The following is a 230686-nucleotide window of genomic DNA, read 5'->3' as shown; positions in this document are numbered from 1 at the left end:
GGATCACCGTAGAGCTGCCGGAAATCGCGGCGCTCCTCGGGACTGAGCCCGTACTTCTGGTCCATCAAAGTGTTGAGCACCACCAACATGTACAGAGCAAAGCTGTGGCGGGCAGAGTGCGGAGTGGCATACGGCGCGAACACCTGATGCGGATCCAGACCCATCCGATTCGATGGGGTCAGCACACGTTCGCAACGCCGGTTCGCGGTGGCGAACACGCCATCCCACGAATGAACGTGAAACGGCAGTCCGCATTCATTGAGCCACAGCCACAACGGTTCTGGCCCATGAGAACCATCGTGGTAGAGCAACATGCGATCGGCCACGGTCAAGTCGTTGAGCTTACGTTCGCCGACGACGCCGGCCTGGTTGCGCCACCGCACAACAGGATTCACACGCCGGGTGATCTCGGTGACCAACCGAATCTCCGGCAGCTGCTGGTAGAGGCGTTGACGCTGCGCACGGCGCACCGCCCACGCCCGCGACGACGCCACATATGCTTCGATCTCACCTACTGCATCGGCAGCTACGTAGAACGTCCGCGGCTTCTTCGATCGGGTTACCCCCGCAGCGACTCTTCCGCTGTAGTAGCGACCGCCGTCGAGCTGACGCGCCGGTACCTCGAATACCAGCAGGGATCCGCCCTCCGCCCGTCGCAGGCCCGACGACGTCAGGGTTCGAACGAACGCGACGTTGCGGTCCTCCAACCGACCCAGCCAACCCACCTCCGGAATCTCGCCAGGGGTGTGTCCCCGCAGCCCTACGTCGATCCACAGCCGCCACGTTCGAGGCGTCAACCAATGCACATTGCTGCGGCGAGCGTCTTTCGCACGCGCCACCGGCACAGCGATGCCGCCGCCGTCGCGACCGACGATCTGCTTCATCGTCACCGGATTCCGCCCGCAATGACCTACGCTCACGGCCCTGTCAACGGTCATGTAGTTCTCCCCACTGACGGTCAGGAGATCTCCTCGCTGGTGGCCATGAAAACTCCTCACGGACGGACACGGGATCTCCCCGGTTTGTTCAGCTGGGCAGTGGCGCCACCCCCTTGCCGGTGGTGGCTTGAGCGAGCCGGAACGATTGACCTTCGGTGACGCAGACGTGGGCGTGGTGCAGCAGCCGGTCGACGGTGGCGGTGGCCAGGGTCTTGGGCATCAGTTCGTCGAATCCGGCGGGATGCAGGTTCGATGAGACTGCCAGCGAACGCGTTTCGTAGCAGGCATCGACGAGGCGGTAGAACCCTTCGGCGGCGTCCTCGCCGACGGGCAGCATGCCGATGTCGTCGACGATGATCAGATCGACGCGGGTGATGCGGCGCATGGCTTTGGTGATCGAGTCGTCGGCGCGGTGACGGCGCACCAGGGCGCCGAGTTCGTCGATGGAAAACCAGGCCACGGTGCGGCCGGTGTCGATGGCCAACTGCCCCAACGCTTCGCAGAAGTGGCTCTTGCCGGTCCCGCTGGGCCCGCACACGCACAGGTTCTCACGCCGGTCGACCCACTCCATGCCACGTAGGGCTTGTTGGGTGGGTGCGGGAATGGAGCAGCGGTTCTCGTCCCAGACGGCGAAGGTCTTGCCCGCCGGGAAGTTCGCGCGTGCGCGTCGTATCCGCAGGGTGGCTTCGTCGCGGCCGGTGATCTCCTCGGCCAGCAGCACGCGCAGCACCTCGGCGGGATCCCAGCGTTGGGCACGGGCGGTCGGGACCACATCGAGGGCGGCTTTGCGCAGATAGGGCATCCGCAGCCGGCGGGTCAACGCGATCACCTCCTCGAGGGTCTGGGCCGAGGGCCCGGCGACGCCAGATCCGACCGACACCGCCGGCTTGTTGGTCGCGGTCACTTGTCACCGTCCGGGCTCACCGCACCGAACCCGGCCCAGCCGGCGGTACCCGGTTGCAGGCTGTGGGTGTCGCTGACGCGGATCGGCGCGGCGGCCGGCCCGTGCTGCTGATGGGTCAAGATCGCGGCCAGGTCGGCATCGGCGAAGCGGCCGGCCAGCGCCGCGGTACCCAACGCCTGATCGACGGCGGCCGCGCCGTGCAGTTTGGCGAACGCCACCGCTTCGGCCATCTTGGAACGCACCCGCGACGCGCCGGCCGCAGCGGCCTCGACCAGCCACGCGGCCGCGCCGTCGCCGATGGCCAGAAACGCCGCCTCGGCCGGGTTGGCCGCCCGTGGGGTGCGGTCCCCGGGCAGCGCGCGGCGCCCGGGATGATCACTGGGGTAATGCTCGTCGCGGATCTGCGGTCGCCCGCGCTGCCCACGGGCGTGGCGGGCGATCTCGACCGCCGCCGTCGGCGATGACGGTGACCACCAACTCCTCGCCACACCAGCGCACCCAGACCCGCTCATCAATATGGTGGTGCGGCACCGAATAACGCACCCCCTCAACGCTGATCGTGGAGTCCCACCCCACCCGACGGGTCAGCCCAAACGCCAGGGCCACCGGCTGGGCGGGCAGCACATGCAGCCGCGGGAGTTCCTCGACCAACAGCTCGGCAGGCACCCGACCGGTGGCACGATGCGGGCGGGCATTGACCTGCTCGCAGAAGTCCCGGCACGCCTGCTGGAGTTCAGCGAAAGTGGCGTAGGCGTCCAGCAGATTAGCCTCGGTGGGCACCAGATCGGCCTTGGCGATGCGCACCGTGGCCTCCGAACCACCCTTGGTTTGTGGATCAGCCGGCACACAGGTGCGGATCGTCATCCCGTAATGACGGCCTGCGGCGACCACATCGGGATGCCGAATCGGCACCCGCGCAACATGTTCGACGGTCACTGTTTTCTCGTTGTCGGTCAACGCATACGTCGGTGCCCCGCCGATCACCCGCAGCGTGGTGTCCAGACAGCCCAGCAAGCTCGGCAGGGTGCGATCCCAGGTGGGCAGCACCACCCGAAACCGCGACCGGCCAGCCACGCGCAAAACAACAATGTCTGCCGGCCCGCGACGGTGGGTCCTGGCCCCAGTCGAACTGCAGCCACAACCCCGGCTCGGCCACCCACGGCCGAAACACCCGGCGATGACCCGACCGCCAGCTCTTCTTGACCGCCGCGACCGCGCGTCGGGTGGTGCGCTCCGAGCCGTCGAAGCCCATCGCGACCAGCTTGTCGTGGGCGACGTCGGCGCGGATCAACCCGTTGGAGCGGTCCACCCACTCCTCGACCTTGTCCAGGAATGGATCAATGGCCATCTCTCGCCGCGGCCGCTCATCCGGGCTGAGCCCGGCGTCGCGCAACGCCACGTAGTGGGCCACCGTCTTGTGATCACAACCGGCCAGCGCGGCCGCGGCGCGGTACCCACCGGTCAAGTCGAACGCCTCCAAAATCTCCATGATCTCCTCACTGCTTTTCACTTACTGGCCTTCCGCCCTCGACACACTTGGTCGACAAACAGCCAGCCCGACACCGCCGCCGATCACCGGCAACGACACGACCGCAACGGGGAAATCGCTGGGCCGTCAGTGGGGAGATCTCGTGACCGCCAGCGGGGAGATCAGCTGGCCGCCAATGGGGATTTTTACGCGTCCGCTGTCAGGCCCATCGGTACAGGCTCGCGAACGCGGCCAACTCGCGGTCCCATTTAGCGCCACCAATGCGATCGGGATTGGCCTCGGCGAACCTGCGCCAATGCTCGTAATCCTCAAGATCCCGCGCCGACGCGGATGTCCATTCCCTGCCGCGGCCCCACAGAAAGGTCAGCAACAAGCTGATATCGGTCGAATAGTTCCGCCGCGTCTCCGACGTATACGCCCGAAATCTCGTCGACTGCCCATAAAGACCCAATATCGGATCGACCCGACAGTCTGGCGACAGGAAGACCGGATCACCCGATCGGACTCCCACGTCATGATCCCGCTCCGCGAGATCGCCATATCCCGCCGGCAAATACTTCCGTACTCGCTGCGAAACTGGACCCCGACCCACCCAGTACACCCGCCAACCTGCCATACCCACCGTTCCGTCACCTGGATCAACACGGTGATTAAACAGGGAAGGCATCGACACACCGGAGACTAAGAAGCCGGGATACACAGTCGGCTGTTGGGGGCCGGAGGCTACCGCGTTCGCGCAGTCAAATCTGGTGGGGCAACGGGTGGCGGTCATCCTTGATCCGACTCAGGACAGAACCGACAGGTACGGACGCACGTTGGCCTACCTCATAAGGGCTGACGGCTGGAATTATTCGGTAGAGGCGGCGCGGGCGGGTGCCGCGAAATCGTATGTGTACGACCAGTCGGTAAACCGTTACGACGCAATATATTCCGCTGAAAGCGAGGCGAAGGCCGCCAGGCGTGGATTGTGGGGTGCGCCGTGTTTCGGCAACACTGAGTCAGAGCCTAGGTGAGCGTCTGCGGACGGATCCCCGAAGTGTTTAAGCCGATGCCGACCGGTCTCAAGGTCGCAAGGCAGCCCTGACCGCCGTACAGAACTAGGCAACGCGTCACGGCCATATCGATTCAACCTCGCAACGACCGTGCCTTGGCTGTGTTATCCCTAGAGTTATCACTGCGCTAAGTGGGTGGACGACGCAAGGGAGCGATTGGGGCAATCGTGTCAGAGGATCCTGGTCTTGTCGTCGCCGCGCTCGCAGAAACCTCCGAGGATCTCGACCGGCTGTTTGCAGATAAGCCCGACTATTGGGAGTTCGCTGCCTTCACATCGTTACTTGTTCAGGGCAGGAGCAAGATGCAGCGCTTGATCGAGGCGCATCACGACGGCTATGCGCCTTACTCGAATCAGCAGATCGACACTGTCGACGAACTGGACTACTTCTTCACCGGAAAGGTAGTGGAGCTTCTCGCGCTAGTTAGAAATTTCGAGGAGGACACGAATACTCACTTGCGTCGTCTGTTCGCAGATCAGGACCTTCACGACGAGGTGACTCCTCAGGAAGTGAAGGCGGCGGCGAAGGGAATCACCGATTTCTATCGCTCCATCTTGCTGCTCACCAGAGAGGTGCGAGGCGTGCAGGCACCCAGCGCGTATTCCGAAGTCATCGATAACCTCGCATCGCTTATCGGTTTCCATCTCAAAGGTGTCGATGACTTCATCACCGCGACGGTCGGGTTCCTCGCCGTGCTGCCGACGCTAGCGCAAAACAACAGCGGAAATCGCGAGTATCACTCGCTCGCCCTAGAGCTCGATCCCGATTACGCGCTACTGAACCACATCAAGGGACAAATCAAGCGTCTGCGACAACCCTGGCGGCGATGGCTGTGGTGGCAATAATGGATAGCAGGGTCTCGCCGAGTCGCGCCGTTCCTAGATGAATTCGCATGATTGCGCCGATCTACGCAGCGTCATCAACTAAGTACCGATAAAGTGTCGCTCTGCTGACACCTAGGTACTTCGCGATGTCCTTGGCGGTGTGCCCTTCGGCCTTCATCCGCTTCGCGGTAGCAATGTGCTCGGCGTCCTCCACCTTCTTGGGCCTACCGAACTTTGTCCCGTTGGCACGAGATGCCGCTCGTTTCAATGCCGTTCGTTCTACGGTGAGGGCACGCTCGTATTCTGCGAGCGATCCCAGGACTCCGATCATCATTCTTCCCGCAGGGGTCGAGCTGTCGATGCCGTCGCTGACCGAGACCAACGTGACTCCTCGGCCAGTAAGGGCCTTCACCGTTTCCAAGATGTGGAGAGCGTTTCTTCCGAGCCTGTCGAGCTTCCACACGACGACGGTGTCACCCTCACGGACGTAAGCCATGAGTTCACCAAGACCTGGACGGTCGTCGCGGGAACCGCTCATAGTGTCGGAGAAGGTCTTCGAGACTCCAGCGGCTTCCAGAGCGGCCTGCTGCTGTTCGAGCGTTTGGCTAACGGTGCTCACTCGGACATAGCCGATCCGCTGACCCGGCTGATGGGCATTCCACTGCGCCGCAGACTGTCTCACAACAGAGTCAACGCCACTTCTTCGACGGATATTTCTGAGACTAATATTCGAGACGCCTCCACCTGCACGAAGTGAGGTGAAGCCGACCAGTCCGTCGATGTATCAGAAAAGGTCATATATGAGATTGCCCGGCTCGGCGCACACCAGTCTTGGTGAGCGAGCCGTCCGATTGCTGAATGTCGAGCCGAAGCGGCAACGCAAATGCGAAGATCCAGCCTGTGACGGCGTCGGAACTCGGTTACGAGATAACGGATCGGCTCAAAGCTCTCGACATCGACACGTATGTCAGTGTCCTACTTGGTGCTGGAGCGTCAGTGGGCGCGGGCTTGCCCGATTGGACCCAATTTCTAGTCCAGTGCCTACTAGAAAGCGGCGCGATAGATGAAAAGGAGCTAGCGACGGCCTTTGTATCGAGGCAAGATTTGATGCTCGTCGCCGAGGCTGCGAAAGCTGCGGCTGGTGATGACTGGCCCAGGGTGTTGCGCCAAGCTCTCTATGGCGATGACCGCCGCGTTCCTCCGGCAGAATTGCACGCTGCAACGGCAGCATTCGCAGCATCGCGTGGGCCGGACAGGGTCGGCCTATTCACCTTGAACTACGACCTATTACTTGAGTCTGCACTGCGTGAAGTACTCGAAGAGTGGCAAATAGACGAGACGGTATCGACTCGGTCGACTGGCCGACATGCTCAGTCGGGCTTCGAAATACACCATCTACACGGGGTATTGACGCCCACTGGAACTGCCGCGTCGTCCGTCGTCCTTACGCTGTCTGACTACAACAAAATAAGCAGCCAAATGCGACCCTGGCAAGTATCCGCTCTGCAGGATGCTCTACAGCGCGGGCCACTTGTTCTCGCGGGTACTTCATATAGCGATCCAGACATTCGTCAGTGGATGCACGAGCTGACCGTCGAGGAAGACGCCTCAGGCTCGCCAGTTCTCGTGTTCCTCGCCCGCGAGAGCATGAAGCTAAGTCGACAACAGTTCGAGTCTGTCGGGCAGGCTCTGGCTGACCAGTGGTCCGCAATCGGTGTGACTGCCGTACCCACGAACGACCACCTTGACGCCGCGCAGGCGCTACGCGAGCTACCGCATGTCAATCAGGCAGATTACGTGCCACCGGCCATTCGCGCAGAACGTCTCTGGCTCGGCCACCTGAGCGACTTCGATGCGGTACAGCGCGACTACGCGACAGAATTAGATACCGACTTGGACTTCGTCCGGCATGCCTTTCCGCAAACTCAAAACGTCACTCTTTGGATTGCGAATGACCTGGGAAAGCTGGTCCGGTGGGCCTCGAATGATCGGTTGTATCGAAAGGCCGAACAGTTGTTAAGTATTGAACCTGGTTATGACAGTGCCTGGATCGCTGGCCAATGCCTGGCACAAAGCGACTTCCTGGCGCGTGACATTGAGGAGGTATCCACAGCGCGTTGGCGGTCGGTAGTCGCAGTGCCGCTGGTGGTCGAAGTGCCAGGCGGCCCCGACTTTCCGTATGGCGTCCTTAGCACTGCTTCGGCCGGGTCGATAGACGACCAGCCGCTGGATCTTATGGATGAGACATACGCAACTTTGGCAAGCAAGTGGTCGGAGAAGCTCGCAGGAGTCTACGAAGGTGCCGACTAGGGATGTCGCCCCGCCAGGGTATGACTACGCTAGTCGACAGAAGGAGACGACTTTGAAATCGACCGCGAGAACAAGCGTCCGGCGACTCCCAGGTGGGACTTATCGGATCCGAGCGTCCGCTACCCGTAGCGCCGCTACCGGGAGATTTGTCACGCAGGCGACCAAGAAGATCGCTGGGACCAAGGTGACGTCTAAAACAGCGAAAGTCAATCCGGTGAAGGCGATAACCGGGAAGAAGGTCAAGGGCGCATCGATGACAACAGGGCGCAAATCCTCGACGAAGCGGTAAGCGGATCTCCCAACGACCGCTGCGACCCACATCGCAAGTCGGTTTCCGATATTCGGCGGCCTGGTGACGCGGGCCACCTTGACGAGGGCCTGTCCCGCTACGACGGGAATCGTGAGACAACGGCCTCCAGTGTGGTGCCCAAAGCCCCGGCGACATGGCGCATCTCGCAGCTCGATTCGAACAGGCACGGGATTGCGGCCACTCACCGGATCTGTTGCAAAGGAGTGATCAGCCCGATCCCGTTGGAGGCACTGGCAGCTTGCTGACCAGCTTCCCGGCGTCTATGTCAAGGCCGCCCGCGATCTTGACAATCGTCTCCAATCGCAGACTCCGCTGACCCCGCTCGACCTTCCCAAGCTGAGTCCAGTGAATCCCACACCTGATCGCAGCGGCCTCCTGGCTAAGCCCGAGGGCTTGCCGACGATCCCTGACGCGTTCGCCAAAGACACGCGTTGTCTCGTTGAGTGGAGGCTTGGACCGGTCGTCTGGCATGAGGACCAACCACATCTTGCGCAGGCGAGATAGGCCAGAGCGTCTCACACGCATGCTTATTGCTCCCATGCGTATCACACCTTAGAATCGGCTGGGTGTTAGCTGGATGGGACAGATGAACCCGCCCGCGCTGAAGGCAAAGTCCAGGGCTCGATTCACAACCGGCCTTACAGTCGCGGTGAGCGGCGTTCTCGTCGCATGCTCAACCTCATCAGGTAGTGGCTCGCAGTCGGAGTCGAACGCTGCCAGGTGGTCGGACTACCCTCACACCATGGGCTGTGTCCTTGACGACAACCCTGCGCCCGACTGGTATCCACCGCCGAAGTCGATCACCGCAGAAAAGGTGACTCTGTCTCATGCGCGAGGCGATCAACTACGCGTCACGATCGAGTTCGTCGCGCCGCTGCCACCAACACCGTCCACTCTGCCGAACGGCAACGGCCAAACCGAGAACGCAATCGGGAGCATAACTTTCGGAGTCAACATCCAGAACGGCGGTTTTAAGGACAGCCTGTCGATCTTGTCGCCGAGCCGGGGTGAACCATGGAGAGTGAATCCTTCGAGCGACACCGATCTCAATCCCAATGTCCTTCAGTCAGCGAGGGCATCAAGCAACATCCTGACTCTTGACCTCGATCTCACCGGTGAGGATGCGCTGTTGGGCTCGGGACCGTTCGAACCGCTGATCCAACTCGGGGGATCGGTGGCATTGGATCAGCCACCCTATTCAGGACGAGTGTCACCGGTTGCCATGTACGATTCCCAACGCTGCGAATGGAATACGCCTGCAAGAGGTAGTTCCTCGACTGCAACCGCATCGCCGCCTAGCCGAACTGCGCCTGCACACACGCAAATCCCCACACGGACGCGAACTCAAAGTTCGCCACCAGTCTCAGGACACCACTACACGGTTGTCGACTACATCCGTGACAGCGGCATAGTTGAGCACCCGGTAAAGCGCGGGGACTCCGGCTCTCCCACTATCGATCTGCCGGTCCCCTCTGGCTGGGAGGCTGCCGGCCAGCGCACCCCGGAATGGGCCTACGGTGCAATCGTTTCCACTAACCCTGCGTTCGCCTCAGATCCGCCGTCCATCATGGCGCTGGTTTCCAAGCTGACCGGCAACGTCGACCCGACCAAGGTCCTCGAGTTCGCGCCCGGCGAGATCAAAAATCTTCCCGGGTTCAAGGGCAGCAATGAAGCTGCCCCGAGCAAGCTAAGCGGCTTCGAGGCGACCCAGATTGGTGGCACCTATAAGAAAAACGGCGTCATCCGTGCGGTCGCACAGAAGACCGTCGTGATCCCGGGCAAGGACGGGCTATACGTGCTCCAACTCAACGCCGACTGCCTCGAAGACCAAATCCACGCGCTACGAGATGCAACCGTCGTTATCGATGAGCAGACCAGGATCACGCCTTAGCCCCGATCCGTGGACGGGCCAGGCCCTGATGGGGTGTGGCGAGGCTGATCTTTGCAAGCTTGCCTGTTGTGGGCAGCCCGCGTCTTCTGGTCTGCCCAGCTTTTCCTGTGTGCTCCGGTGAGTGCTTTTGGCGGGGCATCAGGTCGGGATGTGTAGTGGTGGGCTGTAGCCGATCATGTTGCGCCACAGAGTAAGCCAGGGATGCGACCAGGCCCAGTCGCTGGGTAGAATCAACTTCGTCCAACATCTTCCGCACCCTCTACGGTGTGTAATCGGTTTGGGTCAGATCCACTGAAATTTCGCGAGTGGACTCAAAGGCTATCGCGCTCGTCCCGTGGAATACCGAGAGCAGATCTCCAGCACGCCGCTGTCGGTGGTTGGACTGGAACCAGGCGACAAATCGTCAGCTAGCCCGCCGACCCTGGGTCGGTTCCTGAGATGTCGATAGCGTCGGCTCAGCCGCTCAGCAGCGGCCCGTGGTTTTGTGCGGACTTCTCGACGTCGTTTGTTCGCGAACGTTGACGTCGCGTTCTGTGCGACCGATTGGTTGTTCGTGAATGTTGGAGTCACTGGGTCGTCACGCGGGGTCACGGCGGTTGGTGCCGGGCGGCTTCGATGATGCCGGTTCCAGCGGTTGTACCGCCGGCGCGGTTGATCGCTTCTTTCATTTCCGCCAGGCCGCTCCGGATGACCGTGTCTGCAGCTACTTTTTCTGTCAGGGTGCGGAGGTCGCCGGGTGTGGGTGATGGGAGTTGAACTCCGAGTCCGAGTGATTCGAGGCGGGCGGCGTTGACTGATTGCTCGCGGACCTGAGGTACGGCGATGGTGGGCACCTCGTAGTACAGAGCTTCCATCGTTGATCCCATTCCCGCGTGGGTGATGAATGCGGTTGCGTGGCGCAGCACGTCGAGTTGGGGCACCGTTTGGTGGGCCTCGATGTTGTGTGGCAGCGTTCCGATGTCTGCGGGGTCGATATGGGTGCCAAGACTGAGAACGACGTGAAATCTGCTGTCCGCGAATACCTCTGCGCAGGAGGCGAAGAATTCGGGTCGATTGTTGAAGGCGGTGCCCAACGAGACCAACAGCACCTGGGCGTCATCGTGTGGTGGCGCCCAGGAAGCGGTGCGGCGGGCGCGCTTGGGCATCGAGGGGCCGATGAAGTGGACGTTTTCGGCGAAGCTGTTGCCGGCGATCTGAAACTCCCGCGGTATGAACACCAGCGACGGCGGTCCCGGCTCGTTATCGCGGCTCGGGCCGAAGGGAACGGCTAGACCGTGGGTGCTGAACCAGTCGGCCAGTTCGGTGAAGTAGTGCTGCATACCGGGGTGATGCGGGGTGAATCCGTCGATCAGTTCGGAGGGTGGGAACGCCTCGTTGGTGGCCAGGTTCGCGATCAAAGAGACCGTTGACGCCGCGAACTGCTCGACAAGGAACCCGCCGAGCGGAACATTGTCGATGCATACGACGTCGGGGGGATCGTTGGCCAGCGCGTTGAGCAGGCCGGGAGTGAGCGTGCGCGCGGCGGCCAGGAACCCGCGCAGGTCAGCGCTGAGAGTGTCAACGCTAAATCCTGATGCGGCCAGTGTGGTGGTGTCGGGTTCCCATCCAAGATCGATGAACAATGCACCAGCTCGCACGATCTCCGCTTCCAGCGATGCGGCGCTGATGTAGGTGACACGGTGGTCGCGGTCGACGAGTTCCTCGACTAGGGGCAACGTCGGATAGACGTGGCCCGGCGCCGGTGGCGTCGTGAAGAGAATATGCATCAGATGGCCGCCGTTTCCGCTAGATTTAGCTAGATATGTCTAGTCACCTTACAGAGTGAAGGATCGCGCGATGCCTGTCGCCACCGCCACCCGCATCGATCTGGCCAGCATGGTTGCCCTCGTCGTCCGGCTCGCCGGGCCGATCAATCAACTGATGGCCCGTGAACTCGGATTGCCCCTCAACGACTTGGCGGCGTTGCAACATCTCGTGGGACTACCGCCCGCGGGACCGGCCGAGCTGGGCCGGCGTTTGGGAATGTCGTCGGCCTCGGCCACGGTGCTGGCTGACCGACTCGAACGTGCCGGTTATGTTCGGCGTCATCGCGACCCTCACGATCGACGCCGAGTCATCCTTGAGGTCACCGACACGGCCGCCATGCGTGCCCAAACCGCCATCGGCCCACTCGTCGAGGCGCTCAACTCGATCGGCGACCGGCACGACGTGGCTGGTCAGCAGCAGATCAGCACATACCTGGCCGCAGTGATCGACGCGATGGCCGAGTTCACCGGCGCTGATGACTCGGAACTCACGAGTTGAGCTGTACGCGGCGATACGCCGCGATGCCCGCGCTGGCCTGTCCGGTCGAGAGATCCAACGCAAACACGGCGTCGGATGGCGCACTGTGCAATCCGCCCTCGCATCGGCCTGGCCCCAACAGCGAGCTGCTTATCCCACCAGAGCCTCCAAACTCGACGGGTTCAAACCTGCGATTGACGACATCCTGCGTTCCGATCTCGACGCGCCGCGCAAGCAACGCCACACCGTGACCCGCATCGTCGACCGCCTGCGCACTGAGTTCGGTATGGATGACGTGTCCTACCCCGTAGTGCGGGCATACGTGGCCAGACGGCGACCGGAGATCAGCATCGAATGCGGCCGTGGCGCACCCGGGGTATTCGTTCCGCAAACCCATTTGCCCGGCCGCGAAGCCGAAGTCGACTTTGGTGAGATCGGCGTGCGGTTACGTGGTCAACTCACCACCTGCCACCTGTTCTCCCTACGGATGTCCTACTCGGGCAAAGCGGTTCATCGTGCCTCTGCAACCGGAGGTCAGGAGGCGTTTTTCGAGGGCCACGCGCACGCGTTCCAGGTTCTCGGAGGAGTGCCTGCCGGTAAGATCCGCTACGACAATCTCAAAGCCGCTGTGGCACAGGTAATCGGCTTCTCTCGCCAGCGCGTCGAAACAGACCGCTGGGTGGCGTTTCGCTCGCACTTCGACATCGACGCCTTCTACTGCCAGCCAGGTATCACCGGCGCTCACGAGAAGGGCGGTGTGGAAGGCGACATCGGGCGGTTCCGCCGCAATCACCTCGTGCCGGTACCGGAAGTCGAGTCACTGCACGAACTCAACGAACTCATCGACGGCTACGACCAGGCCGACGATCTGCGGCGCATCGGCCACCGCGCCCACACCGTGGCCGAGTCCTTCAACGCCGAGCGTCAACTCCTCAAACCGCTACCCGTAGAAACGTTCGAGACAGGACTCTGGGTGACACCGCGCGTGGACCGCTACTCCCAGATCACCGTCCGCACCAACCGATACTCCGTACCCTCACGGCTCATCGGCCGCCAAACCCGAGTACTCCTCAACGCATCAGACCTCACCGTCTACGACGGCAGAACACTCGTCGCCAGCCACGAGCGATTGCTCACCAAAGGCGGCTCCCGCCTCGACCTCGACCACTACCTGGAAGCATTCGTCCGCAAGCCCGGCGCCCTGCCCGGAGCGACAGCACTAGAGCAGGCCCGCCGAGCAGGTACCTTCACCGCAGCCCACGACGCGTGGTGGGCTGCAGCCTGCAAAGCCCATGGCGACACCGCCGGCACCCGCGCGCTCACCGAAGTCCTTCTCCTGCACCGACATACCGACCACCGCCACGTCATTGCCGGCATCAACGCCGCCCTGCAAGCCGGAGCGTTAACCGCTGACGCTGTTGCCCTTGAAGCCCGCAAAGCCGCTGAGACTGGCAGCGACATCACCACCGCCGACCCGCCGCCGACCGACATGCCAGCCGTGTCGTCACTGACACAGCGCCGCTTAACCCACCTGCCGATCGACACGCGGCCCCCGCCCTCAGTCACCGCCTATGACCAGCTTCTCCGACGGAGCACACAGTAGACGCCAACCGAAAGGACCCCGCCGATGAACGCTCCCACCCGTCGCGGACTCACCGAACAAGCCGCCGATGCCGCGATTGACCAAGCCTGCCGCATGCTCCGCCTCCCCACCATCCGAACCCACTTCCCCGAAACCGCTGACACCGCCGCCCGCCAACAGCAGTCCTACCGCGCCTTCCTCGCCGAACTACTCCTGGCCGAATGTGACGACCGTGCCCGCCGACGCTCCGAACGCCGCATCCGCGCCGCGGCCTTCCCACGCGAAAAGTCCCTTCGCACTTTCGACTACACCGCAAACCCGAACGTCGACCCCGCCGTCATCAACACCCTGGCCACCGCAGACTGGGTACGCAAAGGCCAACCCCTCTGCCTCATCGGCGACAGCGGCACCGGCAAGAGCCACCTACTCATCGCCCTAGGAACCGAAGCGGCCATGGCAGGATTCCGGGTGAAGTACACCCTCGCCGCCAAACTGGTCAACGAACTCGTCGAAGCCGCCGACGAAATGACGCTCACCAAAACGATCGCCCGCTACGGCCGCGTGGACCTACTGTGCATCGACGAACTCGGCTACATGGCCCTCGACAAGCGCGGCGCCGAACTGCTCTTCCAAGTTCTCACCGAACGCGAAGAAAAAGCATCCGTGGGCATCGCCAGCAACGAAGCCTTCAGCGGATGGACCAAGACCTTCACCGACCCACGACTCTGCGCAGCCATCGTCGACAGGCTCACCTTCGGCGGCAACATTATCGAAACCGGCACCGACTCCTACCGCCTCGCCCACACACTCCGCAGCCGCGACAACACCGACAAGTGACGTCAACATTCGCGAACACACCACACCCGAACCCGCCGAACCTGACGTCAACATTCACGAACAAACGACGCCCTCATCCACGACCAACGCCAGGCCCGATATGCGTCCAGATCGGCTGGCCCGCCGCCTGCTTCGGTCACAGGACCAATTATGGCACCATGCCTTCGCGACCAGCGCAATAAGCATCCACTCATCAGTTGGTGCCTTCCGAGCGCGAATTATCTTGCAGCGCAGAACTTCCGCTTGACCCCAATCTGTTGGCCTTCATCGTCCTTGTTCTGTAGGGTTCTTAGAACTCGCCCAAGGAGCCGGAGCCTCTGACCAGCGAGGACTCCCAACGACTCCCAGTCACGTCCCCAGCCGAGCCAAGGAATCGGACCGGTTCTTTCCGCCTTTCTCTGTAGAGTTTCTAGACTTGCTCGCCATACTTTGGCGGGACACCGCCCCGGGGGTGCCATACCTTCTGCGGGGGTGCCGCGCCTTGCATGGGCGGCGCGGCGGGTGAAGTGTGTTGCGTGCTTGCGCACGCGGGCCAGGGGGTGTGTTGGTGTGCACCCTTGCTCTCTTACTCCCTTGCTCTCTTCTATCTAAGGGAGCACTTCTATATGTCCGCTACCAGTAAAGAAAGCAAGAGAGTGAATAGAGCAACATACAGAGATACTCTCTTGCTCTGCCCCTTGCTTAGTCTTCTTCTGCTCCCTTGGTTTCATCCTCGGTTGGTTCCGGCTTTCTCCCTTGGTATTTGGGGAGGTACCAACACCATCGTCCGCTCCCGTCCTTGTCAGACTTGACGTTCAATGGCCTCTTGGCACGCTTCGCTTTGTCCTTGCTGTACCCGGCCACTTCGGCAGCGTCGTATACATCGTTCGCCCATCGCGGGCCATCGGCCAGGAACTCGGCCAGCCAAGCAACCACCTCGTCGTTGCCTCTGCCCTTGTCGTGTCCCGCTGCATGTACTGCGGCTATATGTTCCCGCGCTGTCTGCTCCGACTCACCGACATAGGACAACAGCGGAACGGTGCCGTCGTGGTCTTCGGTCGCAGGGAAGTACTGCACTCCCCTGATGGAGAACTCTGTGGCTGCCGTGGGAGCTGTGCCGTTGGCCTTCTCCGGTCCCACAACAAGGTTGCCGTCATCGTTCTGGAATGCGAACAACGTCAGGCGGGCCTTCTTACGCAACTCGCCCGTCGCACCGTACTTATCTCGGGCCTGCCCGCTTGCAACACGATTAGTGTGCGTAAGTAGCAACACTGCGGCGTCTGTTGTGGTCGCTACTTCTCGCCATGGGTGCAGTGCCTGACGGGCTTGCTGCGGATCTCTCACCGAAAGCTTGGCGGGTACGGTGTCCAGCCAGGCATCAATGACAACGAGAGCAGGCGCAGGGTCAGCCTTGGCGATCAGGTGAATATCCTGAGGAAAGACCGGCGCTCCGCTCCCGTCGTCGTCGGTGCAAATGACACGAATCATCGCGATGTCGGCACCAGCTATCTCTAGTCGTGGCAGGACAGTTGTCTGCCAGTCGTCTTCGGTCGCAACGACGATGACGTGTTGGGGCTCTCGTGCTGGAATGCCGAACTCGGGTACAGGCTTGCCTGTGGTGACTGCAGCGGCCAGGTGGACCCACAACAGTGATTTACCGATTCCCTCGTCGCCCACGAGGAGATTGACCGCCCCTCGCTGTAGGCGACTCTTGGCAAGCCATCTCGGCTGCTGTGCTGATTTGAGGTCGCTGGCACTCCACAGCTTCGGCCTGACCTCTCCCGCGAGTACCTTCCCGGCCTGCTCGATGGCACGAGAAGAATTGTGCTGCAAGCCTTCTATCGCCTTAAGGGGATCGGTATCCAGGTCTACCAGAGCCTGTCGGATGATATCCTGGGCTTCGTTCACAAGGTGTCTGTTCTGCAAGTAGCCAATCAGCCAACCGGTTGACTCTTCAACTTCGTCGGGCAGACGGACACCGGGAAACTCAGTCTCCAGTACGAGCGTTGTGGGCGCAGATTGGTTCTCGTGCCAGTAATCCACGATGTGATTGAAGAGGGCTACGTTGACGGGCTCTTCGAATAAGATAGCGCCAAGCTCGGCGTCAAGCACCTCGGCCAAGCCGTCTTCAGAGCACATGTGGAATAGCAGACGACGTTCTAGATCACTCATCGCTACCTACTTCGCTACCGTCCTCCCTGAGTCCAAGTTCCTCTAGGGAGTCCCCGTCCTGTTGTGTCAACGGTCCATTCATCGCTGACCACCGGATGCGTCAACGTCCACACGGGAATACAAGGCAACTACCTTGCCCCGCTCTGGCGCGTAACTCCCGGCGACAACCAGCTTGTGAGACCGAAAACCCTCGATGGTCATCTGTAGCCGTCGCGCTGCCTCTGATTCAGTAATTAGTGCCGGGGTGTCCTCATCGATGCACCCGAGGCAATGACGAGAGTTCACGCGTCCGTACTTGTCGACAGGGAACCGACTCAACGCCCGTCGCCTCCCACACTCCTGGCATATCTTGCGTGACCCCCCAGTTTGACCCGCATAAACCTGCTGTTCAGAAGCATATGAAATCTCGAAATCACTCCTAGGAGCGATGTTTGGCGCTTCTGAAGGTGAAGGGACCGGAGCGATCATTTCGTTGCCCCGGAACGCAGCAGACCGACAACCATCGCTATCTGATCCTCACGAAGCGGTGGTGTGTCATCTCCCAGCAGCTTGGTCGTCAAGTACCTGATGAGTTTGGCCGCCAGCAGATCCTGGAGGGCTTCCGTCGTTCTGGGATCACTCGCTCCGTACCGGAGTAGGCGTTGCGAGTAGGTTCCACCCGCTGACTGAATAGTCTCGACAAGCATCATGTTTCCTTTGTTATTGGGGCTTGCTCTCCACGCCCGCACACCCCTTAAGCGGAGTTTGAGAGCCGAAGACATTGCCTCTCAGAGGCTTAAAAGACTCCCCGAATGCTCGACGCGTTGCATCCGCAGGATCGCGGTCCGCAGGCGCGTACGGCGTCGTGTTCCCCAGCAGCGCTCCAAAGCATTGTCCGACTACACAGCTGGTCGAGCACGACTAAGAATTAGGTTGGCAAGTCTGATCGCGTCGTCGTATCCAAGTCTTATGACTTGGTAGCAAGGCTCGTCGCCTTTCACGTGCGGGCCATGACCGCAGTTGCAAATGTGCCCCGCGACGTCAGGATCCTGGTCATCAACATCTTCGGCGAAGATGGCGACTTGCCATTGAGGCCGAGGAGGAAACAGATTTGTGGGGCCGAAATGCAGGCTAATGCCGCCGCTGTCCAACGTTAGGATGCCCGTGTCTTCAAACCATTTCGAGTCATCGAGGCTTTGATTCATCAACGCGTGATAGTCGTATCCACCACGAAGGATGCCTTCGATGGTCAATGGCTCTTCGTCGTCGGGTGTCCGATTCGTTCCCGGGTGGTTGTTGGTCAATGTCATCCCTCTCGTGTGGGCTGATATGGATTGGTCGATGTGACGGCGGCGCTAGCAGCAGACATGGAACTACTCCCCCGTTCGGTTGCGCAACGACTCGGCAAGCCATGCCTCGACATCGGCCCACCGATATAGGACGCGTCTGCCGAGGGATAAGAATTTCGGACCTGTGCCCCGATACCGCAGTTGCGCCAGCGCGGCGACTGTAGTGCGCAGGTATTCGGCCACTTCGCGAGGAGTCGCGAGGGCAGGTGCCTTGATTACCTCTGTCAATGCATTTCCTCAAGCTATAGCGAATCAACAAGGTTCTGCGTCCGGTATACGCCTGCGATCGCCCGATTGTCAAGCCATCGTATTTCCAGTAGCCTGAGAATATGGTTGCTCAGGATTCGCTGGCCCAAGTGATAGGCAGGAATGCGCGTGCGATCAGGCTGTCGGGCGGCTTCACCCTCGAACAGGTTGCTATCGCGACTCGCAACAGGGGGCTGAGGTGGAGCGAATCACGCGTAGCCGACCTGGAGGCCGGTCGCGTCGCCGCCAACATTGCAACACTGGTCGCTGTTAGCCTGGCGTTCACTGATCTTGACAGCCGTGGTGTGACGCTTCACGACCTCATCAGTCATGAGCGCCCAATAGAGATGAACGAAAACCTCATCGTGACGAGTGAACAGTTGGGCCAACTCCTTGCCGGGGATGTGGTCGATGTTCAGTTCGGACCGCGTCCGTACGAAATGGATCCGAATTTCTTTCACGTCAAGCCCGAATTTCAGGCGAAGTACGACGCATGGAGCGAGACAGATAAGCGGGCGGCCAAGACGTTGAGAATATCGAAACCCCTCCTTAGAGAGGTCGCAATGTCGTTGTGGAACACCAGTTTTGCAACCGAACGCGACCGTCGAGCCGGGCGAGGAGCCAACGCTCAGCAGCGTGGCCGGATCAGCCGCCAAATGTTCGATGAAATTCGAGAGGCCCTAGAAACAGGCAACTATGACGAGTACGACAAACCTTAGGGCTATCAACGATGGCGGGTAGACCGCCGCTGCGGATCGGGCGGTACGGCAAGATCAATCGCACCAAGCTTGGTAACGGCGCGTGGCTAGCCCGGTGCCGCTATCGCGACGCTGACGGCGTGACGCGCATTGTCGAAAGACGTGGCCCGCTGGATGAATTCGATCAATACGGCAAGTTGGCAGAGGACGTACTCATCCAGTCTTTAAAGGACCGTCAGCCCGCACTTGCCGACGACTTCACGCTCGAAACTCGAGTCGTCGTGCTGATTGAACGACACTTGGAACGGCTTGCCGAAGATGGCCGGTCCCCCGTGACCCTTGATACCTACAGGTTCGCGGCGGCGAAGCTGAACAAGCTCATCGGCGGCATCCGCGTTCGCGAAGCGTCAACTTCCCGCATCGATGCCGCGATCCGATCGGTGCGCACGGCCCACGGTGCCACCATGGCACGCCAGGCGAAGACGATCCTTCGCGGCGCTTTACAGCTTGCGGTGATGGCCAACATCCTTAGCGCGAATCCTGTGCGCGACATTCAACCAATCAAAACCCGAGCACCCGTCGGGGCGGCCGCGTTAACGGCCGACGAATTGCGCAGACTGCTGACGAACTTGCGGTCTGACGACTATTGCCAACACAACGACCTTGTCGACCCCATCACGGTGCTTATCGGCACAGGATTACGCCGGTCAGAGCTGCTTGGTTTGCGTTGGGAAGACTTCAACGACGTAACCGGCACGATCCACGTCACCGGCAAGGTCATCAGAGTTGCGGGCAAGGGACTAGTACGCGTAGACGAAACCAAGACCAACGCCGGGCGGCGCACGATACCGCTCCCTCAATTTGCCGTCGAAGCACTGCAACGACGGCGTGGACACCTCTACAGCGGCGAGCTGCCAGTGATCTTCCCGTCAATTGCTGGCACGCTGCGTGACCCCAACAACTTCGCAAAGCAATGGCGGCGGGTGCGCGACCAGCTCGGTGTTCCGGACTCGACGACTCACTCGTTCCGCAAGACGATCGCGACGCTGGCCGACGACGCGGGACTGTCAGCAAGGGTCAGCGCTGATCACCTTGGGCACTCGCGGGTGTCAATGACTCAGGACCGCTACATGAGTAGAGGACGGGTCCACACCGAAGTTGCCGAGCTACTGGACCGCACCATAAACGATGAATAAACGATGGATCACATCCCTATGTCCACAAAAATACCCTCTGAAGTGGGGCGGGCGGGGCTCGAACCCGCGACCAATGGATTATGAGTCCACGGCTCTAACCAACTGAGCTACCGCCCCTGATGCGGCACCTATATTCGCATGCGCTAGACCGCGGAGACCGTCTGCCCGTCGGCATCGACAGAGAACAGTTCGGTGCCGTCGGTCACGAGCGGGGCATCCACCCCCAGCGACACCATGATTTTGTTGGCGGCGTTACGCATGATGTCCAGAGTCAACTCGAACGCCTGATCCTCCGAGAAGTGCCGGCGAACCTCCGCGGCGAGGTCGGGGCTGATCTGCGACGGTGACCAGATCATGGCGTCGACGAACCGCAACGCCGCCTTGTGCGCATCGGTCAACTTCTCCGACGACTCGTACTGCTCGATTTCGCTGTACAGATCCTCTGATCCGCCGGCGTCCAGCGCGTTGGTCTCCCGGCGCGACTTGCACAGCCGGCAATTGTGCTGCGTCGCACCCCGCAGCCGCACGACCTCCGTCGTCACCGGATCCAGCCCCCGCAGCCGCGCCACCGCGGGCAGGAACCCGTTGAGCAGCGCGTCGGTCGGATCGGACTCGTGGTCCCACTCGACGGTGCCGCGGTTGCCGTGACTGCGCAGCCCCAGCGCCTCGAACGCCGCCCACACCCGCGGGACGAAATCGGCGACGAAGATCATCACCACGGTTCGAAACACGTTGTCCCCCAGGGCCGCCGCCAGCTGCTTGCGCTGGTTGTCACCGATGCCCGTCACGTCGACGGCGAACTGCTCGGTGAACGCGCACACAATCGGCTCGTGGTCGGCCGCCCCGTCGACCAGATCGACCTCCATCGGCAGCGGATGCAAACCCAACGCCCTGCCGCACGTCAGCCGCATCAGGGTGTCGACTCGCCCGTCCCCCGACGACATCGCCACCAGGGCGCCGATCCGCTCGGCCAGATTCTCGTCACTCACCCCAGGATTATTGCGCCTGGCTCACCGAGGACATGTGGAAGTCGGGGATTCGCAGCGACGGCATCGTCACCCGCGTCACCCAGTCACCCCATTCCCTGGGCAGCGTACGGTCCGTGGCGCCGGCCTCGGTGGCCCGCCGCAACAGGTCCAGCGGGCTCTCGTTGAACCGGAAGTTGTTGACGGCGGCCGTCACCTCACCGTCTTCCACCAGGTACACGCCGTCGCGGGTCAGGCCCGTCAGCAGCAGCACCGCCGGGTCGACCTCGCGGATGTACCACAGCGTCGTCAGCAGCAGGCCGCGCTCGGTGCTCGCGATCATGTCCGCCAGGCTGGCGGTCCCGCCGGTCATCAGCAGATTGTCCGCCGGCACCGCGACCGGCGCGCCGAACTCCGCGGCCGACGCTCGCGGATAGGCCAGCGTGCTGATCGTGCCGTCCCGGATCCAGTCCACACGCCCGATGTCCATTCCGTTGTCGAACACCGACGCGCGCTCCGACGACGCCGACGCGGTGACGAAAGGCGTGCACGCCAACCCCTCGGCGAACGGATCGGAGTACAGCGTCAGCGGAAGATCGGTGAGCCGCTCCCCCACCCGCGTCCCACCACCGGGAGCCGACAGTGCCGTCCGGCCCTCCTCGGCGCCGCGGCCGTCCATCGTCCACCACAGGTAGATCATCATGTCCGCCACCGCCGACGGCGGCATGATCGTCTCGTACCGCCCGGCAGGCAGTTCGACGCTGCGGTGCGCCCAGCTCAGCCGCGTGGACAGTCGTTCGAGCATCGAATCCGTTGGCACATCATCGAAATCGGGGGTGCTGAAACCCACCCACGCGCTGGCGTCGTCACGCTTGCCGTTGATCTCCACCGAGCCGGTCGGCTGGGTATGGCGCCGCCGCAGCCCGGTCGAGGTGGCCAGGAACGTCGTCTCGACGTCGTGCCGGGCGAACCCGTACAGCTGATCCGCCCCACTGAATCCCCGCGCCGCGAGGCTGCCCGCCACGCCGAGGAAGGCCTCCACGCTCGTGCCCGCCACCGGATCGTCCCAATCATCAGACGCATCGCCGGCGGGCAACGGTGGCGCGGTATCTGGTGCCTCGAGCGCCGACAGCGCCGCCTCCTGTGATGCCGCCACCAGACCGGCAATCGACGACGGGTCCACGTCACTCGACCGCACCGACCCGACCCGCGCCGTGTTTCCTTGGCGCACAATCGATATCACGGCGGTGGTGCGGCTCACCGATTCACCGTTGGTGGTCATAGAATTACCCGCCCACCGCAACGAGGCGTCTGAGCGGTCGGTCACCAAGACAACGGTCTCGTCGGCCTTACCCAGTCGGCCGGCCTCGGCCAGCGCACGCTCGACCACTTGCTGTGCTCCGATCACCGACTACCGTCCCGACTCGTCGCGCGTATTGAGGACGTTCACCCCGCGGAACAGCGCCGACGGACAGCCGTGACTGACCGCCGCCACCTGGCCGGGCTGTGCCTTGCCGCAGTTGAACGCGCCGCCGAGGCGCCACGTCGACGGCCCGCCGACCGCTTCCATCGATCCCCAGAAGTCTGTCGTGGTCGCCTGGTACGCGACGTCGCGCAGCTGACCGTCGAGGCGGCCGTCACGAATCCGGAAGAACCGCTGTCCGGTGAACTGAAAGTTGTAGCGCTGCATGTCGATCGACCACGACTTGTCACCGACGATGTAGATGCCGTCCTGCACGCGGGCGATGAGATCGTCGGTGCTCAGCTCATCGGTACCGGGCTGCAGCGACACATTGGCCATCCGCTGAATGGGCACGTGATGCGGCGAGTCGGCATACGAGCAGCCGTTCGAGCGTGCGACGCCGAGCCGGGGCGCGAACACCCGATCCAGTTGATAGCCGACAAAGATGCCCTCGCGCACCAAATCCCAGCTCTGCGCGGCCACTCCGTCGTCGTCGTAACCGACACTGGCCAAACCGTATTCGACGGTGCGATCGGCGGTGACATTCATCACCGGCGATCCGTAGCGCATGGTGCCCAGCTTGTCCGGGGTGGCGAAGGACGTGCCTGCGTACGCGGACTCGTAGCCGATCGCGCGGTCGTATTCGGTGGCGTGCCCAATGGACTCGTGGATCGTCAGCCACAGATTGGTCGGGTCGATCACCAGATCCGTCGGTCCCGCCGAAACGCTGGGTGCTTTGGCCTTTTCCGCCAGCAGGGACGGTAGCTGCATCAGCTCGTCGGTCCAGTTCCACACGTCATCGCCCGCGACGACCTCCCAGCCCCGCGCCATTGGCGGCACCAATGTGCGCATCGTCTCGAACGACCCTGCCGCCGCGTCCACCGTGACGGCGTCCAGCGTCGGCATCAGCCGCACCCGCTGCTGGGTGATCGACGAGCCGAACGTATCGGCGTAGAAGGTCTGCTCCTTCATGGCATGAAGCCCTGCCGACACGTGATCCACACCGTCGGCGGCCATCAGCCGGGCGGAGTACTCGCCGAGCACCGCGATCTTGTCCGCCGCGGAGACGGCGAACGGGTCGATGCGGTAGCTGGACACCCAGCTGACGTCCGAGTACACCGGCTCGGGCGCCAGCTCGACACGCTCCGCGTTCAACGGCTTCAGCGTCGCCGCGACGTGGACGGCCCTGCGCGCGGTCTCGGCGGCCGTACCAGGATGCAGCTCCGCGTGCGAGGCGAAGCCCCATGTGCCGTCGACGATCACCCGCACCGCCAACCCGATCTCGCGGTTGACCACCGCCGCCTCCAGCTCGCCGTCGCGCAGCTGGATGTGCTCCGTCGTGATCGCGTGTATGCGCAGGTCGGCATAGCTGGCTCCGGCGGCCTTCGCCGCAGATAACGCCGCATCGGCCAGCTCATGGCGCGGCAGCTCGAGGAAGTCGGGATCGACTTGGCGTTGCGCTGTCACGCCACCACCGTAATAGCGGCCGAACTCACCTCGTGACGGCGCTGGTGCCCAGAATCGTCAACTCCAGCACGAGCGCCGTCGCGCACACCAGCCCGACGATCAGGAACGCCCACCAGTCGATCGCCTTCGGACCCGACGGCGCCGCCGAGATCTGCCCGACGCCGCCGCGGGCGGTGATCGCGTCGCCCATCTCGTCAGCCCGCCGCAGTGCGACGGTGACTGCCGCTGCGAGCAGGTCGACAAGCTCGAGCATCGCGGCGCGGAAGCGTCCTCGCCTGGTGGCCGCCCGCTCTTTGGGTCGCAGCCTGCGCGCCGCATAGAGGACGCGGAATTCGTCGATCAGCATCGGAAATGCGCGTAGCGCCAACGCCAGCGCCACCGCCCACTCATCGACCGGTATGCGCAGCACCTTAAGCGGCCGGCCCAATTTGGCTACGGCGGGGGCGATTTCGGCGACATTGGTCGTCCACGACACCATGGCGCCCAGCCCGAGCAGAACGATCGACAGTGCCGTGATCCGCAGGAAGTTGAACAGCCCGCCGAGCCCGACCTCGACCGAACCGACGTCGATCACGGGGCTTCCACCCGCGAAAGTCGCTGTGAGACCGCCGAAGAACAACAAAATCCAGAGCCAGCCCGGGATGGACGGCAGCACGCCGCGGGGTATCCGCGCGGTTCGCGCGGCGATGAGCACCAGCACGGCAACCGCACCGATCGGAACCCACCCCGGATAGAAGGTCATCAGGATGCCGATGGCCGCCACCATGAGCAGTTTCGTTCCGGCCCACAGCCGATGGATGGCGCTGTTACCCGGCACGGGGCGCAGCAGCACCACCGGCCTGCGCTGCCTTTTGTTCGCGGTCGGTGCGGTCACGATCTGTCTCCCGCCACCGTCGGTGTCGCCGCCAGCACCCCGTTGCGCAGATGCAGGGTGCGTGGGCACACGTCCTCGAGACCCGAGAAGTCGTGGGAGATGATGACGATGGTCAGCCCGAAGTTGCGTCGCAGCTCACCCAGGAGCCGTAGCAGCCCACGCTGACTCGCCGCATCCAGCCCGGCGAGGGGCTCGTCGAGGATGAGCGCACGGGGCTGGCGCGCCAGCAGTCCGGCCAGCACCACGCGGCGCATCTGACCGCCGCTCAGTTGGTCGATGCGCCGCTTCGCCAGCGCCTTGTCCAGGCCGACGGTGGCCAGCGCCTCGCTCACCCGCTTGCGGTCACGCGGCGAGAACCCGGCCGCGGAGGCGATCTCGAGATCCACCCGGCCGCGCATCAGCTGCAGGCGGGCCGCCTGGAAGGAGATGGCAACGGCGCCAACCTGATCGGACACCGGCGCACCGTCGAGCAGGCAGCTGCCGCCGGTCGGGACGGTGAGTCCCGCCATGATCCAGGCCAACGTCGACTTTCCGGATCCGTTGAGTCCGTGGATCAACAACCCGTCGCCCTCGTTGACGGTGAAGGTGATGTCGCGCAGCGCCATTGCGGCCCAAGGCGTTCCGCTGCCGTATTCGTGGTTGACCCCACGGAGTTCGAGCACCGGCTTGTCGGCGTGGTGGTGGCCGGTGACGGTGGCCACCGGCGCCGAGGCGGTCTCCACCATGTCGGTGTTGTCCGCGGCGCCACCGTTGCCGGTCAGATTGACGGCGCGATCGGCGGCATCCGCCTCGTCGTTGTAGTGGGTGATGTGCACCAGCGACATGTCGTGGTGCTTCGTCAGCCCGGACAGCACCGACATCAGCGCGCCCCGGCCCTCCTGGTCGACCATGCTGGTCACTTCGTCGGCGATCAGCAGCGACGGTTCACGGGCCAGCGCCCCAGCGACCGCGAGCCGCTGCAGCTCGCCGCCCGACAGACCGCCCGTGTCGCGCTCGGCGAGCCCGTCCAGCCCGACCTCGCCGAGCAGCTTGGGGATGTCCGTGGTCGTCCCCGGCGGCAGACCCCACACCACGTCGTCGGCGACCCGGGTACCGAGCACCTGACTCTCGGGGTGCTGCATGATCACCGCCGTACCGCCGAGCCGGCCGAGCCCGACGCCGCCGGGCCGGTCGATGCGGCCCGATGTGGGTTCGCGGCCGGCCAGCAGCAGCATCAACGTGGTCTTGCCCGAACCGTTCGCGCCGGTGATCGCGAGGTGCTCACCGGGTTCGACGTTCAACGAAACCGGACCGAGCGCGTCGTGGTCGGCGTTCGGATACCGGAAGCGGACGTCCCGCAATTGTGTCGGCACGGGAGCGATGGTTCCGGTGTCGGTCGAAGATTCGAGCTTGTGCACGTCGGGAATGGCGACCAGTCGGGCCATCACCCGCGACAGCGCCCACCACCCGATGAGTGTGACGAAGACGACCGACCACACCGACGATGCGAAGAAGAGCAGCGGCCAGTAGTCCAGCGCGGTGGCGAAATCGCGCTTGAGCTGCTCGGCCAAACCCTCCATGTCGGGGATGCGCGCGATGATCGCGGCCAATCCGTCGACGTTGGCGGTGACCGATTCGAAGATCAGGTGGCGCAGCCGTACCAGAATCGTGAGCGCCGTCACCACCACCACGCCGGAGATCGCGCCGGCGACCAGTGAACAGAGGAAGACGGTGATCGTCCCGCGGCCGCGGCGCTTGACAATGCCGGCGAGTCCGCCGATGTAGGCGCAGTTGACGACGGTCATGAACCCGCCCATACCGGCGATCAGAAACGCGATGATCGCACCCGCCACGGTGGCGGTGAGCAGCACGCGCAGCCGAAAGCGGTAAGCCAGCAGGCCCAACGGGACGGTGCCGAGCAACGACAGGCCCGCGGCGAATGGCACGACGACGGCGATGATCGCGATGGCCGCGGACAGCGCCGCGATCACCGACGCCTGAGCCAGTTCACCCGGGCTCAGCGCGCCGGAACGGCGAGTCACGCCCGAATCCCCGGTCACGGCCATTGCACGATTCTGCCAGGCGGTTTTTAAGAACGGTCGTTGCCGTGCTGCGACCAGCAATGGGTCTGCCGTCCGTTTGGGCTGCATAGCAAGGCTATGTAATATCGCGGTCATGACTCAGACCCTCGGCGCCGACCTGCTGCATGTGGTCGCCCGGATCAACCGACTGGCCACTCAGCGCGCCCGGCTACCCCTGCCCTTCGCGCAGGCGCGGCTGCTGTCGACGATCGAAGACCAGGGGCCGACCCGGATATCGGATCTCGCGGTGCTGGATCACTGCTCGCAGCCGACGATGACGACCCAGGTGCGCAGGCTCGAAGACGGGGGTTACGTGTCACGCACCGTCGACCCCGACGATGCGCGGGCCGTGCTGGTCCAGATCACGTCCAAGGGAGTCGAGACGCTGAGGCAGGTGCGCGTCGACCGCGAGGCCGCCATCGAGCCGTACCTGGAGCGTCTGGACGCCTCGGATCGGCAGGCGCTCAGCGAGGCGGTCCGCGTGTTGCGCGGATTGCTTGCGGACGCGGCCTCCCCCACCGCCGCCAAATGACAGCGATTTCGGTGCGCTAGCCGTCGCTGAGCGATCGTGAGCGCACCGAAATCGCAAGATAGGAAAGTATGTGGCGTCAACCCAAAGCTGTTTGGGCCGTTGCCTTCGCGTCCGTCGTCGCGTTCATGGGTATCGGTCTGGTCGACCCGATCCTCAAGCCGATCGCCGACAACCTGAACGCGTCGCCGTCGCAGGTGTCGTTGTTGTTCACCAGTTATATGGCGGTGATGGGCGTCGCGATGCTCATCACCGGCGTCGTGGCGAGCCGCATCGGCCCCAAACGCACTCTGCTGCTTGGACTCGTGGTGATCATCGCGGGCGCCGGCCTGGCCGGCATGTCGGAAACCGTGACCGAAATCGTCGGCTGGCGGGCACTTTGGGGCCTGGGTAACGCGCTGTTCATCGCGACGGCGTTGGCGACGATCGTCAACTCCGCGCGCGGTTCGGTGGCGCAGGCGATCATCCTGTACGAGGCGGCGCTGGGTGTCGGCATCGCGGTCGGCCCGCTGGTCGGCGGGGTGCTCGGGTCGATCTCGTGGCGCGGACCGTTCTTCGGGGTGTCGGCGTTGATGGCGTTCGCCGTCGTCGTCACGGCATTGCTGCTGCCGTCCACACCTCCGGCCGAACGAGCGACGACATTGGCCGACCCGTTCCGTGCGCTGCGCCACCGCGGTCTGCTCGGCGTCGCTATCACCGCGCTGCTGTACAACTTCAGCTTCTTCACGCTGCTGGCCTTCACCCCGTTTCCGCTCGACATGAGCGCGCACGAGATCGGTCTGATCTTCTTCGGTTGGGGTGTGGCGCTGGCGTTCACGTCGGTGGTCGTCGCGCCGCGGCTGCAGCGCCGCTTCGGGACCGTGCCGACGCTGCTCGTGAATCTCTTGGCCATGACCGCCACTCTGGCGGCGATGGCCGTCGCCACCGAGAACAAAGCTGTGCTGGCGACCTGCGTCGTGGTGGCCGGCCTTTTCATCGGCATCAACAACACGCTGATCACCGAGACCGTGATGACGGCGGCACCGGTCGAAAGAGGCGTCGCTTCAGCGGCTTACAGCTTCGTGCGGTTCTCCGGTGCCGCGATGGCGCCCTGGCTGGCAGGCGTGCTCGGCGAACGCGTCAACGTCCATGCTCCCTACTGGGTCGGGGCGGCGGCGGTGCTGCTGGCGGCCGGGGTGCTGGCGCTCAGCCGGTCGCATCTGCGCGGCATCGATGCCGATGAGGACCTGGACGAACTCAGCGAGGCGACCGCGATCTCCGTCGGCAGCGACTCATAGCGCGAACGCGTAGAACTGCGTCATCTGGTCATCCGAGAAATTGTCGTCGGCGACGAGCACAAGGACCTGCCTGCCGTCCGACAGCTTGGGACCCAACGTGATTCCCTCGACGTTGTCCAGGTTCTGCACCTGGGGAATCGTCGACAGATCGGCCACCAGACTCTTGGTCATCGCGCTCGGCGGCGCATCCGCGAGTGAGGGCCGGTCCAGGATGTTGTCGGCGCCCGCGGTGCCCGCCCGGTAGATGCGTGCGACATTGTGGGTGCCGTGCGAGCGTTCGATCACCAGGAAATTGTCGTCGTCGAGCGCCACGAGATCCGACAGTCCGTTCGCGTCGCCGTTCGGCGCGGTGATCGGGTCGAGCGGGTAGGCGTACTGCGCGGTGGCGGTGCCCGTCGCGACGTCGAATCGGGTGACGCGGGTGAGGGCACCGGTGCCGGCGCTCGGCGGGGCGCCGTCGTTGAGACCCGGGTCTTCCATTCCCGCGACGAGGAAGTTGCCACTCGGTGTCAACGTCAGACCTTCGAAGCCCGCGTTCCTCCGGGGTCCCGTCTCCTGCTTGGACATCGATAGCCCGGGAGGCAGTGCGAACTGGCTGCGGAATGCGCCGTCGAGTCCTGCAACGCGAACCCAAGGATCCAATAGCAGCGGCCGGTCGGGATCCTCGACGATCCGCTCGCCCTCGCTGGACCAGTACAGCTGTTGGCGGCGCTCGTCGAACGCGATGCCCTCGGGGTCCGGCGGGATCACCGGAGGCATGGCGTCCGGCGACAGCGGCGGAAACGGTGCGCCGGACCGGTCCAGCAACGAGGTGGTATCGAGCCACTCGATACCAACCAATCTGTTGTCGCTCAACGTGATTCCGACGGTGTAGAACCTTGCCGGGTTCTTCGCCGAGCGGTCGTCGCTGATGATGTAGTACACCTGACGGCCGGGGTCGTAGGTGATCGCCGACAGTCCCCCGACCGTCGTGTCATCGAAGACGTAGCTGGTCGGGAAGTTGATCTGCCCGAGGTACTCCAAGCCGGTCGACGACACCGATGCGGTGCTGCAGGCGGAAAGTAGCAAGGCGGCCGCCATCAGGCTGCACCGCAGTCGCATCACGCGATGACTGTACCGACGAGGCTTCCCACGGCGTAGGTGGCGGCGATCGCGACAGCGCCGAATGCAAGTTGCCGCAACGCCCCAAACCACAGCGGCCTCTTGGTGAAGCGCGACGCCAGCCCACCGGCGACGAGCAGCCCGATGCCGCCGCACAACAGCCCCGGCCATAGCGATTCGACTCCGAGCAGGTACGGGATCAGCGGGATGATCGCACCGATCGCAAACATCACGAACGACGAGCCGGCGGCCACCCAGGGCGACGGCTTCTCACGCGGATCGACGCCGAGTTCCTGCACGAGATGAAAGTTCAGGGCGACGTTCTCGTCGCGGTGAACCTCCTCGGCGGCCTTGCTCGCGGTTTCGCGGGTCATCCCCATGTCCATCAGCATCGCCACCAACTCGGCCTTTTCGGCCTGCGGGTGCTTTTCGAACGCCCGTCGCTCGACCAGGACCTCGGACTCGATCTGCTCGTTGGCCGTCGCCACCGAGGTGTACTCGCCCAGCGCCATCGAGAATGCGCCGGCCAACAGCCCGGCCACGCCGCTGATCACGACGGTGTGCGCGCTGGCCGCTGCGGCGACACCCGCGATCAGGGCGGTGTTGCTGACAAGGCCGTCCATCGCCCCGAACGTCGCCGCGCGCAGCCAGCCCCCAGTCACATCGGCGTGTCGGTGTGATGACAAGTGCGGAGCGCCGGTCGGTGCGGACATGAGGTCGATTTAACGCGACCGGTTTCGGCTGGTCTAGCAAGGTTTGCCTAGGTTTTCCACATCACAGTTTCGCCGGGCCTTCAAAAGGCTACGGTCGAGTTATGACCACCACTGCGGAACATCTACGCAACGCCCTCGACGGCCGCTGGCGCGATGTGAAGAACCAGATGCGCGAGGAACTCTCCAGCGAGGTCTTCAAACCGCATTACACACCGAACACCGTCATCGCTCGCACCAAAGTGGCCGAACAGCTGAAGATCATGGCTTCGCAGGGCGCGGCAGAAGACGGGTTCAAGAAGGAGCACGGCGGCAACGGCGACGTCGGCGCGGCGGTGACCCAGATCGAGATGCTCGCCATGTCCGACCTGTCGCTGATGGTCAAGGCCGGTGTGCAGTGGGGGCTGTTCGGCGGTGCCGTCGAGAATCTCGGCACCGAACGCCACCACGAGGCATACGTGCAGCGGATCATCGACCTTGATCTGCTGGGTTGTTTCGCGATGACCGAGACCGGTCACGGCAGCGACGTGCAGGCCCTGGAGACCACCGCGACCTACGATCCCGCCTCGCAAGAGTTCGTGATCGACTCCCCCACGCGCACGTCGCGCAAGGACTACATCGGCGGCGCCGCCGAAACAGCCCGTGTCGCTGCGGTTTTCGCACAGCTGATCACTCCCGACGGGGAGGGGCACGGGGTGCACTGTTTCGTGGTACCGATCCGCGACGACGACGGCAACGATCTGCCGGGCGTGACCACCAGTGACTGCCACTACAAGGGCGGCTTGCCCGGCGTGGACAACGGACGCATCCAGTTCGACCACGTCCGCATCCCGCGCGAGAACCTGCTCAACAAGTACGCCGATGTCGCCGAGGACGGGACGTATTCCTCGCCGATCGAAAACCCCAACCGGCGGTTCTTCACGATGCTCGGGACACTGATACGCGGCCGCGTCACCGTCGGCGGGAGTGCGGGGGCGGCCGCACGGGTCGCACTGGACATCGCGACCCGATATGCGTTGGAACGCAGGCAGTTCGAGGCGCCCGGCGCGGACCGCGAGGTGCTGATCATGGATTACCTGGTGCATCAGCGCCGGTTGTTCCCGTTGATCGCGAAATCGTATGCACTTCAGTTCGCGCAGAACGAGCTCGTCGCCAAATGTCATGAGCTGCAGACAGCCGACGATCCCGATGCCGAGGAACAGCGTGAGCTCGAGTCGCGGGCGGCGGGATTGAAGGCCGCCAACACCTGGCACGCGACGCGCGCGATCCAGGAGGCGCGTGAAGCCTGCGGCGGCGCAGGTTATCTCGCCGAGAACCGGCTGATCGCGCTGAAGGCTGACACCGACGTGTTCACCACCTTCGAGGGTGACAACCACGTGCTGACCCAGCTCGTCGCCAAAGAACTGCTGACCGCCTACGCCGACGACATCAAGGGTATGAGCCCGGTCGAATGGGTGCGCTTCGCGGCCAACTTCGCCGGCGAGCGGGTGCTCAAACGCACTGCGGCCGAGACGATCATGCAGACCATCCTCGACACCCGGCAGGACAACGAAGAAGAGGGCAGCCTGTTCAACCGCGGCACCCAGGTCAAGATGTTCGAGGACCGCGAGGAGTACATCCTCGCGACGGTGGCCCGACGCCTGCAGGGCAAGTCCAAGGAGATGAGCGCGTTCGACGCGTTCAACTCCGTCCAGGACCATGTGTTGCACGCCGCGCGGGCGCACATCGACCGCATCATCCTCGAGGCGTTCGTGGCGGGCGTCGACTCGTGCGAGGACGACGAGGCGCGCGAAATCCTGAACATGGTGTGCGACCTGTACGCGCTGTCGGTGATCGAAGAGGACAGAGCGTGGTTCATGGAGCACCGCTTCCTGTCGACCGAGCGCGCCAAAGCCGTCACCCGCGGCGTCAACGAGCGGTGCCGCAACCTCCGGCCCTACGCGGAGTTACTGGTCGAGGGCTTTGGCATACCGGAGCAGCTTCGCTACGCCGAGATGCTGCATCCGGAGAACATCATCGACACATAGGCAACATCCGCCCCACCTGTTCGTGCTGCGCGTCACAAATCCGGCGAATTCTGAGATGCTCCTTGGCAGACGCTGACAGAATTCAGCATCGCTGGTCCGCGCGGACCTGCCAGGCACTAGGGGAGGTAATTGATGTTCTCGTTCCGCCCGTCCCGGTTGGGTCTCTCGGTTGCTGTCGTCGCGGCCGCAACCGCCGTCGTCGGTGCCCTCGCGCCGCCGGCCCAGGCTTTCCAGATCCAGAACCATGAGCGCGTCACCCGCGACGCGCTGCAGCCCCTCGGGGTTGATCAGACGGCGATCGCCCAAATTCTGGTCGGCCCGCCGCCGGGCGCCGGTGCGGTCGGCAGCGACGCGTTCTTCTCCGACGAGTTCCGCCACATCGACGGTGCCAACAATCCCGTCGAGATCTGCAACATGACGCAGGAGGCGTGGAATTTCTTCACCCCGATCATCCTGGCCGGTGCCCGGCCCGCGGGCCCCGGTGGCAGCGACCTGGTCGACGGTCCAGGCGCCCGCGCCGCGTTCGGCGGGCTCGCGCACGCGCTGCAGGACTTCTACTCCCACTCCAATTGGGTCGAAGACAACATCGCGATCAACCAGCCGGACCGGATGCCACCCCCGCTGATGCCGACCTGCGACCCCGCAGCCTTCCCGCCGGGCCTGCACACCGGCTACTTCGACGTCCTGGCCAACCACGACGACCTGCTGGGGGGCTGCCCTCCCGGCGGACCGCCGCCGGGTGTCGTCGAGTGCCACTCCACGTTGAACAAGGACGCCTGGAACAGCCCGCGCGGCATGATCCAGGTCCCGGGCAGCAACCCGCCGATCAATAACTTCGATCTCGCGGCGCGATTGGCCACCACCGCGACCGTCGATCTGTACAACCAGATTCGCGAGCTGGTGTCGGCCAATGCCGGGCCCTGCGCCGCTGACAACCTGTTCCAGGCCGATCGTCGGCAAGCCTGCTGGTAAGTCAACTGCCTTGCATGTACTGGGGCTTCGCGGCGCGAAGCCTCAGTACGGGTAGGTAACTAACTGGCCAGCTCCACGGCGGCATGACCCACCGGGATGTGCTCCCATGCGTCGAGGTCGGGTTCGAAGGCGTCAACGAAAGCCTGAGCGATCTGCGTGGCGTACGCGGAATGAGCGATGGCTGCGGCCATCGCGGTTCCGAGGATCCAGGGTGAGGTGCGTCGTATCAACATGGGCTAAAGGTTCGGACGCGCGCCTTGGAGAGTTCTTGGAAAAATGGGCGATACCCGACGGCACCATTCGTTCGATGGATCTTGCTCCCCCGGCTGGACTCGAACCAGCAACCCTTCGGTTAACAGCCGAATGCTCTGCCAGTTGAGCTACAGGGGACGGCTCACCCGCGACGTGTTCATCAGCGCGGGCCGAGGCATGACTCTAGCGCACCTCCCACTCGCATCGCCAATGCGCCTCCGCCCCACGCGCACCCAGGGATGTGAGGCAGGATGGACGTGGAATGGCACCGTCGTCCGGGAGGGGTCTTGTGATCCGGTATGTCGCCGTATTGGCTGTCGGCTACGTGTTGGGTACGAAGGCGGGCCGACGCCGGTATGAACAAATCGCCGGGACATACAAGGCGGTCACCGAGAGCCCGGCCGCCAAAGCGGTGATCGACGCGGGACGTCGCAAGATCGCGGACCGGGTGTCGCCGGACCCACAGTTGGTCACGCTGACAGAGATCGACCACGGAACAACCGTGATCGGACCGGAGGCCGCGCCGAAGGGCCGGCAGCGCTGATTAGGGTGCGTACGGCTCGGTGATGGTGCGGCCCGGGATCAGGGGGCCCGTGGAGAAGCCCGCGCCGCCGTTGGATCCGTTGCCGCCTTCGAACCCGAATTCCGGGGTACCGATGTTCACTCCGTTGCCGTTGGAGTAGCCCAGGCACTTGCCGTCTTCCGCGTTACCGAACCACGCCAGACAGCCGGGAGGCAGTGCCACGGTCTCCGTCGCGTCGCTCGTCAGCGTGGATGCTGCGAGGGGCGCCGCGACGGCGGCGACCGCAAACGCGCCTACGGCGATGAGCCGACGTGCCTGGTTCTTGGTCGATGTCACGAATGAGCCTTTCTACACCGTTCCCCGACGGTTGATCGCGCGCCTACCCTATCGCGTTACGCGACGTCACGCAGTGAGGTCGTCGCCGCTGGCCTGTTCGAGCAGGCTGCGGCGATACGCCTCCATGGCGACCAGGTCCCCGAACAGCGCGTGATACTCGTCGCCCTGCTCAACCGGAGACATGCGCTGCAGCTTGGATTTGACCTCGGCGATCTGCCGTCCGACCCACACTTCCTGCAGCCTCGCCATCACTCCGGCGATGTAGCGCCGCATCTTCTCGTCGTCGTCGACATTGATGGCTTCCACGCCGAGCTCGTTGACCAGGCCCGCGGCGGCCTCGGACCCCGCATGTCCGCGCACCGCATCGATCCACTGCCCACCGGACTGCCCCGCGGCCACTCCCCCTGCGGCGTCGATCGCCTTCCGGACCGCGGCATAGCCGGGGTGGGTGAAGCTCTCGACGGTCAGCGAGTCGAACACCGGACCGGCCAGCGCCGGGTGTTGCAGCGCCGACTTGAGCGCCTCCCGCTGCGGCCACAGCGTGGGATCGGCCGGATCGGGACGTTGGGCCGCGCCTGCCACATGGCGGGCCTGGCGCGACGCGGTCTCGTCGGTCGCCGGGGTGCGGCGCCGTCCGCGCTCGGGCATACCGCGCTTCTGTGCTTCCTCGCGCACCCGGCCGATCACCTGCGCGACGTCTTCCCACCCGACCCAACCGGCCAGTCGACGGGCGTATTCATCGCGCAGCATGGGCTCTTTGATCCGCGCGACCATCGGCACGCACTGCCGCAACGCGTTCACCCGGCCTTCGGCGCTGTCGAGGTCGTGCTCGGCGAGCGCGGTGCGAATGGCGAACTCGAACAGCGGGGTACGGCGCGCCACCAGATCTCGCAGCGCCCCGTCGCCAGCCTTGAGCCGCAGATCGCAGGGGTCCATGCCGTCGTCGGCGACGGCGACGAACGACTGCCCGGCGAGATTCTGTTCACCCTCGAACGCCTTGACCGCCGCGGCGCGTCCTGCGGCGTCACCGTCGAAGACGTAGATCAGCTCACCGCGAAAGAAGTTGTCGTCCATCATGAGTCGCCGCAGCATCGCCAAGTGCTCGTCACCGAAGGCGGTGCCACAGGAGGCGACGGCCGTCGTCACCCCGGCGAGGTGCATCGCCATCACGTCGGTGTAGCCCTCGACCACGACCGCCTGGTGTCCCTTGGCGATGTCGCGTTTGGCCAGATCGAGGCCGAACAACACCGACGACTTCTTGTACAGCACGGTCTCCGGGGTGTTGACGTACTTCGCTTCCATCTGGTCGTCGTCGAAGATGCGCCGCGCACCGAAGCCGATCACTTCCCCGCCGCTGGCGCGGATCGGCCACAGCAGGCGACGGTGGAAGCGATCCATCGGGCCGCGTCGGCCCTCGCGAGACAGGCCCGCGGCCTCGAGCTCCTTGAACTCAAAACCCTTGCGCATCAAGTGTTTTGTCAGCGTCTCCCACCCCGACGGGGCGAATCCGCAGCCGAACCTCGACGCGGCGTCGGCGTCGAAGTTTCGCTTGATCAGGTACTCGCGCGCCGGTGCGGCCTCGTCGGATTTCAGCGCCTCGGCGTAGAACTCCTGGGCGGCGGCGTTGGCCGCCAGCAGCCGGCTGCGGCTGCCGCGGTCGCGCTGCACGTTGGTCGTCGAGCCGCCGGTATAGGTGACGGTGTAGCCCACGCGGTCGGCCAGCAGTTCGACGGCCTCGACGAAGCTGACGTGCTCGATCTTCTGGACGAAGGCGTAGACGTCGCCACCCTCGCCGCAGCCGAAGCAGTGGAAGTGCCCGTGATTGGGCCGCACATGAAACGACGGAGACTTCTCGTCGTGGAACGGGCAGAGGCCCTTCAGCGAGTCCGCACCCGCCCGGCGCAACTGCACGTAGTCGCCGACGACCTCCTCGATGCGTACGCGTTCACGGATGGCCGCGATGTCACGATCGGGGATGCGGCCGGCCACCGGCCCAGTCTAGAGCGCGCCGCGTCGCACGCGATCAGGCTTAGGCCGGTTCCAAACGCTCCAATCGCCCCTCTGTGAATGAAGCGACCTGGTCGATGACCACCCTCATCCGGGCGCCGTCGGACTCGGCGGCGTTGTACGCCGGGACGAAGATCGGATCGAGCGTGGCGGGTGCGCCGGACAGCGTCCACTCCACGACGCGGTGCACGCGTTCGCGCTGTTGTGCCTGTAGTTCCAGGTGCCGTGGATCGGACATGATGAACTGCAGCGCCAAGATCTTCAGCACCGCCACCTCGGCCCTGACCAGCCCCGGGACTCGAAGCTCGGCCTGGTACCGCACCAGCGGCCCCGTTCCGGCCACCTCCCTGGTCGCCGCGATGGCCGCGGACGCGAATCGTCCGACGAGTTCACTCGTCAGTCGCTTGAGCGCGACCGACGCGGCCAATGTGCCGTCATACTTGCCGACGGCCGCGACGACGGGCAGATTCGACAGCCGGCCTGCGGCGGCCACCAGATCGTCGGAGCGCAGTCCGGCCCCCATCCCGCTCGATTCGCCGAGGCGCCCCAGCACAGTGGCCGCGTCGTCGTCGGCCAGCACCCGCATGTCGATCCGGCCCGACACGACACCGTCCTCGACGTCGTGCACCGAGTAGGCCACGTCGTCGGCCCAGTCCATGACCTGCGCCTCCAGGCACGGCTCTTCCTCCGGCGCACCCGAGCGCAGCCAGTCCGCGGCGGCTGAGTCGTCCTCGTAGAACCCGAACTTGCGCCGCTGACCGTCGCGGCGCCACGGATACTTCGTCACCGCATCCAGTCCCGCGCGAGTGAGGTTCAATCCGGCGCTGTGACCCTGCGGGCCAAGAACTTTGGGCTCCAGCCGGGTCAGGATACGGAAGTTCTGCGCGTTCGCCTCGAAGCCGCCGCATTCCGCGGCGATCTCGTCGAGGGCGCGTTCGCCGTTGTGACCGTACGGGGGATGGCCGATGTCGTGGGCCAGCCCGGCCATGTCGACGAGGTCGGGGTCGCAGCCCAGGCCGATGGCCATACCGCGGCCGATCTGCGCGACCTCCAACGAGTGCGTCAACCGGGTGCGCGGAGTCTCCCCTTGGCGCGGCCCCACCACCTGGGTCTTGTCGGCCAGCCTGCGCAGCGCGGCGCAATGCAGCACCCGGGCGCGGTCGCGCGCGAAATCGGTACGGTGCTCGGTGCCGGTGCCCGGCAACGCGGCAGCTTTCGGCGGCTCGACCACCAGCCGCTCGCGGTCGAACTCGTCGTAGGGATCCTGATTCGCTGCCACCGCCGCACAGTCTGCCAGCACCAACCGGTGCGGCCGTGCCGCACACTAGATTGGCGACCATGCGCATCGCCCGCTTGCTGACCCTCCTGCTCGCGACGATCGTCGTCGGTGCGCTCATCGCGCCGTCGGCGTCTGCTGAGCCTCCGTTCCGACTCCCGGGTTATGTCACCGACCGTGCGGGTGTCCTCGATAGCGCCGGCCTGGCACAGGTGACGTCGGCAGTCGACGAGTTGTACGCCAGTCGCAAGACCCGGTTGTGGGTCGTCTACGTCGAGTCGTTCTCCGGTCAGCCGGCCGAAGCCTGGGCGCGCAACACGATGAGGGCCAGCGACCTCGGTGATTTCGACGCGCTCCTGGCGGTGGCCACAGTCGATCGTGCCTATGCCTTCCTTGTACCCGACAGCGCCACCGAGCTGAGTTCCAGCCGGGTGGAAAGCGTGCGGCGCAACGATATCGAGCCTGCCCTGCGCCAAAACGACTGGGCTGCAGCGGCGGTGGGGGCGGCCGACGGGCTCGCTCAGTCCCCGGGCTCGAACGCGCGTGTCAGCTGGCTCGGGTTGGTGGTGGTGCTGGGGGTGATCGCACTTGCGGTCGTGCTGTTGATGGTTTGGCAGCGACGACGACGGCGCAAGCGTCGCGAAGCCGAGTTCGCCGCAGCACGCCGGATCGATCCCACCGATCCGTACGCATTGTCGGCGGTGTCGCTCGATGCCCTCGACGACCTGTCGCGCGCAATGGTGGTCGAGGTGGACAACGCCGTGCGCACCAGCGAGCACGAACTCGAACTGGCCGTCGAGGAGTTCGGCACGGACCGGACCGAGCCGTTCACGCGTGCGGTCGGTAACGCGAAGACGACTCTCGCCCAAGCGTTCAACGTCCGTCAGATCCTCGACGACGCCATCCCGGAGACGCCGGCGCAGCGTCGCGACTTGCTGACTCGTGTCGTGGTCGCCGCCGCCAAGGCTGATCGTGAGTTGGACGCGCAGCAAGACGCCTTCGCCGATCTGCGGAATCTGGTGATCAACGCGCCATCCCGGCTCGACGCGATGACCCAGCAGGTGGTCGACATCACCGCCCGGCTCGACTCGTCTGGGCAGAAGCTCGCGCGACTGCACAGCGAGTTCGACGCGACGGCGCTGAGCTCGGTGGCCGGCAACGTAGACGCGGCCAAGGAGTTGCTGACCTTCGCCGACGAAAACATCGGCCGCGGGCGTGATCTTGCCCTCCGGCCGGTGGCAGGGCGACAGACCGAACTCGTCGAATGCGTCCGCGCGGCCGAGTCGGCCTTGGCCCAGGCGCGCGGGCTGCTGGACGCGGTGGACAGCGCTGCCAGCGATATCCGCCGAGCGGTCGCCACCCTGCCGTCAGCGATCGAAGACATTCAGAACGGCATCAAGCAGGCCGGCGCCCTGCTAAAGCAGGGCAATGCGCCGCAGGCAGCACAACTGGCCGAGGCCCGCGACGCGGCGGCGGCCGCGGTGGCCACCGCCCAGCGCTCGAAATCTGTTGACCCGCTTGGTTCTTTCACCGAACTGACCAAAGCCGACGCGGATCTTGACCGGCTGCTGGCGGCGGTCGAGCAGGAACGGGAGGCAGCCGAGCGACTCAATCGGGCGTTGGAAGAGGCGCTGTTCACCGCGCGGTCGCGGATCAGATCTGTGTCGGATTTCATCGATACTCGCCGTGGCATCGTCGGTCCGGAGGCTCGCACCCGACTGGCCGAGGCCGTCCGGCACATCGGCGCCGCCGAGCAGAAACGTTCGACCGATCCGGCCGAGGCCATCGCGCACGCCAACGGCGCAGCCATGCTGGCGTCGCAGGCCCAGACCCTGGCCAACACCGATCTGCAGAACGCGCAACGCTCGTATATGGGTCCGTCCGGCGGTCGCGGTGGGGGCAACATGGGCGCAATCATCGGCGGCATCCTCATCGGCAACATTCTCAGCGGAGGGATGCGTGGCGGATTCGGCGGCGGCGGATTCGGTCCCGGATCATTCGGCGGCTCCGGCGGCGGCGGCGGGATGTTCGGCGGCGGCGGCCGCTTCTAGGCGCCCTTGAGCCGGATAGCGAGATAGTCGCTGACGGCGTCGAGTGCCACGCGCTCCTGAGTCATGGCGTCGCGTTCGCGGATCGTCACGGCCTGGTCCTCGAGTGTGTCGAAGTCGACCGTCACGCAGAACGGCGTGCCGATCTCGTCCTGGCGGCGGTAGCGCCGTCCGATGGCGCCCGCATCGTCGAACTCGACGTTCCAGGACTTGCGTAGTTCGGCGGCGAGATCACGCGCCTTCGGCGACAGCTGCTCGTTGCGCGACAGCGGCAGCACCGCGGCCTTGACCGGAGCCAACCGCGGATCGAGCCGGAGCACGGTGCGCTTGTCCACCCCACCCTTGGCGTTGGGCGCCTCGTCCTCGTGATACGCGTCGACCAGGAACGCCATCAGCGACCGCGTCAGGCCGGCTGCCGGTTCGATGACGTAGGGCACGTACCTCGTTTCGGTCGCCTGGTCGTAGAACGACAGGTCGACGCCGGAATGCTTTGAGTGGGTGGACAAGTCGAAGTTGGTCCGGTTCGCCACACCTTCGAGCTCACCCCACGGGTTGCCTTGGAAGCCGAACTTGTACTCGATGTCGACGGTCCGGTCGCTGTAGTGCGACAGCTTCTCCTTCGGATGCTCGTATAGCCGCAGGTTGTCGCGGTCGATGCCGAGATCGACGTACCACTGCAGCCGCGTGTCGATCCAGTACTGGTGCCATTCGGGGGCGCTGTCGGGTTCGACGAAGAACTCCATCTCCATCTGCTCGAACTCGCGGGTGCGAAAGATGAAGTTGCCCGGCGTGATCTCGTTGCGGAAGCTCTTGCCGATCTGCCCGATACCGAATGGCGGCTTCTTACGCGCGGTGGTGACGACGTTCGCGAAGTTGACGAAGATGCCCTGCGCCGTCTCGGGACGCAGATAGTGCAGGCCCTCCTCGGTCTCGATCGGGCCGAGGTAGGTCTTGAGCATCATGTTGAAATCGCGCGGCTCGGTCCACTGCCCCTTCGTGCCGCAGTCCGGACACACGATTTCGGTCATCGGCACCGAATCGGGGTCGACTGTTACACCGTCCTTCTTCGCCTGCTTCTCGGCGTACGCCTCCTGCATGTGGTCCTGACGGTGGCGCTTGTGGCAGTTCAGGCACTCGACGAGGGGGTCGTTGAACACCTCGACGTGCCCTGAGGCCACCCACACCTCGCGGGGCAGGATGATCGCGCTGTCCAGGCCGACGACGTCGTCGCGACCGGTGACGACCGAACGCCACCACTGGCGCTTGATGTTCTCCTTGAGTTCCACCCCGAGTGGGCCGTAATCCCACGCCGACTTGGTGCCTCCGTAGATCTCGCCGGACTGGAAGACGAGTCCACGACGCTTGGCGAGGTTGGCGACGGTGTCGATGATGGAAGCCACGGGATAACACCCTAGCGAGAAGCTCGCACACGGTTGACATGCGCAAGTCTGCATGTATTCTGGGCGCCATAATGAAAACGGTTTCCACTTTCGCCGAAGATCCCGTCGAGAACGGTCACGATCACAGCGGCGAGCCGTTTCCCGAGCTGCCGCCCCGCGAGGTGCTCGACACGTCCGGCGACCTGTTGCGGGCGCTGGCCGCCCCGGTGCGCATCGCGATCGTCCTGCAACTGCGCGAGTCCGCGCGCTGTGTTCACGAACTCGTCGACGCGCTGGCGGTGCCCCAACCGTTGGTCAGCCAGCATCTGCGGATCCTCAAATCCGCCGGGGTGGTCGCGGGCTCGCGATCGGGACGAGAGGTGATGTACCGGCTGGTCGATCACCACCTGGCTGACATCGTCGTCGCAGCCGTGACGCACGCTGCGGAGGGCCACGGGTGACGGGGCCCGCGGCGGCCGCGACCGGTGTTCGCTCCACCCGGCAGCGCGCCGCGATCGCCGCACTACTGGACAAGCTCGACGAATTTCGATCCGCCCAGGAGTTGCACGACGAATTGCGCAGGCGCGGTGAGGGTATCGGGCTCACCACCGTCTACCGCACCCTGCAGCAGATGGCCGCCGCAGGCGTCGTCGACGCGCTGCGCACCGACACCGGCGAGGCCGTGTACCGGCGCTGCTCCGACGGCCATCACCACCATCTGGTGTGCCGGGCGTGCGGTTCGACCGTCGAGGTACAGGGCGATCAGGTCGAGACGTGGGCGACCGAAGTCGCCCGCAAGCACGGCTTCTCTGACATCAGTCACACGATCGAGATTTTCGGACTGTGCGGGGCGTGCACGAGCGCCCAGCCGTCAGGTTAGGGCGCGCCGCACGTCGGAACCGGTGGCCAGCACCATCAGGATCAGCGTGCGCAAGGCATCGTCGGTGAGACCCGCTGCGGGAAAGTTGTAGCGCAGCAACACATCCGCGACTTTCTTGGAATTGCGTTTGGCCCCGGCCGCGACCTCTTTGTGGCCGCTCTTCGCCGCAAGGGACACGGTGCCGAGAAGCGTGTGGTGGGCATGGTCGGCTACTGCCGCCCGCAGTTTCGCGTCCAATGGCAGATCCCACGCCAAGATCTGCGTAAGCGACACCAACTCGAGGCCTTCTGCGATATCGACCACCCGTATTGACGCGATCGTGCCGTCGTGGTGCAGCGTGATCGCGCCGTCATCCTCCCGATTCAGCACCAGGACTTCGCCGAGGACAGCGGCCAGTCGATCCTGCATGGACATCTAGGCCCCGCCGCTCATGTACATCATTCGGCTCGGCCGAATCTACGGTTGCGGTGCACATACTCCTCGCACGCCTCCCACAGGTCGCGGCGGTCGTAGTCGGGCCACAGCTTGTCCTGAAAGACGTACTCGGCGTAGGCCGCCTGCCACAGCAGGAAGTTGCTTGCCCGCTGCTCCCCCGACGTCCGGATGAACAGGTCGACGTCGGGGATGTCGGAGCGGTGCAGATGCTTGGCGAACGCCGCCTCGCTGATCCGGCTCGGGTTGATCTTGCCGTCCACCGCCTGCTGCGCAAGCTCGCGGGCCGCTTCGACTATCTCTGTACGGCCGCCGTAGTTCACGCAGTAGTTGATGGTGATGACGTCGTTGTCGACAGTCATCTGCTCGGCGATGTCGAACTCCTTGATGACGCTGCGCCACATGCGCGGCCGCGAACCGACCCAGCGCATCCGCACACCCATGTCGTTGAGATTCTCGCGACGCCTGCGCACCACCTCGCGGTTGAACCCCATCAGGAAGCGCACCTCTTCGCTGCTGCGCTTCCAATTCTCGGTCGAGAACGCGTATACGGTCAGGTGCTTGATGCCGATTTCGATTGCTCCGCAGGTGATGTCGATGAGCACCGCTTCGCCCATCTTGTGCCCCTCGGTGCGGTGCAGCCCGCGCTGGGTGGCCCACCGTCCGTTGCCGTCCATCACCACCGCGACGTGATTGGGTACCTGACCGGCCGGGATCTCGGGGGCAACCGCCTTGGACGTGTGCTGTGGCGGCCGTGCGAACTTGCCGTTGGTGCGGGGCGGCAGTTCGGGGAAGACGACCGGCCACGTCGACTTGTCGGGAAATGTCGGATAGTCGTCAGGCGCCGGGGGCAGCTGTGGGTACTTCTCCTTGCCCCTCTTGGTAGCCATGCGCCATATCCTGCCCGACCAGCGGAACCCGTAGTTCGGCGACTGTCTGATCAACCCGGTACATCCGTTCGACCAGCGGCAACGTCCGCAGCTGCCGTTCCAGATGCCACTGCAGGTGCGCGGCGACCAGGCCGCTGGCCTGGCTACGATGCGACGACGTCGACGTCTGCGCGTGCTCCCAGTCCCCGTCGTACAGCGCGGCCATCAGGTCCATCACCGCCTGCGGAGGTGTCGCCGAGCCCGACGGCCTGCAATGGACGCACACGCTGCCCCCGGCCCCGACGTGGAACGCTCGGTGCGGCCCCGGCGCCGCGCAGCGGGCGCATTCAGTCAGCGCAGGAGCCCAACCGGCGATTCCCATGGCGCGCAACAGGTAAGCGTCCAGTACGAGTTCCCTGGGCCTGCTGCCGTCGGCCACCGCCCGCAACGCGCCGACGGTCAGCCGGTGCAGTGCGGGCATCGGAGCCCGCTCCTCACCTGCCAGGCGCTCGGCTGTCTCGAGGACCGCGCACGCACAGGTGTAGCGGCCGTAGTCGCTGACGATGTCGGTGGCGAACGCATCGATGGCCTGGACCTGGGTGACGATGTCGAGATTCCGGCCGGGATGCAGCTGAACATCGATGTGCGCGAACGGCTCCAGCCTGGCCCCGAACTTGCTGCGGGTGCGCCGCACCCCCTTGGCCACCGCGCGCACCAACCCGTGGTCACGGGTGAGCAGGGTGACGATCCGATCGGCCTCACCGAGCTTGTGCTGACGCAGCACCACCGCTCGATCCCGGTACAGCCGCATCACAACAGTCTCCCATTGCGATCGGACATGTTCGGTGTACGCAGCGCCGGTACTTTAGAGGTGATGGTCGAGCCCACCCGTTTCCCCACGCTCACTCAGCAGCTTTTTCAGCTGGCGAGTGGTTCCGTCACGTCCGACGACCTGGTGCGCCGTTCACTGGACGCGATCACCGCCAGCCAGCCCACGCTCAACGCGTTCCGGGTGGTGCTGACCGAACAAGCGCTGGCGGACGCCGCCGAGGCGGACCGCAAACGCGCAGCGGGCCAGGATCTTTCAAAACATTCGCTCCTGGGCATACCCATCGCCGTCAAAGACGACGTCGACGTCAAGGGCGTGCCCACCCGATTCGGCGCGGCGGGCGACATCGAGCCCGCACGCGAGGACTCCGAAGTCGTACGACGCCTCAAGGCCGCGGGCGCGGTGATCGTCGGCAAGACCAACACCTGCGAGCTGGGCCAGTGGCCGTTCACCAGCGGACCGGCCTTCGGACACACTCGTAATCCGTGGTCGCGCGAGCACACACCGGGCGGATCGTCGGGCGGCAGCGCCGCCGCGGTAGCCGCGGGCCTGGTGGCCGCGGCCATCGGCTCCGACGGGGCCGGCAGCGTCCGCATCCCCGCAGCGTGGACGCATCTCGTCGGCATCAAACCCCAGCGCGGCAGGATCTCCACCTGGCCGCTGCCGGAAGCGTTCAACGGCATCACCGTCAACGGTGTGCTCGCCCGTACGGTCACCGACGCGGCGATCGTGCTCGACGCGGCGTCGGGCAACGTCCCCGGTGACCTGCACCAGCCGCCGCCCGTCCACGTGTCGGACTACGTCGGCCGAGCACCGGGACCGTTGCGAATCGCGCTGTCCACGAAGTTCCCGTACACCGTCTTCCGGGCCAAACTGCACCCCGAGATCCGTGCCGCGATGGCAGCCACCGCGGCACGGCTCGAAGAGCTCGGGCATACGATCGTCGAAGCCGACCCCGCATACAACCTGGCCATGTCGTGGAGCTTCCTGTCGCGCTCGACCGCGGGACTGCTGGACTGGGCGGACCGCCTGGGATACGGCGTCGACCTCGACAAGCGCACGAAGGCCAACATGCGGACCGGCTGGATGCTGTCGGAGCACACGCTGCGCAAGGCGCGCGCCCGCGAGGCGGCGTCGCACCGCCGGATCGAGTGGATCTTCAACCTCGTCGACGTCGTGCTGGCACCGACCACCGCCCAACCACCCCCCAACGTCCACGACTACGACACCCTCAGCGGGCTGGCCACCGATCGCGCCATGATCCGGGCCTGTCCCGTCACCTGGCCGTGGAACCTGCTGGGCTGGCCCTCGATCAACGTGCCCGCGGGGTTCACGTCCACTGGTCTGCCGATCGGGGTGCAATTGATGGGTCCGGCCAACAGTGAGCCGTTGCTGATCTCACTGGCCGCCGCGCTCGAGGCGATCAACGGCTGGGCCAACAAGCAGCCGGAGGTGTGGTGGACGCCGTCGATGGCTCCGGACCCGGACCCGACCGGTCGTTCCATTGAGGAGATCAGGCCTGGCGAAGTGGCGTAGTGTCATCGCCCATGAAAGCGTGGCACGGGGCATACGCACTCCCGGTCCTGGTGGTGGCGGCCGGCAACGTGCTCGGGACACCGACGGCGGGCGCTGACAACAAGCGGCTCAATGACAGCGTGGTCGCCAACGTCTACACCATGCAGCACCAGGCCGGGTGCACCACCGACATCAAGATCAATCCCAAGTTGCGGCTGGCCGCACAGTGGCACACCAACGACGTCCTCAACAACCGGGCGCTGAACGGCGACATCGGTTCGGACGGGTCGACTGTGGCCGACCGTGCGCGCAACGCCGGCTACGCCGGACCCGTGGCCGAGACGACGGCCATCAATCCGGCGCTGGCGATCAGCGGCATCGAGTTGATCAACCAGTGGTATCACCGGCCTGACTACAACGCGATCATGTCGGACTGCTCGAACGTCGACATCGGCGTGTGGTCAGCGAATCTGATCGACCGCACCGTCGTGGTCGCGGTCTACGGCAAGGGTGACGGCGCACCTCCCGTGCAGTCACCGAACCGGCCGTTCGGCCAGCCGGGCGCCGGCTTCCCGGGCTGAACTATCCACCCGCAGCGAATTTCGGGAGGATTCATGAGCATCAATTGCGCAAGGGTCGCCGCGCTGACATTCGCGGCGGCCGCGATATCGGCCGGCATCGGCATCGCGCCGGCATCCGCGCAATCGCGCACCGTCGTCTACGAGGTCACCGGATCAGGCACGGTGTACTCGATCGACCTCGATCCGGGCGGCCGCATCCCCGAAGACACCGCGGCGCCGTTCACCCAGACCGTGTCGATCGGTCCCGACGTGGCGCTGCTGCAAGTCGTCGTGGTCACCAAGACCGGTAGCCAGGGATGCCGTATCACCTTGGACGGCACAGTGGTCGCCGAGCAGGCGCCGGGCGATGCGGCCCACTGCATCGCGTACCTGTGACCAGCGGCGCCGGATCGCTCCCCAGCGCTCAGAACCCGAGCCGGCCGAGCTGTTTGGGGTCGCGCTGCCAGTTCTTGGCGATCTTGACCCGTAGGTCGAGATAAACCTTTGTGCCCAAGAGCTTTTCGATCTGCATACGGGCTGCGGTGCCGACCTCACGCAGCCTGGCGCCGCCCTTGCCGATCACGATGCCCTTTTGGCTGTCGCGCTCGACGTAGAGAATGGCGTGCACATCGATCAAGTCGTCCCGCCCTTCGCGTGGCTCGACCTCCTCGATGACCACAGCCAGTGAGTGCGGTAGTTCGTCGCGCACACCTTCGAGTGCGGCCTCGCGGATCAGCTCGGCCATCAACACTTCTTCGGGCTCGTCGGTGAGCTCGCCGTCGGGATAGAACGCCGGACCCGGCGGCAGCTGTGCGGCCAGCACATCGGTCAGCACGTCGAGGTTCTCGCCGGTGGTCGCCGACACGGGAACGATTTCGGTGTCCCGGCCCACCAGCTCGCTCACCGCGATCAGTTGGGCGGCAACGCGATCGCGTGCCAGCTTGTCGGTCTTGGTGACGATCGCGACCAGCGTGGTCCTTGGCGCGATCGCGCGGATCTGCTCGAGGATCCAACGGTCCCCCGGTCCGATCCGTTCGTCGGCGGGGATGCACAGCCCGATGACGTCGACCTCGGAGTAGGTGTCCTTGACCAGATCGTTGAGCCGCTGGCCCAGCAGCGTGCGCGGCCGGTGCAAGCCCGGGGTGTCGATCAGGATGATCTGAAAGTTCTCCCGGTGCACGATGCCGCGGATGGTGTGCCGGGTGGTCTGCGGCTGGTTGGCGGTGATCGCCACCTTTGTCCCGACCAGTGCGTTCGTCAGCGTCGACTTGCCGGTGTTGGGCCGCCCGACGAAACAGACGAAGCCCGAACGAAACTCGGTCACTGCGCGTTACCCGCCCGGTCGGTGACGATGACGACGGCGTCCGCCGACAATTCGCGCACCGCGGCTACGCCGGCGTCGTCGACGCTTCCACCGACCAGCACGGCGGCCTCCAATCCGGTCGCGCCGCTGGACACCGCCGCCGCGACGGCGGCCTGCAGCGCGGTCAGCTCCAGCGAGTCCAAAGAGACCGGAGCGCCGGCGTAGGTGCGCCCGTCGAGGTCGCGCACCGCCGCACCGCAGGACGCCTCGGCCCGGCCCATCGCGCCGCGCGCCAGCGTGACCAACTTGGCGTCCTCGGCATCAAGCTCACTCATCGTCGCCCTCCGGCTGCTCGTTCGGGCTGACGAGGACTGTCCCGATGTGGACACGCCCGCGATGATCCCGCCCGCCCTCGGCGAGCAGTCGCAGCCCGTCCCATGTCACTTCGGCACCCGGCAACGGGACACGACCCAGCTCGAAGGCCACCAGGCCGCCGACCGTGTCGACGTCGAGGTCCTCGCCGAACTCGATGTCGTACAGCTCGCCGAGATCCTCGATCGGCAGTCGCGCCGACACGCGGTACCGCCGCTCGCCCAGCTCCTCCACCGGTGCGACTTCATCGGTGTCGTACTCGTCGGCGATCTCACCGACGATCTCCTCGAGCACATCCTCGATCGTGACCAGTCCGGCGATCGCACCGTATTCGTCGACCAGCAGCACCATGTGAACCCGGTCGAGCTGCATCTCCCGCAGCAGCGCGTCCAGCGGCTTGGAGTCCGGTACGAACACCGCGGGCCGCATCACCTCGGACACCTTGGTGTCGCGTCCGCCGTTGTTGGAGTAATACGTCCGCTGGACAAGGTCTTTCAGGTAGACGACACCGATGATGTCGTCGACGTTCTCACCGATCACCGGGATGCGCGAGTGTCCGCTGCGCACCGCCAGCGAGGTCGCCTGACCCGCCGTCTTGTCACCCTCGATCCACACCATTTCGGTGCGCGGCACCATCACTTCGCGAGCCGGGGTGTCGCCGAGCTCGAACACCGACTGGATCATCCGTCGCTCGTCGTCGGCGACCACCCCGCGCTGCTGCGCCATGTCGACGACCTCACGCAGCTCGATCTCGGACGAGAACGGCCCGTTGCGGAAACCGCGGCCCGGTGTCAGCGCGTTGCCGAGCAGCACCAGCAGGCGGCTCACCGGGGTGAGCACAATCGAAATCGCCTGCAGCGGAAGCGCAGCCACCAGCGAGATGGAATAGGCGTTCTGCCGGCCGACGGTCCTCGGGCCGACACCGATCGCGACGAAGCTGACGACCGTCATGATCGCCGCTGCCGAGACCAGTCCCCAGCTCACCCCGAAATAGTCGTCGAGGAAGGCAGCCAACAGCACCGTCGCGCTGACCTCGCAGGCAATTCGGAGCAAGACGCAGAGGTTGATGAAGCGCGGGCGCTCGGCCATCACCCTCGCGAGCCGCACCGCACCGGGACGCTCGTCGCGCACGAGTTCCTCGACGCGCGCCATCGATACCGTGCTGATCGCCGCGTCGGTCGCGGCGAAAAGACCCGCCACGCCGACCAATACGATCGCGCCGATCAACTGACCGAGATTGTTCACTGTTCGTCGAAGAATCGGGACTTGTCCAACAGACGCCGGTCCTTCTCGGACTGGCGGTCCTGGTGGTACGCCTCGACCTGGTCGGAGACCCACTCTTCAAGCAGTTGACGCTGCAGCGCGAACATCTCCTTCTCCTCATCGGGTTCGGCATGGTCGTACCCGAGCAGGTGCAACACGCCGTGCACCGTCAACAACGCGAGTTCCTGGCCAAGCGAATGACCCGCCGCGGCAGCCTGATCGGCGGCGAACGGTGGGCACAGCACGATGTCGCCGAGCATCGACGGCCCCGGTTCGGCCGCGTCGGGCCGCCCGCCCGGCTCGAGCTCGTCCATCGGGAAGCTCATCACATCGGTGGGACCGGGCAGGTCCATCCACCGCATGTGCAGGTCCGCCATCGCCGACGTGTCGAGCAGCACCATCGACAGTTCGGCGGCGGGGTTGACTTTCATCTTGCGGATGACGAATCGGGCGATGCTGATCAGTTCCTCTTCGGAAACGTCGATGCCCGATTCGTTGGACACCTCAATGCTCATGGGCTTGTTCCGTTACCGCCGCGGCCGACTGCCAGAGGCACGTCGCTGCGCTCTGTTCATCAACTCGGGCTCCTCGGACTTCGCATACGCGTCGACGATGTCGGCCACCAGCCGGTGCCGCACCACGTCGGCGCTGGTGAGCTCGGCGAAATGGATGTCGTCGACGCCGTCGAGAATCCGCATGGCCGTCCGCAGTCCCGACGATGCGCCACCGGGCAGGTCCACCTGCGTGATATCGCCGGTGACAACGATTTTCGACCCGAACCCGAGGCGAGTCAGGAACATCTTCATCTGCTCGCTGGTGGTGTTCTGCGCCTCGTCGAGAATGATGAATGCGTCTGAGAGCGTCCTTCCCCGCATATATGCGAGCGGGGCGACCTCAATGATGCCGGCGTTCATCAACTTTGGGATCGACTCGGGATCCATCATGTCGTAGAGCGCGTCGTACAGCGGCCGCAGATAGGGGTCGATCTTCTCGCTCAGCGTGCCGGGCAGGAACCCAAGGCGCTCACCGGCTTCCACCGCGGGGCGGGTGAGGATGATCCTGTTGACCTGTTTGGACTGTAATGCGTTGACGGCCTTGGCCATTGCCAGATACGTCTTGCCGGTGCCCGCGGGGCCGACGCCGAAGACGACGGTGTGCGCGTCGATGGCGTCGACATAACGCTTCTGGTTCAACGTCTTCGGGCGGATGGTCTTGCCGCGCCGCGACAGGATGTCGAGGGTCAGTACCTCCGCGGGTGATTCATTGCCGGTGCCAGTGAGCATGGCGACGCTGTGCCGGACGGTATCGGCGGTGAGCCGCTGTCCGCTGGCGACGATCGCGACGAGCTCGGAAATCACCCGCTCGGCCAGCGCCACATCGGCCGGCTCACCGGACAAAGTCAGCGCGTTGCCGCGGACATGGATGTCGGCGGCGAGGATGCGTTCGAGTGCGCGCAGGTTGCCGTCGGCGGATCCAAGCAGGCCCACGACGAGGTCGGGCGGAACATCGATGCTGCTGCGAACGGTCGCGTCGGAGTCAGCGTTCGTTTCGCTGGGCGTCACGTGCGGTTTTCTGCCTGCTTTCCGGTTTGGCCTGCTTGTTTGCCTGGGAGTACCCAGTTTACCGCCGGGTACCGATGCAACCCAATGGTTGAGCCGCAGGCGCGCTCACGACCAGCGCCGGGTGAGCACACCGAGAGCCCCCAACGCGACCGCCGCCGCCGACGACGTGCGCAACACCGTTGGCCCGAGCCGCACGACGGTGGCACCCGCTCCGGACAGCGCGGCGATCTCCTCGTCGTCGATGCCGCCTTCAGGTCCGACGAGCAGAAGCAGCGTCTCGGCATCGGCGACGGGCACCTCGGTGATCGGCTGCGTCGCGGATTCGTGTAGGACGAGCACCGGCGTGGTCGCCATGTCGCGCACCCGCTCCACCAGCTCCTTCGTCGACACCACGCCGCTGACATCGGGGATGTACGGCCGCCGCGATTGCCGCGCCGCCGACGTGGCGACGGCCCGCCAGCGGCGCAGTCCCTTGTCCACGCGGGCCTGTCCGTCCCAGCGCGCCACACAGCGCGCCGACTGCCATGCGACGAACGAATCGGCACCTGCCTCGGTGGCCAGCTCGACGGCCAGCTCGGAGCGGTCCGACTTCGGGAGCGCCTGCACGACGGTGATGCTCGGAGTGGGTGCCGCAATGGTCCTGCGGTCGCACACGCGGGCCGTCAGGATGCCCTTGCCGACGTCTTCGATGACGCAGCGGGCCACCGCACCGGCACCGTCACTCAGGTCGATTTTCTCGCCCGGCCGGATGCGCCGGACGTTGGCCGCATGGAAGCCTTCTTCGCCGTCGACCACGGCGAGCTCACCTTCTGCGGGCAGCGCGTCGACGTAGAAGAGCGCCCCGGCGACGCGTGGAGCGATGGGGTCCCGGGTCACGTCTCTCAGCGACCGGTGAACGTTTCGCGCAGACGGCTGAAGAGTCCGCCGCCGGACGAATTCGCATGCGCGGTCCGCACTTCGGCGGTGTCGCGGCTGCGCTTCTCCTTCAGCTTGCGCAACAGCTCGATGTCGTCGTGGTCCAGTCGCGACGGCACCACGACGTCGATGTGGGCGTGCAAATCCCCGCGCACCCCGGATCGCAGGTGCGGCATCCCGTGTCCGCGCAGCGTCGTGACCTGTCCCGGTTGGGTGCCCGCCGCGATGGTGATCTCCGTCGGGCCGTCGAGGATCGCGTCGACGGTGACAGTGGTACCCAGTGCCGCGTCGACCATCGGCACCGAGATGGTGCAGTGCAGATCGTCGCCGTCGCGCACGAACACGTCGTGGGCCTTCTCGTGCACCTCGACGTAGAGGTCGCCCGCCGGCCCGCCGCCGGGCCCGACCTCGCCCTGTGCAGCCAGCCGGACGCGCATACCGTCACCGACGCCCGCGGGGATCTTGACGCTGATCTCGCGTCGTGCCCGCACTCGACCGTCGCCACCGCACCGATGACACGGGTCCGGGATGACCTCGCCGATTCCGCCGCACACCGGACAGGGCCGTGATGTCATCACCTGGCCGAGCAGCGAGCGCTGCACGGTCTGCACCTCACCGTTTCCGTGGCAGGTGTCACACGTGATGGGCTTGGAGTTGCCGTGGGTGCCCTTGCCCTGGCACAGGTCGCAGAGTACGGCGGTGTCGACGGTGACCTGCTTGGTAACCCCCGTCGCACATTCGGAAAGGTCCAGCCGCATCCGCAGCAGCGAGTCCGAACCCGGCCGAACCCGGCCGATCGGCCCGCGGGAGTTGCCTCCGCCGCCGAAGAACGCCTCGAACACGTCGCCGAGGCCCCCGAAACCGCCGAACCCGTTGCCTGCGGAGGCGGCCGATTCCAGCGGATCGCCGCCGAGGTCGACGATGCGGCGCTTCTCGGGATCGCTGAGGACCTCGTAGGCAGCGCTGATCTCCTTGAACCGCGCCTGGGCCTCCTCGTCGGGGTTGACGTCGGGATGCAGTTCTCGGGCCAGTTTTCGGTACGCGCGCTTGATCTCCGCGTCACTCGCATCTCGGCTCACGCCGAGCATCCCGTAATAATCGCGTGCCACGCTGACCTTGCCTGACCTTTCCTGCTGGTTCGTGTCTATTCGTCGCCGGTACTACCGGCTACCCAACACTTGCCCGATGTAGAGAGCAACCGCGGCGACATTGGCGATAGTTCCGGGATAGTCCATTCTGGTGGGGCCCAGCACACCCATGCCGCCGTACACCTTGCCCGAACTTCCGTATGCGGTGGTAATCACCGAAGTTCCGGCCATCGCCTCGGCCTCGGTCTCATGGCCGATCCGCACGGTGATCTTGCCGGCCTCCTGCTGCGCCGCCAGCAGTCGCAGCACCACAACCTGCTCCTCGAGCGCTTCGAGGACTGACCGCAGCGACCCGCCGAAGTCAGCGGTGTTACGGGTCAGGTTGGCCGTCCCGCCCAGCACCAGCCGCTCCTCGCTGTGCTCGACGAGCGTCTCTACCAGCATCGTGGCCGACCGCCCGACGGCGTCGGCCAGCCCGCCGTTGCCATTGAGTTGCGACGCCAGATCGGCGACCGCGATCGACGCGGCGGCCAAGGGCTTGCCTTCCAGCGCCTGGCCCAGCAGATCGCGCAGCTTGGCCACGTCCTGCTCGTCGAGGGGGTCGCCCAGTTCGACGATGCGCTGGTCGACGCGACCTGTGTCGGTGATGACGACAAGCAGCAGCCGAGCCGGTGTCAGCGCGACCACCTCGAGGTGGCGCACCGACGACGTCGACAACGTCGGATACTGCACGATCGCGACCTGGCGGGTCAGCTGAGCGAGCAGCCGCACCGCGCGGCGCAGCACGTCGTCCAGGTCGACGCCGGATTCCAGGAACCCCAGGATCGCGCTGCGTTCGGCCGACGACAGCGGCTTGACATCTTCGAGCCGGTCGACGAATTCGCGGTAGCCCTTTTCCGTCGGCACCCGACCCGAGCTCGTGTGCGGCTGGGCGATGTAACCCTCGGCCTCCAGGACCGCCATATCGTTGCGGACAGTCGCGCTGGAGACGCCGAGGTTGTGGCGCTCTACGAGTGACTTCGAGCCGATCGGCTCCTTGGTGGCTACGAAGTCGGCGACGATCGCGCGCAGCACCTCGAATCGTCGATCATCGGCGCTACCCATGCGTTCACCTACCTTTCTCGTACCGTTGATTCATTTTACGGGCATCATCAGCGGCGATACCGCACGGCGGATGATTGCGTTGCGAACTAGCCGTTTGCGATAGCCTCGGCGAGTGATGCGTTTGCCTCGGGGGACGACGCGGGGGTTGGTGGCGCGGGGCCAGAAGCCGAAGCCGGGGCGGCTCCGGTGATCTTCAAGGGCGTTCTCGACGGTAGGCCCTACCCCGATCACGGGCTGTCGCATCGACAGTGGGCGCAGATCCCGCCCCGACAGATCCGGCTCGACGAACTGGTCATGACGACGACCGTGCTGGCACTCGATCGGTTGCTCTCGGAGGACTCGACGTTCTACGGCGACCTGTTCCCGCACGCGGTGAAGTGGAACGGCGACGTCTATCTGGAGGACGGGCTGCACCGAGCCGTGCGTTCGGCACTGCGCAACCGGATCGTGCTGCACGCGCGCGTATTCGACATGGATGTACCCATGTCCGAACAGGTGTCGATCTAGCGGGCGTCGAGGAAGGCGAGCACCGCGAGCACGCGGCGGTGATCCTCACCGGTCTCGGGCAAGCTCAGCTTGTTCATGATGCTGCGGATGTGCTTTTCCACCGTGCCCTCGGTCACCCAAATACGGTGCGCGATACCGGCATTGGATCGGCCCTCGGCCATCAACGCGAGGACCTCGCTCTCGCGCTCGCTCAGCACGCTCAGTGGGTCGTCCCGCTTGCGCGCCGAGACGAGTTCGCGCACCAGGGCCGGGTCGACCACCGAAGCGCCCCGCGCGACACGCTCGAGCGAATCGATGAAATCGGCGACATCGGTGATGCGACTCTTCAGCAGATAACCGATGCGGTCCCCCGCGGCCAGCAGATCCATCGCGTCGTCGACAGCGATGTGTGCGGACAGCACCATGATCGCGGTGCGCGGCAGTTCTTCTCGGATCTGTCGGGCGGCGTCCAAGCCCTCGCTGGTGTTGGTGGGCGGCATCCGGATATCGGTCACCACGAGGTCGGGCGTCATCGCGCGGACCAGGTTGAGCAACTGGCCGCCGTCGTCGGCCTGGCCCACGACCTCGAACCCGGCGCCCTCGAGCAGGCTGGCCAAACCGGCCCGCAGCAGAACGTCGTCGTCGGCCAGCACCACTCGCGTCGTCTCGGCCATCAACCCACTCCTTCTTCTTCCACGCGTGGCGCCGCAACGTTTTTGCGGGGTCGGGCCAATAGGACGATGCCGGTGAAAACCTGCCAGCCGATGATCGTGTACACACAAGCCCGTTCGACGAGGCCGATGTGCGAAAAGTCGACCGCCCACCTGGCGTACGTGTGCAGCATTGCGGCGAACACCAGGCCCGCCACTCCCATCATCACCCCGATGGGCTGATACCAGTGAGCCGACACGGCACGGCCAACTACCACTGAACCCACCACGATCGCCGCGTTTCCACCGCCTATCGCGAGAAATGCGCCAAACCCGTGCAGCCATTCGTAGCCGTCGTTCCACAACGGCGAGAAGCCGTGCACGAATCCGACGAGGAAATTCCCGACGGCGTTCGTGGCTGTCAGCAACAGGAAGGCCACGCCGGACCGTCGCGTATGCACGGCGCGCACGGCGACCACAGCACCGGCGAGAAACAGTGCGCCCTGAAGATAGAAACCCCAGTTCATCAGCATCGCGCGCGGTGACCATTCGGGGACGCCCAACACGCTGATGTACTTCGCGGTGTAGCTGTAAGACGGGATCGCGGCCGCCGCGATGGCCTCGAAACCGATGAAGATGACGGCCGCCGATATCCACAGCGCGGCGACAACGCTCAGCGCGCGCCGGGTGGTCACCGCCATAACGGTAGATCAGCCGGGGCATGTCAGCGGGGCGGAATACACCCGCCGGGCGGGACGCCCCGGCTTCCATGCAGGTTAGGCTAGGCTAACTAATCACAGGTCTCTCGCCACCTCTTCGAAGGTCGGGCACGGCGGGGGCCGCCGTGATCGGACATTCGCCGAGCAGAGGACTGGACATGGGAAGAGGCCTGCAGGGAGCCCTGCTGCGGAGCTTTGGGGGGCGTGACCACCAGGCCACGGTCACCGAAGTCGTGCGGGTGGCGCCGCACTTCGTCCGGATCACCATGTCCTCACCGACGATCTTCCAGGACGTCGTCGTCGAGCCGACGGCGTTTCTGCGCTTCTGGTTTCCCGACCCCGACGGCACCGACAGCGAGTTCCAGCGCATCTACACACTCGTCTGGACCGAGCCGAAGTCAGGCAGATTCGCGGTGGACATGGTCCTTCACGAGCCGTCGGGTCCGGCCAGCCACTGGGCGGCCAGAGCCAAACCGGGGATGACCCTTCCCGTCGTCGCGTTGGGGTCCAAAGGATTCGCGGTTCCCCAAGAATTGCCCGCCGGCTATCTGCTCATCGGCGACTCGGCGTCGATACCCGCGATCAACTCGATCCTCGCGGCGCTACCGGACGATGTGGACGTCGAGGTGTACCTCGAACGGCACTGTCGCGACGACGAACTCATCCCGATCAACGACCATCCACGCCGGGCACTGCACTGGGTGGACAGGACCGACGACCTCGCGCTCGCCGCAGCCATCGAGGACCGCGACTGGTCGAACTGGTCGGCATGGGCGGGACCGGAGGCAGGCTCGCTCAAGCACCTGCGGAAGCGCATGCGCGACGTGTTCGGATTCCCGAAGTCCGACCTGCAGGCACAGGCGTACTGGACGCAGGGCCGCGAGATGGGCAGCCGCCGCGACAACGAGGACAAGCCCGCGGCCGAAGAGTCCCAACACGGTGCCGTCGAGGAGACCAACGCGGCATTCGTCCCCGCGGAGGCACCCAGGGGACGGTGGCGTTCGCAGGCCGCCAAGGATCTATTGGCTCCGGTGAAGCCGCAGCTGATCGCGACCGGCATTCTCGAAACGCTGATCACGCTGATTCAGTTGGTTCCCTTCATCGTTCTGGTCGAGCTGGCCAGGCAGCTGCTGGCGGGCGCCGGTGAGTCCGCGTTGCGCAGCACCCTGATCGTCTTCGTGGCGCTGCTCGGAACGGGCGCCGCGCTCAGCGCCGCACTGTTGTTGTGGCTGCACGTCGTTGACATGCGTTTCAACGCCGCTGTTCGTCGACGGCTGATCGACAAACTCGCCCGGGTACCGCTGGGATGGTTCACCCGACGCGGATCCGGCGCGGTCAAGAAACTCATCCAGGACGACACCCTGTCGTTGCACTACCTCGTCACCCATGCGGTGTCCGATGCCGTCGCCGCCGTCGTCGCGCCGATCGCCGTGCTGGTCTACCTGTTCGTCGTCGACTGGCGATTCGCATTGGTGCTGCTGCTGCCGATCCTGGTGTACCTCGTCACCACGTGGACGATGGTGTACCAGAGCGGTCCGAAGATCACCGAGGCGTCGCGGTGGGCCGAGCGGATGAACGGCGAGGCTGCGGCCTACCTCGAGGGTCAGCCGGTGATCCGGGTGTTCGGCGGCGCGGCGGCGTCGTCATTCCGTCATCGACTCGACGAGTACATCGACTTCATCAACGTCTGGCAGCGCCCGTTCATCGGCAAGAAGACGTTCATGGACCTGGTCACTCGGCCGTCAACGTTCCTGTGGCTCATCGCTTCCGCGGGAACCCTGCTCGTCGTCTCCGGCGCGATGGAACCGTTGACCATGCTGCCGTTCCTGATCCTCGGAACGACGTTCGGTACCCGCCTGCTCGGCATCGCGTTCGGATTCGCCGGTCTGCGCGAGGGGATGCAGGCCGCCCGTCGCATCGCCGTGGCCCTCGACGAGGCCGAACTGGCCACCATGGACGCGGACGACGCCCCGGTGACGGCGCCTGTCGCCGAACCGGGAACCGTCACCTTCGACAACGTGAGCTTCGGCTACCGCCCCGGAGTTCCCGTCATCCAAGACGTCACGCTGGCGATGCGGCCGGGGACCGTCACCGCACTGGTGGGCCCTTCCGGGTCCGGAAAGTCCACGCTGGCATCGCTTCTCGCGCGCTTTCACGACGTCGACTTCGGCTCGATCAGCATCGATGGGCGCGATGTGCGCACGTTGGAGCCCGACGAGTTGTACAGGCAGGTCGGTTTCGTGTTCCAAGATGTCCAGCTCATCGGAGGCACGGTCCGGGACAACATCGCGTTGGCCCGACCCGACGCGAGCGACGCTGAGGTCGAGGCGGCGGCGACGGACGCACAGATCCACGACCGGATCATGCGGCTGCCCAACGGATACCAGACGAAGCTCGGTGCGAGCAGCCAGCTGTCGGGAGGCGAGCGTCAACGGCTCACCATCGCCAGGGCATTACTCGCCGACACCCCGATCCTGATCCTGGACGAGGCGACCGCGTTCGCCGATCCCGAATCGGAGTACCTGGTGCAACGGGCATTGAGCCGCCTCATCCACCACCGCACGGTGCTGGTGATCGCACATCGGCTGCACACCATCACCGAAGCCGACCAGATCGTCGTCCTCGACGGCGGGCGTATCGCCGAGATCGGTTCCCACACCGAACTGCTCGCCGCCGACGGCCGTTACCGGCAACTGTGGGAGAGCAGGGGCGAAACCGGCACATACGCGGAAGCACTCACCGGAGAGGCCGCCCGATGATCGGCAACTTGATCCGGCTGGTCCCCGCCGGGTACCGCGGCGCACTCACAAGTTATGCAGTCTTGACCCTTGTTTCGGTGATCCTGCGCGCCACCAGCGCACTATTGCTGGTACCGCTGCTGGCCGCCCTGTTCAGTTCGGCACCCGCCGATGCCCTGCCGTGGCTGGGCGCGCTCACCGGGGCCACCGTCGGCGGCTGGATCGTCGACATGATCCAGGCGCGTATCGGCTATCGCATCGGTTTCGCGTTGGCGAACGACACTCAGCACCGGATGGCCGACCGGCTCACCGACGTCCCGCTGGGATGGTTCACCACCGACAACACCGCGATGGCGCGTCAGGCGATCGCCGCCAGCGCACCGGATCTGGTGTCCTTCGTCGCGAACCTGCTCACACCATTCCTCGGCGCAATACTGCTACCCGCGGCGATCGCGCTCGCACTGTTCTTCGTCTCATGGCAGTTGGGCGTGGCGGCGGCCATCGCGCTGCCCCTGATGCTGGGCGCACTGGTGGCCAGCCAGCGGATCGTGCGGGCGGCTGACGCCGCCGACAGTCGCGCGCACAGCGCGCTCACCGAACGCATCCTCGAATTCGCCAGGACGCAGCAGGCGCTGCGGGCCAGCCGAAGGGCGACGGCAGCGCGCAGCCAGACCGGCGAGGCGGTGGCCACCGCACAAGGTGCCACCATGCGGCTGCTGCTGTTTCAGATTCCCGGGCAGCTGATGTTCAGCGTGGCAAGCCAACTCGCGCTGATCCTGCTGGCGGGCACGATCACGACCCTCGCGGTGCGGGGTCAGATCGGCGCCCCGGAGGCCGTCGCGCTGCTGATCGTCACGGTGCGGTTCCTTGAACCTTTCAACGTGCTCGCCGACCTGGCCGGGGCCGTCGAGAACTCACGCGGCGTGCTCAACCGCCTGCGCAACGTCATCGACGCCCCCCGCGCAGCGGCCGACGGGGGCGTTGCCGCCACCGGAAACCGCGCGCCGCGAATCGAATTCCGCGATGTGGCTTTCCGCTACGACGGTGCCCCAGGCGCCGGTGACGTGCTCGCCGGGCTCGACTTCGTGCTCGAACCCGGAACGACGACCGCGATCGTGGGCCCATCGGGTTCGGGTAAGAGCACGATCCTCTCGCTCATCGCGGGATTGCAAGCTCCCACCCGCGGCCAGATACTCGTCGATGGCACCGATATCGACGAACTCGATGCGGCCACGCGGCGGGCGCTGGTGAGCATGGTGTTCCAGCATCCGTATCTGTTCGACGGCCCGATCGAGGACAACGTCCGCGCCGGACACCCCGACGCCCGCGACGACGATCTTCGAAACGCCATGGCGCTGGCCCGCGTCGACGAAATCGTCTCGCGCCTACCCGACGGCGAGTCCAGCCGGGTGGGCGAGGCGGGCGCGGCGCTGTCCGGAGGTGAACGTCAGCGGGTCAGCATTGCGCGAGCCCTCGTGAAACCGGCTGGAATTCTGCTGATCGACGAAGCGACAAGCGCGCTGGACACCGAGAACGAAACGGCCATCACCGACGCGATCAGAGACGATCCACGTGGCCGCACTCGCGTCATCGTCGCGCACCGGCAGGAAGCGATCCGCAACGCCGACACTGTGCTGTTCGTCGACTCCGGGCGCATCGTGGAACAGGGCGCCATCGATGAGCTGACCCGACGCGGCGGACGATTCGCCGAGTTCTGGCGTCGGCAACAGCAAAGCGCCGGCTGGCGCATCGCGGCCGACGCCTAGCTCACCACTTTCGCGCGGCCTCCAGTGCGTTGTCCGTCACGGTGCTTGATGATCGCTCGGACGGGCCTCGCTCCGTGGCGTAATCGGCACCGAGGATCCGGTCCGAGAGGAGCCCCAGGCAGGACAGGTTGGGAAATCCCGGCCCCTGGGTGAGCCCGGACAGCCCGGGCAGAAACAGCTTTGGCGTGACACCGGTGATGGCCAGGTCGTCGCCGATGAACTCCTGGAGCGCGTCACCGGTCAGGGGGCCGCCGAGGCTCAGTTCGAGCAGATCCAGCGCATCCTGGCCCAGCAGCGGCAGGAACCACAGCGCGTCGGCGCCCGACCCGTCGATCACGAGATCGAATCCGTGCACGGTCTCGAAATGCTCACTTCCCTGATTCGTGCTGAGCGTCAGGCGGATTCGGCTGTCCCGTGCCACCGCATGCGCGACGCGGCCGCGTAGGTGGCGAATCCGGTCGTCGGACAGCAGCGCATCCTGCACCCGCGCGGAGAACACGCCGCGATCGGTGCGTGCCAGCGCGTCGCGGCGCTCGTTCAGCGTGAGGCTGGTCCAGCCGGTGGGGTCGGAGAATAGTTTGTTCTCGAAGAATCCCTCACCGCGGGTGAACAGGGTGACTCCGGGCGAGATGACGGTGATTGTCGAAACCCTGTGCCGGAAAAGCTCATTGAGGATCGATGCCGCGGTCTCACCTCCCCCGATCACCGCGACCCGCTCCGCGGAGATCAGCTCGTTGCCCGCGGCCCGGTGCCAGAACTGTGCGATCGAGAGCACCCGCGGGTTGCCCGGCAGGATCGACCGCTCGGGTTGACCCGGGCCGGTGATCATCACGGCGTCCGCGACCACTGCGTCAGCCGACGTGTGCAGCGCCCAGCGCGGCGTGGCGGCGGAGCTGTCGACGGAGATCCCGGTGACCTCCCCGGAGACGATGTTCATCTGGCAGTTGACCGCGACCCAGCGCAGGTACTGACTCCACTTGCGATGGGTGGGAGCGGGCCTGCCGCGGTCGACCCATTCGGCGAACTGACCGGTCGCGATCAGGTATGCCTGCCAGCTGTGCCGAGTCATGCGCTCATCGAGTTCGGCGTTGCGGCCCGGCGCCTGGGCCCCTGCCCGCAGGGCAGGGGCCGACGAGCGGTACGGGAAGCCGACATCCTTCTCGGGGCTGGTGCCCAAGCGGTGCTGACCGTCTGTCCAGCCGCCCTCGGCCTGCCAGTTCGCGGCAACGCCGGTGCGTTCCACCGCAACGACTTTGGGCACGTGAACGCCCATGTCGAGCAGCTCGGCCGCTTTGGCGGCGACGGCAATGGCCTTGGCTCCTGCGCCGACGACGGCGAGGGTGGGCCTCATCGTGCAACCTCTCGTAGCGAGTCCTGCCACATCGACTGCAGGGTGGCGACGTCGTCGGCGGACAGGATGTCCGGCAGCGCGCGCCACTGGGTGCCCAGCACCGGCGCGTCCGCATCGCCGATCACCGCGGCCAGGATGGTCAACTCATGTCGTACAGCGAGTTCGGGTTCCGGCCGCGGCGAAACGCGCGCCAACAGTGAGCGATCGGGGATCAACTCGCCGCCGGTGCCGACGTGCACTCTGCCGAGAAAGTTCAGCAGCACCTGCGGCTCGGCGTACCCCCGCAGCCGCTCCGCGGTATCCGGACGCAGATAGCGCAGCAGCCCGAAGTCGATACCGTCGCCCGGCAGCGCTTCGATTGCATCTGGCGCATTCATCCGCAGCGGATAGATGGCGGTGAGCAGACCGACCGTGTCGGAGGTGTCGGTGTCGCCCATGACTCCGTCCGCGCGACCGTGCGTCTCCAGTGCAAGCATGGGCGGTGCCTGGTCCTGGCCCCGATGCTCACGCCACCGTTCGATGGTCCTTGCGGCCGCGGCCGCAAGGACTTTCTGCGCGGGCACGGCACCACTGAGAACACGCGCCGACACCTCGGGATCGGTGAGCGACATGGTGACGACGACGTCGCCGACCCGGTCGGTCTCCGGCCGGAGTCGTCGCGTGCCCAGCACCGGATCGGCACCCTCGAGTTGGGCCGCCCAGAAGTCGCATGTGTCCAGTTGGGCGGCGCGCTCGGCGAGCAGCCGGGACCACCGCCGATAGCTGGTGTGCTCCGTCGTGGGCAGCGGATCCATACCCGATTTGATGGTGTGCCATGACGCGTCGAGCTCACCCAGCACGATCCGCCACGATGCGGGGTCCAGCGCAAGCACGTGTGCGACCAGCATGAGCACGCCCGGGCCGTCGGCCTCTCGCAGCCACACCGCGGACATCATCGATCCCCGTTGCGGATCAAGCCGTTCCACCGCATGTGCGGAATGCTCGGCGACCGCGTCGAGCATGTCGCCCTCGACCCACACCTCGGTGAGAAACCCTGCGGGATCGTGTTCGACGAGCGTCATCGTTTCGATGTCCAAGCGGCTGCGCAGGACCTCGTGCCCGTTGACGACGGCTTCGAGCATGCGGTCCAGGTCCGCGCGGGTGATCCCCGCCGGCAGGCGGACCGTCTCGGTCTGCGCCAGCCGCCGCGGTTGGCCGTGTTCGTAGAGCCAATGCACGTTGGGCGGCACGGGTATCGGCCCGGTACCCTCGTCACCCCGACTGTCGACGGTGACGGACTCGTTGTCGATCGCGGCGGCCAGTTCGCGGATGGTCGTGCACTCCAGCATCAGCCGTGCCCGCAGGGGAATGCCGCGCCTACGGGCTCCCTGCACCACCGAAAGCGCGACGATGCTGTCGAGGCCGAGCTGAAGAAACTCCGCGGTGACATCGATCTCGACGCCGTCGAGCAGCTCGGTCAACACACCGACGAGCGCGGCCTCGGTTTCGGTTTCCGGCGCCGCCGACGGACCGTCGGCTACGGGAAGCGCGGCCAGCGCCGTCTCATCGATCTTGCCGTGCGACGTCAGCGGCATCTGATCGACGATGACGATGCTCTGCGGAACCATGTAGCGCGGCAACCGCTTTGACAGCATGCCGCGCAGCTCAGCGAGGTCAGGCGCTGGTTCAGCGGCCACATAGGCGATCAATCGCGGCCCGCCGCGAACCCGCTGCCGTACCGCGACATGTGCGTGACGCACCGCGGGATGCGTGTGCAGTACGGCCGAGATCTCGGCGGGCTCGACACGGAACCCACGGATCTTCACCTGCGCGTCGGAACGGCCGAGGAACTGTAGCGCCCCGCCGGGCCGGCGTCGCACCACGTCACCGGTCCGGTACATCCGCTCGCCGGGAACGAACGGGTCGGCCACGAATCGGCCCGAGGTCTCGCCGGGCCTGCCGAGATAGCCGCGGGTCAATTGGCGACCGGACAGGTAGAGCTCGCCGGGCACGCCGTCGGGTGCGGGCCGCAGCCACGAATCCAGTACGTAGGCGCGGGACGCCGACGTTGGCCCACCGATCGTCGGCTCGGGATGATCGGCGATGGGCGCGACCACGGCCTCGACCGTGGACTCTGTTGGTCCGTAACAGTTGTAGGCCGTCATGCCGGTGCGTGAGCATTCGTCGCGGATCAGGTTCCACGCCGGAATGCCGATCGCCTCACCCCCCAGTGCGAGCACGCCGAGGGGCACCGTGGTCAGCAGTCCGACCGCGTGCAGCTGGGCGAACATCGACGGGGTCGTGTCGATCAGATCGATTGCGTACCGCGCGATGAGCTCGACCAACGATTCGGCATCCCGTTGGACGTCGTCGTCGACGATGTGCACCGAGTGCCCGTCGAGCAGCGCCGCCAGCGGCTGCCAGGCCGCGTCGAAGGTAAACGACCAGGCATGCGCGACGCGCAGCGGATGGCTCAACCGGGCCGCTGCGGGCCGCAGAATCTGCCGGGCGTGATCCTCGGCGTACGCGAGCAGCGCCTGATGAGTACCGATGACTCCCTTCGGCCGGCCCGTGGTGCCCGAGGTGAAGACGACATAGGCAGCCTGGCCGGGATGTGCTGCGACGGGCTGGAATCCGTCGGGTTGCCCGGCGGCGGCGGCCGCCATCAACACGTCGTCGACGATGACCGCCGCACCGCACTGGGCGAGGATGTCGGCGATCCGGTCGGCAGGCATGGCGGGGTCGAGCGGGACGATGACGGCGCCGGCTTTCAACACCCCCAGCATGGCTATCACGTATTGCGGGCCGCGCGAAAGGCTGATCGCCACCGGGTCTTCGACGCGGACCCCGCTACCCGCCAGGAGGGCGGCCACCTGGTCGGCGGCCTCGTCGAGCTCGCGGTAGGTCAGCTCGCCGCCGGACCAGCTCAATGCCCGCGATGCCAGCCGGGTGTAGGCGACGTCGGTGAACCTGGTGTGCACCCCGGTGTGTTCGGGTGCCTGGTCGATCTCGGTTCGCGGTTGCTCCCCGTCGAGCAGGACGCTGATATCGCGAAGCGGACTGTCCCACTTGGCGATCAACAGGTCGACGGTGTTGAGCAGTCGTCGACCCAGGCTTTCGGGCGTCATCGACCCGAGTGCCCCGTCGACCACCTCGACGAGCACCGTCAGTTGGTCGTCGACCATGTGGGCGGCGACGGTGACGGGAAAGTGCGACAGGCTCTCCAGCGCCGCCGGGCGGAACGTCGCGCCGTTGGCTGTGAACTCCCCTCCGCCGACCAGTCCTCCGGGCGGGAAGTTCTCGTACACCAGCAGGGTGTCGAACATCTCGCCGATCCCGCCGAGCGATCGTAATTCGGCATGCGGCAGGTAGCTGTGGTCACGAAGCTTCGCCGCCTCACGTTGCAGTGCAACACATTGCGCGCCCGCGCCGGCCGCGGGATCCAACCGCACCCGCAGTGGCACGGTGTTGATGAACAGTCCGACCATGGTCTCGACCCCGGTCAGCTCGCTGGGGCGACCCGACACCGTCACGCCGAACACCACATCGCTGCGATCCGTGAACGCGGACAACAGAGTCGCCCAGGCCATTTGCACCAGGGTGTTCACGGTGACCCCGCGCGAACGTGCCGCCCCAGCCAGCGCGGCGGTGGTGCCGGTGTCAAGCTTCAGCTCGGTGCGACGCGGCGACCCGCCTTCGGGCTCACCTGCGGACAGGGTCGGCGACAGCAGCGTCGGACCATCCATACCGGCGAGGTGTTCGCGCCACAGTGCGCGGCTGGCGTCCCGGTCTCGCGCTGCGAGCCAACCGATGTAGTCGCGGTACGGACGCGGCGGCGGGGGCAGGACACCGGCGTCCCCGCCCGCGCGGTACATGCCGATCAGCTCACCGACGAACAGCGGCAGCGACCAGCCGTCGATGATGATGTGATGCGCGACCACCACGAGGCGCCAATGCGATTCGAGCACCTCGATGAGCACGAAGCGGATCGCGGGGCCGCGCTCGAGGTCGAACAGGCGCAGTCGTTCGTCGAAGTCCAGCGCGTCGACCTCGTCGGCGGTCGCGGTGATCGTGCGCCACGGCAGGTCGACCCGGGTGGGGACCACCTGGACGGGGCGGCTCAGGTCACCGCGAAAGAAGCTGGCGCGCAGATTGGGGTGCCGCGCCAGCAGGTGCGCGGCGCAGGTGCGCAACAACTCTGGATCCAACGCGCCGAAGATGTCGGCGGACATCGCGATCACGTAGGGGTCGTCGCCGCCGTCACCGTTGCTCAGTTGGGCCAGCGAGAACAGCCCCTGCTGCAGCGGGCTGAGCGCCATCACATCTTCGACGGCCACCTTGGCATCGGTCTTGGTGCTGGTTGGGGTCACCGCGCACCGTCGCGCGACGAGTCGAACATCGATGTCACCGCGGCCAGTTCGTCGGGCGACAGCCCCGAGGCGGCCATCGGCTCGTGGCGGATATCGGCGGTCTCGGGCACACTGCCCGACGCATCGATGGTCGCCGCCAGCTCCTGGACCGCAGGATGCTCGAACACCATTCGGGCGGTCAGCGCCAGTCCTGCGTCGCGTGCCCGCGCGGCCACCTGCACCGCGAGGATGCTGTCGCCGCCGAGGCTGAAGAAGTCATCGCTGCGACCGACCTCGGGCAGTTCGAGTACATCGGCGAGCATTGCGGCGAGAACGCGTTCGGTTTCGGTGCGGGCGGCCTCAAACGGCCCAACCGGACCTGCCGGCGACGCCGGCTCGATGGCGTCGATGTACTCCACCTCGCCGTTGTCGGACCAGCGTGCCCGCTTGCCCGTCGGTCGCAGATGTGCGCCCTGCTCGTCGACGTGGTGGTCGTACACGTCGCCGATGACACCGACTGCCACGGGATCCCGCCATTGGTCGAGCACGCTGATGCCCGCCGCGGCACTGAACCCGTACACCCGCTGCCGTTCCTCGCGATCGGCGATCTGGATGTCGCGCAGCCGCTGATCGGGATCGTCGGCGAACGCGGCCAGCACACGGCCGAGCCAGCGGACCAACCGTTCCGCGGTCGTGCGCCGGTACAGGTCGGTGCGGTAGATGACGTGCCCTCGATAACCGTCGTCGCCGCCGGCTGAGCCGGCAATCCGAGCAACGCCGGCCGAGCCGGCACTTCGAGCAGTGGCGAAGAAGTTCACCGACAGGTCGGCGTGTGCGACATCGAACGGCGGCTCGAGCGCAGTGAACACGGTGTCCCCGTCGGCCGAGGACTCCACGACCTGCCCGGCGGGCAGGGCCTCACGCACGTGCACGACGACACCGAAAAGCGGGTTGCGAGAAAGCGACCGGGCCGGCCGGACGGCGTCGACCACCTGATCGAAGGGCAGGTCCTGGTGGGCGTAGGCGCCCAGCGCGGTGTCGCGGGCCTGCCGCAACAGTTCGCGCAGTGTCGGGTTGCCGGTCAGATCGTTGCGCAGCACCACGATGTTGATGAAGAACCCGACCAGTTGATCGAGCTCGGCCTCGGTGCGGCCGGCCACCGGAGTGCCGAGCGGGATGTCGTTGCCCTCACCGGCTTTGTGCAAGGTCACGGCGACGGCCAGCTGCAGCAGCATGAACTCGGTGACGCCCAGCTGCTGGCTCAGTTCGGTGAGCTGCGCGCGGATCGCTCCGTTGATGCCGAACTCGACGGCATCGCCCTCACCGCTGAGCACCGGTGGGCGCTCGAGGTCGGGGGTAAGCCCCGGATCCTCGGGCAGACCGTCCAGCCGTCCGCGCCAGTAGTCGCGTTGTGCCACAACGGGTCCGTCAGTGTCGGACAGCAGCGCCGCCTGCCACGCCGCGTAGTCCGCGTACTGGACGTTCAGCGGCGCGAACGATGGCGCCTCACCGGTCCGGCGGGACCGGTACGCGGCGAGCAGATCGTTGAACAGCACCATGGCCGACCAATGGTCCGCCGCGATGTGATGCACCACGAGCGACACCACATGCGCATCGGGTGTTGACAGCACCGCCGCGCGGACCGGCAGCGCGCCCTCGAGGTCGAATATGTGCCGTCGCTCGTTGTCGAGTTCGGCGTGCAGCCATCCCTGGTCGTCACCGCGTGCCCGCCGCACCGAGACCGGGGCCTTGTCCGCGGCGTTCACGATCTGGTAAGGCACGCCGTCGATTTCGCGGTAGGTGGTGCGCAGCACCTCGTGCCGGGTGACGACGTCGCGCACCGCGTGGACGAACGCATCGGCGTCGCACGGCCCGGTGAGCCGCGCGGCGAACGGGATGTTGTTGACGGGGTTGGGACCGTCGATGCGGTACTGGAACCACATCCGCAGCTGCGACGCCGACATCTGCAGCGGTCCGTCGTGCGGGATCGCGGCGAGCCGCGGACGCCGCGAGTCGGATGCCGACATCGCGTCGATGCGCTCGGCCAGCTTCGCGACCGTGCCGAGTTCGAACACCTCGCGGACGCCGAGGTCCACGTGGCACTGCGACCGCACCGCGGCAACCAGTTTCGTGGCGAGCAACGAGTGACCACCGAGGTCGAAGAACGAGTCGTCCGCGCCGATCCGGTCGCGGCCGAGCAGTTCGGCGTACAGGCCGGCGACCCGCCGCTCAGTCCCCTCGGCGGGTTCGCGGTATTCGGCGCCCGCGCCGGCCCAGGAGTCCACGTCCGGTTCCGGGAGCGCGGCGCGGTCGATCTTGCCGTGAGCGGTGATCGGGATCTCGTCGATCACCACGTATGCCGCCGGCGTCATGTAGTCCGGCAGTGCGGCCGCGACCCGAGCGCGGATGCGCTCGATGTCGACGTCGTCAGCGGCTCCGGCGGATGTGTCGGCGGGCGTGAGGTACCCGACGAGGCTCTTACCGAGGTTCGGTAGCTCACTGACCACGACCACCGCCTGACCCACGCTGGGGTCGACGGAGATCGCGGCGGCGACCTCTCCGAGTTCGATCCGGAAGCCGCGGATCTTCACCTGTTCATCTGCCCTGCCGACGAATTCGATGTCCCCATCGGCGTTGCGGCGGGCCAGGTCGCCGGACCGGTACAGCCTGGCGCCGGGGGTGAACGGGTCGGCGACGAACCGCTCCGCGGTCAGGCCGGGCCGCTGATGATAACCCCGCGCCACATGGGTTCCACCGATGTAGATCTCGCCGATCACGCCGGCCGGGACCGGTTTCAGCGCATCGTCGAGCAGGTGGATCTGGGTGTTGATCTTCGGCGTGCCGATCGGCACGATGCGCGTGCCATGCTTGCCCACCACCTTGTAGCGACTGGCGTTGATCACCGTCTCCGTGGGGCCGTAGAAGTTGTGCAGCAGCGCGTCGAAGGTGCCGTGGAACTTATCGGCGAGCTCACCGGGGAGCGCTTCGCCACCGATCGGCACCCGTTGCAGGGTGCGCCACTGGTTCACGCCCGGCAGCGACATCAACAAACCCAGCAACGACGGGACGAGGTGCATCGACGTGATGCCCTCGTCGTGCAGCAGATCGGTGAGATAGCCGACGTCGCGGAGACCGTCCGGACGCGGAATCACCAGTCGTCCACCGCATGCCAGCATGCCGAAGATCTCACCGATAGACACGTCGAAGCTCGGCGAGGCGACCTGAAGCAGCCGCTCACGCTCGTCGATCTGGTAGTCACCCTTGAACCAGACGAAGTATTCGGCGACCGGCCGGTGCGGGACGGGCACGCCCTTGGGCAGCCCGGTGGACCCCGACGTATAGATCAGGTAGGCGGTGCTCTCGGGTCCGAGCGGACGGATTCGGTCGGCGTCGGTCGGGTTCGACGCCGGGTAGCCGTCGAGCCCGGCGACGGCCTGGCGCAGTACGAGTTTCGGATCGGAGTCGGACAGGATGAAATTCAGCCGGTCCTCGGGATAGGTCGGATCGACGGGAAGGTAGACCGCGCCGGCCTTGATCAATCCGAGGGCGGTGATCACCAGTTCGGGGGAACGATCCAGCAGCACGGCGACGCGGTCCTCGGTGCCGATCCCCTGTTCGATCAACCAGTGTGCGAATCGGTTCGCCGATTCGTTGATCTCGCGATAGGTGTAATGGCGTCCCTCGTAGACCACGGCGGTCGCATCCGGTGTCCGCGCGGACTGCGCCTCCACCAACGCGGCCAAGGTCGTTGCCGGGGTCTCGAATTCCTCGCCAGCAGAGACCTTGCGCAGCCAGTCGGCGTACGCGGGTCCCATCAGGTCGAGATCGCTGATCGGCGTCCCGGGGTCGGCCAACGCGCTGTCGAGCAGCACAACGTAGTGCTCGAGCAGCTGCCGGGCCAGTCCGGCGTCGAGAACCTCGACGAGGTGTTCGGCCTCGACCTCGATACCCTCATCGTCGAACTCGACCATGAACCCGAACGGCAGCTGGGTGTACTGGCCGCGCAACTCGGCTCGCTCACAGGTGATTCCGTCAGGGTTGAAGCCGTGACCGTCGGCGCCACGCGCCCCGAACGTCACACGGGTCATGCGCTCCACACCGTGCCGGCGGTCGGGGTTGATCTCGGCGACCACTCGGTCCAGGTTGACTCGCTGATGGGCGAAGGCACCGACCGCGGTGTCGCGGGCGTCGGCGATCGCCTCACGGAATGTCTGACCCCGCTGTGGCTGCAGCCGCATCGCGACCGTGTTGCCGTAGTACCCGATAACGTCGTCGAGGTCGGCGGTCCTGTTGAGCACCGGCGCGGCGACGAGGAAGTCGTCGGAGTGGGTATAGCGGTGGATCAGTACACCGAATGCGGCCAGCAGCACCATGTACGGGGTGGCGCCGGACTCCTTCGCGACAGCGGTCACGCGCTCCACGGTCGCGGCGGGCAGCCGCAGCGTGGTGCGCTGCGAACGGTAGTTCGTCGGGATCGCAGATCCGTTGGGGCCGGGCAACTCCAGCGGTTCCGGCGGATCGGCCATCACGTTGCGCCAATACTCGAGATCGCCGTCGATGGCACCCGACACCGGCGCCGGGATTGGCGTCGGCGCGGAAAGCCGCTCACCGCTGTACGCGCGGGTGAGGTCGGCGAAGAACACCTGCCAGCAGCCGTCGTCCCACGCGATGTGGTGCGCGACGAGCAGCATGACGTGTTCGTCGGCGCCGGTGCGCACGACCGTCAGGCGCAGCGGCGAATCGGAACTCAGGTCGAAGGGTGCGCTGAATTCGCGCTGCGCCAGCACTTCCAGCCGCAACCGGCTGGAGTGCTCGGACATGTCGGACAGGTCGTGCGCCGACCAGCCCGGCATCAGGTCGTCATGGACGGTCGGCTGCGGCTCGCCGTGGGCATCCGCGCTGTACGTGGTGCGCAGCAGCACATGCCGCGCGGCCACCGTGTTCACGCTGTCGCGTAGGCGCGCGACGTCCAGTGCGCCCCTGAACCGGTAGGACAGGCATATGTTGAGCATCGCGCCGGTGGGGTCGGCCATCTGAACGAACCACATGCGACGCTGCCCGTCGGACAGTGCGGTGTCCGACGGCACGGCGGGCGTCTGCTCGCCCGACCGCAGACCCTTCTCGGAAAGCCTGCGCCGCAACAACTCCAGCCGACGCTCATCGGCGTGCTCGCGAATATCGGCGATGTCAGTCACGAGTCGTTTCCACCTTCTGTGATCGGGTGTCGAGTTCGGCGATGAGTTCGGCGCTGGTGATACCGCCGAGCAGGGCGCCCAGCGGCACCGATGCGCCGGTCGCCCGCCGCAACCGCTTGCGCAGATCAAGGGCGAGCAGTGAATCCAAGCCGAGGTCGAGCAGGGATGTCTGGCGGTCGATCGTCGCGGCGTCGATGCCGAGCACCGCAGCCACTTCGGCGATGACCCTGGTCGGATCGTCGCCACTGCGGGTGCTGTCCGAGTGCGCCGCCCCGCCGGATTGCTCGACGGTCTGGCTGTCGAGGAACTTTCGCAGCCGGTCCGGGTCGGCGGCCATGATCATCGGATCGGCTTCGTGCTCACGCAGGCTGGCCGCGACGGCAGACCCGGGTGCCATCGGCAGCAATCCAGAACGCTCGATGGCGCTCACGCCGGCGCGAGCGGTGATACCGCTGTCACGGCCGGGATCCGTGCGCCACAGCCCGTATCGCAGGGCGACGCAATGCTGGCCCTTGGCCCGCAACTGACCGGCCATCACGTCGAGCATCCGGTTGGCAGCCGAGTAGGCTGCATGGCCTCGGCCGCCCCACACACCGGACACCGAGGAGCACACCAGAATTCGGGCGTCCGAACGCAGCGGCCACAGGTCGGTCATGCGCGCGAAGCCGCCGATCTTGGCCGCCGCGGTATCGGAGAAGGACTCCGAGGAAATGCTCGCGAAGTCGTCGAATCTCGCAGCTCCCGCCGCGTGGATCAGGAGCGACGCCCCTGTGCCGCCGTAGTCCCGTGCGACGGCCGAGACCTGATCGGCGGAGCGCAGATCGCACGGTGGGGCGACGATCTCGACACCGCCGAAACCCGCGACATCCGTCAGTTCGGCCACGGTCGCCGCGTCGACGCCCGTTCGGCTGAGCAGCACGATGCGGCGAGCGCCCTGCTCGGCGAGATACCGCGCGAAGTGCAGGCCGACCGCCCCGTTACCACCGGTGATCACGACGTTGTCGAGCAGCCCGTCATCGAGCTTCCAGTCCCGGGCGGGAGCATCAGACTCGGATACTGTGCGGACGAAAAGGGCGGGGCCGGAGGCGGTGTCGCGGACCGCTCCCTCGTGCACACCGCCACGCGCGGCGTCGATGACCGCCGTCGCGGTGGCGTCGTCGATTTCCCAGGACGGGAGATCCAGATGGCGGAACGCTTGGTCGGGACGTTCGTAACCGATGCTGCGGTGCATCGCGGCCAGTGCAGCCTGCGCCGGCAGCGCCACGGGTTCGTCGAGAAGGACGTGTTCGCCACCGACCGTCACAAGGCATACGTCGCGGCACGCCGTTCCTCCGGCATCGGCATAGTCGAACAGACCCGCGCCGACGATTCGTCCGATCTGCGCAGCGGCGACCTCGGCATCGGGGTGGTCAAGCAGCGGAGCGATCGCGAGGACGAGGTCGGCCTCGCCCGGCTGGGCCGGTTCCACGTCGCCGTGCCGCGCGATGGCGGCCCTCAGTTGCGCCGACAGCGCACTACCCGGACCCACCAGGTCGACGACTGCGATTCGCATGCGCGCGCCCGCGTCCGCGAATACCGGGCTCTGCTTCCACTTCTCGCTCGAAACGGTCAATCCGATCACGGGCGCAAGCGGTTCGGGTTCGGCCCATAGGTGTACCTCACGCATCGGCGCATTGGGAAAGCCCTGGAGCGCCGGCGTACTCGTGTCGGCCCAGCCGGACCAGCAGAACCCAGGGTCGGCGACCGCGACGGCGGCGATGCCGGCCGACAAGGTGTCGACGAGCGGTTCGTCGCGTCGACCCGATCCGACGATGAGCGAGGGCTCAGGCCCGTCGCCGGTCAGGTCTTCCAGTGCGAAGAGCAGCGACGCGTGCGCCGACATTTCGACGAACCGGGTTCCGCCCTGTCGGCGAGCCGCGTCGACGGCGCTGTCGAAACGCACCGTATCGCGCAGATTGCGGTACCAGTAGTGCGCGTAATCGGTCCCTGCCGGCACGGACTGACCGGTCGCCGACCCGATGAATTGCACTGGTGCATTGCCGAACTGACCCTTAGGCAAGAGGGCCGACAGGTCGTCGTGCAGCGCCTCCAGCGCGGTGGTGTGGCCGGGATAATTCACGCCGAGCTCGCGGGCGAACAGACCCCGGTCCGATGCGGTGGTCACCAGTGCGGTGACGGCATCGCGCCGGCCGGCGACGACGACCGAGGACTTCGAGTTGACCGCCGACACCTCGAGCCAGCCGTCGACGTTGGCGATCAGGTGCTCGGCCTCCCCGACCGAAATCCCCAGGGCGGCCATGCGGTAGTCGCCCTGCAGGCGGTCGACCGCTGTCGCCCGCGCGACGACCACGGCGACCGCATCGGTGAGGGTCATTCGACCGGCGACGTATGCCGCTGCCACTTCACCCAGGCTGTGGCCGACCGTGATGTCGGGTGTCACCCCGCAGGATCGCCAGATGTGAGCCAGACCCACGGCGTGGACGAACTGCGCGCCCTGGATCTCGACCTGCGACCAATCGCCGGCACCGGTGTGCGCGGTGAGGTACGGCAGCGGCGAAACGTGACCGGCGGCGGCGAACGCCGCAACGCATTCACCCACCTGGGCGCGGTACACCGGTGAGCGATCGTAGGCATCGGCCCCCATCGACGGCCATTGGTTGCCCTGGCCGGGAAAGACGAAAACCGTTTTACCGGTGCTTGTTTCCGACGATGCCGCCACCATCGGGTGTTCGTATCCGGCGCTGAGCGCCTGCAGGCCTTCGATCAATTCGGCGATGCTCGCCGCGCGGACGACGGCACGGTGCCGCCGCAGCCTGCGCGTGCGCAAGAGTGTGGCCGCGACGGCCGACACGTCCGTGCCGGGGCGCAGGTACCGAAGGATCGCGTCGGCATCGGTGGCGAGAAGTTCCTCGGCGTGAGCACTGAGGACAACCGGAACGCGGCCGTCGGGTAATCCGTTGGTGGGCATCACGCGGCTTCCGGTACGGAGACGATGACGTGCGCGTTGGTGCCGCTCATCCCGAACGCCGTCACCGCGGCCAGCCGGTGGCCATCTGTTGCGGGCCACGGTGTGAGTTCGGTGGCCAGCCGCAGACCTTGTCTTTCCCAATCGATTTCGCGACTGGCCTCGGCAGCATGCAGGCTCGCAGGCACGGCTTCGCGCGCAGCGGCGATGAGCACCTTGGCCAGGCCGAGCCCGCCTGCAGCGGCTTGGGTGTGGCCGATGTTCGACTTCACCGATCCGAGCAGTGCGCCGCGGCCAGGTTCGGTGGCCCCGTAGGTCTGGGCCAGCGAGGTGAGTTCAGTGCGGTCGCCGAGTCGGGTTGCGGTGCCGTGACCTTCGACCATGCCGACCTGTTCGGCACGGATTCCGGCTTGGTCCAGCGCACGTTGAAACAGCCGCACCTGCGCGGGGCCGCTCGGAGCCGTCAACCCGACGGAACGACCGTCCTGGTTGAGACATGTCGCTCGAAGTTCGGCGAGTACGTGGTGTCCGTCGCGCAGTGCGGCGGAACGTCGCTGCAGCACGAACATCGCCGCGCCTTCGGCCCACACGGTGCCGCTTGCCTGCGCGCTGTACGGGCGGCAGTGACCGTCGTCGGACAGCGCGTGCTGTTTGGAGAACTCGACGAAGAATCCCGGTGACCCCATGACACAGACCCCGCCGGCGACCGCCATATTGCAATCACCTGACCGAATCGCCTGCGCGGCAAGATGGATTGCGGTCAGCGTCGAAGAGCATGAGGTATCGATCGTCATTGCGGGTCCGGCCAGCCCGAGCGTGTAGGCGATGCGCCCCGACACAGGGCCGAGGGCGGTACCCGCCATCAAATGACCGGTGAGGTTGGTGAACTCGGCAAGATCGGGACCGTAACCCATTGTCGACGCACCGATGTAGCAGCCCACATCGTGACCGATGAGGTCGTCGGGGTTGATCCCGGTGTTCTCGAGTGCACGCCACGCCACGCGCAACGCGACGCGTTGCTGCGGGTCCATCGCGACGGCCTCGCGTGGTGAGATCCCGAAGAATTCGGCGTCGAAAGTCGCACCACCGGTTAGGAATCCGCCGAGATCGTGTATCGGCTTGAAGCCATCGCGGTGTGACCCGTCGAGGACCTTGCGCACCGACCAGCCGCGGTCCCGCGGAAACGGGCTCAACGCCTCGCGTCGCTCGGACAGCAACGACCAGAAGGCGTCCGCGGTATCGATGCCGCCGGGCGCCTCGATCGCCATCCCGGCGATGACGATGGCGTCCGCGTCACTAGACGTCATTGACGAGCTCCGCGACGGCGTCGAGATGGTCGTTGATGTAGAAGTGCCCGCCATCGAAAAGCGACAGTGTGAACGCCCCGCCGGCGTGTGTGGCCCAGCGGCGCAGCATGTCCTCGCTCACCCGATGGTCGTTGCGGCCGCCGACGGTGTGGACGTCGGCGCGCAGTTGGACGTCGTCGCCGCACGCGTAACGGTTGAACGCCAGGTAGTCGGCGCGCACGGCGCGGACGAGCAGGTCGACGAAGTCCTCGTCGGCGAGCAGCCGCTCATCGGTGCCGCCCAGGTCGACCATGTTCGCGATCACCTCGGCCTCGGCGGTGGGTAGCCGTGGTGAGGTGGCGATCGTGCAGGGCGCCTGGCTCGCCGACACCCAGAGGCTGCGCACGTCGGCACCCTTGGCTTCGGCGACGCGAGCGAACTCGAACGCGATCACCGCCCCCATGCAGTGGCCGAACAGTTTCAGCGGCCCGAGTCGCGTCCATTCGCCGGCATCAAAGAGTTGGGCGGCCAATTCCTCGATGGTGTCCGGGGCGGGGTGAGTGAGCCGGTCCGCTCGCTGGGGGTACTGCACGACGTAGACGTCGGCGCCGCCGGCAGCCAACGCCGCGGCGAAGGCCCGGTAGGCCGCGGCGGCGCCGCCTGCGTGGGGAAACACCACGGTCGCGCCGTCGCTCTTTCGGCCCGCGGACCGCTTGATCCAGGGCTGGAAGGTCAGTTGGCTCTGTTCGTCAATCATCGGCGGCTCGGCGATGGTTTTCGGTAGGTCGTTCGGGACGGCCTGCAGCACCGCAGCGAGAACCCACGAAACCCTCCCAGCGCGATTAGTGCAGGCTGTCCTAAGTTGGTGAGGTTACCCTAATTGAGCTTGTCGGAGACTCGTACGTCCGGGGTGCGAGCGGGTGAGCTCGGCCACGTTCACGCGCGTTCGGGATGGCTTGCCACCTGGGCAGACGCGGTCGGCGCGAGTGCGCGGCCCCTGACGATGGTCGGCTGGGCGTCGACGGTAGCGTAAGTGGCTAGTTGCCCGGGAAAGGATCACAGATGGATCTGGCAGGCGTCGGAGTGTGGAGTTCTCAGTTGCGCTACGGCGACACCGGAGAGGCCGCCGAGGCCGCGGCCGAGCTCGAGGAGCTCGGATTCACCGCGCTGTGGATCCCGGACGTGGGTGGTCCCGTCCTCGACTCGGTGAGCAATCTGCTGGCGACGACCAAGAGCGTCGTGATCGCCACCGGGATCCTGAACCTGTGGATGCACGAGCCCGCGGACGTGGCCACCAGGTATGCAGAGTTGACGGCTGAACATGGTGAACGCTTTCTGCTGGGCATCGGCGTGAGCCACGCTCCGCTCATCGATTCGAAGGAGCCGGGTCTCTACAAGAAGCCGCTCGCCGCGACGCGGGCCTACCTGGATGCGATCGACGCGACCGACAACCCGGTCCCCGTCGCGAACCGGGTGCTCGCCGCGCTGGGTCCGAAGATGCTCGAACTGTCCGCGACCCGGGCCCGCGGCGCTCATCCCTATCTGGTGACACCGGACCACACCCGCTACGCCCGTGAGCATCTCGGCGAGGGCCCGTTACTGCTGCCCGAGCAGACGGTATTGCTCACCGAGGACAGGGACGAGGCACGGACGCTCGGAACGGATTGGCTGCGTGCGTATTTGGCGCTGCCGAACTACGCCAACAATCTGCTGCGCTCCGGCTTCACCCAGGAGGACTTGACGTCGGTCAGCGATCGGCTGTTCGACGCGATCATCGCGTGGGGCGACGAGGCGACCGTGCTCGGCCGGGTGAACGAGCACCTCTCTGCGGGTGCCGACCATGTCTGCGTGCAGGTGCTGACCGCCGATCCCAGGGAATTCCCCCGCGATCAGTGGCGCCGACTGGCCGCCGCGCTGAACTAGCCGCCCGCCAGCGCTTCAGGCGACGTTGGGTTCTGGGCCGCCGGGTTCGTGCGGGTAGTCGTCTGAAAGTTCATCGTCGGACAGTTCGTAATCGGGTGGTCCGATGAGCCATTCGTCGTCGAATCGCGCGTTTTCGAACGGTGGGACATCGTCTGAGGGTTCGTCATCGGCCCGTATTGCCGGTTCCTTGAATGGTTCGTCGCTGGGTGGGCGCAGCCGTTCGGGGCGGTGGTAGTCGTTGACGCGGGCTTGGCCGGTGTCCAGGTGCGCGGGCGGGAGCCATTCCACCTCGTGGTCCTCGTTCATCTGGGTGGCCCACCCGCCCGGGCCGACCATCCGGTTATCCGGCCCGCACGCCAACCCGAGGTCATCGACATTGGTCAACCCGTCATCGGCCCAATCCTTGGCCGCGTGATGGACCTGGCTGCCATACGCCGGGACGGTGCACCCCGGTTTCGTGCAACCCCCATCGCGGGCGATCAGCATCAGCCGCTGCGCCGGGGAAGCCACCCGGCGCGCCCGAAACAGATCCAGTGCTGAGCCGGTCGCCTCGTCGAACACCGCCAGAAACTGATTCGCGTGCGCGGCCATGCGGATCACATCGCCGATCGGGACCACCGTGCCGCCGCCGCTGACGCCGACCCCGGCGCGGCTCTCCAAGTCCTGCAGGGTGGTGCGGATGATGATCGAGGTCGGCAACCCGTTGTGCTGTCCCAGCACCCCGCTGGCCAGCACGCTGCGCCCGACCGCCAGCAGCGCGTCGTGCTGACGCTGTGCAAGCGTCCGATGATCGTTGTCGATCTGGGCTTGGCTCGGAGTGCCCGAGATGCAGGGGCTCTCATCATCGGGATTGCACATTCCAGGCGCGGCCCACTTCGCGTGGATCGCCTCCAGCGTGGCCGCCAACTCCGGGGTGAGATTGCCTCTCAACGGGGTCATCTTGTCCGAACCTTGCGGCCCCTTTGACACGCCGCGGCGGCGTGCGCGTTCGGCATCGTCGGGTTCGGGGCCGTCCTGGTCCAGCAGGAACAGGGTGCGCTCGGCCTGATCCCTGAGTTCCTTGGGTCCCAATCCGACCGCGTGGCCGACCAGATCGACTTCGATCTGCGCGCGGGTCAGCGTGTCGATCGCGGGCGGAATACGGTCCATCGCCTTCCGCAGCACCTCGACATGCTCGCCGTTGATCATTCCGCGCGCCTGCGCGAGCGCAACACACGGCAGCGCCGGATCCAGCGGCTGTCCGGTCAACGCGCGGCGCGGTCCCAACAGCGCCGCCTCATCGAGGCGACGCCCCGCCTCCGACGTCGAGATGCGCCATCGCGTCGCCAACACCTGACGCCAGGACTTGGCGCCCATCTCCTTGGCCGTCGCCTCGATCTGCAAGCGGGCCAACATCCGGTGGCCCTGAGCCGGCAGCTGACACGACAGCGTCTCGAGTTCATCAAGAGCATCAACCAATTCGGACTTGGTCAACGCGTCGATGGGCAGCGCGGCCACATGATCGTGCGCGGCACGCACAGCTGCGATCGCTTCCCGCACCGCCTCCGCACTCATGACTCAAACATACGTTCGACCCATAAGGAAACTCTAGAAACAATCCGAAGAGAAGTCTAAGGGTCTCCGCCAAAGCGCGGACTTCTGAAACTGTTGTGACGCAGGGGATTCAGAGCCGTCCGTGAACTAGCCGCCCGTCAATTCAGAGAGCACCTCGGCGCTGTCCATCGCAGCAACCTCCAGATACACCTCGGCGACCATGTTGAGCCGATCCGCATCCGGTTCCCGACTGACGAGTCGTTCTGCCAACTTCGACACCGATCGCGCCGCGAACATGTCCGTGACGAGCACCGTGGGCGTATCGAGCCAGTCCCGGACCCGCGCGATCACCTGGGTAGCCAGCACGGAATCGCCACCGAGGGAGAAGAAGTCGTCGTCGACACCGATCTGGTCGCCCGCGACGTCCAGCACCTCGCCGACGATCACGACGAGCGCGGACTCCAGCGGCGTGGAAGCCGGGCGGTAGGCGTTGGCGGCCGGCCGCTCGGCTTGCGCCAACACCCGGGCGGCGGCCTCGCGGTCGAGCTTGCCGTTCACCGTGAACGGGATTCGATCGCTCACGACGATGATCTTGGGAATCATGTGGGCCGGAACAAGCTCGGCCAGGCCGACCGCGACGGCGGGCGAATCTACACTCGGGTCGTCGCTACGCACCAGCGCGGCAAGCACATCCGGGTCGCCCGGGATCGCGGCGGCCACCGCCGCATCGATATGCGGCACCCGCTTGAGCGCCGCTTCCACCTCGCCGAGCTCGATGCGGTAACCGCTGATCTTTATCCGGTGATCGATGCGGCCGACGAACTCCAAGGTTCCCTCGGGCTGGTAGCGGACGAGATCGCCTGTCCGGTACCAGGTTCGACCGTCGTATTCGACGAACTTCTCGGCCGTCAGGTCCGGCCGTCCGCGATACCCGCGGGCGATGCCGCGCCCTGAGAACCACAGTTCGCCCGGCACCCAGTCGGGGCAGTCTGATCCGTCGGCGGCCGCCACCCGGCACGCGTTGTTCGGGAACGGCGTGCCGTAGGGAATCGACGTCCAGTGCGCCGGCGGGTCGTCGACCTCGCAGATCGTGCCGTGCACCGCGGTTTCCGTCGCGCCGCCCAGCCCCGCTGCTCGCACTGCGGGCGCTGACTTGCGGAGTCCCCGAACGAGTTCGGGCCTCACCCAATCGCCACCGAGCAGCACCACCCGCAGCGTCGCCAGCCGATCGCCGCCGACCGTGAGCAGCATGTCCAGCCAGCCAGGCATCCAGTTCAGGAACGTCACCGAATGCTTGTGGATCAGGCCGGCCCAGACGTCCGGATCCCGGCGGTGCGCCTCGTCCACCACGACGACGGCACCACCGGCCCGCAGGATCGCGAAGACTTCCAGCACCGACATGTCGGCTTCCAGCGACGCCAGGGCCAGACTCCGGTCGGACGGACCGAGTTCGTAGTGGCCATTGACGAATTCGATGGTGTTCATCACCGCGTCGTGCGTCAGCTCGACACCCTTGGGCTCACCGGTCGACCCCGACGTGAACAACACGTAGGCCAGGTCGTGCGGTTCGACCGGGGTGGGTTCAACGTCGACGACACTTTGCATCGCCGTCGAGGCCTTGATCACCGGCACCGCGGTCTCGACCATATCGGCACCACCACAGAGCAGCACCGCCGCCACACCGCTCGATTCCAGGACGCGGGCGGTCCGGTCGGTCGGCTGATCGGCACCGATCGGAAGGTAGGCAGCGCCGGCGGCGAGAATCCCGAGCACCGCTGGAATCTGCTCGGCGCACTTGGGACCGATCAACGCTACGAGGTCGCCGGGACGAACGCCGCTGCCGCGTAAGGCTTCCGTGACCGCAAGCGCCCGGGTGCGTAACTCGGCGTACGTCAGGTCGCCGTCGTCGCTGAACACCGCGGGCGCGTCAGGCCGAGCCAGCGCATTGCGGAAGAACCCTTCGTGGATGGTCTCTCCGCTCGGCGGTGCGGTCGCACTGTTCACCGCGGCGCGGACGGCTCGTTGCGCTTCGGGCACCGCGCGCGGATCAGTTGCGTCCCAAGCCGCGTCGTCGGCGGCCAGCCTGGTCAACTCGGCCAGGTGATAGGCGAACATCGCGTCGGCGACACCGGGACGGAACGCGTCGACGCGGACGTCCCAGTTGATCATGAGACCGGTCGCCAGCGGCGTCGCCTGCGCATCGATGAGCACCTGCGGGCCTTGCGAAATGGTCCACACGGGTGCGCCGAACAGTTCGGTGACCTCACCGGCGAACAGATCGCCGAGCCCGAGCGCGCTGGTGTAGACGATCGGCGCGAGCGTCTGGTTGCCGCGGTGGCGTCCCAGGTCGCGCAGCACCGACAGACCCGAATAGCTCGAGTGTCGAGCGGTGTTGTGCAACGTCTCCTGCACGACACGGGTCCGCTCGGCGGGCGTGCTGGTGCGCGTCAGGTCGATGTCGAGCATCAGTGACGAGGTGAAGCACCCGACCAGTTTCTCGACGTCGGGGTGGAACGGTTCCCTACCAAACATCGGCAGATTGAGCAGGAACCGTGAGTTGCTCGACCAGCGCGCCAACGCATTCGAGTACGAGGCCGCGACTGCCATCGCCGGGGTGAACCCGCGACGGTGCGCTGCGGCGAAGAGTGCGTCGCGCGTCTCGACATCGAAGACGTGCCAAAGTCGGACGCTGCTGCGGGGGTCGGCCTGCTCGGCGAGCGGAACCAGCGGCAGCGCAGGCGATTCGGGCAGGTCGGGCAGGCGCTCGGCCCACCACCGGCGGTCCTCTTCGGAGGGTCCTGGGTCGGCCGCCGTCACCGCGGCGCGATATCGGCGGTACGTGTAGCCCAGCTCGGGCAGTTCGCCGCCGCGGTAGAACACGGCGAGGTCGGCCATGAACTTGCGGTAACTCACCGCGTCGGCCGCGTTCATGTCCATGTCGACGTGCAACCGCGTCCGCCCATCCGGGCGCAACGACAGGCTCAGCTCGAGTACATCGCCGTTGAGCAGTTGGTGCGACTTCTGCTGCCGAATGGTCTCCAGTCGCTGCTCGGCCGCTTCAGCGTCCATCTCGCGCAGGTCGTAGACCGTGACCGGAAGGCCGCGATCACCGATCCGCTGGGTCCCGTCCGGAAGAATCTCCACCCGCAACATCGGATGGCGTGCAACGAGTTTCGCCGCCGCCGCACGCAGCCGGGACGGGTCGACGCCCGCGCCGTCGAACTCCACGTAAAGGTGTGCCGCGACCCCACCGAGTTGTTGATCGTCGTTGCGACCCAACCACATCGCGTGCTGCATCGGCGCGAGCGGGAAAGCACCGTCGTCGTCATCGTCGCTCTCGACGGCCGTGTCCACGGCCTCGGCGCGCTCGCCTGAGTGCTGCGCGACCAGCGCCGACCATGCCGCCACCGTCGGGTTCTCCGCCAGCGCGGCGAAGTTGACCGCGACCCCCTGCTTACGCCAGCGACCCGACAGCGACATCATGCGGATCGAGTCGAGTCCGGACGCGATCAGGTCGGCCTCGGGGTCGACCTCGTCGGGGTTCACGCCGAGAAGTTCGGCGACTTCCTCCCGGACGGCGTGGACGGCGGCACCTCGGTTGTCTGTCGCCCCACCCGCAAAAGCCACGCTCTCCTCCAAATTAGGCTGCCCTAAGTAACTCGGCGAGGCTACCTTATATTCGAGGTGCCGAACACACCTACCCGGAGGGGTCCCACCCACCATGAGCACCGGTCTCGACCCTCAGCACAGCGATCTCACCACCGGTTTCGTTCCATTTCCCGCCGAGCGCGCGGACGAGTACCGCCGCGCCGGATTCTGGACCGGACGCCGGCTCGATTCGATCCTCAGCGATGCCGCGACGAACTGGCCGGACCGAGCCGCGGTGATCGATCCGGACGCCACGTATACCTTCGCCGAACTGGACGCGCGTGCCAATCAGATCGCGTCGGCACTGGCGGAACGCGGTATCGCCCCCGGTGACCGGGTGATGCTGCAGCTGCCCAATTCGGCGCAGTTCGCCGTCGCGTTGTTCGGGCTGTTGCGTGCGGGCGCCGTCCCGGTGATGTGTCTGCCGGGTCATCGCTACGCGGAACTCAGCCACTTCGCCGACGTGAGCGGTGCGGTCGGTCTCGTCGTCGCCGATCGGGTCGCCGGTTTCGACTACCGGGAACTGGCCCAGGCCCTGGTGAGCGAACATCCGCGATTGGACCACGTGTTCGTCGATGGCGACCCCGGTCCCTTCCAATCGTGGTCGGAGCTGGCCGATTTCGACGGTCCGATCCGCGATCAGGCGCCGGTCGACCCGGGTACCCCCGCGCTGCTGCTGGTGTCGGGCGGCACGACCGGCCTGCCGAAGCTGATCGCTCGCACGCACGACGACTACGTCTACAACGCGACCGCGTGCGCGCAGGCGTACGAGATGACCGGCGAGGACGTGTATCTCGTCGCGCTGCCCGCGGGGCACAACTTTCCGCTGGGCTGCCCCGGCCTGCTGGGCTCAATGACCGTCGGCGCCACGACGGTGTTCACCGCCGATCCCAGTCCCGAGTCGGCGTTCGCGGTGATCGACCGACACACGGTCACCATCACCGGGCTCGTCAACGCGCTCGCCAAGGTGTGGACGCAGGCGTGTGAGTGGGAGCCCGTGCTGCCGACATCGCTGCGCGTGGTCCAGGTCGGCGGCTCACGGATGACGCCCGAGGAGGCGCGTTACATCCTCGACGGGTTGACCCCCGGATTGTCCCAGATCTTCGGCATGGCAGAAGGAATGCTCAACTTCACCCGCATCGGCGATCCCGTCGACGTCGTTGTGAACACCCAGGGAAAGCCGATGTCCCCCTTGGACGAGATGCGAGTGGTCGACGAGGCGGGCCGCGAAGTCGCCCCGGGCGAGGAGGGCGAGCTGCTGGTGCGTGGCCCTTACACGCTCAACGGCTATTACCGCGCCGAGGAGGCCAACGCACGGTCGTTCAGCCCCGACGGTTTCTACCGCTCCGGGGATCGGGTGCGCATCTTCGCCGACGGCCCGAGGGCGGGCTACGTGGAGGTCACCGGGCGGATCAAGGATGTCATTCACCGCGGAGGTGAGACCGTATCCGCTTCCGACTTGGAGGAGCACCTGTTCGCACATCCGGCGATCGACGCCGCGGCTGCGGTTGCGTTACCCGACGACTACCTCGGCGAAAAGATCTGCGCTGCAGTCGTCTTCAGAGGACGCGCGATCACGCTCGCCGAGCTGAACCAGTTCCTCGATGAACGGGGCGTTTCCGCACACTCACGCCCCGATGTGCTCGCGCCGATGCCGGCGCTGCCCAAGACCGCGGTGGGCAAGGTCGACAAGAAGAAGGTCGTGGCGCAGCTCGCGTCGTCCTGATCTCCCGGCGATCAGGACACCGGGACTTCGCAGGACTCCTGCGCGGCCTCCGGCGATGCGAGCAGCTCAGTGATGCGCTCCGACACCGCGGCCGCGGTGGGGTATTCCCACAGCAGCGTCGGCGGCAGCGGAACCCCGGTCTGCTTCTCGAGCTGACGCAACAGTCCGACGGTCATGATCGAATCGACACCGATCTCCACCAGCGGCAACCCGGTCTCCACGTCGTCTTCCGAGAGACCAAGCTGGGCCGAAACGGCGCCGACGACGCACTCGATGACGCGCTTCGGGTCGGGCTCGCCGTCGTCTCCCGCAAAACTGCCCGCCGCCGGATCCGCCGGCGCCGACCCATCGTCCTCGACGGGCGCTACATCGGCGAGCATCGGAACCGCGGTGGCTCCCGGGAGGACCGGAAGCACAACGACATTCGGCTGATCATCGCGCATCGCCAGATCGAGCGCACGGACCGCCTCGTCAGCACCGATGGCGCCCATGCCGAGCGCGTCCAGCTGAGCGGCGACGAAGCCGGACGTCGAACCCATACCCAAACCTCGCCACGCCGTCCACGCGATGCTGACGGTGCGGTCGCCGAGACGACGGCGATGGCGGGCCATGACGTCGAGGAACGAGTTCGCGCACGCGTAGGCACCCTGCCCCGGAAAGCCCGCGAGGTAACCGCACGACGAGAACAGGATCATCCAATCCAACTGCTCCGGCGGGAAGACCTCGTGCAATGTCAAGGTCCCGTCCACCTTGGGGTGCATCGCCATCTCGAAATCTTCGGCACCCGTGTTGACAAGCAGCGCACCTGCTTCCACGCCGGCGGCATGGATGACACCCCGCACGGGTGGCAGATGCCGCAGCGCGACGCGCAGCGCCTCGACGGCATCGGGTGCGCCGATATCGAGCGGCATGACGTGGACCGACACCCCTCGCTCCTCGAGCGCGGCCACGGTGCGAATCAGCTCGGATTCCGCCGAGTCTCGCCACTCGGCACGGTCCAACATGCCTGAGCGAGAAAGCAGAACAATGCGCCGAGCGCCGATATCGGCGAGGCGCTGCGCCATCCTCAGGCCGAGAAGGCCTGTGCCGCCGGTGATCAGGTAAGTACCACCCGGCGAACACTGCATGGGTGTCCCGGTCCCCCGCCCGGCGAAGGCCAACCGCGCGACCTTGGCGTCGCCGTCGCGGATCACGACGACGGGATGACCGCGAAGCGATGCGAGGGCGCCGACGGGCAGGTTCGCATCGCCCACGTCGAGGACACCGCCGAAGATCTCGGGATGCTCGGCGGCCGCGACGCGAGCCAGCCCCCACAGCGGGGCGTGGACGACATTGCCGCCTTCGTGCACGCCCTGGGTGAGCACCCACACGCGGGCCTTCGCCCCGCGATCGAGTAGGTGCCGCAACGTGTGCATGACGACCTGGACCGATCTCTGCGGGGTGTCGTGCGTGCGGGGCAGGACCAGTACTACAGCATCGCGATCCAGTTCGCCTGCGGCCTCGGCGATCTCGCCCGGATCGGCATATGTCACATGGGGCACCTCGACGGCGGAGAGATCGCGGGTCACGAAGCGTCGGGTGTCGGCGTCTCCGCCGATGACAAACACCGCGGACGGCCGTTCGCCCTCGGCCCACGCGATCGAATGCCACGTGACGTGGTGCAGCATCCGCGAAAGATCGCTTCCGGCAGGGTTTTCGAGTTCCTCGAACGACATCCCGGTGAGGGATGCGTGCACGGTGCCCGACTCGTCGGCGATCAGCACATCGGTCGTGGTGGTGCCTGGCCGGCGTCGAACCTGCAGCACCGCGACTGCCGGCGGACGGCCGTACACCTGCACACGCTCTATCCGGGCAGGCATCCGCAGCCGCGGTGGTCCGTCGAAAATCGTGGAGGCCGCCGATGTCGCCGCATCGAGCAGCGACGCCCACGTCGCAGGCGCAGTCCGGTCGCCGTGGGCGGCGACCCGCGCGATCAGCTCTGAATTGGCGCGGCGCAGATCGATTATCTCCCAATCGAATCCCATCGCCGCGACACCGAGCGTCGCCAGGGTGTCCACGATGTGGTCCGGCGCAAGGACGTCGGCACACCGCTGACGCGCGGCAAACTCGTCGATCACCTGTCCGAGAAGATCCTCGATGTCGTCGTCGGCGGCGGCGACCGCGCTGCTGTGGGTGAGCCACCCGCCGTCATCGGCAGGGTCGTCGTCGTCCACCAGCCGCGTCGACAGCGTCAGCCCGCGGTCCTGCAGGACCACCTGCACATCGCGGGCGCGGCTCGGCGCCACCGGGGTGCGCAGGCGGACGTCCACGAGGTCGGTACCCGACCGGTCAGAGCGCGTGTTCAGATTGGCGACCGCCCCTAGAAAGGTGTTCAAAATGACTGCGGCAGGGACGATTTCCGTATTCTGCACGGGATGGTTGCCCGGATACGGGCGGTTGTCCATATCCAGGCGGGTCTGCCACATGGTGGATGCGACGGCGCCTGTCACGTCCATCCGCCCGCCCAGCAGGGTGTGGGTGTCGACGTCATGCACGCCGCGACCACCGGGCGGCGGCGTCGGCGTGCGCCAGAAGCGGCGGTGCTGCCACTGCGTGACGGGCAGCGAGTCGTCCCATGGCGTGGAGGCACCAATGCCGTGGCGTACAGGGGCGCCGTTGCAGTACAGGGCGCCCACCGCAGTGGCCACCGATTGCAGCTCCGGACGGTCGCGGCGGAGCACCGGGACGACCTCATGCTCGTCGATGCCCGCGTGCGTCAACGTCTCCACGATCGAATGTGAGACGACGGGGTGGGCGGACACCTCCAGGAACAGCCGATGACCGTCCTCGGCCGCTGCGGTCACCGCTTCGGCGAAGCGCACGCGATCGCGAAGGTTGCTCACCCAGTAGTGCTGGTCGCGAGGTGCCGTCGACCTCGGATCGGTCAGTGCCGTTGTGTACAACGGGATTTCGGCGGGGCGCGGCGGCGGTAGCTCTGCGGTGAGTCGACCGAGTTCGCCGGTCAGCGCATCCATCGCCGGACTGTGGAACGCCACGTCGGTGTTGACGCGGCGGATCATCACGCCGTCGTCGGCCCAAATCTGGCAGATCTGCTCGACGGCGCTGATGGTGCCGGACACGACGGTCGATGCGGGTGAAGCGCTGATCGCGGCAACCACACCGCGATGTCCCTCGAGTCTCCGTTCGGCTTCGGTGAAGGGCAGGCGCACCAATGCCATGGCGCCGTCGCCCATCACCGACTGGAATCCACGCGCTCGATAGCACGCCACCGCGGCGCCCACCGTCAGGTCGAACACACCTGCGGTCACACATGCGGCGACCTCGCCCACCGAGTGCCCGATGACCGCGGCGGGTGTCACTCCCCGCTCGCGCAGCACCGCCGCAAGGCCCACCTGCATCGCAAACGTCAATGCCTGCACGCGGTCGGTTCCGCCGAGTTCGCCGGTGCGCAGCGCATCGCGTGCACAGAATCCCAGCTCGTCGCGGAACACCGGATCGATCGCGTCGATGACCGCGCTGAATGCGGGCGCACGGTCGAGCAGTTGTTGCCCCATACCGGTCCAGTGCGATCCGTGGCCGGAGAACACCCACACCGCATCTTCGGTCGCGAAGGCGTTGCCGGTCACGACCATTGGATGGGGTTCGTCGTCGGCGAGCGCGTCCAGCCCGGCCACCAGAGCGTCGATGTTCTCCGCAACCACCGCGGCCCTTGCCGATTCGTGCGAGCGACGCACCCACGCCGTCGCCGCGACGCGATCGAGTCCGTTGTCGCCGGCGCGCAAATGATCGGCCAGCACACGGGCCTGGGTGCGCACCCGCGCCGTTGAGCGCGCCGAGATCGGGACGACCGTCGGCATGGCTGAAACCTCGGCGGCAGGCGGTGTCTCTGGCAGGGGGGCTTCCTCGAGCAGTATGTGGGCGATCGTGCCGCCGTAGCCGTAGCTGCACACCGCGGCGCGACGCGGTGCGTCGCCGGTGCGCTCCCACGGTTCGACGACGGTCGGCACCCGCAGGCCGCTGGTCGCCCAATCGACCTCGGGGGTCAGCGTTTTCACCCCGGCGGTCGGCGGGATCGCTTCGTGGTGCAGGGCCAGCGCCGCCTTGACGAGGCCGACCACGCCCGCGCCACCTTCCAGATGGCCGACGTTCGGCTTCACCGATCCGATTCGGCACGGCGCGTCCGCCGGGCGATTGACTCCGTAGACGGACGCCAACGCCCGCACCTCGGTGGGATCGCCTGTCGGTGTGCCGGTTCCGTGCGCCTCGACGAAGTCGACGCTCGCGGGCGGCACACCGGCCGACTCGCACGCCCGGGCGAACATGTCGGCTTGAGCGTCGCCGTTGGGCGACATGATGCCCACCGTACGGCCGTCCTGCGCGATCGCACCGCCGCGCACCAGGGCGAGGATCCGATCACCGTCGCGCACCGCATCGGTCAGGCGTTTGAGGACGACCACGGCCGCGCCCTCGCCGCGCCCGTAACCGTCGGCACCGGCGTCGAACGTCTTGCAGCGCCCATCCGGGGCCGTCGCCCCCGCCTCGTCGAGCACACGCGTCAGCCCTGGGCCGATCAGCGCGCTGACACCGCCGGCCAGCGCCAGCGACGTCTCACCGGAGCGAAGCATCTGGCAGGCCTGGTGCACGGCCACCAGCGATGCGGCGCACGCGGCGTCCAGTGCGACGCTCGGCCCGCGCAGATCGAGCAGGTGTGACACCCGGTTGGCGATGCCACACAGGGACGTGCCGATCCCGGTCCATGCCTCGATGCCCGGCAGGTCCTCCATGATCAGCTTGCCGTAGTCGTCGGAGTTGACGCCCATGAGCACGGCGGTGTCGGTGCCCGCCAACGTGCGCGGCTGCACACCCGCGTGTTCGAGCGCTTCCCAGCTCACTTCGAGCGCCAGCCGCTGCTGGGGATCCATCAGTTCCGCCTCGCGCGGTGACACCCCGAAGAACTCGGCGTCGAACCCGGCCAGGTCGTCGAGGAAGGTGCCCCAGCGCGTGGTCTCCTTCAGCACCGCCGCGTTGCGCGGATCCCGGCGCAGATACGGTTCCCAGCGCTCCTCGGGCACCTCTCGTACGTCGCTGCGGCCTTCGATCAGGAAGGTCCAGAACTGCGCGGGGTCGTTGATGCTGCCCGCCAGCCGGCAGCCGATGCCGACTATTGCGACCGGCTCAGGGGTAGCTGCCATATCAACGAAGCCCGGCGTGCTCGAAAGTCTGGGTAGCCTTGCCTAACAAACCCCGCATCATGGTGGCCATCCTGGCATATGAGGCGCCGGAATTGGGCCCTACGCAGGGCCTACATCGTGCTGATGAGCGTGGCGCCGATCACGTTTCTGCCGTCATCCGACTCGCGGTGAACGCTCAGAGATTGGTGACGGCCAGCGGTTCATCGGTGCCGGTCACCCGAATATCGACCTTGGCGATCTCCGATGTCGGAATGCTGGTCGCGGCCGACAATCCGGCGGCTTCGTCTCCGGCAGGACGCCAAGAACCCACGACCATCTGCCCGCCGCTCTTCGTCGTGACGACAATGTCGTAGCTGTCGACCTCGCGCGACCAATCCTTCGTGTACTCGCAGGACCAGTTGAGCTCGGTCCCCCACTTCTTTTCCGTGACGGCGAGTTGGGCGGTGAGGCCGGGACGCGACCCGGGCTGCATCGGTGACATCGCCACCGTCTGTACCGACGTCGTGCGGGGAAAGACAGTCGCCCCGACTACGCCGCCGACGATCGCCAACGCCGCGGCGGCCGCCACCACGACCGCGATGGCCCGCCCGGACCGCCGCTGCCGCTTCGCCGAGGCGGTGGAAAACGACGTCACGTTGTCCCGGCGATCGCCGGTCGGCGGACCGCCCGCGAGGTCGGTCAATGCCAGGGCCTCTTCCGGGCTGAGCACGTCGAGAATGTCAGGCATCCCGGCCAGTTCGCCGAACTCGGCGTTTCGCTCGGGGTTCGTGGCGAGATAGTTCTCATAGGTCCGCTGATCGTTCGGGTTCAGCGCGCCGAGCACGTAGGCGGCATCCCATTCCGCGAGATCGTCGTCGGGCTTGTTCTCAGTCACGGCCAACCCCCCTTTCCTGCAACGCATTTCGTAACGCGCGTAGCGCGTAGTGAAGTCTGGATTTGACCGTGCCCTCGGGAACCTGTTCCTGCTGGGCGATATCGGCCACGGTCTGGCCGAGGTAATACGCGCGCACGATGGCGTTGCGATGATCGCTGGACAACGACTTCAGTGCGTCGGCCAGGACCCACTTGTCGACCGCGGGTCCGATCGCGTCCAGCGACGGCCGCTCGGGGAGGTTGTCGCTCTGCAGTTCCCGCGTGAAGCGCGCGCTGCGACGGTCGTCGATGACGAGGTTGCGCGCGACAGTGAACAGCCACGCCCGCGCCGATTCGCTGGACTGTTCGAGAATCTCGGGCTTTCGCCACAGCCGCAGCAGCGACTCCTGCACCACGTCCTCCGCGAAAGGCATGTCCCCCCGCGTCAATCGCAGCACATATCGCTGCAGGTCCTGGCTGTGGGCATCGTGAATCGCTCGCAGCAGCGCGCCCTGATCAGGATCGGTCATGTGCGATGCACCGGCGCATTCCTCGCTTTCCGTCGTCGCCCAACACAACGGATTACCACCGCAGAATCGTTCAATCGTCAGTCAAGCAGAGAGCGGACCACCGCGTCGGCCAACAGGCGACCCGGGTCCGTGAGGATCAAATGGTCGCCGTTGCGGATCAGCAGCCCGTCCTCGATCACAGTCTGGGCCCGATGCCGTTCGGCCTCATTCAGGGCCGCCATCGGCAGGCCGTCGCGCAACCGCACCCGCAGCATGACGTCCTCGGTGTGCCGCGCGCCCGCGTCGAGCCGCTCGAAATCTGCCACCGGCAACGTCCCCTCGGCGAGCGTCTGCGCATAAGGGTTGGGATGCTTGACATTCCACCACCGGGTGGTGCCGACGTAACCGTGCGCACCGGGTCCGGCACCCCACCATTCGCCACCGTTCCAGTAGCCGACGTTGTGCCGGCACTCGCCGCCGGGCAAGCACCAGTTCGAAACCTCGTACCAACCCAGACCCGCCTCCGACAACCGCGCGTCGATCAACTCGTATCGATGCGCGAGCTCGTCGTTGTCGGGTGGACGAACCTCGGCGCGGCGAACCCGGCGGGCCAGCGCCGTACCGTCCTCGACCACCAGCGCGTAGGCGGACACGTGGTCGACCTCCGCCTCGACGGCGGCGTCGACCGAGCGCAGCAGGTCGTCGTCGGTCTCCCCCGGTGTGCCGTAGATCAGGTCAAGGTTGACGTGCTCGAAACCCGCCGCGCGCGCGTCGCGCGCCGCTTCCAGAGCCCGCCCCGGCGAGTGCACCCGGTCCAGCACCGCCAGGACGTGCGGTGCCACCGACTGCATGCCCAGCGACACCCGGGTGAAGCCGGCCGCCCGCAGGTGCTCGAACAGCTGGGGTGAGGTCGACTCGGGGTTCGCCTCCGTCGTGATTTCGGCCTCATTGGCGAGCGTGAAATGCGCGCGGATCGCGTCCAGCACCGACGCCAGACCGGGGCCACCGAGCAGTGACGGGGTGCCGCCGCCGACGAAGACGGTGTCGACGACGGGAGTGGAGCCCAGCCGATCGGCGGCCATTGCCAGCTCCGCACGCAGCGCCGCCAGCCAGCTGTCGGGATTCGTTCCGCCCAGCTCCGCTGGGGTATAGGTGTTGAAGTCGCAGTAACCGCAGCGGGCGGCGCAGAACGGAACATGGACGTAGACGCCGAACGGACGGCCCGGCGTCAGCGCCAGATCGGGCAGCTCGCGCACGCCTGCCGTCGGGACTGTCATGCACCCAGTTTCCCAGATAGCGCCTTTTGCTCACGGTGAGCGCAAATCTGGCCCGGTTAGGGCCTTTGTCGGTGTTCGTGGCACAATTGGCAACGTGAAGTCCGGCCGCATCTTCCCCCACCGCGTATCGCTGGTGGTGCGGCGTCACGTCGACTTCAAGCGCGTCTGTACCTGTTGTTGTCTGCCCTGACGCGCTGACCTGCCCACCTGTACTTACAGCTGGCCGCCGGATCTGCGCCGCCGGTCAGCCCACCGGTGAGACGCGCGGTCCGGCTCCACGAAGGAGCCAAACCACATGACAACAGCCGAATCAAAGTCCAAGCCTGTCAAGCGCCCGCGTGGCGAGGGTCAGTGGGCGCTCGGATACCGCGAGCCGCTCAACCCGAACGAACAGTCCAAGAAGGACGACAACCCGCTCAACGTGCGGGCGCGTATCGAGAGCATCTACGCCAAGAACGGCTTCGAGTCGATCGACAAGGGTGACCTGCGTGGCCGTTTCCGGTGGTGGGGTCTGTACACCCAGCGCAAGCCGGGCTATGACGGCACCTGGACCGGTGACGAGAACACCGACATGCTCGAGGACGAGTACTTCATGCTGCGCGTCCGCAGCGACGGCGGTGCCCTGACCGCGGCCGCGCTGCGCACGCTGGGCGGCATCTCCACCGAGTTCGCGCGCGACACCGCCGACATCTCCGACCGGCAGAACATCCAGTACCACTGGATCGAGGTCGAGAACATGCCCGAGATCTGGCGGCGGCTCGACGAGGTCGGACTCCAGACCACCGAGGCGTGCGGCGACTGCCCTCGCGTCGTTCTCGGCTCGCCGCTGGCCGGCGAGTCCCTAGACGAGGTGATCGACGGAACTCCGGCGATTCACGAGATCGTCGAGCGCTACATCAACAAGCCCGAGTACTCGAACCTGCCGCGCAAGTTCAAGACCGCGATCTCGGGTCTGCAGGATGTCGTGCACGAGGTCAACGACGTGGCGTTCATCGGCGTCGAGCACCCCGAACACGGACCCGGCTTCGACCTGTGGGTCGGCGGCGGCCTGTCCACCAACCCGATGCTCGGCCAGCGGGTCGGTGCCTGGGTTCCACTCGACGAGGTGCCCGACGTGTGGGAGGGCGTGGTCAGCGTCTTCCGCGACTACGGATACCGACGGCTGCGGTCCAAGGCCCGGCTGAAGTTCCTGATCAAGGACTGGGGCGTGGAGAAGTTCCGTCAGGTGCTCGAAGACGAGTATCTGAAGCGCAAGCTGATAGACGGGCCCGCGCCGATCCCGGTCACCCGCCCGATCGACCACGTCGGCGTGCAGAAGCTGAAGAACGGCTTGAACGCCGTCGGCGTCGCACCGATCGCGGGCCGCGTTTCGGGCACCATCCTGACCAAGGTGGCCGATCTGGCCGAGGCCGCGGGCAGCGACCGGATCCGGTTCACGCCGTATCAGAAGCTGATCATTCTCGACGTCCCCGACGACAAGCTCGACGAGCTGCGTGACGGCCTGGACGCGCTGGGCCTGCCGGCGCAGCCGTCACACTGGCGGCGCAACCTCATGGCCTGCACGGGCATCGAGTTCTGCAAGCTGAGCTTCGCCGAGACCCGCAGCCGTTCGCAGGTGCTGGTTCCGGAGCTGGAAAAACGGCTCGAGGACATCAACGCCCAGCTCGACGTGCCGATCACCGTCAACATCAACGGCTGCCCGAACTCGTGCGCGCGCATCCAGGTGGCCGACATCGGGTTCAAGGGCCAGATGGTCGACGACGGCGATGGTCCCGAGGAGGGTTTCCAGGTCCACCTCGGGGGAAGTCTCGGCCTGGACAGCGGGTTCGGCCGCAAGTTGCGCCAGCACAAGGTGCTCTCGACCGAGCTGGCTGACTACATCGAACGGGTCGTTCGCAACTTCGTGAAACATCGCGAGGCCGGCGAGCGTTTCGCTACGTGGGCGGTACGAGCAGACGAGGCGGATTTGCGATGACGGATCTTTTGAATGAGGTCGACCTGATCGCGTTGGCAGAACGCGGCGCGGCGGAACTCGAGGGTGCGAACGCCGACGAACTGCTGCGCTGGACCGACGAGAACTTCGGCGGCAACTACGTCGTCGCGTCGAACATGCAGGACGCCGTCCTCGTCGATATGGCCGCGAAGGTACGACCGGGCGTCGACGTGCTGTTCCTCGATACCGGTTACCACTTCGTCGAGACCATCGGCACCCGTGACGCGGTCGAGGCGGTCTATGACATCAACGTCGTCAACGTCACGCCGGAGAACAGTGTCGCCAAGCAGGACGAGTTGTTCGGCAAGGATCTGTTCGCCCGCGAGCCCAGTGAGTGCTGCCGGATGCGCAAGGTCGAGCCGCTGTCCAAGGCGTTGCGCGGATACTCGGCATGGGTTACCGGCATCCGCCGCGTCGAGGCGCCTACGCGTGCCAACGCGCCACTTATCAGCTGGGACAAGGCTTTCGGATTGGTGAAGATCAACCCGATCGCGGCGTGGTCCGACGAGGACATGCAGGCGTACATCGACGCCAACGATGTGCTCGTCAACCCCCTGGTTTTCGAGGGCTATCCGTCGATCGGCTGCGCACCGTGCACCGCGAAGCCCGTCGAGGGCGCCGATCCGCGCAGCGGTCGCTGGGCGGGCCAGACGAAGACGGAATGCGGACTGCACGCGTCGTGACGGTTCCGGCTCCCATCGGCCGCCCGACACTCGTCCTGGCGGCACACGGCAGCGTCGACCCGCGGTCGGCCGCGGTGACGCATGCCGTTGCGGGCCGCATCCGGCGGCTGCGGCCCTGGCTCGACGTGCGGGCCGCGTTCCTGGAGAAGACCGACCCGAACCTGCGTGACGTGCTGACCGGCCTTCCCGATGGCGTCGTGGTGCCGTTCCTGCTGGCCGACGCGTATCACGCGCGGGTCGACATCCCGGAGATGATCGAGCAGTCGAAGGCGCGGGTCGACCAGGCCGAGGTGCTCGGGGAGGATCCCGCCCTGCTCTCCGTGTTGCGGCAGCGGCTGTCCGAGACCGGGGTGTCGCCGGACGAGGAGGGCCTTGGTGTTGTGGTCGCGGCCGTCGGATCGTCCAACGAGGCAGCCAACGCGCGAACCGGGGACGTGGCGTGTGCGCTCAGCGCCGGAACCCGTTGGGCCGGTGCCGAAGTCGCGTTCGCAACCGGACCACGGCCGAACGTCGCCGACGCGGTGGAGCGGCTGCGTGCCCGCGGCGCCCGGAATCTTGTGATCGCCCCGTGGTTCCTGGCGCACGGCATCATCACGGACCGCGTGGCGGCCTATGCGGCAGCTCACGGCATTCCGATGGCCGAGCCGTTGGGCTCACACAACCTGGTCGCCGCCACGGTGCTCGACCGTTTCGACGCGATGAGCGTCGTCTCCGCCGCCGCCTGACCGTAGCCGGTCATCGCATCCACTCGCGCCTGCCTTGACCCTCGCGTCGCGACCGTGCTAAGCAGTTGCTCAGCATGGTGGGCGACGCGCTCCCCGTGGGCGACGAGAAAGGTCAACGATGACATCGACGGTGACACTGCAGACGGTTCTGGACGAACTCACCGCACGGCCGGGCACGGGTGAGAAGATCTCGGTCATCAACCCGGTGACCGAAGAGCAGATCGTCGAGTTCACCGACTGCGGCGCGGAGGCCGTCGATGAGGCCGTCGCGCGCGCAAAGGCCTCGTTCGAGGCGGGCGTGTGGTCGGAGTTGCCCGGACGCGCGCGGGCCAAGATCATGTGGAAGATCGCCGATCTCATCGACGAGCACGCCGACGAGATCGCTCACCTGGATTCGCTCAACACCGGCATGCCGCTGATGCAGGCGACGCTGGGTCTACCCAACTGCGCCGAGTTCTTCCGCTACTACGCCGGCTGGTGTTCCAAGATCAGCGGCAACGCGTATGACGTGAAGACCGCGGGAATTGCCACCGACACGTGGGTCGACATGCACACCTACACGCTCAAGGAGCCGTATGGCGTTGTGGGCCTGATCTTTCCGTGGAACGGCCCGATCTTCAACGCATGCGCAAAGCTCGCGCCCGCGCTGGCCGCAGGCTGCAGCATGGTGGTCAAGCCCGCAGAGGAGACGCCGCTGTCGGCGATCCTGCTCAACCGGTTGATCCACGAGGCAGGCGTGCCCGAGGGCGTCGTCAACCTGCTGACCGGCTACGGCCACACCGCAGGTGCGGCTATCACGGCGCACCCTGACGTCGAGAAGGTCGCCTTCACCGGCTCGACCGAGATCGGCAAGGAAATCGTGCGGGCATCGGCGGGCAACCTCAAGAAGGTCATGCTCGAGCTCGGCGGCAAGTCGCCGGTGCTGATCTACGACGACGCGGACCTGGAGAAGGCCATCTTCATGGCGTCGATGGGAATCTTCGTGCACTCCGGTCAGGGCTGTGTGTGCGGCTCGCGCGTATTCGTCCAGCGCGGCGTCTACGACCAGGTACTCGAAGGCATCTCCAACATGGCCAACTTCGTCAAGCTCGGCGGACCTGACGAGGAGGGATGCATGAGCGGGCCGCTGATCAGTCAGAAGCAGCTGACGCGCGTCATGGGTTACATCGACGAGGGCAAGTCCGAGGGTGCCGATGTCGTGACCGGCGGTCATCGCCTGGACCGCAAGGGTTACTTCGTGCACCCGACCGTCCTGACCAACGTCAACCGTGACATGAGGCTGTACCAGGAGGAGATCTTCGGACCCGTGGTCACGGTCCTGCCGTTCGAGGACGACGACGAGGCCGTCGCGATGGCCAACGACACGACGTACGGCCTGGCGGCCACCGCGTGGACCAACAACCTCAGCCGCGCGCATCGGCTCGGCAAGCGGTTGCAGGCCGGAACCGTAACGATCAACTGCCAGTTGGTATTCGACCACGCGGTGCCGTTCGGCGGGTACCGGCAGTCCGGGTGGGGACACGAGTTCGGCCAGGAAGGTATCGACGCCTACCTGAAGACGAAGTCGGTCTGGGCACAGCTCTGACACCGATGCGGCGGTGACCACGCCGCGGACTATGTGCGTGCCCCGGCACCGAACATGCCACGATGTGGCATGGCCGGTCCCCGGGGCGCAGCAGCCGGCGAAACGCGACTGCCCAGGCCCACCAACGCTGACGTCGCACGTCTGGCGAACGTGTCGACGGCCACGGTGAGTTACGTCCTGAACGACGTCGAAGGGCACCGTATTTCCGAGCGGACCCGCAACGCCGTGATCCGCGCCGCCCAGCAGCTGGGTTACCGGCCGAACCTGGCCGCCCGCAATCTGGCGCGGGGTAAGAGCGGGGCGGTGCTCTACGTGGTGCCCCGTATCGCCGTCGGCGACATGCCACTGCAGGCGGGCAGCCGGATGACGGCCGATCTGGCACGCGCAGGGCTGCTGCAGATTCAGATCTTCGAAACCGAGGACGACCGCAACATCGTCGACGCGATCGAGAACATCGATCCCGTTGCCGTCACAAGCCTGTTCCCGCTGCCCGAGCGAGTCGTGCAGGCAATGAAGTCGGCCAACATTCCGCATATCGAGATCGGGACGCTGCCCGCACTGGGCAATCCGCCGGAGTCCGTGGGCGAGATACGAGTTGATCACCTGGTCTCGCGCGGCCATCGCGAAATCGCCTTCGCGCGCGCGGGCGCGAAAAGGTGGCGGGCCCTGGGTGACTACTGGCTGGGCGGGGTCCTGTCGGCGGCCACGGCGAGACAATTGCCTCCCGTCCGCGTCGCCGACGTCACCCATGAGAACGTCGTGGGTGTCGTCACCTCGTGGGTACGCGAGGGCGTCACCGCGGTGTGCGCACAGAGCGACGAGGTGGCGTGCCTGATCCTGTTCGGCGTGCGGGAGGCGGGTTTGACGTGCCCTACCGATTTGGCGGTCATCGGGGTCGACGCCGCACCCATCGGAGCACTGAGCTCGCCACCCCTGACGACGGTCGAGTTCAATCCGAGCGCGGTCGCCGATGTCGCCATCGCGGCGCTGCTCGCCGAACTCGACTATCCCTCGCCACCGCCACCGCAGCCGGCCGATATCACCCGGCTGATCGTGCGCGCCTCGACCTGATCAGAGGCTGATGTAGACCGCCTTGGTGTTGAAGTACTCCTCGATGCCCTTGCGACCGCGCTCGCCGCCCCAGCCCGATTGTTTGTGCCCGCAGATCGGCATCGCCGGATCCGCGCCAAGGGCGCAGTTGACCCAGACCTGTCCTGCGTGAAGCTCGTTCGCGACTCGGTGGGCACGCCCAAGGTTCTCCGTCCAGATGGCGCCGGCCAGTCCGTACTCCGTGTCATTGGCGGCAGCCAGCACCTCCTCCTCCTCGTCGAAGGGGATGACGCAGCCGACCGGTCCGAAGATCTCCTCGCGGATGAGCCGCATATCGGGCGTGGTGTTGGTGATGACCGTCGCCTCGTAGAAGTAGCCCTTGCGGTCCAGGTACTTGCCGCCGGTGACGATCTCGGCACCCTTCGAAACACCCTCTTGCACAATGCCTTCGACACGCTGGCGCTGTTTGTCGCTGATCAGCGGTCCGAGTACCGAGTCGGGGTCCTCGCTGCCTCCCATCGGCAGCATCTTGGCGAATCCGGCGATTCCCTCGACCACCTGGTCGTAGATGCCACGTTGAACGTAGATGCGCGAGGTGCAGGAACAGTTCTGCCCCGATCCGGCGAGCAGTCCAAGGCTCGCGTTCATGATCGCCTTGTCGAGATTGGCGTCCTCGAACATGATCAGGGGCGACTTTCCGCCCAGCTCGAGCGTCAGGCGCTTGAGGTTGCCGGCGGCCGCCTTGACGATCAGCCTGCCGACCTCTGTCGACCCGGTGAACGAGATCTTGTCGACGTCCGGATGCGCGGTGAGCGCCGCACCGGCGGTCTCGCCGTAACCGGTGATGACGTTGAGCACGCCGTCGGGCAGGCCCGCCTCGCGGAAGATCTCCTCCAGCTTCAACGCGGTGAGCGGCGTCTCCTCGGCGGGCTTGAGCACGCAGGAGCAGCCGGCCGCGAGGGCGGGCGCGACCTTGAGCATCGCGACGAAGAACGGCCCGTTCCAGGGGATGATGAGGCCACACACCCCGACCGGTTCGAGCTGGGTGAAGTTGTGAAAGCTCTCGTAGTGACCGAGCAGGCCATCGGATACGACGCTGCTGGACTCGCCATGGATCTTGCCGACCCAGCCCGCGTAGTACAGCAGCATCTCCATCGACACCTTGATGATCTGCTCACCGGCCACCTTGTTCATGCCGTTGTCGCGGCCCTCGAGCAGGGCGAGCTCGTCGGTACGTTCCCTGATGATCTCGGCAGCGCGGAAAAGCACCTCTGCGCGACGCGCGGCGGGCAGCTTGCGCCACACCCCGGATTCGAAGGTCTCTCGCGCCCTGGCGACGGCCGCGTCGACTGTTGCCTGGTCTGAGTCGACGACCTCGAAGATCTGCTCTTCTGTCGAGGGGTTGAACACCGGAATGGTCGTAGTCACTGTCCGTCAAACCTTTCGCCGCGCCCCGGGAACACCGTCGTCCATACCGTGCTTAAGCGCATAACCACGCTAGGTTATGCGCCGAGCAGGTCGATGTCCACCAAGGGGCCGACCGCCGAATCCGGCTTCCGGCGCGCAGGGCTAGGCCGAGGTCAGCGTCTCGTCGTCGTCGTCGGCCGCGTCGGGCTTGGGCACGTCCGTCCCAGCGGGGATCGACGGGATGCGGGTGGCACGGACGTAGACGGTGTCACCCTCCTTGAGCCCGAGCGCCTCGGCATCGCCGCGGGTGATCTGCGCGGTGAACGGTGTTTTGTCCGCGGCACTGGTCAGTTCCACGCGAACTTCGAAGCCGAGCATGACAATTCGGTCGATGACGGCCCGGACCACGCCAGTCGCCTGAATGGAGTCGTCGCTCGACGCGATGGCCATCTCGGGGTTACGCCCCACCCGAATGTCGTGCGGTCGCACCAGACTGCCGTTCAGCGATGACACCGCACCGAGGAACGACATCACAAACGCATTGGCAGGTTCGTCGTAAACCGTGGTGGGAGAACCGACCTGCTCAATGCGGCCCTTGTTCAGCACCGCGATCCGGTCGGCGACGTCCAGTGCCTCGGATTGGTCGTGGGTGACCAGCACAGTCGTGACGTGCACCTCGTCGTGCAGGCGGCGCAGCCATGCGCGCAGGTCTTCGCGCACCTTGGCGTCCAGCGCGCCGAACGGCTCGTCGAGCAGCAGTACCTGCGGGTCGACGGCCAGCGCGCGCGCCAACGCCATGCGCTGGCGCTGCCCACCGGAAAGCTGGTTCGGATAGCGAGTCTGGAATCCGGCGAGACCAACCACCTCGAGAAGGTTGTCCACCTTCTCTTTGATCTCGGCCTTGGACCGCTTCCTGATCTTCAAACCGAAGGCGACGTTGTCCCGCACTGTGAGGTGCTTGAAGGCGGCGTAGTGCTGGAACACGAAGCCGATACCTCGCCGTTGCGGAGGAACCGCCGTCACGTCGCGGCCATTGATGGTGATCGTGCCGGTGTCGGGCAGATCCAGGCCGGCGATGGCACGCAGCAGTGTCGATTTACCCGAGCCGCTGGGGCCGAGCAACGCGGTCAGCGAGCCCGAGGGCACCTCGAAGTCGACGTTGTCCAGCGCTGCGAAGTCGCCGTAGCGTTTGTTGGCGCCCCGCACGGTGATCGCGTTAGTCATGTCAACGTCTCCTCGGGCCTATCTGGTTGTCTTCTCGCGGCGGGCGTCGAGGATCACCTGGGCGATCAGTACGACGATGGCCACCGCCATGAGCAGTGTCGAGATGGCGTACGCCCCGTACTCCGCGCCGCGGGCATGGCGATCGGATACCAGCAGGGTCAGCGTCTGCGAGATGCCGGGCAGGTTCGACGACACCATGACCACCGCGCCGTATTCCCCGAGAGTGCGTGCGACGGTCAGCACGACGCCGTACATCAGACCCCACTTGATCGACGGCAGCGTGATCCGCCAGAACGTCTGCCACCCACTGGAACCCAGCGTCGACGCGGCTTCCTCCTGGTCGGTACCCAACTCGTGCAGCACCGGCTCGACCTCACGGATGACGTACGGGATCGTCACGAAAATGCTGGCGAGCACGATTCCGGCGAAGCCAAAAATGATCTTGATCCCGAAGTCGTTCTCCAGAAAGCCGAACAGACCGGTCGAACCCCACAGCAGGATGAGCGCCACGCCGACCACCACGGGTGACACTGCGAACGGCAAATCGATGACCGCCTGCAGAACGCTCTTGCCGCGGAACTTGTTGCGCGCCAACACCAGCGCGGTCGGCACCCCGAAGACGACGTTGAGCGGCACCACGATCGCGACGACGATCAGCGACAGCTGCAGTGCGGAAATAGCCGCCGGGGTGGTGATCGACTCCAAGAAGGCGCCGACCCCCGGCTCGAACGTCCGCCACAGGATCAGCCCGACCGGCACGACAAGCAGGACCAAGACATACCCGAGCGCCACGCATCGGAGCAGGTACCGCGCGGTGCGGGACAGGATCATGCGGCCAGCTCCTCCCGCTTCGCCGCCCGCGATCCGATGGTGCGCAGAATGAAGAGGACGACGAACGAGATGGCGAGCAGCACAATGGATACCGCTGCGGCGCCGGTGCGGTCGTCGAACTCGATGAGCTGGCGGATGTACTGGGAAGAGACCTCTGTCTCACCTGGGACCGCACCGCCGATGAGCACCACGGAACCGTACTCGCCGATGGCGCGGGAGAACGCCAGGCCCGCTCCGGACAGCAGCGACGGCAGCAGCGCGGGCAGGATCACCAGCCTGAAAATGGTGAAGTTGTCTGCACCCAACGACGCCGCCGCCTCCTCGACCTCACGGTCCAGTTCCAGAAGCACCGGTTGTACCGAACGAACGACGAACGGCAGCGTGACGAACGCCAGCGCGATGCCGATGCCCCAGATGGTCTGCTGGAGCGAGATGCCAACCGGACTACTGGGGCCATACAGGGCCAGCATCACGAGGCTGGCGACGATGGTCGGCAGCGCGAACGGCAGGTCGATGATCGCATCGACGTAGCGCTTTGCGGGGAAGTCGTCACGTGTCAGCACCCACGCGACGATCAACCCGAAGAACAGGTTGACCACCGAGACCGCCAGCGACACCGTCAAGGTGACACGGAACGACTCGAGCGCGCCGTTGGAGGTGATCGCCTGCCAGAACGCGGCCCAGCCGCCGCCTGCGGATTGCCACACGATCGCGGCGAGCGGCAGCAACACAATGACCGACAGCCATGTCGTCGCGACACCGACGCGCAGCCTCGTATTTCCGTGGTGCTTCGTGAAGATGCCGCGAGGCGGCCCGGCTCCACCGTTGCCGGTGGATTTCGGCCGAGTCGCCTCGTCGTCAAGGGCAGCTGTCATCCGGTCGCCTGTTTGTAGATCTTGGTGATCGACCCATTGTCCTTATCGAACAGGGCGGGATCGACGGCATCCCAACCGCCCAGGTCGTCGATCGTCCACAGCTTCTCCGGGGCTGGGAAGTCGATCGAGAATTCCTCGGCGACCGCGGGGTCGACCGGCCGGAAACCGGCCTGCGCCCAGATCCTCTGGGCCTCCGGCGTGTAGAGGAAGTTCTTCAGCGCGTTGGCCTGTTCCTGATGCGGACTCGAGGTCACCACCGCGACCGGGTTCTCGATCTTGAACGTCTGCGGTGGGTTGATGTGTTCGACCGGCTTGCCTTGGCGCTCAATGTGGATGGCTTCGTTCTCGTAGCTGAGCAGGACGTCACCTGTCCCCTGCAAGAACAGGTCGCTGGCCTCGCGACCCGATGACGGCCTGGTCCGGATGTGCTCGCTGACGAGTTTGTTGACGTAATCCAGACCGGCTTGCTGATTTTGACCGCCGTCGCTCTTGGCGGCGTACGGCGCCAGCAGGTTCCACTTGGCAGACCCCGAACTCAGCGGGCTCGGGCTGACGACCTCGAGCCCCGGCTGCAGCAGGTCATCCCAGTCCTTGATATTCCGCGGGTTGCCCTCGCGCACGACGAGAGTGACGACCGAACCGAAAGGTATGCCCTGAGTGGCGTCGGCGTTCCAGTCCTCGGCCACCTTCCCGGCCTTGACGAGGCGTGCGACGTCGGGCTCGACCGAGAAATTCACCAGGTCCGCGGGCTTCCCGTCGGCTACGGCGCGTGACTGGTCACCCGAGGCGCCGTAGGACACGGTGACGGCGGTGTCCGCACCCTCCTGCGTGGCCGCAAACGCAGGAACAATTTTGCTCCAGCCCGGTTCTGGGACCGCGTAGGCGACCACAGTCAGCGTCGTGCCGTCGCCGCCGGTCGCCTCTTCGCCTCCGGGCACGTCGCTGGCTCCTCCGCCGCACGCGCTGAGCACCATCGCGGTGGCTGCCAGCGCAGCAGCATTTCGACCGACCTTGCTCATGTTGGGCACGCGATCACCTTTCCTTGGGGACTGAGGGGAATCCCGCCGCGACGGCAGAGCGATGAATCGGCACCTGGGCGTAGGCCAGCCGCTACCGACACCAAACCGCGGAGGGGTGCAGAGTCAGCGACAACAACAGACATCAGCAACGGCGGTGAAACCCACGGCGATGAGGGCCAAGACATGGCCACTCTTGTTGCCGGACGCCGTACGCATGGCGCGAAGAATAACAGAATCCGTGCAGGCGGCTCAGCAAGGCCTCAGCCGACTTGGCGGGTGATCAGCCACATAACGAGCACCAGCACCATGAGGATGACCAGCACCAACGTCACTCTCGACCTAGGCATGCCACCTCTCATCGCTGGTCCACGTCCTCGTCGTCGTGTTTGACCCGGCGCAGGACCCGTATCCCGTTCCCCAGTGCTCCGTCGAGCACCACGGCGACCCCGTAGGCCAGGGCCAGAACGACCGGCATCACCACCGCGGTTTGAGCGACGAACGGCAGTCCGGACAGCCACAGCTCCACACCGTCCCACCAACTCAGGAAGCCGCCCATGCGGCCAGACTATTCGATGCGAAAATGACGTCGTGCCGGGCGAGAAATCGGAAACCACATGCATCGTCGCCGGTGGGGGTCCCGCGGGCATCATGCTCGGACTCCTGCTCGCCCGTGCGGGCGTGAACGTCACGGTCATGGAGAAACACGCCGACTTTCTGCGCGACTTCCGCGGCGACACCGTGCACGCCAGCACCCTGCGCCTGCTGGACGAACTGGGGCTGGCATCGGAGTTCGCGCAAGTTCCGCACCGTGAGATCGACACCCTGACCATGAGCGTCCAGGGCGCCGAGGTGGGCATCGATCTGGGCCGAATTCCCGGTCCGCACAAGCACATTGCGCTCGTACCGCAGTGGGATTTCCTCGAGTTGCTGGCGGCCGCCGCCGATAAGGAGCCGACGTTTCGCCTGCTTCGCAGCACCGAGGTGCTCGGGCCGATTCTCAGCCGCAAGAGGGTGGTCGGGGTGCGCTACCGCGGCGCTGACGGCGAGACACGCGAGATGCGTGCCGCTCTGACGGTGGCGTGCGACGGCCGTTCGTCGACGTTGCGTGCGGCGATGGGTCTGCGGCCCCGGAGCTTCGGGGCGCCGATGGATGTGTGGTGGTTCAGGCTCCCCCGTGCGGCCGGCGATCCGCCCGGCCTGGCCGGTGTCCTCGGCGCCGGGGCAGCGCAGATCGTGATCGATCGCGGCGATTACTACCAGTGCGCCTACGTGATCCCCAAGGGCCGGGATGCCGAACTTCGCGCGCAGGGCATCGAGGCACTGCAGCGCGGCGTGGTGGGACTCGTCCCGTGGCTGGCCGACCACGTCGCCTCGTTGACGTCGTTCGACGACGTCAAGCTGCTCGACGTGCAGCTCAACCGGCTACGGCGTTGGTATTGCGACGGCCTGTTGCTGATCGGCGACGCCGCGCACGCCATGTCCCCCGTCGGTGGAGTGGGAATCAACCTTGCGGTGGCAGATGCCGTCGCGGCGGCGGGGATTCTGGCGAATGCGCTGCGGGAAGGCACCGTCTCCACCAGGACCCTGGCCCGTGTCCAGGCCCGGCGCTGGCTGCCGGCGGCGCTCATACAGTCGGTGCAACGCGTCGTGCACAACCGCGTCATCGCGGTGGCTGTGACCTCGACGGGGCAGGCCAAACCGCCGCTGCTGGTCCGTATCGCGGCTCGGGTTCGCGCACTGCGCACCGTGGCTGGGTACGGGATCGCCATCGGCCCCCTGCCCGAACACGTGCCGGAGTTTGCTCGGCGCTGAGCGCGCCTCCGCGGGACACGCACGCGATAAGTGGACGCCAGGCAGGTCGGCAGTCGATGATGTCGGGATGGTTCTGCAAGACGCCGCCGCCTCCGGTGGGCCATCGAAGGACATCGATTACGACGCCCCCTTGTCGGTGACGGCCCCGGTGCCGTACACCACCGGCGGGTCCTTGCGGAATCCGTTCCCGCCCATCGCCGACTACGCGTTCCTGTCGGACTGCGAGACCACCTGCCTGATCTCCTCGGCGGGGTCTGTCGAATGGCTGTGTGTCCCGCGCCCCGACTCCCCCAGCGTGTTCGGCGCGATCCTGGACCGTCGTGCCGGCCATTTCCGCCTCGCCCCGTACGGGGTGTCGGTGCCTGCTGCACGCCGCTACCTGCCCGGCAGCCTGATTCTGGAGACCACCTGGCAGACCCACACCGGCTGGGTGATCGTGCGCGACGCGCTCGTGATGGGTCCTTGGCACGACCTCGAGACCCGGTCGCGGACGCACCGTCGCACCCCGATGGACTGGGATGCCGAGCACATTCTGCTGCGCACCGTGCGATGTGTGAGCGGCACCGTCGAGCTGGTGATGAACTGCGAGCCCGCGTTCGACTACCACCGGGTCGCCGCGACGTGGGAGTACTCGGCCCAGGCATACGGCGAGGCGATAGCCCGCGCCAGCCGCGATCCTGACGCCCACCCGACGATGCGGCTGACGACCAACCTTCGGTTGGGACTGGAGGGTCACGAGGCGCGGGCGCGCACCCGGATGAAGGAGGGTGACAACGCCTATGTCGCGCTGAGTTGGTCCAAGCATCCGGCGCCGCAGACGTACGACGAAGCTGCCGACAAGATGTGGCAGACCAGCGAGTGCTGGCGGCAGTGGATCAATATCGGTGAGTTTCCCGATCATCCGTGGCGCGCCTACCTGCAGCGCAGCGCCCTCACGCTCAAGGGCCTTACATATTCGCCGACCGGCGCCCTGCTCGCCGCACCTACCACGTCGCTGCCGGAAACCCCCCAGGGCGAACGCAACTGGGACTATCGCTACGCCTGGGTGCGTGACTCGACCTTCGCACTGTGGGGTCTGTACACGTTGGGTCTGGACCGTGAGGCCGATGACTTCTTCGCGTTCATCGCCGACGTGTCCGGCGCCAACAACGGTGAGCGCCACCCACTTCAGGTGATGTACGCGGTCGGCGGTGAACGCAGCCTCGTCGAGGAGGAGCTTCACCACCTGTCCGGCTACGACAACGCCCGCCCCGTGCGGATCGGAAACGGCGCCTACAACCAGATGCAGCACGACATCTGGGGCACGATGCTGGATTCGGTGTATCTGCATGCCAAGTCGCGTGAGCAGATCTCCGACACGCTGTGGCCGGTGCTCAAGCAACAGGTCGAGGAAGCGATCAAGCACTGGAAGGAACCGGACCGCGGAATCTGGGAGGTGCGCGGCGAGCCGCAGCACTTCACGTCCAGCAAGATCATGTGCTGGGTCGCACTGGACCGAGGCTCCAAACTCGCGGATTTGCAGGGCGAGAAGTCCTACGCGCAGCAATGGCGCGTGATCGCCGAGGAGATCAAGGCCGACATCCTCAAGAAAGGTGTGGACTCCCGCGGCGTGCTCACCCAGCGCTACGGCGACGACGCGCTGGATGCCTCACTGCTACTGGCGGTCCTGACCCGGTTCCTGCCCGCCGACGATCCCCGCGTGCGCGCAACCGTTTTGGCGATCGCCGACGAACTCACCGCGGACGGTCTGGTGCTGCGGTACCGCGTCGAGGAAACCGACGACGGATTGTCCGGTGAGGAAGGCACATTCACGATCTGCTCGTTCTGGCTGGTGTCCGCGCTCGTCGAGATCGGCGAGATCCATCGCGCCAAGCACCTGTGTGAGCGGTTGCTGTCCTTCGCCAGCCCGCTGCACCTCTACGCCGAGGAGATCGAGCCTCGCACCGGCCGTCATCTCGGCAACTTCCCGCAGGCCTTCACCCACCTGGCGTTGATCAACGCTGTGGTGCACGTGATCCGCGCCGAGGAGGAGGCCGACAGCTCAGGGGTTTTCGTTCCTGCCAACGCGCCGTCCTAGACCGTCGAGCCACGTCGCGTCGATCTGTCGGCGGCTATTTCTCGGCGGCGTTGGCGACGATGTCGGTGACGATGGTCGCGGCCTCGTCCTCCGGTGAGTAGCTGCACGCCCACACCTCGACCGTGATGTTCGACACCGGTGAAAGCGCATGCTGGCACGCCCATCCGGCGGCGTCCTGTTGCGTCGTCACCTGGGTGATCAGGGCGTCTTCCGCATTGAAATTCTCGATATCCCAGTCATACGCGTCGCCGCCATCGGCGACCGAAACAGTGGAGTCGTTGCAACTCTCCCACTGCGCCTTGGACTGCTCGAAGAAATCCTGCGCCTTGTCGGCGGACGGATAGAGCACGACCGTCTGCTCGACCCAGTGCTCGTTGTCGTCGCCTTCTTCGCGGGAAATCTGGTCCAGCACCGCGGTCCAGCCGCTGCCCGCGTACACGGGCTCCTCGGCCCCGTAGATCGCGCCGAGGCATTCGGTGTCGGAAACCGCGTCGGAATGGTCGGTCATCTCGTCCAGCTCGCTGGTGACCTCCATGGCGGACGAGCCCATGACCGCGTTGACCTCCCCGATTGAGAGCACCAGGTCGTCGAGTTGCGACTCGTCCAGCGGCGGCACGTCGCTTCTTCCCGCGTTCGGTGGACGAATCGCGGTACCCGTCACGGTGCTCACGCAGCCGGTGAGCAGGACGGATGCCGCGATCACGGCCGCGGCGGCGTGTCTCCGCTTGGCCGTACCGATGTAGGTCACCGCGTTATTGTGACCGACCGGCGGCGAATGCGTGCACCACCCGCGAATTCCGGCGTTTACGCGCCGGCGACCTTCTCCAACATCAGGCGGGCCACCGTCGCGGCCGCCTGCGGGCCGCCCAAGGCGTTCATATCGGAAACCTCCACGTCCACAACGCAATCCGCCGCCACCCCGAGCGCGCGCTGCGACATCGAACCGGAATCCTGCATCACCATCGCCGAGACCATCCGGCCGTCGACGGTCACGTCGGTGATCCTGCTCGTGCGTTGCGCACCGTGGTCGGGCTGGTTCAGCACCAGCGCCTGCCCGTTGCATCGGTGCCACTTCTCGGCCGCGTCGGCGAAGAACGCCTGCGCGTCGGCCGCAGAGGAGAACTGCACCACGCCGAAGAACCCCGACACCGGGGGTGCGTCAAACGATCCGCCTGTCCACGACTGGCTGGCGACCGATTGCACCGACGCGGTGTCGTAGACGACCCGCTGCAGCCGGTAGGTCGGGCTGACGCAGTCGGCGGGTGTGGCGTCGGCTTCGCCGATGCTGGCCAGGAGCATGTTCGGGCCGCCGTGGACGCGCTGGCCCATCATGCCGTTGGGACCGAGGGCGGACAGTTCCTCGGACGTGGGCAGAATCCGGTCGAGCGCGCGGACGGGAGAAGGCTGGACGGCTTCGGCGATGCGGACCGTGGGTCGGGCGTCCTGGACAGGGGTGCCACACGCAGCCAGCAGGACGCACGCGCTCAACACGACCGCCGTGCAAGTCGTTGAGCGCATCATCGTCTGGTGGAACCTACTTCTTGGTCTTGTCGGCCGGTGCGTCGGTGGACAGCGCCGCGACGAATGCCTCCTGCGGCACTTCGACCCGGCCTATGGTCTTCATTCGCTTCTTGCCCTCTTTTTGTTTCTCGAGCAGCTTGCGCTTACGTGTGATGTCGCCGCCGTAACACTTCGATAGCACGTCTTTGCGTATCGCGCGGATGTTTTCACGAGCAATGATCTTCGAACCAATCGCGGCCTGCACCGGAACTTCGAACTGCTGCCGAGGAATCAGCTCCTTGAGCTTCGTCGTCATCTTGTTGCCGTAGGCGTACGCAGAATCCTTGTGCACGATCGCGCTGAACGCGTCGACGGCCTCGCCCTGCAACAGGATGTCCACCTTCACCAGATCCGATTCCTGCTCGCCGGCCTCCTCGTAGTCGAGGCTGGCGTAGCCGCGAGTGCGCGATTTCAGTGCGTCGAAGAAGTCAAAGATGATCTCCCCCAACGGCATTGTGTAGCGCAGCTCGACCCGCTCGGGTGACAGGTAGTCCATGCCGCCGAGTTCTCCGCGCCGCGACTGGCACAACTCCATGATGGTGCCGATGAACTCGCTCGGTGCGATGATGGTGGTCTTCACGATGGGTTCGTACACCTGGCGGACCTTGCCTTCCGGCCAGTCCGACGGGTTGGTGACGACGATTTCGCTGCCGTCTTCCTGCACAACGCGATACACGACGTTGGGCGACGTCGATATCAAATCGAGATTGAATTCCCGCTCCAGGCGCTCACGGGTGATCTCCATGTGCAGCAGGCCGAGAAAGCCACTGCGGAAACCGAAACCGAGCGCGACCGACGTCTCGGGCTCGTAGGTCAGCGCGGCGTCGTTGAGCTGCAGCTTGTCCAGCGCATCGCGCAGATCCGGGTAATCGGAACCGTCCACCGGGTAGAGCCCTGAATAGACCATCGGCCGCGGCTCGCGATACCCCGTCAACGGATCTGTCGCGCCGTGCTTCGCGCTCGTGACCGTGTCACCCACCTTGGACTGGCGTACGTCCTTCACGCCGGTGATCAAGTAGCCGACCTCGCCGACGCCCAAGCCGTCGGACGCCTTGGGATCGGGCGAGACGATGCCCACTTCGAGCAGTTCGTGGGTGGCTCCCGTCGACATCATCTTGATGCGCTCGCGCGGGACGATCTTGCCGTCGACGACCCGCACGTAGGTCACCACGCCGCGGTAGGTGTCGTAGACCGAGTCGAAGATCATGGCGCGGGCCGGTGCGTCGGCGTCGCCCGTCGGCGGCGGCACCTCGCGGACGACGTGGTCGAGCAGTTCCGAGACGCCGTCGCCCGTCTTGCCCGACACCCGCAGCACGTCGGTGGGCTCACAACCGATGATGTGGGCGATCTCGGCGGCGTAGCGGTCCGGATCGGCGGCGGGCAAGTCGATTTTGTTGAGCACCGGAATGATGTGCAGATCGCGGTCCAGCGCCAGATAGAGGTTTGCGAGCGTCTGGGCTTCGATGCCCTGAGCGGCGTCCACCAGCAGCACCGCGCCCTCGCAGGCCTCCAGCGCACGGGACACCTCGTAGGTGAAGTCGACGTGACCCGGGGTGTCGATCAGGTGCAGCACGTAGTCGGACCCGTCGACGTTCCACGGCAGCCGGACATTCTGCGCCTTGATCGTGATGCCGCGCTCGCGCTCGATATCCATCCGGTCCAGGTACTGGGCGCGCATATCGCGATCGGCGACCACGCCGGTCAGCTGCAGCATCCGGTCGGCCAGCGTCGACTTGCCGTGGTCGATATGGGCGATGATGCAGAAGTTCCGAATCTGCGCCGGCGCGGTGAAGGTCTTGTCGGCCAAACTGCTGATGGGAATCTCCTGAGCCGGGTCGGATGGTGCGCTACCAGGGTATCTAGCGAGGCCCCCGCCGACACAATCGCGGGAACGGGCCTTCCCTTAAGCTCGTCGATATGGCTCCGCCGTGGAAAACCTTCCAACGCTTTGCGGAGAACCTGGTGTTCAACGAGGCGCCGAAGTTCATCCGCCACCAGCTGCAACCCGAGACCGTCGCGCGCGGTCTTCAGTACGGCATCAAGCTCGGTATCGACGCCATCGTCGGCACGCCGGCCGAGGAGCCCCGAGCGATCACCGCGGGCCGTCCGGTAAGCCAGAACTTCGTCCCGACCGCGCACCGGGCCCGCAAGCTGTCCTACGCGCCCGACCTCGACGGCCAGGCCGATCCCGGCGAGATCGTGTGGACCTGGGTGGTCTACGAAGACGATCCGACGAGGGGTAAGGACCGGCCGGTGCTGATTGTCGGGCGTGACCGGGCCGTGCTGCTCGGCCTGATGCTCTCCAGCCAGGAACATCACCGCGAAGACCCCAATTGGGTCGGCATCGGCACCGGCACCTGGGACTACGAGAGCAGGGCGAGCTGGGTGCGGCTGGACCGCGTGCTCGACGTGCCGGAAGAGGGCATCCGCCGCGAGGGCGCCATCCTGGCGCGGGAGAAGTTCGAGGTCGTGGCGGCACGACTACGCGCCGAATACTCTTGGAGCTGACTCCTTTCGGCGAGAAGACGCAAAACTGCCCAAAACACCGCCAAAAAGGGCATCTTTGCGTCTGTTCGCGGCAGAAACAGAAACATTCAGCGTGGATCCCGCCACATCGGCCACATGCTCGGCCCGCCGTCGGGCAGCTTGATCTCGCCGATCACCTCGAAGCCGAACCGAAGGTAATACGCCTCGTTTTTCGGGTTGCTGTTCTCCAGATACGCGGGCACACGCTCGGCGTCACAGCGGTCGAGCCGCGACCGCATCAGCGCCTGGCCGAAGCCCGCCCCGCGCACTGATGGATCGCTGCCGATCAGCATCAGATACCAGTGCGGTTCCTCCGGATGGTGCTTTTCCATGAGTTCCATCACCCGCATGGTCGCCGGTACCCGCGAGCGGAAAGCCCACAGCATCGTCGGCATCATCGCGAGCTCTTCGAACCTGCCGGCCTTGCGCTGCCCCGGCGGATCCCACAGCGTGGCGGCGCCGACGATGCCGTCGCGCCGCGCGACCTCCGATCCTGCTCGCGGCAGGAAATGATGTCGTGCCAATCCGCTGAACGCCCGGGTCAGTGCCTTGAGCCGGGTCCGGTCGTCCGGCAGCATCCATGAATTCACCGGATCGTCGTAGAACGCGCGGGCGAGCACCGTGCCGATCTGTCGTGTGTCGCGCCGCTGCGCGGCCTCGACCTCGAGCTCAGCCACGTGTGATGTAGGCCTGCAGCTGCTCCTGCTGCGCTTCGAGCTCTTCCATGCGTGTCTTGACGACGTCGCCGATGCTGACGATTCCGGTGAGCCTGCCGTTTTCCATCACCGGGATGTGGCGGACCCGCTTGGTGGTCATCAGCATGCTCAGACTGTCGACAGAATCGGTCGGGGTGCAGGTGGCGACGAACGTCGTCATGATCTCCGATACCGGCGCCCGCAGCAGGTCGGCACCGCGCTTCTGCAAGGCGCGGACGACGTCGCGCTCGGAGACGATGCCGATCACGCCGTCGGGCGAGACCACCACCATCGCGCCGATGTTGTGCACGGAGAGTTCGGTGAGCAGCCCGGATACCGAGGTTTCCGGGGTGATGGTCGCCACCGACGCACCCTTGTTCCGCAATACGTCCGCGATCCGCATCGTTGCCTCCGCTCGTGACCTGGCTCACTTCAGGCTAGGTCCGACTCGCGCCGCGCGAAAGGTTTTGGCATAGGTGTCCCAAAGTGTCCTTCCGAGGAATAGAACCGTAGTAGGCGCCGCTGGACTCCTTTGACTTTCGAAGTCGACGCGAAGGGAACGAACATGGCAGCACAGGACCCTGTGCCCAGTGTTGCGCTGGGCGACGAACTATCGGTCAGCGCAATCGGTTTCGGCGCAATGGCGCTGACTCCGGTGTACGGCGAGGTCGACGACACCGAGTCGCTGGCCACCCTGCATCGCTGTATCGACCTGGGCGTGACCTTCATCGACACCGCGAATATCTACGGCGGCGGGGAAAACGAGCGGCTGATAGCCCAGCTGCTGGCCGACCGTCGCGACGAGGTCACCCTGGCAACGAAGTTCGGCATCACCGGCAATCCGGCCAATCGCGCGACGCGGGAACTCGCCGCACGCGGAGATGCCGCGTACGTCCGCACGTGCATCGACGAGAGCCTGCAGCGGCTGCAGATCGACTCGGTCGACCTCTACTACATGCACCGACGCGATATGAGCGTGCCGATCGAAGAAACGGTGGGCGCCATGGCCGAGTTGGTGGCGGCGGGCAAGGTTCGCCACCTTGGGCTCTCGGAAGTCACGGCCGACGAGCTGCGGGCTGCGGTGGCCGTGCACCCGATAGCGGCGGTACAGAGCGAATGGTCGATCTGGAGTCGCGACGTCGAAGCCCACGTCGTCCCGGCCGCCGCCGAACTCGGTGTCGGATTCGTCCCCTACTCTCCGCTCGGCCGCGGCTTCCTGACCGGCACGATCACCTCTAGCGACGACCTGCCGTCCGGCGATTTCCGGCGCTCCATGCCGCGTTTCGGCGACGATGCGCTGGACGCGAATCTGGCGGTTGTGGAACTCGTCAAAGGTGTCGCCACGCAACAGGGCGCGACGCCCGCGCAGGTGGCGCTGGCGTGGCTGCGGTATCGCGCGCAGACGCTCGGTGTGGCGGCGGCGCCGATCCCGGGCACCCGTCGCGCGGCTCGTGTCGAAGAGAACCTGGGTTCGCTGTCGGTGACGCTGACGGCGCAACAGCTCGACGCACTGGATGCTGCGGCGGCTGCGGTCACGGGGCACCGGTTCGGAAACCTCGGCTGGGTGTCCGCGGGCCGCGAATAACGCCCATCGATCCGGCTCGGGGGGTATACCTAGCCCCATGATCGAGGTCACGCTGCTCGGCACCGGAAGTCCCATCCCCGACGCGAACCGCGCGGGCCCGTCGACGCTTGTGCGAGCGGGCGGTCAGACGTTTCTGATCGACTGCGGCCGCGGCGTCCAGCAGCGGCTCACCGGCGCGGGCACCGGAGCCAATGCGTTGACGGCGCTGCTGCTGACCCACTTGCACAGTGACCACATCGCCGATCTCGGAGACGTGATCATCACCCGCTGGGTGTCGACGTTCACCCCCGATTCCGCACCGCTGCCCATCATCGGTCCCCCCGGCACCGCCGAAGTGGTCGAGCACACACTCAAGGCGTTCGGCTTCGACATCGGATACCGCATCGCGCACCACGCGGACCTGAACTCGCCGCCGCCGGTAGAGGTCTTCGAGTACACCGACGGTCCGGTGTGGGATCGCGACGGTGTGCAGATTCGCGTCGCACCCACCGACCACCGCCCAGTCGCGCCCACCATCGGCTTTCGTATCGAGCATGCCGGGGCCTCGGTCGTGCTGGCCGGCGATACCGTGCCGTGTGAGAGCCTCGACGCTCTGGCGTCCGGCGCCGGCGCGTTGGTGCACACTGTGATCCGCAAGGACCTGATCGACGCCATGCCGATGCAGCGCATCAGGGATATCTGCGACTACCACTCCTCTGTGGAGCAGGCCGCGGAGACTGCGACGCGAGCCGGCGTGGGCATTCTCATCCTCACCCACTATGTCCCAGCGATCGCGCCCGGTGCCGAAGACGAGTGGCGTGCATTGGCGGCGACGGCGTTCGATCGCCAGATCGAGGTGGGCGACGACCTGCACCGCGTCGAGGTCCACCCCGGCGTCTGCGCCAAGCCCGCGGGTTCATGACCGAACCATGACGATACGGGCGCGACAATGCCGGCGTCCGTAACGTGGCGTTGTCGGCTGCCGACGAATTGAATGGCGGCGCTGTCACTCAGCGCTGACCTCTGCGGCAGGTGTGAAGAAGAAGCACCTGAACCGGCAACGTCGGGAACGCCGGCCCGTAGCTCGGAAATCGAAGACCGCAAGTACTGCGGCATTACCCGAAAGATGTGCGATACCCATGACATCAGTGAGCAGAATGGCGCGCAGATTCTGTGCAGCCGCAATGGCCGCCCTGGTCCTGCCAGGTTTGATCGCGGTCGCAGGCGGAACGGCATCGGCCTCCGCCTACTCCCGGCCCGGGCTTCCCGTCGAGACGCTGATGGTGCCGTCCGCCGCGATGGGCCGCGACATTCCGGTGAGATTCCAAGGCGGTGGCACGCACGCCGTATACCTCCTCGACGGTCTTCGTGCCCGCGATGACAACAACGGCTGGGACATCGAGACCGCCGCGTTCGAGGACTACTACCAGTCCGGGTTGTCCGTCGTGATGCCCGTCGGCGGAATGTCGAGCTTCTACACCAACTGGCAAGGCCCGGCGGTCGGCAACGGCACCACCTACAACTACCAGTGGGAGACGTTCCTGACCTCGGAGCTGCCCGCCTACCTGTCCGCCAACAAGGGCATCTCCCCCACCGGCAATGCCGTGGTGGGACTGTCCATGTCGGGCAGTTCGGCGTTGATCCTGGCCGCGTACCACCCCGGGCAGTTCGTCTACGCGGGATCGCTGTCGGGGTTCCTGAACCTGTCCGAAGGCATCTGGCCGACGCTGGTCGGCGTCTCCATGCGTGACGCCGGCGGGTTCGACGCAACCGCGATGTGGGGCCCCGGCGGTGGGCCGGCGTGGCAACGTAACGATCCGACGGTCAACGTCGAGCGGCTGGTCAACAACGGCACCAGGATCTGGGTGTACTGCGGCAGCGGCCGACCCGGCGACCTGGGTGACACCGGTCTGCCCGGCCAGGTCCTCGAGAGCATCACGCTGGACAGCAACAAGAACTTCCAGCAGCAGTACGTGGCCGCAGGCGGCAACAACGGCACCTTCAATTTCCCCGCGACCGGCATCCATGACTGGGCCTACTGGGGTTCGCAGCTCAACGCGATGAAGGGCGACATTCAGCGCACACTGGGCGCGTAACCCTAGGCCAGCCGGGTGATCTCCACGACGACGTCGAGGTCGGTCGAGCCTTCGCCGGAGTAGATGCCCTTGAGCGGGCTGACATCCGAATAGTCTCGGCCGACACCGACACTGATGTACTGCTCGTTGATCTCGGCGTCGTTCGTGGGGTCATAGTTCCACCAACCACCGGTCCACGCCTGCACCCACGCGTGGCTCTGCCCGTCGATGGTGTCGTCGATCTTGGCCTTCTTGTTCGGATGCAGATACCCGGACACGTAGCGGGCGGGAATCCCCATGCTGCGCAACAGGATCAGCGTCAGGTGGGCGAAGTCTTGGCAGACCCCCTTGCCTTCGCGGTGTGCGTCCAGCCCGGACGAATGCACACCGGTTGTGCCGGGGACGTACTCGAGTTCACTGTGCACCCAGTTGGCGGCCGCGACAACGGCTTCCCGCGGGTCGTGGTCCTTGATGATGCGCTGCCCCACCCGCGCAATTCGCTTGCTCTCTGGTGTGTAGTGCGTGGGGCCGAGCACTTCGTCGAACCGGTCGATCGCCGCGGCTGAACTCAGATCCTCCCAGCTGGCATCGTCTTTCGGCATGGCGCCGCGGTTGGTCTCCACCACCGACGACGAGGTCACCTCCAGTTCGGTGTGGGGCGCGTGCAGGTCGAACGCCGTCACCGCCGTGCCCCAATAGTCGACGTAGCGGTATGACCTTGTCGCGGGCACGGTTTCGACACGGTTCAGGATGACGTTCTGCCGGGCGTCCGAGCGTGGAGTCAGCCTGGCTTCGTTGAACGACGCAGTCACCGGTGACTTGTAGGCGTAGCCGGTGGAATGGACCACCCTCAGCCGCCACATCAGACTTCGCCTTCCTCGATGACCAGAGAGCCGTTACGACCCGCGTCCGTCCATGCGACCCACGGCGCGGAGTGAAAGTACTCCAACGCCAACGCTTCTCCGACGTCGGCGCAGACCTTCTGCAAGCCGGCGAGGCGTTCCTCGAGTGAATCCAGCAGCACTCCGGGGCGCAGGAACTCCAGCTCGCTGCGCGCGCGGCCCAGCAGCCGTTGGGTTTCCGCGGTGGCACCGACGCGATTGAGGGCGCGGTGACGCAGTTCGTCGAGGCTGTGTTCGGCCAGTCGCAGCGAATACATGACCGATCGTGGGAAAAGCCGGTCCAGCAGCATGAACTCGACGACACGGCCCGCATCCAGCACGCCACGATAGGTGCGCAGATATGTGTCGTGCGCACCCGCGGAACGCAGCACCGTCACCCATGCCGGTGACGAGGCGCTGTCGCCGACACGGGCCAGCAGCAGCCGGACGGTCATGTCGACACGTTCGATCGCGCGGCCCAGGACCATGAAGCGGTAGCCGTCGTCGCGGCTCAACGTCGAATCCGCCAAACCCGCGAACATTGCCGCGCGGCCCTCGACAAATGACAGGAACTCGTGTGGACCAAGACGTTTCGCCGCGCGCTCACGTTCAGCAAGTGCGTTGTAGGTCGTGTTGAGGCATTCCCATATCTCCGTTGAGGTGACCTCGCGGGCACCGCGGGCATTCTCACGCGCGGCCGAGATGGCCTCAACGATCGAACACGCGCCGTGCGAGTCTCTGCCGAAGGCGACGATGTCGGTCAACGACCACACGTCCAGCGACTCCTCGGGCGGCTCGATGCCGAGCACACGCAGCAGTGTCCGTGACGCCTGGTCGGGGTCGACGCTGGAATCCTCGAGCAATTGGTGGACCGTCACGTCGAGGATGCGGGCGGTGTCGTCGGCACGCTCGACATAGCGGCCGATCCAATACAGTGATTCAGCGTTGCGGGCCAACATCATTGGCTCCCTTGGGCTTGCTGCTGCTGTTGCTGTTGCTGGTCCTGAAATCCGTTCGTGGCGCGCGACGGCTGCGACTGCTGTTGTTGCTGCTGTTGCGAACTCTCGGAACCGTTATCGCTCTTCGGCGCTTTCGGCGCCTTGGGCAACGACCGCACCACTTCGGCCGCGGCGAGCTCGCGGTCGGCGACCGATGTGCGCGACGCCAGCACCCAGGTGTCCTTGGATCCCCCTCCCTGGCTGGAGTTGACGACCAGCGACCCTTCGGGCAGGGCCACTCGCGTCAGGCCGCCGGGCAGCACCCAGACATCGTCACCGTCGTTGACGGCGAACGGACGCAGGTCGACGTGCCGGGGCGCCAGGCTGTCGCCGATCTGGGTCGGGACGGTGGACAGCTGAACCACCGGCTGCGCGATCCAGCCGCGCGGGTCGCTGCGAATCTTCTTGCTGATCGCGGCGAGTTCCTTTTCCGACGCGTCGGGGCCGAACACGATGCCGTAGCCGCCCGAGCCCTCCACCGGTTTGATGACCAGTTCATCGACTCGGTCGAGGACCTCCTCACGTTCCTCGTCGAGCCAGCACCGAAAGGTGTCGACGTTGGCCAGCAGCGGCTTTTCGCCCAGGTAGTACTCGATGATCGTCGGGACGTAGGTGTACACCAGCTTGTCGTCTCCGACGCCGTTGCCGACCGCGCTCGAGATGACGACGTTGCCCGCCCGCGCGGCATTGAGCAGACCGGCGACGCCGAGTACCGAGTTGGGATTGAACTGCATCGGGTCGAGGAAGTCGTCGTCGATGCGCCGGTAGATGACGTCGACCTGGCGCTCGCCCTCGGTGGTGCGCATGTAGACGGTGTTGTCGCGGCAGAACAGGTCGCGACCCTCGACCAGCTCGACGCCCATCTGACGGGCCAACAGCGAATGTTCGAAGTACGCCGAGTTGTAGACGCCGGGCGTCAGCACCACGACGGTCGGATCGGCCTCATTGGAGGCGGCCGCGTTGCGCAGTGCCCGCAACAGGTGCGAGGAATAGTCGCCGACGGCCCGCACCCGGTGAGTGGCGAACAGGTTGGGGAAGACCCGCGCCATTGTGCGGCGGTTCTCCATCACGTACGAGACGCCCGACGGTGAGCGCAGGTTGTCCTCCAGCACGCGGAAGGCGCCCTGCGCGTCGCGAACGAGGTCGATGCCCGCGACGTGGATGCGGACGCCGTTGGGCGGGGATATGCCCACCGCCTCACGGTGGAAGTGTTCGCATGAGGTCACGAGCCGGCGCGGAATGACCCCGTCGCGCAGGATCTCCTGTTCGCCGTAGATGTCGTCGAGATACGCCTCGAGCGCCTTGACCCGCTGCGTGATCCCCTTCTCGAGCCGGGTCCACTCCGCCGCCGAGATCACCCGCGGGACGAGATCCAGCGGAAACGGGCGCTCCTGACCGGACAGCGAGAACGTGATGCCCTGGTCGACGAAGGCGCGCCCGAGGGCTTCGGCGCGGGCCGCCAACTCGGAGGCGTCAGACGGCTCCAGCTCAGCGAAGATGCCCTTGTAGGGGCCACGAACGTTGCCCTGGGCGTCGAACATCTCGTCGAACGCCTTCGAATAGCTGCCCAAGCTGTTGTAGCCCTCGAAAACGCCGTCGTGGCGTCGGGGCTTTGGCGAGCGGGTTCGCGACGATCGCGCGGTGTCGGCGGGAAGTGTTCGAAGACTCACCATTGACATGCTGCACCAAGTGCGGCGTTTCGGCAGGCCAGCGACGTCACTTTGGGCATTTACCCACTGCGCTGGTAATCTGAACCCTCGCTGCCCGCAGGTCGGGTGCCCATAACGTCTTTGCATTCAACCAACCTGGATTTACGAAGGAAAACACGCGTGGCCAACATCAAGTCGCAGGAAAAGCGCATCAAGACGAACGAGCGCCGCAGACTGCGCAACAAGTCGGTGAAGTCGTCTCTTCATACGGCTGTCCGCGGATTCCGGGAGGCCGTCGAGGCCGGGGACAAGGACAAGGCCAACGAGTTGCTGCTGAAGACCAGCCGTCAGCTCGACAAGGCCGCAAGTAAAGGCGTGATCCACAAGAACCAGGCGGCCAACCGCAAGTCCGCGCTGTCGCGTGCGTTCAACAAGATCTGATCCCGGCCGTCCGCTTAAGTCTGATTTCGGGCAACTAGTCCTGGACGAGCTCGGCGACCTTTCGCACCGCTGACTCCAACGCGTAGTCGGCGTCCGCTGCGGCTCCCTTCACATCGGCGTTCAACGCCGCGACGAGGCGCATCGCCTCCGCGACCGAGGCGCGAGACCACCGTCTCGCCTGCTTCTGCGCCTTCTGCACCCGCCACGGCGGCATGCCCAGCTCCGACGCCAGCCGGTAGGGATCGCCGGACAGTGGTGCTACCCGGGCGATCGTGTGAACGGCCTCGGCCAGTGCGTCGGCCAATACCACCTGGGGCTCGCCGGCCAGCATCGCCCAGCGCAGCGCCTCGGCGGCGCCCGCGACGTCGCCGACGACCGCCTTGTCCGCGATGTCGAAGCCCTTCACCTCGGCCTTTCCCGAGTGGTATCGACGTACGGCCGCGGCGTCGACCTCTCCATCGGTGTCGGCGACCAACTGCGAGCACACCGAGGCCAGGTCGCGGATGTCGGAGCCGACGGCGTCCAGCAGCGCTGTCACGGTGTCGTCGCCGACTTTGACCTTCAGTGCGCGAAACTCGCGCCGCACAAAGTCGGCACGCTCGGCGAATTTCGTGATCCGTGCGCATGGATGGACCTGTGCACCAAGGCTTTTGAGCTTGTCCGCCAGCGCCTTGGCGCGGCCACCACCCGAGTGCACCACGATCAACTCGGTACCAGACGGCAGGTCGGCGGCGACATCGGAGATGAGCGCGACCGCGTCCTTGCCCGCCTCGGCCGCGGACTCCAGCACCACGACACGCTCTTCGGCGAACAACGACGGGCTCAGCAGCTCGGCGAGCTCGCTGGTGCTGACCTCACCGGCGCGCAGCCGGTCCACGGGGACGTCCTCGGTGCCCGCCCGCTTGCGGGCACCTTTGAGCACGCCGGCTATCGCCCGTTCGACCAGCAGCTCTTCGTCTCCGAGCACCAGGTGCAAACGTGCAGCATCCTCACTCACCCGACGATCGTGTCATGGCCGCCTGACAGACCCGACACCGTCCACGCCAACCCGACGACGATCGCCACCCATACCCCCATCCGGGTCCAGCGCCAGCGCCATAGCACCACCACCGCGGCCCCCGCGGCCGCGATGATGACGACACCCGGCAGCCCTGACGGTACGGCGAGCGACGCGCCCGGAACATTCGCCGACCAGTGCGCAACGTGAAGCAGCCACCACAGTTCGGGTCCGGTGAACCTGATCAGCAGATCCGCTCCCGCAGGCCAGACCGGGCACACTGCCGCGGCGGCGGTGCCGACGACGGTGATCGGTGGAATGACCACGGCGACGGCCAGATTGGCGGCCACCGACATTACGCTCAGGGTGCCCGATATCCCTGCGATGAGCGGTGCGGTGACGAGTTGGGCGGCGATGGCGACGCACACCGCGTCGGCGAGCGGCTTAGGCCAGCCACGGCCGACCAGGCGCCGCGACCACGCAGGTGCGATGACCACCAACGCCGCGGTCGCCGACACCGACAGCGCGAACCCCAGGTCGACAGCGAGCTCGGGTGACGCGATCATCAGCAGCAGAACCGTCGCCGCCAGTGCCGGAATGGCCTGCCGACGGCGGTGCGAGACCACCGCCAACAGGGTGACCGCGCCCATGACCGCGGCGCGCAACACACTCGCCGAGGGCTGCACGACGACAACGAAACCGAGCAACGCGAACGCCGCGAGCACGACCGCCACCCGCGGCCCGACGAGAGCGGCACTCAACAGCACCGCCCCGCACACGATGGTCACGTTGGCGCCGGACACGGCGGTCAGGTGCGTGAGGCCCGATGCCCGGAACTCCTCGGTCGTCTGCGGCGACAGCGTTGACGTGTCACCCAGGACCAGCGCAGGCAACATCGCCGCCTGATCCGCGGGTAGGGCAGTTCGCGCCGCCTCGACGAAGCCCGCGCGGACGTCATGTGCGGCCCGCAGCACCGTTGCCGCCTCACCCCACGTCGGCGTGCCTGTCGCCGATAGCACGGCAACCGTCAAATCGTTACGAGTCGGTCGGCCGATCTGGGCGCGGAATGCGACGGGCCGGCCCGCAATCAGCTCCGAAAAGGCAGCGGCCGAGGCGAATACGACCACCCTTCCACTCATCGCGTGACCGTCGAGTTCCTGCAACGTCGCGCGGAACATGGTCCGGTTGCCGCCCACTTCACGCGGGCTTTCCACCGGAGTGACGAGGACGGAGGCGACCGTGCCGTAGCGCTGGGAGACCGGATGCTGTCCCAGCGCGTCGACGCGAAGTCCGATCGCGATCGCGAATGCGGCACCGACCACCGCGACGGCGAGCACCCCTGCACCAAAGGTGCGATCATCCTCGCCGCGGCCACGACACCACCACCCCGCCGCTGCGGTCACCGCGACCGCAACCGTCAAAACGGCGATCACACCTGTTGTAGGCCAGAGGATTCCGGCAGCTGTCACCGACCAGCCGGTCAGCGCCGCCGGTACCAGACGGACGTCGAGTCGCGTGACGCCCGGGTCCATCGTGGTCACACATGAACGCGATCGCGCAGCTTCTCCAGCCGCGCAGGCCCGATTCCGTCGACGTCACCGAGTTGGTCGACGCTGCTGAAGCGTCCGTTGGCGTCACGCCACGCGACGATCGCTGCCGCGGTCACCGGGCCGATCCCCGGGAGGCTGTCGAGCTGCTCGACGGTTGCGCTGTTGAGGTCCACCAGACCGTCCGGCGCTGCGGGATCGCCGGAAATCGAAGGCGCCTCCGATGACGGGGCCGGGGCCGCTCCCGGGCTGATGGAGCTGCCCATCGTCGCCGGCTCCCCCGGTACCGGAGCGATGCCGACGACGATCTGCTCGCCGTCGGCGACTCGTCGTGCCATGTTCAGTTCCAACAGATCCGCGCCGTCGAGCGCTCCGCCCGCGGCAGCGAGCGCATCGGCGATCCGAGCGCCCGGGTCCAGCGTGACCAGGCCAGGCTTACCGACAAGGCCGACCACGCTCACCACGACGGGAGTATCGGGTGCGGGCGCACCAGCGGATGGAGTCGGACTCGTCGACGAAACCATTTGCACCGGTGGCAGTTTCGCCGAAGTCACCGGCGGCGAGTCGTCGCGAGCCAACGTGAACAGTGTGACCAGAACCGCGACGACACCCACAACCCCCAATGCGATGACCCCAGCCCTGCCCGGATCTGCTCGCACGGCCGCCAGCCAACTCGGCGGTCCGCCCGCATCGGAATCGGGTAACCACCGCGACAACAACGTGTCGGGCTGGGGTTCGCCGTCGGCGTCGGTATCGGGCTCACTCTCAGCGCCGAGACGGCGATGCAGACGCTCGGTTGGCAATTCCGTTCGCATGAGCCGAAAGTAGGCCCGGCGTCGGACCGCACCTGCCGAGAACAGGGACACGCGACGCGCGCTGGGGATCAAATGACGGTTGTGGATAGGTGCGTTGTCTAGGGTTGATGTCCGGTGTCCGCGTCTATGAGTCTCGCCGCGGCACGAGGGGGTGCAACATGGATCGTCGAACCCCGATGACGGCCGGTATTGCATTCGCCGTGCTGTACGCCGTTGCACTGGTGCTGACTCCGAGATTTCCCGGCATCGACAAGCCGGGCTCGGCGATCGTCGCGCACGCGATCGGGCATTCGGCGCAGATGCGTGCGCAGGCATTGTTGGTGGCGTTCGGGTCTCTCGCGCTCGTCGCGCTACTCGGGTATGCACGTGAGCGGTTGTCGGGCCCGGCCGGCTACGTTTTCACCGTCGGCGCCGCGGCGTTGCTGGCGCAGGTGTTCATCGCGACGTGGTTCACCGCGGGTTTGGCATTGCACCCCGAACAGCTCGGCTCGGCGACCGCACGGACGATCACCGACGTCGTGACCATGTCGGGTCCGATGCTGACGATCACGAACCTCATGATGGCTGTACCGATTCTGTTGGCCGCCAACGCCGGTCAATTTCCGCGCTGGCTCGGGATCGTCGCCGCGGTGTTCGCGGTGGAGCAGTTGATCGAGACGACCACGATCATCGGCCCGCCGGGAAGTTTCATCTCGCCCGGCGGCCCCATGAACTCCTATCTCGGCGCACCGCTGTTCATCCTGTTCTTCTTGGCGCTCGGCGCCGCGTTGTCTGCGGAGCAGCGACGCGACAAACGGCCCGCCACCCGTGACGCAAGTGACCCGGCGACCGAACCGGACTCGGTGGAAGAGTTGAAACCTGTCGAAGAAGCCGCGGAATGATCGGAACTCTCTGCTGATGACCAGGGGCACCGCGTAGTCGTGCTCACGGCCCGGTCACCGGGACGGCGGCCGCGACGCCGTATGTCACGATGCCAGTCTGAGGTATGGCCCAATTGTCGGCGACGGGATCGGTGATGACAGCGGAATTGACCTATGACGGCACGCTTCGCGAGATGCCCACCGAGGCGGGCGTTCTTCGCTACCACGAAGCGGGTGATGGTCCTCCCCTGTTGCTCTTGCACGGGTCCGGTCCGGGGGTGACGGGCTGGCGCAATTTCCGCGGCATTGTGGGCACCTTCGCGGAGCGCTTCCGCTGCCTCGTGCTGGAGTTCCCCGGCTTCGGCGTGAGCGACGACTTCGGCGGCCACCCGATGATCACCGCGTTCGGCGCCGTGGGCACGTTCGTGGACGCGCTGGGACTCGATTCCGTCGACATCGTCGGTAATTCGATGGGTGGCGCCGTCGGCATCAACTACGCGACCCATCAGCCGTCGAAGGTGCGGCGCCTCGTCACGATCGGCGGGATCGGCACCAACATCTTCTCGCCGGGCCCCAGTGAGGGCATCCGGCTCTTGCAGGAATTCACCGAGGACCCGACGCGGCAGCGACTGGTCGACTGGTTGCACTCGATGGTGTACGACCCGGCACTGGTGACCGAGCAACTGATCGAGGAACGGTGGGCGCTGGCGACGGATCCACCGACGCTGGAAAGCGCCCGCCGCATGTACGGCAAGGCGGCGTTCACGCAGATGATGGCGGCGATGCGGGCATCCGATGGTCCACTGCCCTGGGCGACGATGCACAAACTCGCGGCGCCGACGCTGCTGACGTGGGGCCGCGATGACCGGGTGAGCCCCCTGGACATGGCCCTGATCCCGATGCGGACCATCCCCAACGCCGAACTGCACGTGTTCCCCAACTGCGGGCACTGGGCGATGATCGAGGCCAAGGATGCATTCGTAAGCACGGTGCTGGCGTTCCTGACCCGCTGAGTTCTCACCGCTGAGTGCTGCCCGCGTCCACCGGCAGCGTGACCGCCGTGATGTAGCGGGCCTCGTCCGAGGCCAGGAACAGGCATGCGTTGGCGACGTCGACGGGGTCGACCCACGGAATCGGCAACATGTTCATCGAGCACGCCGCCTCCGCGAACTGCTCACGCGAGACATGCTCGAGGTCCGGCCGGAACGCGGCGCGGACGTTGTCGTTCTGGATCATCGGCGTGTCGACATTTGTCGGATGAACCGAGTTGACCCGGATATTGTGCGGTGCAAGCTCATTGGCGAGGGTACGCATGAGCCCGACCACACCGTGTTTGGCCGAGGTGTAGTGCGCGACCCCGACCAAACCGCGTAGGCCCGCGATGGAGCTGATCAGAATCATCGACCCCGCCCCGCGTTCGATGAGATGCGGTGCGGTGGCACGACAGGTCCGCCAGACCCCGGTCAGGTTGACGTCCAGCATTGTCTGCCAGGCAATCTCGGACATCTCCATGGCCATCTCGCGCGATGTGATCCCCGCGGTCGCGCACACGATGTCCAGACCACCGAGGACCTCGACGCCGCGGTCCGTCGCGGCCTGCACAGCAGCGGTGTCACGGACGTCGACGACCTCGGTGACGACACGGCGGCCGGCTTCGGATACCAGCCGGGCCGTGTCGTCGAGATCGACGGGTGTCGCCGGCGGTGTGACGACGGTGTCCACTGGGCCGCAGATGTCCAGAGCGATGACGTCGGCACCCTCCTGCGCAAATCGAACCGCCTGCGCGCGTCCGATACCCCGCGCCGCGCCAGTGATCAGTGCGACCTTCCCCTGCAATCGACCCATCGTCATACCTTCTGCGTCAGACCGGCGTCGATCACGAGTTGGGTTCCGGTGATGTAGCGGGCTTCGTCGGAGGCCAGGAACACCACGGCGTTGGCGATGTCGACGGGCTCGACCCATCCCACCGGCAACAGGTTGCGGGCCTTGAGGACTTCGGCGGCGTCGGCCGCTGTGGGGTTGGGCACGTCGGGACACAGCCGACGGAATGTCGCGTCGTTGAGTACCATCGCGGTACCGACCGCCCCCGGATGAACGGTGTTGACCCGAATCCGCTGGGGCCCCAGCTCATTGGCCAGCGTGCGGGCAAGGCCGACCAGCGCATGCTTGCTGGCGGTGTAGTGCGCGCTGTTGGGAGTACCACGTAATCCGTTGGTGGAACTGATGATCACCACAGATCCCCCGCCCCCACCGATGTGTGGCACCGTCGACTTCACGGTGTGAAACACCCCGGTCAGATTGATGTCCAGGGTGTTCTGCCAGGTTTCGTCGCTGAGCTCCCATGTCGGTGCGCCTGCGGTGTGTACACCGGCATTGGCCACGACGACGTCGAGGCGACCCAGTTCGCCGACGGCCGCGTCGATCGCGGCCGACATCGCATCGGCATCGCGTACGTCGACCATCGCGGCGACGCATCGCCGGCCGCGATCGCGCACCTCGCGTGCTGTGTCATCGAGATCACCGGCAACCTCGGCGGCATCGAGCGCAATGACGTCCGCACCTTCGTCGGCGAACCGTTGACAGTGGACGCGTCCGGTTCCCCTCCCTGCACCGGTCACGACGACCACCTTGCCGTCAAGTCCCGACATCATGATGCATTCAGGAGACGGAAACCTTTGTAGCCCGCGCTGACGACTTCGTTGCAGATGTCGAGGTAGGTGGCGAATCCACCGATGAAGAGCATGAAACCCCTTGGCTTGCCGGGCACATTGGCCCCCATGTACCAAGAGTTAGCCCTCGTGAACAGCGAGGCGTTCGCCCGACGGCTCAGTTCGGCGTTCCAGTCCTCGACGGCGTCGGGGGTCGCCTCGATGGCGGTGTGACCATGGGTGTCGAGATAAGAAATGGCATCGGCGATCCAGTTCACGTGGGCTTCTGCGTGCAGCACCATGTTGGCCAGCACGGCTGGTGCGCCGGGTCCGGACACCAAGAACAGATTCGGGAAGTCGTCCACACTCAACCCGAGATACGTCCGTGGCCCGTCGGCCCAATCGTCGCGCAATGTGTGGCCGTCCCGCCCGACGATGTCGATTTTCGCGAGTGCACCCGTCATCGCGTCGAACCCGGTGGCGAGCACGATCGCATCGACGTCGAACCGTGCGTCGGAGGTGGTGATGCCGGTGGCGTCGATGAACTCGATGGGCGTCCTGCGGACACTGACGAGGTCGACGTGTGACCGGTTGAACGTCTGAAAGTAGTTGGTGTCGGTGCAGATCCGTTTGGTGCCGATCGGGTGGTCGTTCGGGATCAACAGGTCGGCGACGTCGGGATCATCGATGACGGCGCGGACCTTTTCCTCGTAGAACCTCCGGGCCTCATCGTTGGCTTCGATATCCGTCATCTGGTCGCTGAAGGTCTTGGAGAACAACACGCCGCCGAGTTCCCAGCGCTTTTCGAATGCGGCCCTGCGCTCCTGCGCGGTGGCCTCCATCGTCAGCTTGGGGTGCGCGATGTGCGGTGAGCCTCCGCCGCTCCGCCACGACAACCGACGGCGCTCGTCGTAAGAAGCCTTGTAGTCGGCGACGTCCTTGTCCGTCAAGGTTCGATTACCGGCGGGGACACTGTAATTCGGGGTGCGTTGGAAGACGACGAGCTTCTGCGCCTGGTCGGCGATGATCGGTATCGACTGGATGCCCGACGATCCGGTGCCGATCACGGCGACGCGCTTGCCGGTGAAGTCGACTGTCTCCTTCGGCCAGTGCGCGGTGTGGTAAACCTCGCCCTCGAACGAGGACAGGCCCGGGAAGTCCGGCGTCAACGCAGCCGACAGCGGTCCCGTCGCCATCACGCAGAATCGTGCGTTGACCGACTCCCCCGTGTCGGTGTTCGCCGTCCAGCGCACAGCGGCGTCATCGAACACCGCCGATGTCACACGCGTGTTGAACGTGATGCCGTCCCGCAGATCGAGTTCGTCGACGACCCAATTCAGGTACCGCAGGATCTCGGCCTGGGTCGCATATTTCTCGCTCCACGACCATTTCTGTTGCAACTCGTCGGAGAACGAGTAGCAGTAGTCGACACTTTCGACATCGCAGCGCGCTCCGGGGTACCGGTTGAAGTACCACGTGCCGCCGACCTCCGACGCGGCCTCGAACACCCGCACCGCCAATCCCAGCGACCGGAACTTGTGCAGGGCGTAGATTCCGGCGAACCCTGCGCCCACGACGACGACGTCCACGTCTGCCTCGTTGCTCACGACCACACGGTAGGTCGTCGCGGACGGCGAGCCGGGCGGTTTCCCGGTCACCGGACGCTCACGATTCCGGCTCCCGAACACCGGGCGGTGCTGTCCGACGCAGCCGCCCAGGACCGACACTGGCCGCCATGGCCAGAGCCGACGTGGATCTCGACGGACAACGGCATCACCTCGACTGGCCGCCGCAGTCCACACTCGTCGACGTGATGGTGGCGGCGGGCATCGACGTGCCCCACTCGTGCCGCGAAGGGCGGTGCGGCTCGTGCGTGTGCAGCGTCGTCTCCGGGGAGGTCGATATGGCACCGAACGATGTGCTCGAACCCACGGATCGCGACGCCGGCCTGATCCTGGCCTGTCAGACCAGACCCGTCTCCGACACGGTGCACATCGAGTTTTGACGGCGGCAGTCCACTGACCGGGATTGCCTGCGGCGTCGGGGCTACCTGCGGTAGACCATCAATCAAGCCCACACAGTAAGGACGAAAGCATGACCGAGCGGGTAATCGACCGAGTGATGGAGATGGCCGGCCAATTGCGTGAGCAGGGCGCCGAGGCCGAGAAGATCGGCCAACTCACCGACCAGACAGCCAAGGCGATGAAGGCGGCGGGCAACATCCGGCTGCTGCAGCCCACCAAGTACAACGGCTTCGAGGTCCATCCGCGCGAGTTCGCCGAGACGGTGATGGCGACGGCGACGCTCGATCCCGCCGCGGGATGGATCAACGGCGTCGTCGGCGTGCACCCCTATCAGTTGGCCTACGCCGATCCCAAGGTGGCCGAGGAGATCTGGGGCGCCGACGTCGACACCTGGGTCGCGTCGCCGTACGCGCCGCAGGGTGTGGCCAAGCCGGTCGACGGGGGCTACATCTTCAACGGGCGCTGGCAGTTCAGCTCGGGCACCGACCAATGCGAGTGGATCATCCTCGGCGCGATGCTGGGTGACGCCGAGGGCAAACCGCTCATGCCGCCGCAGATGCTGCACATGATCCTGCCGCGCAAGGACTACGAGATCGTCGAGGACTCCTGGAATGTCGTGGGTCTGCGTGGCACCGGCTCCAAGGACGTCATCGTGCGCGACGCCTTCGTCCCCGACTACCGGACGATGGACGCCACCGAGGTGATGGACGGCACCGCCCAGCGCAAGGCCGGGATGTCGTCGACGCTGTACCTCATGCCGTGGTCGACGATGTTCCCGCTGGGCATCACGTCCGCCGTGGTCGGCATCGCCGAGGGAGCACTGGCCGCCCACCTCGATTACCAGCGTGACCGCGTCGGCGCCTACGGTGCGGTCAAGGACGACCCGTACGTCATGTACGCCATCGGCGAGGCCGCCGCGGACATCAACGCCGCCCGCCAGGAACTGCTGGCCAACGTCGACCGCATCTACGACATCGTCGACACCGGCAAGGAGGTGTCCTTCGAAGACCGTGCCGCCGGACGACGGACACAGGTGCGCGCGGCGTGGCGCGCGGTCGCCGCCGTCGACCAGATCTTCGCCCGATCGGGCGGCAACGCGTTGCGGATGGACAAACCGCTGCAACGGTACTGGCGCGACGCGCACGCAGGTCTGGCCCACGCGATCCACATCCCCGGCACGCCGTATCACGCGTCGGCGCTGAGCTCGTTCGGAGTCGACCCCGAGGGTCCGCTGCGGGCGCTGATCTGACCGATGAGCATTCTCAAGAGCCTCGGCTACATCACCGTTGCGGCCAGCGATATCGATCGGTGGCGCCAGTTCGCCTTCGGCGTGCTGGGATTCGCCGAGGGCTCGGGTCCCGATCCCTCGGCCCTGTACCTGCGGATGGATGAGCGCGCAGCGCGCATCATCGTCGTACCCGGCGACATCGACCGGGTTCTGACGGTCGGCTGGGAGGTGCGCGACCACGCCGCGCTCGAGGAAGTCAAAACCTCGTTGGACGCCGCGTCGATCGCGTTCAAGGACTTGTCCCCCGCCGAGGCCGACGAACGGCGCGTGGAGGAAGTGATCACGTTCTCCGATCCGGCGGGTACGACGCTGGAGGTGTTCCACGGCGCGGTGCTCGACCACAGCCCGGTCATCACCCCGTTCGGGGCGCGGTTCGTCACCGGCGACCAGGGTCTCGGCCACGTGGTGGTGCCCGCGATGGATGCCAACGGCCTGTTCGACTTCTACACCGGCGTCCTGGGATTCCGCTCGCGCGGAGCCTTCCGCGTACCCGCCCCGCCGGAGTTCGGTCCGATACGGGTTCGGTTCCTGGGCATCAACGAGCGGCACCACAGCCTGGCGATCTGCCCGTCGATGAACCAGGACAAGCCCGGCCTGGTCCACGTCATGGTGGAGGTCGACAGCCTCGATGCCGTCGGGCAGGCGCTCGACCGAGTCAACGCCGAGGGTTTCCAGCTGTCCTCGACGCTGGGCCGCCACACCAACGACAAGATGGTGTCCTTCTACGTCCGCGCGCCCGGCGACTGGGACATCGAGTTCGGCACCGACGGCATGCGTGTGGACGAACGGTATTACACCGCAGAGGAAATCACCGCCGACAGCTACTGGGGTCACCAGTGGATGGGCGAACCGCCAGCCGCGATGCGGATGTAGCCGATGGATACCGACGTCTACCCCAAGTCTGCTGACCAGATCGAGAGTTGGGACTACGAAGCCGATGTCGTGATCGCGGGATACGGCATCGCCGGTGTGGCCGCAGCGGTGGAGGCCGCCTCGGCCGGCGCCGACGTCCTCGTTGTCGAACGCACCGGCGGGTGGGGCGGCGCCGCCGCGATGGCGGGCGGGTTCATCTACCTCGGCGGTGGTACCGGGCTTCAGAAGGCGTGCGGTTTCGACGATTCCGTCGACAACATGGCGGCGTTCCTCAACGTGGCGATGGGGCCGGGCGCCGACGCGAAACGGGTCGGTGACTACTGCGCGGGAAGCGTGGAACACTTCGACTGGCTGGTGCGGTGCGGTGTGCCGTTCAAACCGGAGTTCTGGGGCGAGCCCGGCTGGGAGCCGCCCGGGGACGAGGGCCTGATGTTCACCGGTGGCGAGAACGCCTATCCGTTCAACACAATCGCCAAACCTGCTCCGCGCGGCCATATCCCGCAGATGGCCAACAAGAAGGCCGGCGAAGCCAGTGCCGGCTACATGCTGATGAAACCACTCGTCGACACCGCGACGTCGCTGGGTGTGCGCGCGGTGTACGACGTTCACGCGTCCTCGTTGGCGGTGCAGTCCGACGGCCGCGTCGCTGGGCTCATCGCCCGCCAGTACGGCGATCCCGTTGCGATCCGTGCACGCGGTGGCGTCGTTCTCGCCGCGGGCAGCTTCGCGTACAACGACGCGATGATGGCGCAGTATGCACCGCGGCTTCTCGGACGCCCCGGAGCGGCGATCGAACAGCATGATGGCCAGGCGATTCGGATGGCGCAGGCGCTGGGCGCCGATCTCGCCCACATGGACGCCACCGAAGTGGCATTCCTCATCGACCCCCAGCAGACCGTGCGCGGCATCCTCGTCAACGGGCGAGGACAGCGCTATGTCCCCGAGGACATGTACTCCGGCCGCATCGGGCAGCTCACGCTGTATCACCAGGACGACACGGCGTACCTCATCATCGACGGTGACGCGCAGGAGGAGGCGATGGCCGCGACGTCCCCTACGCCGTTCCTCAAACGTCCGGCGACGTGGGTCTGCGACAGCGTCGCGGAACTCGAGGGCGAGATCGGCCTTCCGCCTGGCTCGTTGCAGGCCACGGTCACCGCGTACAACGAGGCCGCTGCCCGCGGCGAGGATCCGCTGCTGCACAAGAAGCCCGAATGGCTGAAGCCCATCGGCGCGCCCGTCGGCGCCATCGACCTCCGGGCGAGTTGCGCCGGGTTCACGCTGGGCGGGCTGCTGACCACGCTGGACTCCGAGGTGCTGCACGTCAGCGGCGAACCGATTCCCGGCCTGTACGCCGCGGGGCGCTGTACCGCGGGCGTGGCCGCCTGGGGCTACGCCAGCGGAATCTCGCTCGGTGACGGCAGCTTCTACGGCCGTCGTGCGGGAAGCTCCGCAGCCAAGGGCTGACGCGTCGCTTCTGCACGCCGACTCTGCGCCCGGGGCGCAAAAGTGCGAGTGCCGCGCGCCCGCACCGCAGAGTCAACGCATTTCGGCAGGCCTACGTGACAGCCGCCACACTCATATGCTACAAATAGGCATATTTCTATTAGTCATATGACCGCGAGGAGGCGTCATGACAACGATTTCCGGGGCTGTCGAAACTCCCAGTGCTGTGATCGATCGGGTGTCGCTCGTGTTGGACGCGTTTGACGGTCCCGGACGTCTCAACCTGGCCCAGATCGTTCGACGCACAGGCCTGCCCCGGTCATCGGCGCACCGGATGCTCGAACGACTGGTCGCGCTGCGCTGGCTGCGCCGCAACGGCCGTGACTACGAGCTGGGGATGCGGCTCGTGGAGCTCGGCTCGCTCGCCGTGCACCAGGACCGACTGCACCGGGCAGCGATGCCGTTGCTGCATGATCTGTATCGCGCGACGGGACTGGTCGTCCATCTCGCCGTGTTGGACGGCTCCGACGTGGTCTATCTGGAAAAGATCGGCGGCCGGATGGTGGCAGCGATACCCACCCGCGTCGGCGGTCGTCAGCCCGCGCATTGCGCGGCGGTGGGCAAGGCGATGCTGGCCTATAACAGCGAGGCCGACGTCGTCGATCTCAGCACCCGCAAGACCAGGTACTCGATCAGCACGCCCGCTCAGCTGCGCGCTGAACTGGCCAACGTTCGCGGCCGCGGCGTCGCATTCGACCGCGAAGAGTCGGTGCCCGGATTCGGTTGTGTCGCAGCGCCCATCGGCGCACCGGGGGAAGCTGTCGCGGCGGTGTCGGTGTGCGGTCCTGTCAGCCGAATGACGTTCGACCAGCGTCTCGCGGCGCCGGTGCGCATGACCGCGATGGGGATATGGCGCGACGTCGAAGACGGCCCACGGCGGGTGGCACCGACCCTGCAACACGCGCGGCCGCTGCGCAGCGCCGCGCGCCCGGTAGCGGAGTTGCAGTACGCATGACGCTGGATCCGCAGATCGCCGAGATCATCGAAGCCCTCGACGCCGGATTCCCGCCCGTGCACATGATGACCGGTGCGACGGCACGGGCGACGATCAGGTCCCGATTCGTCGCGGCGGCAACACCCGAAGAGGTCGGCGACGTTCGCGACGTATCCGTTCACGGGCCGGCAGGCGACATCGCGGTGCGCATCTACCGCCCCGTTTCAGCGTCCGGGCCAGTGCCGACGATGGTGTACGCCCACGGTGGCGGGTTTGTGTTCTGCGATCTCGACAGCCACGACGGACTGTGCCGCAGCTTGGCGAATCTGATTCCCGCCGTGGTGGTTTCCGTCGCATACCGGCTGGCGCCGGAAGCGCCGTGGCCGGCGGCCGCTGAGGACGTGTTCGCGGTGACGCACTGGGCTGCCCGGAACGCGGATGCCCTCGGCGGCAATCCAGGCCGGATAGTCGTGGGTGGCGACAGTGCGGGTGGCCACCTCGCGGCAACGGTCGCGCTGATGGCACGCGATCGCGGAGCACCCACGCTCGCGGCGCAGTTGCTGCTGTACCCGATGATCTCTCCGCAGTGCGACACGGAGTCGTATCGCTTGTTCGGCGAGGGCTACTACAATCCCCGACTCGCATTGCAGTGGTATTGGGACCAGTACGTGCCCTCCCCCGTCGACCGCGAACATCCATACGCTGCACCGCTATCCGCCGATTTGTCCGGCGTGCCACCCGCCGTACTCGTGACGGCAGGTCACGATCCTCTGCGGGATGAAGGAATCGCATTGGGCGAGGCGCTCACCGGTGCCGGCGTTCGATTGACGCATCGGCACTACGAGGGCGCCGTTCACGGGTTCATGACCATGCCCGTGCTCGACCTTGCCCAGCAGGCACACAGGCGGGCAGGCGAAGACCTGTCCGCGATCCTCGCCGGTGCGCATGTCTGACGGTGCGGTGTACGTCGTCGACCATGTGGTGACGCAGCCGGGACGAGCCAAAGAATTCATCGACCGATACCTCGCCGAATACGCCCCTGGAGCCCGCGAACGCGGAATGACGTTGCGCGACATCCTCGTCAGCCCGCCCATCTGGTTCACCGATCAGTCCAACACGGTCACCGTCCGCTGGTCGCTGCCGAGTGCGCAGGCGTGGTGGGAGATGACGTGGAAGGGCAGGCCCGACGCCGGCGTCGGACGATGGTGGACGACGATCGACGAACTGGTCTGTCAACGGTCACGCAGTGTGGCGGCCGCCGCCGACGATGTCGACGAACTCTGTGATGTTTAATCTCACCAGGCTGATCCACCTGGCACCGGGCGAGGAACCCGGTGCACTGATTCCCGCCCTCCGTGCCGTCGCGGACGCGTCGGCGGCGGCGCACGTCCTCATCGAACCGACGCTGCCCGGTGTCCGCAACGGCGGCGACATTCTGATGCACCTCCGCTTCTCCGATCTACCGAGGCGTGACGAGAGTGCCGCCGAGCTCGACAACACGCTCGATTCCGCCGCCGTCGAGCACGTCGACGGGGCCGAATATCGTGGTGCGGCACACGAAGCCGCCGGCGAGCAGCCCGCAACTGTCTATCGGACCCTGCTGCTGCGGGTGGCGCCCGACACCGACGAGGCCCTCATCGAGCGGTTCGAGAGCGACCTCGCCCTGATGCCGCACTATGTGCGCACGATCACGGCATGGCAGTTGAGCCGGGTGGAGCGCGCCGTCGGTGCGTCGCCGTGGACCCACGTGTTCGAGCAACATTTCACCGACGTCGACGGCCTGATGGGACCGTACTTGATGCATCCGATCCACTGGGCCCATGTCGACCGGTGGTTCGATCCCGAGTGTCCCGATGTGATCGTGCGGGACCGGGTGTGTCACAGCTTCTGCCGCAGTGACACCGTGGTTTTGGGTTAGACGCCGGCCGGCAGTATGTTCGGGTTCGCGGTGATCGGTGGCTCCAGCGGCGGCAGCACCGAGTTGCCGTCGAGGGTGTGTACCTCGAGTTCCTGAGACCATGGGTAGTGCAGGCTGAAAGCCACCAGCCCCGTGCGTTCGGCAGCGGGCCGGTGACACATCGCCAACACAGTCTCGGCGAGATACTCGACCGGTTCCGTCGGGAACGTATCCGGGATCAGCGCTGAGGCACCGGGTGTGCGCACCGCGGTGGACGGACCAACACAGTTGACCGCGATGTTCGCGTCGAGCAGTTCGGCGGCGACGCCCTGCGAGAAGCGATGCAAGGCCGCTTTGATCGACGCGTAGACCACGTCGCCCGAGGTCTTGTTGTACTCGCGGTACGGCCGGACCGGCGCCAGTCCGGTGACCGATCCGATGTTGACGATCCAGCCCCCGCCTTGTGCGCGCATACCGGGTACCGCCGCCTTGGTCAATACGAACGGCACCCGTAGATAGTGCTCCACTGTGCGTTCGAAGGTCTCCAGCGACATGTCCTCGACCATCGAATAGTCGGCGAAACCAGCGTTGTTGACCAGGATGTCGAGTCGCCCGGTGCTGTCGAGCACCCGCTTTACGAGGTGGTCGCGATCATCGGGGTTCTCCAGGTCCGCCGCCATCCCGATCGCCTGTCCGCCCGCCGCCTCGATGAGCTCGATGGTTTCGCCGATCGTGCCGGGAAGCGCCGCGGACGATCCCCGACGCAAGGACTGCGACGGCTCATACGAACGCGCCGTCACCACGACCGTCGCGCCCTCGGCCGCCAAGCGCTGCGCGATCGCCCGGCCGATCCCCCGGCTGCTGCCCGTGACCAAAGCTGTTTTACCGCTGAGCAATCGAGTCATCGCAGTTCGAAATGCTCTTCAATGGGCGCACGGTGCTGATGCCACATATCGACCAGTCGGTACGGAGTGGCCACCACGACACGGCCCGAACCGGACCGGTAATACGTGTGCGCATTCGGTGTGTGGCACCACACTGTGCCCGCCATCGCCTCGTCGATCGCGGCGACGTAGTCGTCGTGCGCCCGCTGCGTCACCTCGATCGCCGCCGCCCCGCGCAGCGCCATCAGTTGCAGGCATTCGATGATGTAGTGCGCCATCACTTCCATCGAGAAGTTCGCGCCCGCACCGTGACCCGGACTGTAATTCGGTGCCGAGTTGATGAACAGGTTGGGGAAGCCGGGCACCGTGCCACCGCGATAGGCGCGGGGACTGTCGCCCCATTCGCCGGCGAGAGTGCGACCACCGCGGCCACGAATGTCGATGGTCGACAGGAAGTCCAGGTGATAGCCGGTGGCGTAGATGATGACGTCGAGATCGATTTGACGGCCGTCGGCCGTGACGATCCCCCGCTCGTTGACTTCGGCGGGCTCACTGGCCTCGACGTCGACGTGACTGCGGGTCAGTGCCGCGTAGTAGCCACCCGGATCCCGGATGATGCGCTTGCCGTACGGTGCGAAATCAGGTGTCACCTTTTTCGCCAGTTCGCTGTCCGCCCCGAAGGTTCGGTCGATGTACTCCAGGCACATCTGCAGCAGCATGTCGTTGGCCGGTGAGATCGACAGGTGCTCACTTGCCCATGCCGGATCCTGCAGTATCACCGGGTAGTTGTTGTCGGACGTAGCCCAGTACGACTTGAGCCGGTGCCAGTTCGCGTAATACGGCACGTGGCGCCCCAGATAGCGCCGAAACTCGGGGACGTCGTCGGTCGGCCGCTTACGCGGAGCGACCCAGTGTGGCTGGCGCTGGAAAACCGTCAGGTGCGCAACCTCATCGACGCAGGCGTCGACGATCTGCACGGCCGTGCAGCCGGCGCCGATGACCGCGACCCGCTTACCGGTGAGATCCAGCGACGAGTCCCACTGCGCCGAGTGAATACTCGTGCCCGCGAAAGTTTCCCGACCGCGGACGTCCGGCCAGCGCGGACGGTTGAGGTATCCGGCGGCGGTGATCACCACGCGGTGATAGCTGATGCGACGATGGCCGTCACGATCCGCCGTCTCGATGCGCCACTGCCGTCGGTCTTCCTCCCACGTCAGCGACTCGACCTCGGTGCCGAACCGGATGTGGTCGCGCAGTCTGTACTTGTCGGCCAGCGACACCAGATACGCCTGGTATTCCGCACCCTGCGGGTAGTAGCTCGTCCAGTCGGGATTCACCTCACGCGACAGCGAGTAATACGCCGACGGCGTATCCACACCAATTCCCGGGTAGGTCGTCGTCAGCCAGGTCCCGCCGACTTCGTCGTTGCGGTCGAAGATCTCGTACGCGACGCCGGCATCCGCGGCAGCGAACGCGGCGATCATCCCCGCGAGACCCGCGCCGATGATCGCCACGCTCGTCGTCGCCGGGATCGGCACGGTCCGGGGCAATGTCGGCTGCGACAACTGAAAGCCGCCCTGTTCGAGCAACAGCGGAACGAACTCGTCGTCGACCTCAGAGCCGAGCGCGAGCGGCAGCAGTCGGGTGAACAGTTCCGGGTCGTCGGCAACACGATGAGGTGACGGGCTGGCGAGCGCGTCGAGGACTGCCGACGCCAATGCCTCCGCGGTCTCGGGGTCAGTGACCCCCGCGCGCTCGGGCGGGTCGGGCACGTGGGTAATCGCCGGCCCGAACGTGTCGATCACCGACGCGTCGCCGGTGAGCTGAGCCAGCACCGCGACCAGCACACCCGGGTCGCCCTGTCGCAGGTTCGCCCGGAGCTCGACAGGATCGAACCCGGAACCGGTCGCCCGAACGGTTTCGGCATCAGTGGTCACGACAATGGAGTATCGACGCCCCGACGATGGCTGCGGGGGGTCGTGTCTACTGAGCGGGACACTCATCGTCCTCGCCGTGCACACGGGCATACCCTGCGGCAATGGATCGCGTGCATTACGAACCCGACCACCGCGCATTCGGAGAACTGGCGGGCGATTTCGCACGCAAGGAGGTCGCACCGTTCGTCGCCGCCTGGGACGACGACGGGATCATTCCCCGTCAGGTGTTCGCCAAAGCAGGAGCCGTCGGGCTGCTGGGCTTTGCGGCCGGCGAACAATTCGGTGGCGTCGAAGCACGCGATTTCCGCTACAACCAGATCCTGATCGAATCGTTCATGGACGCAGACTGCGGTGCTGTCGGTTTGAGTTTCGCGGTTCACAACGACATCTGCCTGCCCTATCTCGCCGACCTGGGCACCGCCGAACAACGCGCTCGGTGGCTGCCGGGCTTCGTCTCCGGAGACCTCATCGCAGCCATCGGGATGACCGAGCCCGGCGCGGGCTCTGATGTGGCCGGAATCCGCACCTCGGCCGTCGACGCCGGCGATCACTTCTGCGTCAACGGGGCGAAGACGTTCATCACCAACGGACAGAATGCCGATCTGGTCATCACCTGCGTGCGTACCTCAGCCGACAGACACCGCGGCTTGACGCTGCTCGTGCTCGAGCGCGGTATGCCCGGCTTCGAGCGCGGCCGCAACCTGGACAAGCTCGGACTGCACTGCCAGGACACGTCGGAGCTGATCCTCACCGATGTGATGGTGCCGAAAGCCAACGTATTGGGTGAGGTGGGGCGGGGATTCGAATATCTGATGCGGAATCTGCCGCAGGAACGGATGCAGATCGCGGTCGGCAGCCTCGGCCGTGCCCGCGCGGCGCTGCGCTGGACGATCGACTACGTGCGCGACCGTACCGCATTCGGCAAACCCATTGGGGCATTGCAGAACACCCGCTTCGTCCTTGCCGACGTCGCCACCGAGGTGTCGGTGGCGGAGGCGTTCATCGACCGCTGCGTCGTCGAACTCAATGCCGGGCGGTTGTCACCCGCTGACGCCGCGAAGGCCAAGTTGTGGGCGACGGAGATGGAGTTCCGATGTCTTGATTCCTGCCAGCAGCTGTTCGGCGGCTATGGATACATGCGCGAGTACCCGATCGCCCGCTCCGCGATCGACGCCAGGGTCACCCGTGTCTACGGCGGCACCTCGGAGATCATGCGCGAGATCATCGGCCGCGAACTGAACCTCGCGCAGTGAAGGACGAACGTATGCAGTTGCGCAGCCAAACCCTGGGCGACATCCCGCGCCGGACCGCCCGCAGGCATCCCACGAAGGTCGCCCTCATCGACGGCGACGTCACGCTGACCTTTGCCGAATTCGACGAGCTGGTCGACCGCGCCGCGGCGGCAATGCGGGACAACGGGTTTTCGCCCGGGGACCGCGTGGCATTGCTGGCCCACAACTGCTGGCAGTACGCGGTACTGGCGTTCGCCACCGCGAGGGCGGGCGTCGTGCTCGTTCCGATCAACTTCATGCTCACCGCCGACGAGATCGCCTACATCGTGAGCCACAGCGGTGTCCGGGGATTCATCGTCGAACACGACCTGATCCCCACCGCGGACGCAGCGATGGCCCGCGCCGGATCGGTAGTCACCAAGGTCACCTTGAATGCCGATGGGCAGCGCGCACCGTACGGCTGGCATGACTTCGCGCGTTGGCTGACCACCACCACTTCGCCGCCGGACGTCGAGATCGACGATGATCAGTTGCTTCGCCTGATGTACACCAGTGGCACCGAATCGCGTCCCAAGGGGGTGATGCACTCCAGCCGCAGCCTGATGTCCAATTACGTCAGCACCATCGTGGCCGGGTCGATGTCGGAGGACGATATCGAGATTCACTCGATGCCGCTCTACCACTGCGCCCAGCTCGACAATTTCCTCGCGACCGATATCTACCTGGGCGCTACGAGCATCATCCTTCCGCGTCCTGATCCCGAGGTGATCCTGCGCAGCATCACAGAACACGAAGCGACCAATTTCTTTGCCCCGCCGACCATCTGGATCAGCCTGCTGCGCTCGCCCATCATCGACGAAGTCGACCTGAGGAGCCTGCGCAAGGGCTACTACGGCGCCTCGGCGATGCCCACCGAGATCCTGCTCGAGCTCCGCGAGCGCCTGCCCGACCTGCAGTTGTGGAACTTCTACGGTCAGACCGAGATGGCCCCCCTGGCAAGCGCATTGGGGCCCACAGATCAGGCAGACCACGGCGGTGCGGCGGGCCGGCCCGCGATCAACGTCGAGACCACCATCCTCGACGACACCGATACCCCCGTTTCGGCGGGAACAGTCGGAGAGATCGCGCACCGCGGTCCGCATCTCATGCTGGGCTACCTCGACGACCCGATACGCACCGCGGAAGCGTTCCGCGGCGGATGGTTTCATTCCGGAGACCTCGGCTACTACGACGAGTTCGGGCTCCTGCACGTCGTCGACCGCAAGAAGGACATGATCAAGACGGGTGGCGAGAACGTCGCGAGCCGTGAGGTCGAGGAGGTGCTCTACCGGCATCCAGGCGTGGAAGAAGTCGCCGTGTTCGGTGTTCCGCATCCAGTCTGGGTGGAGGCTGTCGTCGCGGCAGTCGTCACGCGCGACGGCGTGAGCCCGACCGAGGTCGAACTGCTCACCCACTGCCGCAACCACCTCGCCGGGTACAAGACGCCGAAGCAGGTCCACTTCGTCGACGCGTTACCGAAGAACCCGAGCGGCAAGCTGCTGAAGCGTGATCTGCGCACCCGATTCGGCGAACAGAACGTGTTCCACTGACCGGGCACAGCCAGTTCTCGGGAGAGCTTTTGGGAGTTCACTCACTCGCATGAGCGACGACATCACGCTGTCTGAGATCCAGGAATTCATCGCCGGGTTCTGGTACCACTACGACCAGGGCCACTTCGACGAGCTGGCCACCCGAATCGGTGACGAGATGGAGTACCTGAGCCGGTCCGATTCCGGCCACTGCCCGTTCGAGGATCTGTTGGCGGCCGAACTGCACGGCGGCGCCGAGACGCTGGCGTGGCTGACGCAGCACCGGAACGAGAACCCCTACCCACTGCGCCATCACGCGACCAACATCTTCCGTACCGGTAGCGATGGCGCCGTGACCGATGCGCGCTTCTATCTGTACGTCAATCAGATCACCAATAATGTCCCGTTCGACGTCTCCAGCGGCGTCGTCGATGTCGGGATACGGCGGGACGGTGATGGCCTGGTGTTCACGTCGATGAGGGTGGTGCTCGACGCCGAGGATTCGATTCCCTTTGCCGAACACAGCGCGACGAGTGCGGCCACGACAGGCACATGAGCGCACCCTTTGGCGGTGGAGTCGCGGTGATCACGGGTGCCGGTGCGGGCATTGGCGCGGGTTTGGCCCGCCATGCGGCCGGGCTCGGCATGACGGTGGTGCTGGCCGACATCGACGCCGATGCGGTTGCGGCGCTTCGAGACGAGCTCACCAGGGCGGGCATGGTCGCCATTGACGCCGTGTGCGACGTCAGCGACCCGGGGGCCTTATCGGCGCTCGCCGAGAGAGTGTACCGCGACGTCGGTCCGGTGCGGCTGCTCATCAACAACGCAGGCATCGAGCAGTTCGGATATCTCTGGGATACCCCCGTCGAGAACTGGAATCGACTGGTCGACATCAACATCAGCGGAGTCTTCCACGGTGTGCGAGCCTTCCTTCCGCTGATGATCGAGGCTGGGGAGCCGGCTTGGGTGTGGAACCTGTCGTCCATCGGTGGAGTCGCCGTCGTCCCGCTGCAGGCGCCCTACATCATGAGCAAGCACGCGGTGTTGGCGCTCACCGAGTGCCTACGGCTGGAGGTGGAACTGGCCGGCCACGACCACATTCACGTCCAGGCGGTCCTGCCGGGGGCCGTCGTGTCGAACATCTTCGAGTCAGCGGGTGGGGTGACCGACGGCGACGTGGTAGCAGCCGAATCCCAGCGTGCGGCCATGCTCGACATCAAGGCCGACGCGATGGATCCGCGGGCCGCCGCTGAGGCGGTGTTCGAACAGGCCGCCGAAGGGCGGTTCTATCTTCTGACGCAGCCGGACTATGTCGGCTCGGCAATGGCGGAACGGGCCAATGTGCTTGCCTCTCAACAGCCCCCGAAGTTGCGCACGCAACGCCGATTCGATCCGGCGTGACCGTTCCGCAGCTCGATCCCGATGCCGCCGAGCGCGTCGCCTCGTTCGGTGCTATGCCGCCCATGCGTGAACGAGGTCTCGAGGCGATCCGGGACGCCATCGAATCCGCTCCGCTGCCCGAGACGATGCCTGAAATGGTGGCGGTCGACGATTGCGCCGCACCGGCCCCTACCGGGCCGGTGCCGTTGCGGATCTACCGACCCACCGCCGACGCCAATGCGCCGGTGTTGGTGTACCTCCACGGCGGCGGCATGGTGATGGGCTCCAATCACTCGTTCGAGCCGTTGGCGAGAACGCTTGCCGCCCAGTCCAACGCCACCGTGGTGTCGGTGGACTACCGGCTCGCTCCAGAGTTCCCCGCACCTGCTCAGTTCGACGATGCATTCAGGGCCACGGAATGGGTTGCGGAGCACGCGCAGCAGATAGGTGCCGACGTCACACGACTGGCGGTCGTCGGTGACAGCGCGGGTGGCTCGCTGGCCGCGGCGGTGGCGCTCGCGTCCCGCGACCGCGGCGGTCCCGCCATCTGCTGTCAGGTGCTGCTCTACCCGGGCCTCGACCGCGATATGGCCGTGGAGTCGATCTCCACACTTCCAGATGCCCCGATGCTCAGCCACGACGACATCGTCTACATGCACGAGCTCGCCGACGCCGGCGGCGCACCGCACGACCAATTCCGGGTGCCGGCCTATGCGACCGACTTGAGTGGCCTTCCGCCCGCCATAGTCGTCACCGCCGAATGCGACCCGATCCGCGACTGGGGCGAGCGCTACGCGTCACGGCTGCGGGATGCGGGGGTTCAAACCACCCTCACGCGCTATCCGGGCGCTTATCACGGGTTCTTGATGAGATCAGATGCCACCGCCCGCGGAAGGCTGGCGATCGCGGAAGTCGGCGGGCTCTTGCGCGCGAAATTCGCTCATCCGCTGCGCTTCTAACCACTCGAACGGGTCTCCCGATCACCGGACATCCGGCAGTTCGTCAAGCGGATCAAGCCACAGAATCAGATCAACCGAGAAACAGGAGACGAGATGCTCACCGATCAGCGCCGTTTGGAGCTGTCCGACGTCCTGCGCCCAGCCGCGAAGCCGATTGAGATCGACAGCGTCTACACCGATGATCAACGCGACCGACTGCTCGACGTCGTCCGCACCCGGGGGCCGTGGAAGTTGATCATCGCTCAGCATTTCGCGTCGGCCGATGAGCTGATCGCGACGATGAGCGGCGCATTCCCCGAGGGCTTCACCCCCTCGCTGGATCTCTTCCTGACGCCCACCTTCCGGGGCTATCTCGCAAACTATGGAGCGGTGCTTCATCCCGAACTGCACGACTGCTTCTACAACGAGAAGTTTCTTCAGATGGCGAAGCGCTACTGGGACGCTGAGTACGCGAAGCCCGAATTGATGTTGTTCAACATCAACGGGCCCTGCGCCAACCGCGACCCCGGTCATCTGGATTCCCCGAGCTTCCGCGGCATCCGCCACGAGAACGCACCGACCTGGCTGTGCAGCGTGATGGGCAAGTCCGGTCTGTTCACCGACTATCTGATCAAGATGGCCCAGGTGATCACGTGGTTCTCGCTCGATGAGGGCAGCGGATTCACGTATTGGCCAGACGGTCCCCTCAAGGCGCCGCAGCGCCTGTTGCCCCCCGTTTACAACCGCGGCGTGGTGGTGCAGAACGAGATGATGGTGCACCGCGGGGAAGCCAACGGCCCACTCGATAAACAGACTCCCCCGGACCTGACGTTCGACACGGTGTTCACCGGTGATCCCGCCGACCGCGACCTGTGGCTGCTCAAGAACGGCGACGACGTGATCGCCCGCCACCACACCGATGAACTGCGCTTCCTGGTGCACTGGTCGGCCGAAGTGTTCTCCGACTACGACGAACTCAAGAAGAACATGGACGGTTCGGACGATCTGACCGCTGACAAGGCCATCGACATGATGGTCGACGACTTGAGCCGCAAGGGTGTCAAGCTCGACATTCCCGGCGAGCCGATGCACGATCCGGGCTTCATCGGCGCGCTCAACGCGGCCTACGACCTGGGCGGCCCGGCGATATACCCGGACGAGGCACCGATCAGCGCTTTCCAGCTCGCCTGAAAGTCGAGAACAGATGACTTGTGAATGCGCTGAGCAGATCGCCATCGATGGCGACGCTCCGTACGCCCGACGGCTGGCGAATCATCCACCGTCACTTCGACGTCCATATCACGATCGGTGACATCGACGTCCTCCGCCCAGGTTGAAGGGAACCTCAGCGCACCACCACTGAACTGGGTTCGCGCGGGTCGCCCATCATGCCGCGGTGCGACGGCGGCTGTCGACCGTCCTGGTCGGTGAGGCCGTACCGCTGTGCGATCTCCGCGCCGATCACCGTACGGCCGGACAGCTGGGCGAGATCGGGGTCGCGATACAGGGCGTTGATCACATGTCCGGTGAATTCGGGGGTTTCGGCGTGCTCGGCCGTTTTCGCGAGCGCCTCCGGATGGCCGTCAAACGCGGCACGGAAGCGCTCGGTGAGCAGGATGCCCATCCAGATCGACACCGTGGCCACCCCGGTGTCGCGGAAGTCGACCGCCATGTCGGCGGCCATCTTGTCGACGCCGGCCTTCTGGGCGCCGTAGGCCGGACCGTGCATGTAGCACACCGACCCCGGCGACGAGGTGAACGCGATCAGACCTCGGCCTCTACCCACCAGCAGCGGCGCGGCATGCCATGACGCGACGTACGCCGACCGCAGCCCGACGTCAAGAACATCGGCGAGTTCGAGTGTCTTCTCCCAGAACGGCTTTGGATTGACCAGCTCGTCGGATATGGCTGCGGCGTTGTTCACCAAGAGGTCCAACCCGCCGTTTTCCTCGTCGACGCGCCTGAACAACCCGGCTACCGCGTCGTCGTCGCGGTGGTCGACGTTCACGGCGATACCGCCGTCACCCGGGTCGCGCACGGTCCTGCCGGTCAGATACACCCGCCACCCGTCAGCGACAAGCGCGGCCGCGATGCCGCGTCCCGCGCCGCGACTGGCACCCGTCACGACCGCCACCGGCGGAATGTCCTTCATAGGGTCGAAGTTACGTGCTCACCCGCGCTGATTCATCGACCACCGGCAGATCGCCGGTGCGGACCGCGTCGATGATGGAGTCGTTCAGCGCTGAGCAGGCCAGGAACAGGCCGCGCTCCGCGTGCTCGGTCAAGTGCTCGGCGTCGCGGCGTTCCAGACAGCGGGCCGAGGCGTCCGCATTCCACTGCACGCTGGTTTGATTCCAGCTGCTTTTTCGCGCCTGCACGCACGCACCGCACCGGCGGCAGCCCACCGGCACCATCGGAGCATCGGCGAGTCGGTTGTCGGGCCGAACGGCCATCAGACGCTTCCCGACCTCGCCGCTTGAGCGCTGATGTTCTCGTCGACGACCTTCATCCACTCCTCGTACGGGCTGGTGGTGTCGAGTTCGTATTCGAAGCGGTCCACCATGTCAGGCTGGACATCGGCGGCATCGACGTAGAACTGCTCGTACCACCGGCGCAACTGGTAGACCGGCCCGTCCTCCTCGCACAGCAGCGGATTGTCGATGCGCGCCTTGTTCTTCCAGATCTCGACGTCCTGCTCGAAGCCCACCTTGACCCAATCGCCCAGCGCGATCGCCGATTGCAGCGCCGCATCACCGGGCAGCGCCTCCGACTTCTTGACGATGATGCCGTACTGCAGCACAAAGGAATTGGCGTCAATCGGATAGTGGCAGTTGATGAGGATGGTGTTCTGATCGTCGTTCTCGAAGTGGTAGGTCAGGTCGTCGATCATGAACGACGGGCCGAAGTACGAGGCCACCGAGGTCGTACCGAGCAGCCGAGGCTGTCCCTCGGGATCCGGGATGTCCCCGCGCGAGCCACCGTTCATGTACTGCGTGGCGACGTGGCCTTCGAAGATGTTCTTGAAGTGCGTTGGCAGCGAACCGTGGATGTAGAAGAAGTGCGCCATGTCGACGACGTTGTCGATGATCTCGCGGCAGTTGGTGTTGACGACGGTGGTGTACCAATGCCAGTCGGTCCAGTCGTCACTCGTCGCACCCTCGATCCGCGGAATCGCGACCTCGGCGGGCGGCGGATTCTTCTCGGGGTCGTTCCAGACGAACAGCATGCCGTCCTGTTCGAGGGTGGTCCACGTCGCGGTGCGGGCCAGCCTCGGCGTCCGCTTGCTGTAGGGCACCTTCTTGCATCGGCCGTCGCCGCCCCACCGCCAGTCGTGGAACGGGCAGGCGATCTCGTCGCCCTTCACGGTGCCTTGGCTGAGGTCCCCGCCCATGTGACGGCAGTAGCCGTCGAGCACATTGATCTTGCCGTCGCCGCTGCGGAACACCACCAGCTTCTGGCCGAAGGCGCTCACCGAGTGTGGCTCGCCGTCGCCGAAGTCCCTGGTCAGTCCCAGGCAGTGCCATCCGCGCGCAAATCTGGTCGGTGCTGCTGCGGCTTCGATCTGCCGAATCTCGTCGGTTTCTGCGGTCCCTGGCTGCGACGTCATACCCTCGTTCTACGCCCGCGTTCCCGCTTGTGGAGCGAATCGTCCCGCTGGGAGGGATGATCCGCCGCACCAGCGATTGTCCCGACCTACTGTCGAAGCCGTGACGACTGCTGCGCCCGCCACCGTTCCCGCCGGGATGCCCCCGCGCGATACGTCCGTCGATCTGCTCGTGGTGGGTTCGGGCACCGGTATGGCCGCCGCGCTGGCGGCCGCCGAGCAGGGACTCAAGGTGCTGATCGTCGAGAAATCGTCATACGTCGGCGGTTCCACCGCGAGGTCCGGCGGCGCCCTGTGGATTCCCGCGAGCCCGGTGCTCGAGGAGTACGGAGCCGGGGACACCGCAGAGAAGGCACGGACCTACCTGGACGCGGTCGTGGCCGGCACCGCTCCGCCGCAGCGGTCGGTGGAGTTCGTCGCCCACCTGGCGGCGACGGTCCAGATGTTGCGACGCACCACGCCCATGCGGTTCACGTGGGCGCGCGACTACTCCGACTACCACCCCGAGCTCCCCGGCGGAAGTGCCGACGGGCGGACGTGTGAGTGCAGGCCGTTCAACACCTCGCTCCTCGGCCGATACCGCTCGTTGCTGCGCCCGGGGTTGATGGAGCCGACGATCCCGATGCCGACCACGAGCGCGGACTATCGCTGGATGAACCTGATGGTCCGGGTACCACGAAAAGGCCTGCCGCTCATCGTCAAACGGCTGGCCCAGGGCGTCGGCGGCTTGATGCTCGGCCGGCGGTACACCGCGGGCGGACAAGCGTTGGCCGCAGGTTTGTTCGCAGGCGTCCTGCGCGCGGGCATCGGTGTGTGGACGCAGACCACGCTGGTCCGACTGATCACCGACGGTGACCGGGTCACCGGCGCCGTCGTCGCACACGAGGGGCGCGAGGTCACCGTCGATGCACGACGCGGCGTCGTGCTGGCCGCGGGCGGCTTCGACCACAACATGGACATGCGGTGGAAGTTCCAGTCCGAATCACTCGGCGAGCACACCAGCCTCGGCGCGGAAACCAACACCGGCGACGCCATCCGCATCGCCCAAGATGCCGGTGCCGGGATCGACTTGATGGATCAGGCCTGGTGGTTCCCTGCGGTGGCGCCGCTGCCGGGGGCGGATCCGCTGGTGATGCTCGCCGAACGATCCCTGCCGGGCTCGCTGATCGTCGACCAGACGGGTCAGCGGTTCACCAACGAGTCGTCCGATTACATGTCCTTCGGCCAGTGCGTGCTCGAAAGGGAGCGTGCCGGTAATCCTGTCGAGTCCATGTGGATCGTTTTCGATCAGCAGTACCGCAACAGCTATGTCTTTGCCGCGGACCGCTTTCCGCGCATGAGTCTGCCGCAGGCGTGGTACGACGCGGGGATTGCCTACCGCTCCGAGGATCTGGCCGAACTCGGGCGCATGATGAAGGTGCCCGAGTCGCAGTTCGTCGCCACAGTCGTCCGATTCAACGAGATGTCGCGCGCCGGAGACGATTCCGACTTCGGCCGCGGACGCAGCGCGTACGACCGCTACTACGGCGACCCCACGATCACCCCGAACCCGAATCTGCGCCCGCTCGACCGGGGCCCGTTCTATGCGGTCAAGATGGCGCTCAGCGACCTGGGTACGTGCGGCGGCCTGCGCGCCGACGAACGCGCCCGGGTGCTGCGCGAAGACGGTTCCGCCATTCCAGGGCTGTATGCGATCGGCAACACCGCCGCCAACGCGTTCGGCGCCACCTATCCCGGTGCGGGCGCGACGATCGCGCAGGGTCTCGTATACGGCTACATCGCGGCCCTCGATGCGGCCGCCGCGACCTAGTCACACGTCGTCGGCTTCAGCCTTCTTCTCGATCTCGTACCAGTATTCCGGTGTGGGCCAAGGGACTTTCGTCCGTCCGCCGTCGCCGACGCGCGGAAACTCGGCTTCGGCCTCGTCGAGCTCTTTAATCATCTTCAGGGTCAGCTCACGCTCGTTCGCGTAGTACCGCTCGGCCCAGTTCAACGCAACCCGCGCATACGCCCATGTCGTGTCGGCTTTGGCCCACTTCGCGTCCTTGGCTGCGCTCCGATACATCTCGTCAGCCCAGGCGAGGTGCTCCTGCAAGATCTCCTTGAGCCTCGCGGGATTAGTGAGATGCCCCAACGTCACTCGCAGCAGAGGAGTGTGCTTGAGAACGGGAGGGTCGAGTGGCGCATCGTTCGCCCACCGCGTGACGGCGTCCAGGCCGGCCTCAGTGATTTTGTACAGCCTCCGACTACGGGCGCCACTGCTGTTGTCGAACCGAGATGTCACCAGGCCGAGTTGCTCGAGCTTCTTGAGTTCTGAGTAGATCTGGCTGTAGGCGGGGCTTCCGTAGAAAAAGCGCATGCTCCAGTCGATCCACTTTCGGATGTCGTAGCCCGAAAGCTCGTACTCGTAGGAGAGCATGCCCAACAACGCCCAGCTGGTCGCCGCGAGATTCGGCTTCCCCTGGTCGTCGCCGCTTTTCACCTGCTCAGACTAACAACACAGGTCACAGCTAGGCGTGTACTCACCACTGGGCGGGACACCGCGTTGCGGACCGCTTGCGCTGCGGCCAAGGTGTACCACGAACACGAGCCAAGGGGTCCAGATGTCGAGCGACGCACACGAACGGCTGACTGCGTCCGTTCGTCGACTGATCGACGCCACCATTCGCACTGAAGTCGACCTGGCCGCCATCGCCGACGCAGCCGACAAGATCGACGCGGCGACAGCCCGTTTGAGCGACTCCCTGCTTCCGGGATCGTTCGGCGTGCAAACCACCCCCGACGGGCGCTCCATCGCGTTGGGCAACGTGGTGATCGGCCGTCGAAATCCGATCGCGCCTCCCTTGGTCGTCGACCATGACGCCGATGGCGCAGTACACACCGACTTCGTGCTCGGTGCCGCGTACGAAGGGCCGCCGGGGCACGTACACGGGGGAATCTGCGCGCTGATCCTCGACCATGTTCTCGGCGCCACCGCGCACAAACCAGACCAGCCCGCCGTCACCGGCACACTGACGCTGCGTTACGTCCGCGGCACACGTCTTGGCCAGCGCCTTCGCGCGCAGGCTCAGGTCGACCGAATCGACGGGACGAAGACCTTCGCGGTCGGCAGTATCTCCGACTCCGACGGCGTGACGGTCGAGGCAGAGGGCATCTTCATCCATCCGAAAAAGACTCCGGGGTGACAGGCCCACGGAGCGGGACAAACGGCTGACACCCCGGCGTTTTCACGCGAGTATCTGCCTATGCCTCTTCAGCGATACAACGATCGTCGAGTCCTGATCACCGGCGGCGGCTCCGGGATCGGTCAAGCAACCGTGCTGCGGATCTTGGACGAAGGCGGCCGGGTGGCAGCGGCGGACGTGAGCGAGTCCGGTTTGAAGGACACCGTGGCGAAGGCCGAGTCGCACCGAGACCGGCTGACGGCGGTGGTCCTCGACGTCTCCAGTGAGGAGTCGGTGAAGCAGGGCGTGGCCCAGGCCGTCGACGCGCTCGGGGGTCTCGACGCGCTGGTGAACGCGGCGGGGATATTGCGGTCGGTGCATTTCCTCGAAACCACGCTCGCCGATTTCGAACAGGTGCTGCGGATCAATCTGATCGGCACGTTCCTGATGACGCGAGAGGCCATCCCCGCGTTGCGCAACGGCACCGACCCTGCCGTCGTCAACTTCAGCTCCACCTCCGCGGCCTTCGCGCACCCCTACATGTCCGCTTACGCGGCGTCCAAGGGCGGGATTCAAGCGATGACCCACACGCTGGCGCTGGAGTTCGCGAAGGAGCGGATCCGGTTCAACTCGGTTCAGCCCGGCTCGATCTCCTCCGGAATGACCGACGGCACCGGCGAATCCAAACAGAGCATCGGTCCCGGACTGCCTGCAGACGCCGACTTCTCGCTGTTCGGCAAGATCATGCCGACCCTCCCGGTGGACGGCGGCGGCATGTTCGCCAACCCGGATGCCGTCGCCGCTGTGGTGGCGATGCTCGCCTCCTCGGATGCCTATTTTGTGACGGGGACCGAGGTGCGAGTCGACGGCGGAACCCACATGTAACGTGCTTCCAATGACGACCCCCGAGCGGCCCCTCCGCGTCATTCAGTGGACCACCGGCAACATCGGCCGACGATCGCTGCACGCGATCATCGGCCGCGACGACATGGAGCTTGTCGGCGTGTACGCCCACGGCGCCGACAAGGTGGGCGTCGATGCGGCCCAACTGTCGGGCTGGCCCGAACCCACCGGCATCAAAGCCACCAACGACATCGCGGAGCTCATCGCACTGAAGCCCGACGCCTGTTGTTACAACCCGTTGTGGCCCAGCGTCGACGAACTCGTCGCACTGCTCGAAGCCGGCGTGAACGTGTGCTCCAGCGCCGCCTGGATCACCGGCGGCAAGCAGACACCCGAGGATCTGGCGCGCATCCGGAAAGCCTGCGAGAAAGGCAATTCCACGATCTTCGGCAATGGCGCGCATCCCGGTATGACGAACATGGTGGGCATGGTGCTGTCGGGCTCGTGCGAGCGGGTCGACGAAATCCGGATCACCGAATCGGTCGACTGCTCGACATACGAGTCGGCGGGTACGCAGACGGCGATGGGCTTCTCGCAAGATCCCGACACCCCGGGTCTGGCCGAGAGTGTGCGACGCGAGAGCGAGGTGTTCGCCGAATCCGCCGCGATGATGGCCGATGCCATCGGCGCCAAGCTCGACAGAATGACGTTCGACGTGACCTTCACGCCCGCGACCGGCGACAGCGATCTGGGATTCATGCAGATCCCCTCGGGCACCGTCGGCGGTGTCATGGGCTATCACCGCGGCTGGGTGGGCGACAAGAACGTCGTCAGCGTCGGGTTCAACTGGATCATGGGCAGCCACGTCACCCCGCCCAAGCCGCTCGAACACGGTCACGTCATTCAGGTGTTCGGCCTGCCGAACATGCGCACGGTGCTGCATTGCCTGCCGCCCAAGGACTGGACCGAGCCCGGGTTCATGGGCCTCGGCATGATCTACACCGCGATGCCGGTGACCAACGCCGTGCCCGCAGTCGTTGCGGCCGCACCTGGCATCGTTACGCTCAAGGATCTCCCGCCGGTCACCGGCCGGGTCGCCCGCTAATCGACGGTCTGGACGACGACGCCGATGGCGCCGGCGCCGAGGTGAATCGACAACACCGGGCCCATATCGGCGACGGTGAGCGAATCGATCTGCGGTAGGCGCGCGGTCAGCGCGGCGCCCATTTCGTCTGCGCCGTCGTGATTGTCGACGTGGTGGACGGCGATCCTCGCACCGCCCTCGCCGACGATCTCCGCGACCCGCTCGACCATAGCGGTGTGCGCCTTGGTGAGTGTGCGCACCCGCTGATCCAGCACGAGCCGGCCGTCCACATCCAGACACAGCAGCGGCTTGAGCGACAGCGCCGTGCCCAGCCACGACGCGGCCGTGCCGATCCGTCCGCTGCGCCGCAGATTGTCCAGGCGGTGCACGACGATGCACGCGTGAGTGCGCGGCACTGCCGAACGGGCTTCCGCCTCAACGGTTTCCAGATCCTCGCCCGCTGCCGCCGCGTCTGCGGCGGCGCACGCGACAAATCCGACTCCCATCGCCGCCGATCGCGAATTGACCACGCGGACCGAGGGGCCGAACTCGCGGGCCGCTTGCACCGCCGTGCTGAAAGTGCTCGACAGCGCGGCCGAGAGGTGGACTGCGACGACACCGTCGCCGTTGCTGTCGGCCAGCGCCTGTCGGTACGTCTCGGTCAGCGCCGCCGGCGATGCCCCCGAGGTCGTCGCGCGGGGGCGGTCGTGAATGTCGTTGGGCACGTCGTCGATACCGTCTCGCAGATCGACGCCGTCGACCAGGACATGCAGCGGGACCTGACGGATGTTGTTCTGCTTCAGCTCATCTGCGGTCAGGCGGGACGACGAGTCCGTCACCACGATTACCGACATGCCACGCCGGCCTCCGCGAGCGCCTTGAGCATCAGGTCGGCCACGGCCTGGTGTGCTTCGAAATTCCAGTGAATGCCGTCTGGATTCCCCCGGCCGCTCATGACCTCGTCGCCGACCGCGGCCTTGAGGTCGACGAGGGGAATGCCGTGTTCGGCCGCCCATGCGGTGATCGCCTTCACCGTGCCTTCGCGGCCGTGGTGCGCCTTTCCGTAGGTCTCGGCGATGTGCACCGAAGGCAACGACGCCACCACCGGGATTCCGGGGCGGTTGAAATCGATGGCGCCACGCGTCATCTCGAGGTATTCGACCGAGACGTGCGGCGGCAGTGCCGCACGGGACACCGGCGACAGGCGCGGCTGCAGCCAGCCGTACCCGTCGCGCGCCCAGCGCCGCAGCCACGCCGGACGGATGTACCGGATCAGCTCGCGCAACGCGGTGGGCAGCGGCGACGGCAGCGAATCCATTCCGCCTGTCGCGAACACCACCGCACCAGCACGCGGCAACGCCGCCCAGGCCCGCGGATCCTGGGTGGCCGCCCACCAGACGTCGCGGCAGGTCCAGCCGATCCGGCCGATCAGTTCGACATCCCAATCAAGTTGGGCAGCAACGATATTAGGCCATATTCGCGGATCGTCAGACGGGAGCCCGCCGGTCGGACCGTAGTAGGACAGCGAGTCGCAGAACAGCAGCAGCGTCGGACGGGCGGGATCAGAGGACATCATTGGCAACCTGCGCCGAGGCGTTCCAGACGTCGAGCCGCCAGCCAATGTCCGCCGGCGCGGCGTTGACGTCGCTGTGCGCGGACAACTGCACCCAGCTGCAGTTGCCCATGCCGCCGAGGATCGGCCAGTTGTCGACGGGCAAACCGAGCAACGCCGCGGTCAGCGCGGCGATCAGCCCACCGTGGGCGACGAGCACCACCGGCCGTTCTGGATCGTCGACCCCCCAATCCGCCTGCTCGGCGAGCAGCTCATTCACCAGTGGCATGCTGCGCACGGCCACGTCGACCCGGCTCTCGCCGCCGTGCGGTGCCCAGCGGGCGTTCTCGCGCCACGCCAGCCGGGCGCCCGGAGCCCGGGCGTCGACCTCGAGATGCGTCAATCCCTGCCAGTCGCCGAGGTGCGTCTCGCGAAGCCGAGTGTCCACCTGCACCGGCATTCCGGCACGCTCCCCCAGGCTGACTGCGGTGTCCAGCGCCCGTCGCAGGTCGGATGACACGATCAGCAACGGCTGCCGCTTGGCCAGCACCTCGGCCGCGGCAACGGCCTGGTCCCGGCCCAGGTCGGACAGGTCGGTGTCCAGTTGGCCCTGCATGCGGCTGCCCGCGTTGTACTCGGTCTGCCCGTGACGCAGCATCACCAGTCGGCGGATCCTCACGGCTCGCGATCCTCTGCTCTTCGCGCAAGCGGCTCATCGCCATCCAGCTCCACTGTCAGCACCGGGCAGTCACGCCACAGCCGATCCAGCGCATAGAAGTCGCGCTCGTCCTGATGCTGGATGTGCACGACGATGTCGACGAAATCGAGCAGCGTCCACCGTCCCTCACGCCCGCCTTCCCGCCGGGCCGGCTTGTGCCCCGCAAGCCGCATTTTCTCCTCGACCTCGTCGACGATCGCGTTGACCTGCCGCTCGTTGGACGCTGACGCGATGACGAAGCAGTCGGTGATGACCAGCTGCCCCGAAACGTCGATCACGATGACGTCCTCGGCGAGCTTGGCCGACGCCGCCCGCGCGGCCACCGTCGCCATGTCGATCGCCTCTTGGGATGCGCTCATCGGGTGGACTCCTCCGTCAACGAATTGGCCTCGTACAGCTTGCGTTTGGCCACGTACTGCACCACGCCGTCGGGCACCAGATACCAGATGGGCCTGCCCTTTTCGGCGCGCTTGCGGCAGTCGGTCGACGAGATGGCCAGCGCGGGGACCTCCACGAGACTCAGCGCTTCAGGGGGCAGCTCGGCCATGGCCGCCTTGATGTGCTGACCGTCGAGCTCGTAGCCGGGCCGGCTGACTCCGACGAATTTGGCGATGGAGAACATCTCCTCCCAGTTCTGCCAGGACAGAATCGATGCCAGCGCGTCGGCTCCGGTGATGAAGTACAGGTCCGCGTCCGGGTTGAGCGCATGCAGGTCGCGCAGGGTGTCTTTGGTGTAGGTCGGACCGCCGCGGTCGATGTCGACGCGGCTGACCGAGAACCTCGGGTTGGACGCGGTGGCGATGACGGTCATCAAATAACGGTCCTCGGCGGCGGTGACGTGGCGGTGATGCTTCTGCCACGGCTGGCCGGTCGGGACGAACACCACCTCATCGAGCTCGAACAAGTCGGTGACCTCGCTGGCTGCGACCAGGTGGCCGTTGTGGATGGGATCGAACGTCCCACCCATCACGCCCAACCTTCGTCGCGAAACCACGATTGACCAGCTTACTTCCCGCGTCGAGCGTGGGCTTGACGCACGGTTTCGGCCCTTGGGGTCTAGGGGTCGATGCAACAGTCTCTGATTCGTGTGGAGGCGTGTTGCGTTGTCTGTTTTGACTTTGAGCTCTGTTGTTCGTCAGTTCTGGAGGCATGTCAGTGATGGCCATACTGTCGAGGAGGCAAGCTGGGCTGTCGGCGTGTCGAGGCGCACGGGATTTCGCTGGTTCCGCGACGCTGGCGGGGTGAAACCACGATCGGTAGTGCCCAGCTCATCGGGCCTGAAGCCGCGGATGACGCTGCAGGATCGGATTCAGATCGAAATCGGCGTGGCGACCAATGAGTCGCTGCGTGCGATTGGTAGCCGGCTGTTACCTCCTCGGCCGGCGTCGACAATCAAACGCGAAATCGACAACAACGGCCGACACACCGTCGATCACCCGGACCGCAACTCAGGGTATCGGCGAAAGCATGCGTTCGGGGCACGCCAGAGTGGCCGCAGCGCCGCGGGGGGCTACTGCGCGCTGACGGCGCAGGCATACTCTGATCGGCGGGCGCGTCGCCCGAAAGCGGGCAAGCTGGCTGTTAGCGAAGCTGCACGATGAAGTGCAGGCCCGGCTGCTCGACGAGCACAGTCCCAAGCAGATCGCCAAGCGGTTGGTGCTGGATTTTCCCGACGATGTGGAGATGCGGGTGTCGCACGAAACCATCTACACCTCGATTTATGTCCAGGGCAAAGGCAGTCTGCGTCGCGAACTGCATACCTGTCTGCGCACCGGGCGAGCGTTGCGTAAGCCCCAGCGCCGCCCGATGAACGCCGTGGTCGCATCCGCGACATGGTCAACATCAGTGAGCGTCCACCCGAGGTTGAAGACCGCGCGGTGCCCGGGCATTGGGAGGGCGATCTGATCCTGGGCAGTACTGCCTCGGGTTCAGCGATTGGCACCGTGGTCGAACGGATGACCCGGTTTGTGATGTTGCTGCATCTGCCCGACGATCACACCGCGGTGGCCGTGCAGGAAGCGATCGTGGCGAAAATGGCGCAACTGCCGTTGATCCTGCGCAAAACACTGACCTGGGATCAGGGCAGCGAGATGGCCAACCATGCGGCGATCGCCCAAGCCGCCGAGCTCAATATTTACTTCTGCGATCCGCACTCCCCGTGGCAGCGCGGCACCAATGAGAACACCAACGGCCTACTGCGCCAATACTTTGCCAAAGGCACCGACCTATCGGTCTTTCCGGCCGATTACCTCGACTACGTCGCGACCAAACTCAACCGCCGGCCCCGCGAAACCTTGAGCTGGAAAACACCCGCCGAAGCCCTCGACGAACTACTGTCCAACCCGTCCAAACCACCCGCTGTTGCATCTACCGCTTGAAACCGCCGCCGACAAGGTGTGCGGGTAACCCACGTTCGCGCCGAACCTAGACCGGCAGCAGCGCATCGATGACCGAGGCGAGCTGCTTGGCGGACCTGCATTCGTGCATGGTGATGACGTCCTGATAGCGCGGCACCGCCGAATCACCGCTGCCCCACAGATGCCGCGGCTCGGGGTTGAGCCAGTGTGCGTGCCTGCTGGAGTTGACCATGTGCGCCAGCAGATCGATCTCGGGGTTGCGGTAGTTGTTGCGCCCGTCGCCGAGCACCAGCAGGGAGCTGCGCGGCGACAGCACATTCGGCCAGGTGTTCATGAACGAGACGAACGCGTGCCCGTAGTCGGAATGTCCGTCTCGGGTGTACACCCCCGCTTCGCGGGTGATGCGCTGCACGGCGACGGCCAGGTCGGCGTCCGGCCCGAACAACTCGGTCACCTCGTCGGTGGTGTCTATGAAGGCAAAGACGCGGACCCTACTGAACTGCTGGCGCAGCGCGTGCACGAGCATCAACGTGAAATGGCTGAAACCGGCGACCGACCCGGATACGTCGCACAGCACCACCAGTTCGGGCCGCGCCGGATGCGGCTTCTTGAGCACCACGTCGATCGGCACGCCGCCGGTGGACATCGATTTGCGCAGGGTCTTACGCAGATCGATCTCACCTTGCCGCGCCCGGCGCCGCCGGGCGGCCAGCCGGGTCGCCAACGTGCGGGCCAGCGGCTTCACCACGCGTTGCATCTGACGCAGCTGTTCGCCGGAGGCACGCAGGAACTCGACGTTCTCCGCGAGCTGCGGCACGCCGTACATCTGCACATGGTCGCGGCCCAGCTGTTCAGCGGTGCGACGTTTGGTTTCCGCTTCGACCATTCGACGCAGTTGGTTGATGCGTTGCGCCGCCATCGCTTTGGCGATCTGCTCCTGTGTCGGCGTCGGTTCGTCGCCGTAGGGGGCGAGCAGGCCGGCCAGCAGCCGCCCTTCCAGGTCGTCGAGGTTCATGGCCTTGAGCGCCTGATACGACGAATAAGACGGGCCGCGGCTGGAGTTGTACCGCCCGTGCGCCTCGACGATCTGGGCGATCATTCGCTGGAGCCGCTCGTCCAGATTGGCCAGGTCCTCGTTGGCTTCCAACAGGTCCAACAGCGCCTGCCGCATGGCGTCGACATCCTCGGGCGGCAGTCCCTCGGGCTCGCCACCCGTTTCGTCGTCATCGTCGACGAAGACCGTCTTCGCGCCCAGCGCCGCGGGGAACCACAGATCGAACATCGCGTCGTAGGTCTCGCGGTGATCGGGGCGGCGCAGCACCGCGCATGCGAGACCCTCGCGCAGTTGTTCCCGACTCTGCAGGCCCAGTACCGACATCACCCGCCCGGCATCGACGGTTTCCGACGGGCCCACCGAAATCCCCTGCCCGCGCAGCGCTTCCACGAACTCAACCAGATGGCCGGGAATTCCGTGCGGCGCCAATGGCTGCGGTGGACGGGTTCGGCGGACGGCCATCAGTTGAGCCTTAACTCTCCGGACGCTTTGACTTGATCGGATTGGTGTTTGAGCACCACTCCGAGAGTCGCCGCGATGGTCGCGTCGCTGATCGTGTCCAGCCCCAGTGCCAGCAGCGTGCGGGCCCAGTCGATGGTCTCGGCCACCGACGGGAGCTTCTTGAGCTGCATTCCGCGCAGCACGCCGATGATGCGAACCAGTTCCTCGGCGAGGTGTTCGGGAAGTTCGGGCACGCGGGACAACAGGATGCGCCGTTCCAGCTCGGCATCGGGAAAGTCGATGTGCAGGAACAGGCACCGGCGCTTGAGCGCCTCCGACAGTTCGCGCGTCGCGTTCGAGGTCAGCACGACGAACGGCTTGCGCTCGGCGACGATGGTGCCGAGTTCCGGGACGGTGACTGCAAAGTCGCTCAATACCTCCAGCAGCAGACCCTCGATCTCGATGTCCGCCTTGTCGGTCTCGTCGATCAGCAGGACCGTCGGCTCGGTGCGGCGGATCGCCGTCAGTAGCGGACGCGTCAGCAGGAACTCTTCGCTGAACACATCGGTTTTAGTCTGGTCCCAGTCACCAGAGCCGGCCTGGATGCGCAGGATCTGCTTGGCGTGGTTCCACTCGTAGAGCGCGCGGGCCTCGTCGACGCCCTCGTAGCACTGCAGCCGCACCAGACCTGATCCGGTCGCCTGCGCGACCGCGCGGGCCAGTTCAGTCTTACCCACACCGGCGGGACCCTCGACCAACAACGGCTTGCCCAGCCGGTCGGCGAGGAATACCGCTGTGGCGGTTGCGGTGTCGGGAAGGTAGCCGGTCTCGGCGAGCTTCTTGCCGACATCGTCGATGTCGGCGAACAACGGTGCTGGGCGTGCGGGGACGCTCACTCGGCTACTCCTAATCAGGCGGGACGGGTCTGGCCGTCGCCCCACACAATCCACTTGGTCGATGTCAGTTCGGGCAGGCCCATCGGGCCCCTGGCGTGCAGCTTCTGGGTGGAGATGCCGATCTCGGCGCCGAACCCGAATTGCTCACCGTCGGTGAACGCAGTCGATGCGTTCACCATCACTGCCGCGGCGTCCACCCGTTCGGTGAACCGTTGTGCAGCAGCAAGATTCGTCGTCACGATGGCTTCGGTATGCCCGGTGCCGTATTCGTTGACGTGCTCGATCGCGGCGTCGATACCGTCGACCACCGCGACGGCGATGTCCATCGACAGGAACTCCGTGCGCAGTTCGTCGTCCGAAGGATTCTCGTGCAGCGTGACGCCCGCGTCACGCAGCGCTTTCGTCAGCCGCGGCAGTGCGGTGTCGGCGATCGCGGCGTCGATCAACAGCGATTCGGCGGCATTGCACACGCTGGGCCTGCGCGTCTTGGCGTTGAGCAGAATGCGTTCGGCGACATCGAGATCGGCCGACTCATGCACGTACACATGGCAATTGCCGACTCCGGTTTCGATGGTGGGGACCATCGCGTCGCGCACCACCGCGTCGATCAGTCCTGCTCCACCGCGCGGGATCACGACATCGACGAGACCGCGGGCCTGGATCAGATGCGTGACGCTGGCGCGGTCAGCGCTGGGAAGCAGCTGGACCACGTCGGGTTCGAGCCCCTCACCGACCATCGCTGCCCGCAGCGCGGTGACGAGCGCTTCGTTGGACTGGGCCGCCGACGAGCTTCCGCGCAGCAGCACCGAATTGCCGGACTTCAGGGTCAACCCGAACGCGTCGACCGTGACGTTGGGCCTGCCTTCGTAGACGATGCCGACGACGCCGAGCGGAACGCGCTGCTGGCGCAATTGCAGGCCGTTCGGCAGCGTGCGCCCGCGCAGCACCTCGCCGATGGGGTCGGGCAGCCCGGCGACCTGTCGCAGTCCGGCGGCGATGCCGTCCACGCGCTGAGGGTTCAGTGCAAGCCTGTCGAGCATGGCGTCCGGTGTGCCCGCGGCCCTGGCAGCCTCGAGATCGCGCTCGTTGGCGGCGAGGATCTCGTGCATCCGTGCAAGCACTGCGTCCGCCGCGGCATGCAGCGCGCGGTTCTTGGTTTCGGTGGACAGCGTGGCCAGGGTGCGAGCCGCGACGCGGGCCCGGCGGGCGGCGTCGTGGACCTGCGAGCGCAAGTCGGAAAGCGCTGGGGCCTGCACACTCATTGAGCCAGCGTATCGAACCTCTCTTGGCAGTTCGACACGTGTCAGGTAGCGGGCCTGGGCTAGCTTGGCTGTTATGGCCGCACGGGTCTGTGTCGTGGGCAGTGTCAACGCCGATTTGACGTTCACCGTGAACGCATTACCGCGGCCCGGCCAAACGGTTCTGGCATCGGGGCTGCAGTCGTCACCAGGGGGCAAAGGCGGCAACCAGGCGGTGGCCGCGGCCCGGGCGGGGGCCTCGGTGCAGCTGGTCGCCGCGCTCGGCAGCGACTCGGCCGCCGAGCAGTTGCGCGCACACCTGTCCGCCAACGACGTCGGGCTCGACGGGGTGGTGTCGATGGCCGGGCCCAGCGGCACGGCGGTGATCGTCGTGGACGCCGCGGCCGAGAACAACATCGTGGTCGCCCCCGGGGCCAACGCCAAGTTGTCCGTCGACTCCGCCGATATCCAGGCCGTCATCGCCGACAGTGACGTCGTCCTGCTGCAGCTCGAGATTCCGATCGCCACCGCGATCGCCGCCGCACGCATCGCCCGGGCCGCCGGGGCGACAGTCATCGTCAACGCCTCCCCGTCCGGCGCGCGGCCGCACGATCTGCTCGCGCTGTCCGAACTGGCCGACGTCGTCGTCGTCAACGAAGCGGAAGCTCGTGAATGGCACTGGCCCGTCGCCCATCTTGTGATCACCCGGGGCAGGCGGGGCGCGAGTTACCTCGGCCAGGACGAACGCTTCGACGTCCCGGCGCCGCGGGTCGCGCCCGTCGACACCACGGGTGCAGGCGACGTCTTCGCCGGCGTGCTGGCCGCCGGTTGGCCGACCGGCCACGAGGTCGCGCTGCGCCGGGCATGCGCGGCCGGGGCCCTGTCGACGCTGGTGCCGGGCGCGGGCGACTGCGCGCCGTACGCCGAGGCCATCGATGACGCGGTTTCCAACAGAAAAGCGAGCGAGGGACATCTATGACGAAGACCGGGCCACCGCGGCCACCCGAGGGCGACTGGCTGGGCACCCCGTACCTGCGCTTCACCCGCGAGGGGGCGTTCGGCGTGTGCACGCTGGACCGGCCCGAGGCGCGCAACGCGATGACACCCGCGATGTACTTCGGTATTCGGTACGCGGTCAGGCACGTCGACGCCGACCCGGATCTGGCCGGCTTGCTGATCACCGGCACCGGTGACGTATTCGCGCCCGGCGGCGACATGGGCGGCGGCGACGGCAGCGACAATTGGCTGACGTTCGGTTCGGCGCTGGGCATGGACGTCACGCCGTTCGAGACGCTGCGCCAGTCGGTGAAGCCCGTGGTCTCGGCGGTGAACGGGTTGTGTCAGGGCGGCGGGTTGCAGATCGCGCTGTGCAGTGACATGACGGTGGTGAGCGATCGGGCGACGTTCCGGGTGCCCGAGCTGCTGCGCGGTATCGCCGACACCTACTACAGCCAGATGCTGGCGCGCCTGATCGGTCCGGTCCGCACCCGCGATCTGATGTTCACCGGCCGCACGCTGACCGCGCAGGAGGCCCACGAGTGGGGCATGGTCGCGCGGGTCGTCCCGCACGACGATCTGCTCGATGCAGCGCGCGAGGTGCTCGCCCAGTGCTGCCGGACCGCGCCCGGCGCCAGGGGCCTGGTCAAGTCGAGCCTGGACAACTATCTCGGCTTGTTCGACCGCATCGGCATGCAGGCCGGCATATCCGGGCCGGAGGCGATCGAGGGTTTCCTGTCTTTCAAGGAGCGGCGCTCGCCGAACTGGGTACACCCCGACCTGCGCATCGACGGCCGCCTCTGAGGGATTTCGGTGCGCGAACAGTCGCTGAGTGGCTGTTGCGAAATGCCGGTTGAGGTGTTTGGTGTTTTGAGGTCGGCACGAAACGATTGAGGTGTGGCTCGTTCGTATCGTCCGGTAGTGCGTGATCAGCAGTTCTTGTTGCCGCCGAATATGGCCGACTGGCTGGCCGATGATCATTTGGTGTGGTTCATCCTCGACTCGATCGAGCAGTTGGACACCTCGGCGTTTCACCAGCATCGGCGCACCGGTGGCGTCGGCCGCGCCGGCTATGACCCGGACATGTTGTTGGCCTTGCTGATCTACGCCTATGCCTCGGGGCAGCGGTCCTCGCGGCGCATCGAACGATTGTGTGCCGATCACGTCGCCTACCGGGTGCTGTGTGCTCAAGATCCGCCGGATCACACCACGATTGCCCGGTTCCGCGCCGACCACGACGACGCCGTGATCGACGTGTTCGCTCAGGTGCTGCGGATGTGTTCGCAGGCCGGGATGGTGCGGGTCGAATCGATCGCCATTGATGGCACCAAGATCGCGGCCAACGCGTCGATGTCGGCCAACCGCTCTCAGAAATGGGTGCGTGAGCAGGCCCGTCGGATCGCCGAGACCGCGGTCGGTGAGGCCGCCGCCGCCGACGCCGCCGAGGACGCCGCTGAAGCCGCGGTCGGTGGGCCGCCGGCCACACCGGCACCGGAGTTGACGACTCGGGCTGGACGGGCCGCGGCGATCAAGAAGGCGATGGCCGAGATCGCCGAACAGGACGCCCGCCATGAGGAGGCCGACGCCGCCGACGCCGAGCGTCAAGAGAAGTATCTGCAGCGTGTCGAGGCCGGCGAAGTCGTGGCCGGACCGCCGCCGGCCGGCGTCGACGAGGTCCGGTTGTGGCGGGCCCGGCTGGCCCGTCAACAGCAGCGGCTGGCCCCGCTGATCGGGGTGCGTGGGACTCGAGAAGCCCAGCAGCGCGGCGACATTCGCAAGCTGATACGCAAGGCCGAGGCGCGGCTGGCCGACGCCCAACGGCGTCAGGCAACGGGATTGGTCGATCGGCGTGGTTCAGCGGCGCGTCAACGTGCCTATTTTCAGACCCGCCGCGGCCCCAAGGGCGGACCGGTGGTCAATCTGACCGACCCGCAGGCCCGGTTGATGGTCCAAGGCTCAGGCAGCGGATCGGTGCAGGGCTACAACAGCCAGATCGTGTGCTCCGATGACCACCTCATCATCGGAGTGCACGTATCTCAAGATGCCAACGATCTGCATTGTTGGACACCGGCTTTGGCTGCGGCGATAACCCACACCGAGGCATTGGACAAGACGATCGGACTGGTCACGGCCGACAACGGCTACTTCACCGAAGACAACCTCACCAGCCCCGGCCCCGACCGGCTCATCGCACCCGGCACCGGGAAAGACGTCCACCACGACGCCAAACACCACCCCACCCAGGGACCCCCACCGCCGAACCTCTCACCCGCAGACGCGATGCGCCACACGCTCAAAGATCCTGCTCAGGCACGACGATACAAACGCCGATCAGCGACCGTAGAACCGGTCATCGGACATCTCAAAGACCGCATCGGCCTACGCCGCTACGCCCGCCGCGGACTGGCAGCTGTCACCGCCGAACTCCACCTGGCCGCCGCAGCGCTCAACCTCACCCGCTTGTACGCAGCCACGGCCGGGTAACCCCCCGGACGGCGCCACCCACTATCACCAGTGCCGGCCATCGTCAGCCATCGGCATTTCGCAACAGCCACTGAGCGATTATTTGCGCACCGAAATCGCCTTCCCTTTAGTTCAGTATTTTCTGAATACAGAAACTGATGTACTGTCTATCCCATGCAGACGGTGACTCACAGCGATGCGCTCTCACGGTTCGGCTACGCACTGTCCGATCCGACCCGCGCCGAAATCCTGCTGATGCTGCGCGACGCACCGGGCTATCCGTCCGACCTGGCCGACAAGATCGGGGTGTCGCGCCAGATCCTTTCCAACCACCTCGCCTGCCTGCGCGGGTGCGGTTTGGTGGTCGCCCAGCCCGAGGGGCGGCGCAGCCGCTACGAACTGGCCGACAAGCGGATCGCTCACGCCCTCAACGATCTGCTCGGCCTGGTCCTCGCTGTCGATCCGGCGTGCTGCCCCGCCGCCGAAACGGACGATTGCTGCTGATGACCGCGCTGACCGAGGCGCGGCGGGCAGTGCTGACCCGTCGGATCCGATTTCTGGTGGCCGCGACCATCGCCTACAACGTGGTCGAGGCGGTGGTGGCGCTGGCCGAAGGCACCAGAGTTTCGTCGTCGGCGCTCATCGGGTTCGGCCTCGACTCCGTTGTCGAGATCTCGTCGGCGGCTGCGGTCGCGTGGCAGTTCTCGGCCGCCGACCCGGAAGCGAGGGAGAAGAAGGCGCTGCGCTTCATCGCGTTCTCGTTCTTCGCGCTCGCGGCCTACGTCACGGTCGACGCGGTGCGCGCGTTGGCCGGCATCGGTGAGGCGCGCCCGTCGACCGTCGGCATAGTGCTTGCGGCGCTCAGTCTCGCAGTCATGCCGGTGCTGTCCTTGACCCAGCGGCGCACCGGCCGTGAACTCGGATCGCTCTCGGCCGTAGCGGATTCCAAGCAGACGCTGCTGTGCACGTACCTGTCGGCGATTCTGTTGACCGGCCTGCTGCTCAACAGCCTGCTCGGCTGGTCATGGGCCGATCCCGTCGCAGCGCTCGGTATCGCTGCGATCGCAGTGCGCGAAGGCGTCAACGCCTGGCGCGGAGATCCATGCTGTTCATGAATGACCTGAGAGGACCCAACTAAAATGGTCATGCCCACCATCGCCCTCGTGCTCTTCGCGGTGTTCGCGCTACTCGGATTCGGTTGGCGCAGTTGGGAACAGCGGCGGCGCACCGGATCCACCGGATTCCACGGCATCAGCGGCCGCCCGGGTTCGGTCGAGTGGTTCGCCGGGGTGGGATTCATCATCTCCATGGGTATCGCGGTCTTCGCGCCGATCCTGCAGATGCTCGGCGTGGTGGCGCCAGTGAGCTTTCTGCACGCACCGTGGATCCAGATCGCCGGCGCCGTCATCGCCGTGATCGGTATCGCGACCACCGTTTACGCGCAGCTGGACATGGGTGACTCGTGGCGGATCGGCGTCGACAAGAGCGAGACGACGACACTCGTGCGCACCGGCGTCTTCGGGTGGGTGCGCAACCCGATCTTCACCGCGATGATGACGTTCGGCCTCGGATTCGCCCTGATCACACCGAATCCGGTGGCCGTCGTCGGATTCGTCCTGCTGATCGTCACGATCGAGATTCAGGTCCGCGTGGTCGAGGAGCCCTACCTGCTGACCACGCACGGTCAGGCCTATCGTGATTATCTCGCCGGTGTCGGCCGGTTCATCCCCGGAGTGGGACGCGCTTAGTCCTCGGGGATTTCGCGTTCGATCTCGTCGAGCCAGATGCGCGCTGACATGTCCGACGGCGCCCGCCAGTCACCCCGCGGTGACAGCGATCCGCCGTGGGACACCTTCGGCCCGTTGGGCAGCGCCGACCGTTTGAACTGAGAGAAGGAGTAGTACCGCTGCGCGAACACCTGCAGCCAGTGACGAATCTCCTTCAGCGAGTACGCGGGCCGCTTATCCAGCGGGAAGCCGGACGGCCAGTCGCCGCGCTCAGGATCACTCCACGCGTGCCACGCCATGAATGCGATCTTCGATGGCCTAAACCCGTAGCGCAGCACGCTGAACAGCGAGAAGTCCTGCAGCACATACGGTCCGACTTTGGCCTCGCTGCTCTGGATCTCCTCGTCCTCACCGCTGGGCACCAGTTCCGGCGTGATCTCGGTGTCGAGCACCGACTGCAGCACCTCGTTGACGGTGTCGTCGAATTGGTTCGATGAGATGACCCACCGGATCAAATGCTGAATCAGTGTCTTGGGCACTCCGCCGTTGACGTTGTAATGCGACATCTGGTCGCCGACGCCGTAGGTCGACCAGCCGAGTGCGAGCTCGGAGAGATCGCCTGTGCCCAGAACGATTCCGCCACGTTGGTTGGCCAACCGGAAAAGGTAGTCGGTGCGAAGACCCGCCTGCACGTTCTCGAAGGTGACGTCGTAGACCTTCTCACCACGCGCAAACGGATGATCCATCTCCTTGAGCATCAACTCGGCCGTTGACTTGATATCGATCTCGGCGAACGTGACTCCGAGGGCATCCGCTAGCCGGCTGGCATTGTTCTTGGTGTGCTCACCGGTCGCGAAGCCGGGCAGCGTGAACGCGAGAATGTCGCTGCGCGGCCGGTTTTCGCGATCCATGGCGCGGGCGGCGACGATCAGCGCGTGGGTCGAGTCCAGTCCGCCGGAGAGTCCGAGCACCACCTTGGGGTAGTCCAGCGCGCGCAGCCGCTGCTCCAGCCCGGCAACCTGGATGTTGTAGGCCTCGTAGCAGTCCTGTTCCAGCCGTGTGGGATCCGCGGGTACGAACGGGAACCGCTCCACCTCACGGAGCAAACCGATGTCCCCGGCAGGCGGATCAAGCGTGAACTCCACCCTCCGAAACGAGTCGGGGGTGATGCCCTCATGGATGCGGTTGTCGTCGAACGTGCCCATCCGGAGCCGCTCGGAGCGAATCAGTTCGAGGTCGACATCGGCCGTGGAGCGGCGCTCTCCCTTGGGAAAGCGTTCGGACTGCGCGAGGCAGATACCGTTCTCCCACACCATGGTCTGGCCGTCCCAAGCCAGGTCCGTGGTCGATTCGCCTTCACCGGCCGCGGCGTACACGTACGCGGCGAGGCAGCGCGCCGACGCGGAGCGGGCCAGCAGGCAGCGGTCGTCGGCGCGGCCGATCGTGATGGGGCTGCCGGACAGGTTGGCCAGCACCGTCGCACCCGCAAGCGCGGCCTTCGCGCTCGGCGGCACAGGCATGAACATGTCCTCGCAGATCTCGACGTGCAACACGAAGCCGGGCACGTCGATCGCGGTGAACAGCAGATCCGGACCGAACGGCGCATCCGAATCGCCGATCCTGATCGCGCCGCGGATGGCATCGCCCGCCGCGATTTGGCGCTTCTCGTAGAACTCGCGGTAAGTCGGCAGATAGGACTTGGGCACGACGCCGAGCACACGGCCGCGGTGGATCACGACCGCGGTGTTGTAGATCCGGTGCGCGTACCGCAGCGGTGCGCCCATCACGAGGACGGGCAGCAGGTCAGCCGACGCCGCCGTGATGTCCAGCAACGCATCCTCGACCGCGTCCAGCAGTGTGTCCTGCATCAGGATGTCCTCGATCGAGTATCCCGACAACGTCAGCTCCGGGAACACCGCCAGGCCGACCCCGTCGTCATGACAGCCCCGCGCGATCCGCAGCGCCGACTCCGCGTTGGCCGCGGGGTCGGCGAGGGTCGTCTGGTGGGTACAGGCGGCAACCCGGAAGAAACCCTGCCCGTACGCCGAGTAGAAATCCATGCTTCATTGTTGCCCGAAAACAGATCGGGGTATGCAAGTCCCCATGAGTGAGACTGCGCTGCTGGTCATCGACATGATGAACACCTATCAACACGAGGATGCCGAACCCCTGGCCGACAATGTCGCAAAGATCGTCGACCCGTTGGCGGAGCTGATCTCGCGGGCCCGCGACCGAGACGACGTCGACGTGATCTTCGTCAACGACAACTACGGCGACTTCACCGCAGACTTCGAGGACATCGTTCGCGCCGCACTCGACGGGGAACGCCCGGAGCTGGTGAAACCGATCGCGCCGGGAAAGGACAGCCTGCGAGTCACCAAGGTGCGCCACAGTGCGTTCTACGCCAGCTCGCTGGATTACCTGCTCGGCCGGCTCAAGTCCCAGCAGCTGATCATCACCGGGCAGGTGACCGAACAGTGCATCCTCTACAGCGCGCTCGACGCCTACGTGCGGCATTTCTCGTTCATCGTCCCCCCGGACTGCGTGGCGTACATCGATCCCGAACTCGGGGATGCCGCGCTGACCATGATGAACAAGAACATGCACGCCGAGTTGGTACCGGCTGAGAAGTGTCTGCGCTGACTCGGTGACCGGGTTGTTGGCCTTCCGTTCGCCCACCTGCACCACATCCGATTCGGCGATTTTTCCTGCGTCGCGCATCGTGAGTCGTCGACCTTTTGCCCGCGCGCCACCTGGAGGAATCGTGAATAAGCTTGCCGTGCAACGTCAGTCACGCCCCTTGCTCATGGAGCTGTCCGAACTCTTGAACGGCTTTCCGACGTTTTCCAGCCTGTCGTCGATCGCTGGCCTGCGGCCGTTCCTCGACAACAACCTGCTGCGAATGGAGGACGAGACCTGCGACGGCCGCTACGAGGTACGTGTCGAGCTCCCCGGAGTCGACCCGATCGAGGACGTCGAGGTCACCGTCCGCGACGGAGAGCTGACAATCAAGGCCGAGCGCACACAGTCGGCGGACACCGACGGTCGTTCGGAGTTCTCGTACGGATCGTTCGCGCGCACCATCCCGCTGCCCGTCGGCGCGGACGAGGACGACATCCACGCCACCTACGACCGCGGCATCCTCATCGTCTCCGTCGCTCTGTCCGACGACGCGCCGGTCGAGAAGTACGTCGAGGTCGTCGAAACGATCGTGGTCGACGAGGACGACGATGACGAGCACGACGAGCACGACGAGGATGCACAGGCTGAGCTCCCGGCCGGCGAGAATCAGGAGCAGCCCGTCGGCTGAACTACCCTGGACGGGGTGGACGCGCCCGAGCTCGTAGGCCTGCTGAGAGGTCGTCGGGTCGCGGTGCTCACCGGAGCGGGGATGTCCACGGATTCCGGAATTCCCGACTACCGCGGGCCCGATTCGCCGCCGAGCAACCCGATGACCATTCGGCAGTTCACGTCCGACCGCGAGTTTCGGCAGCGCTACTGGGCGCGGAACCACATCGGCTGGCGCCGCATGCACGAGACGATGCCCAATGCCGGACATCGGTCGCTGGCCGCACTCGAACGCGCGGGCGTCGTGTCCGGGCTGATCACCCAGAACGTCGATCTCCTGCACACCAAGGCCGGGAGCAGCAACGTCGTCAACCTGCACGGCACCTACGCCGGCGTGATCTGCCTGGACTGCGAGTTCACGATGCCGCGCGCCGCGCTCGCCGAACTTCTGGAAGCGGCCAACCCGGGCTTCCTCGAGCGGGCCGAGGCGGTGGGCGGCATCGCGGTGGCCCCGGACGCGGACGCCGTCGTCGGCGACACCGCGACGTTCACGATCGTCGACTGTCCCCGCTGCGGCGGCATGCTCAAGCCCGACATCGTCTACTTCGGTGAGAATGTGCCCAAAGAGCGAGTGGAGCAAGCGTATTCACTGGTCGAAGAGGCGGATGCCCTGCTGGTTGCGGGGTCGTCGCTGACGGTCTACTCCGGCTTCCGGTTCGTTCGTCATGCGGCGTCGCGGGGTATCCCGGTCGCGATCATCAACCGGGGACGCACACGCGGTGATGACCATGCGACGGTCAAGATCGACGCCGGCTGCTCGGAGCTGCTCGCGCTGTTGGCCGATGAACTGCCCACCGTCGCCAACTCCGCTTAGATGAAATGGTGTCCACAGACACCCAAGACGACGACGCCTCCTGGCTGCAGTCGCTGCTGGAGAGCCACCGGCCCGATACCGGACCCGTATCCGGCCGATGGGCCCTCGGCGTCGGCGACATGATCGCGAATCACTCGCTGACGCCGGGCAAGCTGCGCGGGCTGGTCCGCAAGCTCAACTACTTCGGTGGCGTCGCGATCAGCGAAGACGCCGTCGAGTTCGACGGCGACAAGGTCGAGTGGGCCGACGTCGAAGAGGTGCGCACCCAGAGCCTTATCGGGTACATGTTCACCGGCGGCCTGGACAGCCAGATCGACAGACTGCCGGTGCCGTGGTTCCCGTTCCGCAGAAAAGTGATCGGCGCCATCTCACGCGCGGCGCTCACGCTGCTGCTGGCCGCCGCGAAACAGCAGCTCGAGGGCGGCGCAATGGACATTCGCATACCCGCCGAAGTGCACTACCGCGGCATGTTGCGCTCCCGCGAGCTCGCGCCGGGCATGCTCGCAGCGTTGATACTCGCCGACCCCGCGGTGCGTGCGTGCTTCGAGGCGACGGCACAGGCGAACGGTGTGAACGTGGTGCCCGCGGAGGACGACGTCATGCAGGACGCCGACGAGCGGGCCGAGCAGATCAAGTCGATGCTGTCCCGCCTCCACTAGCGATTTGTGCACGAATTGGAGCGCTCACCGCTCCTGATCGTGCACAAATCGCAGCTAGACGGCGACCAGGTCGTCGGCGTGGACCGCGGGACGGCGCATCTCCGCGGGCAGATCCGACGTCGACCGGCCCAGCATCGTGGCCAACTCGCCGTGGTCATAGGCCACCACGCCGCGCGCCACCATCGTCGCGTCGTGTGACCGCAACTCGACGACGTCGCCGCCGAAGAAGCGGCCCGACACCGCGGTGATGCCCGCAGGCAGCAGCGACCGTCGCTGCGTGACGACGGCTCGCACCGCGCCATCGTCGAGCGTGAGCGCCCCGGAAGCCTCTGCGGCGTAGCGGACCCAGAACCTGCGCGCCGACATGCGTTCGGGTCGCGGAGCGAACACAGTGCCGACCGATGCGTCGACCAGCGCGGTGGCGGCATCGCTCGCCGCGGCCAACAACACCGGAACTCCGGCATCGGCAGCGAGCAGCGCCGACGACAGCTTTGACGCCATCCCGCCGGTACCCAGATGGCTACCGCGTCCCGCGACCACCCCTTCGAGGTCGTCAGGGCCGGCCACCTCGGAGATGAAGCGCGCGTTACCCTTTCGCGGGTCGGAGTCGTAGAGGCCGTCGATATCGGACAGCAACACCAACGCGTCGGCCCCGACGAGGTGCGCGACCAGCGCGGAGAGCCGGTCGTTGTCTCCGAACCGGATCTCGTTGGTGGCAACGGTGTCGTTCTCGTTGACGATCGCGACGGCATGCAGCGCGCGCAGACGGTCCAGCGTGCGCTGAGCGTTGGTGTGCTGCACCCGCATCGAGATGTCATGCGCGGTCAACAGCACCTGTCCGACGGTGCGGTTGTAACGGGCGAACGCCGCATTCCACGCGTTGACCAATGCCACCTGTCCGACGCTGGCGGCCGCCTGTTTGGTGGCCAGATCGGCGGGCCGTCTGGACAGCTTGAGCGGCTCGATACCGGCGGCGATCGCACCCGACGACACGATCACCACGTCCGAACCGGCCTTCATGCGGGCCTCGATCGCGTCGGCCAGCGTCGCCAGGCGGGCGACGTCGAAGACCCCGGATGGCGTGGTCAGCGCGGTGGTGCCGATCTTGACGACGACGCGTCGTGCGGTCCGGATGCTCTCCCGGTGGGTCACGAATCACCGCCGGGTTTGCGTCGCTCGCGCCGGGCGGCCTTTCGCTCGGGGGCCCGCGGCCGATCCGTCTGCTCCAACCGCACGTCGGTTCCGCGACCGGACAACGGCAGGTCGACACCCGCGGGCGTCTGCGGTTCCCAATCGAACGTCATGTCGCCGATGGTGACCGCGCAGCCTGGCTTGGCGCCCAAGCGCAACAGTTCGTCCTCCACGCCGAGCCGTGCCAGCCGGTCGCCGAGGTAGCCGACGGCCTCGTCATTGGTGAAATCCGTTTGGGCGATCCACCGTTCGGGCCGCGCACCGCGTACGACGAAACCACCCTCACCGTCGGACTCCACAGTGAAGCCGCTCTCGTTCACCGGGATCGGCCGGATCACCGGCCTGCGGGGCACGGCGGCAGGCTGCGCCTTGCGATATTCGGACACCATGTCCCACAGCGCAAACGTCAACGGCCGCAATCCTTCTCGCGACACCGTGGACACCTCGAATACCGGCCAGCCGAACCTGCCGATGACTTCCTCGCGGACGAAGTCGGCGAGCTCGCGCGCTTCCGGCACGTCGATCTTGTTCAGCACCACCGCGCGCGGCCGGGACGCCAGGTCACCTAGGGTCGTATCACCCTGCAGCGTCGGGGTGTACGCCGCTAGCTCGGCTTCCAGTGCCTCGATGTCGGATACCGGATCACGGCCGGGTTCCAGCGTCGCGCAGTCGACGACGTGCACCAAGACCGCGCACCGCTCGATATGGCGCAGGAACTCCAGTCCCAGACCACGCCCCTCCGATGCCCCAGGAATCAGGCCGGGAACGTCGGCGACGGTGAAGGTGTTCTCCCCCGCCGACACCACGCCCAGATTCGGCGTCAGCGTGGTGAACGGGTAGTCGGCGATCTTGGGCTTGGCCGCCGAGATCGCCGAGACGAGCGACGACTTGCCGGCAGACGGGAATCCGACCAGCCCTACGTCCGCAACCGTCTTCAATTCCAGGGTGAGGTCGCGGACCTGCCCCTTCTCCCCGAGCAGCGCGAATCCCGGCGCTTTTCGCGCGCGAGACGCCAATGCGGCGTTGCCGAGCCCGCCGCGCCCGCCTGCCGCGGCGTCGAAGCGGGTGCCCGCGCCGACCAGGTCGGCGAGCAGTCGGCCCTTCTCGTCGAGCACGACGGTGCCGTCGGGCACCTTGACCTCGAGGTCGGCGCCCGCGGCCCCGTCGCGGTTGCCGCCCATGCCCTGCTTGCCGGACGGCGCATCGACGTGGGGGTGAAAGTGGAAGTCGAGCAGGGTGTGCACCTGCGGGTCGACGACCAGCACGACGCTGCCGCCGCGTCCGCCGTTTCCGCCGTCGGGTCCGCCGAGTGGTTTGAACTTCTCACGATGAACCGACGCGCAGCCGTTACCGCCGTTGCCCGCCTTCGCGTGAATCACAACGCGATCGACGAACCGGGGCATCGGACTTCCTTTCCATACGAGTGTGAAGCTACTGCGAGAATTCAGCCGAGAATTCGCAGTAGCTTCACATTCGCGGCAGGAAGTTAGGCCTCCGAAGCGACCGGTCGCACGACGCTGACCGTCTTGCGGCCACGCTTGGTGCCGAACGTGACGGCACCGGGAGCCGTGGCGAACAACGTGTCGTCGCCGCCGCGCCCGACGTTGGTGCCGGGATGGAAATGCGTACCCCGCTGCCGCACCAAGATCTCGCCGGCCTTGACGATCTGGCCGCCGAAGCGCTTGACGCCGAGCCGCTGGGCGGCTGAGTCGCGACCGTTACGTGAGCTGGAAGCGCCCTTCTTGTGTGCCATGTGTCGCCTCCTACTACTTGATTCCGGTGACCTTGAGGACCGTCAGCTGCTGACGGTGACCCTGCCGCTTGTGATAGCCGGTCTTGTTCTTGAACTTGTGGATGCGGATCTTGGGACCCTTGGTGTGCTCGAGCACCTCACCGGTGACGGCGACCTTCTCCAGCGCCTTCACGTCGGTGGTCACCTTCGCCCCGTCGACCACCAGGGCCACGGGCAGCGACACGCTCGCGCCGGCCTCGGCCTCGATCTTCTCGACCTTCACCACGTCGCCAACCGCGACCTTGTACTGCTTGCCGCCGGTCTTGACGATCGCGTACGTGGCCTTATCGCCTGCCATCAGGTCCTTCTTCTTCTCGTCTCCGGGCGCGCGCTACTGGTGGCTGCGCATGTCTGGGTTGCTGGGTCTTTCATGGCCGCCGGCCGTAGGCCTGGCGACAACTGCTCAAGATTACTTGAGTCGCGCGGCGAGGGTCAAATCACCGCAGGTCACGCCACCCCAGGTCAGCGCGTGCGGTCAGTCCTCGTTGATGGGTGGTCCCGCAGGCCTGGCGGCCGCGCGGCGGCGGTGCCGACCGGCCGGAACGACGACCTGAGCCGGTTCGGGCTCCTCGAAGTCCTCGTCGTCCTCGTCATCGGAGTCCTCGTCATCCTCGAAGTCCTCGTCGTCGTCGGAGTCCTCGTCGTCGTCCTCGTCGTCATCGGAGTCGTCGTCGGAGTCAGCGCCGATGACCTCGATATCGTCATCGTCCTCGTCGTCCTCGTCGTCATCCAGGTCGATGTCGTCCTCATCGGACTCGTCATCCGAATCTTCGTCGGTGTCGTCGTCCGTGTCGTCGAAGTCCTCTTCGGCGGTCTCGGCGACGGCTTCACGAATGGTCTCCGAATCGACTTCGGCGACTTCCTCGGGAGAGGTCTCCGATTCCGTCTCGTCTTCGTCGTCCTCGTGCCGACCATTGGCCGCGGCCATCGCCTTGAACATCGGATGCTCGCCGGCGGGATGCGAGGGCACCTTGGCGACGGGGACGTCCTCGGTCTTGGCGCCGCGCTTGCCTCGCTTGCCCCGACGCCCGGACGTCTCGGCCTTGCGACCGCCGTTGGAGGTGGAGTCGACGGGGTCGCCGTGCAGCAGGATTCCCCTGCCGGCACATTCCGTGCAGGTCGTCGAGAAGGCCTCGATCAGCCCGGTGCCCAACTTCTTTCGCGTCAGCTGCACCAAACCGAGCGACGTCACCTCCGAAACCTGATGCCGGGTGCGGTCACGCGCCAGTGCTTCGGTCAGCCGCCGCAGCACCAGGTCGCGGTTGGACTCCAGAACCATGTCGATGAAGTCGATGACCACGATGCCGCCGATATCGCGCAGCCTCAGCTGGCGGACGATCTCCTCGGCGGCCTCGAGGTTGTTGCGGGTGACGGTCTGCTCCAGGTTTCCACCCGAGCCGGTGAACTTTCCGGTGTTCACGTCGACCACCGTCATGGCCTCGGTGCGGTCGATGACCAATGTTCCACCGGACGGCAGCCACACCTTGCGGTCCATCGCCTTGGCCAGCTGCTCGTCGATGCGGTGCACGGCGAACACGTCAGGGCCGTCGGGGCCGGCGGTCTCGTACTTGTTCATCCGCGGAACGAGCTCGGGCGCTACCGAATTCACGTATTCGTTGATGGTGTTCCAGGCCTCGTCGCCGGAGACGATGAGACCGCTGAAGTCCTCGTTGAACAGGTCGCGGATGACCTTCACGAGCACGTCGGGCTCTTCGTAGAGCGCGACCGCGGCGCCTGCCGCCTTCTTCTTGGTTTCGGCGGCTCGTTCCTCGATCTGCGTCCAGCGTTCCTGCAACCGGTTGACGTCGGTGCGGATGTCCTCTTCTTTGACCCCTTCCGACGCGGTGCGGATGATCACGCCCGCATCGGACGGCACGACCTCGCGCAGGATCTCCTTGAGCCGCTGCCGTTCGGTGTCTGGCAACTTGCGGCTGATCCCGGTGGACGATGCGCCTGGCACGTAGACGAGGTACCGGCCGGCCAGCGAAACCTGCGTGGTCAACCGGGCGCCCTTGTGCCCGACCGGGTCCTTACTGACCTGCACGACGACATAGTCGCCGGGCTTGAGAGCCTGCTCGATCTTGCGGGCTGCGCCGCCGAGACCCGCTGCCTCCCAGTTCACTTCGCCTGCGTAGAGCACGCCGTTGCGACCGCGGCCGATGTCGACGAACGCGGCCTCCATCGACGGCAACACGTTCTGCACGATGCCCAGATAGATGTTGCCGACCAGCGATGCCGACGCCGCCGACGTCACGAAATGTTCGACGACGACGCCGTCTTCGAGTACCGCGATCTGCGTGTAGCGCGCACCCTCGTGTGGTGGTTCGGTGCGGACCTTGTCGCGCACGACCATCATCCGCTCGACGGCTTCGCGCCGGGCGAGGAACTCCGCCTCGCTCAGGATCGGCGGCCGGCGGCGGCCGGCGTCGCGTCCGTCGCGACGGCGCTGCCGCTTGGCTTCCAGCCGGGTCGATCCGTTTATGCCCTGAATCTCGCCGTCGCCGGACTTGCCTGACTTGTCGCCGCGGCCGGACTTACGCGGCTCGCGCTCGTGGACCACGGTGTTCGGCGGGTCGTCCGAGGATCCGCCGTCGCTGTCGTCCCCGGAGCCGGACTTGCGGCGCCGGCGCCGGCGACGGCGACGTGTTCCGCCTTCGCCGCCCGCGCTGTCGTCATCGCCGCTGTCGTCGTCGGAATCATCGGAATCGTCGGAGTCGTCTGAATCGTCGCCGGAGTCCTGGCTGCGACCGTCGGACTCACCCTCGTCGGAATCGTCACCGTTCTGTTCGCCGCGGCCGCGTCCACGGCCACGACGGCCGCGGCGTCGGCGCCGACCCGACGGCCGATCAGACTGCTCGTCGTCGGAGTCCGAGCCGGAGTCGTCGTTGTCTTCGTCGTCGTCATCGTCGTCGTCCTCGGAGTCGTATTCGACCCGAATCGGCTGGGGCGCCATGAACAGCGGCTGGTAGTGGGCGTGCTCAGGCACGTGCTGCTGGGCCGTCTCCGCTATCGCCTCGTCGTCGCCGCTGGGGTCAGGTGGCGGCTCGGCGGCGGTGTCCTCGGACTCGCCGTCCCCGATCTCCTGCGCGTCGACGTCCTCAGGGGCGACGTCGGCGACAGCGTCCGCGCCGGCGCCGGGATCGGCTTCAGCGGGCGACTCGACGGTCAGCGTCTGGGGCTGAACATCCTCCGCGGGCTGCGATTCTTCTGATAGGGCTTCGGTATGGGCATCGTCGGCCACGTATTCTCCTTTAGCCCCCGGGCGCGTCGTGCTTGACGCGGCCACGCGAGGGCTTCCGCTATTGACCCGGGTTCACTTCGCCCGGGCTTGTTATGGTCTCGCTCCGATCAATCCCCTGGTTGGGGACCGTCAGTGCCGGTCTGAATGATGGCTGGACGGTCTGCGCCGCACCGCGCGTGGCGATGGTCGCGCACGTCAAAGTCTTCATTCGGGTATTCGCCCACTGGTTAAACGGCCGGTTACCCGTCCCCAGTATCCCACATCACGCCACCACACCCGACCAGGCTGGCCAAGCTGGTCATTTGCGGGGGTTACGCGTCGGGGAACCAGAGCTCGATTTCGCGGGCGGCGGACTCTGGCGAATCGGAGCCGTGCACCAGGTTGTCCTGGGTGATCAGCGCGAAATCTCCGCGGATCGTGCCCGGTACGGCCTTCTCGACGGGGTCGGTTCCACCGGCGATCTGACGAAATGCCGCGATGGCGCGCGGACCTTCAACGATGGCGGCGACGACGGGCCCGGAGGTGATGAACTCCAGCAGCGACCCGAAGAAGGGCTTTCCGTCGTGTTCGGCGTAGTGCTTGCGGGCCAACTCATCGCTGACGAGCTGCAGTTGCAGGGCGGCGACCGTCAGGCCTTTGCGTTCGATTCGGCTGAGAATCTCGCCGATCAGCTGTCGCTTGACGCCGTCGGGCTTGATCAATACGAGGGTGCGCTCAGTCACGCGGGCCAGCCTAGCTGGACTGGTCCGGGGGTCCCTGCTGGCCGGGCAGCAGTCCCCGCTTCTGCCTGCGCAACACCTCGAAGCGCAGGTACGCGATCAACAGCCACACGCCGAGGAACACCAGGCCGATGAAGCCGATGGCGCCGTGCACGAAAACTCCCGCGATCAGCACCAGCTGCAACGCCAGGTTGGCCCAGATGGCCCACGGCCGCCCCTGGAGTCCGGCGAACAGCACCAGCACCACAGCGAGCCCGACCAGATATCCGCCGCTGACGGCCGTCAGCCCGCCGCCGATACGCGCCACGACGGGCAGCGCGAGAAGTACGACGATCGCCTCCAGTATCAGCGTGCCCGCCATCACGCCGCGAAAGCTTCTCCAGGGGTCGGGCTGGCCCGGCGGTTGCTCGGTCATTCGGGGTCCCTGCCGAACAGCGTCCGCGCGGCGCCTGCCGTGACGACCGAACCGGTGATCACCATGCCCACCCCTCCGAAGCCACCGAGGCCCTCACCTTCGTTTCCGGCCTCCTCGACAAGTGCCGTGGCGGTCTCGATCGCGTCGGGCAACGTCGGTGCGGCGATCACCCGTTCCGGGCCGAACCGCTCCTCGGCGCGGATCGCCAGTGCCTCGACCTCCAGCGCGCGCGGCGAACCGTTGTGGGTCACCACGATCTGGTCGAGGACGGGTTCGAGCGCGGTGAGGATCCCGTCGACGTCTTTGTCGGCCATCACCGACACGACGCCGACCAGGAACCGGAAGTCGAACTCGTCCTGTAGCGCCTGCGTCAATGCGACGGCGCCCGCCGGATTGTGTGCGGCGTCGATGAAAACCGTTGGCGCACTGCGTAGTCGTTCGAGCCGACCGGGGCTGGTGACGGACGCGAAACCGGCGCGGACCGTGTCGAGGTCGAGTTGGCGCTGTGCGCCAGCGCCGAAGAAGGCCTCGACGGCCGCGAGCGCCACCGCCGCGTTGTGCGCCTGATGCTCACCGTGCAGCGGCAGGAAAACCTCGCTGTACACCCCGCCGAGGCCCTGCAGTTCGAGCAGCTGTCCTCCGACGGCGATCTGCCTGCCGAGCACCGTGAATTCCGAATCTTCCCGCGCGACCGCGGCATCGGCCTGCACGGCCTGGGCCTGCAGCACTTCCATCGCCTCAGGGACCTGACGCGCGATCACCGCGACGGTGCTCAGATCTGCGCCCATGGGCACGGGGTCCTCCGCCTGTTTGGTGATGATGCCCGCCTTCTCGCCCGCGATCTCGGCGATGGTGTCGCCCAAGTAGTCAGTGTGATCCACGCCGACCGGGGTGATGACCGCGACGGGTGCGTCGACGATGTTGGTGGCGTCCCAACGACCGCCGAGACCGACCTCGACGACGGCCACGTCGACGGGTGCGTCGGCGAAGGCGGCGAAGGCCATCCCGGTGACGACTTCGAACTTGCTCATCGCGGGTCCTCCGGCCGCTTCGGACTGCTGGTCGACCATCTGCACGAACGGTTCGATCTCGCGGTAGGTCTCGACGTACTTCGCCGGGCTGATCGGCTTTCCGTCGATCGAGATGCGCTCGACCGCCGACTGCAGGTGCGGGCTGGTGGTGCGGCCGGTGCGGCGACTGAACGCGGTCAGCAGTGCATCGACCATCCGCGCCACCGACGTCTTGCCGTTGGTGCCCGCGATGTGGATCGTCGGGTAGCTCCGCTGCGGCGAGCCGAGCAATTCCATCAGCGCGGCGATGCGGACCGTGCTCGGTTCGAGCTTCGTCTCCGGCCAACGCTGATCGAGCAGATGCTCGACCTGAAGCAGCGCCGCGACCTCGTCCGGGGTGGGAGCGGTCATGCCAAGCTGGCCAGGCGCGCCGTGATCCGGTCGACTTCTTCGGAGGCCACCTGCTGGCGGTTGCGGATCTTGTCGACGACGTCGGCTGGGGCCTTGGCCAGGAACGCATCGTTGCGGAGCTTGCCCTCGGTGCCGGCGAGTTCCTTCTGCGCGGCAGCCAGATCCTTTTCGAGCCTGCGCCGCTCGGCGGCGACGTCGACGGTGCCCGACGTGTCCAGCTCCACCACGATCGTCGCCTGCGACAGTCTCACCTCGACCGCGGCCGACGGGTTGAAGCCGTCTTCGGCTTCGGTCAGCCAGGCCAGCGCGGCGATGGCGGGCAGTTGGGTCTCCAGGTCCGCCTTCGCCACATCGGAGAGCCGTGCGGGCACCCGCTGGCGGTCGTTGAGGCCTTGGTCGCTACGGAACCGGCGGATCTCGGTGATCAACTTCTGCATATCGGTGATCCGCTGTGTCGCAAGCTGATCCACCGCGAAGCCCGACGGCTGCGGCCAGTCGGCGATGACCAGCGACTCGCCACCGGTCAGCGTCTTCCACAGCACTTCGGTGACGAAGGGCATGACAGGGTGCAGCAGTTTGAGCAGTGCGTCGAGCACCGCGGCCAGCACTGCCGTGGTGTGGGTGATCCCATCGGCGAGCTGCACCTTGGCCAGTTCGACGTACCAGTCGCAGAATTCGTCCCAGGCGAAGTGGTAGAGCGACTCGCACGCACGGCTGAACTCGTAGTCATCCAACGACGAATCCACCTCGGCGCGAACCTCTTCCAGCCGTCCAAGGATCCACCGGTCGGCATCGGTCAGCTGGCCGACGTCGGGCAGCGGCGCGGGAGCGGCGCCGTTCATCAGCGCGAATCGGGTGGCGTTGAACAGCTTCGTGGCGAAGTTGCGCGACGCGCGGGCGTGATCCTCACCGATGGACAGGTCGCCGCCCGGGCTCGCACCGCGGGCGAGGGTGAAGCGCAGCGCGTCGGCGCCGAACTTGTCCACCCAGTCGAGCGGATCGATACCGTTGCCGCGCGACTTGCTCATCTTGCGGCCGAACTCGTCGCGGATCAGCCCGTGCAGGAACACATTCTCGAACGGCACCTGCGGCCCGCGCGTCCCCCCGCTCGTGATCGCCGGATCGTCGGCGACGAAGGTGCCGAACATCATCATCCGGGCGACCCAGAAGAACAGGATGTCGTAACCGGTGACCAGAACCGTTGTGGGATAGAACTTCTCGAGTTCTTTGGTGTGCTCGGGCCAGCCCATGGTGGAGAACGGCCACAGCGCCGAGCTGAACCAGGTGTCGAGCACGTCGGGGTCCTGCTCCCAGCCTGCCGGCGGGGTCTCGTCGGGGCCGACGCACACCATATCGCCGTCGGGGCCGTGCCAGATCGGGATGCGGTGGCCCCACCACAGCTGACGTGAGATGCACCAGTCGTGCATGTTGTCCACCCAGGCGAACCAGCGCGGCTCCAGACTCGGCGGGTGGATCACGGTGCGGTGCTCACGCACGGCATCCCCGGCCGCAGCGGCCAGCGATTCGACCTTGACCCACCACTGCAGCGAAAGCCGCGGCTCGATGGGCTCGCCGCTTCGCTCGGAATGGCCGACGCTGTGCAGGTACGGCCGCTTCTCGGCGACGACGCGCCCCTGTTCGGCGAGCGCCTCACGGACCTTGACGCGTGCATCGAAGCGGTCCAGACCGTCGAATTCGGTCCCGGTGTCGGCGATCCGGCCCTTGGTATCCATGATCGTCGGCATCGGCAACTGGTGGCGCAAACCGATCTCGAAGTCGTTGGGATCGTGCGCGGGGGTGACTTTTACTGCGCCCGTGCCGAACTCGGGGTCCACGTGGGTATCGGCCACGACGATCATCTCGCGGTCGACGAACGGATGTGGCAGAGTTTTGCCGACCAGATCGCGATAGCGTTCGTCGTCGGGGTGCACTGCGATCGCGGTGTCGCCCAGCATCGTCTCGACGCGGGTGGTGGCCACCACGATGTGCGGTTCGTCGTCACTCAGCGAGCCGTAGCGGAACGACACCAGCTCGCCTTCGACGTCGTCGTACTTGACCTCGAGGTCAGACACTGCGGTCTCGAGCACGGGCGACCAGTTCACCAGCCGTTCGGCGCGATAGATCAGCCCGGCGTCGAACAGCCGCTTGAAGATGGTGCGCACCGCGCGCGACAGGCCCTCGTCCATGGTGAACCGGTCACGACTCCAGTCGACGCCGTCGCCGAGGCGGCGCATCTGCCCGGCGATCGTGCCACCGGAGTCGTGTTTCCAGTCCCATACCTTGTCGATGAACAGCTCGCGGCCGAAGTCCTCTTTGGTCTTCCCGTCGATGGCGAGCTGCTTTTCGACGACGCTCTGGGTCGCGATGCCCGCATGGTCCATGCCGGGCAGCCACAACACCTCGTAGCCCTGCATGCGCTTGCGGCGAGTCAGCGCGTCCATCAACGTGTGGTCGAGCGCGTGGCCCATGTGCAGGCTGCCCGTCACATTCGGCGGCGGGAGAACGATCGAGTACGGCGGCTTCTCGCTGGCGGCGTCGGCCTTGAAGTAGCCGGCATCGACCCAGCCCTCGTACAGATCGCTCTCGACCGCGCCGGGATCCCAGGATTTGGGCAGGGCGTCGAGGCCGGGGCGGGAGCTGTCGGTCACCGCGCCATTCTATGAACTCCAGCGTGGTGGCCGTTCAGGTGGATTGCCGGGCGCACATCAGCCCGGTCGGCGGCCTACCGCTTGCCGCCGAGCAATCCGCCCAGGATCTCGCCGATCGGGTTGCTTTGACCGCCGCTGCCGCCCAGCACGCTGCCCAGGATGCTGCCCAGCGGGTTGTTGTTGCCACCGCCACCGCCACCACCAGCGCCGCCGAGGATGTCGCCGAGGATGTCGCCCAGACCTCCGCCACCGCCCGCGGGCGCCTGCTGGGTCTCGGCCGGCGCCGAACCCTTGGTGAGTTGCTTGCCGATGTAGGCCAGCACGATGGGCGCCAGGATCGGCAGCAGTTGCTTGATCAGGTCGCCGCCACCGGCACCCTGACCGGCGAGCGCGGACGCGACTGCCCCGCTGTCGTTGCCGCCGAAGATCTTCGCGACGTATTGGTCGCCCTGCCTTTCGTCGACCTGGTCGACGCTGACGCCGCCGTCTAGCAGGCCGCCCGCGCCTTGCTGGGCCACCGCGGCTTCGAGGTCGCTCGAGTCGATCTGATCGGCCTGCACGTTCTCGGCCAAACCGCCGACCAGCGCGGGCACCAGGGTGCGGATCGCGTTGTTCACTTCGCCTTCATCGGCACCGATCTTCTTCGCGATGTCCTGTACCGGGATTTGTGCGAACAGTTCGTCGAGACCGGCCATTACCGCCCACCTTCGTCGCTGGGATATTCCCTGACGCGGTCAAAACTAGTCCAAAGCGATCTTGGCGCACAGGCGTTCTGCCGATGCGCGGAACACCGACGAATTCAGGCTAGTCGCGTTGTCTCCAATAGCACTTCGGCAGCGGGGAATCGCGCGAGCAACGCATCGCCCATCGCCGCCGCGGGGGTGAGGACGCCACGCAAATCGGATAGTCGGTCACGGTCGAAGGCCAGCGCCAACGCCGACTCCCCCAATAACACCGAGGTGGCCTTGTAGCCCGGGTCACCCTTCTGGGACATCGTCGCGCGATAGCGCGCCCCGGTTGTCGTCGTTGTGTACGTCTCGACCGTGTAGTGGCCGCGTTCGCGGGTGCGGTCGCTCGGACCCGAGCCCGGCTTCGGCAGCACGCGATCGACGAGGGTGCGCGGCAACCGGTTGAAGTAGCGGCTGCCCAGTTCCATCGTGGCGCGGTTACCCGCCGCGAACAGTGCCGAGACCACCGGCGCCACGACTGAACTGCCCATGCTCAGCTGCTCACCGTATTCGAGGCGGCGCCCGTAGGCGTAGCCGAGTAATGCGTTGCTGCGTCGAACGATTCGCGTGTTGACGGGCGCCATTGCGAACGGTGCAACCCAATAACCGTCCAACTCCGGGGCGATTTCCCGGCCACGACGCCACCGCATGTCGGGCTGGGCGCCGAGTTGCGGCTCGGCCGCATGGTCGGGCGTCAGCGAATACGGGTCGTTTATCAAGCGCCGTACCTCGGGGTCGTCCGACGCAGCGTCCATGAGCTCAACGAACGACGCGGCAGTGCCGCCCGACAGACCACCTGCCATGCGGCGCACCACGAAGTTGGTGTCGGTCAACAGTCCGACACCGTCCTGCTCGACCCGCCGGTACAGCGCGAAAACGGTGAGATCAGAAGGGACGGAATCGAAACCACACGAGTGCACGACACGAGCGCCGGTGTCGACAGCCTGTTTGTGATAGAGGTCGATGCTCTCGCGGACGAAGGTGGGCTCGCCGGTCAAATCCGCGTAATCGGTGCCCGCCGCCGCGCATGCGGCAACCAACGGCAGGCCGTACTTGGCGTACGGTCCGACCGTCGTCACCACGACACGCGTCTGCGCCGCCATCGCGTCCAGACTCGACGGGTCCGATGCGTCCGCGGTGATGATCGGCCACGACTGTGCGGCCTCGCCCAACCATTCCCGCACCGCGAGCACTCTGTCCTCTGACCTGCCCGCCAGGGCGATGCGGGCGTCGGCACCGGATCTGGCCAGGTATGCCGCGGTCAGCTTGCCGACGAAGCCGGTGGCCCCGTACAGGACGATGTCGAATTCGCGATCGGTACCCATGGGCGCGACGCTACCCGAGCGTCTCCGGCAGCTCGACGTCCTCGCCGAGCACGTGACGTCCGAGGAAAGCCGTCACCACCTGATACCAGATCTTGGCGTGCGCAGGGGTGAGCACCCAGTGGTTCTCGGACGGGAAGTACAGGAATCGGTGCGGGCTGGTGCCGTCGTCGGCGGCGGGCAGCTGCGATTCGGTGAGCAGTTGATACCAGAGGCGCAGCGCTTCGCCGATGGGTACGCGATAGTCCTTGTCGCCGTGGATGACCAGCATCGGGGTGGCGATCTGGCCGACGTGGAGGTGTGGCGAGTTCGCCGCCGCCATCTCCGGGGTCATCTCCCGCACCCAGTAGTACGACGCGTCGGTGGTGGTGCCGAACTGGTCGAGCGCCCACAGGCTCGCGTGCGTGACGATCGCATCAAACCGATCGGTATGTCCGGCAACCCAATTGGCCATATAGCCCCCGAAAGATCCGCCCATCGCCGCGGTCCGATCGGCATCGACACGCGGATGCTCACACGCCGCGTCCGTAGCCGCCATCAGATCCTCGTACGGCGCGCTTCCCCACGCGCCCCACCCTCGCTGGATGAAGTCCTGTCCGTATCCCGTCGACAACCCAGGATCAGGCAGCAACACCGCATAGCCCCGCGCGGCCAACAACCAGGGATTCCATCGCCACGACCAGACGTTCCAGCTGCTGAGCGGGCCGCCATGAATCCACACCAGCAGCGGCGCTGGCCCGTCGCCCTCAGGCAGCGCGAGCCATGAACGCACCCGGGTGCCGTCTGTCGCTGTCGCCTCGACCTCGGTCAACGTCCCGGGCAGCGGCGGCAGGTCGACACAGGGCAACTCGGTGACCGACCCGTCGGGATCGAGGCGCACCGGATGAGGCGGCGCCGAATAGGAGCTGCGCAGCGCGTAGATCACCCCGCCGGGCGCGGTGTTGACGTCGCTGTAGGTGTAGTCGTCATGCGTCAGTTGCGTGACGGTGCCCTCGGCCGGATCGATCGCGAAGACCGGACCTCGGCCGTCCTGGTCAGCCGTGACGATCACCGCTGCGCCGTCGCGTGACCACTTCACCGACGTCGCCCAGCGGTCCCAGTTCGGCGCGATCTCGATCGGATCCTCACCAAATCTCAAGTGATGCAGTGTGATCCGTGGGGCCATCTCTGGCGTCGAATATGATTCGCGGACGTATACGACCGACGATCCATCCGGTGAGATCACCGGGCTCCACAAGTCACCGTCGGGGTCGTCGGCGATCACCCTTCGATCGCCGCTATCGGTATCTATTCGGACCAGAACGGCATGTTTGGCAGCGCCCGCGGCTGGCTGCTGCCAGCTGGTGACGACGAACCGGCCGTCGGGACTGACATCGAAGTCCGTGTCCCACAACGCGCTTCCCGGCGCTTCGGTCAGGTCCCTCGGGATGTCGTCATCGAGACCGGTGCCGAACAGGTGCGGCACGCCCGGTCCCAGGTCCTTGTCCCAGTGGCGAATCGGGTAACCGGTGTGCAGGATGGCCGTGACATTAGTGTCCTTGCGCAGCTCCCGAAGACGGCGATCGTCGTCGACACCTTGGGCCGAGTGCATCACCGGCGCGCGCACCACGGCGAGGTCAGCCTCGGCGGCGGTCCGCACGGCCTCGATCCCGCCGGGCAATGCGAGCGCCTCGAAAGCCTCACCGCCCGCCGCGGGCAGGCGCCACAGCGCCGCGGGCGACTTGTCGTCGCCCTCGGTCCGCCGGGAAGCCACGAACAGCACGTCGCCGTCGGCGGTGAACACCGGCGACGACTCACCCTTGGCCCCGCGGGTCAGCCGTCGCGCCGGCTGCCCGCCCGCAGGATCGACCTCCCAAACGGCACTGACGTACTCGGTGCGCTTCTCGTTGAGCTCGGCGACGGTGGTCACGACGCGGGTGCCGTCCGCCGACACCGCCAGCCCCGAGACGCGGGGCAGCGCGACGTAGGCATCGAGGTCGTCGAACGGCGTCGGCTGCGTCATGCCCATGTTGGTAGCACACGCCTCAGCGGGTCCGCGCCGTTCACCGAGCGAGCCTTACCCAGTGAGTTTGATTTTCAAACTGACTCGTGGCACGCTGGCGACATGACCTCGCCGCACGCATTTCCGTTGGCGGAACTGCCCGGTCGGCCATGCCCGATCGCGGCGGCGCTGGAGATCGTCGGAGAGCGCTGGGCGCTGCTCGTCATCCGGGAGATCGCGCTGGGCGCCACCCACTTCACCGACATCGTGCGTGGCACCGGCGCACCCCGCGACCGCATCGCGGCCCGACTGAAGGCGCTGGAGAACGCGGATGTCGTCACCCGCTCGCAGTACCAAAGCGCTCCCCCGCGCTACGAGTACCGTCTCACCGCGTCCGGCGAGGCGTTGATTCCCGTCCTGGACGCACTCCTGGCGTGGGGCAAGGCGCACGCCGTCGCCCTCGACGACCCCGACCGCCAACGCCGCTACCCGTCTATGACCAAATCGAAGGACAAGCGATGACCGCAGACCTGACCGATACCGACGCCCGCACAGACTGGGGCCCGCAACGCTCGAAGACCATCACATGGCACGAGCCGGGCCCGAGCACCGCCAAGGGACTGACGATGGCGGGCCTGGACTACCTGCAGGCGATGGCCGAAGGCCGTCTACCGCAGCCGCCGATCAGCGGTCTGATGGAGTTCGCCATAGTCAAAGCCGAAGTAGGTCGAGTCGTATTCACTTGCCAGCCAGACGAATCCGGCTACAACCCAATCGGCGCGGTTCACGGCGGGCTGATCTGCACGCTGTTGGACTCGGTGACAGGCTGCGCCGTCCACAGCACCCTTCCCGCGGGCAAGGGCTACACCTCGATCGAGATCAAGGTGAACTACCTCAAGGCGGTACGCCTGAGCAGCGGCGCTCTCACCGCCGTGGGCACGGTGGTGAAGACCGGATCGCGCGTCGGCTTCTCCGACGGTGTTGTGACAGACGAATCCGGAGCGATTGTCGCCACCGCGACCAGCACGCTCCTCATCTTCGATCTGTAGGCGCACGCGATACGTTCGACGGATGCCGAAGCGGATCCTGGTGATCGGCGCGGGCATCGCCGGATTGGCGACCGCCAACGCGCTCCAACAGCACGGCCACGACGTCTCTGTCATCGAGGAGCGCACCGACACCTCGTCCGGCGCGGGCATCAGCATCTGGCCCAACGCACTGGCCGCCCTCGACGAACTCGGCCTTGGCGACGCGGTCCGCGGCGCGGGCGGCCGGATCACCGCTGGGGCGATGCGCTGGCGTGACGGGACCTGGCTGCGCCGCCCGGCGCCGCAGCGACTGGTCCAGGCGCTCGGCGAACCGCTGGTGGTGATCCACCGGAATGTCCTGACGTCCGTGCTGGCCGGCCGGCTTGCCGAGGGCAGCCTGCGATACGGCCTCGCGGCCCGCTCTCTGGTGGCCACCGCCGACGGTGTGCAGGTGAGTCTGTCGGACTCGACGACGATTCAGGTCGATGCGGTCGTCGGCGCGGACGGCACGCACTCGATGGTGGCGCGCCATCTGAACGGCCCATTGAACAATCGCTATGTCGGCTACACGGCGTGGCGGGGGGTGGCCGAGTGCACAATTGACCCCGACTTCGCAGGCGAGGTCCTCGGCCCCGCGGTCGAATTCGGCCAGGTGCCCCTCGGCGCGGACAGCACCTATTGGTTCGCCACCGAACGGACACCGGAAGGGCGCAGCAGGCCGGAGGGCGAGCTCAACTACCTGAAAGCCAAATTCGGTGCGTGGGCGGAGCCCATTCCCGCGGTGCTGGCCGCCACGGATCCGGCCCGGGTGTTGCGCAACGACCTATACGACCGCGACCCGGCGCGGCAGTGGGCCAGGGGAACCATCGTGGCGGTGGGTGACGCGGCGCATCCGATGCGGCCACACCTGGGTCAGGGCGGCTGCCAGGGACTCGAGGACGCGGCAATCCTGGCGTCCTTCGTCGACAGGAGCGCCGATCTGAGCACCGCGTTCAGCCGGTTCGCCGCGTTCCGCCGCCCTCGGGTGCGCTCGTTGGTGCGCGAGTCCAAGACGATCGGCCGAATCGTGAACCTGCCGCCGATGCTCAGCGCCGCGTTCGCCCGGGCGAGTGTCCTGGGGCCCGAAGCGCTGGTCACGCGGCACTTGGCCACGGTCGCGGCCCGCTCGGCGTTCGCGCTCCCTACCGACCGCGACGTCCAGCCGGTCTGAGATCAGCGTCGAGTTCAGCCGCCGAGCAGCGTGGCGCACATCTGGCGCGGATTGAGGAAGCCGAGGAACGCACTCGACGGCATCGCGGCGCACCCGCCCGTGGCCGCGGGCACAGCCGGCATCGACGGCGCTGAGCCCGGGGTTCTCCAGACGGCAGGCGAGGCTCCGCGGGGGCCGCACTTCGGCCACGCCTTGAGGCCCTGGGTGCGCAGGACGTTTTCGGCCACCCGGATCTGCTCGGCGCGAGAGGCCGTCGCGGGGTTGCCCCTGCCGCCGTTGGAGTTCCACGTCGCCTGCTTGAACTGCAGGCCGCCGTAGTGGCCGTTGCCGGAGTTGATGGACCAGTTGCCACCCGACTCACATTCGGCGATGGCGTCCCAGTTGACCGAATCCCCATTCGCGGTGGCGGTGGACATGGCCATCGGTACAAGGGCAAGCGCGCCGGAGATGACGGCGGTCAACAGGCCTTTGGCGACAAGCTTCGAAAACTTCATTTCTGCGGTCCTTCCCCGACCGTTTGGAACTCAAGGCCCGCGCGAAGCGCTGTGCTTGCTTCGATGCGGCTATCCGGTGTTTCGGGTGAGGAAGGTCACGTGTTACGTAAGCGTCAAAAGTTTTAATCGTTACTTAATTGGCGTAAGAGGCCTCTGAGAAAGAAGAGGCGGTGTCCAGGCATTTCGCCTGAACACCGCCTCAACAAGGGGTCCTACCTAATTACTAGCCACGTCCCCCGCAGCTCGGCCAAGCGCCGATGCCCTGCGACTGCAGAACGTTCTCCGCCACGCGGATCTGCTCTTCACGGCTGGCATTGTGCGGCGAGCCGCTGCCGCCGTTGGACCGCCAGGTGCCCATGCTGAACTGCAGGCCGCCGTAGTAGCCGTTACCCGTATTAATCGCCCAGTTGCCGCCGGACTCACAAGCCGCGACGGCATCCCAGTTGACGCTGTCCGCATTGGCGGTGCCTGCCAGCGCCATCGGCGTCACGGCGAGCGCGCCGGCGAAGGTCGCCAGACCAATCGTCTTGCGGATGTTCTTCAACTTCGATCCTTTCGACGAGCGCGCGCCAACCAAGACCCGTGCGAGGACGCACGGGCACGTGCCTGATCACAGGCCGGGGTTTTGGGCCGCACCGTCTCGGGTAGGTGCAGCAGTGAGAAGCGAAAAGCGCCTCACCGGACGATCGCGTCCGGCGGCCGTCGGTTGCGTAATGACCGCTCGGCCCCACTCACACGCAGGTTTCGTGGTTTTTGAATTATTTGCTCCCTGAGAAGCCGATTAGGACCGTACAAACCGATCGAGCGAAAGTCATTTCGGTGAAGATCGTGTCGCTGTCAGATCACGGACTGATCACGCCGGGCGAAGTCCAACGTCTGCGCAGGTCATCCGCACGTTCCCCGAAGCTGAGGTTTTCACAGCTTCGGCGGATCACCGTGAGCCATCTCACTGGCAATTTGTGACCCAGCCCACCATTTCTGACGCTCAAAGCCCACTCTTGAGGCGAAACATCCAGCATGAGTGGAGAAGTCGCCGGCGGACGCCGGTATCGGTTAGATCGGTTCGCTGGTGTGACCGATGACGCCCAAGCCCATCGGATCAGCGCTAATGCCCATGTGTTCCTTGATATTTGGATGTGCAGCGTCGTCCTGCAGCTGCATACACCAATCGATGGGCAATTCGGCATTGAAAGCATTCGATAGCTTGAAGGTACTGTGCTACAACAGATTACGTGCCCTCGGATGCCCAGCCCGGCCTACGATGTGCCTAGAACGTCCTCATCTGGGCTCGCCGCGGGCGGGTCGGGCAAAGGTCGTCACGGGTAAGCGACGCCGCCTCTTGTGTCCTCGGCGCTGTCCAAGAACGAAATTCGGGCCGATCGGCGATCGACTTGGCGCGTAGCGCCGGTCGATGAATTCGAAAAGTTCTGTTGGACAACATGTCTGAGCTCCCACCCAGAGATACTCGACAGTCCTTGGCGACTGGGCGTCACTGTCGACGCGGTCTATATCACGGAGAAATATCGACACAATTCGGTGCACCGAATTTAATTCGATAAAGAGCGGATTAAATGGACTTGAATTCGCGAATTTGCTAGGCGATTCGAGAGGAGGCCGTGGCCCGCAGCTCGGCGACGGTGTTGACGTTGGTCAGCGACGCCTGCTCGGGCATGACCACCCGCTGCGTGTCGACGCTCTCGACCAGGGCGCGCATGCTGCGCTCCCCCGCGTAGACGAGTTGGGACACCCGCTCATGCAGGCTGGTGCGGTAGATCCCGGCGAGATAGTGGGTGCGACCGTCCCACGGCAGCACCACGTCGGCCCCGAGTCGGACGGCCGGACCTTCGAGTTCGTCGATCAGATCGGCCGACAGCAGGGGCATGTCGACGGCGCAGACGAAGGCGAGCTCGCGTCCGGCTTCCGCGGCGGCACGCAACCCGCGGCCTGTTGCCAGCAGTGGCCCCACGCCCCGGATGTCGTCCCGCAGGATGTGCGCGTCCAGGGTCGGCAACGCCTGACCCGGGGCGGCGACGACGAACACGGGTGCACATCTCGGGCTGACGGCCGACACCATCCGCTCGACGAGGGTTTGGCCGTCGAACACGACGGTGGCCTTGTCGCGGCCCATTCGACGGGAAGCCCCGCCGGCCAGAATGACCGCTGCGAGCGGTACGGGGGACGTCACGTCAGTGAGATTAGTCGACGGTCCAGGTGTCTTTGCCCCGGAGCAGCGACTGCAACGCGGCCGTGTCGTGCGGCTTGGCATCGCGCGCCGCGGCGACCTGCTGGCGGGCGGCGTCGTCGTAGGTCGGCTTGCTGACCTTCCGGAAGATCCCCATCACCATGTGGTCGAGGTTCTGCTCGGAGAGCCGCGACAGCGCGAACGCGTACGCCGGATCCTCCAACTGCGCGTCGTGGACGACGATCTCGTCAGCCGACACATCGGCAGTCTTGGCGACCTCGAGCCCGTAGCCCGACTTGACGACGCAGTATTCGCCATCACCGCCGAAGGTGATCGGCTCGCCGTGGGTCAGGTTGATGAGCCGCTCTTCGGCGCCTTCCTTTCGCAGCGCGTCGAACGAGCCGTCGTTGAAGATCGGGCAGTCCTGCATGATCTCGACGAGCGCGGCACCGCGGTGCTCGGCAGCGCCACGAAGCACCTCGGACAGGCCCTTGCGGTCGGAGTCCAGAGCGCGGCCAACGAAAGTCGCCTCGGCACCGAGCGCCAACGACACTGGATTGAACGGGTAGTCGAGGGAGCCCATCGGGGTCGACTTGGTGACCTTGCCCGTCTCTGACGTCGGCGAGTACTGCCCCTTGGTCAGACCGTAGATCCGGTTGTTGAACAGCAGGATCGTCAGATTGACGTTGCGACGTAACGCATGGATCAGATGGTTGCCGCCGATCGACAGCGCGTCGCCGTCACCGGTGACGACCCACACCGACAGATCTTGGCGGGCCAGCGCCAGTCCCGTCGCGATCGTCGGCGCGCGGCCGTGGATCGAGTGGAATCCGTAAGTCTGCAGGTAGTACGGGAAACGGCTAGAGCAGCCGATACCGCTGACGAACGCAATGTTCTCGCGACGCAGACCCAGCTCGGGCAGGAAGTTGCGGATGGTGTTGAGGATGACGTAGTCGCCGCAGCCGGGGCACCAGCGGACTTCCTGGTCGCTGGTGAAGTCCTTCGACTTCTGCGGCTCGTCGGTCGTCGGGACCAGGCTGGTTCCAGCCGTCAGTCCGAGATCTGCACCAATCAGGTCGGTCATGCGATTGCTCCCACGCCAGTTTCGGTTGCTTCAGCCTCAATGGTGGCCGCAGCGAGCCGCGCGAATTTGGCCTTGTCAATTTCCTTGTCGCCCAACGTTCCGTCGAGCGCGGCATCGATGATGCCTTCCACCTCGTCGGCAAGGAACGCCATACCCTCGACCTTGGTCACGGACTGTATGTCGACCAGGTACTTGCCGCGCAGCAGCAGCGCCAGCTGGCCGAGGTTCATCTCCGGCAACACCACGTTGGGGTAGCGCCGCAGCACCTCGCCCAAGTTGGCGGGGAAGGGGCTCAGATTGCGCAGGTGCGCCTGGGCCACCTTGATGCCCTTACGCCGCGCGCGACGGCAGGCTTCGCCGATGGGGCCGTAGCTGCTCCCCCAGCCGAGCATCAACAGCTCCGCGTCGCCGGTCGGGTCGTCGACCTCGAGGTCCGGCACGGTGATGCCGTCGACCTTGGCTTGGCGCAGCCGCACCATCAGGTCGTGGTTCTTCGGCTCGTAGGAGATGTTGCCCGAGCCGTTGGCCGCTTCCAGCCCGCCGATGCGGTGCTCGAGGCCTGGAGTGCCCGGCACCGCAAACTGGCGCGCCAGCGTCTCCGGATCCCGCGCGTACGGCTGGAAGGGCTCACCCGTCTTGGCGAAGGTGTGCTCGATCTTCTCGTAGGCGCTGACGTCCGGAATCTGCCACGGCTCAGAGCCGTTCGCGATCGCGCCGTCGGACAGGATGATCACGGGAGTGTGGTAGTTGATGGCGATGCGGACGGCCTCGACGGCGACGTCGAAGCAGTCCGACGGGGACCTCGGCGCCACCACCGCCACCGGCGATTCGCCGTTGCGCCCGAAGAGCACCTGCAGCAGATCGGCCTGTTCGGTCTTGGTCGGCAGACCCGTCGAGGGGCCGCCGCGTTGCACGTCGATGACGATCAGCGGCAGCTCGGTCATCACCGCGAGACCCATGGCCTCCGACTTCAGTGAGATGCCGGGTCCGGAGGTGCTGGTGACGCCCAGCGCACCGCCGTACGACGCGCCGATGGCCGCACCGATACCGGCGATCTCGTCTTCGGCCTGGAAGGTCAGCACGTTGAAGTTCTTGTGCTTGGACAGCTCGTGCAGGATGTCCGACGCCGGGGTGATCGGGTAGGTGCCGAGCACCACCTGCAGATCACTCAGATGGCCCGCCGCCACAATCCCGTAGGCCAGCGCCGTGTTGCCCGAAATCTGGCGGTACTCACCGCTCTTGAGCTTGGCGGGCGCGACCTCGTAGACACTGCCCGCGAACGCCTCGGTGGTTTCGCCGTAATTCCAGCCGGCCTTCAAGGCCAGCACGTTGGCCTCGGCGATGTCGGGCTTGCGGGCGAACTTGTCCCGGATGAACGCCTCGCTGTGCTCGAGCTCACGACCGTACATCCACGACAGCAGACCGAGAGCGAACATGTTCTTGGCGCGCTGGCCGTCCTTCTTCGATGCGCCGATCTCCTCGACCGCACCCAGCGTCAGCGTGGTCATCGGCACCGCCTGCACGACGTAGTCGGACAGGTCGTCGTTCTCCAGCGGATTGCCCTCGTAGCCGACTTTCGCGAGATTGCGCTTGGTGAATTCGTCCGAGTTGGCGATGATCAGCCCACCGCGGGGCAGGTCGGAAACGTTGGCCATCAGCGCGGCGGGGTTCATCGCGACGAGAACGTCGGGGCGGTCGCCCGCGGTCAGGATGTCGTAGTCGGCGATCTGGATCTGGAAGGACGACACCCCGGGCAGCGTGCCCTGTGGTGCGCGGATCTCCGCGGGGTAATTCGGTTGCGTCGCAAGGTCATTGCCGAAGAGCGCAGCCTCGGAGGTGAAGCGGTCACCAGTGAGCTGCATGCCGTCACCGGAGTCGCCCGCGAAACGAATGACGACCTTTTCGAGCTTCTGTCTGGTGCCCGGGTTGGCCCCGTTGCCGTTGGCCCCCACTGCGACCGCCTTCCGTCCTGAGTCAAGCCATTCCGGCGAACATCCTCGGAGTCGCGGTGCAAGCGTCGCGCCGTCGTTGGACGTCCACAGAAAATTGATGTCACTGGCAGTACCGATTATGGCACTTCTCTTAGGCCGCCCTTCACGCGACTCGCGGGGTACCCACAGGTAACCACCAAGCGAACGCCCTGATCAGGGCGTATACCGATGCCCGCGGTGAGACAGAAATGTGTTTTGCGTCACGTGGCACTGAGTGTCATTAATAAGGAAATTGCTACCGATCAGTAGCCCGGTGCTAGCACCCGCGCGACCCCTAGGGCGGCAAGTTGTAGGGCGTGATGACCTGGATCGGCACCGGCCGCGCCGGCTCGACCGGCAACGCGCCTTGCTGTTGGAGTATGAGCCGCATCGCCAGGCGCGCGTCGGCGCGAAGATCGTTGTGCAGGACGACCGAAATGCGCCCGTCACGCAGGAGCGCTCTGTTGTCGACGTCCAAATCATGGGCGACGAAAACCCTGCACACCCGCCCTAATCGTTCGAAGGCCGCGATCGTCGCGGTGTTGCCACCCCCGACCGAATAGACGGCTCCGACCTCTGGATGGCGCTCGAGCGCCTGGAGAACCAACCGCTCGTTCGTCGAATCCAGCCCGTCGCTTTCGCTGACTTCCACGATCGTGCGGCCGGTACCGCGCATCGCCGAGCGGAAGCCGACCTCGCGCTCACCCTCGCCGCGGAACACCGCGCGGCTCAGCGTGATGAGGATGTCCGACGGCGCCGACCCCAGCCACTCCCGCATCAGATAGGCGGCCGTGACTCCGGCACCGTGGTTGTCGATGCCCACGTATGCACAGCGCGCGCTCGCTGGGATGTCGGTCGTGTACGTCACCACCGGCACACCGCCTTCGACCAGGCGGTCGACGGCCTCGGCCACCGCGGGGTCGTCCTGGGCCTTGAGCACGACGCCGTGGCTGCCCTTGATGCGGCCGAGCGCCTCCACCATCTGGTCCGTCGACCCGGACTCCCACAGATGGAAGCGGGCGCGCAGCGCGGCGGGCGCGAACGCGGGCAGCTCGGCCTCGATGGCTGAGCGAAACGCATCGGAGAACCGCTCCGGCGTCTGCATCACGACGTCGATGAGGTAGCGGCGGCCGTTGAGGCGCAACTGGGCTCGCTGCTTGTCGAGATCCGCGATCGCCTGTTCGACTTCGGCCCTGGTATTCGCGCGGACGCCGGGCCGTTGGTTGAGGACCCGATCGACAGTCGCCTCGCTCAGCCCCGACTGCTGGGCGATCTCGCGGATCTTGTACCGGTGGGGCATCGATCTTCCTGAGGTGTTTTTGATGGATTTCTGGCGTTGATTGCGGCGAGTATCACAGCAAGACTAACTGCATGGCCGCACCAGTGAGGACGACAGACCCGCCGTGGATCGGCGAGTCCGAATGCCGGATCGACGACTTCCGGACACAGGTGCTCCGCGACACCGACCCCGCCGACTACCCGAACGCCACCGGTGTGCGGGGCAACGTGCTGGTGTACTCGGCGGCTGCGGTGGCCGACGGCGACCGGCGCGAGCTGCAGGCGGAGTTGATCCGCGCACTCACCGACGGGCCGGGAGTCGTGCTGTTCGAAAGCGCCTTCTCCCCCGACCTCGTCGACCGCGCGAACGAGGGCTTCTTCGCGATCATCGCCGCGCAGCGCGAGGCGGGCACGGCCGCGGGCGACCACTTCGGCAGGCCCGGTGCCAACGACCGAATCTGGAATGCCGCCCAGAAGCTCGCGCTGCACGCGCCGGATGTGTTTGCCGAGTACTACGCGAACGACACCCTCGCCATCGTCTGCCAGGCCTGGCTGGGTCCCCGCTACCAGGTCACCTCTCAGGTGAACGTCGTCAATCCCGCTGGCAACGCCCAGGTTCCGCACCGCGACTTTCACCTCGGCTTCGTCCCCGACGAGCACCTTGCGCAATATCCCGCGCATCTGCACCGGACCTCACCGGTACTCACGCTGCAGGGCGCCGTCGCCCACTGCGATATGCCGGTGGAAAGCGGCCCCACGATGCTGCTGCCCCATTCGCAGCGGTTCGCGGGAGGCTACATCGCCTTCAATCGGCCCGACTTCGTGCAGTTCTTCGCCGACCATCACGTGCAGTTGCCACTGAACAAGGGTGATGCGGTGTTCTTCAACCCGGCGCTGTATCACGGTGCGGGAGCTAATGTTTCGAGTGATATCCGCCGGATCGCGAACCTGCTTCAGGTGTCCTCGCCGTTCGGCCGGGCGATGGAGGCGCTGGACCGCACGGCGATGGTCCGCGCGATCTACCCCGCACTGCTCGCGATGAAGGCTGCTGGACGCCCGCGGCGCGACCTGCACAACGCGGTGGTCGCCACCGCGGAGGGCTACGCGTTCCCCACCAGCCTCGACAGCGATCAACCCATCGGCCGCCTCGCCCCACCGAGTCAGGTCGACTCGGTACTGGCTGCGCTGGAGTCGAACCTCAGCGCCGACGAACTCGACGTCGTACTGCGCGCCCAACAAGAACGGAGAATGCCATGACCACGCTCGGCGTCATCGGACTGGGCCGCATCGGCGCGTTCCACACCGAAACCCTCTCGGGCCTCGACAGCATCGACGGGTTGGTAGTCACCGACGAGCGGGCCGACGTCACCGCGGCCGTCGCCGCCAAACACGGTGCGAAAGCCGTTGATTCGGTCGATACCCTGTTGGCGTCCGGAGTGGACGGGGTCGTCGTGTCCGCCGCAACACCCGCACATGCCGAGCTGACGCTGGCCGCAGTCGAGCGCGGCCTGCCCACATTCTGCGAGAAGCCGATCGCCTCGACGGCGGCCGAGAGCGCGCGGGTTGCCGACGTGATCGCGCGGTCGGGTGTTGCGGTCCAGGTCGGTTATCAGCGACGGTTCGACGCCGCCTTCGCCGCGGCCAAGCGCTCGGTCGACGACGGCTCGCTGGGCGCCCTGCACACCGTGCGCAGCACGACGATGGACCCGGCTCCCCCGCCGATGGAGTACATCGCCGGTTCGGGCGGCATCTTCCGCGACTGCGCCGTGCACGATTTCGACGTGATCCGCTGGATCACCGGCCAGCAGGCCGTCGAGGTGTACGCCACCGGCAGCGTCCAAGGAGACCCGAAGTTCGCCGAGTTCGGCGATGTGGACACCGCCGCCGTGGTCGTCACCTTCGAAAGCGGCACGCTCGGGGTGGTGTCGGCGGCGCGCTACAACGCACACGGCTACGACTGCCGTCTCGAAGTGCATGGCTTTCAGGACACGGTGGTTGCCGGCTGGGATCAGGGAGTTCCGGTGCGAAATGTCGACCCCGGCAACAGCTTTCCTGAGGGACCGGCGCACCACTTCTTCATGGACCGCTTCACCGAGGCGTTCCGTGCGGAGCTCAGCGCGTTCGTGGATGTGGTCAACGGAAGCGCCGCCCCGGCATGCACGGTGGCCGACGCGGTCGAGGTCGCGTGGCTGGCCGAAGCGGCGACCGAGTCGCTGCAGCGCCGCGTGCCGGTGAGCATCAAGGAAGTGAGATCACGATGAAATCTCTGAAGATCGCCGGTGCACCGATTTCGTGGGGGGTATGCGAGGTACCCGGGTGGGGTCACCAGCTCGGCGCCGAGCGGGTGCTCACCGAGATGCGCGATGTCGGCCTGTCCGCCACCGAGTTGGGTCCCGAGGGCTTCCTGCCATCGGACCCCGAGGAATTGACCGCCCTGCTCGCGTCGAACGGTCTCAGCTGTGTCGGCATGTTCGTGCCCGTGCTGCTGCATGACCCCGGCTACGACCCGCTCGCCGATATCGCGGGCCCGCTAGACGCGCTGATCGCATGCGACGCCGACGTTCTCGTGCTCGCCGCGGCGACGGGTGCCGACGGTTATGACTCCAGGCCGACGCTCGACGACAGCCAATGGGCCACGCTGCTGGCCAATCTCGACCGGCTCGCCGCTGCGGCCGCCGACCGCGGTGCACTCGCCGTCCTGCATCCACACGTCGGGACCATGGTCGAGACGCGCGGCGACGTCGACCGGGTGCTGCGGGGTTCGACCATCAAGCTGTGTCTGGACACCGGCCATCTGCTGATCGGCGGGACGGATCCACTTGCCCTGACTCTGCAGGTACCCGGCAGGATCGCGCACGCGCATCTCAAGGACGTCGACGCGGCGCTCGCCGCTCGCGTTCAGGCCGGGGAACTCACCTACACCGAGGCGGTGCGCGCCGGCATGTACACCCCGCTCGGCGCGGGCGACATCGATATCGCGGGCATCGTGACTGCACTGGGCGCCAACGGATTCGACGGCTGGTTCGTCATGGAACAGGACACGATCCTCGACGGTGAACCCACCGACGAGGGACCCGTACGCGACGTGCGGACCAGCGTGGCTTTCATGCACGAGGTCAGTGGCCGCGTGAGGGTATGAGCCTGCGCATCGGCGTGCTCGGGGCCTCCCGCATCGCCGAACCTGCGATCGTCGGGCCAGCACACGAGCTGGGGCACCGACTGGTCGCGGTGGCCGCACGCGATCCGCAGCGCGCGCAGGTTTTTGCCGACAAGTACGGCGTTGAGCGAGTCGTGCCGTCTTACCAGGACGTGATCAACGACCCCGAGGTCGACGTCGTCTACAACCCGTTGGCGAACGCGCTGCATGCGCCGTGGAATCTCGCGGCGGTTGCGGCAGGCAAGCCGGTGCTCACCGAAAAGCCGTTTGCCCGCAACCGGATTGAGGCAGAGCAAGTCGCCGCGGCCGCCGAGAATGCAGGTGTCCCTGTGGTGGAGGCCTTCCATTACCTGTACCACCCCGTGACGCGGCGAGCTCTGGAGTTCGCCGGTGATGGCGCCCTCGGTGACATCACACATGTCGAGGTGCGCATGGCGATGCCCGAGCCTGCCGTCGGGGATCCGAGGTGGTCGCTCGAGTTGGCCGGCGGCGCGTTGATGGATCTCGGCTGCTACGGGCTACACGTCATGCGTCAGTTGGGTCGTCCGTCGATTGTGCGGGCAAGCGCGAAGGAGCACAGTGCGGGAATCGACGCACGGTGTGACATCGAGCTCGCCTTCCCCAGCGGCGCAACGGGCTTGAGTATCAATTCGATGGTGGGCGAGAGTTACTCGTTCACGATCCAGATCTTCGGCGCTGAAGGAGATGTCTTGGTGCACAACTTCATCAAACCTCAGGACGACGATCGGGTCACCATTCGGACGCCTGTGGGCACCACGGTCGAACAGCTGGGCACCCGCACGTCCTACACCTATCAATTGGAGGCGTTCGCCGCGCACGTCCTGCGCGGCGCACCACTGCCGGTGGACAACACCGACGCGGTGGAGAACATGGCTTACGTCGACGCCGCGTACCGAGCCGCCGGAATGGACCCCCGCTAACCGCCGAGGGCCGGCACACTCGCCAGCCGCACGTACGCCGAGGCTGCCTCCGCGCGGTTGGTGGCGTGCAGCTTGCGCAGCACTCGTTTGACGTGGGACTTCACCGTGCCGGCGGAGATCACGAGTTCGTCGGCGATCTGCTGATTGGTGCGGCCGGCCGCCATCAGACGAAGCACCTCGATTTCGCGTCGGGTCAGGATCGCCATCACCCGCGTCTGCACCTCGGCGAGTGACTGCGCCGCCGGGCTGCGTTCGACCGGCTCGATCTTGGCGAGGTCCAAATCGGCGTCCTGCAGCGCACGGGCCGCCTCGTCCGCCGACGCCAACGCGCGCCTGACCTCTGCGCGCTGACGGCGCATGCGCTCGAGGAGGACGGTGCGTTCGTACGCATAGCCGAAGCCTTCCGCGAACGCCCACACCGTGTCTCGATCGATCTCGTCGACGAGGCGTCCCGAGTAGAGCCGGTCGGCGTGCAGGAACCCGATCACCTTGCCGGTCGGCATCACCGGTGCAGCCACATAAGAATGAGTCAGCGAGAAGTCGACGATCGGCCGGTTGACGCGTGGATCGTTGCGGGCATCACGCACAATCGCCGGGGCGCGGCGGCGGATCATCTGCGTTTCGAGCAGCATGTGGTTCAGCGGGGGCGCCACCGACTGGGCGAAAGTGACCATCTTCTCGGCCCCTTCGCTGTCGTCGCCGAAATAGGCTGCCTCCATCACCATCCGGCCCTCGTGGACACGGAAGAGCACGGCGCGATCGAAGCCACACGATTCGACCAGCTCGCGTGGCGCACGGTCGACGATCGTCGCGACGTCGTCCACGACGCGCAGCTTGCTCAGTGCCTCCTGCACAGCCAACAGCGCGAAGGTACGCCGTCGCGCCCCGTCCTCGATCAATTCACGCTCGAGTGAGGCCAGGTCGAGCACCGCTTCGAGCGCATTGATTGCGTCCTCGTCACCGAGCCCCTCCAGCGCGTTGCGTACGAGGGTCGCCTTGGCATCGACCGCCTCTGCCACCACCGCGATGGGATCCTCGGCCGGGTCGATCTCGCAGCCCTGAAATGCCTCTCGGTAACGGCGCGCAGCCTCGGTGTCCTTGGCGGGGCGCGACGCCCAGCCCGGGTGATCACCGTCGATCAGCGTTCCGAGCGCGGGCGTATCGGGTTTCTCGCTGACAACACTCACAATGGAGACTGTCCTCCGATCGGCGCCCGGGAGGGGTGGGAACCGGCAATTCACCTCATAAGGGGGCAGGAGTCCTCCCCATCGGGGGATCGATTTGCTCCGATGGCTGGCAGAGGCTAATTGCCATGTCATCCACGACCGTTTCGGCCCTCGAACTGCTGACCACCCCCCAGGGCATCGCCAATCCGTATCCGCTGTATGACCAGCTCCGCGCGCTGTCACCCGTGCCCGGCTACCGCGACTGGCCGCCGGGAACCATCCCCGGCGCCGACGAACCCGTCACAGCGTGGGCGCTGTTCCGCTACGACCAGATCTTCGAGGCGGCCAGGGACAGCGCGACGTTCTCGTCGCGGGATCCCCTGCAGGAGGCGTCGTCGGCGCCGAGTCTCATGCTCGTCAACACCGACCCGCCCAAGCACGAAGTCGAACGGAAACTGGTCAGCCAGGCGTTCTCACCGCGGCGGGTCAAACGACTGGAGGGCTGGCTGAACGAACTGGTGCCACGCCTGCTCGTCGAGCTCGGCGACGGCGACGTCGAGGTGATGGAGTTCGCCGCCGAGATTCCCACCCGCGCGATGGTGCGGCTGTTGGGTTTGCCCGACGGCGACCACGTCCGATTCAAGAAGTGGGCCAACGCGTTCATGCTCTCGTCGTCGCTCACACCCGAGGAGCGCATCGCGAGCAATGAGGAGATGGTGACTGCATTCGCCACGCGGCTTGCCGAGCACACGGCGCGGTTGGCGGAGCGCACGCCCACCGACGACGTCGAGGACGCCGAGGACCTCATCTCCGCGCTGCTGCGTGCCGCCGTCGATGGGCAGCGCCTCACCCCCGAGGAGATCGTTCGATTCTGTGTGACGCTGGTAGTCGCAGGTAGTGAGACCACGACCTTCCTGATCGGCAATCTGCTGCATGCGATGGCGCGCCAGCCCGACATCACCGCGCGCATGCGCGACGATCGCACACTGGTGAACGTCTTCGTCGAAGAGGCGATGCGCATAGACGGACCGCCTCAACGCCTGTTTCGCATCGCCACCCGCGATGTCGAGGTCGGCGGCAAGCTGATCCGCAAAGGCGACTGGGTCGCATTGTTTTTCGGGTCCGCCAATCGAGACCCAGAGGTCTTTCCATACCCCAACAAATTCGACATGGACCGGCCCAACATCCGCCAGCAGCTGTCGATGGGACACGGTCTGCACTTCTGCCTTGGCGCGTCACTTGCCCGCCTGGAAGTCGTCGCGGTGGTGAACGCGGTGCTCGATCGGTATCAGACGATCACGCTTACCGACGACCCCGGCACCAAGCAGACCGCCAGCCTGCTGACCCACGCCTATGTCCGCCTCCCCCTTCACTTGTCATGACCCCCAACGAGTCAACCAATATCGCGACGACGAAAACCATCTACGCCGCGGTGCCCGCGGGTGATCTCCAAACGGCTCTGGATCTACTGGATCCCGAGGTGCGCATCACCTACTACGGAACCGACGGGATTCCCTACGCGGGTGACTACCGCGGCTTCGACGAGGCCGTGACGTTCTTCACCAGGGTTGGGGAGTCGATCGCCATCACCGAGATGGAGGCCTGGAAGTTCATCGCCCAGGGCGACGAGCTGGCGACGTGGGGCCGCCAGAAATTTCGGCGCCTGGACACGGGTTACGAATGGGAGTCGGAGTTCGCGCACATCATCACGCTGCGCGCCGGTCGCTGGCTCTACTTCCGCGACTTCATGAACTCGGCCCTCACCCTGCAGGCGTTCGCCCGATGAGAATCGCGGGCGACCGCGAGATCTGCATGGCCGCAGGGGTTTGCGTGATGACAGCCGACAAGACCTTCGATCAGGACGAGGACGGCATCGTGGTGCTAGCCTCCGATCATGTGTCCGCCGGCGAGGAGAACGTCGTTCGCAACGCCGTCAGGATGTGCCCGTCGGGCGCACTCCGCATCGTGACGGACATCGTCTAGCCCGGTGACACTCGACGCGCGCCCGCGGCCATGAGCGAAGCTGCATTGGTTTGCGCAAGGTATGGCTTGTGAGGCCGTAGGCCGCCATTATGGGCACGGTGGTGCTGACGAGGCAGATCGTGGTCACCAGTGGAGGGGCTGTCGAAGTCGGATATACGCCCGCAGAGAAGCCGCCGGTGCTGCTGTTCCCGGGCGGGCACACGACCGCGGTGACCCCGATCGGGGAAGACATTTACACCCGACTCGGACATGGAGTGTTGTGCTTTTCGCGGCCCGGGTACGGTCGCACCGACGTCGGCCCACTGACCGCCGCCGAGTTCACGACGCTTGTCGTTGAAACCTGCCGGCTTTTGGGAGTTCAGAAGGCAGCCGCGGCCGTTGGCATCTCCTTCGGCGGCTTGCAGGCCATCCACACCGCCGTCTCCTCACCTGAGCTGGCTCCAAAGCTGATCCTGCACAGTTGCGCACCCTCGGCGCTGCCTTTTCCGGACGCCTGGTTCGAACGCGTCGCCGCGCCGCTGGTCTTCGGTCCCGCGGCGCAGAAGGCCACGTGGGCCGCTATCCGCCGGCTCGTGGCACGCGATGCCGGGCTGAAGCTCATGATGAAGTCGCTGACACGGCTACCGGATGATCAGTGGTGGCCGCGAATGTCCGAGGCCGACCTGCGCGCCGCGCGAGCGATGTTCAATGCGATGGACTCCGGCCGTGGATTCCTCAACGACCTCCGCCAGGCGCACAACCGGCTGTGCACTTATCGTTCTCACATCCAGACCTTGGTAACGCCTCCGACCCTCGTCACCGCTTCTCGCAACGACGGCGGCGTGGCGTTCCGGCATGCGGAGAACTTCGTCGAAACGATCCCGCACGCCCACCTTTACGAGACCACAGCGCCGACGCACCTCTATTGGATCGGCGACACCAAGGTCGACATCACCAACGCGGTACAAGCTTTCCTGGCCTGACTCCGACGAAGTGGACCGTTGGGTCGATCGGGTCGTTAAAGTCTCCTTGTGAGCCGGGCAGGATTGGCCAAGGCTGTGCTTCCTGTGGTCGCGGCAGCCGTTATCGGCAACGCATTCGTCGGCGGAAAATCAATGCATCGGTTCTTGGCGCTGCGCCGACCGCCGATGCAACTGCCGATGCCCGGCTTTTTCATCGTCGGTCTCGCCTACTACGCCTTGATGGGCGTCGTCGTCCATCGCAGTGTGGTTCAACGTGACCGCCGGTCGTATCGGCTTGCGATGGCAGTGCTCGGTTGCAATGAGTTGTGGAACGTTTTACTCTTCGGCCGACGGAGCCCGCGCGACGCGTTCCTGGGGATCATTGCGTTCTTGATCCCACTGAGTCTGCTTCAGGCATCGGTCTCCAGCGATCGTCCATCGAGCTGTGCGCTCGCACCGTACACGGTTTGGGTGGTCGTCTACGACCTTCCGTGGACGTATCAACTGTGGCGCCTCAACGCCACATGACGCTCAGGTGAACCGCGGTTCGTCATCGTTCACACGGCCGGATTCCCGGGCCCCCAGAACGATTGGTCAATTCGCCGGTGGCAGCAGCATCGTCTGCCAGGTCTTGTTCTCGGGCGCGCCCTCGGCGAGATCCGATTGCGTGTACCGGCGGCCGTCTGGCCCGATATAGCTGCCGGTCGCGGGATCGTATTCGGCCGCAGCGAACGGTGGCGGCGCAGCCGGCGGCGGTGGAGGCGCAGCTTCCGGCGGCAAATGTGGAATGGGCTGACCGGACACCGTCGCGTTGGGATCCCCTTTCCAGTTGAATCCGTCGTTGAGCGGTACGAAGGCTTCGTCGCTTTCACACAACTTGACCGTCGGCGCGCGTTTCCCCGGCACGGTTTCACACGGAATGTTGCGTGCACCGCGCACATTGAACGGCGAATCCTGCGGAATCCGGCAATAGAGGTCACCGGGCGGCCGCTGCGGATAATCCTCGAGCGCGGTGTCAACGGTCATGTAGTTCTCCCCACTGACGGTCAGGAGATCTCCTCGCTGGTGGCCATGAAAACTCCTCACGGACGGACACGGGATCTCCCCGGTTTGTTCAGCTGGGCAGTGGCGCCACCCCCTTGCCGGTGGTGGCTTGAGCGAGCCGGAACGATTGACCTTCGGTGACGCAGACGTGGGCGTGGTGCAGCAGCCGGTCGACGGTGGCGGTGGCCAGGGTCTTGGGCATCAGTTCGTCGAATCCGGCGGGATGCAGGTTCGATGAGACTGCCAGCGAACGCGTTTCGTAGCAGGCATCGACGAGGCGGTAGAACCCTTCGGCGGCGTCCTCGCCGACGGGCAGCATGCCGATGTCGTCGACGATGATCAGATCGACGCGGGTGATGCGGCGCATGGCTTTGGTGATCGAGTCGTCGGCGCGGTGACGGCGCACCAGGGCGCCGAGTTCGTCGATGGAAAACCAGGCCACGGTGCGGCCGGTGTCGATGGCCAACTGCCCCAACGCTTCGCAGAAGTGGCTCTTGCCGGTCCCGCTGGGCCCGCACACGCACAGGTTCTCACGCCGGTCGACCCACTCCATGCCACGTAGGGCTTGTTGGGTGGGTGCGGGAATGGAGCAGCGGTTCTCGTCCCAGACGGCGAAGGTCTTGCCCGCCGGGAAGTTCGCGCGTGCGCGTCGTATCCGCAGGGTGGCTTCGTCGCGGCCGGTGATCTCCTCGGCCAGCAGCACGCGCAGCACCTCGGCGGGATCCCAGCGTTGGGCACGGGCGGTCGGGACCACATCGAGGGCGGCTTTGCGCAGATAGGGCATCCGCAGCCGGCGGGTCAACGCGATCACCTCCTCGAGGGTCTGGGCCGAGGGCCCGGCGACGCCAGATCCGACCGACACCGCCGGCTTGTTGGTCGCGGTCACTTGTCACCGTCCGGGCTCACCGCACCGAACCCGGCCCAGCCGGCGGTACCCGGTTGCAGGCTGTGGGTGTCGCTGACGCGGATCGGCGCGGCGGCCGGCCCGTGCTGCTGATGGGTCAAGATCGCGGCCAGGTCGGCATCGGCGAAGCGGCCGGCCAGCGCCGCGGTACCCAACGCCTGATCGACGGCGGCCGCGCCGTGCAGTTTGGCGAACGCCACCGCTTCGGCCATCTTGGAACGCACCCGCGACGCGCCGGCCGCAGCGGCCTCGACCAGCCACGCGGCCGCGCCGTCGCCGATGGCCAGAAACGCCGCCTCGGCCGGGTTGGCCGCCCGTGGGGTGCGGTCCCCGGGCAGCGCGCGGCGCCCGGATGATCACTGGGGTAATGCTCGTCGCGGATCTGCGGTCGCCCGCGCTGCCCACGGGCGTGGCGGGCGATCTCGACCGGCCGCCGTCGGCGATGACGGTGACCACCAACTCCTCGCCACACCAGCGCACCCAGACCCGCTCATCAATATGGTGGTGCGGCACCGAATAACGCACCCCCTCAACGCTGATCGTGGAGTCCCACCCCACCCGACGGGTCAGCCCAAACGCCAGGGCCACCGGCTGGGCGGGCAGCACATGCAGCCGCGGGAGTTCCTCGACCAACAGCTCGGCAGGCACCCGACCGGTGGCACGATGCGGGCGGGCATTGACCTGCTCGCAGAAGTCCCGGCACGCCTGCTGGAGTTCAGCGAAAGTGGCGTAGGCGTCCAGCAGATTAGCCTCGGTGGGCACCAGATCGGCCTTGGCGATGCGCACCGTGGCCTCCGAACCACCCTTGGTTTGTGGATCAGCCGGCACACAGGTGCGGATCGTCATCCCGTAATGACGGCCTGCGGCGACCACATCGGGATGCCGAATCGGCACCCGCGCAACATGTTCGACGGTCACTGTTTTCTCGTTGTCGGTCAACGCATACGTCGGTGCCCCGCCGATCACCCGCAGCGTGGTGTCCAGACAGCCCAGCAAGCTCGGCAGGGTGCGATCCCAGGTGGGCAGCACCACCCGAAACCGCGACCAGGCCAGCCACGCGCAAAACAACAATGTCTGCCGGCCCGCGACGGTGGGTCCTTGGCCCCAGTCGAACTGCAGCCACAACCCCGGCTCGGCCACCCACGGCCGAAACACCCGGCGATGACCCGACCGCCAGCTCTTCTTGACCGCCGCGACCGCGCGTCGGGTGGTGCGCTCCGAGCCGTCGAAGCCCATCGCGACCAGCTTGTCGTGGGCGACGTCGGCGCGGATCAACCCGTTGGAGCGGTCCACCCACTCCTCGACCTTGTCCAGGAATGGATCAATGGCCATCTCTCGCCGCGGCCGCTCATCCGGGCTGAGCCCGGCGTCGCGCAACGCCACGTAGTGGGCCACCGTCTTGTGATCACAACCGGCCAGCGCGGCCGCGGCGCGGTACCCACCGGTCAAGTCGAACGCCTCCAAAATCTCCATGATCTCCTCACTGCTTTTCACTTACTGGCCTTCCGCCCTCGACACACTTGGTCGACAAACAGCCAGCCCGACACCGCCGCCGATCACCGGCAACGACACGACCGCAACGGGGAAATCGCTGGGCCGTCAGTGGGGAGATCTCGTGACCGCCAGCGGGGAGATCAGCTGGCCGCCAATGGGGATTTTTACGCGTCCGCTGTCACGCGGCAACGCGCTGCTGCTGGGCGGGCAAGAAGCCGGTGGTGCAGGGTGGCGGCAGGTTGAGGTTCAGGTTGAAGCTCAGATATTGGCCTTTGTAGTCCTGTTTGGTGTTGAGGTTGGCGAGGATGCCCGCCTGGTTCGCCGCAACGGCTTGGGGAAACACCACGAGGAGTTGTTCGATGTCGGATTGAGCGCGGCCCGACAGGACTAGGTTGGCCAGCAGGATGGGCAAGGTGGGCTGCAGCCGCTCGACCAGTTGCCGTACCTGCGCGGCCGCCGGGCCACCCTTGACGATGACGCCGGCAACGGCCTCGTCGTGGGTCTTCAATTCGGCGGTCACCGTGGCCACATGGGACGCCCACGCCTGGATCGCATCGGACGTGTTGGTCTGCGAATCCAACACCGGATCGGCCTTGTCGATCAGCGTGGTCAGCGGATCGAGATTCTTGCGCGCGTCGATCGCCAGCGTGGATGCACCTTCGATCACACGCGACAGTTCTGGACCGAGCCCTCCGACTGCCGTATAGGCCTCGTCGATCACGGTCTTGAGGTCGTCGCGGGGTATGGCCTGCAGACCGGTGTTCGCCGCGGCGAGCAGAGCGTTGACGTCCGGCGGCACCGACGAGTCAGCGAGGGCGATCACGTCACCGTTCTTCAGCGGCGCCGAGGTGCTGTTCCGGGGCAACAGCAAGACATAGGATTCGCCGATCGCGGATTGACTGTGCACCTCGGCTTTGAGGTCTGAGGGGATGTCGATGCCGGATTGCAGCGACAGCACCGCCTCCACGCCGGTATCGGTCAGACGCACCGATTCCACCCGGCCGACCTTCGTGCCGCGGTAGGTCACGTTGCCCGATTCATAGAGCCCACCGGATCTCGGCAGTTCCATCGTCACCGTGTACCGGCCGACGCCGAACATGGCGGGCAGGTTGATGAAGTGCAGGGCCATCACCACCACCGTCGCAAGGGCAACGATCGTGAAGATGGCCAGCTGGATTCTCACCCGTCGGGTCAAATGCATGTTAGCGGCCCTGATTCCACCGATAAGGAATCGTCAACGGATTCCCGGGACCGTTCGGGCCACCAGACAAGCAGGGGCTGGGGAACTGACCGATGGTGCGGCCCCACTGCAACTCGAGCCAGGTCAGATCGCACTCCCATCGAGTGCCGGTGAAGATCCCTTGGTCGATACGGCTGAGCGTGAGGTCGACGATGGCGGTCAGATTGGCATAGTCACCGCGTTGAAAGTTTTCGAAGGTCTCGTTCGGAAACGGGAAGGTGGCAAGCAAGCTCAGGGATCGCGTCAGGCTGGGCCCGGCGTTGGCCAGCGACTCCAACACCGGGCCGACTTGCCTCAACTCCTTCACCAGGTTTTCCTTCGTCTGATTCACCGTGTCCACGGTCAGAGCGCTGAACTTGCCGAGCTGATCGGCCGCCTGCACCAGGTTGTCTCGTTCTGAGTTGAGCACCGCCAACGCGTCGGGGACGGTGGCCAACGCCCGGTCCAGAACCGGCTGCTGTGCACTGAATTTCCCGACCAGGCGGTTGAGGCTCTCGGTGGCCGCGATGATGTCGCCGGTCTGGTCGTTGAGGTGGCCGGTGAATTCCCTCAGCTGCGTGATCAAGCTCCGCACGTCCTGCTCGCGGCCGCGAAACGCGGTGGAAAACGCCTCGGTGATGTCCTGAACCTGGCCCAGCCCACCACCATTGAGCAACATCGACAGCGCGGCCAACGTCTGTTCGGTACTCGGGTAGGCGCCGCCGTCCGGCAGCGGGATGACCGATCCGTCGCGCAGCCGTCCTCGCGGCGCTTCGCCGGGCGGCGGTGCAAGCTCGATGTGCAAGGAACCCAGCAGACTTGTGGTGCCGATCTTGGCAGTCGCGTTTGCGGGCAGGTCGACGTCGCCGTTCAGGCGCATGGTCAGCAGCGCGTGCCAGCCCTGGCGCTCGATTTTGGTGACATGGCCGACCGTGACGTCTGCGACACGCACACGCGAGTTCGGCTCAATGTTGTTGACGTCAGGCATTTGTGCCTGAATCACGAAAGAACCGGCGCCGGCGCCCTGGGTGCCGGGCAGGGACAGTGAGTTCAGCCCGCGCCAACCGCAGCCGGGCATCGCGGCCACGATCAGGACCATCGTCACGTTCGCCGCGACATGTTGCCAGCGTCGCCGAGTCACGGGCCACCTCCTGGAGGCACCATCAGGCCCCTTAGACCGTGGGTGGGGTCCGTGGCGAGCGGCGCGGTCATTGCTGGGTCGGGCGCCGACGCTTCGGCGGCCAAGGGGACGCCCGGCGGCGGATCGACGGCCGGCGGCACGTAGTCGGGCCGCAGCCAGGGCTCGCTGTAGGTCACTTCGTTGGGCCGGGTCTGCGCGCCGACGAACAGGTTCTCTCCCAACGGCGGGAAGTTGTATTGACGGTTCTTCACGATGGGCGCCAAATACTGCGCACACAGCTTCGCCGATTGCTCACCACCGCGGCGGGATGCGGACTGAATTGCACCGCACAGGAACGAGATCGGGTTCGCGAAGTTGTTGATGGCCGGGCGCCGGTCAACGAACCGTTGGCCGGCTCGTAGATGTTGTTGTAGTTCTGCAACACCGTCGGGGCGATGTGCAGCGTTTGTTTGATGTCGTCGAGGCTCTCAACCAGCACGCGCGTGATCGAGGTCATCTTGTCCGATGCCGTACCGATCGCCTCCGTGTTGTCGGCGGCGAAGTCCTGCACGTCGGCCACGACCGCGTTGAGATCCTCGACCGCCTGACCGACTTTGTTCGGATCGTCGGCCAGCAGTGACGTCACCTCCGCGAGGTTGCGGTTGAGCGATTCGAGCAGATCGGCGCTGTCGCTCAGCGCAGATACCAGCGTCGAGAGGTTCTTGAACGTGGCGAAGATGTCGTTGCTGTGGTCACCAAGGATCGAAACCGCTTGCGACAGTTTGATGATGGTGTCGCGGATCGTGGGGCCTGGCCGCGCAGGTTGTCGGCGGCCGTGTTGATGAGTGCGCCCAACGTACTCACACCGTCGGGCCCGGTGGGCTTGAGCAGGTCGGTCAGCCTCTCGAGTTGCGCGCGTAGGTCGTCCCATTCGACGGGCACCGCAGTGCGGTCCTCGGGAATCACCGCGCCGTCGGCCATCGTCGGTCCACCGGTGTACGGCGGCGTGAGCTGGATGGTGCGGCCGGTCACCAGCTGCGGTGACAGGATCACGGCCTTGGCATCGGCAGGAACCTTGTACCTGCCGTCGAACCAGAATGTGACCTTGGCCCGCTCGGGTTGCGGCTCGATCGACTCGATCTTGCCGACGGAAACGCCGCGAACGAGCACGTGGTCGCCGGCGAACACCCCTGTGCTGTTCTCGAAGTAGGCGACCACCACCGTCCGGGCGATCTGCGCGGGCATGCGTGCCGCGACGATCAGGCCCGCACCCATCACCAGCACAAGCACCACCGCCAAGACGAGCCTCGCGGTACGTGGTGACCTCATGGCAGCCGGAATCATGGCCCTCCCGGTTGTTGGAGGGCGGCCTCGCCCGGCGCCGGCACGTAGACCGGCGCTGGAGTCGGCTCGGGTACCGAGGCCATCGCGGGCGGCGGCAGCGCGGGGGGTCCGGGTGGCGGGCCGCCGGGCGGTGGTGGCGGGGGCGGTTCGCGGTAGGGGTAGCGCGGGTCCCCGGGATTGCCGGTGATCGCGTCGGGGAGATGCAATCTCGGTTCCCCACCCTGACCGGTCCGCGGGAAGGGCACCGGCAACGCGGGCGTCCCCGGTTGGCCGGTCTGCGGGTCCGTCAGCTGTGAGGGCAGTAGCGTCGCCGGATCCAACCCCAGATCCGAGAACGCCGCGTCGACGAACGGTTGCACGAACTGACCCGGAAAGAGGTTGACCACATAGGCTTTGAAGAACGGGCCGGAGGAAAGCGATTCACCGAGAGACATGACGTAGGTGTTGATCAGTTTGATGGACTGCGCCACACGCTCCTTGCGGTCATCGACGATCGCCAACACTCCGTTGAGCTTTTCCAACGCCGGCCGCAGCTGCTGACGGTTCTCGGCGATGAACGCGTGCAGCTGTCGCGACACCGCCGAGATGTTCGCCCAGATCTGGTCCAATGCCGCGCTTTGCGTCTTCAGCGCCGCCAGTAGTGCATTGGTGTCTTTCACCAGACTCACGATGTTGTCGGTGCGTTTGGCCAGCACCCCCGTCACTTGGGCCGCGTTGTCCAGCAGCCTGCGCAGTTCGGCATCGCGTGTGTCGAGCACTTGTGCGAACCGCGCCACGCCCGCCACCGCATCCTTCAGATCCGCCGGTGTGCCCGAAAAGGTCTGGGCCAAGGTGGCCAGCGATTTCGAGAGCTGGTCGGTGTTCACGCCGCTGATCGTGGTGGCCAGGTCACCGAGGGCATCGGGCAGCTGGTAGGGCGAAACCGTACGGTCGAGCGGAATGGCGCCGTCGAGCTGACCGCTCCCGCGCGGTGTCACATCGACGATCTTGGCGCCCAACAGGCTCTTGGTCTTGATCGCGGCCTCGGTGCGGTCTCCCAGCCGCACATCGGTGTCGATCTTGAACGTGACGAGCACGCCCGTTTCGTCGAGTTCGATGCCCGAGACGTTGCCCACCACGAACCCGGAAACCTCCACGCCTGCACCGGTGTTCAGCCCGCCGGCGTCGGCGAAGTACGCCGAGTACTCCCTACCCGAGTTGAGGAAGGGCAGGTTTTGGTACTGCAACGCGGCCAGCACCATCACGGCAACGGTCGCGACGCCGACGGTGCCGATGACCAAGGGGCTGCGTTCGGAGAATGACTTCATTTGGGCGCGCACCGCCCCGTGCTCTGGCCGGCCACCTTGACGTACACCGGCTGGCCCCCTTTGCCGTTGAGCTTGAGCACGACATCGCACAGGTAGAAACTGAAGTAGTCGCCGTACATCCCCTGCCGCACGAGGGCCTGGTATCTGTCCGGCAGCGTGTTGAGCAGATTGTCGAGATATTCATGGTCAGCCACGGCGATGCCCGCCACCCGATCGGTCTGCGCGACCACCTCTTTGAACGGCGCCCGGGCTTGGGTCAACAGGTCGGCGAGCGAACCGGTGGCGGCGTTTGTGTAGGCCACCGCGTTGGAGATGTCGGTCCTGCGTTCGGCCAGCCCGCCGATCAGCTCCGAGTGATGTCACGGCTTTGTCCAGCCGCTCGCTCTGCCCGCCAACGACCCCAGCACCACGTTGAGGTTGTCGATGACCTGCCCGATCAGCAGAGCGGTCGGCCAACGTGTTGGTGACCACCGCGGCCTGCTGCAGGAAAGACCCGATCGCGGGGCCCTGACCCTCAAACGCCTCGATCAACTGCTGAGTCAGGTCGTTGACCTGCTGCGGGTCCAGCGCCCGAAACAGCGGCTTGAAGCCACCGATCACCGAGTCCAGATCCAGCGCGGGTTGCGTGTGAGTCAGTGGGATGGTCTGTCCGGGACTCAGCGTCTTGAGTCCGCCGGTGCCTTCCTCCAGGGCCAGATACCGGTCGCCGAACAGATTGTCATATCGGATCACCGCCCTGCTGCCCTGCGTGAGCACGACGGACTTGTCGGTGAAAAACTGCACGCGCACAGTTGCATCCGGGTTGATGGAGATGTTTTCCACCTTGCCGACCTCGACGCCCGCGATCCGCACTATCGTGCCGTTCCTCAGGTTGGACACGTTGCTGAACTCGGCGTAGTAGCTGTTGCCCGCGCCGAAGCGAAACTGTCCGAAGATCGTCAGCGTCAGGAATGCGACGAACGCGCAGACAGCCAGGAAAACGCCCAGGCGCCAGATGGTGCCCCTGAAGTCAGCCACGGAGGCTCTCCTCCTTGTGCGGATCGTCGGCGGTGACGATGACCAGCGCGATCACGGGGGGCCCTGCCCGTTGTCGTCGAGTGGTGCCGGGGCCGCCGGGGGGACGCCCGGCCATAGCGGCACTCCGCCCGGCCCGTACAGCGGCGCGCCGTATGGTGGCGCCCCCGGGTATGGAACCGGCCCGATCGCCGGGCCTGGCAGGCACTGACGAATGCTCGGTGGCTCCGGCACGGCACGGGTCGTCGGGAAGTAGTTCGCCCAGCACGGATGTCCGATGCCGGGGTTGGGCCGAACATCCAGGCCGGTCCCCCAGCCGGTGTTGGTGATCAGCTGGCGCACCGGGAAGTTCTTTGTCGCATCCGGAAGCGAGCCGCACCCCGGCGCACCGCCGGGTCCGCCCTTGGCGGCCACTATCGGCAGATTGTTCGGGTAGGCGTAGGGATCGTTTCCCAGCAACAAGGCGACGTCGAGCTGAAGGGTGCGGCCATCGCCGCCCCACGCCGCATAGCCGCCGTTGTCGAGATACCACGTGGCCCCCTTCAGAAAGCACGCGTACACGGGGCTGTGCTGCAGCAGCAGGTTCGTCGTCGGCTCGAGGGTGTTGACCGCCTCGACGAGACCGTCCTTACTCGTGGCAAGCAGGTTCGTGCCTGCCGTCGACAGCCCGATGACGTTCAACAACAAGCCATCTAGAGCGCTCGCCTGGTCGGTGATCGTCGTGCTGGTGGTGCTGACGGCATCCAGGATGGACACGATGTCATCGGCTGCCGCGTCATACGTGTCAGCGACGTTCTTGAGCGAGCGCCAGTTCTCTCGCATGGTTTCGGCGCGCGCGTTCAATGCCAGTAGGACCTCATTGAGGTCCGTGGTGGCCTGACCCATCCGCTGGCCCTGTCCGCGCACGCCATCGGCGACTGCGGTCAGCACGGCGTTCAGCTTCAGCGGGTCAATCATCTTGAGCAGCTCGACGACGTTCTCGAAGACCGTGTTGATCTCAGTGCTGACGTTCTTGGATTGCAGCACGGCGCCGGCGGCCAGCCGCTTGGGGCTCGGATCCGGCGGATACACCAGCTCGACGAACTTGGTGCCGAACGCGGTTGTGGCACTGATCTGAGCGTTCACGTTCGCCGGGATGTAGCGGATCTGGTCGGGGTCGATCTCCAGCCTCAAGCTGGCTCGATCACCACCACCGCCGATCTCGCTGACCCTGCCGACTTGGACACCACGCATCATGACATCTGCGTTGGTCTCCATCACCAAACCCGCTCGATCAGATGAAAGTGTCACGGGCACATACGATCTGAACGTTTCCCCGAACGATGCCGCCGCCGCGAAGAAACAGAACGATTGCCGTCAACAAGATCAGCGTCCACCACCCGTGGCGATGCGGTATGTCCCAGCCCTGCGCTTCATGCCTAGCCGGCCAAATGGAAATCGCCGGACTGGCCGTAGATGGCCAGCGTCATGATCACGATCAGGACCGATGCGACGACCATCGAGGCACGCACCGCTCGGCCCACGGCCTCACCTACGCCTGCGGGCCCTCCACGCGCGGTATAGCCGTAATAGGTACACAGCAGCATGATCATCAACGCGACCGCGGCCACCTCGGCCAACGACCACAAGACGTCGGATGGACTCAGATACGTATAGAAGTAATGGTCGTAGACACCTGACCCCTGCCCATACACAGCGGTGGTGCCGACACGAGCGGCCCAGAAAGCCGTCATCAGCCCGATGCAGAACAACGGGATCGCCACAATCACTCCGGCCACCACCCGGGTGGAGGCCAAGTAGCTCACACTGCGGATACCGATGGCCTCGAGCGCGTCGATCTCCTCGTTGATTCGCATCGCCCCGAGCTGAGCGGTACTGCCGGCGCCGACGGTGGCGGCCAACGCCACCATCACCGTGCCCGGCTGAATCTCGCGGGTATTGAAAAACGCCGATGCGAAGCCCGTGAGCGCCTCCACACCCACCGACGCCAACTGGTTGTATCCCTGCACCGCGACGATCGCACCCGTCGTCATCGTCAAGAACGCCACGATCACCACCGTCCCGCCGATCACCGCGAGCGCCCCGCTACCCAATCCCATCTGTGCGATCACTCGCAACAACTCGCCACGGTAGTTGACGACGGCATCCGGAATGCCCGCCAGCGTGGTGGCGTAAAACCTTGTCTGCGAACCAATCTGGTCCCACCGCCCACCACCGCATTCCTCGCCCGCAGTAAGCGGGGATGAAGTCCGCTCGGAACACTCGACGTCACGGCTCCACCTCAGGACACCATGAAGGGGACGCCGACAGCGGTGACGATGATGTTGATCAAGAACAACACCAGGAAGGCGAACACCACCGTTTCGTTCACCGCCCTGCCGACACCGGCGGAACCACCATCGACCGAAATGCCTTGGTAGCAAGCGATCAAGCCCGCCATCAATCCGAACAGGGTCGCCTTGACCATCGAGATGACGACGTCGGCCATATGGGTCAGCGTGGTCAACCCCGCCACCCAGGCGCCCGCCGAAACGTCCATGAGATACACCGAGCAAACGAACGCCCCGACCAGACCCGTCATGATCACCACTGAGCTCAGCGCCAGTGACACGGTCGTAGCCGCCAGCACGCGCGGGACGACCAGCGCCTGAATCGGGTTGATACCCATCACCCGCAGCGCATCGAGTTCCTCGCGAATCGTTCGCGCACCCAGATCGGCGCACATCGCCGTGGCACCCGCACCCGCCACCACCAACACCGTCACGATCGGACCGCTCTGAGACACCGTGAAGATCGCAGCGCCGGTGCCGGAAAAATCCGCCGCGCCGATATCGGCCAGCAAGACGTTGAAAAGAAACCCGAGATCACCGCCCACGGGATAGTCATCAGTATCGCGGGCAGCGTCGAAACCCTTGCCACGAACCAGCACTGAGCCAAATACTCACGCCACGCGAACGGCGGCTTGAACATCAACACCAAGGTGTCCAACGACATGGCCAAGAACCCGCCGACCGCACGCACGGGCACGGTCGCCGTTTGCGCGGAGATCACCATGCTGGGCCCAACCGCGCGGCTGCCGGGAGGCGGCGATCCTGCGAACAACCGGTCGAGGCTTCGACCACCGGCGCCCTGTGCGTTTGCGGGAAATCGCCATCGATGGAGGGCATAGACGGAACGCTATCGACCCCTGCGGCCGGATTGCTGCTTCCAAAAAGAGGTATAAGTCTCTCCCTTACGAGGCATGAGCCGCTGTAGACGACGGTCAGCGAAGTTTGCTGTGGTGTCCGCGCGGCCACTGCGGCAACGACTGGCAGCACCCGCGCGACGCGCATGGGTTCGGCGCCGCGGCGACGAGTGGAGCTGCTCATGTTGGCCATCCCGACAGGTCGAAGTTGGGCGGTGACAACGGAGAGGGTACGCGGCCGACCTCGCTTATGTCCATAGTCAATACGCTAAATAGAGAGCGAGATATACACAAAAAACGATTACAACTGCGACTTGTGCTCATACATGTATCTTGATAGTACTGTTCTGTATGTCACACTGGAGATGGTGGGCGTGGAGGCCACCTCGCGCAGTGATACCCGAGGAGGCAACCTGATGACCGATACCAAAGAGGCCAGCGAGAAGCTCGTCCGCGACTTCCTGGACTCCTGGGAGGGCCGTGATCTTGAAACGATCTGTGGTGCTTTCGCCGCCGACGCCGTTTACCACAACACGCCGGTGAAGCCGATCGAGGGCATCGACGGTATCCGGGCGATCTTCCGCGCCTTCCTCGACGCGTTCTCGTACGCCAAGCTCGACGTCGTGACGCTGGCGGCCGAACCGGGCCTTGTGCTCGCCGAACGAATCGACTACTTCACCATGAACGACGGCCGCAAGGTCGAACTGCCCGTCACCGGCGTCTTCGTCGTCAAGAACGGCGAAATCACCCGCTTCACCGACTATTTCGACCTTGCCGACTTCGAGCGCCAGAGCGGATTCAAGCTGTAGGTCCGCAGCAACCGACATGGTCAGCGACTCGTCCAGCCCTCTGCCGCAGGTCACCTCCGCCGCAAAGCAGAGGCGTCTGGCAGGATTTGGTGGTTCGAGAAAGCAAGAAGGGGGGCGGCGGGCGGTGGAGACCGCGGTTTCAACCGTCAAGCGCAGGCCCAAGGATCGGAAGCAGCAGATCCTGGAGCAGGCCGTTCGGCTGTTCATCGAACGTGGCTTTCACTCGGTCAAGCTGGAGGACATCGCCGAGGCGGCGGGTGTCACCGCCCGCGCCGTCTATCGGCACTACGACAACAAGCAGGCCCTGCTCGCTGCCGCTATCCGCACCGGCCAGGAGCAGTATCAGAGCGCCCGGCAGCTCTCCGAGGGCGAGACAGCGTCGGCGCCGCGGCCGTTGAGCGTCGAACTACCCGACCTGACGGCGGCCGCCGTCGCATCGCGGTCTTTGACGGTGCTGTGGCAGCGCGGGCCCGCTACCTCGACGACGTCGAGCGGTCCGAGTGCGCCGTCGCATCAACGCCATCGTGGCCGGCATTCGCGACAGTGTGCGGCTCGAAGTGACCGGGCTCAGCCCCCAGCATCTCGAACTGCGCGCCTGGGCGGTGTCCAGCACCATCACCAGCCTGGGTAGACACAACCTGAGCCTGCCGGGAGATGAGCTGTCCGAACTGCTGAACCGGGCCTGCATGGCGGCTGCACGGACTCCTGTCGTCAGCGCGCTGAAGCCTCTCGACCCGACGCCCGAAGACGGGCGCGCATTGTTCTCCCGGCACGAAACCCTGCTGGCCACCGGTGCGCGTCTCTTCCGCGCTCAGGGCTATCCGGCCGTCAGCACCAGTGAGATCGGCAAGGGCGCCGGCATTGCGGGTCCCGGCTTGTATCGCACGTTTTCGTCCAAGCAGGCCATCCTCGACGCCCTCATTCGGCGTCTGGACGACTGGTGGAGCCTGGAAACCATTCGCGCGTTGCGCGGCGACGAAGACACGGCGGCCTGTCTGCGCATGCTGGTCGCCGGACGGGTGCGCATCGACGATCCCGACCGGTGTCGGTGTCGATCACCGAACTTTCCCGCATCGGACGAAGTCCGCGAGACATACACGCGCAACCAGGCCGACCGCGAATCGGTATGGATCGACCTCATCTGCAGCCTGATGCCCGAAACCACGGCTGCGCAGGCTCGACTCCTCGTCGCCGCGGCCATCAGCTTCATCGACGACACCGTGCGCACGTGGCACCTGACCCGGTATTCGGGCGTGGCGGAAGAGATCACCGCGATCGTGTTGTCGATCCTCCCAGCCGCGGTCACCAGAGCGCGGAAATGGTTCCGCCATCTGCGATCTGAGCTGTCCCGTTCACCATCGACGCGTCGTCGGACAGCAGGAAGGCGACGACTCCGGCGATTTCCTCTGGTCCGGCCATGCGGCCCTGCAGTCGGGCGATCATGTTGTCCGCGCCCCCAGCGCCCAGCACCTCGTCGAACGTCGCCATCGCGGTCTGCTGCATCGGTGTGTCGACGAACGCGGGCAACACCGCATTGGAACGCACGTTGGCCGAGCGTAATTCGGCGGCGGTCACGCGGCTGAGATGGATGATCCCCGCCGGACATGCCGTACGCCGCCGAGCCGGCCGCCGCGACCTGACCCGCCAGCGACGACATGTTGACGATCGCTCCGCCACCGCGCTCGATCATCTTCGGTGCGGCATGTTTGGTGCACAACCACGCGCCGCGCAGGTTGATCTTGATGACCCGGTCGAAGTCCTCGACGGTCGTTTCGGTCAGCGGCGAGAAATGCACGATTCCGGCGTTCGCGACGAGTTTGTCGACGCCGCCGAACTCGGTGGTACAGGCCTCGACCATCCCGATCACCTGTTCCTCGTCGCTGACGTCGGCCCGGAAACCGACCGCGCCGCCGCCGATTTTCATCGCCGCCGCGTCGCCGGCGCCGTCGATATCCGCGCACAGTACGTGAGCGCCCTCGTCGGCGAGGCGCGCTGCGATCGCGAGACCGATGCCGGCGCCCGCGCCGGTGACAATGGCGGCCTTGCCCGCAAGGTCCGGATGCGTCATGTGACTCCTCGTGAGTGTGTTTGAGCCATAACGATTCTCACCCCGCGACCGCAAGAACCCTGCGCTGCGCGGCGACCAAACCGTGTTCGCGGATCGCCCCGAACATCACCAGGCCGAACCCCGGAGCATCATCGGACAGCCGGACCGAATGCACGCCCAGATCGCGCAGTATCCATGCCACGATCTGCGAAACCCGCTCACCCAACGCGGCGCGGGTCGACAGGCCACCCGGACCCGGCGGGCGCAGGTACACGATCATGCCGCTGCCTCGAGCTGTCATCGTCGTCACCGCGCGATGGAGGTCATCACCGCAGCGACAACCCAACGATCCGAACACGTCTCCGGTCAGACATTCGACGTGAACGTGCAGCGGCATCGGGCGATCCGAATCGGCGGTGCCGATGATCGCCACGAGATGTTCGCCGCCGCCGTGGGTGTCACGAAAACCGATGACGCGCGACGTCCCTGCACCAAGGGGCAGCAGGGTTTCGGCCGACCGGACGACTTGCGGTTCGGTGCGCCGCCGGAACTGTGCGAGATCGGCGATGGAGATCACTCCGAGCCCGTGCCGTTCGGCGAACTCGATCGACTCGTCGGCGATCGCCCCGACGCGTTCGCCCGAGACGATCTCGCAGAGGACACCGGCGGGTCGCCGGCCCGCAAGGCGGGAGGTCCACGGCCGCCTCCGCGACTCCCGGTTCTGCCAACACGCCGTCCGCATCGGCCAGGACGGGCACGACGTGGCCGGGACGTCGGAAATCCGAGGGTGACGACGCCTGCGCGGCGAGCGCCACGATGGTCGCGGCGCGGTCGGTCGCCGAGATGCCGGTGCCGACCCGCCCCAATCGACGGCGACACGTTGCGTGGTGCGGAGGTCGCCGCTGCACACCGGCGGCAGGTCGAGCCGATCGCACTCGATGCCCGGCAGTGCAACTCGGACGTAGCCGGAGGTGTGTCTGACGGTGAAGGCGAGCAGTGTGGAGGTCGCGCTCTCGGCGGCGAAGACGAGGAAGCCCTGCGCGGCATCGTCTGTCACCACGACATGACGGCCCGCGCCGATGGCCGCGATCGCGCGCCTCACCCGTACATCTGCGGTTCTCATCCGCGCCCCCTGTTGCCGTGACGGCGAGCCGGCGAAACCGGCTGCCGTGAAAAACAAGTGGTGGGGTGTCCGGATCGGCGCTGAGTTCGCAGATTTCCAGCAACGCGATGGTGTGGTCGCCCAGGGAGAGCTCGGAGTGCAGGCGGCAATCCAGCCACGCCGTGGCCCCGTGAACGAACACCGCCCCCTTGGACAATTCCGTCCAGCGCACCCCGGCGAACCGGTCCCCGACCTTGCGTGACAGCGAAAGGCAGGCGTCACTGTGGTGCTCGGCCAGCACACTGACCCCAAGCCGCTCGCGCTCGCGCAACCTCGGCCATGTGGTCGAGGTGTTCTGCACGCAAATCGACACCAGCGGCGGGTCCACCGAAACCGTGGTGAACGAGCTGGCCGCCATGCCGACCGGCTCACCGTCGATGCTCGCGCAGACGGCGATCACCCCGGACGGGAAACATCCGAAGACGCGACGCAGTGTCGAGTCGTCGAGGTGGCGCGAGTGGACGGGATGCATGTCTTTTCGTCCGTTGCCGTGCCGTTAGCGCAGCCCGTGCAGGAAGTCGAGCAGCAGCCGGTTGATCTCCTTGGGCTCTTCCTGCTGGATCCAGTGTCCGACCTCGGCCACCATGTGGGTGCCGCAGTAGTTCGGCATCATTTCCCCGGCCCGTTCGGTCGCCTCGGCTCCCCATGTGGTGCCGACGTCGTACTGCCCACCGATGAAGACAGCGGGCGGGGTGAGTGGCTTGCCGGCCTGGTCGGCCAGGTCGTGCCAGTCGTTGTCGATGTTGTGATAGAAGCTCAGCGGCCCGCCGAAGCCGGAACGCTCGAATTCGCTTGTGTAGAAATCGAGATCCTCATCGGTGAACCAGTCCGGCATCTTCTCCGGATACACGAAGGCGTCCTTGAGGCGCGCCCCCTCGGGCATGCACAACGGGCCGGCGCGGATCACGTCGAGCGGATCCATGGCCGCCAGATCGATCCCTTCCGCCTCGGCGGCACGCGTGGCGGCGCTCACGGCATCGCCGGACACCGTGTACGTGAGTCCGAGGAGCCAGGTGCGCAGGTCCTCTTCGATCTCGGCGATGATGCCGTCCTGCGCTGAGAAGTAATCCTGGTACCACACCCTGGGCCCGGCGATCTCCAGGTGATAATCGTTCGGGCGTTGCTCTCCAAAGGACTGCCCGGCAGGGCGATAACACCACGTCCGGCGAAGGGAACTGAGCCCGGCAACTCCGGCACATCTGTCTGGGTGCAGCCAGGCGAACGTCCACGCGACCGGGGCGCCAGTCGTGTCCGACCACGATCGCCTGCTTCTCGCCGTACGCATCGATCACGCCGAGGATGTCGCCGACGAGTTCTTTGATGCGATAGGCGGACTGCACGCGGAACTTCGACGATTGCCCGTAGCCTCGCTGATCGATCGCCACCACCCGGTACCCGGCAGCCGCGAGCGCGGGTATCTGATGGCGCCACGAGTACCACGACTCCGGAAATCCGTGGACCAGCACCACCAACGGACCCTCACCCTCTTCCACGGCGTCCTGGTGCCCGGCAGTCGCCCCCGATGATTCTGCGGCATTCTCGCTCCCTTGTTGTCGTTCAGTGTGGACGTCACGGCCTACCGACGGCGATTTCCTCGGGACGGTCCAGCCGATCGGCGACGGGCACGGTCCGGTCGGAGTAGTTGCGGGCGATCAGCGTCTGCTGCCCGGACAATCTCGTGCGCGCCCATTTGCCGAGCACACGGCCTGCGACCTTCGGCATCATCAGGGCCGCGGGCGGCTTGACGAGGTGCACGACCGCGAGGAACTCGCGATAGGTATCGAGGTCATCGTGCACCAGCTCGAGGACACGGTCCATGTACCACGTGAGCGCACCGAAATAGAACGGGCGCTTGTCACGCACGCCTTTGATCCAGTCGAAGCGCAGGTTCTGCTCGCGTATCACGAACCAGGCCGTATCAGCCATCTTGCTGATCTTGCGGTAGTAGCGGCGCGGCAGCTCGTGATGTCCCGCGCCGTATTTGGCGAGCAACAGTTGCATCTCGCGGACTTCCTTGAGCGCCAGACTCATTCCCAGCCCCGATACGGGGTCGGCGCTGGTGTAGGCATCGCCGACCACCAGCAGGGCACGCGGGAGGTTGCGCATCTTCTCATACCGCAACCGCAGCATGTTGGGGTAGCGGAAGTTGTAGATCGGCGACGCGGGCTCCAGCCCGTCGATGTTCTCACCTACGACCGGTGAGGGCATCAGGTCGGCGAACTCGCGGAACTCACGCGCGGTACGTGGTGGCGAGTAACAGTTGTAGGCGACAAGAGACGTGGACAAAATGGTGCGTGAGCTGTCCGTGTAGTACTGCGCGGCGTAGGTGTCCTCGTAAGGGCGGTACGCGTAGCAGATCACCATCACCTTGTCGTCCCACTGCCGCTCCGGCGGGACGTGGTGCTGCATGGTGGAGTAGAAGCAGTTGATGATGTCCTGCTCGACCTCGGGGGCGCCGATCCCCATGTGCTCCAGGAATTCCGGTATGCGCGTGTTCTTCCCCGAAGCGTCGACGACGAACTCGGCCGGCACCACATCCAGTACGCCGTCACGGTCCACCGCGACACCGATGACGCAATTGGCGTCGCGGTCGTAGACGAGGTCACCGACCTCGGCCTCGTAACGGAACTCGATGCGGGGTTCGTCGTCGAGCCGACGCCGCACACACCATTCGAGCAGCGGGCGCCCGGCGCACGATCTGAATGTCACTGGTGCCGGGCTTCTTCCAGGTGCCGCCGAGTCGGATGCGGTATTGGTCGGCCATGTCGACCTTGAAAGCACCCTCGGCGACCATGTCATCGACGATGCCCGGGAAAATCCGTTCCAGCTCGATCTGTCCCGCGGTGAGCAGATGGTGTAGGTGCCAGCCTTGGGCCGCGCCGGGCCGGCCCTCGCGGCGGGAGTGACGGCCGTCCTTCTCCAGCACGATCACCCGCTCGAACGTCTCGGTCAGCACCTTGGCCGCCGCGATACCGGCGATGCTACCGCCGATGACAACGGCGGTGCCGCGACCGTCACGTCGCACCCGCGTCGTGTCGACCTCGGCGTGGTCCAGGCGCGCCGGGGTACGCCTACGCGCAGCCCCACTCGCCACGAACTTCTCATAATACAGACCGATGCGATGAATACCTCTGTTGTCGAGCCAGTTTCGCGTCGCCTCGACCATCGGTGCAGGGCCGCAGAGGTAGACGTCGGCATCGCCAGCCTGACCATCGCGGCTCAGCATGGATTCGTCAAGCAGATCGGTGACCAGCCCGACCGGGCCGTCCCACCCGGAGTCGGATCGGGAAACGATCGTGTGCAGCTTGAGGCCGGGGATGCGTCGTGTGAGTTCGTCGAGTTCGTCTTGCAGAGGTCTTCGGCGGCAGTCACGCCATACAGCAGGTGCACCGGTTGCTCGACGTCACTGTCGAGGCTCTGAGCCATTGCCAGGATCGCCGACAGCCCGGTGCCGCCGGCAACGAGGATGACGGGCCGCACGATCGGCCGCAGATAGAAACCCTTACTGCACCGCAACGCGATTCGGTCACCCGGTTTGGCGCGGTCGCGGACATAGTTCGACATCTCGCCGTCGGGCAGCAACCGGATGATGAACTCCAGCTCGGTGCGGCCGTCGTCGGGATGTGCGAAGGAAATTTCGCCACGCATCGGTTCCCGGCACCTGCTGCGCGAATTGGCCCGCCTTGAACGTGATCGCGTCGTCGATGCCCGAGGCATCGATCCGCAGAATCGCGGTGGTGCCCGACAGCCGCTACGCTGGTCACCACTCCGTGTCCGGTGACCAGCCGCGCCGCGTTGTCATCGGCTGGATACTGCAGATCGATGACGCAATCGGTATCGGCGAACGTCTGGCACGTCAACACTTTTCGCGCTGATCGCTCGACGTCCGACAGGCCTTCGGTGCGCCCCATCTGATAGTCGCCGGAGGCGCGTGGCGACGCACGTCCCGCAGATGCCGCTCTGGCATTCGTTGACGATCGAGACGCCGTGCTCTTCCGCCGCATCGAGGATCGACTGGTCCGGCCGTCCCGGCATCGTCTTCTGCGTGCCGTCCGAATATCGGACCGTGATCTGATGAGCTTCCACGCCTGTGCCCCTTCCTGCCCGTGCTCGACGTCAGACGACCGCGGCCGCCGGCTTTCTCGCGATACGCGCGTTCAGCCGTGGCATGACTTCCTCCGCGAGTAACCGCATCGACTCTTTCCACGGTCCCGGGTTCTCGCTGTAGTCGAACGAGGGGACGAGCAGGTGGCCGAAACCGCCGACCTGGTCATACGTGGCCTCCAGTTTGTCCACGACCGTCTCGACCGAACCCACCACAAATGTGTTCTCGGCCAGGTACTCCGGGTGACGTCGGCATCGGGCACCGCAGGTCGTGCTTGTAGAACTTCGTCATGCCCATCGTCTTGAAGGTCGGCAGCACGTACTCGCGCATGTTGCGGCCGAGCATGCCGTCGACGGCGTAGCGAAACGCCTTCTCGTCCGTCTCGGCCACGACGACCTCGCGCACCAGCCGCCAATCACGGCGATCGGGAGTACGCCCGCTGCGGGCCGCCCCCTTCGAGCACGGCATCCCAGTGTGTGGCCACGTAATCGGTGTTCAGATCGAGGCTCATCGGTATGTAGCCGCGTTCGCCCGCGAGTTTGAGGGTTTCCGAGCCGGCGCTGAAGCCGGTGACACCGATAGGCGGGTGCGGCGATTGGAACGGCTTGATGTGGCGACGCATCAGACCGTCGTACATCGGCGCAATCCCATTGGCGTTCCAGTATTTTCCGCGGTGCTCCCAGGGTCCGTCCTCGGTCCAGATGCGCAACATGATCTCGAGCGCCTCACGTGTCATCTCGCGATGCTCACCGTTGTGGCCGTCCACGTCGAACAAGGCCCAGTCCCCCCGGGATGCCGCTGGCGCCGACGCCGAGCATGAACCTGCCCTGTGCGAGATGGTCGAAATATGCAACGCGATGGGCCAATTCCACCGGGTGGTGGTAGGGCAACAGGTGCGCACCCGGCGCGAGCTTGATCCTCTTCGTGCGCTGCAGCCCTGCGCCAGCAGCAGGTCCGGCGCACAGATCGGCTCCACGGCACGGTGAAGTGCTCACCCACCCACGCCTCCACGTAACCCAGCTGATCGGCGAGCTCGATGATGTCGAGATCCCACTGCGTGGCGTCGAACAGGCTTCGCTCCGGCGGGTGTGCCGGCATGAGGAAAATTCCGATCTCCATCTTCAACCCTTCTGGGATGCTTCGGTACCGCCGACTGCGATGTACAACACAGTACTAGCAAGATACATCATTGAGCGCAAGCATCAGTTTGCATCGTGATTTACGTCTCTGAAGTTTCTTAGTACGCGTATTGGCTATGGACATATTGCGGTCGCGCCGCGTAATCTCGCCAGGGTCAAGCACCCAAACGCCTGGTCACCGCGATCGAGCGGCCGCGCGGCCCGCTGCACCGAAAGAAGGGAGTGATCCGTGTCGGATTTCGACTACATCGGATACGAGGTCATCGACGGGGGGCAGATCGCCGTCATCACGCTCGATCGGCCCAAGCAGCGCAACGCGCAGAACCGCGGAATGCTCGTCGAGCTGGGCTGCGCATTCGAGCTGGCCGAATCGAACGACGAGGTGCGAGTGGTGCTGCTACGCGCCGCGGGACGTCGTTCTCCGCCGGTCACGACACGGGCTCCACCGACGATGTCCGGGAACGCTCACCAGGCCCCGACCAGCACCCCACCTACCAGTGCAACGGCGGAACGTACGGCGGAGTCGAGTCACGCAACCGCCAGGAGTGGCACTACTTCTTCGAGAACACCAAGCGCTGGCGCAATCTGCGCAAGATCACTGTCGCCGAGGTCCACGGTATGGTCCTGTCGGCCGGACTCATGCTGGCGTGGTGCTGTGACCTCATCGTCGCCGGTGAGGACACCGTTTTCGCCGACGTCGTCGGCACCCGGCTCGGCATGTGCGGGGTCGAGTACTTCGGCCACCCGTGGGAGTTCGGGCCCACAAGGAAGGCTCAACTGCTGGACGCCGACGAAGCCCACGCCATCGGCATGGTGAGCAAGGTGTTCCCCAACGACGAGCTGGCGGATCGCACCGTCGAATTCGCCCGCCGCATCGCCAAGTTGCCGACCCTCGCGGCCCTCCTGATCAAGGAATCGGTGAACCAGACCGTCGACGCAATGGGTTTCTCGACGGCGCTCGATGCCTGCTTCAAAATCCATCAGCTCAATCACGCGCACTGGAGCGAGGTGACCGGCGGAGAGTTGTCCTACGGGACGGTCGACTACGGACTCGAGGACTGGCGCATCGCACCGAGATCCTGCCCGCGGCCAAGCGGCGGCCCTGATCGATGGACGTCGAGTACCCGCAACAAGCAGAGGCGTTCCGGGACCGAATCCGCGCGTTCCTCGTCGAGCACCTTCCGAACAGCTGGCCGGGCGGCGGCGCACTGGCGCCGGAAGAGCGGGAGACTTTCGCACATCGGTGGCGCCAGATCCTCGCGGACTGCGGACTGGTCGCCGTGTCTGGCCAAGGGAATATGGCGGAGCCGGCCTGTCCGTGATCGAACAGGTGGTGCTCGCAGAGGAATTCGCCCGCGCCGGCGCACCCGAACCTCCAGAGAACGACCGGTTCGGGATCGAGCTGATCGGCAACACGCTGATCGCACTTGGTTCCGAGGAGCAGAAGAGGCACTTTCTGCCGCGCATCCTGTCCGGCGAGGACCGTTGGTGTCAGGGTTTCTCCGAGCCCGAGGCGGGCTCCGACCTGGCGTCCGTGCGGACGAGGGCCGTGCTCGACGGCGACGAGTGGGTGGTCAACGGCCAGAAGATCTGGACATCCGCAGGCCCCACCGCCAACTGGATTTTCGTTCTGGTGCGCACCGATCCGGATGCGCCGAAGCACAAGGGACTCTCGCTGCTGCTGGTGCCGATGGGCCAGCCGGGCGTCGACGTGCGCCCGATCGTCAATGCGGCCGGGCATGCCTCGTTCAGCGAGGTCTTCCTGACCGACGCCCGAACCCCAGCCCAACGTGGTCGGTGGCATCGGCCGCGGGTGGCCGACCGCGATGACGCTGCTCGGCTTCGAACGCGGCGCGCAGATCACCACCGCGGCCATCGACTTCGGGCGGGACCTCGATCGCTTGAACGACCTCGCCAGAGCGCGCGGGTCGCACACCGACCCGCATATCCGCGACGGGCTGGCGTGGTGCTATTCGCGGGTCCAGATCATGCGTTACCAGGGCTACCGCGGTCTGACACAGCTGCTGGCCGGCCAGCGTCCCGGCCGCGACGCTGCGATCAGCAAGGTCATCTGGAGCGAGTACTTCAGGCGTCATACCGACGGCCGCCGAGATCCTCGGCGTCGAGACGCTCGGCCCGGAAGGTCCGGGCAATGGTGCGGCGCTGATAGTTCCAGAGGCGGGCACACCCAACTCGGCGGCCTGCTGGATGGACGAACTGCTCTACGCGTGCCGCGACCATCTACGCAGGCAGTTCTCAGATCCAGCGCAATGTGATCGGTGAGCAGCTGCTCGGACTACCCAAAGAACCACGGCCTCATGCGGCGGCAGGCGGGAACCGGTGACATGGACTTTCGTTACAGCACAGAACAAGACGACTTTCGCGCATCACTGAACGGTTTTCTCGTGATGCCGCACCGCCGGCCATGGTCCGCGATGCGGCGGGCCATGACGCAGCTCTGGAAGCGCGTGTGCAACGAGCTGGAGCTGCCGGGGCTACACGTTCCGCTCGACTACGGCGGTGCGGGTGGCACCCTGGCGGAGTCGGCGATCGCGTTCTCCGAGCTCGGCCGGGCCCTGACGCCGGTTCCGTTGGCGGCCACGACCTTTGCGATCGAAGCGGTGTGCCGCACCGGCGACGAGGAGCAACGTCGCAGGTTGCTGAAGGGAATGCTCTGCGGAGACCAAGTCGGCGCGCTCGCGGTGGCATCCCCTGGCGACACCGACCCCGCGGGCACGGGCGCGCCGAGTGGCGGGCGGCACCATCCTCACCGGCGTATGCGGGCCGGTCCTGCACGGTTCGGTGGCGGACCTGTTCATCGTGCCCGCGGTGGCCGACGGGGTGGTCGCCCTGCACGTCGTGGCGGCCGATGCGCCGGGCGTGACTATCGTGAACCTGCCGTCCTTCGACGTCACCCGACCCGTCGCCAGGCTGGAGCTGGCACAAGCCCCCTCCGAAGCGCTGTCCGCGGGGTCACCCGAGGATATCGAACGGGTGATGGACGTCGCACGGGTGCTACTTGCGGCAGAGATGCTCGGCGGCGCCGAGGTCTGTCTCTCGCTGGCGGTCGAATACGCCTGCACCCGAAAACAATTCGACCGTCCCATCGGCTCCTTTCAGGCGGTGAAGCACGCCTGTGCCGAAATGCTGATCGAGATCGATGCGACGCGCACCGCCGTGATGTACGCCGCGATGAGCGCCGCGGACGACGCGGAACTGCGGATCGTCGGCCCCCCTGGTTAAGGCGCAGGCCGCCGACACCTTCGCGCTGTGCGCCGGTTCCGCCATCCAGGTGCACGGCGGGATCGCCTTCACCTGGGAGCACGACCTGCACCTGTACTTCCGACGCGCCAAGACGACCCAGGCGCTGTTCGGTGGAAGCACACATCACCGCCGGCTGCTCGCCGACCGCGCGGGCCTTTGATTCCTCACTCGCAAAGGAGCAATGATGACCACGCTCGTATCCCCCCTGCACCGGCATCACGCTCAGCGATGTCCTGCGCAGGCATGCCTGTGTCCGGCCGGACAAGGTCGCGTTCGTCGATCCGCGACGACGGTGCACATTTTCGGAGCTGGACGACCGCGTGACACGGCTGGCCAACGCGCTGTCCGCCCGCGGGATCGGCCACGGCGATCGGGTGGCCGTCCTCGGATACAACAGCATCGAGCTCGTCGAGTCGTGGCTTGCCGCATTGCGTCTCGGCGCCATCGCGGTTCCGGTGAACTTCCGGATGGTGGCCGACGAGATCGCGTACGTGCTCGCGGACAGCGGTGCGGCCGCCGTGTTGGCGGACATCGCGCTCGCGCCGACGGTGGAAGAGGCGTGTGCCAAGCTTCGTCGGTGGACACCGTCATCACGATCGGCGGCGATATGGACGACATCATCGCCGCCGCGGACAGTGCTGTCACCGAGGTCACAGTCAAGACGAGGCGCCCGCGTTCATCATGTACACGTCGGGCACGACGGGCTTTCCCAGGGCGCTGTGCTCACCCACCGCAACCTGTATCTGCACGCCTTCAGTTCGATCGCCACCCTGGGAAACCGCGATGACGACGACTGTTGGATGGCGGTGGCGCCGCTGTTTCATACGGCCGGTGTATCCGGGATGCTGCCGATGTTTCTCAACGGCGGCGCGGTCATTCCGCCCTCGGTTCGACCCCGCCGCGATCGTCGCCACGATCGTCGATGAACGCGTCACCTCGTGCTGGATGACGCCGGCTCAGTGGCAGATCGTGTGCGCGATGCCCGATCTCGGTTCCCGGGATCTGTCCCGCTTGTGCCGCGTGTGGTGGGCGCCGCACCCGCGTCGACGACGCTGCTGCGAACCATGATCGACGCGTTCCCGCACGCCGAGATCATCGCCGCGTTCGGTCAGACCGAGTGCAGCCCCATCACCTGTCTGCTCCGTGGCGAGGACGCGCTGCGCAAGATCGGGTCGGTGGGCACGCCGATGCTCAACGTGGAAACGCGGATCGTGGACGACCAGATGAACGATGTCGCGCCGGGTGACGTCGGCGAGATCGTCTACCTGGGCCCGCTGGTGATGAAAGAGTACTGGCACAAGCCCGACGAGACGGCAGAAGCGTTCCGCGGCGGATGGTTTCACTCGGGCGACCTGGTTCGCTCCGACGGCTACATCTATGGTCGACCGCAAGAAGGACATGATCATCTCCGGTGGGGAGAACATCTACTGCGCCGAGGTTGAGAACGTGCTGGCCACCTGTCCCAAGGTCGCCGAGGTGGCGATCATCGGGGTACCCGATGCGAAGTGGGAGGACACCCGTGGCCGTGATCGTCCCGCGCGACGCTGCCCCCCCACCCACGACGACATCGAAGCGCACTGCCGGCAGCACCTCGCTACAAGCGCCCGCGGCGCTCGCGATCGTCGACGCGTTGCCGCGCAATGCGAGCGGCAAAGTGCTGAAGACCCGGCTGCGCGAGGAACACGGTGCCGCCGAGGCCGATACCCAGGCGTATGCCCTGGGACCGGCCGACACTCCCCTACTTGACGAGACGATCGGGGCGAACTTCGAGCGCACCGCCGCGACGTATCCCGACGCGGAGGCTCTGGTCGACGTCGCCGGCGGCCGCCGCTGGACCTATGCCGAACTGAACGCCGAAATCGACCTGGTCGCGCGGGCGTTGATCGCCAGCGGTATCGAGCGTGGAGATCGCGTCGGCATCTGGGCGCCCAACTGCCCGGAATGGACCATCCTCCAGTACGCGACCGCCAAGATCGGCGCGATCCTGGTCGCCGTCAACCCGCCTACCGCACCCACGAGCTGGCCTACGTGCTCCGTCAGTCGGGCACGCGACTCTTGGTGTCAGCCAGCGCATTCAAGACGTCCGACTACCGCAGCATGGTCGGCGAGGTGCTGCCGGAAACACCCGATGTGACCGGGGTCGTCTTCTTGGACACCAGCGACTGGGACGCACTGCGGGGCCGCGCCGGTCAGGTATCGGCGGCCGACCTGCGGACGCGAATGGACAGCCTGCAGCCCAGCGACCCGATCAACATCCAATACACCTCGGGGACAACGGGTTCACCCAAGGGCGCCACCCTGTCACACCGCAATATCCTCAACAACGGGTTCTTCGTCACCGAGCTGATCAACCTCGGCCCCGGTGAACGGCTCTGCATACCGGTCCCCTTCTATCACTGCTTCGGCATGGTGATGGGCAACCTCAGGTGCACCACCCACGGCGCCACGATGGTCATTCCGCGGCAGGATTCGACCCGGCCGCGACGTTGGAAACGATCGAAAGGACTGTGCTTACGGCGTACCGACGATGTTCATCGCGATG

At 65.9% G+C, this 230686-nt stretch carries 190 protein-coding genes, 2 tRNA genes and 21 pseudogenes (1 of these 213 cut by a window edge); 91 read left to right on the top strand and 122 right to left on the bottom strand.

What is annotated here, in order from left to right; translation table 11 throughout:
• The 3 genes and pseudogenes from G6N36_RS01040 to istA (G6N36_RS01030) all read right to left on the bottom strand — a co-directional run.
• Positions 1-938: the 5' portion of an integrase gene (locus tag G6N36_RS01040; RefSeq protein WP_179964689.1), read on the bottom strand. It extends 232 nt beyond the left edge of the window; 938 of the gene's 1170 nt are visible here — the first part of the coding sequence; the start codon lies at positions 936-938; the stop codon falls past the left edge of the window.
• 88 nt (positions 939-1026) lie between these two features.
• Positions 1027-1767 carry an IS21-like element helper ATPase IstB gene (gene istB / locus G6N36_RS01035; protein ID WP_372512369.1) on the bottom strand — a complete coding sequence of 247 codons (741 nt, stop codon included), beginning with the start codon at positions 1765-1767 and terminating at the stop codon, positions 1027-1029.
• 71 nt (positions 1768-1838) lie between these two features.
• A pseudogene (gene istA, locus G6N36_RS01030) lies at positions 1839-3352 on the bottom strand (IS21 family transposase).
• Positions 3353-3996: 644 nt separating this feature from the next.
• Here istA (G6N36_RS01030) and G6N36_RS01025 point away from each other — a divergent pair.
• Positions 3997-4344: a thermonuclease family protein gene (locus tag G6N36_RS01025; RefSeq protein ID WP_163690291.1), complete on the top strand. Its 348-nt coding sequence runs from the start codon at positions 3997-3999 to the stop codon at positions 4342-4344.
• Between the two features lie 206 nt (positions 4345-4550).
• Positions 4551-5228, top strand: a complete 678-nt coding sequence (locus G6N36_RS01020; protein ID WP_163684222.1) for a hypothetical protein — start codon at positions 4551-4553, stop codon at positions 5226-5228.
• 61 nt (positions 5229-5289) lie between these two features.
• On the opposite strand, the gene G6N36_RS01015 is transcribed toward G6N36_RS01020, so the two are convergent.
• On the bottom strand, positions 5290-5889 hold the full coding sequence (locus tag G6N36_RS01015; RefSeq protein ID WP_163684220.1) for a recombinase family protein: 600 nt from the start codon (positions 5887-5889) through the stop codon (positions 5290-5292).
• Between the two features lie 176 nt (positions 5890-6065).
• Here G6N36_RS01015 and G6N36_RS01010 point away from each other — a divergent pair, with 176 nt between their 5' ends.
• Positions 6066-7517: an SIR2 family protein gene (locus tag G6N36_RS01010; RefSeq protein ID WP_163684218.1), complete on the top strand. Its 1452-nt coding sequence runs from the start codon at positions 6066-6068 to the stop codon at positions 7515-7517.
• A gap of 517 nt (positions 7518-8034) precedes the next feature.
• Here the strand turns inward: G6N36_RS01010 and G6N36_RS01005 are convergent.
• Entirely contained in the window at positions 8035-8298 is a 264-nt protein-coding gene (locus G6N36_RS01005) for a helix-turn-helix domain-containing protein (RefSeq protein ID WP_163684215.1), read from the bottom strand.
• A 271-nt stretch (positions 8299-8569) separates the two neighbouring features.
• On the opposite strand from G6N36_RS01005, the gene G6N36_RS30295 reads away from it, so the two are divergent.
• Positions 8570-9718: an envelope biogenesis lipoprotein LpqN gene (locus G6N36_RS30295; RefSeq protein ID WP_372512380.1), complete on the top strand. Its 1149-nt coding sequence runs from the start codon at positions 8570-8572 to the stop codon at positions 9716-9718.
• A gap of 587 nt (positions 9719-10305) precedes the next feature.
• Here the strand turns inward: G6N36_RS30295 and G6N36_RS00995 are convergent.
• Entirely contained in the window at positions 10306-11484 is a 1179-nt protein-coding gene (locus tag G6N36_RS00995; RefSeq protein WP_024449040.1) for a macrolide family glycosyltransferase, read from the bottom strand.
• A gap of 70 nt (positions 11485-11554) precedes the next feature.
• Here G6N36_RS00995 and G6N36_RS00990 point away from each other — a divergent pair, with 70 nt between their 5' ends.
• From G6N36_RS00990 to istB (G6N36_RS00980), 3 genes are read left to right on the top strand one after another with little or no spacing between them, the layout of a single operon-like run.
• Positions 11555-12022, top strand: a complete 468-nt coding sequence (locus G6N36_RS00990; RefSeq protein ID WP_051558306.1) for a MarR family winged helix-turn-helix transcriptional regulator — start codon at positions 11555-11557, stop codon at positions 12020-12022.
• The gene (gene istA, locus G6N36_RS00985; RefSeq protein ID WP_163684213.1) at positions 12000-13604 is read left to right on the top strand and encodes an IS21 family transposase; all 1605 of its coding nucleotides are present in this window, start codon (positions 12000-12002) and stop codon (positions 13602-13604) included. Before G6N36_RS00990 ends, istA (G6N36_RS00985) begins: the two co-directional genes overlap by 23 nt.
• A gap of 24 nt (positions 13605-13628) precedes the next feature.
• On the top strand, positions 13629-14420 hold the full coding sequence (gene istB / locus G6N36_RS00980; RefSeq protein WP_036368803.1) for an IS21-like element helper ATPase IstB: 792 nt from the start codon (positions 13629-13631) through the stop codon (positions 14418-14420).
• A 681-nt stretch (positions 14421-15101) separates the two neighbouring features.
• Here istB (G6N36_RS00980) and G6N36_RS00975 read toward each other — a convergent pair.
• The 3 genes from G6N36_RS00975 to G6N36_RS00965 all read right to left on the bottom strand — a co-directional run bounded on the left by G6N36_RS00975 (position 15102) and on the right by G6N36_RS00965 (position 18082).
• The gene (locus G6N36_RS00975; RefSeq protein ID WP_163684211.1) at positions 15102-16571 is read right to left on the bottom strand and encodes an AAA family ATPase; all 1470 of its coding nucleotides are present in this window, start codon (positions 16569-16571) and stop codon (positions 15102-15104) included.
• An 878-nt stretch (positions 16572-17449) separates the two neighbouring features.
• Positions 17450-17860, bottom strand: a complete 411-nt coding sequence (locus tag G6N36_RS00970; protein ID WP_163684209.1) for a hypothetical protein — start codon at positions 17858-17860, stop codon at positions 17450-17452.
• A 63-nt stretch (positions 17861-17923) separates the two neighbouring features.
• On the bottom strand, positions 17924-18082 hold the full coding sequence (locus G6N36_RS00965) for a helix-turn-helix transcriptional regulator (protein ID WP_308205950.1): 159 nt from the start codon (positions 18080-18082) through the stop codon (positions 17924-17926).
• Positions 18083-18228: 146 nt separating this feature from the next.
• Between G6N36_RS00965 and G6N36_RS00960 the strand changes: the two genes are divergently transcribed.
• Entirely contained in the window at positions 18229-18864 is a 636-nt protein-coding gene (locus G6N36_RS00960; RefSeq protein WP_163684207.1) for a helix-turn-helix domain-containing protein, read from the top strand.
• Between the two features lie 11 nt (positions 18865-18875).
• Entirely contained in the window at positions 18876-20039 is a 1164-nt protein-coding gene (locus G6N36_RS00955; RefSeq protein WP_163684205.1) for a site-specific integrase, read from the top strand.
• Between the two features lie 43 nt (positions 20040-20082).
• On the opposite strand, the gene G6N36_RS00950 is transcribed toward G6N36_RS00955, so the two are convergent.
• From G6N36_RS00950 to G6N36_RS00925, 6 genes are all read right to left on the bottom strand, one after another.
• A tRNA-Ile gene (locus tag G6N36_RS00950) sits at positions 20083-20156 on the bottom strand.
• Between the two features lie 26 nt (positions 20157-20182).
• Positions 20183-21028 carry a carboxymuconolactone decarboxylase family protein gene (locus G6N36_RS00945; RefSeq protein WP_179964688.1) on the bottom strand — a complete coding sequence of 282 codons (846 nt, stop codon included), beginning with the start codon at positions 21026-21028 and terminating at the stop codon, positions 20183-20185.
• A gap of 7 nt (positions 21029-21035) precedes the next feature.
• Entirely contained in the window at positions 21036-22412 is a 1377-nt protein-coding gene (locus G6N36_RS00940; RefSeq protein WP_163684204.1) for a TldD/PmbA family protein, read from the bottom strand.
• 3 nt (positions 22413-22415) lie between these two features.
• On the bottom strand, positions 22416-23933 hold the full coding sequence (locus G6N36_RS00935; protein ID WP_163684201.1) for a TldD/PmbA family protein: 1518 nt from the start codon (positions 23931-23933) through the stop codon (positions 22416-22418).
• 25 nt (positions 23934-23958) lie between these two features.
• A complete protein-coding gene (locus G6N36_RS00930; protein WP_163684199.1) occupies positions 23959-24807 on the bottom strand; it encodes a CbiQ family ECF transporter T component in 849 nt (282 codons plus the stop codon).
• The gene (locus G6N36_RS00925; protein ID WP_163684197.1) at positions 24804-26852 is read right to left on the bottom strand and encodes an ABC transporter ATP-binding protein; all 2049 of its coding nucleotides are present in this window, start codon (positions 26850-26852) and stop codon (positions 24804-24806) included. Before G6N36_RS00925 ends, G6N36_RS00930 begins: the two co-directional genes overlap by 4 nt.
• A gap of 109 nt (positions 26853-26961) precedes the next feature.
• Here G6N36_RS00925 and G6N36_RS00920 point away from each other — a divergent pair, with 109 nt between their 5' ends.
• Together G6N36_RS00920 and G6N36_RS00915 are read left to right on the top strand one after the other, a co-directional pair.
• Positions 26962-27399, top strand: coding sequence for a MarR family winged helix-turn-helix transcriptional regulator (locus G6N36_RS00920; RefSeq protein WP_163684195.1), 438 nt, complete (start codon positions 26962-26964; stop codon positions 27397-27399).
• A gap of 68 nt (positions 27400-27467) precedes the next feature.
• Entirely contained in the window at positions 27468-28673 is a 1206-nt protein-coding gene (locus tag G6N36_RS00915) for an MFS transporter (protein WP_163684193.1), read from the top strand.
• Here the strand turns inward: G6N36_RS00915 and G6N36_RS00910 are convergent.
• Both G6N36_RS00910 and G6N36_RS00905 read right to left on the bottom strand, forming a co-directional pair.
• Positions 28668-29774, bottom strand: a complete 1107-nt coding sequence (locus G6N36_RS00910; protein WP_163690287.1) for an esterase-like activity of phytase family protein — start codon at positions 29772-29774, stop codon at positions 28668-28670. The genes G6N36_RS00915 and G6N36_RS00910 overlap by 6 nt on opposite strands.
• Positions 29774-30487, bottom strand: a complete 714-nt coding sequence (locus G6N36_RS00905; protein WP_163684192.1) for a VIT1/CCC1 transporter family protein — start codon at positions 30485-30487, stop codon at positions 29774-29776. Before G6N36_RS00905 ends, G6N36_RS00910 begins: the two co-directional genes overlap by 1 nt.
• Before the next feature lie 101 nt (positions 30488-30588).
• Between G6N36_RS00905 and G6N36_RS00900 the strand changes: the two genes are divergently transcribed.
• Entirely contained in the window at positions 30589-32511 is a 1923-nt protein-coding gene (locus G6N36_RS00900) for an acyl-CoA dehydrogenase family protein (protein ID WP_163684190.1), read from the top strand.
• 132 nt (positions 32512-32643) lie between these two features.
• On the top strand, positions 32644-33483 hold the full coding sequence (locus tag G6N36_RS00895; protein ID WP_163684188.1) for a hypothetical protein: 840 nt from the start codon (positions 32644-32646) through the stop codon (positions 33481-33483).
• A gap of 59 nt (positions 33484-33542) precedes the next feature.
• Here the strand turns inward: G6N36_RS00895 and G6N36_RS00890 are convergent, their stop codons facing one another.
• Both G6N36_RS00890 and G6N36_RS00885 read right to left on the bottom strand, forming a co-directional pair.
• Positions 33543-33716, bottom strand: coding sequence for a thiazole synthase (locus G6N36_RS00890; RefSeq protein WP_163684186.1), 174 nt, complete (start codon positions 33714-33716; stop codon positions 33543-33545).
• Positions 33717-33800: 84 nt separating this feature from the next.
• Positions 33801-33873 (bottom strand) — tRNA-Asn (locus G6N36_RS00885).
• 151 nt (positions 33874-34024) lie between these two features.
• On the opposite strand from G6N36_RS00885, the gene G6N36_RS00880 reads away from it, so the two are divergent.
• Positions 34025-34279, top strand: coding sequence for a hypothetical protein (locus G6N36_RS00880; protein ID WP_163690286.1), 255 nt, complete (start codon positions 34025-34027; stop codon positions 34277-34279).
• Here the strand turns inward: G6N36_RS00880 and G6N36_RS00875 are convergent, their stop codons facing one another.
• The 3 genes from G6N36_RS00875 to G6N36_RS00865 form a co-directional block, all read right to left on the bottom strand.
• Entirely contained in the window at positions 34280-34594 is a 315-nt protein-coding gene (locus G6N36_RS00875; protein ID WP_163684184.1) for a DUF7155 family protein, read from the bottom strand.
• A 66-nt stretch (positions 34595-34660) separates the two neighbouring features.
• A complete protein-coding gene (dnaG, locus tag G6N36_RS00870) occupies positions 34661-36583 on the bottom strand; it encodes a DNA primase (protein ID WP_163684181.1) in 1923 nt (640 codons plus the stop codon).
• A 40-nt stretch (positions 36584-36623) separates the two neighbouring features.
• A complete protein-coding gene (locus G6N36_RS00865) occupies positions 36624-37880 on the bottom strand; it encodes a deoxyguanosinetriphosphate triphosphohydrolase (protein WP_163684179.1) in 1257 nt (418 codons plus the stop codon).
• A 59-nt stretch (positions 37881-37939) separates the two neighbouring features.
• Here G6N36_RS00865 and G6N36_RS00860 point away from each other — a divergent pair, with 59 nt between their 5' ends.
• Positions 37940-39928, top strand: coding sequence for a TPM domain-containing protein (locus tag G6N36_RS00860; protein ID WP_163684177.1), 1989 nt, complete (start codon positions 37940-37942; stop codon positions 39926-39928).
• Here the strand turns inward: G6N36_RS00860 and G6N36_RS00855 are convergent.
• The gene (locus G6N36_RS00855) at positions 39925-41379 is read right to left on the bottom strand and encodes a glycine--tRNA ligase (RefSeq protein WP_235689930.1); all 1455 of its coding nucleotides are present in this window, start codon (positions 41377-41379) and stop codon (positions 39925-39927) included. The genes G6N36_RS00860 and G6N36_RS00855 overlap by 4 nt on opposite strands.
• A gap of 17 nt (positions 41380-41396) precedes the next feature.
• On the opposite strand from G6N36_RS00855, the gene G6N36_RS00850 reads away from it, so the two are divergent.
• Both G6N36_RS00850 and G6N36_RS00845 read left to right on the top strand, forming a co-directional pair.
• The gene (locus G6N36_RS00850; protein ID WP_163684173.1) at positions 41397-41765 is read left to right on the top strand and encodes an ArsR/SmtB family transcription factor; all 369 of its coding nucleotides are present in this window, start codon (positions 41397-41399) and stop codon (positions 41763-41765) included.
• Entirely contained in the window at positions 41762-42184 is a 423-nt protein-coding gene (locus tag G6N36_RS00845) for a Fur family transcriptional regulator (RefSeq protein WP_163684171.1), read from the top strand. Before G6N36_RS00850 ends, G6N36_RS00845 begins: the two co-directional genes overlap by 4 nt.
• Here the strand turns inward: G6N36_RS00845 and G6N36_RS00840 are convergent.
• The 3 genes from G6N36_RS00840 to recO are packed head-to-tail and all read right to left on the bottom strand — an operon-like array spanning position 42176 to position 44296.
• Positions 42176-42598 carry a hypothetical protein gene (locus G6N36_RS00840; RefSeq protein WP_163684168.1) on the bottom strand — a complete coding sequence of 141 codons (423 nt, stop codon included), beginning with the start codon at positions 42596-42598 and terminating at the stop codon, positions 42176-42178. The genes G6N36_RS00845 and G6N36_RS00840 overlap by 9 nt on opposite strands.
• Positions 42599-42621: 23 nt before the next feature.
• Positions 42622-43506 carry a decaprenyl diphosphate synthase gene (locus tag G6N36_RS00835; RefSeq protein ID WP_163684167.1) on the bottom strand — a complete coding sequence of 295 codons (885 nt, stop codon included), beginning with the start codon at positions 43504-43506 and terminating at the stop codon, positions 42622-42624.
• A complete protein-coding gene (gene recO / locus G6N36_RS00830) occupies positions 43454-44296 on the bottom strand; it encodes a DNA repair protein RecO (protein ID WP_163684164.1) in 843 nt (280 codons plus the stop codon). Before recO ends, G6N36_RS00835 begins: the two co-directional genes overlap by 53 nt.
• 63 nt (positions 44297-44359) lie before the next feature.
• Here recO and G6N36_RS00825 point away from each other — a divergent pair, with 63 nt between their 5' ends.
• From G6N36_RS00825 to G6N36_RS00815, 3 genes are read left to right on the top strand one after another with little or no spacing between them, the layout of a single operon-like run.
• Positions 44360-45850, top strand: coding sequence for an amidase (locus G6N36_RS00825; RefSeq protein ID WP_163684162.1), 1491 nt, complete (start codon positions 44360-44362; stop codon positions 45848-45850).
• A gap of 11 nt (positions 45851-45861) precedes the next feature.
• Complete coding sequence (locus tag G6N36_RS00820; protein ID WP_163684160.1) at positions 45862-46410, top strand: CAP domain-containing protein; 549 nt, start codon at positions 45862-45864, stop codon at positions 46408-46410.
• 33 nt (positions 46411-46443) lie between these two features.
• Positions 46444-46785 (top strand): MmpS family transport accessory protein, encoded by a 342-nt coding sequence (locus tag G6N36_RS00815; protein ID WP_163684158.1) that lies wholly within the window; start codon positions 46444-46446, stop codon positions 46783-46785.
• Positions 46786-46813: 28 nt separating this feature from the next.
• Here G6N36_RS00815 and era read toward each other — a convergent pair whose 3' ends face one another.
• From era to hrcA, 8 genes are all read right to left on the bottom strand, one after another.
• Positions 46814-47713, bottom strand: coding sequence for a GTPase Era (gene era / locus G6N36_RS00810; protein WP_163684156.1), 900 nt, complete (start codon positions 47711-47713; stop codon positions 46814-46816).
• Positions 47710-48027 (bottom strand): cytidine deaminase-like protein, encoded by a 318-nt coding sequence (locus tag G6N36_RS00805; protein WP_163684154.1) that lies wholly within the window; start codon positions 48025-48027, stop codon positions 47710-47712. Before G6N36_RS00805 ends, era begins: the two co-directional genes overlap by 4 nt.
• Positions 48020-49309 (bottom strand): hemolysin family protein, encoded by a 1290-nt coding sequence (locus G6N36_RS00800; protein WP_163684152.1) that lies wholly within the window; start codon positions 49307-49309, stop codon positions 48020-48022. Before G6N36_RS00800 ends, G6N36_RS00805 begins: the two co-directional genes overlap by 8 nt.
• Positions 49306-49842, bottom strand: coding sequence for an rRNA maturation RNase YbeY (gene ybeY, locus G6N36_RS00795; protein WP_163684150.1), 537 nt, complete (start codon positions 49840-49842; stop codon positions 49306-49308). The genes G6N36_RS00800 and ybeY overlap by 4 nt, the downstream gene beginning before the upstream one ends.
• A gap of 12 nt (positions 49843-49854) precedes the next feature.
• On the bottom strand, positions 49855-50889 hold the full coding sequence (locus G6N36_RS00790; RefSeq protein ID WP_163684148.1) for a PhoH family protein: 1035 nt from the start codon (positions 50887-50889) through the stop codon (positions 49855-49857).
• Between the two features lie 105 nt (positions 50890-50994).
• The gene (locus G6N36_RS00785) at positions 50995-51765 is read right to left on the bottom strand and encodes a 16S rRNA (uracil(1498)-N(3))-methyltransferase (protein WP_163684146.1); all 771 of its coding nucleotides are present in this window, start codon (positions 51763-51765) and stop codon (positions 50995-50997) included.
• Positions 51766-51770: 5 nt separating this feature from the next.
• Positions 51771-52913, bottom strand: coding sequence for a molecular chaperone DnaJ (dnaJ, locus tag G6N36_RS00780; RefSeq protein WP_163684144.1), 1143 nt, complete (start codon positions 52911-52913; stop codon positions 51771-51773).
• Between the two features lie 51 nt (positions 52914-52964).
• Positions 52965-53996: a heat-inducible transcriptional repressor HrcA gene (hrcA, locus tag G6N36_RS00775; RefSeq protein WP_163684142.1), complete on the bottom strand. Its 1032-nt coding sequence runs from the start codon at positions 53994-53996 to the stop codon at positions 52965-52967.
• Positions 53997-54182: 186 nt separating this feature from the next.
• Between hrcA and G6N36_RS00770 the strand changes: the two genes are divergently transcribed.
• Complete coding sequence (locus tag G6N36_RS00770) at positions 54183-54503, top strand: type II toxin-antitoxin system VapB family antitoxin (RefSeq protein WP_083125293.1); 321 nt, start codon at positions 54183-54185, stop codon at positions 54501-54503.
• On the opposite strand, the gene G6N36_RS00765 is transcribed toward G6N36_RS00770, so the two are convergent.
• Positions 54500-55156, bottom strand: coding sequence for a response regulator (locus G6N36_RS00765; RefSeq protein WP_163684140.1), 657 nt, complete (start codon positions 55154-55156; stop codon positions 54500-54502). The genes G6N36_RS00770 and G6N36_RS00765 overlap by 4 nt on opposite strands.
• On the bottom strand, positions 55156-55827 hold the full coding sequence (locus tag G6N36_RS00760; RefSeq protein WP_235689929.1) for a DUF998 domain-containing protein: 672 nt from the start codon (positions 55825-55827) through the stop codon (positions 55156-55158). Before G6N36_RS00760 ends, G6N36_RS00765 begins: the two co-directional genes overlap by 1 nt.
• A 182-nt stretch (positions 55828-56009) precedes the next feature.
• Here G6N36_RS00760 and G6N36_RS00755 point away from each other — a divergent pair, with 182 nt between their 5' ends.
• On the top strand, positions 56010-58610 hold the full coding sequence (locus G6N36_RS00755; RefSeq protein ID WP_163684136.1) for an ABC transporter ATP-binding protein/permease: 2601 nt from the start codon (positions 56010-56012) through the stop codon (positions 58608-58610).
• Positions 58607-60355, top strand: a complete 1749-nt coding sequence (locus tag G6N36_RS00750) for an ABC transporter ATP-binding protein (protein ID WP_163684134.1) — start codon at positions 58607-58609, stop codon at positions 60353-60355. Before G6N36_RS00755 ends, G6N36_RS00750 begins: the two co-directional genes overlap by 4 nt.
• Position 60356: 1 nt before the next feature.
• Here G6N36_RS00750 and mbtG read toward each other — a convergent pair whose 3' ends face one another.
• From mbtG to G6N36_RS00720, 6 genes are read right to left on the bottom strand one after another with little or no spacing between them, the layout of a single operon-like run.
• The gene (mbtG, locus tag G6N36_RS00745) at positions 60357-61706 is read right to left on the bottom strand and encodes an NADPH-dependent L-lysine N(6)-monooxygenase MbtG (protein WP_235689928.1); all 1350 of its coding nucleotides are present in this window, start codon (positions 61704-61706) and stop codon (positions 60357-60359) included.
• Positions 61703-66004, bottom strand: coding sequence for a non-ribosomal peptide synthetase (locus tag G6N36_RS00740; RefSeq protein ID WP_163690285.1), 4302 nt, complete (start codon positions 66002-66004; stop codon positions 61703-61705). Before G6N36_RS00740 ends, mbtG begins: the two co-directional genes overlap by 4 nt.
• A gap of 47 nt (positions 66005-66051) precedes the next feature.
• The gene (locus G6N36_RS00735; RefSeq protein WP_163684132.1) at positions 66052-71229 is read right to left on the bottom strand and encodes a non-ribosomal peptide synthetase; all 5178 of its coding nucleotides are present in this window, start codon (positions 71227-71229) and stop codon (positions 66052-66054) included.
• The gene (gene mbtD, locus G6N36_RS00730; protein ID WP_163690284.1) at positions 71222-74197 is read right to left on the bottom strand and encodes a mycobactin polyketide synthase MbtD; all 2976 of its coding nucleotides are present in this window, start codon (positions 74195-74197) and stop codon (positions 71222-71224) included. Before mbtD ends, G6N36_RS00735 begins: the two co-directional genes overlap by 8 nt.
• Positions 74197-75501 carry a beta-ketoacyl [acyl carrier protein] synthase domain-containing protein gene (locus G6N36_RS00725; RefSeq protein ID WP_163684130.1) on the bottom strand — a complete coding sequence of 435 codons (1305 nt, stop codon included), beginning with the start codon at positions 75499-75501 and terminating at the stop codon, positions 74197-74199. Before G6N36_RS00725 ends, mbtD begins: the two co-directional genes overlap by 1 nt.
• Entirely contained in the window at positions 75491-76237 is a 747-nt protein-coding gene (locus tag G6N36_RS00720) for a thioesterase II family protein (protein WP_163690283.1), read from the bottom strand. Before G6N36_RS00720 ends, G6N36_RS00725 begins: the two co-directional genes overlap by 11 nt.
• Before the next feature lie 305 nt (positions 76238-76542).
• On the opposite strand from G6N36_RS00720, the gene G6N36_RS00715 reads away from it, so the two are divergent.
• On the top strand, positions 76543-77403 hold the full coding sequence (locus G6N36_RS00715; protein ID WP_163684128.1) for an LLM class F420-dependent oxidoreductase: 861 nt from the start codon (positions 76543-76545) through the stop codon (positions 77401-77403).
• Positions 77404-77418: 15 nt separating this feature from the next.
• On the opposite strand, the gene G6N36_RS00710 is transcribed toward G6N36_RS00715, so the two are convergent.
• The gene (locus G6N36_RS00710) at positions 77419-78957 is read right to left on the bottom strand and encodes an HNH endonuclease signature motif containing protein (RefSeq protein ID WP_163684126.1); all 1539 of its coding nucleotides are present in this window, start codon (positions 78955-78957) and stop codon (positions 77419-77421) included.
• Positions 78958-79083: 126 nt separating this feature from the next.
• Positions 79084-82563, bottom strand: coding sequence for a non-ribosomal peptide synthetase (locus G6N36_RS00705; protein ID WP_235689927.1), 3480 nt, complete (start codon positions 82561-82563; stop codon positions 79084-79086).
• Positions 82564-82657: 94 nt separating this feature from the next.
• Here G6N36_RS00705 and G6N36_RS00700 point away from each other — a divergent pair, with 94 nt between their 5' ends.
• Positions 82658-84310 carry a (2,3-dihydroxybenzoyl)adenylate synthase gene (locus G6N36_RS00700; RefSeq protein ID WP_163684122.1) on the top strand — a complete coding sequence of 551 codons (1653 nt, stop codon included), beginning with the start codon at positions 82658-82660 and terminating at the stop codon, positions 84308-84310.
• Positions 84311-84321: 11 nt separating this feature from the next.
• Here the strand turns inward: G6N36_RS00700 and G6N36_RS00695 are convergent, their stop codons facing one another.
• From G6N36_RS00695 to hemW, 4 genes are all read right to left on the bottom strand, one after another.
• A complete protein-coding gene (locus G6N36_RS00695) occupies positions 84322-89502 on the bottom strand; it encodes a type I polyketide synthase (RefSeq protein WP_163684120.1) in 5181 nt (1726 codons plus the stop codon).
• 175 nt (positions 89503-89677) lie between these two features.
• Positions 89678-90376: an anti-sigma factor gene (locus G6N36_RS00690; protein ID WP_163684118.1), complete on the bottom strand. Its 699-nt coding sequence runs from the start codon at positions 90374-90376 to the stop codon at positions 89678-89680.
• Positions 90369-90884, bottom strand: a complete 516-nt coding sequence (locus G6N36_RS00685; protein ID WP_163684116.1) for a sigma-70 family RNA polymerase sigma factor — start codon at positions 90882-90884, stop codon at positions 90369-90371. The genes G6N36_RS00690 and G6N36_RS00685 overlap by 8 nt, the downstream gene beginning before the upstream one ends.
• Before the next feature lie 77 nt (positions 90885-90961).
• Positions 90962-92140 carry a radical SAM family heme chaperone HemW gene (hemW, locus tag G6N36_RS00680; RefSeq protein WP_163684114.1) on the bottom strand — a complete coding sequence of 393 codons (1179 nt, stop codon included), beginning with the start codon at positions 92138-92140 and terminating at the stop codon, positions 90962-90964.
• Between hemW and G6N36_RS30290 the strand changes: the two genes are divergently transcribed.
• The 6 genes from G6N36_RS30290 (at position 92139) to G6N36_RS00655 (ending at position 98197) form a co-directional block, all read left to right on the top strand.
• Positions 92139-92330: an Ms4527A family Cys-rich leader peptide gene (locus G6N36_RS30290; protein ID WP_372512378.1), complete on the top strand. Its 192-nt coding sequence runs from the start codon at positions 92139-92141 to the stop codon at positions 92328-92330. The two genes, hemW and G6N36_RS30290, sit on opposite strands and share 2 nt — an antisense overlap.
• Before the next feature lie 105 nt (positions 92331-92435).
• Positions 92436-94115 (top strand): nitrite/sulfite reductase, encoded by a 1680-nt coding sequence (locus G6N36_RS00675; RefSeq protein WP_163684112.1) that lies wholly within the window; start codon positions 92436-92438, stop codon positions 94113-94115.
• Positions 94112-94816, top strand: a complete 705-nt coding sequence (locus tag G6N36_RS00670; RefSeq protein ID WP_163684110.1) for a phosphoadenylyl-sulfate reductase — start codon at positions 94112-94114, stop codon at positions 94814-94816. Before G6N36_RS00675 ends, G6N36_RS00670 begins: the two co-directional genes overlap by 4 nt.
• The gene (locus tag G6N36_RS00665) at positions 94795-95541 is read left to right on the top strand and encodes a sirohydrochlorin chelatase (RefSeq protein WP_163684108.1); all 747 of its coding nucleotides are present in this window, start codon (positions 94795-94797) and stop codon (positions 95539-95541) included. The genes G6N36_RS00670 and G6N36_RS00665 overlap by 22 nt, the downstream gene beginning before the upstream one ends.
• A gap of 130 nt (positions 95542-95671) precedes the next feature.
• The gene (locus G6N36_RS00660; protein WP_163690282.1) at positions 95672-97126 is read left to right on the top strand and encodes an aldehyde dehydrogenase family protein; all 1455 of its coding nucleotides are present in this window, start codon (positions 95672-95674) and stop codon (positions 97124-97126) included.
• Positions 97127-97195: 69 nt separating this feature from the next.
• The gene (locus G6N36_RS00655) at positions 97196-98197 is read left to right on the top strand and encodes a LacI family DNA-binding transcriptional regulator (RefSeq protein WP_163684106.1); all 1002 of its coding nucleotides are present in this window, start codon (positions 97196-97198) and stop codon (positions 98195-98197) included.
• Here the strand turns inward: G6N36_RS00655 and G6N36_RS00650 are convergent, their stop codons facing one another.
• The 7 genes from G6N36_RS00650 to G6N36_RS00625 form a co-directional block, all read right to left on the bottom strand.
• Positions 98198-99604: an aldehyde dehydrogenase family protein gene (locus tag G6N36_RS00650; RefSeq protein ID WP_163684104.1), complete on the bottom strand. Its 1407-nt coding sequence runs from the start codon at positions 99602-99604 to the stop codon at positions 98198-98200.
• 141 nt (positions 99605-99745) lie between these two features.
• Complete coding sequence (locus G6N36_RS00645; protein ID WP_163684101.1) at positions 99746-100807, bottom strand: sulfate/molybdate ABC transporter ATP-binding protein; 1062 nt, start codon at positions 100805-100807, stop codon at positions 99746-99748.
• 18 nt (positions 100808-100825) lie between these two features.
• The gene (cysW, locus tag G6N36_RS00640) at positions 100826-101638 is read right to left on the bottom strand and encodes a sulfate ABC transporter permease subunit CysW (RefSeq protein ID WP_163684099.1); all 813 of its coding nucleotides are present in this window, start codon (positions 101636-101638) and stop codon (positions 100826-100828) included.
• A complete protein-coding gene (cysT, locus tag G6N36_RS00635) occupies positions 101635-102513 on the bottom strand; it encodes a sulfate ABC transporter permease subunit CysT (protein ID WP_163684097.1) in 879 nt (292 codons plus the stop codon). The genes cysW and cysT overlap by 4 nt, the downstream gene beginning before the upstream one ends.
• Positions 102510-103532 carry a sulfate ABC transporter substrate-binding protein gene (locus tag G6N36_RS00630; protein WP_163690281.1) on the bottom strand — a complete coding sequence of 341 codons (1023 nt, stop codon included), beginning with the start codon at positions 103530-103532 and terminating at the stop codon, positions 102510-102512. The genes cysT and G6N36_RS00630 overlap by 4 nt, the downstream gene beginning before the upstream one ends.
• A gap of 123 nt (positions 103533-103655) precedes the next feature.
• Positions 103656-103748 carry an Ms4533A family Cys-rich leader peptide gene (locus tag G6N36_RS30285; RefSeq protein WP_372512377.1) on the bottom strand — a complete coding sequence of 31 codons (93 nt, stop codon included), beginning with the start codon at positions 103746-103748 and terminating at the stop codon, positions 103656-103658.
• Between the two features lie 139 nt (positions 103749-103887).
• Positions 103888-104088, bottom strand: coding sequence for a hypothetical protein (locus G6N36_RS00625; RefSeq protein ID WP_083125268.1), 201 nt, complete (start codon positions 104086-104088; stop codon positions 103888-103890).
• Between the two features lie 32 nt (positions 104089-104120).
• On the opposite strand from G6N36_RS00625, the gene G6N36_RS00620 reads away from it, so the two are divergent.
• Complete coding sequence (locus G6N36_RS00620; protein WP_163684096.1) at positions 104121-105344, top strand: FAD-dependent oxidoreductase; 1224 nt, start codon at positions 104121-104123, stop codon at positions 105342-105344.
• A 67-nt stretch (positions 105345-105411) separates the two neighbouring features.
• Positions 105412-107421, top strand: coding sequence for a glycoside hydrolase family 15 protein (locus tag G6N36_RS00615; protein ID WP_179964687.1), 2010 nt, complete (start codon positions 105412-105414; stop codon positions 107419-107421).
• A gap of 34 nt (positions 107422-107455) precedes the next feature.
• Here the strand turns inward: G6N36_RS00615 and G6N36_RS00610 are convergent, their stop codons facing one another.
• From G6N36_RS00610 to lepA, 3 genes are read right to left on the bottom strand one after another with little or no spacing between them, the layout of a single operon-like run.
• Positions 107456-108169 carry a sensor domain-containing protein gene (locus tag G6N36_RS00610; RefSeq protein ID WP_163684094.1) on the bottom strand — a complete coding sequence of 238 codons (714 nt, stop codon included), beginning with the start codon at positions 108167-108169 and terminating at the stop codon, positions 107456-107458.
• Positions 108170-108225: 56 nt separating this feature from the next.
• Positions 108226-108939 carry a sensor domain-containing protein gene (locus tag G6N36_RS00605; RefSeq protein ID WP_163690279.1) on the bottom strand — a complete coding sequence of 238 codons (714 nt, stop codon included), beginning with the start codon at positions 108937-108939 and terminating at the stop codon, positions 108226-108228.
• Between the two features lie 16 nt (positions 108940-108955).
• The gene (lepA, locus tag G6N36_RS00600) at positions 108956-110788 is read right to left on the bottom strand and encodes a translation elongation factor 4 (RefSeq protein WP_235689926.1); all 1833 of its coding nucleotides are present in this window, start codon (positions 110786-110788) and stop codon (positions 108956-108958) included.
• Positions 110789-110898: 110 nt separating this feature from the next.
• On the opposite strand from lepA, the gene G6N36_RS00595 reads away from it, so the two are divergent.
• Positions 110899-111489, top strand: coding sequence for a type II toxin-antitoxin system PemK/MazF family toxin (locus G6N36_RS00595; RefSeq protein ID WP_163684091.1), 591 nt, complete (start codon positions 110899-110901; stop codon positions 111487-111489).
• Positions 111490-111575: 86 nt separating this feature from the next.
• On the opposite strand, the gene G6N36_RS00590 is transcribed toward G6N36_RS00595, so the two are convergent.
• Positions 111576-112184: a GNAT family N-acetyltransferase gene (locus G6N36_RS00590; RefSeq protein WP_163684089.1), complete on the bottom strand. Its 609-nt coding sequence runs from the start codon at positions 112182-112184 to the stop codon at positions 111576-111578.
• Positions 112177-112605, bottom strand: a complete 429-nt coding sequence (locus G6N36_RS00585) for a CBS domain-containing protein (RefSeq protein WP_163684087.1) — start codon at positions 112603-112605, stop codon at positions 112177-112179. Before G6N36_RS00585 ends, G6N36_RS00590 begins: the two co-directional genes overlap by 8 nt.
• 162 nt (positions 112606-112767) lie before the next feature.
• Here G6N36_RS00585 and G6N36_RS00580 point away from each other — a divergent pair, with 162 nt between their 5' ends.
• The 3 genes from G6N36_RS00580 (at position 112768) to G6N36_RS00570 (ending at position 115862) form a co-directional block, all read left to right on the top strand.
• Entirely contained in the window at positions 112768-113787 is a 1020-nt protein-coding gene (locus tag G6N36_RS00580; RefSeq protein ID WP_163684086.1) for an aldo/keto reductase, read from the top strand.
• A 37-nt stretch (positions 113788-113824) separates the two neighbouring features.
• Positions 113825-114688: a ribonuclease Z gene (locus G6N36_RS00575; protein WP_163684084.1), complete on the top strand. Its 864-nt coding sequence runs from the start codon at positions 113825-113827 to the stop codon at positions 114686-114688.
• 235 nt (positions 114689-114923) lie between these two features.
• Positions 114924-115862, top strand: coding sequence for an esterase family protein (locus G6N36_RS00570; protein WP_163690277.1), 939 nt, complete (start codon positions 114924-114926; stop codon positions 115860-115862).
• A gap of 2 nt (positions 115863-115864) precedes the next feature.
• On the opposite strand, the gene G6N36_RS00565 is transcribed toward G6N36_RS00570, so the two are convergent.
• From G6N36_RS00565 to G6N36_RS00555, 3 genes are read right to left on the bottom strand one after another with little or no spacing between them, the layout of a single operon-like run.
• The gene (locus G6N36_RS00565) at positions 115865-116704 is read right to left on the bottom strand and encodes a transglutaminase family protein (protein ID WP_163684082.1); all 840 of its coding nucleotides are present in this window, start codon (positions 116702-116704) and stop codon (positions 115865-115867) included.
• The gene (locus G6N36_RS00560) at positions 116704-117681 is read right to left on the bottom strand and encodes an alpha-E domain-containing protein (RefSeq protein ID WP_163684079.1); all 978 of its coding nucleotides are present in this window, start codon (positions 117679-117681) and stop codon (positions 116704-116706) included. The genes G6N36_RS00565 and G6N36_RS00560 overlap by 1 nt, the downstream gene beginning before the upstream one ends.
• Entirely contained in the window at positions 117681-119399 is a 1719-nt protein-coding gene (locus G6N36_RS00555; protein WP_235689925.1) for a circularly permuted type 2 ATP-grasp protein, read from the bottom strand. Before G6N36_RS00555 ends, G6N36_RS00560 begins: the two co-directional genes overlap by 1 nt.
• A gap of 150 nt (positions 119400-119549) precedes the next feature.
• Between G6N36_RS00555 and rpsT the strand changes: the two genes are divergently transcribed.
• Positions 119550-119810 (top strand): 30S ribosomal protein S20, encoded by a 261-nt coding sequence (gene rpsT / locus G6N36_RS00550; protein ID WP_083125256.1) that lies wholly within the window; start codon positions 119550-119552, stop codon positions 119808-119810.
• Positions 119811-119844: 34 nt separating this feature from the next.
• Here the strand turns inward: rpsT and holA are convergent, their stop codons facing one another.
• The 3 genes from holA to G6N36_RS00535 are packed head-to-tail and all read right to left on the bottom strand — an operon-like array spanning position 119845 to position 123169.
• Complete coding sequence (gene holA, locus G6N36_RS00545; RefSeq protein ID WP_163684067.1) at positions 119845-120807, bottom strand: DNA polymerase III subunit delta; 963 nt, start codon at positions 120805-120807, stop codon at positions 119845-119847.
• Complete coding sequence (locus tag G6N36_RS00540) at positions 120804-122339, bottom strand: ComEC/Rec2 family competence protein (RefSeq protein ID WP_163690276.1); 1536 nt, start codon at positions 122337-122339, stop codon at positions 120804-120806. Before G6N36_RS00540 ends, holA begins: the two co-directional genes overlap by 4 nt.
• A 5-nt stretch (positions 122340-122344) precedes the next feature.
• Positions 122345-123169, bottom strand: coding sequence for a ComEA family DNA-binding protein (locus G6N36_RS00535; protein ID WP_163684064.1), 825 nt, complete (start codon positions 123167-123169; stop codon positions 122345-122347).
• Between the two features lie 158 nt (positions 123170-123327).
• Here G6N36_RS00535 and G6N36_RS00530 point away from each other — a divergent pair, with 158 nt between their 5' ends.
• Together G6N36_RS00530 and G6N36_RS00525 are read left to right on the top strand one after the other, a co-directional pair.
• Positions 123328-124050, top strand: a complete 723-nt coding sequence (locus G6N36_RS00530; protein ID WP_235689924.1) for a hypothetical protein — start codon at positions 123328-123330, stop codon at positions 124048-124050.
• A 134-nt stretch (positions 124051-124184) separates the two neighbouring features.
• Entirely contained in the window at positions 124185-125042 is an 858-nt protein-coding gene (locus tag G6N36_RS00525) for an alpha/beta fold hydrolase (protein WP_163684062.1), read from the top strand.
• A gap of 4 nt (positions 125043-125046) precedes the next feature.
• Here G6N36_RS00525 and G6N36_RS00520 read toward each other — a convergent pair whose 3' ends face one another.
• Genes G6N36_RS00520 through G6N36_RS00510 form a run of 3 tightly spaced genes read right to left on the bottom strand, consistent with a single transcriptional unit; the run spans position 125047 to position 128284 of the window.
• The gene (locus G6N36_RS00520; RefSeq protein WP_163684060.1) at positions 125047-125874 is read right to left on the bottom strand and encodes a mycofactocin-coupled SDR family oxidoreductase; all 828 of its coding nucleotides are present in this window, start codon (positions 125872-125874) and stop codon (positions 125047-125049) included.
• A 2-nt stretch (positions 125875-125876) separates the two neighbouring features.
• Positions 125877-126677 (bottom strand): mycofactocin-coupled SDR family oxidoreductase, encoded by an 801-nt coding sequence (locus G6N36_RS00515; protein ID WP_163690274.1) that lies wholly within the window; start codon positions 126675-126677, stop codon positions 125877-125879.
• On the bottom strand, positions 126677-128284 hold the full coding sequence (locus G6N36_RS00510) for a flavin-containing monooxygenase (RefSeq protein ID WP_170311099.1): 1608 nt from the start codon (positions 128282-128284) through the stop codon (positions 126677-126679). The genes G6N36_RS00515 and G6N36_RS00510 overlap by 1 nt, the downstream gene beginning before the upstream one ends.
• A gap of 128 nt (positions 128285-128412) precedes the next feature.
• On the opposite strand from G6N36_RS00510, the gene G6N36_RS00505 reads away from it, so the two are divergent.
• The 8 genes from G6N36_RS00505 to G6N36_RS00470 all read left to right on the top strand — a co-directional run bounded on the left by G6N36_RS00505 (position 128413) and on the right by G6N36_RS00470 (position 135220).
• Positions 128413-128682: a 2Fe-2S iron-sulfur cluster-binding protein gene (locus G6N36_RS00505; protein ID WP_179964685.1), complete on the top strand. Its 270-nt coding sequence runs from the start codon at positions 128413-128415 to the stop codon at positions 128680-128682.
• A gap of 89 nt (positions 128683-128771) precedes the next feature.
• A complete protein-coding gene (locus tag G6N36_RS00500; RefSeq protein ID WP_163684054.1) occupies positions 128772-129950 on the top strand; it encodes an acyl-CoA dehydrogenase family protein in 1179 nt (392 codons plus the stop codon).
• A gap of 3 nt (positions 129951-129953) precedes the next feature.
• Entirely contained in the window at positions 129954-130862 is a 909-nt protein-coding gene (gene bphC, locus G6N36_RS00495; RefSeq protein WP_163684052.1) for a biphenyl-2,3-diol 1,2-dioxygenase, read from the top strand.
• A 3-nt stretch (positions 130863-130865) separates the two neighbouring features.
• Positions 130866-132329, top strand: coding sequence for an FAD-dependent oxidoreductase (locus tag G6N36_RS00490; protein ID WP_163684050.1), 1464 nt, complete (start codon positions 130866-130868; stop codon positions 132327-132329).
• Positions 132330-132504: 175 nt separating this feature from the next.
• Positions 132505-133323, top strand: a complete 819-nt coding sequence (locus G6N36_RS00485; protein ID WP_372512382.1) for an IclR family transcriptional regulator — start codon at positions 132505-132507, stop codon at positions 133321-133323.
• A complete protein-coding gene (locus G6N36_RS00480) occupies positions 133320-134255 on the top strand; it encodes a LipP1 family hormone-sensitive lipase (protein ID WP_163684047.1) in 936 nt (311 codons plus the stop codon). Before G6N36_RS00485 ends, G6N36_RS00480 begins: the two co-directional genes overlap by 4 nt.
• Positions 134248-134595, top strand: a complete 348-nt coding sequence (locus tag G6N36_RS00475) for an alpha-amylase family protein (RefSeq protein ID WP_163684045.1) — start codon at positions 134248-134250, stop codon at positions 134593-134595. The genes G6N36_RS00480 and G6N36_RS00475 overlap by 8 nt, the downstream gene beginning before the upstream one ends.
• Entirely contained in the window at positions 134588-135220 is a 633-nt protein-coding gene (locus G6N36_RS00470; protein ID WP_163684044.1) for a Dabb family protein, read from the top strand. The genes G6N36_RS00475 and G6N36_RS00470 overlap by 8 nt, the downstream gene beginning before the upstream one ends.
• On the opposite strand, the gene G6N36_RS00465 is transcribed toward G6N36_RS00470, so the two are convergent.
• The gene (locus G6N36_RS00465) at positions 135217-136104 is read right to left on the bottom strand and encodes an SDR family NAD(P)-dependent oxidoreductase (RefSeq protein ID WP_163684042.1); all 888 of its coding nucleotides are present in this window, start codon (positions 136102-136104) and stop codon (positions 135217-135219) included. The genes G6N36_RS00470 and G6N36_RS00465 overlap by 4 nt on opposite strands.
• Complete coding sequence (locus tag G6N36_RS00460; protein WP_372512381.1) at positions 136101-138026, bottom strand: flavin-containing monooxygenase; 1926 nt, start codon at positions 138024-138026, stop codon at positions 136101-136103. The genes G6N36_RS00465 and G6N36_RS00460 overlap by 4 nt, the downstream gene beginning before the upstream one ends.
• A gap of 95 nt (positions 138027-138121) precedes the next feature.
• On the opposite strand from G6N36_RS00460, the gene G6N36_RS00455 reads away from it, so the two are divergent.
• The 6 genes from G6N36_RS00455 (at position 138122) to G6N36_RS00430 (ending at position 144329) form a co-directional block, all read left to right on the top strand.
• Complete coding sequence (locus tag G6N36_RS00455; RefSeq protein WP_163684038.1) at positions 138122-139273, top strand: acyl-CoA dehydrogenase family protein; 1152 nt, start codon at positions 138122-138124, stop codon at positions 139271-139273.
• A gap of 11 nt (positions 139274-139284) precedes the next feature.
• Entirely contained in the window at positions 139285-140841 is a 1557-nt protein-coding gene (locus G6N36_RS00450; RefSeq protein ID WP_163690272.1) for an acyl-CoA synthetase, read from the top strand.
• Between the two features lie 49 nt (positions 140842-140890).
• Positions 140891-141376 carry a polyketide cyclase gene (locus G6N36_RS00445; RefSeq protein WP_163684036.1) on the top strand — a complete coding sequence of 162 codons (486 nt, stop codon included), beginning with the start codon at positions 140891-140893 and terminating at the stop codon, positions 141374-141376.
• Complete coding sequence (locus G6N36_RS00440) at positions 141373-142221, top strand: SDR family NAD(P)-dependent oxidoreductase (protein ID WP_163684034.1); 849 nt, start codon at positions 141373-141375, stop codon at positions 142219-142221. Before G6N36_RS00445 ends, G6N36_RS00440 begins: the two co-directional genes overlap by 4 nt.
• Positions 142218-143159 carry an alpha/beta hydrolase gene (locus G6N36_RS00435; protein WP_163684032.1) on the top strand — a complete coding sequence of 314 codons (942 nt, stop codon included), beginning with the start codon at positions 142218-142220 and terminating at the stop codon, positions 143157-143159. The genes G6N36_RS00440 and G6N36_RS00435 overlap by 4 nt, the downstream gene beginning before the upstream one ends.
• A gap of 93 nt (positions 143160-143252) precedes the next feature.
• On the top strand, positions 143253-144329 hold the full coding sequence (locus G6N36_RS00430; RefSeq protein ID WP_163684030.1) for a hypothetical protein: 1077 nt from the start codon (positions 143253-143255) through the stop codon (positions 144327-144329).
• 154 nt (positions 144330-144483) lie between these two features.
• Here G6N36_RS00430 and G6N36_RS00425 read toward each other — a convergent pair whose 3' ends face one another.
• From G6N36_RS00425 to G6N36_RS00415, 3 genes are read right to left on the bottom strand one after another with little or no spacing between them, the layout of a single operon-like run.
• Positions 144484-145290 (bottom strand): SDR family NAD(P)-dependent oxidoreductase, encoded by an 807-nt coding sequence (locus G6N36_RS00425; RefSeq protein WP_163684028.1) that lies wholly within the window; start codon positions 145288-145290, stop codon positions 144484-144486.
• Positions 145291-145300: 10 nt separating this feature from the next.
• The gene (locus tag G6N36_RS00420; RefSeq protein ID WP_163684027.1) at positions 145301-145591 is read right to left on the bottom strand and encodes a ferredoxin; all 291 of its coding nucleotides are present in this window, start codon (positions 145589-145591) and stop codon (positions 145301-145303) included.
• Positions 145591-146745 carry a 3-ketosteroid-9-alpha-monooxygenase, oxygenase component gene (locus tag G6N36_RS00415; RefSeq protein ID WP_163684025.1) on the bottom strand — a complete coding sequence of 385 codons (1155 nt, stop codon included), beginning with the start codon at positions 146743-146745 and terminating at the stop codon, positions 145591-145593. The genes G6N36_RS00420 and G6N36_RS00415 overlap by 1 nt, the downstream gene beginning before the upstream one ends.
• Before the next feature lie 100 nt (positions 146746-146845).
• On the opposite strand from G6N36_RS00415, the gene G6N36_RS00410 reads away from it, so the two are divergent.
• Positions 146846-148552, top strand: a complete 1707-nt coding sequence (locus tag G6N36_RS00410; protein ID WP_163684023.1) for a 3-ketosteroid-delta-1-dehydrogenase — start codon at positions 146846-146848, stop codon at positions 148550-148552.
• On the opposite strand, the gene G6N36_RS00405 is transcribed toward G6N36_RS00410, so the two are convergent.
• On the bottom strand, positions 148553-149224 hold the full coding sequence (locus G6N36_RS00405; protein ID WP_163684021.1) for a PadR family transcriptional regulator: 672 nt from the start codon (positions 149222-149224) through the stop codon (positions 148553-148555). It abuts the gene before it with no gap.
• Positions 149225-149345: 121 nt separating this feature from the next.
• On the opposite strand from G6N36_RS00405, the gene G6N36_RS00400 reads away from it, so the two are divergent.
• From G6N36_RS00400 to G6N36_RS00390, 3 genes are read left to right on the top strand one after another with little or no spacing between them, the layout of a single operon-like run.
• Entirely contained in the window at positions 149346-149927 is a 582-nt protein-coding gene (locus G6N36_RS00400; RefSeq protein WP_163684019.1) for a PaaI family thioesterase, read from the top strand.
• Between the two features lie 60 nt (positions 149928-149987).
• Entirely contained in the window at positions 149988-150791 is an 804-nt protein-coding gene (locus G6N36_RS00395; RefSeq protein WP_163684017.1) for an SDR family NAD(P)-dependent oxidoreductase, read from the top strand.
• A 10-nt stretch (positions 150792-150801) separates the two neighbouring features.
• A complete protein-coding gene (locus tag G6N36_RS00390) occupies positions 150802-151854 on the top strand; it encodes an NAD(P)H-dependent amine dehydrogenase family protein (RefSeq protein WP_163684015.1) in 1053 nt (350 codons plus the stop codon).
• On the opposite strand, the gene G6N36_RS00385 is transcribed toward G6N36_RS00390, so the two are convergent.
• The 5 genes from G6N36_RS00385 to nadD are packed head-to-tail and all read right to left on the bottom strand — an operon-like array spanning position 151851 to position 155097.
• Positions 151851-152687: a DegV family protein gene (locus G6N36_RS00385; RefSeq protein ID WP_163684013.1), complete on the bottom strand. Its 837-nt coding sequence runs from the start codon at positions 152685-152687 to the stop codon at positions 151851-151853. The genes G6N36_RS00390 and G6N36_RS00385 overlap by 4 nt on opposite strands.
• A complete protein-coding gene (gene octT / locus G6N36_RS00380; protein ID WP_163684011.1) occupies positions 152678-153406 on the bottom strand; it encodes a diglucosylglycerate octanoyltransferase in 729 nt (242 codons plus the stop codon). The genes G6N36_RS00385 and octT overlap by 10 nt, the downstream gene beginning before the upstream one ends.
• Complete coding sequence (gene gpgP / locus G6N36_RS00375; RefSeq protein ID WP_163684010.1) at positions 153396-154064, bottom strand: glucosyl-3-phosphoglycerate phosphatase; 669 nt, start codon at positions 154062-154064, stop codon at positions 153396-153398. The genes octT and gpgP overlap by 11 nt, the downstream gene beginning before the upstream one ends.
• On the bottom strand, positions 154061-154462 hold the full coding sequence (gene rsfS / locus G6N36_RS00370) for a ribosome silencing factor (protein WP_163684008.1): 402 nt from the start codon (positions 154460-154462) through the stop codon (positions 154061-154063). The genes gpgP and rsfS overlap by 4 nt, the downstream gene beginning before the upstream one ends.
• A complete protein-coding gene (gene nadD / locus G6N36_RS00365; protein ID WP_163684006.1) occupies positions 154459-155097 on the bottom strand; it encodes a nicotinate-nucleotide adenylyltransferase in 639 nt (212 codons plus the stop codon). The genes rsfS and nadD overlap by 4 nt, the downstream gene beginning before the upstream one ends.
• 109 nt (positions 155098-155206) lie before the next feature.
• On the opposite strand from nadD, the pseudogene G6N36_RS00360 reads away from it, so the two are divergent.
• A pseudogene (locus G6N36_RS00360) lies at positions 155207-156481 on the top strand (IS30 family transposase).
• Positions 156482-156527: 46 nt separating this feature from the next.
• On the opposite strand, the gene G6N36_RS00355 reads toward G6N36_RS00360, so the two are convergent.
• Genes G6N36_RS00355 through G6N36_RS00345 form a run of 3 tightly spaced genes read right to left on the bottom strand, consistent with a single transcriptional unit; the run spans position 156528 to position 160113 of the window.
• Positions 156528-157976: a vWA domain-containing protein gene (locus G6N36_RS00355; protein WP_163684004.1), complete on the bottom strand. Its 1449-nt coding sequence runs from the start codon at positions 157974-157976 to the stop codon at positions 156528-156530.
• Positions 157976-158851 carry an AAA family ATPase gene (locus G6N36_RS00350; protein ID WP_163684002.1) on the bottom strand — a complete coding sequence of 292 codons (876 nt, stop codon included), beginning with the start codon at positions 158849-158851 and terminating at the stop codon, positions 157976-157978. The genes G6N36_RS00355 and G6N36_RS00350 overlap by 1 nt, the downstream gene beginning before the upstream one ends.
• 14 nt (positions 158852-158865) lie before the next feature.
• Complete coding sequence (locus tag G6N36_RS00345; protein WP_163684000.1) at positions 158866-160113, bottom strand: glutamate-5-semialdehyde dehydrogenase; 1248 nt, start codon at positions 160111-160113, stop codon at positions 158866-158868.
• A 73-nt stretch (positions 160114-160186) separates the two neighbouring features.
• On the opposite strand from G6N36_RS00345, the gene G6N36_RS00340 reads away from it, so the two are divergent.
• The 6 genes from G6N36_RS00340 (at position 160187) to G6N36_RS00315 (ending at position 165296) form a co-directional block, all read left to right on the top strand.
• The gene (locus G6N36_RS00340) at positions 160187-161068 is read left to right on the top strand and encodes a ribokinase (protein ID WP_163683998.1); all 882 of its coding nucleotides are present in this window, start codon (positions 160187-160189) and stop codon (positions 161066-161068) included.
• Positions 161065-161889, top strand: coding sequence for an enoyl-CoA hydratase/isomerase family protein (locus tag G6N36_RS00335; protein WP_163683996.1), 825 nt, complete (start codon positions 161065-161067; stop codon positions 161887-161889). The genes G6N36_RS00340 and G6N36_RS00335 overlap by 4 nt, the downstream gene beginning before the upstream one ends.
• A gap of 117 nt (positions 161890-162006) precedes the next feature.
• Positions 162007-163569, top strand: a complete 1563-nt coding sequence (locus G6N36_RS00330) for a transposase (RefSeq protein ID WP_235689920.1) — start codon at positions 162007-162009, stop codon at positions 163567-163569.
• A gap of 153 nt (positions 163570-163722) precedes the next feature.
• A complete protein-coding gene (locus G6N36_RS00325; protein WP_163683995.1) occupies positions 163723-164052 on the top strand; it encodes an ArsR/SmtB family transcription factor in 330 nt (109 codons plus the stop codon).
• The gene (locus G6N36_RS00320) at positions 164052-164663 is read left to right on the top strand and encodes a cation efflux transmembrane domain-containing protein (RefSeq protein ID WP_163683993.1); all 612 of its coding nucleotides are present in this window, start codon (positions 164052-164054) and stop codon (positions 164661-164663) included. The genes G6N36_RS00325 and G6N36_RS00320 overlap by 1 nt, the downstream gene beginning before the upstream one ends.
• 30 nt (positions 164664-164693) lie before the next feature.
• Positions 164694-165296, top strand: a complete 603-nt coding sequence (locus G6N36_RS00315; protein WP_163683991.1) for a methyltransferase family protein — start codon at positions 164694-164696, stop codon at positions 165294-165296.
• Here G6N36_RS00315 and G6N36_RS00310 read toward each other — a convergent pair.
• Entirely contained in the window at positions 165293-167335 is a 2043-nt protein-coding gene (locus G6N36_RS00310; protein WP_163683989.1) for an NAD(+) synthase, read from the bottom strand. The two genes, G6N36_RS00315 and G6N36_RS00310, sit on opposite strands and share 4 nt — an antisense overlap.
• A 43-nt stretch (positions 167336-167378) precedes the next feature.
• Here G6N36_RS00310 and G6N36_RS00305 point away from each other — a divergent pair, with 43 nt between their 5' ends.
• The 4 genes and pseudogenes from G6N36_RS00305 (at position 167379) to G6N36_RS00290 (ending at position 170096) form a co-directional block, all read left to right on the top strand.
• Positions 167379-167918 (top strand): cysteine hydrolase family protein, encoded by a 540-nt coding sequence (locus G6N36_RS00305; protein WP_163683986.1) that lies wholly within the window; start codon positions 167379-167381, stop codon positions 167916-167918.
• A gap of 118 nt (positions 167919-168036) precedes the next feature.
• Positions 168037-168486 (top strand): annotated as a pseudogene (locus G6N36_RS00300) (Hsp20/alpha crystallin family protein); the annotation flags it as partial.
• 114 nt (positions 168487-168600) lie between these two features.
• Complete coding sequence (locus tag G6N36_RS00295) at positions 168601-169437, top strand: NAD-dependent protein deacetylase (RefSeq protein ID WP_163683984.1); 837 nt, start codon at positions 168601-168603, stop codon at positions 169435-169437.
• Positions 169438-169445: 8 nt separating this feature from the next.
• Positions 169446-170096 carry a hypothetical protein gene (locus tag G6N36_RS00290; protein ID WP_163683982.1) on the top strand — a complete coding sequence of 217 codons (651 nt, stop codon included), beginning with the start codon at positions 169446-169448 and terminating at the stop codon, positions 170094-170096.
• Positions 170097-170150: 54 nt separating this feature from the next.
• On the opposite strand, the gene proB is transcribed toward G6N36_RS00290, so the two are convergent.
• The 12 genes from proB to G6N36_RS00230 all read right to left on the bottom strand — a co-directional run bounded on the left by proB (position 170151) and on the right by G6N36_RS00230 (position 185581).
• Entirely contained in the window at positions 170151-171248 is a 1098-nt protein-coding gene (gene proB, locus G6N36_RS00285; RefSeq protein ID WP_163683980.1) for a glutamate 5-kinase, read from the bottom strand.
• Complete coding sequence (gene obgE / locus G6N36_RS00280; protein WP_163683978.1) at positions 171245-172690, bottom strand: GTPase ObgE; 1446 nt, start codon at positions 172688-172690, stop codon at positions 171245-171247. The genes proB and obgE overlap by 4 nt, the downstream gene beginning before the upstream one ends.
• 83 nt (positions 172691-172773) lie before the next feature.
• Positions 172774-173040, bottom strand: coding sequence for a 50S ribosomal protein L27 (gene rpmA / locus G6N36_RS00275; protein WP_083125209.1), 267 nt, complete (start codon positions 173038-173040; stop codon positions 172774-172776).
• A gap of 13 nt (positions 173041-173053) precedes the next feature.
• On the bottom strand, positions 173054-173377 hold the full coding sequence (gene rplU / locus G6N36_RS00270; protein ID WP_083125208.1) for a 50S ribosomal protein L21: 324 nt from the start codon (positions 173375-173377) through the stop codon (positions 173054-173056).
• Between the two features lie 177 nt (positions 173378-173554).
• Entirely contained in the window at positions 173555-176320 is a 2766-nt protein-coding gene (locus G6N36_RS00265) for a ribonuclease E (protein ID WP_163683976.1), read from the bottom strand.
• Between the two features lie 311 nt (positions 176321-176631).
• A complete protein-coding gene (gene ndk, locus G6N36_RS00260) occupies positions 176632-177042 on the bottom strand; it encodes a nucleoside-diphosphate kinase (RefSeq protein ID WP_163683974.1) in 411 nt (136 codons plus the stop codon).
• Positions 177043-177052: 10 nt separating this feature from the next.
• Positions 177053-177454, bottom strand: a complete 402-nt coding sequence (locus tag G6N36_RS00255; RefSeq protein WP_163683972.1) for a DUF4233 domain-containing protein — start codon at positions 177452-177454, stop codon at positions 177053-177055.
• A complete protein-coding gene (gene folC, locus G6N36_RS00250) occupies positions 177451-178875 on the bottom strand; it encodes a bifunctional tetrahydrofolate synthase/dihydrofolate synthase (protein ID WP_163683970.1) in 1425 nt (474 codons plus the stop codon). Before folC ends, G6N36_RS00255 begins: the two co-directional genes overlap by 4 nt.
• Positions 178872-181523, bottom strand: coding sequence for a valine--tRNA ligase (locus tag G6N36_RS00245; RefSeq protein WP_163683968.1), 2652 nt, complete (start codon positions 181521-181523; stop codon positions 178872-178874). Before G6N36_RS00245 ends, folC begins: the two co-directional genes overlap by 4 nt.
• Positions 181524-181597: 74 nt before the next feature.
• Positions 181598-182218, bottom strand: coding sequence for a DUF937 domain-containing protein (locus G6N36_RS00240; RefSeq protein ID WP_163683960.1), 621 nt, complete (start codon positions 182216-182218; stop codon positions 181598-181600).
• Positions 182219-182322: 104 nt separating this feature from the next.
• Positions 182323-183576 (bottom strand): saccharopine dehydrogenase family protein, encoded by a 1254-nt coding sequence (locus tag G6N36_RS00235; RefSeq protein WP_163683958.1) that lies wholly within the window; start codon positions 183574-183576, stop codon positions 182323-182325.
• Between the two features lie 10 nt (positions 183577-183586).
• Positions 183587-185581, bottom strand: a complete 1995-nt coding sequence (locus G6N36_RS00230; RefSeq protein WP_163683956.1) for a S9 family peptidase — start codon at positions 185579-185581, stop codon at positions 183587-183589.
• A 96-nt stretch (positions 185582-185677) separates the two neighbouring features.
• On the opposite strand from G6N36_RS00230, the gene G6N36_RS00225 reads away from it, so the two are divergent.
• The 3 genes from G6N36_RS00225 to G6N36_RS00215 are packed head-to-tail and all read left to right on the top strand — an operon-like array spanning position 185678 to position 187792.
• Positions 185678-186076, top strand: coding sequence for a winged helix-turn-helix transcriptional regulator (locus G6N36_RS00225; protein ID WP_163683954.1), 399 nt, complete (start codon positions 185678-185680; stop codon positions 186074-186076).
• Positions 186073-186603, top strand: a complete 531-nt coding sequence (locus G6N36_RS00220) for a PaaI family thioesterase (protein ID WP_163683952.1) — start codon at positions 186073-186075, stop codon at positions 186601-186603. The genes G6N36_RS00225 and G6N36_RS00220 overlap by 4 nt, the downstream gene beginning before the upstream one ends.
• 22 nt (positions 186604-186625) lie before the next feature.
• Positions 186626-187792 (top strand): FAD-dependent oxidoreductase, encoded by a 1167-nt coding sequence (locus G6N36_RS00215; protein ID WP_163683950.1) that lies wholly within the window; start codon positions 186626-186628, stop codon positions 187790-187792.
• A 14-nt stretch (positions 187793-187806) separates the two neighbouring features.
• On the opposite strand, the gene G6N36_RS00210 is transcribed toward G6N36_RS00215, so the two are convergent.
• From G6N36_RS00210 to G6N36_RS00185, 6 genes are all read right to left on the bottom strand, one after another.
• On the bottom strand, positions 187807-188286 hold the full coding sequence (locus tag G6N36_RS00210) for a transglycosylase family protein (protein ID WP_163683948.1): 480 nt from the start codon (positions 188284-188286) through the stop codon (positions 187807-187809).
• 223 nt (positions 188287-188509) lie between these two features.
• A complete protein-coding gene (locus G6N36_RS00205) occupies positions 188510-188830 on the bottom strand; it encodes a transglycosylase family protein (protein WP_163683946.1) in 321 nt (106 codons plus the stop codon).
• Positions 188831-189880: 1050 nt separating this feature from the next.
• Positions 189881-190471 carry a molybdenum cofactor guanylyltransferase gene (mobA, locus tag G6N36_RS00200; RefSeq protein ID WP_179964684.1) on the bottom strand — a complete coding sequence of 197 codons (591 nt, stop codon included), beginning with the start codon at positions 190469-190471 and terminating at the stop codon, positions 189881-189883.
• 10 nt (positions 190472-190481) lie between these two features.
• Entirely contained in the window at positions 190482-191552 is a 1071-nt protein-coding gene (locus tag G6N36_RS00195; RefSeq protein WP_083125193.1) for a 2-oxoacid:ferredoxin oxidoreductase subunit beta, read from the bottom strand.
• Positions 191549-193504, bottom strand: a complete 1956-nt coding sequence (locus G6N36_RS00190; protein WP_163683942.1) for a 2-oxoacid:acceptor oxidoreductase subunit alpha — start codon at positions 193502-193504, stop codon at positions 191549-191551. The genes G6N36_RS00195 and G6N36_RS00190 overlap by 4 nt, the downstream gene beginning before the upstream one ends.
• 313 nt (positions 193505-193817) lie before the next feature.
• Positions 193818-194822, bottom strand: a complete 1005-nt coding sequence (locus tag G6N36_RS00185) for a LacI family DNA-binding transcriptional regulator (protein ID WP_163683940.1) — start codon at positions 194820-194822, stop codon at positions 193818-193820.
• Between the two features lie 71 nt (positions 194823-194893).
• Here G6N36_RS00185 and G6N36_RS00180 point away from each other — a divergent pair, with 71 nt between their 5' ends.
• Genes G6N36_RS00180 through G6N36_RS00165 form a run of 4 tightly spaced genes read left to right on the top strand, consistent with a single transcriptional unit; the run spans position 194894 to position 198898 of the window.
• Positions 194894-196057, top strand: coding sequence for a phytanoyl-CoA dioxygenase family protein (locus tag G6N36_RS00180; RefSeq protein ID WP_163683938.1), 1164 nt, complete (start codon positions 194894-194896; stop codon positions 196055-196057).
• Positions 196054-197061, top strand: a complete 1008-nt coding sequence (locus tag G6N36_RS00175; protein WP_163683936.1) for a Gfo/Idh/MocA family protein — start codon at positions 196054-196056, stop codon at positions 197059-197061. The genes G6N36_RS00180 and G6N36_RS00175 overlap by 4 nt, the downstream gene beginning before the upstream one ends.
• Entirely contained in the window at positions 197058-197939 is an 882-nt protein-coding gene (locus G6N36_RS00170; protein ID WP_163683934.1) for a sugar phosphate isomerase/epimerase family protein, read from the top strand. The genes G6N36_RS00175 and G6N36_RS00170 overlap by 4 nt, the downstream gene beginning before the upstream one ends.
• Entirely contained in the window at positions 197936-198898 is a 963-nt protein-coding gene (locus G6N36_RS00165; protein WP_163683932.1) for a Gfo/Idh/MocA family protein, read from the top strand. Before G6N36_RS00170 ends, G6N36_RS00165 begins: the two co-directional genes overlap by 4 nt.
• Here G6N36_RS00165 and G6N36_RS00160 read toward each other — a convergent pair.
• Complete coding sequence (locus G6N36_RS00160; protein ID WP_372512248.1) at positions 198895-200085, bottom strand: LuxR C-terminal-related transcriptional regulator; 1191 nt, start codon at positions 200083-200085, stop codon at positions 198895-198897. The two genes, G6N36_RS00165 and G6N36_RS00160, sit on opposite strands and share 4 nt — an antisense overlap.
• A 125-nt stretch (positions 200086-200210) precedes the next feature.
• On the opposite strand from G6N36_RS00160, the gene G6N36_RS00155 reads away from it, so the two are divergent.
• From G6N36_RS00155 to G6N36_RS00135, 5 genes are all read left to right on the top strand, one after another.
• On the top strand, positions 200211-201446 hold the full coding sequence (locus tag G6N36_RS00155; RefSeq protein ID WP_163683930.1) for a cytochrome P450: 1236 nt from the start codon (positions 200211-200213) through the stop codon (positions 201444-201446).
• Complete coding sequence (locus G6N36_RS00150) at positions 201443-201850, top strand: nuclear transport factor 2 family protein (RefSeq protein WP_179964683.1); 408 nt, start codon at positions 201443-201445, stop codon at positions 201848-201850. Before G6N36_RS00155 ends, G6N36_RS00150 begins: the two co-directional genes overlap by 4 nt.
• Positions 201847-202047: a ferredoxin gene (locus G6N36_RS00145; RefSeq protein WP_163683928.1), complete on the top strand. Its 201-nt coding sequence runs from the start codon at positions 201847-201849 to the stop codon at positions 202045-202047. The genes G6N36_RS00150 and G6N36_RS00145 overlap by 4 nt, the downstream gene beginning before the upstream one ends.
• 98 nt (positions 202048-202145) lie before the next feature.
• The gene (locus G6N36_RS00140; RefSeq protein ID WP_163683926.1) at positions 202146-203009 is read left to right on the top strand and encodes an alpha/beta fold hydrolase; all 864 of its coding nucleotides are present in this window, start codon (positions 202146-202148) and stop codon (positions 203007-203009) included.
• Between the two features lie 48 nt (positions 203010-203057).
• A complete protein-coding gene (locus G6N36_RS00135) occupies positions 203058-203516 on the top strand; it encodes a TspO/MBR family protein (protein ID WP_163683924.1) in 459 nt (152 codons plus the stop codon).
• 66 nt (positions 203517-203582) lie between these two features.
• Here G6N36_RS00135 and G6N36_RS00130 read toward each other — a convergent pair.
• From G6N36_RS00130 to G6N36_RS00080, 12 genes and pseudogenes are all read right to left on the bottom strand, one after another.
• Positions 203583-203993, bottom strand: a pseudogene (locus tag G6N36_RS00130) (MCE family protein); the annotation flags it as partial.
• Positions 203994-204102: 109 nt separating this feature from the next.
• A complete protein-coding gene (gene istB / locus G6N36_RS00125) occupies positions 204103-204843 on the bottom strand; it encodes an IS21-like element helper ATPase IstB (protein ID WP_372512369.1) in 741 nt (246 codons plus the stop codon).
• A 71-nt stretch (positions 204844-204914) separates the two neighbouring features.
• Positions 204915-206430, bottom strand: a pseudogene (gene istA / locus G6N36_RS00120) (IS21 family transposase).
• Positions 206431-206617: 187 nt separating this feature from the next.
• Positions 206618-207631: pseudogene (locus tag G6N36_RS00115) on the bottom strand (MCE family protein); the annotation flags it as partial.
• Position 207632: 1 nt separating this feature from the next.
• The gene (locus G6N36_RS00110; RefSeq protein WP_163690266.1) at positions 207633-208748 is read right to left on the bottom strand and encodes a virulence factor Mce family protein; all 1116 of its coding nucleotides are present in this window, start codon (positions 208746-208748) and stop codon (positions 207633-207635) included.
• A gap of 38 nt (positions 208749-208786) precedes the next feature.
• Positions 208787-210098, bottom strand: a pseudogene (locus tag G6N36_RS00105) (virulence factor Mce family protein).
• Between the two features lie 11 nt (positions 210099-210109).
• Positions 210110-211420, bottom strand: coding sequence for an MCE family protein (locus tag G6N36_RS00100; RefSeq protein ID WP_163683923.1), 1311 nt, complete (start codon positions 211418-211420; stop codon positions 210110-210112).
• The gene (locus G6N36_RS29680; protein WP_235689918.1) at positions 211417-211614 is read right to left on the bottom strand and encodes a hypothetical protein; all 198 of its coding nucleotides are present in this window, start codon (positions 211612-211614) and stop codon (positions 211417-211419) included. The genes G6N36_RS00100 and G6N36_RS29680 overlap by 4 nt, the downstream gene beginning before the upstream one ends.
• Positions 211607-212437, bottom strand: a complete 831-nt coding sequence (locus G6N36_RS00095; protein ID WP_235689917.1) for an MCE family protein — start codon at positions 212435-212437, stop codon at positions 211607-211609. Before G6N36_RS00095 ends, G6N36_RS29680 begins: the two co-directional genes overlap by 8 nt.
• A 51-nt stretch (positions 212438-212488) precedes the next feature.
• A pseudogene (locus tag G6N36_RS00090) lies at positions 212489-213850 on the bottom strand (MCE family protein).
• A gap of 2 nt (positions 213851-213852) precedes the next feature.
• Positions 213853-214629: an ABC transporter permease gene (locus tag G6N36_RS00085; protein WP_163690265.1), complete on the bottom strand. Its 777-nt coding sequence runs from the start codon at positions 214627-214629 to the stop codon at positions 213853-213855.
• Between the two features lie 86 nt (positions 214630-214715).
• A pseudogene (locus G6N36_RS00080) lies at positions 214716-215488 on the bottom strand (MlaE family ABC transporter permease).
• 546 nt (positions 215489-216034) lie between these two features.
• On the opposite strand from G6N36_RS00080, the gene G6N36_RS00075 reads away from it, so the two are divergent.
• The 3 genes and pseudogenes from G6N36_RS00075 to G6N36_RS30275 all read left to right on the top strand — a co-directional run.
• A complete protein-coding gene (locus tag G6N36_RS00075; RefSeq protein WP_163683921.1) occupies positions 216035-216427 on the top strand; it encodes a limonene-1,2-epoxide hydrolase family protein in 393 nt (130 codons plus the stop codon).
• A gap of 124 nt (positions 216428-216551) precedes the next feature.
• Positions 216552-217058: a TetR/AcrR family transcriptional regulator gene (locus G6N36_RS30280; RefSeq protein WP_407938918.1), complete on the top strand. Its 507-nt coding sequence runs from the start codon at positions 216552-216554 to the stop codon at positions 217056-217058.
• A gap of 55 nt (positions 217059-217113) precedes the next feature.
• Positions 217114-217287 (top strand): annotated as a pseudogene (locus G6N36_RS30275) (TetR family transcriptional regulator); the annotation flags it as partial.
• Between the two features lie 442 nt (positions 217288-217729).
• Here G6N36_RS30275 and G6N36_RS00065 read toward each other — a convergent pair.
• The 7 genes and pseudogenes from G6N36_RS00065 to G6N36_RS00035 form a co-directional block, all read right to left on the bottom strand.
• Positions 217730-218495: pseudogene (locus G6N36_RS00065) on the bottom strand (SDR family oxidoreductase).
• Between the two features lie 37 nt (positions 218496-218532).
• Positions 218533-219597, bottom strand: a pseudogene (locus G6N36_RS00060) (3,4-dihydroxy-2-butanone-4-phosphate synthase).
• Between the two features lie 25 nt (positions 219598-219622).
• Positions 219623-220108, bottom strand: a pseudogene (locus G6N36_RS00055) (flavin reductase family protein); the annotation flags it as partial.
• A gap of 24 nt (positions 220109-220132) precedes the next feature.
• Complete coding sequence (locus tag G6N36_RS30270; protein WP_235690340.1) at positions 220133-220717, bottom strand: alpha/beta fold hydrolase; 585 nt, start codon at positions 220715-220717, stop codon at positions 220133-220135.
• A gap of 103 nt (positions 220718-220820) precedes the next feature.
• Positions 220821-221102, bottom strand: a pseudogene (locus G6N36_RS30265) (alpha/beta fold hydrolase); the annotation flags it as partial.
• A 103-nt stretch (positions 221103-221205) separates the two neighbouring features.
• A pseudogene (locus tag G6N36_RS00045) lies at positions 221206-223722 on the bottom strand (2Fe-2S iron-sulfur cluster-binding protein).
• A gap of 30 nt (positions 223723-223752) precedes the next feature.
• Positions 223753-224860 (bottom strand): annotated as a pseudogene (locus G6N36_RS00035) (LLM class flavin-dependent oxidoreductase).
• A 249-nt stretch (positions 224861-225109) separates the two neighbouring features.
• Here G6N36_RS00035 and G6N36_RS00030 point away from each other — a divergent pair.
• The 7 genes and pseudogenes from G6N36_RS00030 to G6N36_RS00005 all read left to right on the top strand — a co-directional run.
• Positions 225110-225986 (top strand): annotated as a pseudogene (locus G6N36_RS00030) (enoyl-CoA hydratase).
• Between the two features lie 3 nt (positions 225987-225989).
• A pseudogene (locus G6N36_RS00025) lies at positions 225990-227224 on the top strand (acyl-CoA dehydrogenase).
• A 1-nt stretch (position 227225) separates the two neighbouring features.
• Positions 227226-228304 (top strand): annotated as a pseudogene (locus G6N36_RS30180) (acyl-CoA dehydrogenase family protein).
• Between the two features lie 55 nt (positions 228305-228359).
• Positions 228360-229070: an AMP-binding protein gene (locus tag G6N36_RS29655; RefSeq protein WP_328822791.1), complete on the top strand. Its 711-nt coding sequence runs from the start codon at positions 228360-228362 to the stop codon at positions 229068-229070.
• Between the two features lie 19 nt (positions 229071-229089).
• Positions 229090-229586: pseudogene (locus G6N36_RS29650) on the top strand (AMP-binding protein).
• Complete coding sequence (locus G6N36_RS29645) at positions 229522-229890, top strand: AMP-binding enzyme (RefSeq protein ID WP_328822705.1); 369 nt, start codon at positions 229522-229524, stop codon at positions 229888-229890. Before G6N36_RS29650 ends, G6N36_RS29645 begins: the two are co-directional and overlap by 65 nt.
• Positions 229814-230686, top strand: a pseudogene (locus tag G6N36_RS00005) (AMP-binding protein); the annotation flags it as partial. The gene G6N36_RS29645 and the pseudogene G6N36_RS00005, both read left to right, overlap by 77 nt.

The sequence above is a fragment of the Mycolicibacterium gadium genome, assembly GCF_010728925.1.
GTDB lineage: Bacteria > Actinomycetota > Actinomycetes > Mycobacteriales > Mycobacteriaceae > Mycobacterium > Mycobacterium gadium.
This window is presented reverse-complemented; position numbering and strand designations above follow the sequence as displayed.

Excerpts from the sequence above, each read along its gene's own strand:
- G6N36_RS00445 (WP_163684036.1), top strand. The coding sequence starts at position 140,891 with ATGAGCGACGACATCACGCTGTCTGAGATCCAGGAATTCATCGCCGGG.
- octT (WP_163684011.1), bottom strand. The coding sequence starts at position 153,406 with ATGTCCTCTGATCCCGCCCGTCCGACGCTGCTGCTGTTCTGCGACTCG.
- mbtG (WP_235689928.1), bottom strand. The coding sequence starts at position 61,706 with ATGAGGCCCACCCTCGCCGTCGTCGGCGCAGGAGCCAAGGCCATTGCC.
- G6N36_RS00530 (WP_235689924.1), top strand. The coding sequence starts at position 123,328 with ATGGATCGTCGAACCCCGATGACGGCCGGTATTGCATTCGCCGTGCTG.
- G6N36_RS00420 (WP_163684027.1), bottom strand. The coding sequence starts at position 145,591 with ATGGCCGTTCGGCCCGACAACCGACTCGCCGATGCTCCGATGGTGCCG.
- G6N36_RS30285 (WP_372512377.1), bottom strand. The coding sequence starts at position 103,748 with ATGCGTACGGCGTCCGGCAACAAGAGTGGCCATGTCTTGGCCCTCATC.
- G6N36_RS00825 (WP_163684162.1), top strand. The coding sequence starts at position 44,360 with ATGGTCGAGCCCACCCGTTTCCCCACGCTCACTCAGCAGCTTTTTCAG.
- G6N36_RS00575 (WP_163684084.1), top strand. The coding sequence starts at position 113,825 with ATGATCGAGGTCACGCTGCTCGGCACCGGAAGTCCCATCCCCGACGCG.
- rsfS (WP_163684008.1), bottom strand. The coding sequence starts at position 154,462 with ATGAGCGCATCCCAAGAGGCGATCGACATGGCGACGGTGGCCGCGCGG.
- G6N36_RS00715 (WP_163684128.1), top strand. The coding sequence starts at position 76,543 with ATGGATCTGGCAGGCGTCGGAGTGTGGAGTTCTCAGTTGCGCTACGGC.
- G6N36_RS00850 (WP_163684173.1), top strand. The coding sequence starts at position 41,397 with ATGAAAACGGTTTCCACTTTCGCCGAAGATCCCGTCGAGAACGGTCAC.
- G6N36_RS00815 (WP_163684158.1), top strand. The coding sequence starts at position 46,444 with ATGAGCATCAATTGCGCAAGGGTCGCCGCGCTGACATTCGCGGCGGCC.
- G6N36_RS00910 (WP_163690287.1), bottom strand. The coding sequence starts at position 29,774 with ATGCGACTGCGGTGCAGCCTGATGGCGGCCGCCTTGCTACTTTCCGCC.
- G6N36_RS00100 (WP_163683923.1), bottom strand. The coding sequence starts at position 211,420 with ATGAAGTCATTCTCCGAACGCAGCCCCTTGGTCATCGGCACCGTCGGC.
- G6N36_RS00955 (WP_163684205.1), top strand. The coding sequence starts at position 18,876 with ATGGCGGGTAGACCGCCGCTGCGGATCGGGCGGTACGGCAAGATCAAT.
- G6N36_RS00765 (WP_163684140.1), bottom strand. The coding sequence starts at position 55,156 with ATGGCCGAGACGACGCGAGTGGTGCTGGCCGACGACGACGTTCTGCTG.
- G6N36_RS00480 (WP_163684047.1), top strand. The coding sequence starts at position 133,320 with ATGACGCTGGATCCGCAGATCGCCGAGATCATCGAAGCCCTCGACGCC.
- G6N36_RS00185 (WP_163683940.1), bottom strand. The coding sequence starts at position 194,822 with ATGCCCCACCGGTACAAGATCCGCGAGATCGCCCAGCAGTCGGGGCTG.
- G6N36_RS00540 (WP_163690276.1), bottom strand. The coding sequence starts at position 122,339 with ATGGACCCGGGCGTCACGCGACTCGACGTCCGTCTGGTACCGGCGGCG.
- istB (WP_036368803.1), top strand. The coding sequence starts at position 13,629 with ATGAACGCTCCCACCCGTCGCGGACTCACCGAACAAGCCGCCGATGCC.
- G6N36_RS00975 (WP_163684211.1), bottom strand. The coding sequence starts at position 16,571 with ATGAGTGATCTAGAACGTCGTCTGCTATTCCACATGTGCTCTGAAGAC.
- G6N36_RS00805 (WP_163684154.1), bottom strand. The coding sequence starts at position 48,027 with ATGAGTGAGCTTGATGCCGAGGACGCCAAGTTGGTCACGCTGGCGCGC.
- G6N36_RS00500 (WP_163684054.1), top strand. The coding sequence starts at position 128,772 with ATGACCGAGCGGGTAATCGACCGAGTGATGGAGATGGCCGGCCAATTG.
- G6N36_RS00315 (WP_163683991.1), top strand. The coding sequence starts at position 164,694 with ATGCCCACCATCGCCCTCGTGCTCTTCGCGGTGTTCGCGCTACTCGGA.
- G6N36_RS00145 (WP_163683928.1), top strand. The coding sequence starts at position 201,847 with ATGAGAATCGCGGGCGACCGCGAGATCTGCATGGCCGCAGGGGTTTGC.
- G6N36_RS00520 (WP_163684060.1), bottom strand. The coding sequence starts at position 125,874 with ATGGGTCGATTGCAGGGGAAGGTCGCACTGATCACTGGCGCGGCGCGG.
- G6N36_RS00425 (WP_163684028.1), bottom strand. The coding sequence starts at position 145,290 with ATGAAGGACATTCCGCCGGTGGCGGTCGTGACGGGTGCCAGTCGCGGC.
- G6N36_RS29645 (WP_328822705.1), top strand. The coding sequence starts at position 229,522 with ATGGTCGACCGCAAGAAGGACATGATCATCTCCGGTGGGGAGAACATC.
- G6N36_RS00890 (WP_163684186.1), bottom strand. The coding sequence starts at position 33,716 with ATGTTGATACGACGCACCTCACCCTGGATCCTCGGAACCGCGATGGCC.
- G6N36_RS00210 (WP_163683948.1), bottom strand. The coding sequence starts at position 188,286 with ATGAAGTTTTCGAAGCTTGTCGCCAAAGGCCTGTTGACCGCCGTCATC.
- G6N36_RS00180 (WP_163683938.1), top strand. The coding sequence starts at position 194,894 with ATGGCCGCACCAGTGAGGACGACAGACCCGCCGTGGATCGGCGAGTCC.
- G6N36_RS00475 (WP_163684045.1), top strand. The coding sequence starts at position 134,248 with ATGTCTGACGGTGCGGTGTACGTCGTCGACCATGTGGTGACGCAGCCG.
- G6N36_RS00970 (WP_163684209.1), bottom strand. The coding sequence starts at position 17,860 with ATGACATTGACCAACAACCACCCGGGAACGAATCGGACACCCGACGAC.
- folC (WP_163683970.1), bottom strand. The coding sequence starts at position 178,875 with ATGACCGCTCCCACCCCGGACGAGGTCGCGGCGCTGCTTCAGGTCGAG.
- G6N36_RS00400 (WP_163684019.1), top strand. The coding sequence starts at position 149,346 with ATGTCGAGCGACGCACACGAACGGCTGACTGCGTCCGTTCGTCGACTG.
- G6N36_RS00895 (WP_163684188.1), top strand. The coding sequence starts at position 32,644 with ATGTTCTCGTTCCGCCCGTCCCGGTTGGGTCTCTCGGTTGCTGTCGTC.
- G6N36_RS00450 (WP_163690272.1), top strand. The coding sequence starts at position 139,285 with ATGCAGTTGCGCAGCCAAACCCTGGGCGACATCCCGCGCCGGACCGCC.
- G6N36_RS00995 (WP_024449040.1), bottom strand. The coding sequence starts at position 11,484 with ATGCATATTCTCTTCACGACGCCACCGGCGCCGGGCCACGTCTATCCG.
- G6N36_RS00645 (WP_163684101.1), bottom strand. The coding sequence starts at position 100,807 with ATGACTAACGCGATCACCGTGCGGGGCGCCAACAAACGCTACGGCGAC.
- G6N36_RS00470 (WP_163684044.1), top strand. The coding sequence starts at position 134,588 with ATGTTTAATCTCACCAGGCTGATCCACCTGGCACCGGGCGAGGAACCC.
- G6N36_RS00165 (WP_163683932.1), top strand. The coding sequence starts at position 197,936 with ATGAGCCTGCGCATCGGCGTGCTCGGGGCCTCCCGCATCGCCGAACCT.
- G6N36_RS00725 (WP_163684130.1), bottom strand. The coding sequence starts at position 75,501 with ATGACGTCTAGTGACGCGGACGCCATCGTCATCGCCGGGATGGCGATC.
- G6N36_RS00860 (WP_163684177.1), top strand. The coding sequence starts at position 37,940 with ATGCGCATCGCCCGCTTGCTGACCCTCCTGCTCGCGACGATCGTCGTC.
- G6N36_RS00175 (WP_163683936.1), top strand. The coding sequence starts at position 196,054 with ATGACCACGCTCGGCGTCATCGGACTGGGCCGCATCGGCGCGTTCCAC.
- G6N36_RS00220 (WP_163683952.1), top strand. The coding sequence starts at position 186,073 with ATGACCGCAGACCTGACCGATACCGACGCCCGCACAGACTGGGGCCCG.
- G6N36_RS00605 (WP_163690279.1), bottom strand. The coding sequence starts at position 108,939 with ATGCGCTCAACGACTTGCACGGCGGTCGTGTTGAGCGCGTGCGTCCTG.
- hemW (WP_163684114.1), bottom strand. The coding sequence starts at position 92,140 with ATGACAGTCCCGACGGCAGGCGTGCGCGAGCTGCCCGATCTGGCGCTG.
- G6N36_RS00585 (WP_163684087.1), bottom strand. The coding sequence starts at position 112,605 with ATGCGGATCGCGGACGTATTGCGGAACAAGGGTGCGTCGGTGGCGACC.
- G6N36_RS00515 (WP_163690274.1), bottom strand. The coding sequence starts at position 126,677 with ATGTCGGGACTTGACGGCAAGGTGGTCGTCGTGACCGGTGCAGGGAGG.
- G6N36_RS00465 (WP_163684042.1), bottom strand. The coding sequence starts at position 136,104 with ATGACTCGATTGCTCAGCGGTAAAACAGCTTTGGTCACGGGCAGCAGC.
- G6N36_RS00840 (WP_163684168.1), bottom strand. The coding sequence starts at position 42,598 with ATGTCCATGCAGGATCGACTGGCCGCTGTCCTCGGCGAAGTCCTGGTG.
- G6N36_RS00685 (WP_163684116.1), bottom strand. The coding sequence starts at position 90,884 with ATGACCGATCCTGATCAGGGCGCGCTGCTGCGAGCGATTCACGATGCC.
- G6N36_RS00305 (WP_163683986.1), top strand. The coding sequence starts at position 167,379 with ATGAGTGAGACTGCGCTGCTGGTCATCGACATGATGAACACCTATCAA.
- G6N36_RS00340 (WP_163683998.1), top strand. The coding sequence starts at position 160,187 with ATGGCCGCACGGGTCTGTGTCGTGGGCAGTGTCAACGCCGATTTGACG.
- G6N36_RS00430 (WP_163684030.1), top strand. The coding sequence starts at position 143,253 with ATGCTCACCGATCAGCGCCGTTTGGAGCTGTCCGACGTCCTGCGCCCA.
- G6N36_RS00570 (WP_163690277.1), top strand. The coding sequence starts at position 114,924 with ATGGCGCGCAGATTCTGTGCAGCCGCAATGGCCGCCCTGGTCCTGCCA.
- G6N36_RS00700 (WP_163684122.1), top strand. The coding sequence starts at position 82,658 with ATGAGCACCGGTCTCGACCCTCAGCACAGCGATCTCACCACCGGTTTC.
- G6N36_RS00240 (WP_163683960.1), bottom strand. The coding sequence starts at position 182,218 with ATGGCCGGTCTCGACGAACTGTTCGCACAAATCCCGGTACAGGACATC.
- mbtD (WP_163690284.1), bottom strand. The coding sequence starts at position 74,197 with ATGCCCACCAACGGATTACCCGACGGCCGCGTTCCGGTTGTCCTCAGT.
- G6N36_RS00075 (WP_163683921.1), top strand. The coding sequence starts at position 216,035 with ATGACCGATACCAAAGAGGCCAGCGAGAAGCTCGTCCGCGACTTCCTG.
- G6N36_RS00695 (WP_163684120.1), bottom strand. The coding sequence starts at position 89,502 with ATGGCAGCTACCCCTGAGCCGGTCGCAATAGTCGGCATCGGCTGCCGG.
- G6N36_RS30295 (WP_372512380.1), top strand. The coding sequence starts at position 8,570 with ATGGGCTGTGTCCTTGACGACAACCCTGCGCCCGACTGGTATCCACCG.
- cysW (WP_163684099.1), bottom strand. The coding sequence starts at position 101,638 with ATGATCCTGTCCCGCACCGCGCGGTACCTGCTCCGATGCGTGGCGCTC.
- G6N36_RS00490 (WP_163684050.1), top strand. The coding sequence starts at position 130,866 with ATGGATACCGACGTCTACCCCAAGTCTGCTGACCAGATCGAGAGTTGG.
- G6N36_RS00820 (WP_163684160.1), top strand. The coding sequence starts at position 45,862 with ATGAAAGCGTGGCACGGGGCATACGCACTCCCGGTCCTGGTGGTGGCG.
- G6N36_RS00310 (WP_163683989.1), bottom strand. The coding sequence starts at position 167,335 with ATGGATTTCTACTCGGCGTACGGGCAGGGTTTCTTCCGGGTTGCCGCC.
- G6N36_RS01010 (WP_163684218.1), top strand. The coding sequence starts at position 6,066 with ATGTCGAGCCGAAGCGGCAACGCAAATGCGAAGATCCAGCCTGTGACG.
- rpmA (WP_083125209.1), bottom strand. The coding sequence starts at position 173,040 with ATGGCACACAAGAAGGGCGCTTCCAGCTCACGTAACGGTCGCGACTCA.
- ybeY (WP_163684150.1), bottom strand. The coding sequence starts at position 49,842 with ATGAGCATTGAGGTGTCCAACGAATCGGGCATCGACGTTTCCGAAGAG.
- G6N36_RS00750 (WP_163684134.1), top strand. The coding sequence starts at position 58,607 with ATGATCGGCAACTTGATCCGGCTGGTCCCCGCCGGGTACCGCGGCGCA.
- G6N36_RS00915 (WP_163684193.1), top strand. The coding sequence starts at position 27,468 with ATGTGGCGTCAACCCAAAGCTGTTTGGGCCGTTGCCTTCGCGTCCGTC.
- G6N36_RS00255 (WP_163683972.1), bottom strand. The coding sequence starts at position 177,454 with ATGACCGAGCAACCGCCGGGCCAGCCCGACCCCTGGAGAAGCTTTCGC.
- obgE (WP_163683978.1), bottom strand. The coding sequence starts at position 172,690 with ATGCCCCGGTTCGTCGATCGCGTTGTGATTCACGCGAAGGCGGGCAAC.
- G6N36_RS00390 (WP_163684015.1), top strand. The coding sequence starts at position 150,802 with ATGACGACCCCCGAGCGGCCCCTCCGCGTCATTCAGTGGACCACCGGC.
- G6N36_RS00215 (WP_163683950.1), top strand. The coding sequence starts at position 186,626 with ATGCCGAAGCGGATCCTGGTGATCGGCGCGGGCATCGCCGGATTGGCG.
- G6N36_RS00615 (WP_179964687.1), top strand. The coding sequence starts at position 105,412 with ATGGTTCTGCAAGACGCCGCCGCCTCCGGTGGGCCATCGAAGGACATC.
- G6N36_RS00535 (WP_163684064.1), bottom strand. The coding sequence starts at position 123,169 with ATGCGAACGGAATTGCCAACCGAGCGTCTGCATCGCCGTCTCGGCGCT.
- G6N36_RS00710 (WP_163684126.1), bottom strand. The coding sequence starts at position 78,957 with ATGAGTGCGGAGGCGGTGCGGGAAGCGATCGCAGCTGTGCGTGCCGCG.
- G6N36_RS00560 (WP_163684079.1), bottom strand. The coding sequence starts at position 117,681 with ATGTTGGCCCGCAACGCTGAATCACTGTATTGGATCGGCCGCTATGTC.
- G6N36_RS00110 (WP_163690266.1), bottom strand. The coding sequence starts at position 208,748 with ATGGTCCTGATCGTGGCCGCGATGCCCGGCTGCGGTTGGCGCGGGCTG.
- G6N36_RS00580 (WP_163684086.1), top strand. The coding sequence starts at position 112,768 with ATGGCAGCACAGGACCCTGTGCCCAGTGTTGCGCTGGGCGACGAACTA.
- G6N36_RS00385 (WP_163684013.1), bottom strand. The coding sequence starts at position 152,687 with ATGTCGGTAATCGTGGTGACGGACTCGTCGTCCCGCCTGACCGCAGAT.
- G6N36_RS00355 (WP_163684004.1), bottom strand. The coding sequence starts at position 157,976 with ATGGCCGTCCGCCGAACCCGTCCACCGCAGCCATTGGCGCCGCACGGA.
- G6N36_RS00395 (WP_163684017.1), top strand. The coding sequence starts at position 149,988 with ATGCCTCTTCAGCGATACAACGATCGTCGAGTCCTGATCACCGGCGGC.
- G6N36_RS00925 (WP_163684197.1), bottom strand. The coding sequence starts at position 26,852 with ATGGCCGTGACCGGGGATTCGGGCGTGACTCGCCGTTCCGGCGCGCTG.
- G6N36_RS00565 (WP_163684082.1), bottom strand. The coding sequence starts at position 116,704 with ATGTGGCGGCTGAGGGTGGTCCATTCCACCGGCTACGCCTACAAGTCA.
- G6N36_RS00755 (WP_163684136.1), top strand. The coding sequence starts at position 56,010 with ATGGGAAGAGGCCTGCAGGGAGCCCTGCTGCGGAGCTTTGGGGGGCGT.
- G6N36_RS00675 (WP_163684112.1), top strand. The coding sequence starts at position 92,436 with ATGACAACAGCCGAATCAAAGTCCAAGCCTGTCAAGCGCCCGCGTGGC.
- G6N36_RS00345 (WP_163684000.1), bottom strand. The coding sequence starts at position 160,113 with ATGAGTGTGCAGGCCCCAGCGCTTTCCGACTTGCGCTCGCAGGTCCAC.
- cysT (WP_163684097.1), bottom strand. The coding sequence starts at position 102,513 with ATGACAGCTGCCCTTGACGACGAGGCGACTCGGCCGAAATCCACCGGC.
- G6N36_RS00855 (WP_235689930.1), bottom strand. The coding sequence starts at position 41,379 with ATGCAGACTTGCGCATGTCAACCGTGTGCGAGCTTCTCGCTAGGGTGT.
- istA (WP_163684213.1), top strand. The coding sequence starts at position 12,000 with ATGACTCGGAACTCACGAGTTGAGCTGTACGCGGCGATACGCCGCGAT.
- G6N36_RS00670 (WP_163684110.1), top strand. The coding sequence starts at position 94,112 with ATGACGGATCTTTTGAATGAGGTCGACCTGATCGCGTTGGCAGAACGC.
- G6N36_RS00320 (WP_163683993.1), top strand. The coding sequence starts at position 164,052 with ATGACCGCGCTGACCGAGGCGCGGCGGGCAGTGCTGACCCGTCGGATC.
- G6N36_RS00655 (WP_163684106.1), top strand. The coding sequence starts at position 97,196 with ATGGCCGGTCCCCGGGGCGCAGCAGCCGGCGAAACGCGACTGCCCAGG.
- G6N36_RS00195 (WP_083125193.1), bottom strand. The coding sequence starts at position 191,552 with ATGACCGACCTGATTGGTGCAGATCTCGGACTGACGGCTGGAACCAGC.
- G6N36_RS00720 (WP_163690283.1), bottom strand. The coding sequence starts at position 76,237 with ATGATTGACGAACAGAGCCAACTGACCTTCCAGCCCTGGATCAAGCGG.
- G6N36_RS00920 (WP_163684195.1), top strand. The coding sequence starts at position 26,962 with ATGACTCAGACCCTCGGCGCCGACCTGCTGCATGTGGTCGCCCGGATC.
- G6N36_RS00225 (WP_163683954.1), top strand. The coding sequence starts at position 185,678 with ATGACCTCGCCGCACGCATTTCCGTTGGCGGAACTGCCCGGTCGGCCA.
- hrcA (WP_163684142.1), bottom strand. The coding sequence starts at position 53,996 with ATGGGTAGCGCCGATGATCGACGATTCGAGGTGCTGCGCGCGATCGTC.
- G6N36_RS00230 (WP_163683956.1), bottom strand. The coding sequence starts at position 185,581 with ATGGGCATGACGCAGCCGACGCCGTTCGACGACCTCGATGCCTACGTC.
- G6N36_RS00325 (WP_163683995.1), top strand. The coding sequence starts at position 163,723 with ATGCAGACGGTGACTCACAGCGATGCGCTCTCACGGTTCGGCTACGCA.
- G6N36_RS00335 (WP_163683996.1), top strand. The coding sequence starts at position 161,065 with ATGACGAAGACCGGGCCACCGCGGCCACCCGAGGGCGACTGGCTGGGC.
- recO (WP_163684164.1), bottom strand. The coding sequence starts at position 44,296 with ATGCGGCTGTACCGGGATCGAGCGGTGGTGCTGCGTCAGCACAAGCTC.
- G6N36_RS00170 (WP_163683934.1), top strand. The coding sequence starts at position 197,058 with ATGAAATCTCTGAAGATCGCCGGTGCACCGATTTCGTGGGGGGTATGC.
- G6N36_RS00630 (WP_163690281.1), bottom strand. The coding sequence starts at position 103,532 with ATGAGCAAGGTCGGTCGAAATGCTGCTGCGCTGGCAGCCACCGCGATG.
- G6N36_RS00235 (WP_163683958.1), bottom strand. The coding sequence starts at position 183,576 with ATGGGTACCGATCGCGAATTCGACATCGTCCTGTACGGGGCCACCGGC.
- G6N36_RS00440 (WP_163684034.1), top strand. The coding sequence starts at position 141,373 with ATGAGCGCACCCTTTGGCGGTGGAGTCGCGGTGATCACGGGTGCCGGT.
- G6N36_RS00505 (WP_179964685.1), top strand. The coding sequence starts at position 128,413 with ATGGCCAGAGCCGACGTGGATCTCGACGGACAACGGCATCACCTCGAC.
- G6N36_RS00555 (WP_235689925.1), bottom strand. The coding sequence starts at position 119,399 with ATGTCAATGGTGAGTCTTCGAACACTTCCCGCCGACACCGCGCGATCG.
- G6N36_RS30290 (WP_372512378.1), top strand. The coding sequence starts at position 92,139 with ATGCACCCAGTTTCCCAGATAGCGCCTTTTGCTCACGGTGAGCGCAAA.
- G6N36_RS00960 (WP_163684207.1), top strand. The coding sequence starts at position 18,229 with ATGGTTGCTCAGGATTCGCTGGCCCAAGTGATAGGCAGGAATGCGCGT.
- G6N36_RS00625 (WP_083125268.1), bottom strand. The coding sequence starts at position 104,088 with ATGGGCGGCTTCCTGAGTTGGTGGGACGGTGTGGAGCTGTGGCTGTCC.
- G6N36_RS00150 (WP_179964683.1), top strand. The coding sequence starts at position 201,443 with ATGACCCCCAACGAGTCAACCAATATCGCGACGACGAAAACCATCTAC.
- G6N36_RS00905 (WP_163684192.1), bottom strand. The coding sequence starts at position 30,487 with ATGTCCGCACCGACCGGCGCTCCGCACTTGTCATCACACCGACACGCC.
- G6N36_RS00455 (WP_163684038.1), top strand. The coding sequence starts at position 138,122 with ATGGATCGCGTGCATTACGAACCCGACCACCGCGCATTCGGAGAACTG.
- G6N36_RS00525 (WP_163684062.1), top strand. The coding sequence starts at position 124,185 with ATGACAGCGGAATTGACCTATGACGGCACGCTTCGCGAGATGCCCACC.
- G6N36_RS01005 (WP_163684215.1), bottom strand. The coding sequence starts at position 8,298 with ATGCCAGACGACCGGTCCAAGCCTCCACTCAACGAGACAACGCGTGTC.
- G6N36_RS00990 (WP_051558306.1), top strand. The coding sequence starts at position 11,555 with ATGCCTGTCGCCACCGCCACCCGCATCGATCTGGCCAGCATGGTTGCC.
- G6N36_RS00155 (WP_163683930.1), top strand. The coding sequence starts at position 200,211 with ATGTCATCCACGACCGTTTCGGCCCTCGAACTGCTGACCACCCCCCAG.
- G6N36_RS00415 (WP_163684025.1), bottom strand. The coding sequence starts at position 146,745 with ATGACGTCGCAGCCAGGGACCGCAGAAACCGACGAGATTCGGCAGATC.
- bphC (WP_163684052.1), top strand. The coding sequence starts at position 129,954 with ATGAGCATTCTCAAGAGCCTCGGCTACATCACCGTTGCGGCCAGCGAT.
- G6N36_RS00900 (WP_163684190.1), top strand. The coding sequence starts at position 30,589 with ATGACCACCACTGCGGAACATCTACGCAACGCCCTCGACGGCCGCTGG.
- G6N36_RS00595 (WP_163684091.1), top strand. The coding sequence starts at position 110,899 with ATGGCTCCGCCGTGGAAAACCTTCCAACGCTTTGCGGAGAACCTGGTG.
- G6N36_RS00835 (WP_163684167.1), bottom strand. The coding sequence starts at position 43,506 with ATGGCTACCAAGAGGGGCAAGGAGAAGTACCCACAGCTGCCCCCGGCG.
- G6N36_RS00740 (WP_163690285.1), bottom strand. The coding sequence starts at position 66,004 with ATGGCGCTCAGCCCGCTGCAGCAGGGGCTGTTCTCGCTGGCCCAACTG.
- G6N36_RS00665 (WP_163684108.1), top strand. The coding sequence starts at position 94,795 with ATGCGGACTGCACGCGTCGTGACGGTTCCGGCTCCCATCGGCCGCCCG.
- rplU (WP_083125208.1), bottom strand. The coding sequence starts at position 173,377 with ATGGCAGGCGATAAGGCCACGTACGCGATCGTCAAGACCGGCGGCAAG.